Genomic DNA, 225915 nt, shown 5'->3' with positions numbered 1-225915 from the left:
GGAGTGTCGCTGCGGCCGGGCGTTTCCAATAACGTTGTCGGATCCTGACGGCCCGCCCGGCAGCTGCCCCTTGCGATCGGCTGCGCTTTTTGCCCCCGAGTTGTGCCGCCACCCTCGCATGGTGCCGGCGGACATGGTGGCGATGGATTCGTTGGTGGTGTGGCTCGACGTGCTCACGTACCTCGCGTATTCAGAGGTGGTCGCAGGCCGACGCTATTGGACCCCACGCCTGGCTTTGAGCGCTGGCGGAGCGGCGCGTCCGCGATACGCTTGCGGACGGCGGCTTGCATGCGCCGGACGCCGACGAGATCGCGACCGGTCCGTTGGGGCCGTGGTGGAGTGCAGGCGCCGCCACGCTGCCTGCCTCGTTAGGCGGTTATTGCCGGCGCGAGGCATGGCGCCAATCGCCCGGCCTGACAAGGCAGCGCGCGGCTATCGCGCCATGCGGCACCGTCAACGCCGCCGGCGTGCCATTATCGCGCAATAGCAAGCTCACGGGTGGACGGTGGCTGCCGCCCTCGACCCGGCCGGCGCCCTCCGCAGGCGGCGCCTGCTCGGCGGGCTAGAGCGCGGCACTAGGTTCTGGCTTTACCGAGAAGCTGTCGGCGCGTTTGTCGCGCGCCTGTGCGACGGGCGAAGTCATGCAGTTGGCGAAACACCCCGAGCCGCTATCTGGGATTACGGTCCGCGTTGCTTCGCTATCGCCCGGTTTGAAGTCGTCTGCGCGAACGACATCGCCGCGAGCAGCGACAACATCAGGTAGTAACCGTCCGCTGTGGGAGCGAGTCTGATGTGCGTAACTTTGCACCGCCTGATGCTTTTGTTGCCTGATAACTGGTATTATCAGGTTTGAATTATTCCACCGAATGCGGCATTTTTCAGGGTGCGTTGGGATCAACCTAGGGGAAACGAGTGACGGCATCGGCTTTGGGGGCCGCCCGGCGCGCTGCGGACGGGATAGATCCGAGGAGACGCGGGCCCAGTGTAGCCACAAAATGCCGCAGGCGCCACCGCTTTTCCGCGACAGGAAACCCGTGAGCCCAGACACCATCCGCGCACGTAAGACTCTAACGCCGGCAAGCCTTAATATTGTTATCAGGTAAGCCGAACTTCGAACAGACATTGCGCTCTAGCTATGGCTCAACATAATCACGTCGCCTCCACCCACCCTCGTTATACCCGCGCCGACTTCACGGCGCTGCGCTTCCGCCTCAACCGGATCCCCACCGCCGACATCCTATCGCGCGTATATGACGAGGAGGCGCTGCAGGCTGCCGGTATCGACACCCCGGCGCAATTGGAGGCGCGGCTCGACGCGATGCGGGACCATCTGGTTGAGCGCGTCTGTCTTGCGAATCCGTACCTGTCGCAAACGTTGGCCGACGCGCGCCGCTTCCACCGCTGGCCGAAGACGGCGATCGATTACCTAGTAAGGGCCGCGGACGCGGATTTCTCTCGGCCGCAACCTGACGATCCGGTCTCCGCCTGGCTGCGGCCAATTGTCTTCCGGACGCTACGCGCGGAGCAGATCCACACGCTTGCGCAACTACAAGCCTATATTGAGTCGCGGGGCAAGCGCTGGTACCTGCCGATCCCGCGGTTGGGCGCGGGCAAGGCGCGTGCGATCGAGCGCTGGCTACAGGGCCATGCCGCCACGCTGGGTCCGCTCGTAGTCGCCGACGACACCTCGCAGACAGCGTTGGTCGAACTGGCCCCGGATATCGTTCGCAACCTGGTGCCGCTCGAGCAGATCCGACGGGTAGTACCGGCACTCGATGGCAGCCAGGGTCGCAATCGCGCGCCAGGCCTATGTCTCATCGCCGCGCGCAATGATCTCGAGGCTATCCAGGCGTACCTCTACCGGTTTCACGACCGGGACAAAACGGCCCGTGCCTATCAGAAGGAACTCGAGCGGTTCCTGCTGTGGTGCGTGGGGGTGCGCCGCACCGCCTTGTCCAGCGTGAGCGCCGAGGATTGTGAGCGCTACAAGGATTTCCTGGCTCAGCCGGATGCGGCCTGGATCGGCCCCAAGGTTCCCCGAAGTTCGGCACGCTGGCGTCCGTTTGCGGGCCCTCTTCAGTCGGAATCTCAGCGTTACGCGGTGCTGGTGCTGCGCGGTTTTTTTGCGTGGCTGGTTGGCGTGCGCTACCTCGGCGGCAATCCCTGGCTGCTGGTGCACGACCCACTGACGGCGCGCCGCGACGTGCCGCTTGCGATCGAAAAGGCGTTGCCAGACAGCCTCTGGGACACGCTCGCTCGGCCTGATGGCATCCTCGACCAGCTCTGCGCCAAGTGGCCCGCGTCGTCGCCGGAGAGTGTGCGGGCCACTCCACTGACCGCAAACGACGCCGACGCACCGGGGGCGCAGTACCGGCTGGCACGGGCGGCGGTACTGCTGTTGGGGTGCACCGGCGCGCGCCGCGAGGAGGCCGCCCGCGCGCTGCGTTGCCACCTCAAGCCCGTACCAATGCAGGCGGCCACGCCCGCAGGTCTCTGGGAACTGGCGCTGCTTGGCAAGCGCAGCCAGTGGCGCACGGTGTTTCTTCCGCAGCGGGTCGTTGCGGCATTGCGTGCCCACTGGAATGACAGAGGTCATGATTTCGAGGACGGGACGCAGTCGCTGTCGTTGCTTTCACCCGTGGTGGTACCGGCCACTCCCACGGCTCGGGCGAAGCACCTCAGCCGGGAAGACGGCCAGCAGGCTTTGACCGGAAAGGGGTTCTCACCGGACGGGCTGTACCAGTTGCTCACCGCAATGTTGCTGCGCATCGCCGAGGATGCAACGCTGCCACTGGCGGATGCGGAACGTAGTCTGCTGCGTCAAGTCTCGCCGCATGCATTGCGGCATACTTTTGCCACGCATGCGGTAGCCAACGAGATGCCACCGGATGTCCTACAGCGGCTGTTAGGCCACGTCTCGCTGCAGACGACATCATTGTATGTGCGGGCAGAGCGAGCCCGTAGCCTCATGGCCGTAGCGAAACTTTTTCCCAATTCGGAGTAGGGTTGGCCTTGCAGTGTCCCGACCTGGGGAATGGGCCGAACGCGAAGCGTAGAGAGGCTGTCCCAACTTGGGACAGCCTCCTGAGGCAGTTCATTAGAACTACCTAATGGTGACGCTCCAATACCTTGAATTCATGACTCATCCGAACTGAGTCTGGAAACGGAAAGTCACCAAACACCCAGACTCCAAGAGTTCGGCCGGATGAACACCCATAAGAATGCCCGACTCACCTTTGGCCGTCGACTCGAGGTGGTCCAAGACATCACCGAACATGGCCTGAGTGTGCGCGAGACATTCGCTAGCCATGGCGTTACAGCACTCACGGCTCGCAAGTGGTGCTGGGCCGCCATCTGGCAGGTGGCGTGCCGGCGCTCGCCGCGGACCATTGACCCATCCAAGGCCCTGTTGATTTTCGAGTGGCAGATGCTCCAGCGGCAAATCGCCCGCAGTGTTGGTGTTTCCGAATCCACTGTCAGCCGGTTGCTCGCGCGCGCTGGCCTGTCCCGGCTCGCCGATCTGCCGCCACGCGAACCCGTCATGTGCTATGAACACGCCGCGTCGGGGACCTGCCGCACATCGACACCAAGAAGCTCAGTCGCATTGGAGCGGCCCAGGCACCGCGTGACCGGCAACCGCCGCGATTCGGTTGGCAGCAACACTATAACTGGCACCGACCACATAGCGGCATCGGTGGCCGTGCGCCCATGTCCTGACTTCCAGCGCCGAGAAAGGACGTCTTGACGCTTCACATCTAGTCGACCTCGCATCGAGGCCGTTGCCCGCGACTGTCCCAAGTCGGGACACCACGCTGTCCAAAATCGCCTTGATACCGGGCGGCAGAGGCGCTCTAGGCAAGGTGCGGATGGCAGGCCAGAGAGAGATCCCGGCAGACTCCGGACCGGCTCGTCTAAAGTTTAACTCGGGTCCTAAAGACATGACCTCGTCTAGGGGGCCCCTTCACGGCAATACACGGGTGGCGATTGGATCTCCCTGCCAAACCCCTACGTACCAGGCGATGTCGGTGGGGCCCAGTCCACTCAAGGCGTGGATGTGGGCGATCCCTGCAGGGGCCAATATAGGGTTCGGGGCTTCACACGGTCCAGCTTGGGACCGTCACCTTAAAGTTATGCAAGGCCGCTACTTGGGACAGCCTAGGCGACGCATTGGTACTGAAGTGCCTTCACTGCCTAAGAACCGGCGCTAGTAGTGGGCTGCCTTCTGGAATCCCTGGCAACAGAAGGCTTGCGAGACGCAATATCATTCATGTGATCACCTCGAAGGCCGCGCCGTCCCACGCGTGGCCACCAAGAATTCCTTGGCGCATCGTACCGCACGGAGCTGTCCCAACTTGGGACACGGGCCTGCCGATAACTTCTCGTATGAATTGTCCTATCACATGCCCAGCTGCTTGTCTGAAGCCCGAGACGGACGAAGCAATCCGAGCGCAGCCATATTGGAATTAGGCAATGTCACTGGCATGTTCCTGTGCATCGGCTTGGCATTTGTGTCCCAACTTGGGACAGCATCAACTATGCATGCCGACACCGCTGCGTTCCTCTCGAATGCAGGTGAACAACCTCTTTTGCTTTTTGCTTAGGGAGCCGTGGTACATGCAACTGTCGCGACTTGGGACACTCTGTAGGCCCAACACATTGCAGAGTCACGCCGGAAAAGCCGCGCTCGAGGCCGCTGAAATCCTATCAAAATAAGACGCTCAACAAAAAACCCGCCATCGGCGGGTTTTCTTGCCATGCTCACCCACCTACTTCGGCTGGTGATGAAACGTCTCGCTGATCAGTTGGCGAATCTGGGTCTCGAGGGCTTCGCTAAGAACATTGCCCTTGATCTTCACAGTGAAGCCATTGACGTCCTTCGTGATCGAGCCCGCATGTTCCTTACCGGAAAAAAACTTGTCGATGCTACGCTCGCTTGCTGAACTGGCGGCCTCAGCCCGGCGAGTCGCTAGCGCCTTGATCGCACCTGCCGCCTTGCCTTGATCCATCTTGCCCGACGCCACTAGCGGCCAGATTTCCCTTGCCGCAGCATCGCCGGCCTCACCGTACTTGCGGATCGTCATGACGATGGCCTCGGCAGCCGTCCCGCCGAGCAGGTTCGGCTGAAGATCCAGATCCCGAATGACATAGTCAGGCAGCTGGGCAAAGCTGAGGAAACGATAGAGGCCACTTCGCGAAAGCCCCAGGGCTTCCGCCAGACGGGCGCGGGACGGAAACTCCTTCTCCGTTTGCCGAATGGAGAGCGCAATCTCATAGTCAGACAGGTCATCCCGGCTCACGTTTTCAACGAGCGCAAGTACCGCCATATCTGCGTCAGAAGGCTCGGCGACTACCGCCTTGATGGTATCCGCGCCGAGCATCTTGTGGGCCCGCCACCGCCGTTCACCGGCCACGATCTGATAGCCTGATTCGGCGCGGCGCACAACGATGGGCTGCATCAATCCCACTTCACGGATTGATTCCGCCAGGTCGGAGAGCTTCGAATCGTTGAAGACACGCCGTGGTTGCCAGGGGTTCGGGCCGATCTCCGAAACTGCAATTTGCGAAGCGACCCCGGCGGCCTCGAGCTCCTGTACCCGCATCTGTGCGACAGCCAAGGCACCTGCCAGTCCCGGCGCCGTTTGGGTGCGATCGTTGCGCTTAATCTCGTCCTTCTGAATCGCCGACGTCTTACGGATACCAGCCGTCTTTGCCAATAGCTGCTCTCGCATATTGCTCATTGCGCGTTCCTCCATTTTTCTGCATAGATTTCATCCAGCCATCGGCAATAGTCCACAATCGGCTGGCGCACCCGCTGCAGCGATTTCGCTGCGCTATGAGTACTGCTCACATCAAATACGGTCGAGAAGGCCAAAGCCCCGGTGCTCATCACGGAGCTGGCGGGCACTTCAATCGAATGCAGCCAGCTTTCGTAAGCGCTCTGGGCCCACGCCCGCACTATGGGCGCAGACGACGTGCGCCCATAGTCGACCTTGGACAGCAGCAGCGATACGAAGTCGTACTTCTTGTCTGCTTCGTATTTGATAAAGCTCTTGGAAACATCCGAGAACAATCGCCAGAACGACAGCGAGCTGATGAAGTCGAGGTTCTCCGGAACCATCGGCATCACCATCGCGTCGGCCGCCATAAGCGCATTCAAGTTCAGATACGACAGCGAAGGCGACGTGTCCATCAGGATATAGTCATAGTGCCTTCGTAACGGCTCTAGCCCTTCCCTCAGCACAGTCCAGAAACGGAAACCCGGCTTCACCTTTTGCATGGCAGGCAAATGGAACTCAGCCCCGATCAGCTCGGTGTGCGCGGGAATCAGGTCCAGGCCGTCCCAATAGGTCGATTGCACTTGGCCCAGCAAGCCCCCCTCAATCTGCTGATCATAGATAAAAGGCAGCACGGAGTCGTCCGGCGAAACGTCCTTCTCTGCGTACAACCCACACAACTCCGAGAGCGAAGCCTGCGGATCCAGGTCCACCACCAGCACTTTCCGGCCGCGCAGCGTCAGCCCTTGAGCGAGGCACATCGTGGTCGTGGTTTTGGCCGACCCACCCTTCAGCTGGGCCGTGATAATAATCTTGCCCTGAGGCTCCCTTGTCCCGGTGACCAAAGGCGTCTGATACACGTCTGAGACTTTCTGCACCCAAATGCGCGCTTCTTCGAGCGTGAAAGTTCGCGTGCGACCGGTTCCGGCGGCAGTACCTGGCGGCAGATCGCCATCCCCCTTGGTGGCGAGATACTGGACCTGGGAATGCGAGATGTTGCACATCTCGGCAATCTCCCCCGTTTTATAGACTGGAGCGGTTTTTCTTGGGCGGGGCGCGAGTATCGTCTCGCGAAGCTCATCCGTGAAAATCGTGACCTTTTCCGCGAACTGGGAGATCTGCTCGAGCGGGACAGTTCGGTCAACGGCAGGAAGTTGGCTTGTTTTCACCATTCTGAGGTTTCTTCACAAAATTCCGGAAACCTCAGAATACAGGAAACGGCTAAGTAACGCCTCATATAGCGCTGTTTTTTAAGCCAATTTTCCCAAAAAGCTACAGCTTTGCTGAACTTTGAGGCGGTAAAGAGGCGCCTTGCCCTCCATAGGCGATTACAGAAGCTTCAGGTACGTGGATATTTCTCCATTGCGCCTCGGGATCTTTGCACAAATGACCTCACCATCCAAGGCGCGAAGACCCGCCGCCCCGTTCCGTGTACCGCAAAAATTGCAGGATTGTGCACAAGCAACCTCACCTTATCGGCAACATCGGCGGTGCGTCCGGGCGAGAGCGGTCTGTGGAGTTCGAGCCGTGATCCCTCGCAGGGCGACAGCCGTGCCGGAAAAAGCAATACAGTGAACAGCCCGATGCTTTGTGCTCGCGAAATATGCACGCACAATCAACCTCACCTAATCAGCTCTTGCACAATAAACCTCACCTATGCCTACGCACATACAACCTCACCTTCAAGTACGGTGTGGAGGTTCGCATCGCTGCAAGCGGGAATGGGCACCAACCGGCTACATCTAAACTGGGCTCAAGTCCACGCATATACATCTGGGAAGGGAACGAAATCCCCGGCATGGATGCGGAGGCTCCTGTTGCTTCATGTGCCTCGGCTTCGGCTTTCGGTTTCGGGAGGCTGGATGCTCAGTGTTTGTATGTTTTTTTGAAGTAAACAACCTAACCAACAAACAGAGAAAATAAATCTCCTTATAAATCAATCGCTTGACATGATCAAGGTGAGGTGCAATGTGCCAAAGGTGAGGCTTGTTGTGCCGCAAACGTGCAGTTCGTTGTGCGGCGATGGTGAGATGCATTGTTGTCCAAGGTGCGGTTCTTTGTGCGGGCTGGGCGAAGGTGAGGTGAGTTGTGCGGGGCCTGTGGATATGTCTGCCGGCCCTAGGCTTCAAGCTAGCGCCACAACCAATCCCGACGCGCCATGGTGAGATTCATTGTGCGTAAGGTGAGGTCCCTTGTGTTAGTGCGTAACGGTCCCGCTAGTGGACGGCCATGGTGAGGTTCATTGTGTTGAGCCACCTCACCATGACGTGATAGAGTCTGACCAGCCTAAAACAAGTGGAACCACAAGTATGGCGGCCGAGAATCCGACCGAAATGAAAGCGAGGACCACGCCTAGGCAAATGGCGCTCGCTTTGTTCGAAGATATGTTTGACCTCGGCACGTCCATTAGCGAGGCGAACCGCGAAATCGGATATCAGCGCAACAATTTCTTCACGGAAATTGTCAACATGGGCCTCGCGGCGCGACGTTTCCTGGATGCCGCCTATTTCATCGTTGCGCAAGAACCCGAAGCCGTTGACCAGTACGACGTTGAACTGAACTATTTCAAATGGCTGATGCGGTATGACAGCCGTAATCTGAAACATCTGCGCACCATCGCCGATGAAGCCCAGAACGCGAAAATCCGCGTGACCAACACGCCGTCGGACCGTGAGCCGGCCGAGGATGACATCTGGGTGCAAGTGCAGTTGATCGGCATGGTTGCGATGCATCGTGGTCGTATCCGGTTCGATGTTCACCACAGCCTCATCCCGCATATACGGGACCCACGCAAGTCGCACTGGCTAAGCTTGCGGATCTCGACCGCTTTTACCCGCAGCTTGGCGCGCGCCATCTACGACAAGGTCTTACCCAGCGTTCCTGCAGGGCGCACCGACTGGATCAAGCTTGACGAGATGCGAACCTGGCCCGGGAAGATGGGCGCGAATGCCAGCATCTTCAAATACTTCAAGCGCGACTGGCTCGAGCCGGCAGTCAGGGAAATCAATGAGATCTCCGACATCGAACTGTCCTATGAGACCCGGACCGAATCGACGTCATCGAAGAAGGTGGACCGTATCCGGTTCCTCCTCAAGCGTAAAGATACCGCCGATGCAGTGATGGCCAGCCTGTCGGACGCGAGCCAGATCTACAAGATCCTGAAGGACGAGTTCAATCTCTCCACGCGGCAGTTCACTGAGATCTCCGATAACCGGGACACATGGAACGATGACCGGATCCTCCAAGCCATTGAATACACGCGTTTCAAGCTCAATCGTGGGCAGGTGAAAAAGAGTCCGTCTGGCTATCTGATGAAAGCCCTGCGTGACAACTGGCGCATGTCCGAAGCCGAACGAACCATGGTCCAGGTCCAGACGAAGCTGCTCACCGACGAAACGGAGAAGGCGGCCGCGAAGGTTGCAGTGCAGACATCTGTCGAGCGCAGCGTGGCATCACGAGACGATGAAACTCGCGCGCGCATGAACGAAGAGTCGCGCCAAGGGAAGGAACAATTCGTGGCCTCTGACGCAAAAGCGAAGCGCGAGCATATTCGAGCTTGGCTTGCCTCGAGGGAAGCCAAGCTGGTGCTGAGGCGAATGAAGCTGGAGGCATCCTCTATCACCGAAGACATCATCCTTACGACGCCGGATCTGGCTTGGTACCTCGGACAGTTTGTGTTCGGCAGGCTCAAGGCCCAAGTGGCCTAGCTATCGACGACGCTGATTAGTTGCTGACATCAGGGGCTTGCCGCGCGTTGACTGGACTCGCCCCCGGCGGGCCCTCAAGCTATGCCAACCCTGCCTCAACAACGAAGCGAGACGTCGGGTTCTTCTTTGCCGTCGACATGCGCAAGAAATTCTGTGCTCTGGTCATACCGACGTAGAACAGCCTGCGCTCCTCAGACTCGACGCTCCCGTCGTCGGGGATGATGGTTTCCTCGCACCGGATTAGCACCGTCGCATACCACTGCAGCCCTTTGGACGCGTGCATTGTCGTCAAAACGATTGCATCCGCTGCTGGTTCGTTATTTCGGCGCTCCAGGAAGCTCAGGCGCTCTTCAAAGGCGCCCCTTAGGTTGGACACGACATCATACGTGGTGTTGATCGCACGCTTTGCACGGTCAACAGTGGCCAGGCCAAGCATCCACTCACGGACACCGTCCAACACGAGCGAGTGAAAGCCCCGCGCAGTGAGCGAACCCCACTCGGAAAGTCGCTTAAGGAAATCCCGGTATTTGTCGGCGGAGCGCTCCGAAAGACCCAAGGCTATTAGGTCTTTCTTCTTCACCTCTAGGCGTGTCTTGTCCATATGAAGCGAATCATGCAACAGCTGCCGTTCCGATTCATCTAGTCCAGCAAACGCGAGAAGGCTTTCCAGGCTCGCATCTGCTGGCCGTTCAAGCATACGCAGCAGGCCTGCAAACAGCGCGGCTTCAGGCTGATCCAGAATCGACTTGCCAGCTGCACGGTAGTACTTGACCCCATGGGAGCGGCATATTGCTTCTACCGGATCTAGTATCCGATTGGTCCGAGCAAGGATTGCCGCGGTGTGACCGCCGCGCAGTAGCGGGGCCAGAAACTCTACCGCAGCTACAGCCTCCTTGTACTCGTCGTCGTAACGGAGAAACTCAACGGACCCGCCCGGCCCGCGATGTGACACAAGTTCCTTGTCGATCCGGTCGTTGTTATTCCGGATGACGCGGTCCGCTAAGCTCAGGATCTCGGATGTCGATCGGTAGTTCTTTCCAAGAATCACCTGGCGTGCCCCAAATTCGCTAGCGAACGCGCTCATGCCACGATAGCCCAGCGCCGAACGCCACGCGAAAATACACTGATCGTCGTCGCCTACAATGCAAGTGACGGCACCGTTTCGGGTGTGAATCGCCGTCCAAAGGCACTGAAGCTCATCGCAATCCTGAAACTCGTCGACAAGCAGGTAATCGAGGCGATAGGGTGCAATGGTGCCGCCCTCCATCCCTTGGACGGAAAGACGCATCAAATCTTGAAAATCTAGGCGCTTGGTGCGCCCCAGCACCTTCTGATACACATGGTACAGACGGCTCTCAGTACCTCCGTCCGCTGGCTCATGCAGGCTCATTTTAAGGCGATCGATAATGGCGATAGCCTCTTCGAGCTTCATCTCCAATCCGAGGTCGTGGAGTACCTGGCTGACCATCGCGGCCCGGTGCCCTTCCGATGCAATGTCGGGGCGCTTGCCAGTAGGTGTCGCCAGTTGGCGATAGGCGAGAGAATGAAATGTGCCAGCGAGCAGCCGAGGCTTTGCCGCCTTGCCTGCGAGAGCCAGAATGCGCTCACGTAGTTCAATAGCGGCGTCCTTGCTGAAGGTTACAGCACCAACGGTTATGCCAGGGTCAGCGAGAAGCACAGCTGCCTTCGCCGCAATTGTGGCCGTCTTCCCGGCGCCTGGGACGGCGACGGCAACACAGTGCTGGCGGAGATCAACAACTTCGCGCTGGGCCGAGTTCAGTCCATCCAATACCTTGTCGAGCGACATGGCGAGTGCAATGTGGGAGTACGTGGCACATGGTGCCGGTTCGAGATAGCAAGTTCGCGGAAGTGGTACGTCGAGGCAGATGCCGGCGACTAAGGAGGCCTTCGAAACTGGGAGCAAGCTCCAGTTGGCCGGGCTTGGCACCAATGAAGTCAATGACGCTGACCCCAAGTGGCATGATGGGGCAGATGCGCCGACACAGTGCTAGAACGTGGCGCTTGCCCGTCCAATGGACTTCAATGTGTCACATGGAGCCAAATGCCAAGCGCATGGTGCGCTTGGCAACCCGCTACCACCATGCAGGCTTGCGTGACAGTCACACCCCGCGCACGGTCGTCATGAGCTTAAGGTGCGTCGTGTAGCTTCGCAGCCCCAGCGGCTGGAACTTGCGGAGAAAGCGCGTCACTTCATCGTTCACGTCGGTCATATCGCGAATGCCGTTCCAGACCATGAAATCGAACTGGTCCATGGCCCTGTCGAACTTGATCAGCACCTGTAGCGCGCGAACAGCGAATCGCGAGAAGGCCTGGACTTCGATATCGACGGAAGGTCGGGTGATGGTCGGCTGGAAGATGACGTCGTCCTTGGCCCGCATCTCGCTTTCCCGCTGCTCACGGTAGGCGGTGGCTACGCGCAGTTGTTCATCGACATAGTCTTCCAGCTTGGCGAGTTCTCGCTCCAGGAAGGTCTCAATCGTCGTCAGTTCGCTCCGGGAAAAAGTCGACTGCCCAAAGCGCTGCAGGTTGAGCGACATGCGGTTCATATATGGCCACCACTGCTCGAAAAGCGGACGCAGGCGGGTATGGTTGAGCTTCAGACTCACCGCAACCACCGCCGCGCCGGCGAGTTCGCGATCGAGGATCTGCCGACCGAGTTCGCGCCGGCGACGCACGATGGCCTGGCGGTCTTCCGGCGGCAGTTCGCGGAAGAGCTTGCGCGTGCGCTCGACTTCAGCCTTCTTCTTCTCGAGGTCAGCGGTCGAGATCAGACCTTCCTTGCGCAGCGCGTTGGCCGACGCCTCCATCTCGATCAGCTCGGTTTCGACGTCGTCTCGGTCCGCAGCGCCCGCGGTGCCCACGTCAGAATGCATTGGTGCAACGGACGGGATATCCGTCGAAAGAGTGGGGATATCGGCCGCAGCAGCAGGCGACTCGGCAATGGACAGTTCCGTGGTGGTCATTCATTTCTCCTGGAGTGGCCAGCATTCGAGGCCATTGAGGGTCATAGAGACTGGGTGTCGGTTATTTGCCGACATGGAAAGACGCCGCAAGGCGCCAACTGAAGAGGCCCACGAGGCAGACGGCCAGCGTCCACCAATGGGCCAACAGGGAAACCGGTAAGAGCAGGGCTGTGGCGCCAAGGCCCAAGCAGAGCAGCAAGCCGTGGGCCGCCACGTGGAACGTGACGGGGTTGGCGAATCCGGCGCCCGCGGCGCGAATCTTGCGCGACACCGCCCCATCATTAAGCAGGGCAGCGAAGAGGATGAACCCGCCCAGAAGCCAGTGATGGGCGACGGTCGCGCGATAGACAGCCCGGTAGACGGTCAACCAGAATCGACGCATCCAGCCACGGCCGAACTCGGATGCACCGGCATCCGGCAGTGCTGTGTCCGCATCGGAACCGGCGAACGATGCCTGCAGGGCGCCGGATTGGACAAACCAGCGATCGAACCGGTCATTCGCCAAGGACGCAGCGTCGCGCGCGCTGGCCGGGCCGATCCAGTGCGAAACCGAGGCCTGTTCGGCATCGCTGACTTCGAAGGCAGCATCGTTCTGGATGAACGGAATCAGCGCGCAGAGCATCAGTGGCGACACCAGCAGCCATACGCGGACGTGGGAGACGAATCGGGAGCTGGCCATGGTTCAGGCCCAACGCAGCAGAAGCAGCAGCGGGAGTGCCGTGATGGCGATAAGCGCGCCCCAGAAGATCCCCGGCTTGCGCGCGGCAATGCTGATCAGGGCGAAGCAAGCTGCAGCATTGCCATGCCTGAAGTGTTCGGGCATCGGCCCGGATACGGGTTGACTGAGCCACGCCTGCATCTCACGTGCGAGCGCGAGATCGACGCGGAACATCCGCGCCGTCCACCGGACCGGGGCCTCGCGCAGGCTTGCCAAGGACCGCGCGGCCTTAGTGTGAATAGTCTCGAGCGACATCGTAGGTCTCAAAGTAGCGGGTGAAGCTGTAGCCAGTCAGGACGCGAGCGGCAAGTTGGAATGCGGCGCACCGTTGCGAGATGTTTCCCGGCACGGGTTCGTCGACGACCTGGCAGACATAGCCAGCGGGCTGGCGTTGCTCGAACGCGGGGATGGATTCGTGGTACGGATACCAGACGTTGTATCTTTCGCCCTTGAAGGCGGCGTAGCGCTTCGCGTAAAGATCATGGGCGCGCGCGAACAGACCCTGCATGAAGGCGACGTTTGCATCGCCGTGCTTGCGCGCCGCGCGCCACGCAGCGATGGCGTCCGTCAGCATCTCCTTGACCAGCGGTTCGTCGCGCACCCGGAAATTCACGCCGATGTAATCGACCACACGGGTGCAGATGTCATCCAGGTCGGGAGACACGATGAACATCGGTGAGAGCTTCGCCGAGAGCTTGTATTCCTTGACGATTTGTCGGAACAGGGTGGAGGGCATTGACCGTATTAGTCCTGGATAATTGGAATTCGACCCTGGTAGACGGAGCCACCAGAGATGCGCAGGAAGTACTGCAGGTTGGGCAATTGCATGATCAGCTCATGCGGAATGAGCGGCGCCTTCTCGAGCTGCATCGAGCGCGAGACCGAACCGCTGAACTCGCCGACATGAGCCTCGGTCCCGGTGCTGGTGCTGCTCGACACGACGATGTTTCGAATCGCGGTCGTGCCGGCCTTCTCGGAGAACCACTGTGCCGTGTCGATATCTTCCAATCGTAAGACGATCTGGTTGTTCAAATTGCCCAAAACCTGCTGCATCTTGGCAACGTTTCCGAGCTTCGCCGTCATATCGGAGCGTGTCTGGTAGGCGACAAACGCCTTGAAGCCTGCTCCGCGCCCCTTGTTTAGGATCTGCAGCATCTGCTCGTTGATCGCTTCGGCCGCCTCGTCAATGATCAGCACAACCTCGGGCGGCTTGGCGTAGAAGTTGTAAATGGCGCCGGCCACGGAAGCGATGTCCGCCAGCAGCATCGACATGACCGCCTGAGCCACCAGGGAATTCGACAGCGAGTCCGCGCCAACATAGAGCACAGCCTTCTGCTTGATGACCTTGTCGATGTCCCAGATCTCGCGGTTGTCGTCGAAGTCATCGGCCTTCGGGGCGAGCATCAGGCCTGTCTCGCCGGTGGCCAGCATCTGCAGCAAGGGCAGGGCGGAGGCGATGATCCGACCGTAGTGATCCCGGTCGTGCTGGAACGTGGCGATCAGGCCGTCGATGGCCTCATGGCCTTGGCCCTTGTTCGAGAAGCGCTCGATGTAGAGGCGGACCATCGCATCAAGCTTCGTGCCGCCGGCACGCTGTCCTACCTGCTGCATGTAACCCGTGACCTCTTCCTCCCAGTCCGGCTTGCCGGCCTCGGGAAAGAAGCGCTGGAGGGCGCGGTCCAGCAGATTGTTGATGCCGTTTTGGGCGTACTGCAGGATCGAGCGGAGGTTCGGCTTGTCCCCGACGTACAGCTCGCCCTTCACCGCGCGGTCGATGAACAGGAACGCGAACTGCCGGAACGGGCCTTCCTCCATCAGTTGCGCAATGCGGGTGGGAATCTCCGACGGCTGCGACCAGTTTTCCAGCGGATTCAGGCGGATTGATTGCGATGGCGCCGCCTGCTTCCAATAGAGGAACTTGCGTCCCGCCCGCTCGCACTCCCGCTTCACCCGAGCGGCCCACTCGGCGTCGTTCTTCGGGTCCACCACGATCAGCACGTCATTGGGGTTGTGGATCACCTGGGTCGAGATGACCTCATAGGTGCGGGTCTTGCCGGCGCCCGTCGTGCCGCTCACCGAAGTGTGGCCGGGCATCGCCTTGTAATGGAAAGGGATCGCTATCTTCCGTGGCTCCATGCCGTGAATCCATGATTTTCCCTGCGGAGACTGGTCGGGAATGCTTCCAGGCGGGGCAAACAGCGACTCCACTCGCCCCACCACAGGCTGCGGCAGCCACCGCGGCAGCCCCGGAATGTCGCTCGAGGGCATGCGCAGGATGTCGTGTGCGATCTGGCAATGCTTCTGTGTCCACTCGAAGCCCGTGCCGAGATACATGGCGTTCTCCGTTTTCCGCATTTGCACGCTGAGTGCCAGCAGCTTGTTAACAGGGATCACGGCGAGCCACTTGGTCGAGATGGCAAGCCGGAACTTGAGCGCCCGCCAGACCTGCACCGAGCGGAACAGGAGCATGGCCAGGCAGAAAAGGGAGAAATACCCCGCCCCCGGCATGCCACTGGCAAGCATGAGCACCGCAGCAAGCAACCATCCGGCCGCCGCGCGGAACTCGTAGATGGGGCGGAAATGATTGATGTAGTGGTGCATCAGGCGTCCACTTCGTTGCCGGCGGATTGCGGCCGCGTTGCGATCAGGTTGGCTACCTTGTCGACCAGCAGGATGTCCTGTCCGACGATCTTGTAGAGCAGCTGGAACTTGCGCAGGTTTTCGATGAGCGTTTCCGAGGCGATGCCGTAGTTGCTCAACATGCGCTTGCTGATGGCGAGTCGGTCGTCGACCCAGGACACCTTCACCTTCCCGGCCGCCACGTCCTGGACCAAGGCACGGAAGAACTCACGCATCAGGTTCGATGCGCCCGCCAGTGCCTCCTTGAACGGGTCTGTGGCCTGTTCCGGCCGGAGCGATCGCGAGCCGTCGAGCTGGACGGCGCTCGGCGCGGCGTCGCGCGGCGCCTGTGCCGTCGCTGGCGCTGCTGGTTGCGGGGGAGAGGGGGGCGGGACCGGTGCCAGGGTTTCGGTCGGCGCCACCGCGGCCGGCACTGTCGCAATGGTGACAGGCGGCTTCGCTTGTGCCGTGGCATCGGCCGCGGCGGCACTCAGCAAATCTGCCTTCGGGGCCGGCGTCGTATCCGGAGCGAAGGCAGCGCGCCGCGCCTTGACTTCGAACTGCGTGACCGTGTCGATAGCCTGCCGAACAACCTTGTGCAGGAGTGTTTCGAGTCCGCTGGGTCGTTGCTCCGGATTGATGGCGCCGAACAGGTCGGCGAGCACCTGGCCATCGAATCCTGCCAGGCGCTCAGCGCCGAGGATCTCGCGTGCGAGCAGCGCGGTGCGCATGCGCTCGACGGGAAGCGCGGTCTCGCGGCGCGTGACACCATACGTACCGCCACCGAGCCATGGACCAAAAGCGCCGTGAATGGCCGGAATCCATTCCATGCCATCACGATCCCGATGAAACTGGAAGTGCCGGCATGGCTCATCCAGCCGAGAGCAGCAGGCGGCGAGGAACAGGGCATACAGGTACTGGGGTTCCAGCTGCCTGCGGCGTTCCGACGTCTGGTCGGCGGCGAACTTCTGTGCACCGGACAGGCGCATGGCGAAGTAGGCCGCTTCCACGGTGGCGCGGAACGCGCCGCCGGCCTCAGCGTGCTCCCCGGGCCGCAGCGGCATACTGGAGAACCACGTAGCACAGCGTTCCAGCACATCGAGCCACTTGCTGGCGAAGTCGTCGCTTTCCGCCTCATTGGCATACTGGCGGATGAGCGCGACACGATCGGAGAACGACGCCAGCAGCGAATCTGTCGGCAGGTGGACGTGTGTGTTCATCATCTTCCAGCGAGCTTGTTGCCGAGGTTCCAGGCGCCGCGGCCCAGCATCTTCATGCCGCCCGTCGCACCCACGCCGCCACCGGTCCCGAAGAGGGAACCCGCGATCTTCGGAATCTCCATGGCAACGAAGACCAGAATGATCGCGGTGCTCAGCGCATAGCTGGCCGCGATGGTCGTGTCCGTGCCGACCTTGCCAACGTCCGACACCATGCTGATCAGCGACTTGCTCACCAGCTGCGAGATGATGGCTGCCACCACCATGTACATCGAACCGGTGACCATGTAGTCGAGCCAGGCGTTGAAGAACCGTCGGGAGATATCAGCCATGCCGAAGGCCACGGCAAGGGGCCCGACAACAATGCCGATTGCTACCAGCAAATGCCCGACAAGAATGAACCATGAATAGATCAATGCGGCGATCAAGACGGCGATGAAGGCGAAGGCAAACAGGATTGCGGCGACGAGCGCGTCAACCAGAGACAGGGGATTGATCAGGCCAGCCTTCAGGTTCGTCACGATCGAATCGACAAACTTTCCGCCGGTGTTCGCCAAGGATGCCGGAAGGTTATAGACGCTCACCCCACCGTTGATAGAGTCGGCAAGGTGCGCAAACCAGAGGAACAGGCCCGCAGAGAAGCTGGTGTAGCTGGCAAAGAGGGCGGAAAAGATCCCGAGTACCAGAATCGTCTCGAAGAGATCCGTCCAGGCGCTGACGGGATCGGAGGTGGCAGCGAATCGAAGCCCGGCCAGGACCAGTGTGATGACTCCGAGCCCGAACGCGATCTTGTTGGCGTCCTCCACGGTGGTTTGGCTGAGCGACGCGGCGGCCTGAATCAGGCTGCTGCGCATCCTGTCCAGTCTGTTCAGCGTCTTCATGATCCCGGTGGCGATATCCCCCGGTTTGCCAGCAGTTGCCGCTGCCACGGGCGGATTGCCGCCGGTCGCTTCCTGGGCATTGCCTGGCTGCGGCAGCAGGCAAAGCGCGGCGAGAAGCAGCGCTACGAAGCGCAAGCGCACCCAGACTCCCATGGTCAACATCCCGATCATTTGAGGTTCAGGATCTTCTGACGCTGCTGGTCCCGCTCGGCTTGCAGGCGCCGGGCGGTGTCGAGCGACTCGGTTTCAACCGCCAAGGCCTTCTGGTCCTTGTCGGCATCCGACTGCACCTTGGCGCTCATCATCTGCAGCAGGTCGGAGTTCTGGTTCGCAAGGACGTCGAGCATCTCGTTAGTCGCTTCCGCAGCGGCCTGGGCCGTGCCAGTGAGCTTCATTTCCTTCTGGATCTTCTGGCGGCGCTTGGCCTGGGACTGGACGTTCTTGACCACCGAGTTGCCCAGGTCGAACAGGTTCTTCGCGGTCTTGTCGCCATTTGCCAACAGGGTGCGCTGATCCTCGAGCCACTGTCCGCTGGGCTTGCCGGAAGCCTTGACCATGCTGCGCACCTTGGATAAATAATCCGCGTTGTCGGAGACGGCCCCGTAGAGGTCGTTCAGCGTTACGCCGTAGAGATCGAACTTGCCGATCTCGTCCTTGATTGCATCGAGCTGCTCGGTCAGATGGGCCGGGTCCATGCCAGTCGCCTGCAGCAACTGGTTGGCCATCATGCGGTACTGGTAGGCGATGTTGGTGTTTTCGTAGATCTCGGTCTTGAGCGACTGCAGCGCCGTCCTGGTCGTTTGCATCAGGTTCGCGACGTCAATGACCGGAAGCCCGCTGGCTTGAACATTCGAGGAAATTGCGAGGCTTGCCACCAAGGCAGCACGGACAATCCAACCTTTCACGGGTCTCTCCTTATGCAGAACGCGCGAGCATCTCGCGCACATAGTGTTGTTGCCAGTCGGACGCGCCAGAGGCGTAATGGCGGTCGAGGATCGATTGCGCGACGCCGTCGGACCTCAGCATCGCAACCATTTCGTCGGAGAACGTGCTCTGCAGCATCCGGGTCTGCGCGCGCGTGATCCACAGATAGTCCCGGTTGGGGACCGCGTCGTTGATCATCTGGATCTGATCGTCGGTCAGGCCAAACTTGTCCTTGTAGAGGTCCTTGCTGGTATTGGCCTGGCTGTTCGGCAGGTAGATCAGATTGCCGACGTTGTCCTTGAGAATTTCGAAGTCCGGTACACGCTCGAGCTGCCGCAGCGACTGCGTGGCCATCCAGACGGCGCCGTTGAGCTTCCGGATGGTGGTAATCCAGGTTTCCAGCCGCTTGTAGAAGCGGGGGTGCTGGAAGAAGAATCCAGCCTCTTCGACTTCGATGATCGTGTACCTCAGGCCGTCCATCGACTGGCTGATCCGATAGAAGGCATAGTCGGAGAACAGCACGGCCGCACGTGGATACTTTTCGAAGAGGTCGCCCATCTCGATCGACAGGTTGTCGCTGACGTCGAACGCGTCTTCCGCGTGGTCAAAGAAATGCCCATACTGCCCGCCGCGCAGCCAAATCTGCAGCCGTTCACGCAGGCTGTCGTGCAGCAGCGTGGCCAGCCGCCCAAGGGTCCAATGCTCACGCGGGTACTCCGCCAGAATCTTCACGGCTTCGAAGATGTCTTGCGACTGCTGGGGGCTGAGCGAGAAGTCCTCGTCCTCGAGGGCCAGCGTCACCCATTCGGTGACGTAAGTGAAGTTCGCGGGGCTGTTGAGTAGCGAAAGCGGGTTCACGTGTGTCGCCGCCTGGAACTTTCCGGTAACGTCGACGAACGCGCCGCCGCTGAGTAGGGTCGGAATGCGGGTCGAGCGGTCCTTGTCGAAGCGGATGCGGCGCGCGTCGTGACGCCCTGCCTGAGAGACCAGGAAGTTGAGGAACACCGACTTGCCCGCGCCGATAGGGCCGATGATGAGCAGGTGTCCGTTGCCACCCGGCTGGTGCAGGTCAACGCGCTGCGCGGTGCGATGGCGCGTGGGCAGACAGGTGAGGGGAGGCACTTCCTTGCCGGCCTTGTCGGACAGCCACGCATTGCGGGTAGGGCCAGGCATGACGGATCGCACGGGCGCCAGATCGGACACCGCGGGTGTCTCGACGAACTGAAGTCGACGCTGCTTGTCCCATCGGCCGGGCAGGGTGCTGTTCCACGCGGGCATCAGGTTCGCCTTCTCACGGATTGCGCCAAAGCCGGCGTTGGTGAGCGCGCCGACCACCTCGCTGATCGAGTCTTCCAGGGCCGCTTCGGTATCGCCGTAGACCACAATGGAGATGTTCGCGAATCCGTGTTGGGTGCCTTCGGCGGTCAGGCGCTTAAGTGCTTTGCCCGCTTCCTTGGCGAGCTCTTCGCGCCCTTCGTCGTTCTCGGCTTCTTCCTTGGCAAAGTACTGCTTCAGGATCGCTCGCACATTGAGCGCTGCCATCTTGTAGAAGCGCCGGACCTTCTCGATGTAGGCCGCCGCCCGTGCCGTATCGAGGAACCGGTACATGATGCAGACGTCGAGCTCGGCGTCGATCTGCATGAGGCTATCCAACGCCGCTTCCTGGAAACTCATCCATTCCTTGACGGCAACGATTGCGGCGTAGCGCTTTCCATGGGCGGATTCGAACAGGAGCCGCTCGGAACCGACAGTGACTTCGGATTCCGTCAGATGCGTATCGAGAAGGGTGACCGGGTATCGGATGCGGCGGGGCGGAACGCTTGGGTTGGCAGCCTGGTGCAGGACGGCGTAGCTGTCCTGCATGACCAACCGGCGCGTACGCAGGCGCGGCACGCCCCCCGCGAACGCATCGAGCATGGATTCGAACCGGCGCGCGTCCGTCGTCAGCTTCTCCATGTCGAAGGCGAACGCGCTGCGTGCGAAGAGGGTGTCTTTCGTCGCTTCGAAGATGGCGGCGATGACCGACTTGCCACCCACTGTCATATGGTAGCCAGTCTTGTCGAAGAACTTCGCAATGCCGCTCTCCGGGGTATAGGCAAGCGCCAGGGAGTGGGTATTGTGGAAGTACTTACCGGTCGTGATGTGCGCCCGGTTCAGCGCATCCAGCCGGGCGTCCGCCGGCGCGGCGAACTCGCCTTCGATATAGTTGCGCGCGCGCCGATGCCTCACCTTCCACCATGCGGTGATGCGGTTATCGAACGATCGGCAGGCCTGGTCCAGCTGGTTCCGGGCCGACGTGGTGTCGTTGCTGTCGGGGCTGTCGGCATCGACACCGAGGAACTCGTAGGTCGCAAGCAGCGACCCGTCCTTGTTGAGGATCAATTCCGGGGTGATCGAGGTCAGCCACGGCGCGATCTCGTAGAGCGGGCGGCGTTTCAGATTCAGCATGGCAGGTCGCTGTCGAATCCGTAGGGGCGGCGGAATAACGTGCCCAGCTTGCCGTGCCAGGGAATCGATTCGTACACGTCGCCGTAGTGGTTGTAGACGTTCAGGATCTGGTTCCACCAGGGATCCCGACTGGTGAGCCAGCGCAGAAGCGCGTGAAAGGCCATGCCCATCACCACCACGGCCACCGGGATCTTCCATCCACTGCGGAAGGTCACGTACACCAGCAGGGCGACAACGGTGCCATTGGCGATGGCCAGCCCGCGCACGGCCCCGCCGATCTGGCGCGGCCGGGAAAGACCGATGCTGACGTGGTGTTCGCGCATGATCAGAAGCCGGTGCACTGAGCCGCGACGCCCAGCGTTTTCATGATCGCCGGCGCCGCAGCGGCCAGGCCGATGCCGATACAGATCACCGAGACGAACTTCATGATGGTCGACTCGGAGTTGGCGATACCGATGGCGCCCAGCACGATGAGGATCAGGCCAGCCACGAACAGGTACTTGGTGTTGATGAAGGTGGCGATGCCGCAGATGAACTCCCCGAGGTTGCCGAGGAAGCCGAAATCGGCAGCCGCGGCCGAGGTGGCGACGCCCATCAGGCCGACCATGACAAGCATCGAGGGGAGGGATTTGCGCGCCGTGATGGCAGCACGTTGGATGAAGGGGTGGGACATGGGAGAGGCTCCTGGTGTGGTTAGAAAACGCGTTCGATGTCGTAGTCGTTGTTGCGAAAGCCCTTGATCTCGATAATTTCCGAGATGTGGCGCATCTCGCCGGTGCGGCGCATGTGGACGACGTAGTTGAAGCACTCCGCGATCAGCTTGCGCATGTCGTCAAGCTCCCAGCGCGAGCCCTGTGGGATGCCGAGCATCGCAAGGCTCTCCATGCGAGACAGCGCGGAACGGGCGTTATTGGCGTGGAGCGAGGCCATGCCGCCGTCGTGGCCGGTGTTGAGCGCCTGGAGCAAGTCGAAGGCCTCGCCACCGCGCACCTCGCCAACGAGAATGCGGTCCGGGCGGAATCGCAGCGCCAGCGCCACCAGTTGCTGGGTGGTCACGTTCTTGTCGGTGTTGGAGAGCAGGCGCACCGCATTCGGCACTCGCGTCTTGAGCTCCATCGTGTCTTCAATGGTCAGGACGCGCTCGCCGTCGGGGATGTTCTCCACGAGCGCATTCAGGAACGTGGTCTTGCCGGAGGAGGTGCCGCCGGCGACGAGAATGTTCTTGCGCTGGCGGACCAACTCGATGAGGGCATCCTTGAGCGCGTCGTCTTCGACCGCACCTTTGAAGATGGGCTGATCCGTGTGCTTGCTACGGGCATGCCGGGACGAGAAGGCGCCGGCCTTGACATAGTCGGTCAGGGACAGGTTCGTCTCACGATGCCGGCGGATGCTGAGGGCGTGGCCGTCGATGGCGGTGGGTTGCATCACTGCAGCGATGCGCAGCCCCTTATGGCCGGCGTTGATGATGCCCTGTGATGTGCCGCGCACGGCCGACTTCTGCACCGATGAGGCCAGGGATCGGACCGCACCTTCGAGTTTCGCGGGCTCGAGCCGGACGTCCAGGCGCGTCATTTCGCCGCGGCGCTCCACCCAGATGCTGTCATGGCGGTTCACCATGACTTCGGCCACATCCGACGCCTCGACGTATGCGCGGATCGGCGACAGCGACTCAAAGAACATCGCAACGGCGCTGGCTTCGAGCTGGCTGAGCTGCAGGACGGGATGGGACGGATCGGTGGATTGCATGCCCGCTATTGTTGGCGGGCCGCGAATGCAATTGGGCGTCGAAAGACGAGCGATTTTTGTGAGCTTTCCCGAAAACTCGCGCGAGCAACAGCCTGCCGAAGCGATCTTATGCGGCGCATACCGTGCTCGAAGCCTGAGCATGCTCAGGCTGGTTTCCCGGAAAGCTATGTCAAAACTGAGAGCTTTCCGCCCTATTGTTGCCGGACAGGTCTCCGATTGAAGGCAGTAGCGGTACCGCGCGAGCGGTTGGCAACCTGGGGCTCGTTGCAGCTCCGGTTCGTGGCGATCCAACACGGATGTGCACCGGGCACAGGGAAAATCTCAGAAAGCCGCGCAAAATCGCGCCGCTTTCTTCGGTCCTCGCGTGACGGTTCACTGCTTCAATTAGCGGCATCCCAATGGACTGCCGCAGCATGCCCCTCTTCCGCAAGAATTCCAGCAATGCCAAGACCCTGGCGGTAGCCCCGGGGATGTACGGCAATGAGAGCCCTGAACAGGTGATCTTCGACCGTACCACCAGGATCGCCATCGAGCGGAATCACTGGAAGGTGGCCACGCTCGGTTTGGGTTGCATTGCGCTGGCGGCGATCATGACGCGCGAGCCGCCGCCCTCGGTGGTGAAGGCGGTTGGCGTGTCAGCCGACGCGAGCGGCAAGCCTATCGTGCGCGAGCTGGAGGCCTTCCAGCCGGAGGGGATCCAGTTGCAGTGGGCATTCAAGGATCTTGTCACGCGCTGGTTCACGATCGAGCCGATTCTGACCACGCAGGTCGAGGATTCTCGGATGGCTCGGAACCTGCGGTCGGTGCGTGAACAGATGATCGGATCGTCGCGCAAGCAGTTCGAGGACTGGGTGACCGAGGACGAGCCGTTCCGCCAGGTTGGCGCCTCTGCCACGTTGGTGCGGGAGGTCAAGGTTACCAATATCGCTGTGCTGCCCGACAGCACGGTTGCGGTGGAGTTCATCACCACCACGACGGAGGACGGCTACAAGCCGCGCAGCATGCGCTACGCGATGACCTTCCGTTACCAGGTGAAGCCACCGACCAGTGATGCCGTGCTGGGCACCAATCCGTTCGGCGTCCATCCCGTCTTCTTCAGCCTTCAGAAATCGCCGGCCTGAGGCCGCGACTACGCTCATGGACATTCGCAAGTCATCCCCGCTGAGTGCATTGGCTGCCGCCTTGGTGGCGCTTTGCCTGGCCGTGCCGCACGCACATGCCGCTGACAAGCCCCAGCGCCGGCCGGGCGCGGGCGCGGGCGTGGCAGGACTGGGCATTGGGGACCTCAGCGATGCGATGAACCCGGCCAACCCGTTCAACGGTGGCGTGGATCCCATAGCGCTGCCCGGCGATTCCCGGCTGGTTGTCTTTACCTACAGTCGCGACCAGATCTTCCGTGTCCTTTCGGCACCGCTGAAGATGACCACCATCGAGTTTCCCGACGACGAGCAGATCGTCGGCGAACCCGCGTGGGGTGAGAGCGTGCGTTGGGATTACGAGGCCGATGGCCAGAATCACCTGTACGTGAAGCCGCAGGCGGCAGGCCTCGTGAACACGCTCTCGGTCAACACGAACAAGCGCAGCTACGAGTTCACGCTGGTGTCTTCTCCCCTGGGCGGGATCTTCTACCAGAAGGTGCGGTTTCGCATCCCGACGTCGTTCGCTGCGAAGGCGAAGGCGCGCAATGAATCGCGTGCCGAAAGCGCCGATGGGCTGTCCGTCGATGCCGGGGGTCGCAGCGCGGATACCGTCGCGGTCGCACCGGAGCAGCTCAATTTCGACTATTCCATCTCCGGGAGCGCGAGCTTCCGGCCGGACACGGCCTTTGACGACGGCAAGGCGATCTGGCTGCGCATCCCGAAGGGGGCCGACTGGCCCGTTGCCCTGGTCAAGGATGGCAGCGATTTCGTGGTGGTGAACTTCATTCGGCGAGGCGAATTCCTTGTCGTCCAGCGTCTGGCCGAGACGGTGGCGCTGCGCTCGGGTTCGGAGGAAGTGAAGGTCGAGCGCGGCCGCCGGCGCATTCTGGGGTTGTTCTGATGCGCGATCGGAAGTCGTCCAACAACGTCTCCGACGTGACGGATGCGCAGGAGCGCACCGTCAAGGGGAAGTTGCCGCGCAACATCGTGATGGTGCTTGGCGTCGTTGCGGCCTTTCTCGTCGGCGGGCTCGGCTACTACTTCCAGTCTGTCAGCGAGGAGCAGTCCGATGCCAAGGCGGAGCAGGACCGCGCGGAACAGCTGCGCCAGCGTGCCAGTAGCGGCGACAACGGGCAGACGCTCGAGGCCACGATTCGGGAACAGGCCGCCAGGGCTCGGGAAGAGGCCGAGCGCCAACGCGCCCTCGCGGAAAAAAAGCCTGACAGCGGCGCGGCGCCGGTCATGACGGCCGGCGATCTGGTTGCCTCGTCCAAGCCCAGCACGGCTGCCGCCAAGAAGAACGAGGAAGACGACATTTTCACCGCCTCGATCTACAAGAAGGGCATGCGCAAGTCGCAGATGGGCGGCACGAAGATGCCGGCTGGCATGGCGGACCTGGCCGACCCGGCACAGATGCGCGCCTTGCAGCAGGTGGCGGTCGCGCGCGCCAGTGCAAGCAACGGCCTCCCGGAGCCGCCTGAAGCGTCGGTTTCGTCCGACAAGCAGTTCCTGCGCGATGCGACTGCCGCGAGGACGTTGCGCACCGGCTTCGACGGAAAACTACCGAAATGCACGGTCAGTCGAGGCTTCGTCATCCCCGCCACCTTTGCCGGTGGCCTGAATTCGGACAAGCCGGGTGAATTTCGCGCGACCGTGTCGCAGGACGTGTATGACACGGTGACGGGCCGGTGCAAAGTCATCCCTGCGGGCAGCACGCTGGTGGGTGCCTACAACGCGGATATTGCAGTGGGCCAGGAGCGCATCCTTGCGGCCTTTGTGCGCATGCAACTGCCGAACGGCAAGACCGTTCCGCTCATGGGCATGCAGGGTGCCGATCCGAACGGTTATTCCGGCATCAGCGGCGATGTCAACAATCATTTCCTGAGAATCTTCGGCTCTGCCTTGGTTATCGGCTTGCTCGAGCACGCCTTTAAGGATAACAACACGGCGACCACGGTCGGCGCGAACGGACTGACCACCTACGGCAATGCTGCCGGTCAGATCGCTGCCCAGACCGCATCCACGATCCTGAGCCGCAACCAAGGCATCCGGCCGACGATTACGACCGAACCGGGCCAGAAGATGGTGGTGCAGGTTAAGCACGACATGGTGCTGGAGGCCTACCGTGATTAAGACGCTGGTAGCCCTCGTTGCGTGTCTGGCAGCGAGCCACGCAGCCGCCGCCACGATCCAGGCGGTCATTAGCCCCACCGCGGTGGTCGTGCACGCCGACGGCAAGGACTTGTTGCACACGATCGCAGGAAAACCGGTGCTCTATTGCGGGCTCGATGCGTTCCTTGCGTGGTCCGCCCGCCTGATCGGAGCACCGATCGAAGCGGGAGCGGAGGCGGGGCCTGTGGTCCAAATCGGCGAGAAGGCGCTGCCGATCTCGGTGCTGTTAGCCCGCGAGGGTTGGCTGCGCCCGCCCGTACTGACCGAGGCCGCCCAGGAAGCGCTCGCCGAGCGCCGTGGTGGATGGGCATGCGCGCCGAAGACCGAGCCGTTCGCGCAGATGGGTCAGCGCGTGGACCCGAAGATCACCGCCGGCATCGCGATGAACGAATCGGCCTATCGCGGGCGGCCCTGGCCCTGGACTTTGAACGTGGCTGGCCGCGGCATGTTCTTTGCCACGCGGGAGGAAGCCTACATGGCGATCAATCGCCTGCTGGCCAGCCAGCGGTGCGATTTCGACGTTGGCCTGATGCAGGTGAACTGGTGCTACCACGGCAAGCGCTTCCCTTCCCCGTGGGAAGCGCTGGCGCCGGCAACCAATATCCGGGTGGCGGAAGACATCCTGACCGAAAACCTCCGGCGCAGCGGCTCCACGATGAAGGCTGTTGCCTGGTACCACAGCGCCAATCCCGAGCGGGGTGGTCCGTACTTCGCCCGCTTCATGAATCACGTCGCACAATTCCGATGATCAGGCCGCTCCTTCTTTGCGCTTTGGTATTGACGGCGAGTGCTAGCGCCCTGGCGGCCGACACCGATCCGCTCGATTTCGATTACCACATCGTTGCCCGGGCCATCGATCGTCCCGCGCTCATCTTCAACGACGGGCTTTCTACGTATATTCAGCCTCGGCCCGGCCAGGCTGTTCACGCCGACGGCGCCTTGCAGACCGGCCCATACTGGGTGGTTGATGGTGTGCCCGATGTCGTCCGCTATACCGTGAACGGGCAGCCAGTGCTGGCGCGATGGAAGCGCGCGAACGGCTTCACCTCGGAGCCCGCCAATCCAGCGGGCGACCTGCCGCGCAGCCTGGCCGGGATTTCCGGGCGTCTGGCGCTGATCGGCAGCTACACCACGCTTCCGGTGGTGCGTCCTGGGCGCTCGTCTCTGCCGCTGGCGCAAATGATCAAGTCCATCGCGCCGGCTGGCTGGACGGGAACCGCGCAGAAGGACATTCCGCTGACCGAGGATGTCGCCGTGGAGCTTGGCGATGGGGAGAACTGGCTGCAGGCGCTCGCCCGCGTGCTGGAGCGCCGCAACCTGTATGCGGAAGTGGACTTTATCCGACGCAACATCGCGCTGCGGGCCGCGCCGCCGAAGGGCTTCTCCGTGGTTGCCGAGCCGGCGCGGCAGGACGGTCCGCTGCAGGCGGCGACCCTGCCGGTTGCTGGCACGCCGCTGCCTGAAGGGCCGACGCTGGCGTCGGCGTTCGGCGCGGTGGCGATCCGCGACAACAAGCAAGGCCGCATCGAAATCCGATTCGACAAGGAACCGAAGGACCTGGTGCTACGCGACGCTGCTGGCAGCAAGATCTGGACGAAGTGGGATGAGGCGCAGCGGGTGCTGTCGTTCTCGACGGTCGACCGCTTCACCGCGACCGCGGACGGGAAGTCGGTGCAGGTCGATCGCGCCCCCGCGATCGAGTATGTGTTCCCGCGCGAAAACGCTGCAGGGCTGGAAATGGTGTTCGAGAAAGACGGCGCCACCTATCTGAGCTTTGCCAAATCGATGGTGAGCGTCTCGGTGTTCGGCGACGATCACCAGCACCACGGCGAGCAGAAGGACCGCTACTACAAGTTCGATGGGATTGCCGCGCGGTTGACGGTGATCGCCGACGGGAACGTGGTCTACGTGGACCGTGTGCCGCAGGTGCGGTTCAAGGAGCAACCTGGGCAGGTCGCGCTATGAAGATCCGTGCAGTGGCCACAGCGTGCTGTCTGATGTTGCTCATAGGCGGCAGCGCCCGCGCGGACTGCCTGGACGATGCTGCGGCTTTCCATGGCGTGAGCTCGACCTTGCTGCGCAGCATTGCCTGGCAGGAGTCCGGAATGCGGCCCTGGGTCACCAACCGCAATGCCAACGGCTCGGAAGATATCGGGCTCATGCAGATCAACTCCATCCATCTGCCGCGGCTGGGGCGATATGGCATCACGCGGGCGCACCTGTTTGATGGATGCACCAATGCGTACGTCGGCGCGTGGATTCTGCGCGAGAACATTCAGCGCTTCGGACCGACGTGGAAAGCGGTTGGCGCCTACAACGCTTCGTCGCCTGACAAGCAGCTGCGGTACGCCAATCAGATTCATGCCCGGTGGCAAGCGCTGCAGCGCGCGGCCCTGCGCTAGTCCTATCCGTCCAATCGAGACCATAGCTATGTCCCACCCCAAACGCACCGTCCGCATAGTCCTGACTGCGGCCTCGCTTCTGAGCGGTCTGTTCATCGCGCCGGCCTTGCACGCCGCCCAGCTGCTGAACGACGGCTGGCAGTCGCTGCAACCCGCTCGCGCGAATCCAGCGGCGGCCGACCGCACGCTGGTGGCGGCGAACAGCGCCTCGCCAACGGCCGGTGCCGGCCCGTCGACGGCAGCGGCAGCAAGTGCACCCCCGGTGATCGGTGAACTCTACCGCCTCGTCAAAGGCGAGCCCCTGCAACAGCAGCTGCAGAAATGGGCTGCCCGCGCGGGTTGGACGGTGGTCTGGAATGTCCCCGATGGCTGGATCGTGCCGGGCGACAAGGACTATGGGGGTGACTTCGAGCTCGCCGTCAAGCGTGTGGTTGAAGAGCTGGCCAACAACGGCGCCGACGTGGTGGGCGACAGCTGGCGCGGCAACCGCACCGTGATTATCAGCCAAAACGGGGTCGTACAATGAAGATGCAAAGCAAACGCTATACCGCGGCGGCCGTGGCGGCGGCCACACTGCTCTCTGGCTGCGGCGTGATGGACACGCGCCAGATTCAAAACACCATCAATAGCGAGGCGCATGCGCGCTACGCCGACGCCCCGCGCAGTCGGCCGGTGTTCCGGGTGCATGAAGGCGCCTGGCTGTTGGGTGAGAAGATCCGCGCCAGCAAGCCGCAGCCGGATATCTACGGCAAGCACGTAGTGTTCAAGGGGACTCTGGGTTCCTTGAACGAAGCCGCCAACTGGATTGCGCAAAGTGTCGGCGTACGCTCGACCGTCGATCCTTCGGCCGTCGCCTCGGTGGCGTCCAGTGCGGCCCCGGTGGTGCAGCCCGCAGGGGCTGGTCGCCCGGGTGGGCCGATTCCGATGGGCGGCACCGCACGCGTGGACCTGGGCGCTCCGCTCAGTGTCGCTGCGGGCTCGGCCAGCCCCGCGGCCGCGGCGGTGCCGCTGACCCTGCGGTACGAGGGCAGCTTCAAGGGCTTCCTGGAAGCCGTCGAAGCGCATTTCGGGGTCTGGTCTCGCTACAACGACGGCACGGTGACGTTCTTCAAGACGGAAACCCGCACCTTCATGCTGCCGAGCCTCGCGGATTCGTCCTCGATGAACGGATCGATCACCACGACGGACAGCAGCTCGAGCGGCATGGCAGGGGCCGGCGCTACCGGGGCAGGCAATGGCGGGAGCGGGGCGGGGCGCAGCGGCCAGTCGATGAGCATGTCGGTCGAAATGAAGCCGTGGGAGACCCTTCATGTCACCGCGAAGGCCGTTGCTGGCGCCGGCGCCGAGGTTGTCGTGGACAAGCACCTGGGCACTCTCACGGTAACCGGCGATCCGGCCCAGTGCGATCGTATCGAACAGTTCGTCAAGAGCCTGGCCGCCATGTATGGCAAGCAGGTGGCCATCGACGTGCAGGTCTATGAGGTTCGCGTGACGCGCGAGGACAACTATGGCCTGAACCTGTCCCTCGCGTACCGGAGCTCGAGCGGGCAACCCGGTGTCACGTTCAATTCCGCCAGCATGCCAAACGTCGCCGGCGGCGCGTCGCCGATGAACCTTGGCGTGACCATCATGAGCGGGCCGTTTGCCGGCAGCAAGGCCGTCGTCCAGGCGCTCTCGACGCTGGGCAACGTGTCGCAGGTGGTGTCGCGCTCGGGCGTCACGCAGAACGGGAAGGTCCTGGCGCTGCAGACCGCAACGCTGCAGGACTATGTTGCACAGGCGCAAACCACGCTGGCCGCGAATGTCGGCTCGACCAGTTCGATTCAGACCGGGACCGTCACCTATGGCTTCACCGTCAACTTCCTGCCCAAGGTCGTCGATGGCCGGATCCTGATGAACTTCGACATGACGCTCTCGGACCTCCTGCCACTGCAGCCGTTCAACTCGGGCGGCTCTGCCAACCAGACCAGCGTGCAGCTGCGGACGATGCCGACCAACCGCTTCACGCAGTCCATCACGCTGAAGCCTGGTGAATCCCTGGTGCTCACCGGCCTGCGCAACCAGAAGGCGGCGACCACCAACAACGGCGTGGGTGAGCCGTGGATGGCGGCGCTCGGGGGCGGCGTCGGTGCGACGCGGGGCGACACCGTCATCGCGATCATGATCTCAGCCCGCTTGCTGTAAGACTTCGGACATTCCCATGCAGAATCGCCCATTCAACCTTCGTTGCACTCAGTTCGGGGTGGCCATCGCAGCAGTGTTGCTGCAATCGGTGGCTTGTTCGGCCAACGCGGCGTCTTCCATGTCCGACCCCATCTCCGCTGCGATCGCAGCGGCCGGTCGTAAGCAGCCGGCATCACAGCCGGCGGCGCAGCCAACAGCGCGGCCGGCGACATCGCAGCAGGAGGCCGCGCCGCCCGCGTCCACGCCGGCTGCGCAGCCGTCCGGCGCCAGCGCTGTAGCGCCGGCAGCAGTGAGTGCTGCGGCGTCCGCCACTGCGGCGGCGGCTGTCGACGCGGCCGCGTCGCTCCGGCATACCGAGGCATCGGAACTCGCGGCGTTGCAGTCGCAGATTGCGTTGTGGAAGGCCCGGGCCGAGATTGCGAAATACAAGGCGGAAGTGAAACGGGCGGAAGAATCGCTGTTGTCGGCTTCCCAGGGCGCGGCACCTGCCGGAGCAGCGCCGGCTATCTCCCTCTCCGGGCCGGTGCCGACTGCAGGTGTTGCAGAACGGATGCCGCGCCAGGCGGGCGACGCACACAGGCTAGTGTCGTTGCGCGCGTTCGACGGCCAGTTCAACGCGGTGGTCGATGTCAACGGGCGCACTGTGCCGGTTGTGGCCGGGGACGCGCTCGATGGTGGCTGGAAGGTGGTCAGCATCGACGATGGGGGCGTCAAGATCGCCAACGGCAAGCGCGTGCGTACGCTGAGGCCCTGAGTCATGGCGCAGATCCTGTCGTTTCCTGGGCTGAAAGGTGCCTTCGCCATTGGGCTGACCTGGCAGCACGAGGAGGTCCAGCCGAGCAAGAGCGCCGTGCGCGCGAGCGCGATGGCACTCGGCCGCCACTTCCGCTGGGGGATCGTGCACCAGAGCGCCGAAGGCGCCGTGCAGAGTGGTTTTTGCGAACCCATGGCGGGTGTCAAGGTTTCCGCTGTCAAGCCGCTCGCCGCTATCGTGGCCGGCCAGCATCAGCAGCCATGGATGGGCCTTTTTCACCTGCAGGACAGCCTCTACTGGTATGTCGCAGTTCGACAGGGCCACGCCATCATCTCGGGTGGTGATCGGGTAGGCACCATCGAGGAGCTGGACACAATCCGCGCCCGCCATCGTGCACTGGGCGATTGGACCGAGGTCGAGGGCACCCTGCGCGACCTCGCCGCGATGGCGCGCGCGAGCAAGGGCGTTTCCGCAATGCACGATGTGCTGACGGGGCCCTGGCGGTCAACCGCCTATGCATTGGCCGCGGTGAGCGCGGTCGGTGCGATTGCCGGCGGTGGCTGGTATTGGTATGACATGCAGCAGGAAGCCGAGCGCGAGGCCCAGCGGGCGCGCCATCGCGCCATCGCCGCTGCGCAGCGCCTGAACGAAGCCGCTCGCCCGCGAACACTGCCGTGGGTGGAGGAAGCATCCCCGTCGGCTTTCCTGCAGGCATGCCGGCGGGCATGGGATGGGCAGCTGCTTGCCGAGAGTGGCTGGACGATGGCTGCCTGGCGCTGCAAGCCGGCGACGGCGACCACGCTGCATATCGAGACAAGCTGGAAGCGAGAAGGGGGCGTGGCTGCCAACGCGCCCGGCTCGTTGTCGGCGGACGGCAACCAGGCGAACGCAACCGCCGTTGCCCGGGCGGCTTTCCTGCCGTCCCCGTCCGAGATCGCCGCCGTTGGCGAGGCCCAGCGCGCGATTTGGACCTATGCGCAGGCGCGCGGCATGGCGCTGCAGGTCACGATGCCGCCGGCGTTGCTTCCGTCGGATGGCAAGACGCCTGTCGATCCATGGCTTGTGATGACCGCGGACATCAATTTCGGCACGCCGCCGTGGCTGGGCATGGGCGCTGGTCTCGACAACGTGGCTGGCTTGCGGCTGACCGAAGTCAGTTATGAAGCGGCGACCCAGACATGGAAAGGGGTGGGGAAGCTGTACGCCCAACGGAACGGAATTGCCGCCCCCGCTCCCCAGGCTCAACACCAAGGAAAGCCATGATGATCGGGACACTTTCGCGCCTGTGGGGCGGTGCCGCTCGCAAGGGGGACCGCGCCGCGACCGTCGCTACGCGATCGGAGCCATCGGTCAAGTCCGACATGCTGACGCTGCCGCCCCCGCCCGAGGTGCTGGCGCCGCATATCCTCTACCCCCGCACGCTCGTGGGCAGCTTCGACAAGGTCGCATGCACGTTGAACCTGCTTGCGCCGGACGAGGCTGCAGCGCTGCGCCAACGCGTAGCGGAAACGGGCCTCTACGTGGAAGACCTCGCCCTAGACCATGGGCTCACCAGTGAGACCGTCCAGAAGGCCCTTGCCGTGCACGCATGTGACATATACGTGGATGCGCGCCACTTCGGCACCCCACGTTTTCTGACGTGGGAAGCCAAGGTGCGGCGCAGCGGTGCAGCGCCTCAGGTGCGCAAAGTCTCCGCCCAGGAGTTGGCGGTTCTGCGCCAGCAGCGCGGCTCTGGCCAGCAGCTGGACGCCGACCTCCAGACGCTGAGCCTCGCGCGCCGGCTGGTGGCCGACTGCGCCGCACTGATTGCCTCGGATATCCACGTCCTGGTGCGTGAGCACCATACCGAGATTCAGGTACGCGTGCAGGGCGACCTGCGTACGGTCGGCGCGCTTTCCATGAGACGGGAGGAGGGGGAACGGCTGGTGCGTGCCATGTATACCGGCCTGGCGACCGTGAAAGCCGCGACCTACAACCCTCTGGACGTGCAGGACGCACAGATTGCGGGCGATGCACTGCCTGGCACCGGGCTCTCGAGCGTGCGGATTGTCCGAGGGCCCGCCTATCCAGTGGAGAGCGGCGGCGGCTTCCTCGTGGCGCGGCTGCAGTACCGCGAGCACCACCAAGGCGCACGCAAGGCTGACGCCATCGAGGCGGCGAAGCGACTGGACCTGAGCACGCCGAATAGCCCTTCGGGCGATTTCATGCTCGGCCAGATGGGATATACGCCGCTCCAGGTGGAACTGATCTCGCAATTGCTGCGCCGGCCGATGGGCGTGGTGGTTGTGACAGGCCCGACGGGCAGCGGCAAGACGACAACGCTTTTCGAGTGCACGCGGCACCAGGCCAGGATGTTCCCCGAGAAGCGTCTCGTCACGATCGAGAACCCGACCGAGTATCCGATGGACTGGGCGATTCAGCTGACCACGGAGAGCGAACGCTTCCCCGAGATGCTGCGCATGACGCTGCGAATGGACCCGGATGCCATCCTGCTCGGCGAAATCCGTGGTGTCGAGGAAGCGGTGGCCACGCTGCAAGCCGCGGCGACCGGTCACCTGGTGCTGACCACCCTGCACGTGACCGATCCCTTCGAAACGTTCTCCCGTCTGGTGATGCTGGACCACGTCCGTCTGGCCATGGAGGTGATCTGCAACCACAACCAGATCATCGGGCTGATTGCACAGCGCGTGGTTCCGTTGCTTTGTCCGAAATGCAGCGTGAAGTTGGAGCATGCGCCGGAACGCTTGCCGGAATACATGCTGCGTGCCATGCGCACATGGGGCGATCTGTCGGAAGTGCGCGTGCGCGGCGCAGGTTGCGACCATTGCCATGGCGATGCCATCGTCGGCCAGCAAGCCGTGGCCGAAGTCGTGGTGACAAGCGAGGACCTGATGCAGGACTGCATCAAGGAGGGGGTGCTGGTAGCCCGACGAAAGCATCGCAAGCGCGCCGGCGCCGACAAGCCCATGATCTCACATGCGATGGATCTCGTACTGGCGGGCCGCCTCTCGCCGGTCGATGCCGAACGCAGTGTTGACGCGATACCAAACAGGGACGAGCTATGAGCGGACTATCCTGGAGCATGCGCCGACGCCTGTACCAGCAGGCATCGAGCCAGCTTGAAAACGGACTCGGCCTCGCACAGATTCTGGAGGACTTCCGCGAGCGGCTGGCCCGACGGGGGCGTGAGCGAGCGGCAGAGGCCGCGCATGACGTCGCCCGAAAGGTCCGGGACGGCATGACCCTGATGGCGGCGATGGGGGCGGGGCTCAGCGATCTGGAGCGCAGCGTGCTGGATGCGGGCGAACGTGCCGGGCAGTTGCCGGAGGCCATGCGTCTGGTCCTTGACGTGCGCGAGCAGACAACCCGGCTGCGTCAGAAGTTGCAGGCCAGCTTCTTTGCCCCAACGGTGTACCTGCTGACGCTATACGCGGTGCTGCTCTTGATCGGTGCCCAGATCGTGCCGCAGTTTCTGGACTTCGTGCCGCTGGACCAGTGGACGGACTGGGCCTATGCCATGTACTGGATGGGTCAACTGGCGGTGGGGTGGCCTGCGCCGGTCCTGTTCGGGAGCCTGGGTGCCTATGCGATATGGAGCTGGTGGGCGCTACCCCGATGGAACGGCTCGGGCAGGCGCTTCCTTGACCAGCATGTCTTTCCCTTTACGGTGTATCGCGAGATCAACGGATTCACCTGGCTCAGGTCGTTTGTAGCGCTCTTGCGGGCGAACGTGCCTGACGTGGTCGCCTTGGAGGGGCAGATCCAGACCGCTTCGCCATGGATGGCGTCACGACTCAAGCCCATCCGCCTCGGACTTACCGACGGCCTGGACCTGGCGGAGGCGATGCGGCAGACCGGGTATGGCTTCCCGTCGATGGACTTGATTGACGAAATCGGTGCGTATGCTGGGTTCGATGACTTCACCGAAAAGATCACGGTCGCCGTGCGGCAGAACGCGGAGGTCATCGAGCGGCAATTGCTCGCCAAAGGCATGGTCATGTCGGCGGCCTTCACCGGTCTGATGTTCCTCGCCTTCGTAGTGCTGCAACTGGGCTCCAACTCTCTCTCATCGATCCTCACGTCGTCGATGGGCAAGTTCTAAATCTTGGCGTGTTCAACAGCATAGGAGTTTCACATGGATGGCATTCTCGGGCGCGTCGTCGCCATTGTCTTGGGCCTGCTTGCACTGGTAGGCATCGCTTATGCCGGCTACAACGGGTTCCAGAACCACAAGGCGAGCGTGGTGGCAACCAATATCACGCAGCTGATTACTAACGCCCGTGCCGGGTTCTCCCAAGGCAACAACGGCTATACCAACTTCACGACGGCAAACATCGCAGCGATGATCACCGGCGGCATGTTTCCCACCGACATGGTCCGCGGCAATGCGCTGGTCGATCCCTGGGGAAATGCGGTCACGCTCGCTTCGGCAAACAATGGCTCGCGGGGCGTGATTTCCTTCGGTGGCGGCAACGCACAGACGGCAAAGCAGTGCGTGAGCGCGGCACTTGGCCTGAAGGATTACGTGACGTTGACGGTTGGCACGACGACGTTCGACCAGGGCAACCTGCCGGACCAGGTTACCGCTGGAGCAGCCTGCAGTGCCACCGCGGCCTTTGCGCTGACCTTCCAGTGATGTTCGCGGCGTGACGCCGGGATCTTGGAGACGAGCATGGGATACCTCATCCTGCCGTTAGCCACGGTGCTGTTCTGCATGGGCATCGTGGCGCAGAGCCGACAGCTGTCGCAGGCTGTCCCCGGCGCTGGCGTGCCCGGGCGCATGGAGTCCGTTGCCGCAGTGACCGCGCAGCAGGCACAGGCCTATGGCGCCGCGTGCGTCTCGACCGCCGGCGCCACGCCCGGTCTCGTCGGGGCGAGCGTGGCTCCCATGCTGCCGGCCGGGATGGTCGCACCTGCCGGTGCCGGCTGCATGGCAGTGGCCAACCCGGCGGGCGGCAGGGACGTCTATGGATTCGTGCGCGTCGCTCCGGGCGCAGGCGCGGTGCTGCTGAACAGCACCGAAGGCAGCGTGGCGTGGTTCCGTGTCCGCAGTCAGGGCACCGCCGTCAATCTTGCGACCGGCACGGCCTACAGCGTGCCGGCGTCAATTCCTGTTGGGACGCTGGTCCACTGGGTCCAGCTGAATACCTGAGACTCGAATGGAAGCCATACTGGGTTATCTCGTCGCGCTGATGCTGTCGATGCTGAGCATCGCCGGCTTTGCGACGTGGGCAAAAGCCGGTGTCACCAACGTGCAGACGGCGGCCGCGGCCAGCCAAATGCTGGTCTTCGACAAGGCGGCATTGCAGTTCGTGCAGGACGAAGCCGCCACACTTGCCGCGCAGGCCACTGCCAGCGTACCGGTCTCGGTCACCCCGGCGATGCTCATCAACGGCGGGTACCTGCCAGCCGGGTTCTCCGCGACGAACGTATTCGGGCAGACCTGGCTGCTCCAGGTCCTTCAGCCCACGCCGAACACGCTGCAGGCACTGGTGACGTCGCAGGGCGGAAGGCCGATCTCGGACACGCGCCAGCTGGTGCAGATCGCGGCCCAGGCCGGCGCGCAGGGTGGGTTCGTGCCGTATCCGGGGCAGAACGGGGACCCGACGATGGTGGCAAGCAATGCCTATGGCGCCTACGGCGCCTGGCAGGTGCCGCTGGCCAACTACACCAACCCCGGAAGCGGTCGGCTGGCTTCGTTGCTCGCCTTTACCGGCACGCAGGCCAACAGCGGCTACCTCTATCGGGTTCAGGTGCCAGGTCATCCCGAACTGAACCGGATGCAGACCTCCCTCGACATGGGGGGCAACGACGTGAACAACGCAAGGCGCGTGACTACCACAACGGCGCTGACGAGCAATGGCGAGACCTACATCACGAACACCGCCGTGACCGGCTCGGCCTGTAACGTGGAACCATCCACGCGCAGGAGCAACACCGGCACGGGCTTCGTGATCTGCTTCGGTGGCGTCTGGCAGCCTATCGGCACCGCGGTGGCGAACATCTACGAAGGGATGGCGTGCACCAACAGCGGCCAGCTGGCGACGGGTGCGACCAATGTCGGCTACATCTGCAAGGGCAATCGCTATGTGACGCTGAACAATGCGCTCGGCAATATGTCCGTTACGCGAAAGTACGACAACGTGACCGACGGGATGACGTTCGGCAAGGACTACTGTCCGGGCGGCACCGCATGGGCGCTCTACACGCCGAAGCAGCAGATGGTGAACATTACAGGGAACGTCATGCCCCCGATTCAAGGCACGTACTTCTCGATGAACGACTATGGCACCTATTGGTATGCGCAGGCGAATGCAATCTCGCCGGCGGCTTGGTATAGCGGGAACGATGTCGGCGCGCTGGGTGGGCAGTTGGTAGGAACCGTTACGACTGGCTGCATGTACTAGCAAGGAAAAACTAATGAAACGCTTCATCCTGGCGTGCAGTCTCATCGCATGTATTCCCGGAACGAGCGCGCAACTGTATTCGTTCCCCGCACCGCCAATGACCGTTGCCGATTGTCTGCCCGGTCAGCAGTGGTTGCGGCGGGGAAACGGTTTGCCATACTGTGGCGTACCAGAACCCGCGCCGACGCCGCCCCCTCCGCCTCCTCCCCCTCCAGCGTGCCGGTTTCAGCACCCAACAGTCGCTATCGCGATCGGGTCTATGGGAGACTGCTCGGCCGATGGTGGCTGCGCTGGCCAGGGAATTGCCGTCTACGATGGGGGCTATACACCGGTGTGGTCCAGAATTTGGTCGCACTGGGAAATCGCCGATCAACAGGATCTTTACAATAAGGCGATGGCCGCTCTTGCAGCGACCCAATACCGCTTGGGTGCCTGGAAGAGGTCGGAGCTCGGCAACGGAAACTACGGCGATACTGCGTTCTACGAAGTCTGCAACTAACACCCGAGGGACCGCACCACGTGAAAGAGCCCGCAATCGCGGGCTCGTGTCTTGCAGACGCTTAGTCTGTTCTCAGTGGTTGTCAGCCTAGAACGCTGTAAAGCTCCAAGTCTTGCTGACGGCTACGCCGTTTCGAGCGCCGCTAAAGGTAGCAGTATAGGTTCCAGCCGGAAGCGGCTGCGTCGGGAGCATGAATGCGACACCCGAATAGAGACGGGCGTCTTCGATGGCGCTACTTACGGAGCCGGGTTTCGCGTTCGTCGGAACCAGGATGCGCACCGGAATAGCGACTCCACCGGGACCCGCGAGCGAGAAGCTGGATACGGTCAGCACATCGGACGCCTTCGCAGACGGGACCCTGAACATGATGGGATGACCTGCGGTGGAGAGGTCCGGCGCAGGATTCGGCGACTCTGCCGCAGGAATAAACGATCCCCAAACATTCTCCCCATCGATAGGGGAATAAGCGAAGGCCGTCTCGGTCAATTGTTGACCGCCCCATGTGGGAAGCCCATAACCGCTTCCGTTGGCTCCGGTGACTACACCGAAATTAATGACACAGAGGCTATCGCGGTTCGCAATACCGATAGTCTCCTGATTGCTGGTGAGAGCTTGCAAGTGATAGATCGAATTCTTGAAGCTATCAACGCAGAAGGCGGACCGATCAGATACCTGCGCAATCCACTGGTTCGACATAGCTCCAGCAGCAACTGCCTGGTCGTAAGGAGTGACCCCTGTGTATCCCGGCTTTCCAGCAATCTCGTCGTGCCCGAAATCTGAATTCACCTTCTGGTAAGAAAGATGGCTGTCTGCTGCCTTATCCAATGCGTCATCTTGACGTAACGCGCCTACACCCATCTTGAGGCGGTAGTCGTTCACTTCGTTAAAGGTTGCCAACCGCGCGTCAGTCGTTGCATACGTCGGTGGAGTGACGGTGGTCGAAGGCGGCACCGAAGTCGGGCCTTGCGGCGTCGTCGGCGCGGTCGGGGTGCTAGGCTCTTGCTTGGAACCGCCGTCATCACCTCCGCCACCACCGCCACACGCGGCGAGAGCGAGCGTCATGGCCGTGACCAGGGCCGAGAGAGCGAGTTTGGATTGTTGCATGTTCTTTTCTTCCTCTGACTTTGGACCGGCCGGGGATCGACCGTTACTCTTAGCTTACCGGCCTGCGCAAGAAGTCAAGTGCCGCCAATCCCCAGCCGGGCGTGAGAATACACGATCGGACAGGAGATAGGACGGCAAGCTTAGCGAGAACTTGACCCCCCTGGTTGGGGGGTATCTGATCAGGTGGTGTAGAGCGTCTGACCGCAGTGATTGCAGACGTGGTACTGCTTCACCGTAAGCATCCATTGCTTGCGCCAGATGCGAATGCTGCGGGAACCGCATGAGTTGCAGCACATCCCGTGCTTCGTTGCGCATTGAGGATTTGCAAGCCGATAGTTCTGAAGCGTCGGCGTCGCCTTTGACGGCAGAAGAATGAGTAGGAGCAGGCCGAAGTAGTGCGTGCAAAAGCAAATCACCGCCCATTTGAAGCCGCTCCTGCCCCAACGACGAGCCAGTCGGTAGGCCAGAATCGGGGGTACCACAAAGAGCAAGACGAAAAGGATGAAGGTGTGCATTCCAAATTTCCTTCGCTTACTTGCGACGACGAAGAGATCCACCGTGACCACCCAACGTTCCGCTACAGCCTGGGCAGGAGAACGCATGGCTTAGTTCAATGCGCGGCGCAGTATTCGCAATGAGATAGGGGGTCCTGCAGACCCTGCAGGGTGCGAGTTCCAGCTGTGCGTCGGTGGACATGGTCCGGCAAATGTGGCACGCACGGTCCGCTGAGATTTTCGAGGTAGTTCCGAAGAACTTGTCGAAGAGGTTATAGGCTGAGATGAAGGCCTCGGGGACGTTGGCTCCGAAGGCCAATGCGATGCGGTATAGCGAAACCATGATGGTCGCCTGGAGCCGATGCGTCGGATGCTCGAAGTACCATGCGGTCGAGGTAGGCAGCTGCCCCGATGGCGAGGACCTCCCATGGATCTGTTGAAAGAGCGTTCGCGTGCGCGTGGAGGTAATCCCCAGCAGGGACGTGATTGTGGAAGCTCGGCAGTGACTACGAACCATCATCTCGCTGTACACCTTCTTTTGAAACGGCTCCAACCTGAGATTGGTCCAGCTATGCTTCGTTGCCATACGGTCGGCGCGCATCGGCGTAGAGGCGAGGAAGTGATGGCCATTGGAATCCGGTCCCAGCCGTTTCGAGTCGAAGTCGACCCAGAAGGTCTTGCTATGCAAGCGCCAGCGGAAGATCGGAAAGTCGACCCGTGCGATGGCCATGTCGAGCACATGCTGCGGGAGAGATCGCAGGTAATCTGCCAGCTCCTTGGTGATTCCGAGAAGCGGCGCGGCCAGAATGCTGACGTGCAGCAGTTCAACGATCAGCCAGATGTAATGGCGATTGTTGTAGAACAACCGGAGCTTGTCGTCGTTGCTCCAGATGGGCATCTGCGAGCGCAATGCGTCGACGGCCAGGGTCGTTGTAGTATTTTCGGCCAGGCACCGCCAATCCTGTACTTCGGACAGCGTGGGCACGACAACGAGGAACGGCGTGCCCATCAAGTCTCGCTGTGTCGCCTCAGCTTTGCGCACCCGATCGACGGCGGCTTTGCTGATGTGCAGGGGTTGCTCAAGCTCGGGATGTGCCCCCAGAAGTTCGGCCAGGTGGTCGGTGAGGTGATAGTTAGCCGAGCGAATACGATCACACGTCATCCGGGTAAGTTGCAGGCGCTCGAACTCAGCGGTTGGGGAAAGCGATTGCATGGGTCGTTGCTCCTATTTTGCTTTGATCGCAGAGCGAATCTCGGATTGAAGACGTCCGACGATGCCGTCGAGGACTGTCAGGGTCGGGCGGAATTCGGAGATGTCGCCGGCCATCTGCACCGTCAACTGGGCCGACGCAAAGCTCGAGACCGCCTGCCGGAACGCATCCACTAGCTTTGCCAGCTCGTCATGGGCTCGGGCTCGCTTGTCCAGGACCGCGGTCCGTTCGGCTAGCTCTTCTTCAATCCTGTGCCGGTGAGCAATGACGTTGTTCAGCTCGGCCTTGGCGGTCGTAAGCTCGTCGTTCTTGGCTGCCAATGCATCTTCCAACGTGGCATAGCCTGGGGGAACGATGGGCACTTCGATTGATTCAGGGCGGACGTTTCCCTTCGCAAATGCGATGCGCTCCTGAAGCTCGCGCTTCTCCCGCTCCAGGTCTGCGACCTGCATTCCGAGCGCACTGTAACTGGAGTTTTGTCTGGTCATCTCCTCCCGCAATTGGGTAAGCGTCAGACGGTCGGTGTCGCGCTCGGCCGTCAAGCGGGACAGCTCGGTGTTGAGACGTCGGATTTCGTGGTCCTTGTCGGCATTCTCCGAGATCGTGGTCGCCAGTTCGGCTGTGGCGACGTCGAGCTTGGACTGCACATCGAGGACTTCCTCCTGTTTGCGGCGCAGTCGCTCAACGAACTCGCGAATATCCTTACGTCGATACGCCGGATCGTTCTCTTTGAATTCGATCACGGCGTCGATTTCCTCCGCGGTGTAGTCACTACGGCGAAGAATCATCAGCTCACCGATGTTCAGTTTCGTGAGCGCGCCGTTGTGTTGCAGAAAGCGCCTGTACAGGTTCAGCTGTAAATGGGCCTGGCTGCGTGTCAGGCCCAAGACCTCCTCGGCGATCGTATAGAACATCTCCCATGCACGTGTGTGTGCGGCTCTGGTGTCGCCATACAGACCGACTGCAATTTCGGTCGTATGGTCGTGCATGACTTGGAGATCGGCCCCCTGGTCTTGCAGTAGCCGCTCAATCTTGTCCCTCGTCCGCTGCAGGTTTCGCACGCATTGGAGTAGCCGGCTGAACGAATCCTCGTTCACCGCTACGCCACCAAGCGCTCTACGCAGTGCGAACTCGGCACGTGAAGCTTCGGGTTGCAACGGGAAATTGACGATGTCTGCCTGTACGGCCGGATTCTCTTTGGGCTTGTCTTGGCTTTGCGGCATTCTTTGCTCTCGGAAATGGACCCTGACAACCAGCGTAACGACCCAAAAACGTTGTCAAGTGAACTCGAGGAGCTTACGAAACGAGACAGCCGCGTTGTCCGGAGAAAGCGCTTCTTTTAGGGGTGGCTTTCGTCGGTGATGGCAGAAAGCTGGTTGCTTATGCAGCCCATATCGGCGTCGCCGGCGATCAAATGTAGAGGTTTACCCCTAAGGTGAGGGGTCGAATTAAACAACGCTTACATCAGAGATAAAAGAGACGAATATCGGTGCCTCATGGTGCGTTTGTGTCGCGCTGGTTCTGGAGCGCCGGGTACGGTGGCCAGGTCGAACGATGAGCATGCTCAGGCCAAGTTTTCGGAAAGCGGGGTGTTTTTGGTGAGCTTTCTGCCGCTTGTCGACAGCAGAGTCCAATTAGGATCGGATGGACTTCAGCGTTCACCACGCATCGACATGAGCCTAGGGTTACCTAGCGCTCCATTGCAGCAGCCCCTCATCCCCGCCAGCGTGCTTTCGCCATGCACTACCGCATGACGCAAGTACGTTGAAGCGCTGCAGCTTCCCTCCAGAGATTCCTTGCTCGCCCGAGCATCGAATAATCGCCTGGCATCCGCCAGGAATTCCCTTTTTTTGTTTCTGGAGAGAAACCGTGGAATCCTTTGTCACGAACCTCATCAAGCGTCCGTTCCAACTCTTTATGTTCTGCATGGTGCTGTATGTGGCCTCGCAGTCGTTCATCGTCGGTGCTTTTGTGACCGTCGTCGGGCTCTCGTTCCTGTATCACAGGGGTGTGGCCTGGTCCAAAGCAATTCCCGCTGCACCGAAGGTTTCGATGCCGGACAACCTGTCCAAGTTGAAGCCCGAAGCTGAGGAGATGCCGGAGCCCGAGCGCCAGTACGAGCGCTCGGCTGTGGTAACGCCTATTCGCCGGACAGGAACGCACGACCGCTCCTAATTCCCATGCCGCCCCTCTGGGCGGCGCTTTTCACCTGTCGCGGGTATCCGATACCCGCCGCCAGGTGGGTCTGTCGGGTGCCTACCCGGAGACCATCATGGAAACCACAACCGCCGGATGGCAGCTGGACTTCTTCGGTGAAGCAGCCGCTATCGAGGTGCCGCCCCCCAAGCTCGACCCCTTGCCTGACCCGTCCCTCTGGAGCGAGTCGGTGCGGGAGAAAATGGTCGACGCCCTGATCAGCCTGGCCTGCGACAGCAGGCGCGGCGACAACATGCCCGAGTCCCTGATCGATTGCGCCGAGATGCTGCGTGCCCGCATGCGCAATCGCACGCTCGACCGGGAGGAGTACTCCATGACGCTGGGCTGGATCTTTGGATACTGGAACGGCGCACTGCCCTACACGTACGTCTGCGCGGTATCGGGGGTCGACCCCGAGACGCTGCAAGACGTGATTCTGAACCACCGCCGCCTGCGCGAGGACCTTGAAGCGGTCCGTCGCTTGTGCTGCGGCTCACTTCTCTGATCATGTCCTGGCTCAACCTCATCAAGCGCGTTGCCGCAGTCCTGAACCCTGAGCAACGAGGGGACAGCACCGATCCGATTCCCGTTGGGAGAGGGGACCCGAACGAACGGCAGTTCTATGTTCACGGTGTCCCGCATCTGCTTCGGAAGGAATGTGATCGCGTGGTTCACTTCGTTGGTGTGTTCGAACACCGGCTCCAACGCACCCCGTATGGCGATAAGCTGCTGCCTGAAGTCTTCCCCCGGTGGAAAAAGGTCAGCGAGCATGTGGACATGTCGCTGGAACACGTTGCTGCGAGCGTCATTCAGGACGGCAACCCGCCTGATTCCCAGGGGCCTTCGCAAGCTGCTGTGGAGCCGGAGCTCCGCCTCCGCGAGCGGCCGACTCGTTCCGCGCCGAGTGCGGAGGGTGGTGGTCGACAGGAGGTGGCCAGCAGCGGCTCCGGAAGTGCTGCGCCGGCGCAGGCCTCCTCTCAAACCTACACCGTGGGTGAGCTGCTCGAGTGGGGCGAAATGACATTCCCTAACCGAAAGGCGGGCGGGCCTCGTTCCTACACGTCGTTCGCGCTGAAGCTTTCAACGGCCACCGGCGAGAAGATCCTTCAAGGCGAAGGCCTTAAGGATGCGCTGGCCGACGCTCGTTGCAAGCTGGGGGACCGGATTGCCGTCAGGAGACTGCATCGGGAAAAAGTGCCTGCCTTCGACAAGAAGAGCGGTGCACCCATCATGGACCGCGCGACCGGAGTGCAAAAGCTCTGGGATCGTTGGGTCTGGTCAATTAACCTCGTACATTGAATTGGAAGGATCATGGCATCCGTAAACAAGGTCATCCTCGTGGGCAACCTGGGTGCAGACCCGGAAACCCGATACATGCCCAGCGGCGATGCGGTCACCAACATTCGCATTGCCACCACTGATCGCTACAAGGACAAGCCGTCCGGCGAGATGAAGGAAGCCACCGAGTGGCATCGTGTAGCGATGTTCGGCAAGGTGGCCGAGATCGCCGCCCAGTACCTGCGCAAGGGCTCATCGGTCTATATCGAAGGCCGCATCCGCACCCGAAAGTGGCAGGATCAGTCCGGCCAGGACAAGTACTCCACCGAGATCGTCGCCGACCAGATGCAGATGCTGGGTTCGCGCCAGGGCGGCGGCGACAGCGGCGGCGATGAAGGCGGCCACGGGGGCGGCGGTTATCAGCGTGAATCTTCGGGCGGCGGCTATGGCAGCGGCCGTGGCGCGCAGGGCGGTGGCGGCCAGCAGGGTGGCGCCGCGCGCCGTCCGCAGCAGCCGGCGTCGAACGGCTTCGAGGATATGGACGACGATATTCCGTTCTAATCTTGAGTAAGCACTGGACGGCATCCCGTTCTGGTGTAACGGCTGCTGATCTCCTACCCGCATCAGCCAGCTGAACTCTGCCTTCACAACTGCGATCGCTTCGGCGGTCGCAGTTCTCCTTCCGCGGCGATCCCGCCGACATTCTCCCCTCGCCATGCTGAAACGACCTTCTGGCCAACGCCGGGATGTCCTTTGAGCAAGCGTCTTCACGCCTGTCTCAGGCATCGACCCATCCTCCCATTACGGAGCCATCCCATGAAATATCTGAGTGACATTGTTGGAAGCTGGACGCCCGCTCAATGGGAAGGTCTGCTCAGGCGTTATCTGCCAGCGGAAGTCCTGACGGACAGCTTCTGGCAGGGCCGCCCCGGTCCCTGCCCCCTCTGCGGTGGCCACGACCGTTTCACGTATGACAACAAGCGCGGCCGCGGCGACTGGGTGTGCCGCAAGTGCAATGCAGGAAGTCCGAAAGCTGGCGACGGCCTGGAGCTCGTACGCTGCTTCACCGGCTTGTCGTATCGACAGCTGCTGCTGGAACTGAATGGTGGGCCAGCCCTTCCGATCGAGGCTAGCGCAATGCGAGGTCCAGCGCCTCGTCACAAGATCAATGACTCGGCAGCAAAGCTGCGCCGCATCGCCAGGAAGTGGAACGCCGCAACGGAGCTGTCGCCTGGGGATCACGCCATGCGGTATCTCGCTGCACGCGTGCCAGGCCTGCGGGCACCAAAGCCAAGCGCGCTGCGTCTTGCGATGCAGGATTACTGGCATGACGGTCAGATCATCGGCCGCTATCCAACAATCCTTGCGAAGTTCACGCTACCGGATGGGCGCATGGCAACGGTGCATCGTACCTCGTTGGACCCTTCGGCCCCTGCCAAGGCATTGATTGTCGCGGAGGATGGAGAAATCCTGCCTTCCAAGCGCAACGATGTGTCGGCCTTGCCGGTTTCCGGTGGTGCGGTGCGGCTAATGTCGCCACGCGCCGGCGAAGTGGGCGTGGCCGAAGGTCTGGAGAATGCATATGCAGCCTACATGCTTTTTGGCGTGCCGACCTGGAATTGTCTGAATCGCGTGTTGCTTAGCCAGTTCGAGATACCCCCAGGCCTGGGCATTCACACGGTCCACATCTTTGCGGATTTCGACCAGATTGACCCAGCGACTGGAAAATCGCCAGGCATGGCTGACGCATTGAAGCTGGACAAGCGCTTGCGCGCTGCCGGGCTGCGTACCGTAATGCATCGCCCCAAAGTCCGGGGCACTGACTTCTGCGATCAATGGCGCACCGAATACCAGTTGCGCCGTATGTCTTGCCAGGCGATCGCAGCCTGACTTAATCGCCACCTCTCGTGGCGCCGTACTTAACCTCTGCCCTGTGGGTCCTTCCCACAGGGGGAGCACCCCCGTGGCAGGCTCTCTCAGGAGATTGACAATGCCACAGAAGGGATTCACCGCCATCGTCAACAAGCTGCATATCCACGCGATGCGCAGCTCGGCCGCGACTGACGTCACGGCCGGCCAGTCGGAAGCGCAGTTCTTTGATGTGTATCGCCGTGATCCGTCGGGAAGCATGACGTTCCTCGATCGGCTGCTGTCTTTCGATTCCGCCCTCGACTACTGCCTTGCGCCGACGCTGCATTGAGCGCGCCAACCCTTAACAAGAAGCCCAGCGATTGCTGGGCTTCAGATTGCTGACGAACCCCACATTTTTCGGAGTGTGGGGTTTTGTTTTTGGTGGCCAGGTCCGCTCAGACAGCCCGCCGCAGCATCGGCCGGCGTTGCGGAATGATCCGGAATCGGCCCCCGAACGAACTGTGAAGCTCGGATTGGGTCGGCATCAGCCACCAAAGACGCATAAAAAGGCGCGCCAGCACCAGCGCGATCTTCTTGATGTTCTGCGCCGCCGCGGCCAGCAGGCATTGCTCGGCCACCTTGCGCAAGCCGCGCATGCGCGCATAGCGGTGCCCGTGCAACTGCTTGGCATCGGCGAAGCTGCGCTCGACCGTCTCCTTGCGCCGGGCATAGATTTTCTTGCCCCAGGCGGTGTGGCGCCGCGCATCGACCCGCTCCTTGTCGCGCTCCCACACGTGGCGCACCACCACCTTGATCGCGTTTTGGCTGTTCGTGCATTGCGGGCGCACCTCGCACTGCCGGCACTGCTTCGGGTCTGATTTGTACTCCCGGTAGCCCACCCGGTTGGTCGTGCTGTAGGGCAGTTCCTGCCCGCGCGGGCAGACGTAGACATCGCGATAGCGGTCGTACTCGTACTCCCGCTTGTAGAAGGTGCCGGGCTTGTGGTTCGGTGTGCGGTAGCCCATCACCCCGTCAATGCGGCGGCTCTCCAGGCCGTGACACACCATCGGCGTGAAGTAGCCGGCATCCAGGCCAACGGCCCGCACATCAAAGCCGAAGCGTTCGCGCTGCCGGTCCAGCCGCGCCAGATATGGCTGACTGTCGTGCACCGAGGCCGGCGTGACGTGGGTGTCGGTGATGATGGCGTGCTTGGCGTCGACCGTGCGGTGGTCCAGATAGAAGAAGCCCGTGGGCTTGTCGTCGCGCACCATGTAGCCGCTGTCCGGGTCGGTGCGGCTGACCTTGGTCTCCTTGGTGTGGGGCTTGCCGCCGGCTTGCCCATCACCATCGTTATCGCGCTTGAGCGGCTTCTTACCATGCGCGGCACGGTCCGCATCGACCGCAGCATCCAGTTCTGCCAGGTAGGCAGACGGCGTCTGCTCGACCTGCACCACGTCAAACTTGTTCTTGTTGGCGCTGGCCTTCAAATGGGTGCTGTCGGTGTACAGCACCCGGCCATCAACCATGCCGTGCCCCATCGCCTGACGCACGACCTCGTCGAAGATCTCCTGATACACCGTGGTGTCGGTATAACGCCGGCGGCGGTTCTGCGAGAAGGTCGACGCGTCCGGCACCTTGTCGGTCAGCCGGAAGCCGGCAAACCAGCGATAGGCGACGTTGACCTGCACTTCGCGCATCAGTTGCCGCTCACTGCGCACCCCGAACAGGTAGCCAATGAACAGCAGCTTGAACATCACCACCGGATCGAGCGCCGGGCGACCGTTATCGGCGCAGTACAGGTGCGCGACCTTGGCCCGGATGAACTCGAAATCGACCGCAGCATCGATCTTGCGAAGCAGGTGATCGGCTGGCACTAACGATTCCAGCGTCACCATCTCCAGCTCGTGCTGGTAAGGAGCAGGCGTCTTGAGCATCACGCCATTATGAACAAAGCCTCCCGCAAAGTGGGAGGCTTTGTCAGCAAGCTGAAGCCCAGCGATTGCTGGGCTTTTTTTTTTGTCCGCGTGGATCAGCGAGTCAACCTCGCTTGCGGGACTTGACGCCCTTGAAGACCACCAGAAGGGCTTCCCACACGCACCAGCCGATGAGGACCGTGAAGACGAAGCGGTTGATATCGTGATTGGTGGAAAGGTATTCGAACATGGTTCGGTTCCTCAGTTGTTGTTGCCGACGAGACAAGCTTGCCATCGGAAGGACGCTTGTCAAGCTTGCGCAAAGGGGATATCGATTACTCGAATCGTGCCATAGCCTCATTGAGGGCGCCAAGATCGAGACCCGCAAGCGGATCCGGGCTACCCGTTGTGGGGGCCGCCACGGGCGCGGCCACCGATCCCACCGCAGGTGCCAGTGATGCGGGCGCCGGCGGTGGCGGTTCAGCAGCTGGCGCTCCCACAGGGGCTCGCAACCCAATAGGCCTTTCCGGCGGCGTCTCCATCCGAGTCGCCGGCACCCGGTCAGGTTGATCCGGTCTCCAGCCGCCCGGCGGCGCGGCCGGAGTACCGGTAGACGCGGGCGCTGGCGATAGCGGACGCAGCAGCGCATCCGGGCCAGCGCTGAGCACCTGCTGCAGTCCTCGTTGTGCGAGCAGCCTGAGCATGAACGACCGCTCCCTCGCTCCCGTGTACTGCCGCAGGTATGCAAGCAGATCCGGTGCTGAGTCGGCGGACAGCGTCACGGTCATCTGTAGCTTGTCCATGGCCGCTGTCCTCAGGCCGCCTTGGCAACTTGCTTGGCGGAACCGATGGAGAAGAAGCCGCGGACGTTGGCGAAGCAAGGGGCGTCCATGATGTGGATGACATTCAGCGGGAATGCAGCGCGGATTGTCGGTGCGTGGAGCTGGGCACCACCACCAGTCAGGATGATGGCCCGGATATCCTCGGTGCGGCCGACGCGCGCCTGGATTTCCTTGACCGGCTGATGGGTGACGGCCATCGCCTCCGCGAGATAGGGCGACACGTCGAGATCCTGGCCATAGAACACCATCGGCTTTGCGTCCCGGATGGCCTTGTCGATGCGTTCGATGCTGTCCGTGGGCTGGCCACGGTCGGCAGAGATCAGGCTGGCCACCTGCTGGTAAATGCGGGCCGCACCGCCAGGCGCGCCGCCGCTGCGGGTGTCGTCCATGGTGTACCCGCGGGCCACCACCCAGTCGGTCGTAAAGTAGCCGACATCGATGACCAGGTAGGCGTTGTCCGGATCGTACTTGTTGCCGCTTTGCTGGATGTAGGTGATCAGCGTGCCCAGCGGCTGCGGCAGCGGCAGCACGCTGTTGATCTGAACGTTCCCCCAACCAAAATTGTGAGTGCCCGTGAAGCGGTCCTTGAGGAACGCAGCGTACTTGTGCGTGTTGTGCACCGGCAGGCCGAGGACAAGGCGGTCCACTTCGGAGGCGTTGGCGTAATGCAGCGAGCCGGCGAGCAGGGCGGCATAGTTGGGCGTCGTCACATAGTCTTCGGACAGCGAGCGACCAGTATTGACGTGCGCGGCGCTTAGCGAAACATCGGGGCCGACCTCGTACCGCGCGCCGTCGATCTCGACGTTGACGACATTGCGCGCCCGAAACATGCCGCCGGCGTGCGCGGTGAGAGAGGACGTGGCCGCAACCGGAGCCAGCGAGGGAAACATATTGGTTGCGATCTCCGAACCGAGGGGGAAGGCGGACTTCGTGTTGCCATAGCCAACGTCGATAGCGACGGTCGAGATCTTCATTGCTCTTCTCCTAGAGGAAATGGGTGATGGGTGGCTACGATGTGCTGCGACGTCCAATGTCCCAGTAAGTGGCACTTGGTACCTGATTCTGGGAGACAGTCGGTCTTGGGCGCGCCATGTGCCAATGACTCGCTGCAAGGCGCTGGAATCATTTGGCACTTGGTGGCACTTACTCGGTCCCGGGTCAACTCAGTCGGACGTCGTGGCACATCGACATAGCTGACTCTACCTTGGCCAAGTCAAAGTCAAGTCGCCAAAATCTCCCGAATTTGACCCTCAAACATTGCAACGCTGTGGGTCGCTGGTTTATGCTTCGAGCACCTACCGCGTCCCCGACGCATCGACCTCGCCGCCAGTTGCGCGGCAATGAAAGTCCCAAAACCTCCTTGGCGAGGGCTTGCGGACACCAGTTGACCAAGCCGGAAATTTTCCCGGCATTTTTTTCAATCAAATCAAGTGGACCGTGTCGGATAGTGAGGACACCGGACACCGCGATACCAAGCCGATTGGCGGTCTGTTCGTGAAAATAGACCGTAGTGCGGACAATTCCGAAGCCGGACACCGGACAGGTGCTCTGTGGAATCGACGCGAATGCACGACGCCCGTTCAGCCGCTTGGCTGGGTGCGGATCACGAAGCCCGACACACTGCGGCGGGGATGATCTGGCTTTGGGGCGGGGAGCCATGTGCGCACCGCAAGAAGGTGGATAGCAGGCTTCTGAGCAATTTCGAACCGGAGGGCGCTACCGGAACCAGAACAGCGCATCAGGTAATCACCCATCACGGCGGGCCCGCCAGCATCAGGACGCAATCCTGGCGCGGCAGGGCCCTGCATCGAGAGATGCATCCGGATAGGGTGGCCGCGCAGCGGCGTGTGGGCGAAAGCCGACGCGCTTCGTGCAGCGGACAGTCACGACGCATTGCTTCCATGCTCAGGGCTGATCGGTTTGGCATCGCTAAAGGACAGGAAGGTGGTGGGTAAGGCCGGCCAGGGTGGGCCGGAAAGCCGGGGGTGGTATCCCGGCGCACTCGAGGGGCATGTCCGAATCGGGGTCGGTGATTGCCCGGGAAACTGCGCCGTGCACTGTGTGGCGCCTTGGGGCTCAGAATGAGAAAGACGATCAACCTCCGCGCTGTCATTAGCCAATACGAGCTACCGGAGCGGTTCAAGGACGAGTTCGCCGTTCTTGCCGCGGACAATCTCCATTTGCCGCACAGCGGTACGCGCGTGAGCGGACGGTTCCTGTCGCAGATGTCGCAGCGCCAGCGGATTCAGTCGCTCCTGGCCATGTTTGTGGAATTGCGACGGGTCGGCGGCATGGCCGTCACATCGCCCTACAGCATCAGGCAGAAGCACATCGCCTGGCTCGTGCGGCATTGGGTCGAGGCGCGCAAGCTGAACGTGGGGACCGTGGAACTGCGCCTGACTCATCTGCGGGCCTTCGCATCCTGGATGGGCAAGGCTGGTATGGTTGGCAGGATCGACGATTACATCGTCAGGCCCGACGGTTACGTGCGCGGCTACGTGGCAACGGAAGACCGGTCTTGGGAGGGGAAGGGAATCGACGCGGCGGCACTGATCGCGGATATCGCGCGGACTGATGCGCATGTCGCTTTGCAACTCAAGCTGGAAGCCGCCTTCGGGCTCCGAGCCAAGGAAAGCTGGCGCCTGCGCCCGGCTCACGATGTACTGCCCACAGGGACCCTGCATGTCCATGACGGCACAAAGGGCGGTAGGCCGCGGCGTGTTCCGATCGAGTTTGGTTGGCAGTATGAAGTCCTGGGCCAGGCCGCAACGCTGGCTCATGCGACCAACCCGGAGCGGGGCACGCTGATCCCAGCGTCGTTTACGCAGAATCGCTGGCGCAGGCGCTTCTATACCGTTCTGGAGAAGCATGGCGTCACCAAGAGCGGTGCTGGTGTGACGGCACATGGCCTGCGCCACCAATTCCTGCAACAGATGTACGAGCGAGAAAGTGGCCAGGCGGCCGCTGTGAAGGGCGGCGGTCGGGTAGTCGATGTGGCGGCTCACAGGGAAGCGATGCAAAAGGTCGTTGAGGCAGCAGGCCATAGTCGGGCGACAAAGGCGAATGCCTACCTCTCAACCTACTCGACACAGTTGAACTTGGGCCAGAAGGACCCGACGCTGGACGAGATCAAAGCCGCGATTGTCGCGGCAGATGGCAACAAGGCGATGGCAGCACGGCGTCTCGGGATCTCGCGTGCGAAGCTCTATCGGCTACTTGCCAGCCTAGGTTGAGAGGAGCTCAACTCAGTTTTCCCAAAAGCTTGCTGCATTTGCGACACTCTTGCCGGGAAACTGCATGTCGCAAGATGATAAGTTGCCCCTTCAATCCAACGTAACGCATCCTTAGGAGAAGTGCATGACGAAATCTGAACTGATCGACGCGATCGCGGCGGGCGTGGAAGGCCTCACGAAGACCAAAGCCGAGCAGGCCCTGAACGTGACACTGAACTCGATCATGGAAGCAGTGGCCCGGGGCGATACGCTGAGCCTTGTTGGCTTCGGCTCTTTCAGCAAGGGCGAGCGTGGCGAGCGCATCGCGCGCAATCCGCGTACAGGTGAGGAAATCGAAGTCGGGGCTGCCAAGACCGTGAAGTTCAAGGCGGGCCAGAAGTTCAAGGAGGCGTTGAATTCCTGATTGTGCCTTGCATGCCAGCCCAGCGAACCGATGCTTCGCGTGCGGGCGTGGAGAGGCTATCGTGCGTAAGCCGCCGCGAGCGCCAGCATGGTGCTCGCCGTGCGAGCAAGCTTGTGCAGCGGATCTGCCGCCGGCACAGCTGTGGCAGACTCGGCGCCGACCAGCCACGCGAATGAGACCTTCCTGGCTCACGCTCGCCCGGGTGCGGCGTAGGCGGCGGCAAATCCAACGCTGTCATGCGCATGGGCGCCGGCAGCGACGGAAACGGGTCCACGCCGACGAAGTGAGCCAGCTCCGCGATGCTCGCGACGCTGTAAGCCGGGGTCGCGTCATTGCGCGCGATGTAGGCCGCGGCGCCCATCCCGGGCACGTAGATGGCCTTCCACACGAAGTCCGGGATCTGAATACGGCCTCGCAGCGTGCCGGCGTCCCGGATAAACGCAGGGCCGGTGACCACGTAGGCGGTGCCGACCTTGCGCACCAGGCGCCGGGTCGATGTCTCGAGGTGGCTCCATGTGCGCCGGTTGGAGAACGGGTGCTGTGGGATGACGTTCGCCAGGCTGAAGCTCTCCGCCTGGGATGCCTTGTCGCCAAAATCGCGCTGGGCGCCAGGTGCCCCCGGTCGAACCCGGCGCCGCGCCCGTAGTCGTTCAGGCTGGCCCGCTCGTTGCGCGCGAGCCTCGGTTCCTCGTAGAAGTCGCTGTCGCGCGGCAGGTCACGGGCTGCGTCGACCGCCGCGCGTGTCAAATGCTCGGCCGACCAGACAGCCGTGCGCGTTCGCGCGGAATGCATGAGCGCATAGGCACGAAAGCAGAGGAGACGGTTCTCGGCATGCCTGCCGATGGCAGGTGGCCGGCCATCGGCGAAGACCTGGGGGCATGCGGATTGCAGTGAGTCCCTGGCGCTCGCCTCGCCGGCTGAGAAGCACAGGACGAAAGCAAGGGTGGAAGCGGCTATGGTGCGCAGCATGGAATGTTCTCAAGCAGGTAGAGCTTCCAGCTTGCCGCGGCCGGCGGGAAGTCAAGGCTGGGCGCTATCCGGCAGACTGTCCACGGCGCGCGCGACAAACTCCTCGAGGATCGGGAATGGCCATGGATCGTCTTCCTTGGCTTCCTCGGCGATCGCCGCAGCCATGGCCGGGACGTGGTCGAACCTGACCATGGGAGCGCCATCTATATAGATGACCTTGGAGCGGCGCACCAGCTTGCGGTACCGTCCCGCATCCTCGAGCACCGTTTCGGGCGGGGAGACGTCCCTGAAGTCGACGCCTGGCCGTGCCAGCGCCGCGGCCATGGCCGCGAATTTTGGGCCGTTCGAGGTCCAGTCTCCCGCGGTGGAGGCGAGCAGGTTCAGGAAATAGGGAATATCGGAGGCGGTCAGTTCCCGCCGGGCAAGCATGGAGATCGTCTGCTCATCGGCTGGCCGGTGTTCCACCCGCGTGTTCCAGATGGCCTGCAGTTGTGCGAAGGCCGTGTCGCTGTCGGTGGATTCGAGGCGGACCGGTGGCGTCGAGACACCGCATTCCTCGCAGACAACGACGGCCTGGAGACGGCCGGCGATGAATAGGGGGGCGCCATCGCAGTGGGCGCAGTTTAGCAGGCCGGTTGGCATGGCGGGATCCGGGATGGAGAAAGCCGGAATTATGCCCTGCGCCGCCGGCCGGCAATCAGGATTGGTCGTCGGGCTGTTCGAACATCGGCTCGTTGATGGCCAGGTAGCGTGTTGAGGTGCTGAGCAAGCCGCGGCGGGCCGTGCCCTGGAAACCCTGGAGCATTTCGCTGTGCTCGCGAAGGGCCCGGCCGATTTGCCAGAATTCATTGAGCCAGTGACCCGGCTCGCCCATAGGTCCCCCCATCCTGCCGGTGGCGATCGCGCCGCGGATCGCGAGAACGGTCTCGGGCTCGGGATACTCGGATGGGTCGTTGTCAAAATGCTGCATTGCTTCCTTGGTTGAGTGCACTGATTCTTCGAGCCCGCCACGTCAGGCGGTCTCCTTGTAGAGGGCTTGGCGACAGGCTTGTGCGATATCCGCACTGCTGATCGGAAATTCGTCGTGTTGTTCGCCATCGAGCAGACGGCCGGCATGGCGCTTTCCTGCGCGGTGGACCATGGACCAGCCATCAGCGCTGGACGCGCCGGCAGGGTAGCCGGCGGCTTCAAATCCACCATGCACCGCGCGCCCGTCGCGCGCCACCGCCGCAGTCTCGTAACGACCTGCCCCAAAATCGCCCGACCCTGGTGCCCATTCGCCATGCTGCTTGAACAGGAACGGAACGCCAGCTGCGGCGCACTGGTCGCGCAACGAGCGGGGCCAGTCCGGATGCATCGGCCGTGCACCAGGACCGCTCTCGCCCCCAGCAATGACCCAGTCGATCATGGTCGGCGCGCCGGCGACGGAGAAGACATCGACGTGGCCCAGCAACGGCTCCATCGATAGGAACCGCATGCTGGCCGGGACGCGCATCAGCTTCGGGATATCCCGGTCGGCCTCGCACTGATTGACCACCGTGGCGCCGAGCCAGATATCGGCGGGAGCGTTACCTTCCAGCCAGCTGTCCAGCCACTGCGCCGTCGAGCCGCTGTCGCCCCTTGCCAGGAGGTGCTCCAGGGCTGCCTCGAGCCGACGCGTAGCGTTACCAATCCGCTTCGACAGGACCAGCTTGTCGAGGTTCGGGGTTCGGCGCCAGACTTCCAGCACGTCAATGAACCATTCCAGCGGCACCGCGTTGTCGAACATGTCCGCCAGGCTCGCACAGAAGACGCGTTGCCGGCGGCCATGGACGGCGGCAAACGCCGCATGTCGGGCATCCCAAAGCAGCGGCTTGCGCCAGTTGGCTGCCGAGGTGCGCCGGCGCGGCGCGCCCGGGCCCCAGTTGATGGCGATGCCTCCGGCAAACCTGGCGTTGCGGGCCTCGGCATAGCAGTGGTCGCAGCCCGGGCCGACCTTCTGGCAGCCTTCCCACGGATTCCATGTGTGGTCTGCCCACTCGATGCGGGTGTAATCGCTCATGCCGGCATGCCCTCGAACATGTCGATCGTACGGGTGTCGCGGTCTGGTTGCCACTCCGCGGCGAGCAACAGGTGGCCGATGGAAGTCGCTCCGTCGCCGCCGTACGGGGTATCGGATTCGGTCCAGCCGTCCTTGAGGTCGGCAGGCGCGCGCACTTGGCCCGCCAGGTCGTAGCGCGGCTCGGCGCAATCGCCCTCGATGTCCCGGCGCTCGCGCCTGGCGGTCGCCAACGCTGCCTCGGCGTCGTCGCCTTGGATGACGGCGCGGTAAACAAGTTCTATGTTGAAGAGGGGCATTATCGAATCTCCTCGCCTCGCAATGCCTTCATGGACGGGGAAGGCGCGGTTGGGTTGCTTGAACTGGATGCGATCCAGCGTAGCGCGTACAGGCAAGTCAAGGAAAGGGATACCGGCTCGCCATCCCGGTGGTCCCTCAGCGCCCGGCCAGGTCAGCACTGGGCCGGAAGCACACGACGGGGAACTCGAACAGCGTCGCGCAAGCGCACCCGTCGCCACAACGCGCGGAGACTGTCGCCTCTTCAGCAAGCCCGTGCCGGAGCGCGGCCGCGCGCAGTTGGTCCGCGTCGATCCGATCCGTGGTCAGCGCGCTCAACACCTCCTGGGCGAAGCCGGTGAGTCGCGCCAGTTCCTCGCCAATGGGGCCGTGGATGTAGAGGTACAGGCCGTTCTGCATCTTGCGCACGGCCATCGTCTCGGTGGCCATACGTTGCAGCAGTGCTTCTGCAGCTCGCCAGCCGACCCGCAGATGGCGCTGGATGAGCGCAGTCGACGCCGCGCGGTGCTGGTGGACCAGCTCGACGGCCTGGTGGAACAACTCGTCGTTGAGGGATGCGTCGTCACGCTTCATGGGCTGCCCCCGATCACTTCGCCGCCGGCGGCAGCTGGACCGAATCCAGCGCCTGCGTGGGCGCCTCCCATTCGACCACGGACATGCCGGCGCTTCGGTAGTGCTCACGCTTGGACGCCGTTCTGGCGTCGTACTCCGGGTTGCCGGTGAGCCCAAGGACTTCGATGATGACCTCGGCAGCCGTATCGGTGAGGACAAAATCCGGGTGGACGGGCGCGTTGCCGAGGTGGCGCAGCGGCTTGCGGAAAGCGCGGCGTAGCCCGATCAGGTGATCGGCCATCGCCACTTCGTAGGTGGAGTCGCAGGGCAGGAATTGCGCGTTCGTCAGCAACGCGGCGCCGTCCACGATCGTGAGATAGTTCCTGTCAACCGGCTTTTCGACCAGGAACACGGCTACACATCGCAGATTCGGCTGGCCAGCCCCGGCCAACGCCGGTCCGTAAGAGCGCTGCAGGCGCTCGTACAGCGCGCTGCTCATGAAGCACCGCAGCTGCGTTTGCCGGAGAACGAACTTTGCTCCGAACTGCGACGGCTCGTGCGACGCAACCTCGGCGATCAGCAGGCCTCGCCGGCTACCAGAGGCGGATGGTGTGAGCCTGGCCAGCCACGCATCCAGTTCCGCCAGGATCTCTGCTTTGCGCGCGGGGTCCCAGCGCTCGAGGATATGGAGCGTCTTGTCGGCGGGCTGGCTATTGATGCGGCAATCCGCCAGCTCGGCGCTCAGGTGGGACCAGCAAGCGCTCCACCCCCGTCCGCCCGTGCCGGGCCAGAGGTTCAGCCCGGCCTGCTCCCACGCGAACTCAAGGAAGGCAAGCAGGCCTGCGGTGCGCCGCTGCGGCTTCCTCGATTCGCCCTCGGGGTTGGATTGCACCGGTTTCGCCGGCGTGCGGCTGCTGATCCGCTGACTCGCTTCAAGGCGGATATCCAGCGCGCCGTTGCGGAAGGGGAATGGGTCCAGTTCGGTGCCGGTACCGCCTTTGCCGGTGTTGCGGCGTTGGAAGGGGCAGCTATCGCCGTGCAGCTGAGCCTGTTCGGGCCAGCGCGCGAGCAGGAAGATCTCGCGGTGGCGCCGGATGACCAGCTTGGGTCGTGGGCGCCCGGCCGTGCAACCGCACTCGGCAAAGCCTTGTGTGGTCTTCGCGCGTTCCAGCAGGCGGGAATGCCGACCGGGGTTTTCCAACACATCTTCAAGTGGCAACTCGCTGTTGCCAACCCGCACGGTGATCATGGGCTCCTCCTAAACTCCGGCGTCACGGAACATGGTGTACAGGTCGCGGCGAATCTCGCTGATGTCCAGCAGCTGCTTGGCCCGGGTCATCGCGACATACAGCAGCCGCATTTCTTCCGGCGACATGCTCAAGTCGCCTTCGTCGTTGCTCTTGAACTTGAAGTCGCCGGCGAGGTGAACCCGATCCCACTCCAGGCCCTTGGCCCGGTGCACGGTGCTGACGATGTAGTCGGCGTCGGCTTCGGGGAACACCCGAGTGAGGATCAGGCGCAGGTAGTCCACTCCCTCGTTGTCGATCAGCTTCACCAGCGGCTGCAGGTCCCGCCCGGCGAACGATTCGGCGTGCTCCTGGACCTCCTCCCAGGACTCGAAGAGTGCCAGCGTGGCGGGGTAACCAATGCGCTGGCCGCGCATCAGCAATTCGGCGCCGTCGGCGAAGGCCTTGAGTTCCTCGACATTGGCGCGCACGGCGACTTTGTCGCCGCGGGCAATACCTTGGGCGAGGTGGGTCAGCACCGTGGCGTTCTTGCGGCACAGGATGGCGTCGAAGCGGTCATGTCCCGGCGTGGAGTCCTGCAGAATCCGGGACTCGATGTGATCCTGGCCCCGGACCGGCACGTCTTCGTCCATCAGCTTGAGCACCCGGCTTGCCAGCTGGGCGATCGCCGGTCCAAACCGGAAAGATTCGGTGAGCGAACGCTCGGGCGCCCGAATGTGGTCCATCGCATTGACTGCGCCGCGCCACTCATAGATCTGTTGGTAGGGGTCCCCCACATAGACCACTTGCGCCTGCTGGGCGCGCAGCACCGACAGTATCAGGCCGTCGGCATCCTGCGCCTCGTCGAACAGGATGAAGTCCGCACCAATCGTCGGGCGGCTTCGCTCCCAAAGCTTCACATACACGTCGTGGGTGATGGCCGATGGCGTCGCGGGATCGCAGTATTCCTGCCACAGCCGATGGACGTGCGGGAGCAGGGATTCGCGCAGGTGCTCGGCTTCCTCTTCCCGGATGATGGGCTCGACGGGGATATGCCAGGCGAGCGGCTCGCCCTGCGCGGAGCGGCAGAAGCGCGCCGCGCCGTCCATCACCATCCGAGCGACCTTGCTGGCGCTCAGCTCCAGATCCTTGCCGATGGTGGTGGGCAGGCGAATCGGGCCCAGGCTGTAGCGCAAGGCCAGCTGATGGGGTGGCTCGACCGGATTCTTGAGCTTGCGGGTGATTTCGGGACGGGTGGCACCGTAGGCGATCGAATGTACGGTCCGGCAGCGGGTGTTGGACGGGAACTTGCTGGCGGCTTCGGTCGCAATGTCCTTGTTGAATGCGAGATAGAGGCCCCGGGCGCGGCCGCGAGCCTCTGCGGCCATGCGCAACGTGGAAGTCTTGCCGGCGCCGGCGTACGCCTTTACCTTGAGGGCACCACCGGCGCGTACCGCCTCGACGACACGCTCTTGTTCGTCGGTAGGCGTCATGCCATCTCCAGTTGTTCTGGCAGGCTCGCAAGGACCCGTCGCCTGATGGTCAGCGCGTGTTCGCGGGAGGCTGCGGCGCGTTGCGCAGCCTCGCCACTGACGGTGTCCACGATGTAGGCGAAGTAGAGGGCGGTGGTGGGGCCGGTCCACGCCAGCCACTTGGTGCGAATATCCGTCCGCTGCTCGGCCGTCAGCGAGAAGTAGACAGCGCGCTTCTCGCGCCAGACGCGGGCGTGTAGTGTGCGCATCGCCGTTTCGAGCCTGTCGGAGCGCCGTTGGCGGCGGGCCAGTTCCTCGTCGGCGGAGTGCTGTTCGGCGGCCACGTGTTCCGTGAAGAGCGGGTATCGGTCGCGCTCGCGCTGCTGTTTGCGCGCGAAGGCGGCCACGCGGCGGGCGTTAAAGTCGATGGGGTCGTGGCGTCCGAGTCGGGTGAATCGCATGGGCGGCAAGAAGTTGGATGGTCTAAGACCAAGATACCGGCCCCGCACCGAAGTCAAGGCGCCCGACGGACGAGGTTTGCCAAACGCTATTCTCCCGGCCCGGCCGGCAGTAGTTGTCGGTGAAAGCTATAGAATTGGGGCCATCTTTTACGGAAAACGTCATGGCGTCCCCCACCACCAGCTTTCGCGAAGTGTCCCTCGGCACCCGGCCTGCCGGCGAGCGCGAGTTCATCCCTCCGGGGGACCCGCAATACGGGGAGATCGCGCGCCTGGATGCCTTCACGTTCAAACGCTATCTGGATCGGGTGTTCTGGCATCCACGGCCGGAGGTCGTTCGCTTCGAGGTCAGGGCGCTGCCCTCGTCGACAGGCAGTGTCTATGACGTCGTCGCTCTCGTTGCGACGGGGGAGGGCGACGACTGGTTCTCCGAAGCCGCGGTGCCGCAGCGCTGGGACTACGTTGCGATCAGCGAAACCAGCCACGGGCTGTCAAAACTGCAGGCCGCGCGGCTGAAGGAGGAGGGCAAACTGCCCGAAGACTACACGCCGTTTGGCGATGACGGTCCGATACTGGATCACTCGAACCTGGAGAACCCGGAAGAGGTTGACCTGCGCCGCTGGGATGTCATCAATCGCCTGCGAGAAGCGAGCCGACGGCGGCGCGCTGAAGGTTGACCGCGCCCCGGGTCTTGTCCATCGGCGTCAATTCGCTGTAATATCCGCCCGATTCTCCGCGCTTTCAGCGCATCGACCTTGCCGGCGTACCGGCCATCTGCTTTTCCACCCATTGGGGCTTTTCCCAATGGGGAAGGCTCCATTTCCGGAGCCTGTCCATGCTTATCTCCTCCCGTACCAGCACGCTGGCCGTCCTCGCGACGGTTCTGAACCTGTTCGCGGCGCTGTATTTCGTTGTGACCACTGGTGACGATCGTCTTGCCGCAATGCAATTGCACATCGTTGCCGAAATCGAGTTTCTGGTTCTGATCAGCTGGCTTCTCGCGAAGCTGCTGAATCTGGATCCCAAGCCTGCCACCGCCGCCTGACCTTACCAGGTCACCGGCCAGCTCCTACCCGCCGGGAAGTACTTTCCCGGCCTTTCGGAACATGTTTCCCCACCTGCCTCCCCAACCCAGTAGATCGAATCGCTCTGCGTACCCATTTCTGCGTGAGGTGCAGGGATGAGTCGCGCCGCCAAACGCAAGTTCGAGGTCAACGCGACCGATCCTCATCAAGAGCTGTTATCGCTCATCAAGTCGTTCGGCTATCGGCATAGCACCAACGATGTCTTCTCAGATTTTGTGGAGATGTCGGCCCTGGCGATTAGCAACGCTGTTGACCGACACCACTATGACCCGCGTGAGAAGCGCTATCTTGAGATCGCGAAGAAGTACGATCGCGCCGAACTGAGCAAGTTTTCCGAGATGCTAGGTGCGCTCACCATGACGTTTGAGGATCGGGTTCAGCGCCTGGTTCCGAACGGGGATGGCTTAGCCGATATCCTCGGGCAGACCTACATGATGCTCGACCTTGGCAATGAGCGCGCGGGCCAGTTCTTCACGCCATACACCGTTTCGCGGCTGATGGCGGGTATCAACGTTCGCGACGGCAACCCGTACGTCGATCGAGACGGATTTGTCACGATCGAGGAGCCGGCATGCGGTGCCGGCGGCATGGTCATTGCCTGTGCTGATGCGCTGCATGACGCCGGCCGCAATTACCAGCAAACGATGCATGCTACGTGCATCGATATCGATGCACGGTGCGTTCACATGACGTATCTGCAGCTGTCGCTGCTCCACATCCCGGCCATTGTCATCCATGGCAATGCGCTGAGCGTGGAAGCGTGGTCGAGCTGGTTTACGCCAGCCCACATCCTCGGGGGATGGGGCGCGAAGCTACGTCGAAAGCGGGCATCCCAGGCGCGGGCGGAGGTCTCGACCATGCCCGAACGGGATCATGAAAACTCCTCTGAAGCATTGAGCAAGTCCCAATCGCAGGATGTTGAGTCAGGGGCGCTGGAACTCGACGCATCTCTGATGCAACGGGCAGCGGCCAGGTCCGTCCCGCGAATCTTCGTTCCTGACGATCAGCTTGCGCTGTTCTGAAGAAAGCACGTCGAAATTGGCGAGCTTTTGGGTGTCAGCCGGTACGGCATGGCCCTTATGATGGTTTCCGTAGCCCCCGCTACGGAAACCCTCTCAGATGCACTCAGCCCTCCACGTGAGGGCTTTTTTTTTTGCCTGTCCCAACGCCAGAACGGCGGGCCGGCGCGCGGCTATTGATCGGGGAGGGTGAGTTCGGCTATCCTTTCAACGCTTTCCGCGTCCAAGACGCATCGACCTTCGCCCCTTTTGGGGCCAGCTTCTGCAGTTTGGTGGCCTCCCGCTTTGCCGGGCCAGCCCACCTTTCCATCCCACCGGGAACCTGTTCCCGGTGCGGCAACGGGTTCCCCATTCCGTCCCGGAGAACCCAAAAGATGCAAAACCCCACTGTTGTCATTGGCAAGATCCGTCCTGGCCGTAATCCGCGCAAGTACTTCGATCCTGTCCAGATGGCTGAGCTGACCGAATCCATCCGCCTGGATGGTGTCGTCCAGCCGATTCTGATCCGTCCCATTGAGGACGATGAGAATGGGCATGAGTACGAAGTGGTGGCAGGTGAACGCCGCTACCGCGCCGCACTGGCAGCCCATGGCGAGGAATACCAGATCCCCGTCACCCTGAAGGTGCTGACTGACGCCGATGCAGACCGCCTGGCGTTGATCGAGAACGTGCAGCGTGCCGACATGGCGCCCTCCGAGGAGGCCGTGGCGGCGTCGCACATCGTTGGCCTGTTGAAGGGAAACCGTGACGAGGCGGCCCGCGTCCTTGGCTGGTCGCGCTCAACGCTCGACAAGCGCCTTGCGCTGCTGAATTGCAGCGAATCCGTCCTGGAGGCACTGAACACGCGTGTCATCCAGCTCGGCCATGCCGAACTGCTGGCTACGCTTGCCAAGGACAAGCAGGACAAGCTCCTGCCGGTCATCGTCAGCGAAAAGAAGTCGGTGGTGGAGTTGAAGAAGACTATCGAGGCGGCCGCGTGCAGCCTGGAATCGGCCATCTTCGACAAGTCCGACTGTGCCGCCTGCCCGCATAACTCCTCGTTGCAGACGGAGATGTTCGGTGAGGCAATCGCCACCGGCAACTGCACCAACAGGGCCTGCTACAACGAAAAGAACGACCGCAAGCTCGAAGGCATTGCCTACGGGCTCAAGGAAGAGTTCCCGATCGTGCGCATCGTTCGCACCGGCGACAACCATACCCGCATTCAGCTGAAAGTGGATGGCCCGACCGGCGTAGGCGAGGAACAAGCCAAGGCGTGCCATGCCTGCCAGAATTTCGGTGCCGCGGTGAGCGGCCTGCCGGATTCCATGGGCAAGGTGTTCAGCGGTCAATGCTTCGATACGGCCTGCAACCAGCAGAAGGTGGCAGCCCGAATCAAGGCAGAACGTGACGCCGCCAAGGCACCTGCTGGGAAGCAGGGCGCTGGCAAGCCGGCGGCGGCAACGAAGGGCGATAAATCCTCCGCGGCCGCAGAGAAGCCTGTCACGGTGATCAGCGAGTCGGAGAAGGTGAAGCAGTACCGCACCGAACTCTGGCGCAAGGCCCTGCGCAAGGAGGTCGCGCAGAACGCCGAGCAGGCCAATGCCTATCTCCTGTCAATCGCCATGCACGGGCTGTCGCGCAACATCAGCGGCGACGTGATGGGCAAGTTCTTTGAGAAGCTCACCGAACAGAAACCATCCTCGACCCTGCAGGGCTGCCTCACGGCGGTCCACGGCATGGGCGTCGGACGGCGCCAGCAGCTGACGATCGGCATGACGGTAGCGGCCATCGACGGCATGGAGGTGAGCAACCTCCGTGAGTTGTGCCGGTACCACAAGCTTGATCTGCGCCATCACTGGAACCTGCAGAAATCGCAGGACTTCCTTGAGATGCTGACCAAGTCCGAAATGAAGGTTCTGGCAGACGAGCTCGGCATCCGCAAGGTGCTGGGCGATGGCTTTGCCAAGCTGTTCGGCAAATCGAAAGCAGAAGTGGTTGCTGGCCTCCTGGCCGTCAATGGCTTCGACTACAACGGCAAGGTCCCCAAGGTCCTCGGCTATTGATTCATTCACTGGGGGGCGCGCTACCGGCGCGCTGCCCGTCATTCCATTTTCCCCAAAAGGATTCACCTATGTTCACTGAACTGGCTGCGCTCGTGCGCGCGAGTGAGAAAGTGGTCGTCACGCTCACCATGCAGGGCGACCTGATGTCTGTTGTCGTTGTTCCCGTCATCAAGAATGCGGCGGATGCTGCGCTGACCACGCCGCTGGCGCTGTCGGCCACGCCCGCCGAACTGGACGAAGGCTTCGCGCAGGCCCTGGCCAGCGTCACCGCAGCCCGCCAGTCGCTCGCAGAGCAGGCCGAGGCCACCAAATCCATTCTCGAAGCGGCCAAGTCCTCGCAGTCGAGCAAGGCCACCAAGGCACTGGTCAAGGCTGCGGCACCGTCGGATGCGTCAGACTCGTCCGATGCCGAGGAAGGCGATAGCAAGCCGCAAGAGGCTGCTGGCGGCGATGCCTCGGCGAAAGCCGAAGGCAGCGCTGCCACCTCGGGCGGTACGGATCTAGCATCGTTGCTCTGAAGGAGGCTGACATGGCAATCGAAGTCACGAAGCTCACGCGCGAGTTTGCCTACAACGGCATGACGTTGATGGACCCTGGTCAGCAGTTCACGCCGGAACAGGTCAAGGACGTCTATGCGGCTCAGTATCCGGAGCTCACCACCGCCGCGGTGGATGGCCCGGAGCACAAGGGCGAAGTCGCTCGCTACACGTTCGTGCGCGCCGCCGGCGCGAAGGGCGCTGATGCGCAAGTCTGACCTCATGAAGGCACTGTCCACCGGGCAGTTTGCCGCCATCAAACAGGAGCCGCCCGAAAGGGCGGTTTTTTTTCATTCTGAGGAGACCCAACAATGCTGTTCGATCCTCGGTCGACTGTTCCTGATTTCCCTGCAGGACACCAACCCGCATGGACGTCTCACCGACAGCATCCCGCTGCCGGACGTGGACCTGCCCATGGTTTTCTGACACTGCCAGCGGTCGCTCGCTCAGTGCCAGCCGCGGCGCGCGTGACCTTCTGCGATGAGGTCGAGATCACCGACCTGGTGATCGCCCAGTTCGACGCAGGTGTGCTGCGAGCGAGCGACGTGTCCGATCCCACCGGGGCCGGCGACGCCTTCGCGCAAGCGATGTTCGCGTGGTTGAACCCGCGCATCCCGCACTGTCAGCGCCTGCAGTTTGGCTTCGCGTTGATCGACCAGGCCGCCGCGGCGGACCAGCTGACCCAGTTCGGTTGGGAAGACGCGCTCAATTCGCCGCTTTACCTGGCGATTGAGCTGCCCGGGGAGCAAGTGTTTTCAATCGGCACTGCCAGGGCACAGGCGCTGCGCGCGGCGGACCCCTCGTTGCTTTTCACAGCCATGAGTCTCGTCGACGCCGCCTGCTCGAGGTCACTCTTCGTGCGAACGCCCGATGTGTTGCTGGACGAATTTGCCCGGTGGCATTGGGACTACGACGCGACCTTGGCGGATGACGACAGTGCGCGGGAATTCCTGAAGGAAAACTGGGGCGGAGATGACGCGGACATCGAGCGCTATCTGCCTTCGGTCGTACGGCCGGAGCTTGCGCCCGATGACACCCTGCCACGGCATTCGCATGTCCAGGCCGGCTCGTCCAGCCTTAGGGTCCTTTCGCAACGCACCTTGCGTGCTTTGGCACGCTCGGACGATGCGTGGCTGGGTGAAACCTGCGCGGCTTTGGCCGATCTGCGGCTGACGTTGGCGAGAGCGCGCGATCGATCAGCAATCGCCGGCGCCCAATGGGCTGAGCCAGCCTACTCCGCAGCCACGATCGCGTATTGCGAGAGCAACTACGTATCGGAAGTGCTCGACAACCATTTCGAGTGCGCGAGCAACAGTGGCGAGGCCACGATGTTCCAGTGCTTCATTCCCATCGCGACGCAGCGCCAGGCTATCCGCCAGCAGTTCGGTGATCTGGCCAGCATGCTGCAGATCATCGGTGCGCTAGACCGTGTCTTGACTTTCATCTCTTCATAGGAGAGCCTCATGGCCGAGATCCTGACCGCCACGCGGTCGCATGACGTGGCGCTGCAAGGCGCCATTTTGCTGTACGGCCGCTCTGTCGCCGAGTTCTCGTATGCCACCGCGCATCGGATCGAACCTGACGCAAGCACTGGCCGTCCCGTCATCGGGGCCGGCACGCCGCTCAATCGACAGGCGCTGATTCAGGCCGTGCGCCAGGTTGCAGAAGCATCGCTGCCAAAAGGCGAGTTCCTCACGCCGAATGTCCTGTCAATCAGTCCGACCGCGGTGACGTGGTGGTGCCCGCCATGCCAACGCCGCGTGTTCTTCCAGTGCAACGAATTTGGAGAACGCAGCGCAGTGGTGCCGCATCCGGGCTTGGTCTTCCAAGCCTCGCACGCGGGATTCCGCGTGTTCGCGCTGTCTGGCGAGGACCGGCCGATACCGGCCGCGCTGCTGCACGAGCCGCCGTACTTCAACACCTGGGACAACGGGAAGATCTGCATTGGCAGCGCACATGTGCCCAAGCAGATCGACGTCGTCTCGATTGCCGGCTGGGAATCGGGGTTCTTCGATTCGGCCTTCACCCATCCCAACCATGGGAATCCGCGCGTCAACTTCGAGCGCGGTCCCTATGCCTTTTGGAAGGACATGCTCGACGGCCGGTTCACCGACTACCCGAAGCAAGTCCTCATCCCCATGAAACGCACGCTGGCCGATCTGATCGCCGGCAAACTGGATAAATGATCATGCATCCTGCTGATGTCACCCTGCAACAGTCGTTCCCGTCGGTCATGGTGCCGCGCTTCTCCAAGCTCGAACCCATGTCCCGGGCCGGCGAGCGGCTTCTCATTGCCGCGAACGGTGTATTTCTCGAAGTTTCACGCCCCTGGATCCGGCTGGTGCGCTGCCTCGGGCAGTTTCAGCATCGCACCGCTGTACCGTACGGCGACGCCCGGGAGGAAACGGACCTGGTCTGCGGCCGCATCCCGGCGAAGCTGATCGGAGAGTTCGCCGCCATGGCGCGCGAGGCCCATCCGAAGGAAACGGGTGCCTGGATCGTTTGGAACGCCACGACCGCGGCGTTCCGTCTCGTCCCGGTTGGCATCCTCGAGCACAGCGCTGGCCACCTGAAGTATCAGCGGCCCGAGCTCGGCACAGACGATGTGCTGGTGGTCGATTGCCATTCTCATGGCCGTTCACCGGCGTTTTTCTCCGCCACCGACGATGGTGACGACCGGCACGACGTGAAGTTCGCGTTCGTGATTGGCAATTGCGCATCCGCGGTGCCTTCCATGGCGCTGCGGCTGTGTGCCAAGGGCATTTTCGAGAAGGTGGAAAAGGTGCCGGCGGAGTGGTATGCCGCCTGTGAGGAGGCGATGGCATGATTGAGCATCGCATTCCTACGGCCATGACCAGGCGCGCCTGGAACGTCATCGTGGTCGGTGCCGGCGGTACGGGTAGTGCGCTGCTTCCCAATCTGGCACGTTTGCACCACGCGATGCTGGAATTGGGCCACCCCGGCGGTATCGCCTGCACCGTCTACGATGATGACCTCGTCAGCGAGACCAATGTTGGCCGACAGGGATTCTATCCGGTCGATGTTGGCCAGCCGAAGGCAACTTTGCTGGTGAATCGCCTGAACAACCTAATGGGCACGCGCTGGGAAGCGCGGGTCAGTCGCGTTGACAGTCGCGACCGCTTTCGCTGTGACATGGTGATCGGCTGCGTCGATACGCGTCGCGCGCGCAAGGCGATCCTGGGCGCGATGACGCGTGGCGGTGGCGGCTATTACCTCGACTGCGGCAACGAGTCGGACAGCGGCCAGATCATTCTTGGGCAGGTCCGCGGCAAGGCGGCGGAACGGCTGCCCCATGTGGGCGACTTGTTCCCTGAACTGCTGGACCCGAAAGGGGACAAGAAGGACACCGCGCCGTCCTGTTCGATGGCCGATGCGCTCAGCAGGCAATCGCTGGTGATCAACCAGGCGATCGCGGTGCAGGCGTACAATTTGCTGTGGACGCTGTTCCGCACGGGCACCCTGCAGTACTGCGGCGCGTTTGTGAATCTGGCAGCCGGTCGCACCAACCCGCTGCCGATCGACCCCCAGGCTTGGGCGAGATTCGGGTATCACCTACCTGAGCCGAAGCGCGCGACGCGCGCGCCTCGCCAAGCCGACTGAGCCCGCCATCCCCGACGTTTGGGGATGGCTTTTTTCTTTTGTGGCAGCCGACTTGATGAGCTCGTCCCGCGCTGCTAGGATCGCGTCACACCTCGCGTCCAGGACGCATCGACCTCGTGGCACTTCGCCACTTTGAATTTTCAACCCGTTGGGGCACCTGCCCTGGCGGTGTGCTCCTTTCCTTCTTCGGAGCACATCATGAACGACTCCCCCAATCAAAGCGGTACGAGCCGTGCATGGCGCCGCGTTCGCGTGACGGGCAGCTGGCTGCCAGACAATGCCTTCGTGTGGGCGTACTGGAACGGCTCAATGTGGAACGGCTTTGCCGTCCCGCTGTTTACCCGCCAGGACGTGATCAGTCTCTGTGGAGTGATGCCAGGCCTCGTGTACGTTGAGGCGCGCCATGCCTTCCTGTTCGACGAGAACGGCGAGGCAGAATGGTTCCATGCGGGACCGCAAATCGTGGACGGCGAACATTTGCAGCTCTATTCGCTTGGCGAAAGCTGGTGCTGGCAACTCGTGGATGCACCGGCCCGCGCCACGGTGGTAGCAGGTGGCTACCCCATCAGCCCTCTCCACAATCGCGGCTGACCCTGCTAACATTGCTGCACCTACCGCGTCTCAGACGCATCGACCCTTCCGGTTGTATAGCCGGACATCTCCCTTCCCCCTACGGGCCTCATGCCCGTGGGCATGTTGGCCCGTTCTTCATTGAGGCCAACATGATCAAGCGTTTCTTCCTGCTTTTCCTTTGCTGCGCCGTCTTTGCTGGCTGCGCCGCCCAGCCGACTTCGCCGAATACCTATCGGGGTTCCGAAGCGCTGAGGCCAGGTACCGCTGAAGCTGTCACAGTCGTCCGGGTCCGCCCAGTAACGATTGCTGATACCGACGGCTTGATGTCTGCGAACACCGGCGTGCCGGGTGTTCTGGGTGCTGTTGTTGGCGCGGTACTGGGTGCGCGCGTCATCGGCAACGGCAATGGCCGTTACCTAGCCGGCGCGCTCTCGGGCACCGTTTCTGCGGTCATCGCTCAGACGGCCGCCAATCACCTGAGCCGTCGCAGCGGCGTGGAGGTCATTGTCCGTACGGACAGCGGCCGCCAGATTGTTGTCACGCAAGACGCGGATCAGCAGTTCGTCACTGGCGAGCGGCTGTACCTCGTCTCGGGTGCTGGCGGTTCCCGCCTCACTCGCTGACCTGGCTCCAGTCGGAGCCCCATCCCTTCTCTTTCCCCCGCGCGGGCCTCCCGCGTGGGGGCTCTGTCGCGAACAGGAGCAATTCACATGTTCGACGTCGCAGAAGCAACCCCCATCTCCATCGCCCCCATCGAAACGAAGGGGAGATACATTTTTGAAGTCGCCGACGACATCCGTCGTCAGTTGCGCAGCGCCGGACTCGATCCGGAATGGCTCAACGCGAGCAACTTTATGGATGACGACAACGAGGCGCTGTACGGCCCGAAGTCGTCACGCCAGTGGCCCCAGTTTGGCGCTCGTGAACGCATCGCCATCTCCGTGCATCGCGGCTGGTCCGAAGGCTGGGCCATCCACGTCGATCGCATCGGCCTTCAGGGTGATGCAGCGGGCGTGTCCACCACCGCGCAGAAGCTGTTGGTCGGCAAGTCGTTGACCGAGCGTCAAGCTTGGGACAGCGTTCGTGCGATCAGCAAGATGTTCGATGTCGCCTGAGTCCAGCTCATCCCATTCGCAAGCCCGAGAGGGCTTGCCCAACCCTTCGGGGTTCGGCAAGCCGCTTTTACCCGCGTCATAGACGCATCGACCCAATGTCCGGCATCGCCGGGCCAACCCTTGCGGGACACTCGTCCCGGCAGGGAAGGGATGTCCCCAGCTATTCAGAGGATATCCATGAAACTTCCCAAGTCCTTCTTCGCACCTTTTCCAGACAATCCGGCGGCATGCCAGGACCTGCGCCGTGACGCATGCCGCGTGCTGCGTCGATTTGCTGGCGACATGGCTTTGCGCCCGCGCGATTACACGATCCGCGAGCATCGCCAGCGCCGGCGCGACGTCAACGTGTTTGCGTTGCAGACCGACTCGTTGCTGGTAGAAATTCAGCATCCGCCTGGCGCCGAGGGCATTCGCATGTCCTATCGGACGTGCCGCGGTCGCAATGACATGGCCGGTGGCCGCGACAATACAGTCAGCGTGGAGTCGCTGGCTACGCAACGTGGCTATGCCGAACTGGTTTCCACGCTTCGCGTGGTGGCCGGGCGGCGCGGTTGAGGGCCACGGCATGAGGCTCATCAAAGTCACGTTCACAGCAACGTCAGGCGAGGAAACGACGGGCTTTGCATCGTTGCACGCCAACGATGTTGTTGAATTACCCAAGCGCATGCTGCTGCGCGTGCGCGCAGCGCTGGAAGCGGGTGAAGGCTATGCCATCGTCGCTCATCAGGGGGGATATGCAATCCCGCTGCTTCTACTCGAAGATGCGCGCTATAAGCTGGATGTCAGGCACGCCACGAGCGACGCCTGGCTGACCCGGCTGATTGACGCGTTTCGCAAACCGAGCAAAGACCAGATGCAGGCCTATGGCCGCTACTACCACACGCTTTCGGCAGCCTGCGCTGTCGGCTTCGTGGGTTATGCGGCCGGAATTCAAGCCTGGACGGTAGCGACCGCTATCAACGCAGCATGCTTGCTGGCCGGCGCTGCGGTACTATTTGCCATAGGCGCTGTTCTCGCAAAAGGAGATAAGTGATGTTTGGTCCATTTGTTCTCGGCCTCACTCTGTGCATCGCCGGCTTTGGGCTCTGGGTATTGCGCAACGCGGATCGCGAGCGCATGCGCGAGCATCTTGACCGCAACGACTAGGCCAACTCGCCGTGACGCTGGCGCGCATGCGTCGGCGATCAGCAAGTCCCCAAGCGCTTCCCTCTGGAAGCGCTTTTTCTTTCTCACCCCACACGGGCGTCGTCCCGTCGGGGCGGCTCCCTAATCTCGGGAAACCCCTCGATGGACGCAATTGTTTTTGGCGCTGGCGTGGCCAGCTATCCCGCCGGCGTGCAGCTGCGCGTCGGTCTCTACGACGCCAACCTGCGCCCGGCCATCCAGCTGATCTGCGCAGACGACGGCATGCCGTATGCCTCGCTCAGCGTCAACTTGCCGGGCACGCCATTGCTCGACGGTGAATTCTGCGTGGCCGCCGACTGGAACCTTCCGGCGGATCTCAAAGCGGCGCTGCTGGCCAGCGGCAAGTTCACGGACGCGGGCCGCGTGTCGCCTGGGCCCATTCAAGGCGGCGCAATCTGGCGCATCGATTGTCCCGAACTGCTGTCGCAGTTCGCCGCGGCTCGGGTGGTCGCCTGTCGCACGCCTGCGCATCGCATTGCCGCCCTGGTGTAGCACCACGGCATTTTCCAACCCTCTCGGGGCACGCCCCGAGAGGGCGTGTTCCGTCTCCGGAGCACATCATGTACGTAATTTCCATAGGATCGGCCCGATCCGAAATGCGCACGACGCTCGCCGGCGTGCTGGAATACCTCAACCAGGACCGACGAGGCATGGCCGCACCGCGGCCGGCAGACGTCACCGTGCGCCATGTCGAGCGCGGTGATATCGCCGTGCATCAACTGAAGTCGGGCCGGATGGCAGTGTGCCCGCGCGGTACGGCTCGTTCAATCCTGGTCCAGATCCTCGATGAGGTTGAGCGGTACATTGTCCGGGTGGACGGCAAGGTCCTGCGCCCGCATGAGATGAGCCGCGCCTCTTGGGGCGCGGTCGTTGCCGCGGGCCGCCTGGCGTTCTTCCCTGAAGAGGCGATCGATCTGGCTGCCGCCGAAACCGGGCCGCTGCTTCACACCCGGGATTTGTTTGAAGCCGAGGGGCCTTTTGACATCGCGGCCTTCGTCGACAATGAGTTCCGTCGCCGCTTCGGCTACGGTCGGCAGGGCCCCGCATACGCACCAGGCGCGAGCCCAAACGCGCGCCACGAGCTGCATGTTGCCTATGTCTTGCTGCGCGGCGAGAAGGTGCGCGAATGCGTACTGAGCGCCTACCGCGACGATCCTGAGATCGGCAAGCACGACCTGACCTGGTTGCGGCCGCTGATCGAGGTGCCGGCACTGCGTGGCGCGCTATCGCCTGCGCAGTTGCAGGGCCTCTGCCACGTCATGCGGCACGATGGGCTGAAGATCACAGCGGACAACGCGGGGAAGCTGCTCGCCATCGTGCGAAGGCTGCCAGTGGGCTGTGGGGTCGTGCAGGTCGACGACGCCTTGTTCTCAGCTGGCATGCTGCAGCCGCGTACGGCTGTGGCTCTTGACGCTGCGAAAGGGCCGAAAGGGCCGGCCGCGACACCGGTGTCGCCGCTGGCGCAACGCATCCACGCGCTCACCACACAGCGGCGATTCGACGCCACGATGGAGCGCGCCAAGGCCCAGCGCGAAGCCCTGGAAATCAGCCAGCGGCACTTCGATGATCTCGCGCGGCGCGCCGTTGCCGATCGCACCTGCGCTGGCTACGACTGGGCCAACATGGTTGCGCTGGCGGTCCTGCAGCGTGACGTTGCCGCGGTGCTGGAGGTCTTCGATAGCCCCAAGGACTGGAACACCGATAGCAAGCGCGCCTTGCGTGAAGTGACCGGTGTCGATCTCCTGCAGTGCACCGCGGCGCTGCGCCGCCGGCGGATTTTTGAGCTGTGTGGGTTCTCGCCAGCGGAGCAGGAGCGTTGGGAGACCGAGGCGGCAGCAGCGAAAGCCGACCGTGCGGCCGCGCGCGAGTTCGAGGACGCCCGCAAGCGCGCGGAGGCTTCCAATTGGCGCCTGGAAGGCGGCAAGGTGCTGAACGGTCGCGAGTACGTCGATTTCTGTATTGCCGAGGGCTTCTCGGAAATCATCGACATGCCACGCGGCCGCGCGCGCGCCTATCGCATCTGCAATCCGCGACGCGGCATGTCGCGACCGCTGCGCGCCAAGGATGGGACCCTTTCCTATGCACGGGCCCGGCTCGCGCAAGCAGCCGTTCCCGCTGCCATCGCGGCTTGATGCACTTCCCTGGCCCTTCCGGGCCGGGGAAGCTTCCTTGAATCACGTACTGTTTGCCTGAGCTTTCGTCGTTACCGGCAGAGGCCGGAAGCGTTAGCCTTTCGTCATCAAAGCGGTGTTTGCACTGGTACGGATCAGTCCAAACACAGTTTTACCAGCGTCGTTGACGCATCGACCCCAACGCCGGCAAGCAGGCCATCTCTTGAACCTTCCCACAGGGACCGCTCCCTGTGGGGACGGCCTGTGGGACTTCCCCTGAGGAATCCCATGGAACTAAACCCCTCCCAACTGCAAAAACTGCTCGCCGCCTGCATCCCGGCCATGCTGCCGGTCCTTGTGGCGGGAGCGCCCGGCATCGGCAAGAGCGACATCGTCGCCCGGGCTGCTTCGGACGCCGGATCCGACCTCCTGATTTCGCACCCGGTGGTCGAAGACCCGACCGATTCGAAAGGCTTGCCCTTTCCGTCGGCCGACGGTGCGCATGCACGCTTTCTGCCTTTCGGCGATCTCGAACGCGCGCTCAGCGCTCGCCGCCCATTGGTCTGGTTCATCGACGACCTGGGCCAGGCCACACCCGCGGTCCAGGCCGCCAAGATGCAGCTGCTGCTCGCCCGGAAAATCGGTGAGCACGTGCTGCCGCCACATGTCACCTTCGTTGCCGCGACCAATCGCCGCATCGACAACGCGGGCGTCTCCAACATTCTCGATCCGCTGAAGTCCCGCTTCGCGACCATCGTGGAGCTGACCACGTCGATCGAGGACTGGACGCGCTGGGCCGTTGCGACGGGCCAGCCGCCGGAGCTGATTGCATTCCTGCGCTTCCGGCCGGACTTGCTGCTGTCGGCGAATCGCACCCGCGAGATTGAGAACCTGCCGAGCCCGCGGTCCTGGGGAATGGTGGGCAAGCTGTCGCAGGTGGTGCCCGCCGAACTGGAGCACGTCACCTTCGCCGGCGCGGTGGGGCAGGGCGCTGCGACAGAGTTTGTGGCGTTCAAGCGTCTCTTTCGCCAGATGCCTTCGCCAGACGGCGTCCTCGCTGCGCCGTCAACGGCGCCGATTCCGACGGACGTGGCTGTGCAATATGGCATTGTCACGGCGCTGGCGCGCCTGGCCAATGCCAACAATTTCGATCGCGTGATGGTTTACGCGAATCGGCTGCACGAAGCCGGGCTCGGTGAATTTGCCGTGCTGCTGGTCCGTGACGCCGTGGAGCGCGATGCATCGATCGCCAGTACCCCAGCGTTCATCGTGGCGCAGGGCGGCCCCATTGGCGCCCACATCCGCGGCCAGTAGGTCGCTTTCCTGCTTCAACACATCTGCTGGCCGGCCCCGGGTTCCCCCGGGCCGGCCGTTTTCATTTCCTGCCGCCTTCGCGCGGTGACTCCCTCTGAGGAATCCATCATGAACATTACCAACCTGACGTCCCGCGTCATGCTCGCGACGCTCAATATCTCGGTCTGGCGCGCGCGCCGGTTCGACACCCGTGCAACGCAAGAGGTCGAGGCCAAGCACGAAGCCAAGGACATTGGCCGCTTCAACAAGCGGCTGCTGACCGATGGCGCGACGTCGTACAAGGAAGTATGCGCCATCGGCAACCGCGCCCGCGCGCTCTTCGATAGCCATTCGCTGGATTATGATCAGCTCGGCGTGCGCCTGCTTCCCACGGCCGTCTACATGGACGTCGCCGAGAAGCTGCGGGCCCTGGGCGATCAGTTCGACGCGGCGACGGCTCAGTTTCTTGCCGACTATCCGCGGCTCAAGGACGAAGCCCGTGTTGCGCTCAATGGGCTCTTTGACGAGGCGGATTATCCGACCGAGGCCGAGCTGCGCCGCAAGTTCGGCGTGCGCTTCTCCGTGCTGCCGTTCCCCGATGCCAGTCAGTTCGGCATAGATTTGCCCCCGGACGTCCTGCACGGCATTCGCGAAGAGATGGATGCCAAAGTCTTGGGTGCGGTGAAAACCGCGAACAACGACCTGGTCAGCCGTCTTTACGAAGCGGTGCAGCACTTTGCCAACCGCCTGTATGGGGAAGGCAACGTGCGGCTTGACGTTGCCGACAAGGTGCGCGAGCTCAGTGCGCTATTGCCGCGACTGAACTTCTCCGACGATCCGGTCCTGACGGAGATCCTCGCCAAGACCCAGGAACAGCTGGCCTGCTATACCGGGGCGCAGCTCAAGGATGACCCGCTGCTGCGCCTGAACGTGGCCGAGCGCGCGATGGAGATCGAGGCGCAGATGGCTGCTTTCATGGGCGGGCCGCCGCCCACGCTGACGCGCGAGGGTGGCGACATGCCGATGCTGCATCTGCTAGCCGCTTGAGGTTGCCATGCATGATCGAATCGTGAAGCAGCGTGCGGCGCTGGTGCTGTCGCAGCCGTTCTTCGGCGCGCTTGCCCTGCGTTTGGCGATCGTCGAAGACCCGACCTGCGAGTCGATGTGGGTCGACGGCGTGAGCCTGGGCTACAACCCTGCATATCTCGACAAGCTGGATGACCTGGAGCTTCGCGGCGTCCTGGCCCATGAGGTACTGCATGTGGCCAACGGGCACTGCTGGCGCATGGGTGCACGTGAGCAGCATCGGTGGAACCAGGCCTGCGACTATGCGGTCAATCCGCTGGTCCTCAATGCGCAGTTCAAACTGCCACAAGGGGTCCTGCTCGATGGCCGCTACCTTGGCAAGTCGGCGGAGGAAATCTACGCGATGCTGCGACAGGAGGAATCCTCGCAGCAGCCGGAGCCATCCGCCGGCGGTGCAGCAGGCGCGGCGCCGCAGCCGTCCGACGGCGAGCCGTCGCCGCCAGAGCCGAACGGATGCGGCGAGGTCCGCCAGTACACGGGCATCGACAAGCCGGCCGTCGAAAGCGAATGGCGGGTCGCCGTGAGTCAGGCCGCGAAAGCGGCCAAGATGCGCGGCGCCTTGCCTGGCGATCTCCTGCACCTGGTGGAAGCCGCGCTGCGGCCGTCGGTGGACTGGCGGGCTGTGCTGCACCGTTTCGCCGCCGAGGCTGCCCATGCTGACTACACCTGGAAGGTGCCCAATCGCCGCTATGCGCACCTGGGCCTCTACCTGCCCTCCTTGCATTCCGAGGTGGTGGGAGACGCGGTGTTCGTGCGCGACTCCAGCGGCTCCGTCTTCGACGAAACGCAGCGGCAGTTCGCGACGGAAATTACTGCGGTGCACCAGCAACTGCAGCCGGCCCGGCTCATCGTGATCGACTGCGATACCCGGGTCACCCAGGTCCAGGTGTTTGATCGAGACGATGTGGTCGACCTTGCTCCGCTGAAGGGCGGCGGGGGCACCAGTTTCCGGCCGCCATTCGCATGGCTCGAGCAGGAAGGCATTGCACCGGCATTCCTTGTCTACCTGACGGACCTTGACGGCGAATTCCCGCTCGCGGCCCCGGCATATCCCGTCCTTTGGGCATCGGTCACGCCCTTGGATCGCATTGCTCCACCGCGGTTCGGCGAGTGTGTCGAGGTGATTACTTAGATCGGCAGCTCACTTCGTCCTCCGTCATTTTCCCGACAGCCTTGTGACCGTCAATCGCTGTCCATTTCTAAATCTAGCCTCAAGCGAACCATATAAGTGCCGATGGTAGGTGCTGAAGTGCTCGTAGCAGGCTCAAGCCCCGGCGTGCCCGGGGCTTTTTCTTTTTGGATCCCCATGTCAGAAAACTTTGCTCGATCCGCAACAATGCGCCGGATCACTCACTTGGCAGAAATGGATGGCCATTGGCCAGGCCGTTGCCAGAGGCAGAGCAGGTGCTGCCGGCATGGGGCTCCAGAGGAGCGAGCTTTGGAACCCCAACTTCTTGTGATGGACGTCGACCACCTGCCGCGGCAGGGAATCGCGAAGCGTGTGGACCAGTGGTTTGCTGATGTCCGCAATGAGAACACGCAGCAGTCCTTTGATGACTGGCTTGCGATTGTCGCATCGCCCGAACCAGCCATTGCGCCGGGCATCCGGTTGTCGCAGGGCAATGTCGAGCTTGAACTGCGACACGGTCGAAGATATTCGATCGAAGATGCCGTGCGCGGAGCGAGGCAGTTTCGGTGCATCATCGATGGCCGCGTGCCGCTCGTCGCTTTCATTGATGAGCGTGGCTACCGTGGAGCGTGGATTACCGTAAGAAACCTTTTCACCATAGAAGAGATGGTGAGCATGCGAGAATCGCCAGACCAGGCATAAGAAAGGGCCCGACGCTATCCAGCGCCGGGCCCTTTTTTTCTTCTGCTTTGGCAGAAAGACGATGTCTATATGCTAGCTTTCCGGAAAAATGCCTTGAGCATGCTCACGCTTTCGCCGTGGTGTCACCTTCGGTTGCCGGCGAGACGGCCTCTTCGATCGTCGGTCCGGTGCTGTCGCCGAAGGTGAGGGCGGGAATTCGCACGATTGTGCCTTCCAGAGCCGCGGAGCTTCCAAGCCGGATCGTGCCGGCATAGGCGATCCGGCCCTTCACGCGGCCATTGATATGGAGCGACACCCGGGCAGCAACGTCGCCCTCTACGGTGCCGTCGATGAGCACATGGTCGCCTTCGACGGTTCCGCGGACCAACCCTTCTGCGCCGATATGGACGAGGCCTCGGGACGAACGGAGATCGCCATCGACCAGACCGAAACAACTGACGCCGTGATCGGAGCTGACGTGTCCGTGGATGCTGAGACCAGCCTGGATCAAACTGAAGTTTCGCTGGGCATTCATGACGGGATCAGAACAGTTTGATTTCGTTGCCACGGCCGGCCACGGGCGGCGCCGGGTTACTGGGGGCGGGGCTGGCTACCGGCTGACGTGCGGGCGTCGGGACGGAGGCAGGCTGCTTCGGCGCCTGGACCTTGGGCGATTGAGGTTTGGCATGGCTCTGCGCCGGAGCTGGCGTGCTCGCGGATGCGCCGGAGTGGGTCTCGGGCGCTGCGGGCGGTGCAATCGTTGCAGGCCCGAGCGCAACCAGTGGCTGCGACACGGACGGCTGTGACGCGGGCCATTCGTGGCCGCCGTCCATGGGCGGCGAGCCGGTGGCTTCTGGTTGTGCAGCGGCAGTCTTCGCCGGAGCCTTGTGCGCTTCATTGGACGCGAGCCAGCGACCTCCGCCGAATGCCAGCACGGCAATGGCCAGAATCCCCAGACATTGCCAGTGGATGGGCCTGATGCGCGCCACGATTGAGTGACCGCCTTGGGACGGCGGCTGGCTCGGTTGCGCTGCAGACAGTGCGTCAAGCCTGGTTGTCCCAGAGGCTTCCATCTCAATGGTGACGGGAGGGGCTGCGTACTGTGCGTGCAGACGCTCGATTTCCTTGATGTCCATATCGGTCTCTGGAGCGGGTTTCAGGCTTTCTCGATCAGTCGGCCGTCTGGTCCGAACTGATCGTTGTCAGGAATGCAGAGGTGATGAATCGCACGAATGTGCTTGGCCGCGCCGACGACTGCAGCATCTTTTTCCGCATCGGAGATGGATTGCGCGATGTATGCGCCGAGCGTGCGATGGAGGAGCCTGTCGTGCTGGTTCAGCAGGCGAATGAGCCGGCCTGCCAGGGAGTGCGTTACAACGATCTGCCGATGGTGGAATTTCAAGCTGAGATGGCGCCGGGGCTTGGATTCGATCCACTGCAGCCTCGCATCCATCCATTCCTGCGCCTGCCGAAAGGCGTCGTCGAGCGCGAGGATCTTTCCTTTGCTGGCCACCGAGAACTTGGCGGTGCAAAAGTTGTAGTCGCTGCGGAGGAAGTTACGCACGAAGTCGGTGCAATACGACACCTCCGTGCCGCTGTCCGTTTGCGGAACAATCTTTGCAACGCGTCCCTCGCTTAGCATGCGCCGAATTGGCTTTGGGCCTGTGTTCGAAGCCGCGCTGTCTGGAGGCGGATCTAATGATGGAACTGGCGGTATGGGTCGCGAGTCGCCATCGGGAAGAGGACGGAAAAGTTCGGCCATGGTCCATGCTGTGGAATCTCTCTCAGCTGGAATTTTGAGATACATTGCGCTTGGCACGCTCGGAGAAAGAGACACCAAATTCGCGAGCTTTCTACCTTTACCGCGGCCTGTGATGTGCCACAATTCACTCACACCTCGCGTCACTGACGCATCGACCCTGACTCCCTGAGAGTCCATCTTCTGCTTCAAGTCGTGCAATTTGCGCACGCGCCGACCGGTTGGCTACCGGTGTGGATATTCCTTGTGATAAGTGTTTTCGCCGAGCACTTCCCTCATCAGCTCGTAATACGCGCCTTTGGCTGTGCCTCTTCATGAGCGCACGCTGGACACCGTTCGAGCCTGGGACCATGTGGCGTCTCTCTCCAGGCCCCTCCTAGGCAGAACGGCTGACGTCGAGCCGATCCGTGAACCTGCGGCCGAACCTGTGGGTTCGCGAAATGGGTTGTTGTGCAGCGTGACCATGCTGCACGAGGACGACTTTACGTCCTCCGCATGAGCGGCGCGCCTTTGTGCGTTGCTCCCTGAGTGCCACGCCCCCGGAAGGGGCGTGGCATCCAGGTCTCTCTAGCAAAGCTCGCTTTCCGGCGTACCCGGGACGCGGGCTTTTGTCGTTTGTGAGAGACCGTTTCGGGAGAGTCTGCCATGCATCAGGATTCCGAGATTTGCGCCGTGATCGCGGCGACGCTGGAGCGCCGCCGTCCGATGTACAAGGACATGCCGGCGGCCTGGCGCAACCTCTGTGAGGCGGCACATGTCGCCAGTCTTCCGGAAGCCGCGCGAGCGGCCTTCCTCAACACCGTAACGACCCAGCGCGGGGCAGACACAGCCTTGCGCCTTCGGGAGCATGCTGCGTCCATCCGGGCGAGCGTCGTTCGCTTTCTCTCTGAAAGGAGATTGAACGTATGCATGCACCCATCACCTACGGTGGCTTCGACGGACCCAGAAGCCTGCTAGAAGAGCGGCCGATGCGCCCGCCGATCATCGGCAAGATCCGGCCGGGCATCAAGGTCCTGACCCGCAAGGCCCGGGAGAATCCCGAAGCCGTGCGCATCCATGACGCCATGGTGGCGCAGGGCCACTCCTATGAAGCCATCGGGCTGGAGATCGAGCGCAGAACCCAGTTGCGCAATGCGCTTGTGCCGAAGAACGTACCGTGGTTTACCTGCCGTGGGTCGGACTTCACCAACCCGGCAGTGGCCGACGACATCCTGCAGCGCTACGGCGAAGACCGCGGCGACGGCAATGGCCGCAAGCTGTGGCGCTTCCCGGTGGTGTTCGCCTTCGACGACTGGCTGCGCAACATGCCCAACGAGCTGGTGACTTACACCGCCAGCGGCAAGCAGTTCTTTTCGGAGTACGGCCCGGACGGTTTGCGCTACTGCAAGACGTATGCGCCGGTGCAGCGCGAGGCGCGCGCAAGCCGCGCGAAACGCGTGTGGGGCGGCCGCCCGATCATTCTCCGGCAGGACGATGCCATCCCCGACGGGCGCTGCGACCCGCACAGCTGCCCACAGTATCAGCAGGGCGTTTGCAACCTGTCCGCGGCGTTCTACTTTGCGGTGCCGGCGACCCGGGGTCTTGGTTTGATCCAGATGCCGACCACCTCAATTTACGTGCTCCAGAAGGCCCACGCTGCCATGCAGACGGTTGCGCTGGCGCGCGGACGTCTGGTCGGCGTCGAGTTCTTCGTAAGCAAGCAGGAGGTCGAGATCAGCCGGATCGATCCTGAGCTCGGCAAGCCGGTGCGCCAGATGCAATGGCTCATCACGCTCGATGCCGATCTGGACCTGGCCGGTCTCCTTGACGGCTCGGATCGCCCGCGGCTCTCGCACGTCGAAGCCGCGCAGCAGGCGGTCACGGCGCTCGAGAACACGCCGCAGACGCTGCTGGATCAGTCGCCCGGTTTCCCTCCTTTGGATGCCGAAAAATCGCTGTCGGGCGTGCAGCCGGTGCAAGGTGCCGAGACATCGGATGCCGAGGACCTGGCCGCAGCGTTCAACGAGTTGGCCACGCGGTTGGGCTTCGATAAGGAACCCGATCGCAAGGACCTGCGCGAATTTCTGCAGGCGAGCTTTGGCGTTGGCTGGACCAAGCGGCCCGCCGCAGTCCGGCAGGTTATTCACGACATGCGCGTTGCGCTGGAGAACAACCCGGTTGCATATCGAGAGCAGGTTAAAGCCATTGCGGCTGAGATTGCCCCCTGAGCCAGCCCCCCGACTGGCTCACCTTACGGACGCCCTTGTGGCGTCCTTTTTCTTTTCCACGCGCTGAGGCCTTGCCGGCACAGCCAATTCTCTCAGGAGGTAGCATGCTCAACGAAGGCGATTGCCTGCGTCTGGGACACTTCTCAGATCTGCATTACTCGCCCAGCCACCTGGCCGAGGCGGACCGCTGCTTCGGCTTTGCGGTCGACGATGCGATTGCATCGCGCTGTCAGGTGGGGGTGGTGTCGGGAGACTCTACCGATCACCGCCTGGACGCGCATACGCCGGCCCTCTCGGCTCTCGCGCGGCGGATCCATCATCTCTCGGCCCATATGCCGGTCTTGATGCTCCAGGGCACATTCAGCCATGAACCGCAAGGCACGCTGGATCTGTTCCGCCTGATTGGGGCGCAGCATCCGGTCTATGTTGCCGATCGCATTCATCAAGTCGCGCTCTGCGCAGGCCAATTCGTACCGTCGGAAGGCCCGGTCTTTAACGGCGCTGAGATTGAAGCGGTCATGGTGCAGTATGGCAAGCCGGCCGTGGTGTTCACCTGCGTGCCGACCGTCAACAAGGCGGTCCTGGCTGCAGCGGTGGGCGTTGCCGGTGCGGCGACGGCGGTTGGTGACTATCTGGCTGACTACCTGGCCGCCGCGGGCGCCGTCAATCGACAGTGGCGCTCCCATGGCGTGCCGACGGTCGGTGTGTCGCACGGCACGGTCAATGGCTGCCAGACGGAGCACGGCGTGCCGATGGCCGGCTTTGACCACGAGTTCACCATCGGCGCGCTGTTCGACGCCGAATGTGATGCTTTTATGCTCGGCCATATCCACCGTGCCCAGCAATGGGCGCGGGAGGGCAGGGTAGTGGCGTATCCTGGCTCCATCGGGCGATTCCACTATGGCGAGATCGGTGAGAAGGGCTATCTGCAATGGCAGGTCTCTCCGGGCCGCGCCAGCGCGTCGTTGGTGGCCACGCCGGCACGCGAGACGCTGTGCGTGGACTTCGACGGCCCGCCGGACATGGCCAAGCTTGCCGAAGTTGCTGCGCAAGCTGCTGACAAGTTCGTGCGGGTTCGTTGGACCGTCAACGAAGAGCATCGCCAGCTGGTCGACCGCGATGCTATCCAGGCACTCTTTGCCCGAAGCGCTCAGCTCAAGGTCGAGGCGCGGGTACTGCCGGCAGTGCGCAGCCGTGCCGAAGGCATCAGCCGCGCCGCGAGCCTGCCCGGTAAGCTGGCCCGGTGGGGTGAGCTCACCGGCATTGATACGGGCCCGTTGGCAGACCGCCTGGCTATGCTGGAGACGCTCGATGCGCAAGCGATCGCAGACGGCGTGCTGGCGCAGCTGCGGGCTGTCCCGGCCGAGGCAACGCAAGGCGTCCTCGAGACCCCTGTCGTTGTCGACCGCGGCGAGCCTGACAGCCTGACGCCGGTCGCCCAGGCGCCGTCGCCCGAGCCGCCCAGCACGGATTGGCTTACCGATGACCTGTTCGCGGGGCAACCCGCCTAACCCTTAGAGCATGCGCAAGCCATGTTCCGACAGCCGCATGGGCTGTCGAAACCCGGTTTCACCCGCGTCATTGACGCATCGACCCAGCAGTATCCAATTCCTTCTTACCCTGGCGGGTGCTACCCGTCAGGGGCGCGCTCCGCCCACACTGGAGTGCAAGATGATTCTTTACCACGCTGGCCCTTCGTGGGTCCATGTCGCCGAGGCTGCCCTGGCACGCACCGAACTGGCGAAACGCCTGTGTGACCAGCACGGCTTCACGCAGTGCATGCTGTACGAGCCCTTTGGCCGCGATCGCGGAGCGGTGATCGCCAAGCGCGGACACATGCTCGTGATGGCGATTGCCACCGATGGTGGAAACACCTGGTTTTCCGTTGCACCGTCCAAGGAGATGCAGGACCTGATCTGGTCGTTCTCGAACGGCTTTGCCGGGCAGTGGAGCGCCCTGGAGCTGAAGGCCATTACCGGCCTGGATGACTGGAAGGCGCTGCTCGAGATGGCCGCAAGCCAGTTCTCTGCCGCGGTGCGTTCTGTCGAACGCGCCATTGCTGGCCAGCCGGAGCAGGACATGCCGGAAGTTCCTGAGCTGCCCGTGTTCGAGGGCGAAGCGATGGAAGTGCCGGCCGACTACCTGCATTCCTTTACTGGTGCGGAGGTGGCCGAATGCGCCCACTCAAACTGACCCTTGCGGGCTTTCACGGCATCCGCGATGGCATGCATCGCGATAGCGTGACGGTGGATCTGACGGATCTGCCTGGCGGCCTGATCGCGATTGTTGGCCCGAACGGCGCCGGCAAGACGACGATCATGGACAACCTGCATCCCTATCCCATCATGCCAAGCCATGCCAGCAAGATGTCGGCCGATGCATTCTCGTACTGGGACCACCTTTGCGCCCCCCGCGCTGAGAAGGATCTAGAGTGGGAGCATGGTGGCAAGGTCTATCGGTCGGCGTTTGCATTCCGCAACCCGGGCAAGAGCCGTAAGGCGGAGTACTACTTGTTCGAGAAGGATGCCGTCGGCGCCTGGAATCCCGTGCAGCTGCCAGACGGAACCGTATCCGACGGCAAGGCCGACACCTACGGCCGGTGCCTTGACTCGGTGCTCGGCTCCGCCGAAGCCTTCTTCACCAGCGTCTTTTCTCCACAGAACCGACGTCCTTTGGCGAGCTACCAGCCGACCGAGATCAAGCGGTTGCTAGCGGAGTTGCTCGGCATCGATCACCTGCGCGAGTTGTCGGCGAAGGCGGGCGATGTGGCGAAGGCGTTGAGCCGGTCGCTCGATACCCTGCAGCGGGACGTGCTTGTGCTGTCCGGCAAGCGCGACACCGCAGTGTCGATGACTGCTGAGGTTCGCGAGCTTGACCAGGCTCTCGAATCGGCCCGGGCGCTGCGCGCGGAGCAGTTGAGCTGCGGCAGTAAGCTGGAGCAGGAGCGTGCCACGCTGGCGGCCAAGCAGGCAGCCTCAGCCGGTACCGAGGCCCGGTTGCGCGAGTTGCATCAGCGCAAGCGGGAACTCGGGGCACGTAGCCAGCAGCTGGCTGCGGATGATCGTGCGGCGGCGGCCAAGGCTGCCGCGCGCCGGCGGGAACTTGAGCAGGCCGCCACCGCCAGTGAGGCAACCCTTTCCCAATCCGAGGCGATCACCGCAGCGGCTGCACGACGTGATACGGTCCAGCTGGACCTTGGCCAGCGCTACGCACAGCTTGCCGACAGGCAGCGGGAGCTTGCCGAGGTCGAAGCCGTGGCGACGCGGCATGCGACACTGGCAGCAGAGCTTCGCGAGATGGAACAGCGAGGCTCGGTGGCAGCGAAGCTGGCGCGAACGCTCAAGGCCCAGACCGATGTTATGGATACGGTTCCTTGCACCGGCCATGCGATGCACAGCCAATGCCCGTTGCTGGCCCAGGCCCGCGAGGCCAAGGGACAGTACGAGGAACAGGCCGTCGTCGTGACAAAGCTGCGCACCAGCTACAGGGAGAAGCAGGAAGCCCTGAAGCCGATGGAGGTCAGCTTGCAGCGGTTGCCGGCGGCACGGGAAGCGGTGGCGGTGCTGCAGCGCGATATCACGCGGGACAACCAGGAACTGCAGCGCCTGACCGCTCTGGCGGCTCAGCGCCCTTTGCTTGACAGTGCTACGGCCGCTCTTGAGAAGGCCCGCTGCGATCTGGCCGCGGTGACGAGGGAGGAGACTGAACGGAGCAGCCGGCATGCCCGGGATATCCAGGATGTTGAATCCCAACTCGCCGCAGTGCAGCGGGAGGTGGATGCGTTGGCTATCACGGACGTGACGGCCTTGATCGCTGACTTGGATCGGCGCATCGTGGGTGTTCGCGAGGCGGTGAGTGCAGCCGACGGCAGGATCGAAACACTGATCCGTCGTCAGAGTGCCCTGGCCACCGATCGCGACCGCATCGAGCGCGAGCTCGCTGGTCTGCCCAATCTTGAAGCGCAGGTTCAACGCCTGTCCGACGAGATTGCGCTGTGGAAGCTCCTCGGCAAGGGCCTTGGCAACGACGGCGTGATCGCGCTGTCGATCGATGACGCCGGACCAGCCATTACCCGCATCGTCAACGATCTGCTGCTCGCCTGCTACGGACCGCGATTCACCATCGCGATCCAGACGCAGACGCTGCTTGCCAGCGGCGAAGCCAGGGAGGGGTTCTCCATCGCCGTGCTCGACGCTGAGAACGACAGCTCGAAGGAGTTTGGCGTGATCAGTGGAGGGCAGAAGGTGTGGATCAACGAATGCCTGACCCGGGGTATTGCGCTTTACCGGGCGCAGCACGCGCAGCATGCCTTCCAGACGCTTTTCACCGACGAGGCAGACGGGCCGCTGGATCCGGAGCGTAAGCGCGCCTTCATGAAGATGAAGCGCGAAGTGCTGCGGGTCGGGGGTTACGAGCGCGAGTTCTTCATTTCCCAGACGCCAGACCTCGTCGACGACGCAGATGGTGTCATCGATGTCGTTGCGCTGGCTGCCCAGTAGTCGCGCCCACGTTCCATCTTTGCCTATGCCCGCTCCCCGAAAAGGGGGCGGGCATTTTTCTTTTGAAGCGCGGGAGTTTGGGCGCTAGAATTGCCGTGCTTACCGCGTCTTTGACGCATCGACCTTGCCGGCTCTGCCGGCACAGCTTTTTCTTCACCCATAGGGGCCTTGTCCCTATGGGCAAGGCTTCCGTTCAACAGGAGTCTTGCCATGGTTGTTCAGTCTCGCGCGTCTGGCGGTGCGGTCCTCGCGATCGTTGCCGTGTTGTTCGTCGCGCTCTTCTTTGTCGTCACCGCTTCGGATAGCGGTCTTCTGCGACCGCAGTTGCTTGGATGTGGTCTTGCGATTACCCTGATCTCGATGCTGTGGCTTGCCTCCCATGTGCGCAAGCTTCGCAGGACACGCAGCGTCATGAATCTCGTCCGTTCGGCCTGGCTCTGAGCGGTACCGCCCCATGCATCGCCCTCTTCGGAGGGCATTTCTTTTGGAATTCAGCAGACGATGGAAAAGATCATGATTCCGGCGGCCGAAGCCGCCAAGTTGCTACCGCGCGGCAAGAAGGTGCACACGTTTATCCGCGTGATGGCCTGGATGGGCGCTGATGTTGCGCGGGAGAAGGTACTGGCGGCCTTCGAGTCTGCGAAAGAGGTCGAGGTGTCAAAGGACGCGGCCTGTTTGAACCACCAGTTGGCCATCATGATGGACGGCGTGCGCACGTATATCGACACCAACCAGAAGGCATTGCGCAAGCAGTGCCCGCAACTGGCCATATCCGGGAGTGCGAATGGAAATGCTCGTTAGCATTTCGCTTCAGGCGCCGGAATTCCGCGGTGCCCATGGTCCGGCCGTGGCGACGCACCGGCTTCGCCAGATCGCCGACGAAATCGAGGCCCATGTCGCGGACTTTGCGACTTGCCCGGAAGGGCAGCGCATTGCCGGGTCGCAGGAGGACTGCAGCTTCGTGGCGCATCTCGTCGAACTCTAATCGTTTTTTCTACCAACCCATGGGGGCACAGCCCCCATTGGGGCGTGCCCCTGTCTAACGAGGGGCCCTTGGGCTGTCTGCCACCTGGCTCCAATCGTGATGCCACCAGGCAATAACGGCCGCTGCCGTGGCGGCGTCCTTGGCGCTGACGACCTGATTTGCCTCGTCAGCGACGGCACCCACCACGCCTCCCCTTCGCCGTCGCTGGCTCTGGGGTCGACTGCGTGCCTATAGATGGCTTTAGCGGCTTCCAGCGGGATGGTCATGGTTGGTCTCCGTCTTCGGATTCTATGGTTGCCGCAATGCGGTCGCACGTGCGGTGGCTGGCCAGCCCCAGCATGCGACTGACGATCTCGCGCGGCAGGCCTGCGAGCAGCAGGCGCCGGCAGAACGTATTGCGCAGCGTGCGCGGGCTCGGCTCAGCGCCAGCAAATCCGATTGCTTCCAGCGCAGCGGACACGATCCGCCCAAAGCTCATATCCGTGATGGGTCGGCCTTCCGGCGTCAGTGTGAAAAGCAGGTCGCTGTCGATGGGCTGTGTCGTACGCCGGGCGAGCCAGACGCGCAGGAGCGGCACGGCGAATTCCTGCAGGTGCACGGTGCGGGCCTCCCGAGGTCCATGCGCCGGCACGAACAGATAGGGCGGGCTCGCGTCGAGTTGCAGATCTACCAGTCGTGCGGCACGGGCTTCTGACGCTGTGATGCCGGTGGCCAGGAAGATTGCTACGATCGCGCGGCCGCGCTGACTGGCTAGATCCACGCCAGGCGCCTGCAGGAAGGCCTGCAGGCGCGCATCCTGGGCCGCGTCCAGGTACTGCGGCGTCGGCTCGCGATCGGGCCATCGCTCGGCAGCAAGCAGCGCGGCCGCCGGGTTGTCGTGTCGGACACCGGAGAAGACCAGATGCCGGCACAGGCGGTCCAGCAGCTTGACGTACCGCACCCGGGTAGCCTGGGCGTAGGACCGCGCATCGGTCGTTTGCCAGAACGCGTCGATATCATCGGCGCCGAACGAGAGGATGCTGGCGCCGCGCGCCAACAGGTGCCTGCGAAAGTGCTCGAACATCGCCTGGTGCTGGACAATCGAGCGCGCCGAGAATGGCCGGCGATCCACGCCGGTGGCCTCCCGCGCTTGCCAGTCTCGGTAGGCCAAGGTGGGATTCGTGAGCCAGAGTGAGTCCATTTGTTCCATGCTCGCTGTTATATACTGGATTTGGCATCACCCACACCCCTGCCGCCTCACTGAGGCGGACACTGCCAGCAGGCGGGGGTCAGTACCGTGCCCGGCCATATCGGTTGCGCCGTTCCGCGAGCCTTGCGCGGGTCCGGGCGTACCGCGGATAGCTGCCGTCGAGCATGTCGGCAATATGCTGCAAAAGGCGTGGTCTCTGGAGAAATAGCAGGCGCAGAGGCTTTGGTCCGCCCGGTGCGTCACAGAGCGCCACACCCTGGGCCTTGCGGGCAATCTCGATGCGACCCGGTAAGTCTCGCTGACCGTGGCGCCGGCTTCAATCCAGCCATACTGCGAGAGGGGCGTGCCGTTGGGATGCTGGCCGATTCGGTCACAAAGCGTTGGCGCAACCTTCGTCGGCCCTGAGTTCTTCCAGGCGCAGTTCGAGCTGTTCAATCTGGCGGTCCGGCTCCTCCGAGCGACGGCTGAACTGCATGCGGCGCAGCTTTGCAATCAGCAACTTGAGATGCTCGATCTCCGCCTTGTCCGTTGCCGTCGCTGCCTTCTGCGGTTCGACCATGTACTGCAGATGCCCGATGCGGGCATCGCGCTCCAGCAGCGGGGCCTTGAGCGCTTCGATGTTGTCAGAGTGAAAGAAATCAAACGTTCATTGTTGGATAGCTGACGCAGGTGCGCGATGCAATTTCCCGCTAATGCGTTATTGCCTGTGCCCTTTGGGGCGGAGAGCGGTTGAGGCCCACATGGCCTGGTAGATGCTTGGACACAAGTCGCGCACAGAGCGTGCGGTCCATGCTTGCCTGCCGACTGTGCAGTGCGTCGCAGGACTTAAAACCTGGTAACTTTTCGGAAAGGAGCGATAATGTCCAAAATGAAGTGGGTACTGTGTAACGGTGTGGTGATAGCTATGCTAATCGGGGTGGTGGCAAATGCTGCCGCCCCGTCGGAACATGCGTGCATACCGTTCGACGTGTTTAGTGCTGTCTTCTGCTCAATCTTTGGGAATCCCTGAAGGGTGTCAGCATCTTTGCTCTGCGCAGTTCGCATATTCAGATGAGGGGACACGGCGTTCACTAGTGGTTGAATCTGAATGACTTTTGATGAGCCGTGGTGTCCCAGCGCCATATTATGGTTCTCCGATGGGCGATGTTTGACCCCCATAGCGGGGCGGTGTCAAGTGAGCAATCCACGTTCCGGGCGCACCATCGTCTGTCCGAGAACCGGATAGGGGAGATCTTCGGGGCTGGCAGTCGTTTTATGTGCAGGGCAGTTAAAGGCTCACCGTCAGCTTGACCGGTGAGCCGGCATTATCTCAACGATGCGTATGAGTGAAGCGTTCTTCGTAGAGGATCGCAGACTGGTTCATGGCAGCCTTCCAGTCGTGCGTTGAACTGCCGCACTTCCTGATGATGTTGCGCAGGGCCAGCCATAGCAGCTTGGTGGCCGCGTTATGGCTGGGGAAGTGGCCCAGTGTCTTGACGATCTTGCGCAACTGCGCTGCGTTGGATACTTTCGTTTGTTGTGTAGATGATCCGGCGGATCGCCGACGGGAACGTAAAGAACGGGATCTCCTGATCTCAGGCGCGACGCAACGACGCGGCGATCGGAGGATAGTCCATACCCCATTTCCCTTGCTCGAAGGGCGCGGCTTCGACGGTGGGTGCGGTGTACACAGGCTTGAGCCGCTGCTACGGCCCGGCGCTCCTTCCAGCCGGCGTACTCCAGGCTGTTCCGGATCCAGATGCACGATGCAGGTCTGCAGCGTCGTATTCGGAAACACCGCATTCAAGGCCTGTTTCATGCCCTTAAGGCCACCGTGCGGCAGCGGACGCGGCTCAAGAACGAGATTCACGCTGTGCTTGCCGCCCATCTCATCGAACGGTGCGGACATTACCCGCAGCGCGTCGAAGAACACCACCGGGTACATGCCTTCATGGCCGCATCGGTCACCGAGTTGATGAACTAGGGCGAGACCTCGGTGCCGTACTGCTCGGCCAGCAACGTCTGGATCTAGCGCACTGTCATGCCCCGGACGTATATGGCGATGATCTTGTTGTCGAACCCGGTGAAGTGCCGCTCGTGCTTGGGGATCAGGATCGGAGCGAAGCGAAGCTGGCGTCCGCGGTCGCGTGGGATGTCGACCCGCAGTGGCCATCTTCGGTCAGAACCGTCTTGGCGCCCTTGCCTTGCGCTGCTTGGCCGAGATGCACCGGCGCTCGGCACCAGCTGGGTAGCCCAGGTGATGACCGAGCTCGGCGCCGAGGGGCCCGATCGATCAGGGCCGTCCTGAACGCCGAGGAGGCGTCCTGCACCGCCTCGGCGGTCATCGGACCCTTGACGAATGGGCAATCAGGTCATCGGAGATGGTCGGGGGCTCACGGTCTGCGGCTTGGCTCGTCTTAGTTTTGCGTGGCATGATATGCCCTAAACACAAAAATGTCTGACAGGCTTGGTAGCTTTGTCGGATCCGGCGATGGCGGAACGCGCGCCGACCTTCATGTCAGCGCAATGCAGTCTCACGATTTCTGTTTTTACGCCTTTCCTCGGGCGGCGAAAGGATTTGGCGACGTCAGCGGGATCTGGTTGCTGTCATTCCTTCAACGGCCTTCTCCCACACCTTCCCACGCCTCCCACTGCTGATGTGCGCCGCTGATGTTGAAGCGCTTGGTCCCATCCTGTTGGAGTCTTGGACCCCAGATATCCGGGTTCATGTTGGTCAAGCCGTTGGTTGTCTCGGCCAGCCCGGAACCGGTCGTGAACAAATAGTAACCAGGGAAAGATGGCTCCTGCAATTGCTGCTGAATAACCCTGATCCTGAACATTTCCCCCGGTTTGACGCGCATCACGATAAAGTCCATCAGGCCATCGCCAATCTTCCAGTATGGCCACCAGAATGATAAATTGATACCCCCGTTTGACTTCGAGCTTGCCAGCAAGGTATAGTTTTCGCCCCCGTCCTTGAACAGGTAAAGCTCCAGACCATAATCGTTAAAGGCGTTGATCGGCACAACGTTGATCGACACGAACTGGTCGTGGTTGGCGGTAAAAAGATACTCGTCCCCGCTGACCGCCACCCCCTGTTTGCTCGAGTCAACGCCAAAAGAGGTGTCATTAACTTCGCAGACGGGACAGCTGGTGCCCATAGTCTGCGCATACGATTTGGAATACATCTCGAACAGCTCGTATGTCCTGAAGACGGTGGCGTCATGGCTGTAGCGCACTGGCTGAGTTTGCCGGACGGTTTCAGAACCTACTTTGTACACGCCGTCAGAGGTCGTGGTCATGCCGGCTTGTACCGAGATGCCAAGCGGCCCCAAGGGCCCGAGGGCGCCGAGTGCCCCCGTGGGCCCGAGTGGCCCTTGAATGCCCCAGACGCCGGCCGAATCCAGGTTGTGCGTATAGTTGCCCCACCAAGTGTTCTTTTCCTGAAGATGATACATATCCTTGAAGTATCCCGTAGGGTTTAGTGGTGCTCGCACATCTGCCGGAAAATCTAAGTCTATGGAGCAACCAAATCCTAGGGGACAACCTAAGCCAGCGGAATAAGATGAACCCAAGGGACCATGTGAACCATAGACGCACTTGTCGTCATCTTCGGAGTCGGGTACAGGGCACCAGTTGTTGTAGTAGGATTTGTCAGGAGCGGTTGGTTGGGTGCTTTGTCCGCGCAGCCTCAATGGTCCGATATAACTGAGTGGTCCAAAAGCTCCTAGCGGCCCCTGGCTGCCCAGCGGCCCCCGGGCTTGGGTCATGTCGTATGCGGTTTTATAAGTGAAGTTGTCCGTACCCCGGTACCACGACGACACGGCATTGTCCATCGCCGGGTCCGCGGTCAGGTCGAAGCGCATTACGATCGAATCCGGCTTGCGCGAATCCATGTTGTTCTCGCCCAGAGCGCAAACCTGCTCCGCCGTCACTACCATCCGACATAGCGCGGGGTCGTTGTTACAGGCATGTTCGGGCGCACTGAAAACGCGCAGGCTCGGAACGGTGGCGCAGCCCCCGATTAGAAAAGAAAAGATGAGCAACGCGAAATTTCTCATAATGCATCCTTCTCGTTATTACAAAGCACACGAAAAGTTAAATATATGTCGGGAAAGTATCAAGAAAAATCGGCGTTGCCAAGTATTACCGGGCGAGGTTAAAAAGGAATTGATATTCATCAAAGGTTACTGATTTTCGCCGCGCCGCCGTCTCGTTAGTATTGCGACGCGCGGTGTCATCAGGTCCGACTGCTCGGCGATGCTCGGGTCAGCGCTTGCGCTAAGCTAAAACTCAGGGCTCGCCCTGTGTTGGCTTCAAGAGGTCGTCATACGCTGCTGGGCGGGTCTACAAGGGGGGCAAGGCGGCCACCGTTGCTTAGCTTAGCACGTAACTCTTGCGCCGCTTGTCCGGAATAGGAATCAAGAGCTGTCAGCCATCAGGATCGACTTGGCCCTATACGCTTGCGTAAAAGCAGCGGCTGGATCATCCGCCGGAAGCTGAGGCTTCTGTAAGCGCTGTCCCAACACCGTTCATTCATGAGGCTCTAAAGTACGGCAACCTATTCCCTGTTGATTTGCACCGATTCGTGCCCACGCGCGCCAGTTGAGAATGCGGACAACACAAGGAATGGAAATCAAGGCGCAGGGTTCTTGGCATAAGAACTACACGAAAAGATTTCCGCATGCTGGTCGCGGTAGAAAAACGAGACCCGCCACGCTCGCTGTCAGAGATTTTGTAAACGCTCAATTGACGACATCTGGTATTGAGGCTTGAACGTTGGCAGGCTTTCGTCCGCAAAGATATTGCGAACGCAACATGATCCAAGAGGAGATGGACCAATTCCGCTGCAGGGGGGCGGTCCAATGGGACCCGTGACTACGAGGCAGCGGCCAAGCGGCGTCTAATTGAGTTTAGTCTTTAATTGGGAGCATCAGTTTCTGGCACCGCGCTCAAGGGCCCGCATCAACGCTAACCAGTTGCGCAAATGGACTCGGGAGTACCGAGATTCAGCGTAGCCGCAAGGTCCGTTGTAGACATTCGTGCCGGTTGTCCAGCGGGTTATGGACTCCCGTTCAATCCAGACACTTGTGGTGCCTTGCCACAAAGCGGCCTCAACGACTGGCTATCCCGACACCGCAGCAAGCGCAACCGCTGGCGCTATGTGAGCGTAAAGCTGTCCAACGGTGAATCGCTCGAGTTCGAATGCAGCGAGCGAGACGTTGGGCTCGTAAAGGCAATGATCGAAGCGCTGAGTGGAGACCATTGATGTTCGGCCTCGACGCTGGACTGGGGGTGTACCTGCATCGCGAAGCTGTGGCTATTTCTGAAGGTATTGGAGGTGGACAGGTTTGCACGGCCACCGGCCGCGCCGAACCAGGTGTTCAGCTCGGACATCACTACATCTGGACCGAAGAGGGATGGCTGTATCTGGCGGTCGTGCTGGATCTGTTCAATCGGGAAGTCGTAGGCTGGTCCATCAAGCCGCCCATGGCGGCGAACCTTGTGACGGATGCGTTGGCGTTGGCGTGGTTCCGCCGCAGGCCTGCTCCCGGCGCGCTGTATCACGGGTACCGTGGCAGCCAGTACGCGAGCCAGGAATTCCAGCGTTTGAAGAACGAACGAGTTCATTCCACGCGGTACCGGATGCAGCGTGAGGCCGCTGCGGACTTGTTCGAATACATCGAAGTGTTCTATAACCGCAGTGGTCGTCATTCGTCGCTCGGCTACGTAATCGCAGGCCCAGCTCCTGCAGGACTGGCTCACTGCTCAGCCGGCGAAAGATACGGCTGCATAACCCGTGACCTATGGAACGCGAAAACAGAGGGAACCTCACTCGTATCGTCCATTGCCGGCGTGGGGAAAAAGCCTCGGAGTCGATGTAGTAGCGAAAGGGGTGGAGAATCAAATGCAAGCCGATATTCCTGAGGGGACTTGGTTGTAACTTTGGACAGGGACGGCTATTCGGAGGGGGAGTATCTCCACCCGACGCAGCGTTGCTTCTGGGCGCCGATTCGGAGAGCTGCTGCGGAGGACAGGTTATCCCTGGCATCGATTGCCTTTCAGCGACTGCATCAGCTAGAGGGGTTGTATCGTAATGCCCCGGTAGCGCTTTGTTTTATCGCTCGAGCGCAAGGCTGCGTTAGTGCCAACCATCGGTATCTTTAGGTCTTGGGTCTTACTAGCAGCAGTCGGGTGAGTGATACGACCTCGCTTGTCCAACGTAGTATGCGTTGCCAGTATGGGTGAACTTCTCGCGGCGGTCGAGTTGATTTTGAAGACGGCAGTACCTGTACAGGTACAGATTGAGGCGCGCGATGCTTGGTACTTGGTTTTCCTTACAGTCCGTTGAAGATGAGGTCGGCGAGTGTATGGGGACATCGATCATCAATGCTTGACGAGACGGTCAGTATCACGCTGAGTCGCGGTCCGCAAAAGCGATGAAATTTTCCTTGGGACAACGAATTGTGCCCGGAGACTGCTTCGATCCGTAGTATCCACCATCAGACCATACCAGCGATAAAGTTGTCCCTCGTGTCCGTGGCGCGGATATGCCGGGCTGTTAATCCAGTGTCACGAGTCACCGGACCCATCTGATGCGTGATTCCGTCTCAAACAACTGGGCGCCTGATGCACATCTGTTGTTTAGGTGTGCTCGCCACTAGAGGGAGTGAATGACCTTAGCTGGGATCCGCCGGCTCGGTTGCCTGGGAAATTACCGTAATATCGATAATATTTTCATCTTGTAGTGGATGGAATATAAGGAAATCCTTACTTAAAATTCGATAAGTTCTGATGCCTGTGGCTGCGGGTAGCGGATATTATGCTAATTGAGATCGCACAATTCACTCCAAATCGTTTTTTTTCCCACCAACGCTTCGCTTGGTGCGGCTGGGGTTCACGTCGGGCGTTTTTCCTGTCCGCGATTCTCGCCCATGGCCGGCGGAGGTGCTCTCATATTGATCGGCTTGATGTGTCTCTATTGGGGCTGGCAGTTCGAAAATGAATAGTCCGACCGGTAGCTGCCCGGGTTATACAGAAATCATGGCAAAGTGCGGCGCGGCTAACGCGCGACCTTATGTCTAGGTTAACGCATGTGGCGCAATGGGGTGGATTTCGCGGAGTGATTTCTCTGCAAACGCCGAACTAGGAAACGGTTGTGTGCCCGTTTGCCTCTTGAGGTCATGCGTTCAATCCATGGGATGCATCAATAGGTTAACTCGGAAATTTTGCCGTTTGTCACGATGGATCTCAGTGTGCTGCCTAATTCATGTGGGAAATGTCGGTCGGAGTATGTCGTCGTGGATATTAGGGACGTCCGTTAAATGCAATCGGACGAACCTGGGGCAATTCATCGCTCCAAAGGTCGGCGGTTGGATCGTGCTCTCGCCTGTAGTGGCGTTACGAAAGCACAGAATGCGTTCGAGATTTCCATCAACTATCCGTCAATGGAGGAAGCATGGGAGCAGAGAAGTCGTTACGTTCAATGGTTGACAAATGGCTTGCACCGTCCGTAGGGGACCCGCCCCGCGTTATCGGTACGGGCCGCCTGCGAGACTGCCGCAGCCGTTTTGTTTGTGTGGAGTGCAACCGCGCTACTGGTACGCTGTCGATCATGTTCTTCCGGCACTGCGACGGTGCCTGGTATGTGTTTCCACCTGTGACAAGTAGAGCTGGATGGACTAGATAGGTTCGCACTCATATTGTTGACTTGCGGGCTCGTGACATATCAGAAAATCCTTAGGGGAAATTCGAGAAGATCTGATAATACTTTTTGTGGGCTGCGATTAGTATGTTCATCGGGGTTGCGCCTAGTTTGGTGCACCCGAGTCGGTTGTATGTATCCTCCGACAATGCGTCCCTTATAGCGCCCGACGTCTCGTCGGGCGCTTTTCTTTGGGTTCTTCGAAGAATTCCGGGGGGCTGAATTGCCACATGCCGTATCCTAATGGCCGTTAAGAGGGTACATGAGGGGCAGGATGCTGGTTCGGGTAAGTTTGGCCTGAAGGGGAAAGCCGTACGCTGGCGCTGTACCTGAAGCCGGTTAACGAGGTCATGTACTGCGAGGAATGCGGCTTGAAGTGCCGGCAGGTCCATGAGACCGCGGGGCGGCGCGTGCGCGATCTTCCGTTGTTCGAACCGAGTGGTGCTGAATGTGCCCCGGACGCCGCGCTGGCGGAAACTGCAGCGCTGCTGATGCTAAGAAAAGAAGCCGAGGCGATCTGGGGAAGGGACGAGGAGGACTGATCAACGTCTCGGATCGCGCGAAGCCATTGCGTTGATCGATGAAGCGGTAAAGAGCGGCGCGCGCCAGGCCCTCGCGTGGCCCCAACCAGGTGTGGTGCTGGGATATCACGTGGATGCCCACGACGGTGAAAGGTCGGTTCTTCTACTGGTACATGATCCAGGACATCTACAGCCGCAAGCTGGTAGTCAACGAGGTGCACGAGAGCGAATCGGCCAACCATGCCAGCGAACTGCTGTCGCTGGGCTGTTTGCGCGAGAGGACCGCCGGCCGGCCGCTGGTGCTGGTGCTGCATTCGGACAACGGCAGCGTCATGAAAGGAGGGACGATGCTGGCGATGATGGGTTACCTGGGCGTGCAGCCCTCATACAGTCGTCCACGTGTGAGCAATGACAACGCTTGCGCGGAAGCGCTGTTCCGCACAGCCGAATACTGCCCGCTGTGGCCGGATCGGCCGTTCGACACGCTGCAGCAGGCGCGCGATTGGGTGTGCCGGTTTGTGTGCTGGTACAACGAGGAGCATCGCCACAGTGGCCTGAAGTACGTCACGCACCAGCGGCACAGCGGCGAAGCGCCGCCCCTACTGGCGCGACGCACGATGCTATATCAGGCAGCTCGCGCCCGACATCCGCAGCGCTGGTCGCGAGGGATCCGCAATTGGAAGCTGGATCCAGTGGTCTTCTTGAACCCCGAACGAACTGAGCAGGAAGCTAGCGAGCACCGGAAAGCAGCATAACGGCGGACGCGACAACTATCTTGACACACACCGGGGCTAGCAAAAGAAATCCGGCATTCTTCGTGACCATTTGCACCAAAACGGTATATGCCTACCTAGCTAATCTCGTCATTGCGCGCAAAGCTAGAACCGAGGGTTACACAAGCCATCTAGGGGTTTACCTCAACCCAAAAGGTCTTCTTTCGTGTTCATCTGTCGACTATAGTAAACAGAATGGATGGGTAGCTTCCTTCGGACCCTCTCTCGACAACTAGGAGTAAAAATGAGTCGTGAAATCCGCCTGAACGCATTTGACATGAACTGCGTGGGTCATATCCAGCAGGGACTGTGGACCCATCCCCGCGATGAATCGAGCCGGTACAGCGAAGTGCAATACTGGGTGGACTACGCGAAAAAACTCGAGCGTGGGCTGTTCGATGGCATCTTCTTCGCCGATGTTGTTGGCGTCTATGACGTGTTTGGTGGTAACCCGGACGCGGCTGTTCGAAATGCCGTACAGGTGCCGGTGAACGACCCGATGTTGGTGATTCCGGCAATGGCCGCGGTCACCCGCAATCTCGGGTTCGGCGTAACGGCCAACCTCACGTACGAGCAGCCATTCCTGTTTGCTCGCCGCATGTCGACGCTTGACCATCTGACAGGTGGGCGCATCGGTTGGAACATCGTGACTGGTTATCTGGACAGCGCGGCGCGAGCCATAGGCCTCGACGGGCAGGTAGCACACGATGGCCGTTACGACCTGGCCGACGAGTACCTGGAGTTGGTGTACAAGCTCTGGGAAGGAAGCTGGGACGACGACGCGGTCATCAACGACAAGGCCAAAGACATCTATGCGGACCCGTCAAAGGTCCGCGTGATCCACCATCACGGTCGTCAATACAAGGTGAACGCAATGCACCTGTGCGCTCCGTCGCCGCAACGGACACCGGTGCTCTACCAGGCGGGCTCCTCGACGCGCGGCAGGCAGTTTGCAGCGACGCACGCCGAATGTGTCTTCGTGAATGGCCAGAAGAAGGAGGGCGTCAAATCTATCGTCGACGACATCCGCGCGAAGGCTGTGGCCTTTGGCCGCAGCGCGGACGATGTCAAGGCATTCCTGGGAGCGACGGTGATCATTGGTCGCACCGAAAAGGAAGCGCAGGAGAAGTACGAGGAATACAAGCGATATGCCAGTTCGGAAGGCGCACTCGCACACGCAGCCAGTTCGCTTGGCATCGATTTTTCGCGCCACGACCTCGACGAGCCCATCGATGTAACCAAGAGCCAGGCGATCGTTTCCAACGTGGAAGCCGTGACTCGTAGCGCAGGGGCGCAATGGACGTTGCGCAAGCTGCTCGAACAGATGCCGCTGGGCAGCCGCCAGGCACCGTGGGTCGGTTCTGCCGAACAGATCGCAGACCTGATGGTCGAGTGGGCCACCGAAACCGGTGTAGCAGGCTTCAACCTGTCGCGCACGGTGGCTCCGGAATGCCTCGACGACGTCATCGATCTGCTGGTACCGATCCTGCAGGGGCGCGGCGTATACAAGACCGCCTATCGCGAGGGTACGTATCGCGAAAAGCTGTTCGGTCATGCGCGCCTGCCGGCTACCCATGCCGCAGCCAAGGCACGCGCCGCTGTACGGTAATCCGCGCAGCACGTCCTTCACAAACTATGAGGCCCAAGCTAAGGGGAACATTATGGTAGACAAAACATCGTTCCGAGAAGCCATGGCCGGGCTGGGGGCTGCGGTCAACATCATCACGAGTAACGGCGAAGGCGGACTGGCCGGCTGCACAGTATCGGCAGTGTGCGGCGTCACGGACGAGCCCCCGACTCTGCTTGTCTGTATCAATCGTGGAAGCAAGAACAACGATGTAGTGCGTGAGAACGGCTGCCTTTGCGTCAATGTTCTCGCAGCGGATCAGCAAGACGCGGCCATCCGGTTCTCGAGCAAGAGCGTCTCAGTCGAGGAGCGTTTTGCCGATGTGGAATGGGATCTGCTGGTGACCGGTGCCCCCGTGATTGCCGGCACCGTCAGTGCTCTGGACTGCGAAGTCGCATCCATGATGGACGTTGGCACGCACACCATGTTTCTCTGCGAGATCAAAGCCGTGCGGACGCGCAATGACCGCGACGCCTTGATCTACTTTGGGCGCAACTTCCATAGTGTCGAAGCGCCGGCTGTGAAAGTCGCCGTAGCCGCCTAGGTCCAGCTCCAAAACCCCGAGACGTCAGGTCGCACATGGGCGCTACGCGCCTGTGTCGGACGCGCTCGTCCCTCGCGATGCGCCGTGTGCGCTCCAGGTTTCACGGGGGTACCCATCGCAGGCGACTGAATGACTTCGATCTTTCCCTTATCTCCAGCAGGCAATGCACATGACTTCCTATCCGGAAATTCGAATGCTGATCGGCGACAAGTGGCGCAGCGCACCTGGTCGGCCCGTTATCAACCCATCGCACGAAACCACCATCGGCACGGTGCCAAGCGCTACTACTGCAGACCTTGACGATGCCTTATCGGCCGCGGCTGATGGTCTGAAGATCTGGCTTCGCACGTCGCACGTCGCACGTCGCACGCACGGCGCGCCAAAAAGATTATGCTGAAGGCGATTGCCTTGATTCGCGAACAAGTCGAAGACCATTGCGACCGCGATTGCCCTGGAGCAAGGCAAGACCCTGGCGCAGGCGCGCGCCGAGGTGCTGCGTGGTTGTGACTTGATGACATGGGATGCGAACGAAGGCAAGCGGCTCTACGGACGTGTGATCCCCGCAGAGCCGCCCATGCGGCATACAGTGATCCGCGAACCCATCGGCGTGATTGCTGCATTCACGCCGTGGAATTTCCCAATGAGTTCTCCCTCACGCAAGGTGCGTGGTGCACTCGCTGCCGGATGTTCGATCATTCTCAAGGCCGCTGAGGAAACGCCTGCGGGAGCCGTGATGTTGGCCCAGGCCTACCACGATGCCAAACTTCCTGATGGTGTGCTGAACCTCGTATTTGGAGATCCGGGAATGATCTCGTCGTACCTGATCGCAAGCCAGGTCGTCCGTGCCGTTACGTTTACTGGCTCCACGCCTGTCGGCAAACACCTGGCCGGCCTGACAGCCCAACACATGAAGCCGGCGATTCTGGAGTTGGGCGGTCACGCGCCGGTCATCGTTTGCGATGATGTGGATCCCGACTCGGCAGCCCTCGCCTGCGTAAAGGGGAAATTGAACAACGCCGGCCAGATATGCGTTGCTCCTACGCGCATCTTCGTTCATCGCAAGGACTACGACAAGTTTGTCGAAGCATTCGCTCGGTACGGTGCCAATACGGGTGGGGCATGCGCTGGAGCCGAGCAGCGATATCGGACCTGTCGCAAATGAGCGGCGACTTGCCTGCCTTGACGAGATGGTGAAAGATGCGATCCATCAAGGAGCTCGCCAACTCCAAAAAGCACGACAACGTCCCGCTCAATCCGGTCCGTTCAAGTTGGTACCGTCGGTCACCAACTTGAGCGGGGTAGGAAGTTTATTGCCACCAAAGGAGATGGAGATGCGCCCCATCCATTTACTAGCCTTGCTACCCGCCGCAGGCGTGCTGACAGGCCCATTCTTTCTGAACCGCGTTACCCCCAGATTCTCGGTATGCCCTTTCTGCTGGGCTGGCTGTCCCTCAATCTCGTACTCACGTCAGTTGTGATGGCAATCATCTTTCACCGCGATAGTATGGCACACGACGATCGCGGGACCGCGGCTGAGGAGCATGTATGAATAGCGCCCTGATCTTCATTTTTGGGGCCATTGCCCTGGCACTCGCGCTCGGTCTGCTGGCCAGGCGAGGAAAAAACATGAGCCTGGAGGAATGGGCGGTGGGCGGCCGGGGTTTCGGCACGGCAATCGTGTTCCTGTTGATGGCCGGCGAAATCTACACGACGTTCGTCTTTCTTGGGGCGAGTGGATACGCGTATGGCCACGGTGGCCCGGCCTACTACATGCTGGGCTATGGAAGCCTTTGCTTTGTCCTGTCGTACTGGCTGTTACCGCCGATCTGGCGCTATGCCAAAGCGAAGAACCTGATCTCTCAATCCGACTTCTTCGCGTCGAAATATGACAGCCGGCCGCTGGGCATCCTGATCGCCGTTGTCGGCATTGTGGCACTGATGCCATACCTGGTGTTGCAGTTCAAGGGGCTTGGCATTATCGTGAGCGTTGCATCGTATGGCGCCATCGACTCCAGCCACGGCATGTGGATCGGTGCCTTTGTGGTGGCCTTGTACGTGGCAATCTCCGGCGTACACGGGTCCGCGTGGACGTCGGTGGTCAAGGACATGCTGGTCATGTTTGTCGCCGTGTTCCTCGGCCTCTATCTGCCGTTCCACTACCACGGCGGCGTGGGGCAGATGTTTGCGGACATCGAGGCAGCAAAGCCAGGTTTTCTTGCCCTGCGCGAGTCCGGTGAGAGCCCAGTGTGGCTGGTTTCGACCGTTCTGCTTTCGGCGCTGGGCTTCTACATGTGGCCACACATGTTCATGGCGACCTACACAGCAAATAGCGACGTCGTGTTACGCAAGAATGCCTACGTTCTGCCGATCTATCAGTTGATGCTCCTGTTATCTTCTTCGTCGGATTTACTGCAGTTCTGCAGATTCCCGGGCTCAAAGGAAGCGACATCGATCTCGCACTATTGAAGATTTCTCTGCAAACCTTCGACCCATGGTTTGTCGGTGTCATCGGGGCGGCAGGCGTTCTGACAGCGCTAGTGCCGGGGTCCATGATTCTGATGACGTCGTCAACCATGCTGGCCAATAACGTCTATCGTCCGTTGCGCCCGTCTGCCAGCAGCGCCGAGATCGTAAAGCTGAGTAAGTGCATGGCACCGTGCATCATGGCAGTCGGGCTCTTCTTCGCGCTCCAGGGCGGGAAGACAATCGTCGCACTCCTGCTGATGGCTTACGCGTTCGTCACCCAATTGTTCCCGGTCCTTGTGATGAGTTTGCAACGGAATAATCCGGTGACGCCGGTCGCGGCAATGACTAGCATTGCCGTGGGAGAGGCGACGGTTGCGTGGGTGTCTCTGACTAAGCAGTCGGTGGCTTCGCTCTTCCCATTTCTGCCGGATGCTCTGAAGGACGTGAATGTCGGGCGTTGTCGCACTGGTACTGAACATCGCGACATTGATCATCGTAACCTTGCTGACGCGGCGAAGCGAGCGCCCGGGTCTGACGGCTCCGCTTTCCCAATAACACCGGGGTGATATGGGCGGAGGCGATCCCTCCGCCAGGAGATTGTTATGAAGACAGACATTTTTTCCCCCACGACCCGTGTGGCGTTCATTCAGACGGAGTGGCACAAAACCCTGCTGGAGCATGCACGCGAGGGATTCCTGCGCCGCATGGTAGAACTCGGCGTGGACACCAATGCCGTAGACTTCTTCGAAGTACCCGGGCCATTCGAAATTCCGTTGTTCGCCAAACGGTTTGCGGCGCGGGGGGCTATGTGGCGGTTATCGGAAGTGCGCTCGTTGTTGACGGGGGTATCTATCGGCATGAGTTCGTGGCGCAAGCCGTCGTGGAGGCGCTGATGCGCGTGCAATTCGAAACAGACACGCCGGTGTTTTCAATGGTGTTGACGCCGCACAATTTTCGCGCCGAAGAGCCCTTACACAGGCTCTTCGCTAAACACTTGATAGAGAAGGGCGAAGAGGTGGCAGACGCGTGTGTTCGGGCAGTCGGCTGCCTAGAGCGCGTGGGTGGATGCATGTCTGTAGAGCAGCACGGCATCTGGCTGCTGGAAGAGCAGGCGAGCGCCTGACTTCGGCCACCGCATAGGGATCCAATGCCGCCGCCAATCAGGCAGCGTGGAGAGTTTTGACCATATTGAAGAGGGACATGATGATCGAAGTAACGATTCGAGATGCCACGTCGGAAGACATGGAAGCGGTATGTGCAATCTACAACGATGCTGTGGAGAACACGACGGCAATCTGGAATGAAGTCCTTGTCGATGTGGCCAATCGCTTGGACTGGCTGTCCGCACGGCGCCAGGTCGGCTTCCCGGTTCTGGTGGCGCTGGACACAACTAGCGTTGTGGTCGGCTATGCGTCATTTGGGGATTGGCGGGCATTTGATGGCTACCGCCATACCGTGGAGCACTCGGTGTACGTGCGAAACGACCAGCGTGGCAAGGGTATTGCCGGCTCGCTGATGAAAGCTCTTATCGAGCGTGCGGGCGAACTCGGCAAACACATCATGGTTGGCGCGATCGAAGCAGGTAACGCGAGCTCGATCCGTCTGCATGAGAAACTGGGCTTCGAGCAGGTCGGCTTGATGAAGGAGGTTGGCACGAAGTTCGGCAAGTGGCTGGATCTGGTCTTCATGCAGCTCAACATCGACCATCGTGCTGACCCGGATGGTGCATGGAAACAGTAGCGCATACGCGATGCTCCGTCGTTTCCGCTCGCCGATCAAAGGTGCTGCGCTGGCTGATTCCGCGAATGAAGTCCGCTGCCAGCAGCAGAATGCATTCCCAGAATATGGCTCAATCTTCAAATGTTGCTTTGAAGTCGGGATGGCTTCGTCTCGACCCTGTATTGACAATAGCCACCGCGCAATTGTTTGGAACCTCGCTTTGGTTCAGCGCCAACAGCGCGGCCGACGTTCTTGCCAGAACGTGGGGTCTGACGGCTGCAAACATTGGCATGCTCACGGCGGCAGTTCAGAGCGGCTTCATACTGGGCACCCTGGTATTCGCCGTATTCGGACTCGCGGACCGGTTCTCCGCGAGCAGAATTTTTTGCCTTTCGGCACTGCTTGGTGCTGCTTTCAACGCGTGGTTCTCGTGTTTGTCAGGGGATTTCTCCGCGGCAATCGCACTTAGGTTTGCTGTGGGCGTATGTCTCGCTGGCGTCTATCCGATTGGGATGAAGCTGATTATTAGCTGGGCCCCCGATAGAGCAGGGGCAGCGCTTGCATTGCTGGTGGGCATGCTGACCTTAGGGGCCGCGCTGCCGCATGGCTTGCGCATTGTGGCGGCACAATGGCCGTGGCAGTACGTCATGGTTGGCTCTTCGGTGTTGGCAGGCATTGCGGCAGTCATGGTTATCTACTTGGGCAACGGACCGCACTTGCCTATGCGCCGCCCGGGCGGACCGAATCCGGGCAATCCATTGCACGCGTTTCGCGATCCCCAGTTCCGAGCGATTTCGTTAGGCTATTTCGGGCACATGTGGGAGCTTTATGCGTTCTGGACAATACTACCCATGCTCGTTGCACGCTCGTCCCTGCCGTCGCTTTTCGAAACACAGGGAATCTCAGCGCTGGCCTTCGCCATCATTGGGGTTGGCGCCATTGGATGCGTGTTCGGCGGCGTGCTGACCCGTTGGGTAGATAGTGCCCGCGTCGCGCTCAGCGCTCTCGCGATTTCAGGAGTGTGCTGCTTCCTCTTGCCGTTCGCGGCAGACGCGCTGTCACGGGGTTGGCTGTTGGTCTTTTTCTTGATCTGGGGAGCGGCAGTCGTCGCGGATTCCCCGCAGTTTTCAGCGCTAGCTGCCAGGACATGCCCTCTGCCCTTGGTCGGCGGTGCACTCGCCATTCAGAACTCGATTGGATTTACGCTGACGGTGGCTTCCATTACCCTCGTATCCACGTTACAAGGGGACCTGGGCATGAAAACGTCCTGGATGCTTTTGCCAGGGCCATTTTTGGGAATCATAGGCTTCCTGTCGTTGGGCCGCAGTTCCCGCTGACAGGGGCTGCGGCAGCAGCCCCGTGGGAAACCCTTCGAACGCGCGGCTCGGATATGTGTAAACCTTTGTGAATCGCTCCTTAACGCCCGATCAATATAGTTACCGCGTGGTCAGCGATCTGAAGTTCGAGATGCTGGAAGGAATTTCAGCGACCTCGATATCCCTTGATGGGCTCAGAGGGCCGTGCCACTTGAGCGGCCGGTACCCATGGGGCATTTCACGGGGGTTCTGGGCGCATTGACCCGAAGCCTCGGAAGTCTTCTTTACGCCCGTTGGCTTGCGACGCCATTTGACACTTCCGCTCATTGCCAACAAGCGCCAGCATTGGGATCTCATATTGGAACGGCTGTCTTGTTGTCGAGCGTAAACATTGGAGATCGCAGGCGTGCACACACGGCGCTATGCCCGAGCTGCGATGAGCGCTGCAGTGGAAGCATGCGTCCTTTCAACCGGCTACCCTAGCGCTTGACCAACGCAACGAGATAGATGCAGGGGTCGTTGCTAGGATTGATGAAGGTGCATGGTGCGGGAGGGCCGAGTTGCAGACAGTCGCCGACTTCTAGCTCATGTACCAGTTCACCTTCCTGAAACACTAGGGTCCCTCGCTGTACCCAGATCTGTTGGTGCTGGAAGATGAAGGCCGATGACGGGTAAGAAATCCGAACATTGGCTGGGAGCATGATTTCCACGAGTTCCAGCATGCCACCATTGCGCGGCGACACCGCGCGTCGGGTATAGCCAGTCTCGGGATCGGTCCAGACTGGCTGATCGGCGGCACGGCAAAGGCGATCGCCAGACTGTTCGGCCAGTGCCAGCAACATCGAGAGCTGCAGGCCAAAGGCTCCGGAAAGCCGACCTAGGACTGTTGCGGTCGGACTCGCTTCACCACGCTCGATCTTGCTGATCATGGCCTTTGACACGCCGGCGCGCTCAGCGAGCTCGCCCATTGACCAGCCTCGCGATTCGCGCTCGATGCGCACGCGCGCTGAAATCGCGCCTGTAGGGTCCACAGGCGACCGGGTGGAAGAGGAGGAGGTATCAATCATGGCCGTCATTATACGGACCTAGGGATCGCGTCCTTCTGCCCTACGTTGCAAATCGGTCTCGCCAAGTTTGGCGGTCCAACACTGGGGCTATTTGGTCTTCTATCGTCCTCTATAGTAAACCTATTCGGCTTTCCCTGCACAAGCTGGCTCGGCTTCTGTCAAGCGAGGGTTCCTCCCCAGATTCGGTCATCGGTTCTGCAACAAATCCTTGAACATTGCACAAATACCAACGCGCCGCCGAATGTCGGAAGACTTTGGTTTCACGTATGTCCTGCGCCGCCCGACAAAGTAACTATTGTGGATTTCAGCACCCATCGTATGACTTTTACCGCCATGTCATTTCGGGGGCCTCCGGTACTGAGTTGCGCTTACAGCTCGATACGTCGCTATGCGTCTCCGTTGCACGGACGGCGCCGCAGTCGTAAGAGATCGACGCTCTTCGGGGCGTCCCTATGGCTGAGTGGCGAAATCTAAGCAGCTCGCGAATCCCGATCTTCAGTAAAGCCACTGCGCTTGGGCTGACGAAGTGACCCGTAGCATACGGCGGCATTCCATCGATGCCGCATGCCCCTGCATGAGAGCTTCCTCCGTGTCGGGGCCGTCTTCAGCGGCTTGAATGATTGCCTTCTCAAATACTGCAGTCTCCGTGGCGCCCGAAAGGTATGACTTCCCATTGAAGACGAGATGCGTTACGCGATTGGCAATACCGGTTGCCAAGATCCCTTCACGTTAGATCTATTGTTGGAAAGTTGTACGCCGATACATCTATCGAATCCGAGTCGATGACTTGCCTTCATTATCGCTGACGTGGCCAATTTTATTTTCACGCTTCTCGCTCAGCGCGCTTTCCAAATCCCTGGGCGAAATGTCCAGAGCGAGGCGTTGAGCATTGGTCGTCAAGGCAACGTCAATCGTGCCCGAGGGCAGTTGCTCAGATCGCCCCGCAAGAACGGAATGCTTGAAACATACATAGCGCGAGCAACACGCCGAAGAACCGACCGGGTATGCGGCGTCGAGCGGGGGCGGCTCCGCCACGCGATTGCAAAGGCCATGACAATACCCGTGACCGAGTTCTGAACTCCGGGGAGATATCGGTTCCGTAGCTTTCGTCCAGGAACGCCTGGATCTCGCGCGTGCTTCCGCACGAATGACAGTACAATGATCCTACAGTTCCATGGGTGATGGTCACGTTCAGTATTGGGGCCGAAGCGTCTGATCGGCTACACCCAGAGGTTACGGGTTGCTTCGCATGCCCGTGCATTTGCTCAAAAAATGTGAGGCCTCAGCGCCATCATTCGTTAAATCCGGTGACGCCCAATCTCGATGAGATTCTCATTGCCGCATCGCGTACAGGTTTCGCAAAGATTTCCGAATAGCGAGATGTGGGCATTGTAAGTGTGACGGCGCCAGCGAGTTCCTTTTCAGCATTGAAAACAGGAGCTGATATGCCGCTGAGCTCCGGTACGCGATCTCCGACTAGCATAGCAATGCCATCTTTACGAATCTGATCGTAGATTTCCCCTTGCTCACCGGAATAGGCCAGCAGTATGCGGCCGCCAGCTCCGCGATCAATAGGGAGGATCTCACCCGCCCGTATGTGATCTCGAACCAGCTGTGGGGAGTCAACGCGATAGAGGCAGAGACGGAACTCCTTTTGTCGTACATAAAATGCAGCGCTCTCCTTGGTTTGTTCTGTGAGTTCACGCAACGCCGGCATAACGATTTCTTCGAGCGAAAATGACGCCGCGTAAATTGCATAATTACGCGCGATCTGTGGGCCGAGGCAGTAGCTGCCATCTGTTTTACGTTGAACATAGCCCTTGTGTTGCAAGGATGCTAGCAACCTCAGTACAGTGCTTTTATAAAGCCTTGTCTGTTTCGCTATCTCAGTCAGTGAAAGCGAAGCAGATTCTGGTGTGAACACGTCAAGCAAGGACAAAGCACGGTCCACACTTGAGGCACCTCCGGGCGCCGAATTTTCGTCAGAAATTGATGTGGTTTGTGGCTTGCGTGGCATCGTTGGCTAAAGAGAGATGCAGCTGTTGACCTCGTAAAGGCGGTACCCTAAACTGAATAAAATTGTCGCCATTACATGCGGAAAGAGCTTGCCGTGTCAACAAAATGACGCTTTTTTTTAGGTAGGAAGATGGTGGCGCGATGGCTGGAGGCTATCTATCGCAAATTTCGTGCTCACCTTCATGAGCGAAGAAACTAAGCTATGGAGCGAGGTAGCAAAGCAACCTACGTAAAAATTGGAGCAACCATCTTGCAAGGGAATCGCTGATCAATGAGGTTTGCGGTTGATGTTGTACAAGCCGTGGCTTTTCTTGCTCAAGACGGATTGCTGCCCTCTGAGGCCACTAACAGTTTCCTGGCGTACACCAGATTCGCCAGACCAAACAGGCTGAACAACTGCGTCGTGTTCTTGACCAGACCCATGTAGCGAACCTTGCGATGTCCAAACAAGTTCTAACGACATGGAACGGATGCTCGACCCGCGCTCGAATCTGGGTCTTGGCTCGCTCGACCGCGATCAGCGGGTCCTTGAACTGGAGCGACCACGACAAATGTCACATTTTTTCCGACAGCGGTGGCGGAGGCGCCGTCAATCTTTTGTGACTGAGTCGGGAACTGGAACGATCCTTCGGATCACACGGTGATTTCACGTAGCTACCTCAAAGGGTTAAGATTGCCCCATGCTTTGCCAAGCCGTTCGGCGTTGGAGGTGTTGATTCCTAAAGCCTTTGCAGACAGGAGGGGGCATTGTTTAACACGTTCCTGCCGGGACCGACCAGAACACCATTAAGGATGGAAGCGAGGTTATAAGCGACAATCGATGCCGATCCTCCGCGTCGGGGTGATGTGCTTGACGCATGTAAGCGAGCAAGTGCAAGGATTGAGTCGACGCACTTGCGGTGCTGGGGACCATAGCAAGGCGCTGGCAAATGAATGAAATGCAATACCGAATCAATGCTCATTAGATAAGGGGAATTCAGATTCAAATGAAACGCTATAAGTTGTTCATTGACGGCCGTTATGTCGATCCAGTAAGACTGGAGTGGTTCGATACGGTCAACCCGTACACCGGCGAGGCTTGGGCACGCATCCCTAGAGGTACAAAGGAAGATGTTGATATCGCGGTGGCGGCAGCTTCGCGTGCCCTGAAGGCGGGACCTTGGGCGATGATGACAGCCACGGCGCGCGGCAAACTAATGCGACGTCTGGGTGATCTGGTCCTTGATAAAGCCCAGCGCCTGGCAGAAACTGAGGTACGGGACAATGGCAAGGTGATGACTGAGGTGCTCAACCAGCTTCGCTCGCAGTCGGAGTGGTGGTGGTACTTCAGCGGCCTAGCTGACAAGATAGAAGGCACTGTCGTTCCTTTGGACAGGTCCGATGCCTTTGCTTTTACCACCCACGAGCCAGTTGGCGTAGTCGCTGCCTTGACGGCCTGGAACTCACCTTTGCTTTTCGTAGCGATGAAATGCGCGCCCGCCTTGGCAGCAGGCTGCACCGTGGTCCTGAAGCCATCAGAGTTCGCTTCGGCGAGCACACTGGAGTTCATGGAGTTGACCCAGCACGCCGGCTTCCCGAGTGGAGTATTTAACGTTGTCACTGGCTTTGGTCCGGAGACTGGGGCTGCGTTGGTGGAACACCCTGACGTCGCTAAGGTGAGTTTTACTGGATCGGATGCCACCGGGGCAAAGGTCTACGCGGCTGCTGCAAAATCTATGAAACGGGTTTCAATGGAATTAGGTGGTAAGTCGCCCAATATTGTGTTCGAGGACTGCGACTTCGCACAGGCAGTAAGTGGAGCTGTGTCGGGGATCTTTGCAGCGACCGGTCAAGCGTGTGTGGCAGGGTCCCGCTTGCTGGTGCAGAATAGCATCAAGGACCTTTTCGTCGATCAACTTGTCAGAATGGTTGCATTGGCGCGAGTCGGTGATCCAAACGCACCGGAGAATAGCATCGGTCCTCTCGCAACACCGGAGCAGTATAAAAAGGTTTTGCGGTACATCGACATCGCCAAGTCAGAAGGCGCTCGCTGTGTAATAGGGGGCGAGGCCATAGGGGATCTCTCTGGTGGGCAGTTTGTGCAGCCCACGGTTTTTGTCGACGTAAAGAGCGACATGCGCATCGCGCAAGAAGAGGTGTTCGGCCCCGTGCTGTCGGTCATGGGCTTCGATGACGAAGCTGACGCAGTGAGGATAGCCAATGATGTCATTTACGGGCTCGCAGCAGGAGTATGGACAGCTGATATCTCCAAGGCGCTTCGTGTATCAAAGGCGCTCAGGGTCGGCACAGTGTGGATTAACACCTATCGCGCGATGAGCTTCAACCTCCCTTTCGGTGGCATGAAGCAATCCGGAATCGGCCGTGAGAACGGTATCGAAGCTGTGCGCGAGTTCCTCGAGACCAAAAGTGTCTGGGTTTCGACTAAGGCAGGGACGCCGGCTAAGACAGTCAGCGCAAACGCGCAGTAGCAAATTGGCCTATACATAGGGAATGAGGATGAGATAAACGAAAAAAATTATCGAATTTTTTGGTTGATCGCTGAGGTATCACGGTCTTTTTCCACTTTTAGGCTGATGGTAGATTCTGACAGGGCCATTACGAAGCTCAATCATGACCACAAATGCTTTTACTCGCCAGCAATTAGACAGCTATTTTGCGTCTTTTGTTGGCATGGAAGGAGGAAACCCGTCCGCTGCAGTTTGGTTTTGCAATTATTCGCCGATCAGGAATTGCATATCGCTAGTCTCGCCTCTGATGCCGAAGCTTGAATGTCCAGCTTGGGACTCCGCATTTCGAGCTCGGCATGCAACGGAGATAGTCCGGTGGCAGACACATCAGCGCATCGCTCGTATTATGTCAGCCGCTCGTCAAATGGTGCTGTTTGGCCACGAAGATGGTGGTGACTGCAAGAAATATCTTTCAGATCTTCTGTACCGACCGCAGGGCTGGGAATTCATGCTTAGCCTATTCCCTCTTCCAATTCGTACAGACGATGGCCAGAGCTGGAGGCGACGCTTTGGCATGCAACCTGAACTCATTTCGAAAGTCGCTTATATGTCTCTTTGCCGTGATGGAGGACGCTTTCGCTTCATCGAGGCGTTACGTCGGCGCGAGCAGCCGAAGGTCGTGGTGTGTCTAGGCGATCCTCATGAAGGTGATTATGTGCATGCCTTCGGTATGCGCGGCCTTTCATATAAAGAGCACACTCTGAAGCCGGCGGACCAGGCCCGAATACTTCATATCTACGACGACACAGGCACGCAGCTCGTGCTTTGCCCTGCATTAGCCGGTTCCGCTGGCATGTGCTCTGATACCCTTCTGAAGGCACTGGGAGGATACATCAGTCAATGGCTGGGGAAGGGGGATTTTGAGATGTGGCGTACAGATGTATAAGGAAATCAGTGGTGACACGACTAGCTTCACGACGGGCCCAAGCCCAATGCGCGGTAGGCATAGACCTATTCAAAACGAGCCAGATATTCCGGCTAAGCATTCGTGCTACATTAGCTGTAAGCCTGTTCCATTCTCCGGGTCCAAAGCAGTCATTAGACCAATCGCGACAAGCCGATAGGAATTTTTCATTATCATGACAAACATTAGCCGTTGCGGCTAGCTAGTCTTGTCTTCGAGCTATTCATTTTCCCGGTGAGGAAAAAAAGGATATCGAGGCGACGGATGCTTCGATAGTGCGCAGCAGGGTTCTTCAAAATCGGGTCGGATGAGGGGGAGTTGGAATGAGCACCGCCCATCTACCGCCAAGCCACAGCCTAGAAGGCAAAAGGGGCTCTCGCTTGACCGGCGGCATCGCTGTGCCAGAGTGAAAACTCGATCCAGCACTTGAGGTCGAGGAGAGTACGCGTACCCGGCAGGGCAACCAAATGCCGGGGCTGCTGGGTGAATATGGCCTGCACTTCCGCGCGGGGCGGCTGGCCTTCCGGGCCGAGATTTTTGCGAGCGCTGGGCCCTAGTTCGCTCGCGTCGTACCGCCCTTGCTGACGCGGCGCTGGAGCAGCAACTCCGTGCGCTGCGCGAATTCGACGGACAGAAGATCCAACTGGTTGCGCGTGACCTACAGGAGTGGCTAAGGTCTGATCCGGCCGCGCAGATTGTGGACCAGATTCCCGGCGTGGAGCCTATTACCGCTACTGCCTTGGGCTCTGCCCAGCCTCCCGCACAGGCAGGGCCTTCGCTGCAAGCCTGGGGCTGGTTCCGGCACAGACCGGCACGGGCGGTCATGTACGGCTTGGGCACATCGGCAAGCGTGCGGCAACGCTTACCTGCGACGACCGGTGGTCAACGCAGGACGAACGATGCTCACGCGCACCAAATATCCGCCGGCATGGGCACTGCCCATGCTGCAGCGGCGCTGGTGGCACTGGCCAACAAGATTGCCGAACAGCTTGGGCATTACTGGCCCATGGGCGCCAATACGATCCCGGGCATGTGAGTTGCTCCCGGCCTGAGCTGGGGGCATCGCCCCCTTTCACCAGCTCATAATCCACCCTTCAAGGCTGCACAGCGAAGAAACAGAAATGGCGAATCAGGTAAGAGCGTGGGAGCCTACGCCTGCCGCAACCAAGCGGCTTGCAAGCCCGTGGCGAGAGATTGAGGACGGTTGGTTCTAAGCAGCGTTCATTGAGGCTCGCAAGGCAACAGTGGCGCTCCAGGCCGGATATAAGGCACCAGCTCCACTCGAATGGGTGCGGTAACGTCAAGCCGACATCGGGCGACTGGACCCTGTGACGGGTACGCGATTCCGCTCTACAACAACGTCGCCCTGTCCAGGAGCACTGGAATGTCTATCTCGGTAGCAATGGCAAGAGCGCTGTCTATGAATTCTCCGCCGAAACTGCTCAGCACTGATCGCGCGCGAGACGCGTAAGCTGGACTGGGAGCTTCCTTCCTACGCTGTTCTTTCGCCAAGGCCCCAGTTCCTGCGGCAAGTTTTCCCATGCAATCCCCTTTTGCAATACATAGGATGCCGTCCAGTGCTGCTCGGTCATCCACTCTCGGGCGACCACCTTGCGGCGAGCGTTCCACCGTCGGAAGCAGCAGTTACACCGCCTTTCACAATTCGTTGTTGACCTTCTTCCGTGCCATGACGCAAAGCAACGCTCAACTGTCATGTGATGATGGGCGCGGTTTCGTTAACCGTTCAAAAGCCCGTCATTTAAATTTAATTTCGCAACAGATTTTAAGAGCGTCAAGTAGTGTTGCTGCAGGCATGAGTGCAGCCCATGTCGATAAGCTTCTGCCTAAAGGCCGGGTCTCTCGTGCTTATCCAAAGCATCATTGTCCTGGCTCACAAAGATCAGCACGGACAGGATCGTGATAAAAAATCGGAACGCATCTGGCATCCCATTCCACTGTTTAGACATCCACATGCCAAACCATTCCCCTCCGATCGACATGAACGCAACCTGCCATGTCAAAAAACCCAGCGTCAGCCCGGCGATGGTAAAACCTTTCGCGCGCTGAAAGGCCATGTGGGAGTCATGTCGGGCAGACCACAAGCGATTGCCACCCATCCAGCACAGAACCGCGGTTACAGTCTCTAGTGTGATAATGCACACATAGGCAACATGATGCAAAATTGGCGAACTGATAGCTCGATACATGTTTCTGCTGCTTGGAAAGATCGTGTCCATTAAAAGGACATGACGAATAAAGGCCAAATTCGTAAAGTAGTCGGTTATGTTGTTAAACGCGACCAAAGAGGTAAAGAGGGCGATGGCAACGACCATCAGTGTCTTGGAGATTCGTAGGGTCATAGATATAGCGCTTTGAGTTAGTGCCATCAGAAAGAACCTCTACGCCGACCCCATTGTGCAGAAGTCTGTCCTTCAGACCCCTGCTTTTGGACTCAGGTTGGCAACGGGTGACAACGCAGCGGCGCACGCGAGATTAGGCTTACAAATGATGTGATGCAGCAAGGAGTGTGCCAGGCTTTCCCAGCGAGCTTTTAGTGCGGGGCAGTTTGATGTACCGCACATTGTCGCAAATAGAGCTTTTTAGGTATTTTTTCCGAAAGGGCAGGTGCAATCGGTACAGGGATCCTCAATCCGACGGCTGTGCAATATGTATCATAGATGCCGAGTAGGCTTCTGTTCCTTGCTGATCAACTCAAAGGGCGTTGAATTCGACCCATCTTTTCCGGTAACGTCCAAAGATTTACCTTCGTCTGCGAAGATGCACTTTGGGGCGACTTCAGAAGTGAAAGCATCTACGGAGGACTTGGCGGGCCTCGTGCCGTTTGGCCTTGCTACTTTACCTTACACGACGCAACGCCGCACAAGTAATCTGCTACGGGGAAAGCAAAAGACATCTGATATTTGGATAAATGGCATCGAAACAATGAATTGTACAAGTTGTCCGCGTTCCAGCAAAATTAAGAAAGCCGCGCTGTGGCTCAATGCGACGGAGCAAGAGGGGAACGTAGATCGATCAACCGTGGTTCAAGAATTCATTGAAGTGCTTGAAATTCATTGCCGCATTCGTTGACGCTGCCATCAATCATGAGCAAGTGGAACATGAAACAAAGAGAGCGGGCTATCGTCATGATTCAAGGCCTTCCGGGATCTGGCAAGACTACACTTGCTCGAATGCTTTTGGATCTAATGCCGACAGCCAGTTGGGTTAATGCGGATTTTGTTCGGGAAAATATAAATCGCGACTTGACGTTTAGTTTGGTGCACCGAATCGAGCACGCGCGCCGTATGGCCGAAATCGCCAATCTGACGCTAAACTACGGTGCGAACGACCATTGCATTGTGGATTTTGTTTGTCCCACAACGGAAACGCGGAGAGCTTTTCTGGGAGCGGCCAAGTACCCAGTCTACACCGTGTTCATGAACACGATAACTGCTGACGAGTCTAGATTCGCAGATACGCGCAAAATGTATGAGTCTCCCACAGATTACGCATTTCGGGTGAGCGGATATAAGACGATGGAGGAATTGAAGGAGGTTGCAAGTACAATTCACTTGGTACTCCTAAGTAGACCACCAAGTTTGTCGTTGACTAAACTTAGGCGGAGTCTTTGAATATAAGGGCACTGGGTCTTGCGCCGAATGATATTAGTTTTGGTGCGCCTGCTCGGACCGAACAGGACACCAAATCGGCCTCTAATTTAGCCTTTCAAGTGATGTCGGTGATAGCCGCAGCTAGGCCGCTACGGCCATTTGTGAAAGTAATAGGACGTCCCTGCAACTCTCGCGATGCAAGTTATTCGGCGATTGTGCGCTTGGCGGCGAGTTCGAGCGGCAATCCATGACCGTGTGTATCTCGGTACCAGCCTTTCATTATTGCGCCCAATAAGTCTTGTTGGAGAGACAAGTGTTCGCTGTCGCGCGAAACGCCCGCCAACAGTATTCGATCATGGATCTGTCCGTTACCTGCGCGGTCATATCTTCGTCTTTGCGGTAGTCCGCGAGCGCACCCTTCAGCGCCTCTTGTAAAGCGCTGAAGAATGTGTTGCCCATGGAAACATTGCTCATGTAAGTTGCCGGATAGCCTGTGTATATACCGTATTGAAGGCACCGTCGGACAAATGCCCTTCCATGTCTTTGCGATGGCATGACAATATCGAACATGGCGTCGCTTCCTAAGACACGCGCGGGTATTCCGAAGCTAGCGAATGACTCGTGGAACAATCTCTTGAGCACTGCGCCGCTATCCGCCAAGCGAGCTACAATATTATCTTCTTCGAAAATTTTCTGCGTTAGATTAGCGGCTACGAAGGCTCGATTTTCACGTAAGTAGGTGTTGCCAAGATAAACACCATCCGCCCCGGACATGGCATCGGCCGTACCAATAACCGCAGAAAGGCCAATTCCCTGTGCGAGTCCTTTGGACAAGGTGATCAGGTCGGCCGGGACTTGGTGTGCTTGGCAGTAACCACCGTCGGCGTAACGAAGTCCGCAAAGCACCTCGTCAACGATCAAAAGCGCTCCATGAAGTATAGCCATCCTAGCGATTTGGTGGAGTAACTCCGGAGGAAAGACTGACGGCTCTGGTGTGACCACAATTCCGGCGACTTTGCCTATGTTCTGACTCAACTTCTTCTGCAAGATATCTAAGTCATACTGAAAGTCCTGGATGTAATGGTCTTTGGCTGGAGAATCGTCCGACCACGGGTACTGTTGGAAGATGTCATGCCAACCGTGAAAACCGGCTGTTAGGATAATTGGTTGACCGGTTCGACGTCGTGCGATGCGGACAGCTGCCTCCGTTGCACAAGATCCGGTCCTCAAGAAGAAGACCCTAGGTGTAGTTGCGAATCTCTTTGAGATTCTTGCAGCTAGCATCTGGCGCTGCGCGCTTACTGGGGATGGAAGAACGTCGGTATCGCTCTCCATAGCTTGAGAGAGTCTCGCCTTAAATTCAGGGTTATTACTACCCAAGGGTGAGGCGCCGCTGCAGGATGACATGTCAAGATAGATCTTGCCGTCGATATCCTGCGCCATCGGGCCCCAGGCGGATTTAAATATGATGGAAGAGCGGGTTTCACGCTCCCATTCAGCCAAATGACCAGTTGATCCAGAACATGACATTTAGTTTTCCTTTTCGGCGAGTGACAAAGCCATTCGCTTTGCGTTGGCCATGATAGTATGCGTGGGATTGCTGTTTCCGGCGAAATTCATAACGGAGCCATCCATAACATAGATGTTTGTTAGTCCGTGAATCTTGCCGTAGTGATCCACGACTGATGTCTTTGGAAAAGAACCCGCACGCATTGTGCCGTGTAGATGTGAACTGCCTTTGCCTCGCGAGAAAGGCATTCGTTCGATACAGGATGCGCCTAAGCGGCGGAGTGTGTCTTCAGCCCGGTTGGCGAGAAAGCTGATTCGTGCCCTATCATTTTCCGAGTTTTTATACGCTATACGGATGTAAGGAACGCCGTGTGGGTCGATGGCCCCGTCAAGCATTACACGGTTGTGTGACCATGGTTCTTCCCCAGCGATGTAGTGTAGACGCACGAGACCGATGTTGTCCCCTGGCGAATCCAAATTTGCCTCGTAGATTAAACCCCCAAATCTGCATGGCACGCCAGGGTGCTCGTAGAAGTCGTCCGTATACACGGTTGCATGCGGGCCCCAATGGGCAGGAAGCGCGGCTGAATTCTTCACGTAGCCAACGGAGTACCCGCTTATCTTGAATGAGAGACCGCGCCCTACGAGGTCAGAATCATTTCCGATGCCTGTCGGTGCATGGCGGCTCTTTGAGCGAAGCATTAGAGCCGCCGACTGAATTGCGTTTGCACACACAATGACAGTTTTAACGGGGATACGAATCCGCTGCGAGGAGAGCGGCACATAGCACTCAAGGGCTTCTGCGTGGCAGTCGCTTCGGAGCTCAATCGAATTGACAAAGCATCCGTACAGCACCGAAATCGATCCTGGGAGAGCGGAATCGTCCAAAACATTCCTAGCTAGGATGTTGGCCTTTGCATCCGTAGGGCAGACTACGTGATTGCAAGAGGAGCATTCAATACATCCATTGGTGGTTTTGGGTGGCCGGATCGCTAGGGGAACACGCTTTGGTGTGATGCCAAGTTCTTGCATCGCATTGGATATCAGTAGACCTCGTTGGCTTGCTGGATAGGGCTGAAATCCATACGTACCGCTAATCTCTAAGAGACTTTCGATTTCGGAATAAAAAGGTTCGAGATCCCGAAGTGAAATGGGCCAATCTATCTCCATGTCAGTCCTCAGGTATTGAGATGCCGAGAGATCTGCTTGACGGTATCTGAACATGATCGCGTTGTAAAACTGCATTCCCCCACCCACGGCACATGCTGTCCATGGATTTCCATCGGCGCGACCGTGTGGAGATGTTCGTGCCTTACTATAGGTTGCTTGGTTGGGGGCGTATAGCGCGCCTGGGGATACCAAGGCACCATATTCGAGTAGGGCAACGTGGAAACCTTTTTCGGCGAGTGTTCGCGCAGCAATTGAGCCTGAAGCGCCTGAGCCTACGATAACAACATCGAAGCTTGTGTGATCACGAGATGCAGTCGCCGCAATGTGTTTGATGTCCGTCATGTGCAATTCTGTCGTTTTTGAGAAGGGATGTTAGCGCGGGCCAGTCGCCGTTGCTCGCGACAGACCTAAGTATTGCTTTTGTGCGTTCCACGTAGTGTGGGACGGCAATGCCTGCCAATTCGGTGGCGGGGTGTCGATAACTGACGTGGAAGCCATCATGAGTACGTATGAACCAAAAGAACACCTCATCAGGATCAGTGCAGCGGCTACGGAATACGGTAGTTCCCCAGGTGTTCCAATTGCTTGCACCAGGCGTATGGCGAAGGTCCATGTACGACACCATGAAAGGGTCGCGCAGGGGCTGGCCGAGGAGTTCGGCCACACGGGGCAGCGGAATTCGCGCGAGATCCCTCAAGCCGTCTAGGCCTGCAACGGCCGAACGCACCACCTCAGCGAAAGAGTCCGTTCGCTTGATGGGGAAGGCTACGGGCCCCATACCAACATACCATCCTATGGAAAATTGGAATCGCTCAGTCTGTGTATTGACGGGTACCATGGTACGGAATACGTTCGAACTGCAGAATTCTTGGCCCACTTTGGCAAGGCAGGCGAGCAACCCAGCAAACGAGTTGCCCTCAACTGTGCGGCAGACTCGACCGAAGGAGAGTGCGTCAGATGCGTTGAAAAGTTCTGTGTATCCGCTTGGCTGAGCGGCGGGGCTTCCGGTCGCCTCGCTTACCGATACAGGGAACTGAGGCATCTGGCCGCCGCTCTCGCTGATAAAGGACCGCCAGCGCGCTATAGATTCGTGTTCAGCGTTCAACGCACCGGAGGCGGTCCGCTCGGCCTCTGCGAAATCCAGGTAGCTTGGCGGCTGTTCGGGAAGAATGGACGCAGCCGTGCTCCGTGTGGAAGCGTGTGCTGACGCATACAGTTGTTGAATCTCATAGGTAGTATGGAAAATGGAGTAGCAGTCCATTAGGGTGTGATCTGCGGCGACATATACGGTGGTTGCTTGCGGGCGGCTCACTGTGGCCAAAAGATAGCCAGGCCAGCCGATAGCGAGAACCTCTCTGTCGAACAGGTTCTCCAGATATCGTGCCAATTTGCGGCCATCTGTGAAGTCCGCAGCCGCACTGCGGCGGATTCTCACGGCATCGGCTGGTAGTGTCGTGCGAAGAAATCGTTCGCCAGGCGGAGCGGAAGGGGCCACGATGAACTGGCTACGGAGGGCTTCGTGGCGGGTTACCCAGCCGCGCAACGCTTCGGTGAAAGCAACTGCATTGAATTCACCCGGAAGATCGAATCTGCAGGCGAGCCAAGACGGCTGCATGGGACCGTTGCCAGCTGTCTCAAGTGCATACGTGATGTGGGCTTCCTGAACGTAGGAAGGCCGCCGAGCGTCGGCTGTCCAATGGGGATCGGACACATGCGGTGCGCTGGCCCGCCAAACGGTGAGGTGGCCCGGAGATAGGATGACCGATAGCATGTCGGTGAGCTTCATGATGGGGCCTGTGTTGTCCGCGAGAAGATAATGGAGGTAGCCATTCTTAAGTGTCTGCCTCCACGAACTGCGGTGTACGCATGGATCGCAGAGGGGATGCCCAGATCCACCCAGCGGCTCCGGCAATGAGGGCTCCGCTAAGCAGTAGCGTCGCGCGGGCGCCGAGCCATGCTCCACAGGCGCCGCCTAACACGGCTCCGACCGGAGCAAGGCCCCACACTATGGTCCGGATGCTTGCGTTTACACGTCCGTGCAGTTGCGGTGGAGCCAAGGCGTAGCGGATTGGTACCTGATGGACGCTGTAGACCTGTTTGCCGATCCACAATACAAATTGCGACAGTCCCAATGAAAGCCATCCTGGCACTTCGAGCAGCGGGGTTAGCGTTGCGCCAACGGCACTGGTGAGGAGCGCTGCTATTAACACGCGACCCAAGCCCAACGTTCGAGCAAAAGGACGTGCAAGCAAAGTACCAATAACACCACCGATTGCAGCGATGCCTGAGACGGTCCCGATCGTTGTGGCGTTCAGCCCTAAGCCCTCGGTTAGATACAGCAGAAAGACGGCGGAGTAGGCGCTGTACCAAAATATGAGAGTACCGGTAGCAAAGGTGACTGCGCGGAGTTTGGGGGTACGTAACACGAATAGCGCGCCCTCTGCCGCTTCCGAGAGAACGCGTTCAAGGATGCTGCTAGCGTCGTCAGGATTGTAGTCACTTGCCATCGACGCGCTTGATGTCGGCGCTATTATCACGTATGGGAGCAGCGCCGTCACCAGAAGGAACGACGCCGCATCTGCCAGTATCGCGATAGGGGCCGAAAACGAGTAGATCAGCCAGCCTGCGAGCGGCGGACCAAGTACCAATGCCGCCGATTGTCCTAGTTCTAGCCAGCTCTGAGCCTGTACAAGTTGTTGGGGCGGCACGACAGTTGGCACACATGCCAAGAAGGCCACGTCGGCAATCACCGTAAGCCCGCCCATCAGTGTAGCAACTGTGTAGAGATGGGGCATGCCGATGTATCCGATTAGCAAAGCAGATACCGGTACTGTGGCCAACGTTAGCGCCATTATCCAATTTGCCGTAATCAGAAGGATTCGATGTGAAAACCGATCGGCGATGACGCCGGCAAGAGGGCCTAGCAGAAGGTACGGGGCACGTCCACATGCAAGCAAGAAGCCTGTCTCGAGGGATCCTGCTCGGTGTAGTTGGATCGCGGTCAGAGGTAGGGCGATGAGCGTCACTTGGGCGCCGACGCGGGAAACCATCTGACCTAAAAGTAGGAGATAGAAGCTGCGGGGCAAGCGTTGTCGTTGCGTTTGCGTTGCCACTGGAATCATTCCCTGCTCGAAAGAGTCGGCACGGACAGCGTGTAGCCGAATTTTTCCAGTTCCTTTCCCGCTAAGCGTTCGAATTGCTCAACCTCCTGCGGCGTCAGGTCTTGCACGTACCGCCCAATACATCTTGTGTATAGGGGTTGAGCAGCTGCGTCAGCTGAGGGATGGCCCCACGGTTTGTCGAACAGTGCGTGCTTGTGCTCTGCGTGATGCAGAACCCTCTCACTCCATCCCAAGCCCAGATACTCCAGCATCCGTGTCGCTGTCTCACGCGGGGCGGTGACCAGATCCTCATATCGCACTTCGAGATAGCGACCACTGGGCGCCCCCAAGTGTGCCTTGGTGACGACATCTAGCCAGCCTTGCGCCGCCTCGGCGATAGTCCGATGGTCCCACCCGGGAACCTTATCATGGGATGCTGCCACGTCGCGGCCATCGCGAATGATGTGGACAAAATGTGCTTGCGGCCAAATGGTCGCATATTTGCAGATGTTCTGGATCCGTCGCTGAAGCTTTAGACCCCATCGCTTCGCCCCGGTCTGTTGTCGCCGGAACTCGCCGATAGAGTCGATAAGCAAGCAGCGATCCTCTAGTGTAGCCAGGTTGGTTCCACGCTCCGCAATCACACGGGTCACCAAGGTCTTTACGTCGTCTCGGTCCAGGCCCGAACGTTCACACTGCCAGACGAAGTGCACGCCGTCGAACCATTCAGGGTCGATGGCTTCCTTCGTCGTACCGATGACCCGTGGATCCCGACACGCCATCAAGGCGCATACTTCAAGGATATGTGAGCCAAGGTTGATTGGCTCCGTGAAATCGATCTCCGGACCTACGACCAAATCCGGATGCGAGTCGAGCAAAATGCTAAGCAAGGTTGTACCGGAGCGGTCTTCGCCGCCCAACAGGACAGGGTCAGAACGAAGAGGGACTAAAGTGTGGTCTGGTGAGGAGTTGAACATGGGCCTGGAGGGCAAGAAAGAATGTGGCGGCCCAACAGTTAACGTTGGCGCTCATTTGTCAAAACACTGAGCACTGGGACCTATTGCATTCCCTGAGGGGCCGAGTCAACAGTATTAGTGCAAGGGCTGTGCCCGGGAGCGGTTTAGGGCAAAACTAGGGCTTCACGCTGGTATGTACGCCCTTGCTGTCGTTCTGGGCGGTGCAACGTGCTGTTGAAATTGCTGCAATTTGTCACCTACTGAACATTGTCCACCTCGCAGGGCGGACTAATGTTCCGCATCTAAAAATAGACAATTCTATTGTTTGCCTATAGCCCGAGAGTCAGCAGTACACGGGAATTTTTATCGGAAGCTGAAGTCTCCTGCTGCTAAACCGGTCCTGTGAGGACGCTGCAGGAATGTAAATGGAGCGAGGTCACCAACGTCTTGCGCTATTCAGTGCGATCGGCCTGTGGCTGGTGCCATGTTGTCCGAGGATGGGCGTAGCGGACTGTGTACAGGTGGCCTCCCCCCACTGTGTTTTGATGTCTATCAATAAGCTTCTTTTAAACGACTCTTGGGGGCGTGGCATGTACTTTGCATACTCCGATCAAAAAATTTCGATGCTCGAGATGTTTGTGAAAAAATTGAATGCGTTAGTCAGAATGGTCATCGATGGCGACATCATGGAGCACGTATTGGTCGGGGTGGTAGTGATTGTTCTTGTCGTCACCTTGGTTGGTCCGGACCGATCGAGATCGCCTAATGTGCCTGTGTGTAAGCCAAGAGGCGCGCGGGGTTGGTGCTTCCATCTTCCGGGAGTGCCTCCACCCACCCTTTACAGTAGATGCCTGCATGCATGCAGGCGCGATTGGCGTTCGACCATGTCTGGGATCGCAACACAACTTTTAGTGGGCGCGTAAACTGGCGTCTGCCATGCCACTCAAGCGTGGTCGCTCAGGAGAACCGAGTAGCCGCCAGTACTGTCCTGGCTAGGCACACTCTGATCGACGCGGCGAAGTCACGGCCGTCTGGCCTAGAGTAGGGCGGCTGATTGGCGGTGGGCAAAGTTAAAATGTCCGCCATCTGTGGGATTGGGGTTGGCGCTATCGCATCTCGATCGAGCCGGTTGATTAGCCGCTGACGCTTGACGTTCAGCGGCGCGCGACGGAGCCGGGCCGGTTCGCCTTGCAGCGTGCGCGACGGGCCCGCCTGCTGGCGACTGTCGCGCTGCGCCTGCACTTGCGCCGTGATCGCCAGCACATGCCCCAGCCGCTTGTTGTCGACGATCTCGCCCTGGTCGATCTCGCCAAGCCGGTCATAGGTGGCGTAGGGCAGGGACGCGCTGTCGCCCCACAACGCGATCCTCCCGTCCGGGTACTCGGCGACCTCGAGGTAGCGGTGGATCAGGGGCCGGTGATCGGGACGGACCTCGAGCAGATAATCACCCTTGTCGTATTCCAGCGTGAGGCTGGCCGACACCTTGCGCCACTCGCGCCAGCTGAAGATCCGTTCCAGATTCTCGTCGCCGCGCAGGGGCCGGTGTGCATCGAAGTCACGGCGCGGCACCTTGGCAAAGCGCGCGTTGAAGTCGGCGATGAAATGCGGAAGGAAGGCGTTGGCCGCTCTATGGCGCTGATCCCGCGCAGGCGCAACTCCTTGCCAGGCGGCCCTGCAGCGTGCCGTTTATCCGCTCGACCCGGCCCCTGGCGGGCTCGAATTGGCGCACAGGATGTCGATATTGAACTCGAACAGCGCGCGCCCGAACTGGGTGTAGCCGCGGCCCTCGGCGCTGTCCTTGGCGTTCACGCGGAAGATGGCGGCCTTGTCCGAATAGACCGCGAGTGGCTTGCCGTGGCGGTCGACATAGGCGCGCGTGGCGGTGAAGTACGCCGCCGTCGATTCGCTCGGCACGAACAGCAGCTGCATCAGCTGGCCCGTGGCGTCATCGACATAGACCAGCAGCACGCCGGCGCCCGGTCCTCGAACCACGCGTGATCGGAGCCATAGATCCGCTCGAACGCAGCCTGAAAGTCACCTCCTTGTCAAGAACGCTGACTGTCGGACGGTTACGATTGTTCTATTTTTGACTCATGTTTTGAACTGGACACTTCCCCTTGGAAGCTCCACTGACCTAATGAAGGCTGCAGCACCGACGCCGTGAAATCATGTACGTGCGACGGAAATTCTGCTTGGGCGTCAAAGGCTGATTCGCAGCCAACTACGGCGTCAGCATGCTTGTAGACTGATGGAGCATAGCTCTCCTCGCCCGCGCCCAGGCAACGGTCCAGCGAACCATTCAGCAGCCTATCAGGGCTTTAAGGGCTCGTTCCAGCTCCGTAGATGGTCACAAGAGACTTCTTCAATCGACTGCTTAGCGTCAGATTTCGATCCTAATCAAACGGCGGGCCAGTGGGTCACTCTATCTACCTTGCTTCTTGACCATCACGCCGCCTAGACTTACTTCGCCATTCTTCTTAGCGTAGGTGAGAATGTCGGATCCAACGATTTAGATACTCATTGGCATCGGGAAGAACAATAGGGAATGGCAGTCTGTCTTAAGGTTTGTCTCAGCGACATCCAACAAACATTATGATTGTGGTGCGATACTTCTACCTTCAATTTTTAAGGATGTATTCATGGGTAACATTAAGAATTCAGTGTTTGGCATGCTAGTATTATCTGCTTTGCTTGGCGCCGCTGTACCGGCGTCGGCGCAAGAATTGCAACGCACTCCCATCCAGTTATGCCAGTGAGAATGAAAAATTGGTGATTTTGAATTGTTGAAGAATTTGGAAATTCTACTTGTTGTAATAGAGGATGCCAGACACGCAATGAGTATCGCAAACCAAATTTAAGGTTCAACGAGGAATTCCGTGGAAGGCCGACCGGATTTTGAGGAAGAAGTACTCGTCGTCGCGGTAGCCGTAGGCACGGCGCTTAATGACGTTGATGGTGTTATTGATTCCCTCGACCACGCTCGTATTCAACGGGTGTCGGCAGCGGGCAGCGATGCCATGCCAGTAGGCCTTCAGGCGCTGGGTGAACAGCTCAAGAGCAGGAATTTGGCTCTGCCTTGTCTATCTCACGGTGTTTGAATGGTGAGTCAATATAGGGCATATATTGATTTTTTCGGGGTGGTTTAATGCATAAAATTATTCGTTCGATGTTGGTGGGGGTATTCGTGATTCTGGTTGGTTTTGCTCAGCCTATCTCGGCAAGTGAAGCTGGTTGTGAGCCAAATGGGTGGCACGGTTGGTGCTGTCAACCAGAAGGACAGCCTCCAGTGTGCTCCTAGCAAGAACTAGCCGGAGATTTTTATGGGCGGCTTCGATCTTAGTGGTTAATGTTAAGAAATGTTTGATTGCTGGCATTTGAGGGTATGTTTCAAGTATCCGAGGTGACAAATGCCGCGGATTTTGCGAGACGTTATCGCATAAATTGAGTTTGAAAACAGAGTTCCTCGGGATTCTAAACTCAGACGATACGGACGGATTGCGCGATCGTGTGGACCGCCGCACTATTGCGCAGCCCATCCTGGAGTGCCAGTTCCGCTTCGCGGTTGTCAGTTCCAAGTGACACCGCCATTCACAACTTCCTCTGGGTTTGATCTATGTGCCTGATCGTGTGCATAATATTCTCCTTTGAGCAACCCTCCACTGGCTTGATTTTAAGTATCAGTTCGTCGATCCCCTGCTGCATAGAATCTACTACAAAGCGGTCGAACCGGACCTTCCCGAACGGCACCTGGTGATTGGGCATCGGGAGCGCCTGCACGGTTTCGATAAAGGAGGCCGGCAAAAATAGAAGTCGTAACCGCCGAGCGGAGCTGTCAGCTTACGCCAGACTTCTCGTGCACGCACCCCGTTGGACCCTTCCAGGCGCTCTGCGGTACGGACAGTACCACCGACAGCGCAAGGCGCTCGTCTTCGGCGAATTTCTCCAGGGGGTGGAAGGAAGCCCCGGGCGCCATAGAAGAAGTGGACGCGCCTCGAACTGCCGCTGGCAGGCCATGGCGCCGGGCAGGGCGCCGCGCAGCAGTGTGTCTTCCTCCGCGGCGACGGTGAACGCCGCGCCGCCTTCGGATCGATATCTGGCATTTCATAGGGTTCCAATGCTGGTTGTTGAGCCGCATCTGCCGACACTTCTTGCGTTACAGGCCCGCCAGGCCGATGTTGTCCCGGAAGTCGCGCACGGCCGCGGAGGCACGTGCCTTCGTGTTCGGCGCGTCGGGCAACGCCGCGCAGTAGGCCGCGATCGCATCGTCCGCGAGCGCCGCCCACCGGGCAATCGAGCCGGCCAGCACGTCACGATTACCTGGAGTTTCCAGGGCCATGCGGACGAGCGCGCCGGCCCAGCGCCGGTGCCGCTGGGCGTCGGCAAGCTGCGCGTCAGTCAGCAAGCCGAGCAGGGTGTCGCCGTTGTGCCGCGCCGCCTCGCCAAGCCCGCGCAGGACCGCTTCCTCCATCGCCGGCCTCAATACTAGGCTGAAGGCGACGAAGGACTCTGCCCAGTCCCATGCAACGAGCGCGTGTTCGACCAGCTTGCGCCAGCCCTGCCAGGCCGGGTCTTGCTCCCAGCATCTGCGCTCGTCGGTGCCAAAGCCCACGTCGCCGAAGATCTGAGACAGCTCTCGCGTTCGATACGCGGTGTGGGTGAGCCAACGCAGCGAGTCGGCGGTCTGGTAGGCGGCGCAGTTCGAGATCGTGGAGGCGGGGGCCATCTGCGTCACGTAGGCCGATCCCATTTGCAGTGTGTGGAACAGATAGCGTGCCGGGGTGTACAGTCGCGCCAGCGTGCAGGCCCAGGAGTGCTCCAGCATGGAGTCGTGGCCGCGCTCGGAAAACTGGTCCAGCAGACCGGACACATAGGTTTCCTGGCCATCCTGCAGCAGATTGTAGGTGCGGTAGACGAGCTCGTCGGGGTCGCGAAAGGCGTTCCAGTCGGCGTGTTTCAGCGGCGAGGCGTTGCGGTGACGCTTGAACCACTGCGCCATCTCGAAATTCGGATCGAGTTCGAACGGCGCTTGGGGGTTGTCGGTCGTGTAGTGCAGATTCGTCGAGACGATCTCGTACTCGCTTGGTTTGCGCCGGCGCGCGGCCAGGTGGCTCCAGGTCTTTAGCGGCTTGAGGACGTCCGGTTGCGTAGTCATGCTCGTCTCCGGTTACAGTGTCTTTTTGTAATAGAAGAGGACGTAGTCGTCCGTGGTCTCGATGCGACCCGCGAACGAGCTGAGGTTGACCTCCAACTCGGACATCTTGAACGGGCGGCCCAGCGTATCTTCCAGCGTAGCCCGGCGCAGGATCAGTTCGCCGTCGGTGTCGATGCGCACGTACGCGAGCTTGTCGTCGACGCGGATGTCCTTACCCGGGTTGTCTTCCCGCGCGGCCTCGATGACGCTGGACGTGATGCTGCTGGCGCGCAGCACGGGGCCGACGCGGTTGTTCCGGTACGCCTCGGCGGTGTTGTGGTCCCTGCTCATGATCGATTCCTTTGCAATATCAGCAATTGGCGAACAGTGGTTCGACGCCTTCGATAGCGATAAGTATGTCGTCCCCATCTACCCTGATGGCATACTCTGCGAGACGGGATCCACCGGGGTTGATGCCCTTGCCTGTGTTGGCGTCGAATGTCCACTGGTGGGCCCGGCACATCAGTACGCGCCCGTCGAAATTTCCCTCTGCGAGCGGAATGTCCTGGTGCGGGCAAATGCCTTGGAACGCGCGTGGCGTGCCGCTTCGTGGGCGGACAAGTACGATGACGTGGCCGTCCACCTCGACCTCGGCCATGTCGCCTTCCCACAGCTCGTCGAGTGTGGAGACTTTCTGAAAATTTTTGGTGTCCTTATGCATCGCAAAAAATAAATTCGAGTGACTCCATCGGCTTGATATCGGTGTCGCCGAGCCGGGCGTCGCGGGGATAGAAATGGTCGCTCCCCTGGCGCCGCACCCGCACGACCTTGCCGGGCTGGGGCGCTACGCGACGGCCGACTGAATGGTGCGCGGCGGCCGCCGCTACCTCGTCCATCGAGTTCTCCGTATCGACGGCGACGAGCTGCAGCACGAAGTCGTATTGAAAATTCGAAATCACTGGGAACAGTGCCATGTCATTATCCATCTGATGGCTGCATCAGGCGGTCTTGTTCTGTTCGCGCTGACGGCGGTATGCCGCCACCCACGCGTACTGGTGTGCGTCGTCGCCAATCTCGCCGGGGGCGAGGTTCATGTACAGGAGTGCACCCCCCAGATCGGGCGGCTGGATGTACCCGGCGAGGAAACGGTCGACCAGGGTCAGGTGGTCGCGGTAACGCACGGGGTCCTGCTGGAAGACCCAACGGTCGATCTCGGAATTGAAGTGGTACGTGCGGCCGTTGTACTCGAGCGGATAATCCCTGACGTTCCAGCCGTTGCCCGGCACCGCGCAGATTGGCAACTGGCTCATGTTGCACACAATGGGCAGCGTCTCGGGGACGGTGAGCTCCTTCCTGCCCGCGAGCAGGTTGTCGATAATGACGTCCCAGGCCTTGCCGAACGTGTCATTCCAGCCGGAATACTTTTCCTCGAGCCAGTCACGGCAGTCCGGCGTCATGCCGGCGGCCGGGTTCCACCAGATGGTCGGCCTCCAGAACCAGATGCTCAGCTGGTAAGCATGGTGCTGGTAGTCGAACTCATTGATCATCTGGTCCCAGTACCAGGGCAGGTCGAGACCGAGGTCTATCAGGGTGCGCTCGAACTGGCCGACGATCCATTCCGTCACGAACGCCTTGAATGACTCCTTGCGATGCTGCAGCGGCGTAGCGTAGTCCATCGACGTACCGGTCAGCAGGGAGAACAGGCGCCATGCGCGTGCAATGGCCACGTCCACGAGCTGCTGCGCCTGCTCCTTGCGCCCGTTGGCGATCAGGATCTGCAGTGCCGGGCCGCCGATCTGCGCGTGCCGTGACTCGTCCGTCTGGATGCTTGAAATGAGGCTGGCGAACGTAAAGTCGCCGGCTTCCGCCGCATCGGCCGCCAGCCCGAGGAACTGCATGTTGGTGAAACCCGTTTCGAAGGCAAACGTAAGCATCACGGCGATCTCGATCGCGCTGCGCGACATGAACATGTCGTCGAAGGTACTGCGGGCGGCGATCGCGCCCCATTGGTTGGTGTGATAGGCCTTGTGCGCCCAGTCAAACTGCCGATCCTTTGGGCAGTAGTCGTGCGGAAAGTAGAGTTGCAATTGCCCGTGACGGTTCTCGTCAAGCATGCCAAACGTCGCCATGTTGCGCATGCCTGGCGCGCGGCCGAAGCGGGCCATGCGTGCCTCGGCGCTCATCGCCGCGTATTCGCCGAGCGCGATGGCGCCGTAATGCGCCTTCAGGATCGACAGCCAGCCGGGATCGGCGTCCTCGAACATGCGGCTGCGCTCCAGCGCGGCCTTCACGGAGTAGGCGCCAGCGTCCTTGTCGCGCTGAATGCGCACGTATTCTGGATACGACGTCTTGTAGGGCTCGTCATAGGTTTCCCAGACTTCCATAGGCACGCCCTGTGCCCCTGCCATGACCTCCGGGAAAAGGTCGGACTCGGCGACGTACGTCGGCGTCCAGTTCGTCGTGCGGGCAATGTCGTACCACGCTGCGCGTTCCAAAAGCGCCATGAGATATTCTCCTTGGTGGATGTCATGTCCTTCTTGCTTTGCAGTCCCGGTTGCGAAAGGCCGCAGATCCGGAGCGCATTCCCTTGTGCAAATGCAATGCCAGCGGGCATGGCGGTGCAGTCATGCTGCACTGCAAAGCCGTGGGAGCGTAAGGGATGGCGGGTACTCCATTGAGTTTCGAGGCCCGGACCTGTGCGTCGCAAAAAGGTACCAGCTCCTTGTGGATTTCCCTACGACACCTACGAAGGCATCAAAATCCACGACTGGGACAAGTGGAAAGACCCCTTCCGCCCAACCATGGACGCCTACTGGAAATACCAAGTGCGTCGAGTTCATGCTAGAGCAGAATTCCTGCAACGGGCGTGCGTGCAGCGCTGGAACGACAAGTGGTTCTGGCGCGGCTAACGCCTGCTGACCATCGTGGCGATGATGCAGGACTACATGCTGCCCAAGCGCGTGACGAGTTAGAAGGAGGCATGGGAAAGGTACTCCGAGGGCGCGACGGTGCGCTGTTCAATGACCTCGTCTGCTACGTCATTCGCGAGCCGTGCGGCTGGAAGGGCGCCCGCGAGGGCAAGGACCATATCAGCCACCAGGTTGGGCCACCTTCAAAACTACGGGCCGCGGCGCCTTCTCATACGTGCCTGCCGCCGGACGGCGAGATGCAATAGTGGCTTTCGCAGAAGTATCCCGAGAGCTTCGACAACTGTATCGGCCACGCTTAGCGCGAGCGTCCGGAGGACGGCTGCCGCTTTTACAACAAGACGCTGCCGATGCTGGGCACCACTTCCAGGTCCTGATGTTCTTCACCGAGCCCGGTTATGCCACGAAGATCTATTACCTCAAGAGCAGCTACTTCGGCAACAAGTATCATTTCTGCTCCGACCACTGCCAGCACATCTTCGAGGGCGAGCCTAGCTACCGGTGCACCAGATTTACTAGGGGGCACTGCTTCCCCGAGGGGGATGGACTCGACACCGGAAGGCTTCGATCCGCCGATGGCCGTGCAGGACTACGAAATGAACATCGGGCGGGACAATTTCGACTTCGAAGCTTGGAGAATCAGAAGAATTTTGCCCCATGGATAGTGGAGGGAGGAGCTAGAATACTCTCTCTCCGGAGAGGTAAATAAAGATAGAAAGTTCCCGATACTCGGTCTCGGCGTACAGTTTGCCGACCTGCCCAAGTCACTAAAAAGCGGTTGTCAAGGAAATAGAGTAATTGAAATGCGTTGTCGTTTTGACACCGTGCCGTATTGGCGGTTTGCACTTCCAGTAGCACTGGACCGCAGCCGCAGTGATTTGGAATTGGGTTCCCTGGCGCAGGCCCGTTTGTGGCTCGCAGGGAGAAGTTATAGAAGGTTCTATTGCCCTCAATGGCATCGCAATGAATAGCCGGCGAATCGATAACGCTATAAAGTTCGGCAGTCGCAATTTTTGAACGCGAATTGCCGACGACATTAGCGTTCGGCGCTGGTCGGCATGCGTTCGACCGCGGTCACGCGTTGGGAAACGCTCATGTACTAGTCAGACAAGCGCCCGGGAGGTAGGTGGGGTCATTTTGTAGGAGCGATCTGCATGAAACGGGATATGGAGCGAACCGGCGTCAAACTATAGATTCCGCGTGCCCATGGGCGCCGTGTCTCGACTCGCCGCAGACAAATGGCATGCCGATAAGAATCGCAAAGGTGCCCGTTGCCAAGGTCGTCCTCGGAAAACATCCCGAGGGCGACAACTGGAGCGCGCGACTCGGATCGCCGCGATACGGAGACGCTACTCAGCGCCGCGGCGCGTCAGATTAACGGAAGTCTCTGAGCGCGCTCAGGTTCTTGACGATCACAATCCCGCACTCGGTTGTTTTGTGTCCTTGTGCCTGTAGCGTCTTCAGCGCAGTGCGAATGCTCTGGCGCGCTAGCCCGGCAAGTTCGCCCAGTTCCTGCTGTGAGAGCGGAACTGCAGCGCTCATGTTCGGGTAGAGGACTGATTGAACAGAATGGCGAGGGACTTTGCAACACGGGAAACAGGATCCTGGAAGCGATCGATGTCAACCATAGAAATGGATTGGGACGTCGCTCGCTGAGTTGCGCCACGATGAAGTGATTGAATTCGAGAGGTGTCCATAAGAGATCGAAATGTCGAATTCGTCACATGAACGAGGAGGCTCTCACGCAACGTGATGAATTCGTAGCGTCGCGGCTCTCGCTTGGTGACTGCACCCTCACCAATCCATCCTTCTGTGGAACAACCGTGTACATGAGCATCCTGCCGGCGGCATCGACGGCACTTACCTTCAGGAGACCATCTGCGCAAAGTATCCAGGAGTGACTTGGGTCGCCCATACGCACGACCAGTTCAGCCTTCTGGTGTCGGGTCTCGTACAAATCTGCACGAACGCGATCGCAAATCGCTGGTGGGTAGTCTGCATCTAGGGAATCTGCTGAACTATCGCGGTTAAATCTGAGGAAGATTGTTGGTGGCCTGCCCCACACAGGGACAAGAGTGATCCAAGATACCGTCGAGGGGTTGCTCCGTCAACGGCCGCGAGCGCACGACGGTGCTTCACATGGTTGGGCACATGAATCGGATGGTGGCCAGTATTCCTTCTCAGCCCAGCGCGGCGTTGAGCACAAGCCTGTGGGGTTGAGCGAGTTGAGATTGTTCATGGCGTGTAAGCGGTAAGCAGCCGGCGTCATTGACGTGACTGGTCGCGCAACAGCCGCATCGCGGTAACGGTATCCTGCCCTACGGCGCGCAACGAGCGAATTATCTGTATCTGCTGCGGTCCTCTGCAGGAGGGTGGCGCCGGGCCGCCTGTCTGTTTGCTGTTCACCATGGTTCTGATGTGGTTCAGCGCAAGGTCCGTGGTCGCGTTACCCCGGAACCCGCTTCAGTAAATGCTACCATCGGCCTGGACGGCGCAGCCGGCTGGAGCGACTGGTTAGAACACAAGTGCGGCAAAGGGGTATCGGCCCGTTACAGCGGTTCACCCAACGCCTGAGCGGATACTGGCATGGGATCGTGGTCCGGTGCCGCCATCTACAGAACACTAGCGTCGTCGAGGGCATCAACAACACCATAAAAGTCAGCAAGCGCCGGGCCTACGGCTATCGCGACGAGGAATACTTGTGCCTCAAAATCTCTTCTTCGTCAAAAATCCGCGCCGTCTTCCCCCGTATTCCTCGATGAACCAAAAATTAACCGCTCTGCGCCCAGGGGAGGGCGCTTCGCTCGCTGCAAAATCAGCCAAAAGCGGCAATGTGGAAGGTTTATTCGGCTGCCCGCAGTTGCGATTCGAAAGCAGCCCAGTCTCATAAACTACGCCAAAGAAAATGTTCGCCACCATACAACAACTCGTGCAGGGCTGGGCTTTCGATTAAAAAATGGGGCTGAGCCACCCAATGCCTCGGCGTAAGGTTATTCAGTCTTCAGGAGCGATTATGCAGACGCTATTCAAAGTCGTCCCAGCGCGGAATGGTGAAGTGCGCAATCACTACTTGGAGACGGGGTGTGCTCAGCCGCTTCCTTCAATATCTCTGCTTCCTGTGTTTTTTTGCCCAAGAGCCTTTGCAACTCTCGAATCTCGTTCATCGCGGCGGCTAATTGAGATGCGGGAACCAGAGCCTCGCCGGTATTGAGAGGTGCCAGAGTACCATCTTGGTACTGCTTCCGCCATGCGGACACTTGATTGGGATTGACTTCATGGCGTTTGGCCACCTCCAAGACGGTTACACCTGGCTCCAGGGTTTCCTGCACAATAGCAAGCTTTTCATGCACGGACCGCCGCCGCCGCCGTTCTGGCTCGCTCAAGGCTTCGTTTCCTCCTTCAGAAAGATTGAACTTCAAACTGGTCACAAAAGATCTCCTCTAATTCAAAAAAAGTCCCTAGGCCTCATGCGAGGGAGGAATGTTGTAGTGAAACAGGCTAACATTAGCTAGCTCACCGTTCCATTAACTCATCAGGCAGCACTACCGTGGACTCTTTAGTTTTAAGCTAATTGTGTAAAGCATGAAAAAACGAAATATTAAAACTCCTGCGTTACATGATCCAAGAAACTACAACAAGAAATACCGCACGTTTTTGGTCTGCTTTCGCATGCTTCAGCGGCGTCCGATACATGACAGGTCACTAGTATGAGGCGTCTTATGGCTTGCAAAAACCTGACGCAGCCTGGAGTCCATGACTTCGAAGAAGTGCCATCAAGGAAAGCTATGGCATTCTCTATTGAGTTGGTGTTAGTAACATATGAAAGTACCATCTATGGCGCCGCCATGGAGTCTTCAGCCTCCGGCCGGATAAAGCTGACGAGCTAACGATGAGATTAACGAACATCGTGTGTCGCGAAGCAACATGGCCGCTGAAAATCCCGCGACGGAATTGCGCCGCCCACCCGCTTCAAATCGTCGCCCGGCATCTCTACCTTGCAATAACGCGCCTCAGCAATTTTTCGGGCCCGCTTCGCACCAATGTTGGTGGAAGCCGAGTTTGTAAGTCACTTGAACAAAGAACCATCCGCCGCCTCCGGGAAGTCGGGATTGTAGAAGGCGTACCTCCGTACGTAAAATGAACTGTATTCAAATCGTTATGAATTTCGCTCATGACGGTATGTGAAGAACCTTCCTGGCTCCAATAGAGAATAAGTAGGGCACGTCACATCCACTTGACGTGCCCTCCATGTATCAGAGATGCCCGGTGCCGGTATATGCTTTGACTATAGCGGGCACTTTACTTGCTGCATAAGGCGTTATCATGCAGGACGAGACCTCGGACTTTGATGAGTGACTTATATTTTTTCCCAGCGCTCCGAATGCTTCCATTACGGCAGAGTATTGCGTAAAACCATTGATCGAAGGCTCAGGTATAGCTAAATTGCCGAGGCAAGGGCGACCAACTTTCTCTTTACACTCCCGCTGGGCTACAGCGCTAAGGCTACCGAGTGCTCCGAAGACATAGCCATCGTCAGGCAAAATTGGCAAGATCACATTATCAAAGTAGTTCGCCTCGACAAAAAGATGTGCATTCTCACTCGAGTCGAGCGCATGCCAAGAACCATTCTGGAAATAATTATTAACCACATGCACGATGGCTTCATCGCCAGAGACCTTCGGCGCCCGGCCGGAAAAATCATGGAACCAATTATTTGATAAAGTAATGGTTTGCTTTTTTGCAATTAGCAAAATATTCCAGTAATGTTTCCCGTTGCACTCAGGTGAGTAAGCGCTTGTGCCGTCGAAATTATTCCAAGAAATAGTGACGTTGATTGCAGGTCTGAAGTGACCGACAATCATTTGTCGGCCAATATTGTGGAAAGTATTATGATCTATCCAAACTCGGTCCACCCCTTCCAGCGATATTGCATCGCCACCAAAAACGATGCCGTTATTAATATCACTTATCGTAAGATTTCTTATTTCGACGTTGCGGGAGTTCACTAGACGAAGCCCCTTTCCCTTTAGCGCTGCGGACGAACTGGCGCCAATTAAGGTCTTATTTGAACCGACCGATAGTGGATTTTTCCCGGCCACGTCGTAATTAATTCCTGTGACTTCTTTCCCACTGCAATGCCTATCGTTCGCATCGACAAGGATCAATGCTTCCGGCTCGTACGGCGTTGGACATTCGCCTTTTGTTTTGCCGGGATAACAGCCACGTTCCGAGGAGGTTTTTTCTGTCCCTGTATAATCAATCGTTGTTGCGATTCTTATAATGCGTGGAGTTGCATCCGAGCATACTCCTTCAGCATTAAATGAATTGCACAGGGCATTCTTCAGTTGCTTCCGGCCATCAATTGGATCTGTGATATTCACTACTTCCCCACCCATCCCGCCGATCGTTGCTGCGCCGAACCCTTTCGGCCGACTAAAATCAAATTCCGTTGCGCACGATCCGGATAAATTTAACAGGAAGGCAGCCGATCCCAGCGCCAGAGTTGCTCGCTTGAATGCTATATGAAATAACATATAATTCCTCGCCAATATTTCGATATCACCAATAATTGAGGTTTCCTCTGTTTTCGGCTTCCATAGGTCCCGGGTTATGCAGCCCTATCTTTCGCGTGCTGAACAGTGAGCCAGTCCTGCAGGAACTGGGTCGGCGATTACGAAGCCGAGCGACGAATGACGACCACTACAGTTATAAAACACTTCGATATATTCGAACAGGTCCACAGCGGCCTCACGTTGCGTCCGATACCACGTGGAATGAACTCGTTCGTCCTCCAAACTGTTGAAGAACCTCTTCGTCAGCGCGTTGTCCCAACAATTTCCTCCTACCGGGGTGCAGGCCTGCGGCGGAACCACGCCAACCTCAACGCATCCGTCACAAGGTCCGCCGTCATGCACGGCTTGATGGACCAGTCCACGACTTCCCGATTGAACAGATCCAGCACGACCGCCAGATACAGCCATCCCTCGTCGGTCCAGATGTACGTGATGTCCGAGTAGAACACCTTATTCGGCGCGCCGGTGTGAACTCGCGGTTCAGCAGGTTCGGCGCAACGGGCAGTTTGTGCTTGGAATCTGTCGTGACGCGGTAACGACGCTTGTGGCGGGCTCGGATGCCGTCCTTGCTCATCAGCCGCTCAACGCGTGCCTCTCTAGTCGGGAACCCTCGTGCGCCATTCTCCTCCGTCATGCGCGGCGAGCCGTAGGCACCCTCGAACTCGGCAGGAATCGACCGGATCAATGTGAGCAACTGCGTGTCGGTCAGCCGCTGCCGCTCGGCAGTGCCAGCCGTTCACCCTCACCGAAAGGATCTCGCACAGCGCCGACAGTGGATAGCGCCGGCACTGCCCGTCAATCCAGGCGTCCTTCGCAGGAGGTCCTTCGCGAAGTACGCCGCCGCCATTTTTTGCGATTTCGATCGCCATCTGCAGGCGCTTGTTCTCGGCGCACAGCTGTGAGAGCTCCGTCTGCTCGGCCTTGACTGCCGGTGAAATCGATGGCAACTCCCAAACGTAGCATACACTCACTGTGGTAGGATACGGTGGGCTTTTGGGGCGTGGCCTCCTCCAATGGAGACTGCTGCCCCCAGCTCGTTCTATTAGGCTATTTCCCTTCTTTGCTTGAAGACGTCGAGCTCTTTGTTACGCGCAGCCTTACCCGTAAGATCGACCGCTCGTGCTTGCGACTCCCTCGTAGGGCTATGCTATCTACGTCCCCATAAATAAAGTGACGACCTGAGTCGTTGAACGATCTCGGGATGAACACAGTGGCGTCAGGCCACGGATACGCAACAACATTATGGTGTGAGAGTGCGGCGACCCGATTGAATTGTGGGACTCGTTACGCTTATTGTGCGGGGTCTTGCGGCTATCCGTCGGTCTCTGAGGGCCCTTCAGTTTTTTTGGAACGCTCACCAAAGCATAGTTCAACGACGGAGGCAGGTGAAGCGACCTTCCTGAAGGATGGGGAACCGGCGCCGCAGCTCGTCTCGGTTTTGCATGGCATACATGCTCCTTGGTGACAAGTTATGTCCTAAACATAAAAGTCCCCCAATAAGTCCCCTCTCACGCTGTCTGTGACCAATCTTAGTTATGTACTAAGAAAAAATCACTCTATCGCATGAAACAGCGCAAAGGAAGATGCTTAGGCCCACCGACGAAGCTGGATGCGACCATTTCGAGCTCCCCTGCTGACTCCACGCGTTCAAGGCGCGGTATCATTTCCTCAAACAGGATGCGCATTTCCATCTTGGCCAAGTGCTGGCCCAGACAAATATGAGGCCCTGTTCCAAATGCCAGATGGTGGACTTCCTTTCGATCAATGCTGAATTCGAATGGTTTATCAAAGACATCTTCATCTCGATTCGCCGAGCCGTAGCACAGCATTATCCAATCGCCTTTGCGAACAGTGCGTCCTCGGATCTCCGTATCCGCCGCCGCGGTACGCATGAAGTGACTCACCGGTGACGCAAAGCGCACCGCCTCGTCGACAAATTGCGGAATCAGCGCCGCATCGGCTTGAAGTTGATGCAGCAGATCAGGGAACTGGCTAAGTGCCCACATTGCGATCGCGGAGGACGATGATGTGGTATCGTGTCCCGCCGTGGCAATAATAATGTAGTAGCCCAAGCGGTTGGCATCGCTAATCGGTTCGCCATTTACGACCGCGTTGGAAAGCAATGTTGCGATATCGTTACGTGGATTCGTCCTTTTGTCCGATGTCAGCTTATTGAAATAATGCCGAAAGTCTTCTACTACTGCTAGTAGATTCTTTGCCAAAACATCGTTACCGGAAGCGACCTCCGCCTTCCCTCGATTGAGTTCTGGATCTTCCCCACCAAACAACTCTTGCGTCAGGACCAACATTTTGGCCTCATCTTCAGAGGGAATTCCTAGAATATCCATTATTACATGCAAAGGATAATATAGTGCAATATTTCTAGAAAAATCTATGACCTCTCCTTCGTACTGCGCAAGTTTGTCAACGCAGCGACGGGCCAGTCGTCGGATACGATCATCCAGGTTGAGCAGGCTGTCAGGCATGAACCATGATTGCGCCAGCGCGCGCATTTTCTTGTGCTCATCACCGTCGAACTGAACTAGCGCCTTGACAATATGCGGAGACCCAGTGACCGAAATTATATAGTCGATTGCGGCCTTTGATCGGCAAACAACAGAATAGTCACCGTTGCGAAATAGGCTACTGTCACGTGAAATTGCGCTGACATCGGCATACTTCGTTGCAACCCAGAAAGGATCGAAGCCCTCAATAACAGCACGACCGAACGGATTGTTGGCACGCGCCCACGTATAGACAGAGTGCAATAGCTCACGGTTTGAATAAGTCTTTGGATCAACCAAAAGCTTCGCGATGTCATCGGGGAGATCGAAATTCGAGGAGGTGGTAATTGGGATCAAGATAAACATACTCCAAAGATAGGTTTAAGATCGCGAAGTCATTACAATAGTGCTGATAATGAAAGATGCAATATTTTATTATATTGAATCAGTAATAAACATCATCAAACAAGTAGAGCGGGATCAAGTAATGGGGCCAATGGGCTGTAGTTTGACAATGGAACGGTTGCCACGCCCTACTAACCGGCATCGAATGTCTTTGTTGCTTACCGTGACAGATCACTGAAGGGATACACTAAAGCAAAAGGGGGATAAAGATCATTATGGCCCAGCCACTTGTGGAGGGCTCTCTACTCGTAACGAAGGTAACCACACACCCCGGGACGGCGATCTTATTACGATGCCACGTACCGTTACGTGGCGACGGCTTACCAATCGCGCCTCAGTCAGTGGCACACCTTCCAGTTCCCAGCTTTCATGGGTCGCTGTCTCAAGTATGACCGTTGGGAAGGGCTCATTGCCCTTGATGTGGATCTTACCGACCAGCGTCAGATGCTGTCCTTCCGTTGGTCCCACAGCGCATGCAGCAACGCTAAGGGCAATTAGCAAAGCAATCATGTGAGTCACAGGTCCACAGGAGATGTGTTCATTGAGGCACTCTCGTTCGCATCATTGAATCACGACGGACAGTGAGGAGTGGGGCGGAATCTTGACCGTTTCGCTATACATTCCTTTCACATGCTCCCGTACTACTGGCACGTTGGCATAGGGGTGGAGCTCCGCGGGCACCATTGATAACTGACCACGATCATTTAGAAAGGCGCCCGCGTTAATTTCGGGCAACACGAATGCACCTTCCTCTCGCAAAGGGAAGCCAAAGCCGTCTGGGGCGGGTTCCTTCATCAGTGCACCCGATGTCGCGGCGAAGTGGCGCAATTCCTGTTGGAAGCTGGAGGTTGCTGCCGTGCCCCGAACTGAAGATTCGAGAACCGCCATCGAATCAGTGCTGCTAACGTTGGTAAGAAGATGCTTGTAAAAGCTCAGTCCGAGCTGACGGTTGAGAAATCCACCGAGCGATCCCCAGATTGAATATCCGTTGCATGTACTGGCTTTGTCCCAATCAAACAGACTGCAATTGTGAATTCGGTCGCCAAATCTTACGTAGCTGGTGAACCGGACGTCCCTAATCGTACTGAAATTCTTCTCGATGGCCTGGCTCACAAAGTCCTCAAACATCATAGCTGTGGCTTCTTCCAGCCATATTTCGAACTGATAGTCCGGGCCCTTGGAAATGCCTCGGCGGTAGAAGTTCTGCATGTGCATGGCTTCATGCGCCATTGCGGACCGCATGTAATTCAAGCCGTAGGTCCCATTTTGGTACATTTCCTCAGAGTTCAGGTAAAGCGACACCGATTCATTTGAGTATGGCTCGCTCTCACGCTTGATTGCGTTGCGCGCGTAGAAGTATCCGGCCATCTCGGAACCCCTAGTGAACTTGGCGATTACGATGTCAATTGGATCGTCATGGCCGCTAATCAGATCGTTATAGCTGTGGGGCCCCCAGAGGGGTCCCCCAATTGATTTCAGTATATCGTAGATCTTGCCAGGCGAGACGAAATCGCCTGCTAGCGTGTCGAGAACCGCTTGACTCACCTTTGTTGGATCGAGTTCAGTTGTCTCTACCCAGAAATTGACAATGGTGCCGTCAGCTGTCATGAGTTTACGAACCAAGGTTGTGGAGCGAGTCGTATCGTCCGCTAAATACCAGATTCTCACACTACCGTTATCCAGTCTACTAGGCGACAAAGAATAGAGTGAAGCATAACTTTGCTCTTTGGCGTGCACTCTCCATCCATCTCGATTAAAACTCGATATTCGGCGCTTAAGCGCTTCCGTGCCATCATCCAATCGTAGTTGCTCGGCCACGAAGGAATGGTTCCGCGCTGCCACTGCAATTGTCGGCATAACTTGTGGAGTTCCGGTTTGATTAGTGAAAACGAGCGTTACATCCTGCCCGTTCAGCCCTGAGATGCTGATGGGAGCCTCCACAGCCGAGGATGTACTATTAACGCTTTCCCAAACACCTATGCCGCTACCAGCATAGGTGTGTGCGTCCAGCGCCCCGCAGTTCGAGCAGCTCTTCTTGACGGGAACCGAGGCGGTGGTGGTGGCCATCGTCTGCGGGTCTGGCGAGGCCAGGGGATCGTCCCCGTCACCACCGCAAGAGGCCAGCACAATAGATATCAGCGCTGCCTGAGCCACGCTCCAAAAGAAAAGCAATGCGCGCTGCTTGTACTTCATATATCTTCGCTCCTTTCGCGATACCTTTTTTTTTAGCATTTGCCAGGTATTTCCTAACGCAATGACGCCGACTGTCATTCTATATCTCTCTAAATTTGGTATTGAGATGTCATCCGTCCCTGGTGAGACACGTCATGAATTAATCATGTAGCTGCGCATATAGCGAGATCTATGCCACTTACGGTAGATGGGTAAATTGTGATTACCACTCTGCAATTGGTGTATGATATTTTTCGCAATGCGGTGAAACTGGACTTCAAGCCGACAATTGCGCCATTGTTTTGTTCATTTCGTGACGCGCAATTGCGAGGGGTCTCACTGGCATCGATTTGGGCCCAGTTTCGCACCATGAGACTCGATAAAAAAAGCGCGCATTGACGTGTGTCAAACTATGCCGCTGCTGTCAATGCCAGTATATTTGTTGTACTAGGTGGGCCAGGGTTTGAGTTCTGCGCTCAACATCCAACTAGAACGGCCATTGAGAGGCTTTACGCATCTAAAAATGGGTTTATGATTTTCGCTGTATAGCGTGAGACCCAATTCCAATCGGAGTCAAATTCAACAGATAGGAACGGAGGGGGCAACGCAGGTTAGGCTTTTCTCTCATTTGAGAATTCCCTGCAAGTATCGAAAAGGCGGCTTACGCCCACACAAGATACAGAAATTCCCCACAATCGAGAGAAGGTGGAACATGACATACAACATGTTAGCTATACTGCCATCCCTGTTGCCCGCGGCAATAGCATGGGCCCAGAGCATGGCCGAGCCTGTAATTCGGAACGGGGGCGCTCTAACCGAACAAGGTCTATCGGTCGCTAGTTCCGTTGGTGTTGCTATGCCGGAACGCATCCATATCGCAATGGTCGATAGTTTCCCGATGCCCGAAGATGAAACACTGCGAAACGTAGTTTGTTCAACAGGATTGTTCGGTCCAGATACGGTTGGATTGACGCTGGGATACGCCATATTGATTGCGGAAGGTCATGCTACACGGCGCTTGCTCACACATGAGTTTCGGCATGTTCGTCAGTATGAAAAGGCTGGTTCACTGGAGAAATTTCTCCTTGCATACCTAGCCGAAATCGCGACCTTTGGCTATTTTGATGCACCGCTTGAAATCGACGCGCGCGACCACGAACTGCCTTGAGACGGAAGATTCGCCCCGCAGGCACCTTTGCCAGCGAAGCCGAAAGCACCAACGCAACGCACTCTCCGGACAGCCTCTCAGGCGCACAGCTTGGCGCCCTGCCGAATGCTCAGCGTAACCGGTGGGGCGAGCCTCTTGTCTTCAGCAATTCAGTCCCGGCCTCAATCAACCCGTCGCGAGATGCGGTCGTGGCAAATTCTGCGAACTTCAGGGCAGGGTAGAATCTCGCGCGTCGCTACAGGGCCGGACGCCGTGTTGGTTGCAGGCAGCGGACTCATAATCCGCCGGAGACATCCCACCGTGGGTTCGAATCCCACCCGGCCCACCAAGCGTGATATGTTTCATAGCTCTTCGACTCTTCACCAGGAACGGCGATATCCAACCAATCCGTAGCTTCACGTTCTCGAAACTATAAAGGCGCACGACGGCCACTGATGGTGCAATAAATTAGGCCGCAATAGTGGTGTGCATCGGACTTGCGGATCATCGGGTTGCTGGGATGCCGAGAATCCTAGACGGTCTTCTTGAGTCATGAGCCATTTCACAGGCATAAAAAGTCCGGTGCGGCCCAAACCTTTGCGCCTTGAGGCAGTCGGACGCCACGGGTGTCAACGCCGATCGAATGTCGACCCTACCGTGCAATTTACGTCCGCCACCGACACACGCGCTCGAACTGCGTGCAAATCATCCCCCGTGGGGACAAAGGAGATGCCAGACGCGCCGAAGAAATGGCCTTCGACACAGAAGCGTTGATGCCGTTATCGCGTCCGAATGTAGGCATCGAAGAGGACCGGATGCAGTCCGCGCAATACCTTTCGACTTCCTGTGACCAGGCTGGCTGGCAAGGCGCTAATCGCTCCATTCCGCCTCGACGTCGCTCGCAAGATGTCCTGCGAGGATGTAGTCCCCGAGTCGCGCCGCTATTGCCTCCAGATGCTCCAGCTCAGTGGCGGGTAGATCGCCCAGTGCAAATTGGCAGTAGAGATTGCGCTGCCGGAACGTCCGCTTCAGCCGACTCAGTCCAGCAGCCAGCGCGGCAGGCGAGTTTACCGCGATGTTCTCATGGCTGCGATACTGCACGCGGACACCACGCTTGCCTCCCAGACGGCCAAGTTCAACCGCGTCTTGCCAACCGGTCTCGTAATCCAAATCGACGACGGTTATCCCCACCGTGTCCAGTAGCTTCAGCGCCTGCTCTTTGGTGCACGCTCGAGCTATTCCCATTTCACCTCCAACGCAAAGGGTGACGATTTACACACTACGCATTACCCCCGTCATGCTGCAATGCAAAATTGTAATCGCGAATGGGTCGAATTGGGTCCGTCGGGAAGGCTTGGACCTATGGGTTCATCGCGCCCATGATGGCTGCAAAGACTTGTTCGCACATCACAGGGAGATAAAAGGAACCGGGTTCACGGAGACGGCACCCGGGGATATTGACGAATCGCTTGTCGCGCGAGGACAGGCCTCGGCACTGGTCATGCGCGGCGTGAGTCTGTCCGCGGCCCGATATGTCGTCAAGCTCGCCTTCGATGGTCAACAACGCGGTAGAACGGATGTCCTGGGGACGCACGGCCTGACCCCGCACGTGTCAGGTGCCGAAGGAAATATGAAACTCCTGAAACACGGTCCGAACAGTGTCGAGATAGAAGTCGGCGGCCATATCGAGCAGTAGTCCACATATCGAGATCCCAAAGCAGGGCTGACTGCGTAGCGGCGAGTCCGGAAAGCTGCACGAAACTCGGACAGACCTGACGGCCGGCGTTTGCATACGGCTGCGGCACGGCGTAAACCAGATTACGTCGGAACCACTGGATGGGTTCGAGGCAAGGCGTCCAATTGCCAAAGGATTGCGACGTGCATCGATCGGGCCGCCGATGAGCGTCAGGCTGCTTGGTGTCTCTCATCCCTGCTTGCCAACAGCGCGATGGCTCCCAAGGCGGGTACGGTGGCCTGGCAAATAGCGAGCACATGCAACGGCGCCACGTCGATCTCTCGGATAAAATCCTGAACGTGAGTGATATAGTCGTCCAGATGAAATGATCCGTCGGCCACCGGTATGTGGCGCGCATTGCTCCAGTCCGTGACATGGACAATGTGCTCGTGCAACAGCGATAGCACCACCTCACGCAGCATGACGGCATGATGGCCGGCAAGGGGAGCACGGACAAGTACTGCGCGAACCGCTTGCTGCACGTGGCCCGGGGCAGGGGCTTCAAAATGCCATAAGCGACAAAACGGCCTCTCCGAGGCGATTTGCTCGACCACGGGAACGACACGTCCGTCACGAACAATGTCCGCGATGCCAAACGAAGGATCGTCGCGAGCGGTGCTGAGGCAGTGAGGTCTATCCCAGCCCGCAGCAAATTGCTTCGCACCTGGAATGTAGGCAAAGCGACTGAACGGATTGGCAAAGGCTTGGGCAGATTGATCAGCCCACGCCAGCGTCATTGCCCGCTGATACTCGTAATTCTGATAGAGCATGGCGACTCCGACCAAGCAATCAGTCGCCGCTAGCTGCCGTTGTGGCCCAGCCCCACGGATTACTCTCGGCTCGAGATCTCACCGAATGCGGCGCACCGCGTCGAGTATGGAATGCCCGTGGCTGCTCAGTCGCGGATGGAGGCCGCTACTATGCCCATGTTCGTGCGACACGCACACTCGTGTCCGTCCGCGTCACGTTAGACGCATCGACCCTGGGAGAGTACTCCCACATGCTAGTGAAACGAAGCCCACCATAGCTTACGCCGCTAGCGCCTGCTCACTTTTCAGAGTCATCTGAGAAGCGTTGCTTGCAGTACTGGCTTACCAGCCAGTGCCCGCCCAAAGGCGCGAACCACGCCCTCGGGCGTGGCTTTGTCCACTCCCAAAGAGGGGGCAATGGCTTTACATGCCGAAGTCAGGCATCAAGTTTGAACGTGGCCACGTTGGCCACCAAACGCCAAGTGGGCGAATGTCTTCTGCCCACAAGGCGGAGCATTTGCATGTCCGGTCCAGTGGGACCGGCAGGTAGGGTTCAGGCGGAGCGAAAGCTCTGCACGCTATGGTTCGGTCAAACACGTCCGCGAGGGCGCTTTGATAGAGAACCTGCTATGCGACTAGCAGTAGCCTAGGGAGACGCGTCACTGGTAACGGTGGGGTATGAAGCTCTCCTGACAATGTAGCCCCCGTAAGGGTGCCCGAGGACCGTGAGGTCTTTTGGTAGAGACTCCAAGCAGCCATGGGGTCGAGGAGCTAGGCTGACTGGTATGGGTAACGGAAGTGAACTGCTGATAAACGTCGTGAGTATTGCGGTGCCAAAGCTGCTGACAGGCACTAACCAAAACGGTATTTGGTCGGTTGCTCCGCTGGACATTCGGAGCACGTCGTCACTAGACCATCGGCGAAGAGGCAGACCCTAACCCGGTCTTGTAGCGTGCAGGGAACGTGGTAAGCCCGTATGGCTGCCCGGGCGCAGTGCGGCTCAGGCAGGCGGACCGTAAGGAACGCTGTTGGCTGTGCGGGTATGGGAGGTTGGAGAAAGCGAACGCCGGATTGTAATGATTCGGATAGGGGTTGAAACATCACCTCACGCGAAAGCGGGCAGACTTCCAACTGGTCTTTCGTCGCAGGACGACTGGCTAACCCGCTTGAAACCGAAATCTCTTCCCCTGAGGGGCAATATGCCCCTCAGGGGGCATGTTGTCTCTGCGTTTTGGGGGAAGACCTCAAGATAGGAGAGCAGCATGGAAGTATTTATCCGTGAGGATGAATCTGCGCTCTCCGGCGCACCGCAACGCTGGGATGCCATCAATTGGCGCCAAGTGGAACGGAACGTCCGGGCAATGCAGATTCGAATTGCGAAGGCAACACAGGAAGGGAACTGGCGCAGGGTGAAAGCCTTGCAACGGTCCCTGACCCGCTCGTTTTCCGCCAAGGCATCGGCGGTAAAGCGAGTGACGGAGAACCAAGGTAAGCGAACGGCAGGCGTCGATCGCGAACTGTGGGACTCGCCTGAAGTCCGGTGGGAAGCCATCGGACGGTTGAAGCGCCGGGGGTACAGGCCATTGCCATTGCGGCGGGTCTTTATTCCTAAGGCCAACGGGAAGGAGCGCCCACTAGGCATTCCGACCATGTTGGATCGAGCCATGCAGGCCTTGCACCTGCTGGCGCTGGAGCCGGTGTCCGAAGGGACGAGCGATCCGAATTCTTATGGGTTCCGAATCAATCGTTCCACGGCGGATGCCATGTCACAGCTGTTCGTCAACCTGTCCAGAGGGCACTCAGCCCAATGGATACTGGAGGCGGATATCAAAGGTTGCTTTGACCATATCAGTCACGACTGGCTGGAGCGCAACGTCCCGATGGACCGAGCCATCCTCCGCAAGTGGCTGAAGGCTGGCGTGATATTTCAGGGCCAGTTTCAGGCGACCGATGCCGGAACACCGCAGGGAGGAATCATCTCCCCGACTCTGGCAAACGTGGCGCTGAACGGGTTGGAACGGCAACTGGTTGCTTCCTTCGAGAAGAAACTGGGGGTCGCCAAAACTCGGAAGCTGAAGGTGAATGTTGTGCGCTATGCGGACGACTTCGTGATCACGGGCACTACGCCTGAGATCCTACAAAACGAGGTGAAGCCGTGGGTGGAGCAGTTCCTAGCGGTACGAGGGCTGACGCTATCAACGGAGAAAACGCGGATCGTCAACATAGCCGACGGCTTTGACTTTCTAGGGTGGAACTTCCGGAAGTACTCCGGAACGCTGCTCATCAAGCCGAGCAGGAAGAACGTGCAGACGTTCTACCGCAAGGTGAAGGATGTCATCAGTGCCAACAAGACGGTGAAGCAGTCAGAGCTGATTCGACTGCTGAACCCGATGCTACGAGGTTGGGCGCAGTACCACCGCGCCGTAGTGGCGAAGGCGGCTTTCAACCGTTTGGGGCACGACATATTTCGTGCCCTATGGCGGTGGGCCAAGCGGCGACATCCAGGCAAGAAGGCGGATTGGGTGCGGAAGAAGTACTTCGGCTCAGTCGGTCAGCGCAGCTGGGTGTTTGGCACCACAGTAGTGAAAGATGTCGATAGTGAGGTATGGGTTGAGTTGTACTCGCTCGCGAGCACGCCCATCAAAAGGCACCAGAAGGTCAGAGGGGATTACAACCCCTTTGATCCGGCGCAGGAGGTGTATGGTGAAACATTGCGACAGGAGCGGCTGCTTGACAGCATGGCGCACCGAAAGCAGTGGATCAAGCTGTACATGTCCCAGCGGGGCTTGTGTGCTCTGTGTCAGTGCAAGATGACCAAGGACACTGGGTGGCATGACCACCACATCGAGTACCGCGTACGCGGTGGCTCCGATGGTCTGAGGAACCGCGTGCTGCTGCATCCGAACTGTCACGTCCAAGTGCATAACCACGGGCTTTCTGTTGTAAAGCCGGTGCCATCAATTTGATGGTATTTTTGTGAAGGCTTGAGCCGTATGCGGGGAAACCCGCACGTACGGTTCTTAGGGGGGAGTGGGCCAGCAATGGCCTGCTCCTACCCTCCCATGGTTACGAGCTTGCGTTGCAACAAGGCATCCAGTTGCTCGGGGTCGAGATCGTGAATGTCCGGAGCATCACCGAGCAGCAGCAGAGCTGCGATTTCGTGCGGACTTAGCATGTCGTCCTCCTTTGAGAGCGAAAAGGGAAATGCGACTGCTGATCCGTGGCCTGCACCACGGAGGAAAGCGAGAACGCGAACCGCTAGGGATGTATCGGTGCAACAGGCGCTGTGGGAGCACACCGGTCGTCCACAGTAACCGCTTTGTTCGCAGGAGGCAAGCGATCGCCATCCTGCGCAGCAGCAGAGGGGCCAAATCGCCGATTTGTGATCGCGTGGCTAAGAGCGGCTAACAAAACTTCTCGACGAATCGCGAGCAGACGATAGCGCACACTAGCGTAAGGTGAGGGACATGGATGTCGAGGCGGCGTTCGAAGCGAGCACGCAGCTTGCCGAGCCCGGCATGCCCCAGGCGTGCATGCGACCAACAAGCCAGCGATGTTTGCCGAGGCGGTCGTTCTTCGCGATGCCACGGCATGCTGCGGGTATTGCATCGACCAAGTCTTCGAGGACAACCGAGTCGTGCCGATTGCAACCGATTACAGTTAGTGCCCGAGGAACGCCTCGCCGATCTACGATGAGATGGCGCTTGCTGCCTAGTCTGCCGCGATCTGTTCGGTTGGGCCCGGTATGCTCGCCGCTCGGGGCGGCCATTGCTGTGCTGTCAAGCTTCGCCCGACTCCAGGCATCCCGGCTTCGGCGCGCTCGCCAGTAACTCGGACGGTCTCTGTCCGCGTCACCTGGATATGTCCCTAGTCTGGGACCGTTCGAACTGGCTGGCTATGAGGAAGCCCTATCATAACAGGAAGACCGCGCGCTTCGACGTCGGCTTCGGTCGACGCCGGCGCAAGCTGTAGTAGCGGACCGGCAGCAGCACGAACAGCCGATATGTGTCGACAGGCAAGCACCCGCAATGTGCGTTGGCGCACGTTACGTCGGGGTACGGGGTGACAATATGCATGCAGGGCGGTAATCGCGCGCGAACTGCGATTTTCTCCGACGCAATTGAAGCGGCGCGGCGCCACTCCCATTATGACTTCGAACTGTAAATCTTAGTTATTAAATTCGCATAAGTGTCAGGGCTCATTCCAGCTTTGCCTAGCCTTGCACGCAAAGTCCTACCTTTGATTTTATTAATGCTATTCTTGAGGTCCATTAGGCCTTGCAATTTCGGGGATTCCTTTACGTCCTTTGGCTGTTGTTCGACGAGAACGGCGAGTGCATCAATTACTCTGCCTATTTGGCTTCCATAGCTGTGATCACGCGTGATTTCACGCTCCATATCCGGATCCGAGCTATTCTCCTTGTTGATAGTGATTGAATTGTTGGTAGTGCTATTGGTTGCGAACCAGCCCGGTAAAATTGGCTGGCAGAAAGTTGCGAATATCTGCGAAAACGCCTTCATCGTTTCCGCCATTGAGTCGATCAACTTATCAGTATCATTGAAATTTTTATCATGTGTCCACATATTTGTATGCCTCATTTCTATAGAGCGCCTTGGGCAATGTCCAGTGACTAATAAAGCAAGGATTGAGGTTGATGATCCTCTTGCTAAAATCGTGACCACCAACCCTCTAACGAAAGGGTCGGAATACCTCATCTGCTTTGCCTCAGTCCGCTAACCGCAAACTTTATGCCAAACTGGCGCAGCGCTCTGAAAGACGCTCCTACGCGGACCCACGATAAGGGGCCCATCCCCGAAGATAGCAACGGTTCAGCTTGGATTTGACTCGCCCACAGACGTCTCAACCAAGCAGGTGCCGATCTAGGCGCAGAGAGGATTGAGAATGAGGGAAACGGAAATAGTGCGGCTGAGACTATGGACTGGGCGGCCACGGTACCTTATTCTCACATCTGCGGCAAGAATCGGCACAGTCATTCGAAACGATGTTGTTAGGAATGCTGGAAGAACGCCAACATAATTCGTTTGCTTTGTCGAATTTCCGACGTCACGATTGCTTATTTGACCGCCTCGGTGCTGGCACGCTTTTTGTTACTAAACCGCAGTGTATCGAAATCTGTGATGACAAGCCACCGACTATCTGCTCATGTCAGTGCTATGAAGTCGCACAGTAAGGCTATATAGGAGGGCAAACTCGTAGAGCACGCGGGGATCGCCCATGCCCGGCCACGGTCGCCCGCACTCCCGGCCAGGTCCCCACAGGAGCATTGGGCCATGATTCTCCAGTCGACAAGAAGCACCCCTTCGGCGCGCTCATCGGACCGCTTTTGTCAGCGCATGCCTGTTGGAGCGAATCGGGCAATTTGGACCAACTCTAGTTCGGGAAAAGAACAGGGGCGGCCATACGGAAGCATGACGCCATCGCTGGCCGAACTTCGCCCGCTGTGCTGTCCTCGATTCGCCGCGACCAGTACAGATTGCATTTCATGGCTCGGGCTGCCGAGCCCGCCAAACGGTTCGCGTTGGGCGTCCAGAGTCAGGGCTGAAGGATTCTTCCCTAAAGTGAATCCACGCTGCGGAGACCACTTATGAAATGCGAGCCGACATATATATGTGGAAAAATAGCCTGGTCACTAATCACAGAATGACCGGCATGAGCTATATGGATGACCTTGCATTCGATCCTCGGTTAACTGGGTATGCGCATCGGTTAGGGATCGAATTGCCGCTCGAGGTTGGCTTAGTGGAGTGGAAGGGTCGGTCTTACTACCATGTCAGTGGCGTGGATAGAGAGGGACGTCGTGTGCTGATTGAAGTGTTCATCATCAATTCCCGCGGAACTCTGCAAGCCGTCTTGGCGTTCGAATATCCACCGCCGATCCGCAATCTGTACCCTAGCTAGAAGCAGCGCGCTTTGGTGCCTAAGACCGCAACCGCAGGCGTGCCTGTGGTCGGTCAGCAAAGGGGAAGAGGATGAGGCCGATCTTTACTCGTTCGCCGCCATTACCGACGAGCCGTCTGAAGAAGTGTCTGCTGAAGGCCATGACCCGTCCCAACCAAGCCTGAGCACGTGGCAGCCCTGCTGCATCCCGACGCCAAGAATCTGGCCGCTGTCGATGCCATCCTCGATGACGGCAGGTAACCGTACTACTAGCACCGTCTGGCCGCATAGCGGCGCCCCATCCCGTAGAATCCCTTTTTCCTCAACTTGTACTGCGAAGGTCCCGGCAATGCGCGTTGGCCGCCCGATTCCTGCGCTTCCCCAGCCTGTCTGCGACAACTGCGGCGCCAAGGCGACGCTTGCCCGGGCGGGTGAGGGCACCTACCCCTACCTCGAAGACCATGGCCCGGTCTGGATTTGCGTTTTGTGCCAGGCGTGGATTGGCGTATGGGCCCGCAGCAAGCACAACACGCCGCTGGGTCGGCTGGCCAACGCGGCGTTGCGCGAGCGCAAGAGCCAACTCTACGATGCGCTCGAACCGTTGGTCGCGGCAAAGATGCGCCGCGACGGTGTCAATGCCTTCAAGGCCCGCGGAAAAGCCATGAAATGGCTCATTGCATCGCTTGGTCTGGAGGTCGCGACGCCAAGCATTCATGCACTGTCTCTCGAACAATGCGAGCAGGCGATCCGATACGTTGAGGAATTTCAGGCTTCCAGACGAGCGGATCGGCTCACTTGAACAAGGCGAGGTGAATGCCGTCCCAAGAGGGGGGCTGCGGTTCGTTTGCACGGAGCCGTGGGCAAAAGTTCCGGCTCCGCGTGTCGAGTTGGCCCGGCATCCACGACAAGTCCACCACGCGCTGGGCAATCAGCTGGCGTACCTCGCGCTCGCACTGCCACTGCCCATGGACGCCGACCAACGACGCGCTCAGGATCCTTGCGAAAACGCTCCAGCACGGTAGGCCGGATGATCACGTTGATGACCCCCAATTCCGCGTCCGGGTCCACGCTGCTTCCCCGAAACTCGCGCGCTGTACCGCGAGTCTGCGGCCCGCTGTTCTTTCGCTACGGCATCACGCCCACCGCCAACAAGCTCTATCAGCTGGTGTGCAGCATGGGAATACCCGCCGAGGTGCTGCAGTGGGGTCTGGCAGGAACTGCTCGGGCAAACCCGCGTCACCATCGAACATCCCGACCTGCCACAGGCGTTGAAGGACATCGCGGCCGGGGTGGTGCAGACCAGCTGGAAGGCGGCCAATGAGGGCCGCCGCCTGCGAGCTGGGCACGCTGGGCGGCGACAATCATTTTGTCCGGCGTAGCGACAAACATCTTGGCCGGTGGCGGGAACTCGGAGGCGGCGTAGCCGCCGGAAAGTTTCCGCCACCGGCGGCGCCGAGTTGGCCGGGTTCTACGATGGCTGATCGCATCAATAAGCGGTCAGTCCATGTCTGGAACCCGTATTACCGACCAACAGGTTAGCCTCTACATGTCCAAACGCAAACAGCATACCCAGGAGATTGCCGCTGCCAAGGCCGGCATCAGTGTGCGCAGTGCCCGGCGTATCGACCGTGATAGCCAACTGCCTTCGCAGAAGCCCCGCCGTTACTGGCGCTCGCGGCCCGATCCATTCGTCGAGGTCTGGGACACCAAGGTCGTGCCGATGCTTGCTAGCGAGCCGCGCCTGCAAGCCATCACCATTCTGCGCAAGCTCCAGGACGACCATCCCGACCAATACCCATGACAGCATGCGCCGCACGCTCGAACGGCGCATCAGCAAGTGGCGGGCTGTGTCTGGGCCGGCCAAAGAAGTCTTCTTCCCACAGGAACACGCGCCGGGGATCCGGGCACTGTCGGACTTCACCGATATGCAGGCGCTGGGCATCACCATCTCCGGCGTTCCATTCCCTCACCGCCTGTATCACTTCGTGTTCGCGTTCTCTCGCTGGGAGTACGCCCAAGTGGTTGAAGGCGGAGAGAGCTTCGAGGCGCTGTCCTCGGGCTTGCAGAACGCGCTCTGGCAGGCCGGCGGCTGCCCGCGAGAACATCGCACCGACAGCCTCTCGGCGGCGTTCAAGAACCTGAAGGAGCAGGAGGACTTCACAACGCGCTACGAAGCCCTGCTGGACCACTATGGGATGACCGGCACCCGTAACAACCGCGGCCTGGGCCACGAGAACGGCAGTGTGGAGTCATCCCACCGCTATCTGAAGGAGGCTGTCGACCAGGCACTGATGCTGCGCGGCCACCGGGACTTCGAGGATCGAGCCGCCTATGAGGCGCTCCTGCGCGAGGTCGTGATGCGTCGTAACCGGCGTCATGCAGCGGCGTTCCGTCTCGAGCGCGAGCAGTTGACGGACCTGCCACCCCGGCGCACGACGGACTTTGCCGAAGAGGAAGCGCGTGTCACCCGTTGCAGCACATTCACCGTGCGCGGCATCCTCTACAGCGCGCCGTCCCGTCTGATTGGTCACCGTCTGAAGGTGCGTGTGTACGGCGACCGACTGGACTGCTACCTGTCCGGAGCCATGGTGTTCAGCACTCCTCGGGGCTCCCACGCCGCGCACAGCACCCGCCGCGCTATCGACTATCGGCACTTCATTGAGGGGCTCAAACGTAAGCCGCAGGCCTTCAAGGGCCTGGCGTTCCGGGACGATCTGTTCCCTCGGGAGGCCTATCGGCGAACCTGGGAGCGGCTTGATGCCCGGCTGTCGCAACGCGACGCGTGCAAGACGATGGTTGGCCTGCTTGAGCTGGCGGCCATGGACGGTATCGAAGCCGTGCTGGCCGTGCGCCTGGAAGCCATGTTGGGCGATGGTGATCTGCCGGATCTGGAAGCGCTGCGCGAGGAGTTCTCGCCGCGGCAAGCCGATCACCCCGTCATCCATGTCCAGATGCCGGCGACCAGTTGCTACGACGCCCTGCTGGGCCAGGGGGGCGCAGCATGAACGCGCCGCTCCCAATTGATGCCGCCCGCCTGACGTTGATGCTCAACGAACTGCGCCTGCCCACCATTGGCCGGCTCTGGCCAGAGTTCGCGCAGCGCGCCGACAAGGAAAGCTGGCAGGCAACCCGGCTGCTTGGCGCCTTGCTCGAACACGAACTGGCCGAACGGGCCAAGCGGCGTATCGAACGACACCGAACCGAATCCCGCCTGGATCCAACCAAGACGCTGGCTGCCTTCGACTTCAGTGCAGTGCCCATGGTCTCCAAGGCGCACGTGATGGCGCTGGCGAGCGGTGATTCCTGGCTGGAGAAAGGTGCCAATGTGTTGATCTTCGGCCCGCCGGGCGGTGGGAAGAGCCACCTCGGATCGGCCATCGGGCATGCCCTGATCGACGCTGGGTACCGGGTACTGTTCACGCGTACCAGCGAGATCGTCCAGAAGCTGCAGGCAGCCAGGCAGAGCCTGCAGTTGCCTGCCGCCCTGGCCAAGCTCGACCGCTTTGACCTGATCATCCTGGACGACCTGTCGTACGCCCGCAAGGACCAGGCCGAAACCAGTGTCCTATTCGAGCTGATCGCCGAGCGCTATGAGCGGCGCAGTCTGCTGATCACGGCCAACCAGCCGTTCTCAGGCTGGGACAACGTGTTCCCTGACCCCGGCATGACCATCGCCGCGATTGACCGACTCGTCCACCATTCGACGATCTTTGAAATGAACGTCGAAAGCTACCGCCGGCGCACCGCAAGCGACAAGCAGTCTGCTCGCCGCCGACAATCATCCAGCGACAACGACAATCACCGCGACATCGATAACGGAGCGACAACCATGACCTAACACTCACCGACAATCATCCCGGCCAACCGGCCAAAATGATTGTCGCTGGACCGGCCGTCCTGCTTGACGCTATCTAGCACGCTGCGCGCCGAGGCCGAGCGCGTCTTCCACGCCGAGACCGCACTCGCGTGTGAGGAAGCCGCAGCGGCCGCGCGTCAAACCATCGAGGAAACTCTGACGGCGCTGGCTACGGAGCGGCAGGCCCCCGCCGCGACCCAGGCGCGGCTGGAGGCGGGCTGCGCGGAACTGGAGGGCGCGTCCCGGCAGCTAGAGGAACTGCGAAACCAATTCTCGACGGAGCTGGAGCGCGCTCGGGAGCAGGTCGCCATTGCCCAGGACCGGACCGAGGCCAGCGAGCGCCGCGCCTTGTGCGAGCGACCTGGGCCTCGAGCCGGGCGCTGACCTAGGCCCGCGCCACAGCTACGTCGCGCGCCTCATGGGTAGCCGCCGCCAGCTCTGTGCGCAGTTTCTCGGTGGCACGCTTGCTCTTCTGGCGCGCGAAGCACTCCGGGTCCGGGGCGGCGGCAATCCGCTGGATCCAGGCCGAGATGGCCGACTACGGGCTGACCATGGAGGAGCTGACAGCGACGGGGTGCTTCGATCCGCCGCCCGCGCCGCCATCGCCCCCACCGGCGGCGGCGCCTGAGGTCTGTTACCGCAACGCCGCGGGACAGCGCTGGGACGGGACCGGCGAGGTGCCCGACGGGCTGCAGCGGGCGGTCAATGCGGGGCAGACCGTGGAATTTTACCAAGTCTACTAGTTTGGTCGGCTAGCTGTGAAGCTTCAATATGTTGTATCCCTGGTTCATCCGAACTGAGTCTAAAAAACGGGAAGTCGCCAAACACCCAGACTTCCAAGAGCTCAGCGGGATGAACACCCATAAGAATTCCGACTCACCTTTGCCAGTCGATTCGAGATGGTCCAAGAGATCACCGAACATGGCCTGAGTGTGCTCGAAGCAGCCGCTAGCCATGGCGATACAGCACCGGCGGCTCGCAAGTGGCTGGGCCGCTAATCTGGCAGGTGGCGTGCCGGCGTTGGCCGACGCTTCGTCCCGCGGGGCGTTTTCCTTCCCCCAACTACTTGGGGTGTGGCCAATGTGAGCGCCAGCGAGTTCTTTCTTATATCAAAGGGAGGTGGTTTGTCTATTTCTATATAACTACCTTAGGGTGCCGGATTGGCTTTATCGTGGCATGAACCCTAGAGTTGAAACCATGCATATGATTCGCAGCAGATGGACGACGGCGGTAGGGCACTCTCTCCCGTCCAGCAGTTCTACTTGGAGAAAAGCATGCGGCAACTCGCGAATTTAATTCGACATTCTATAAGCAACAATCACTTAAAGTCGTATGTATATAGTTACCCATCAAAAAGATCATATAAAGATCTACATAATATCGGCATTGCGGAAATATGGCGCTCCGGTGAGCGCGGCCCAGTTTCAATATATATCCATATACCATTTTGCAGATATCGGTGTACCTATTGTGCGTTATTTTTAACGACCCAACATACAGAGCGCGTAATACAAAATTATGTTGATAAGATATGTGATCAAATCGAATTTTATGCGACGTACGCCGGAAGGAAGACTGTTGTTTCCGTGTATTTTGGTGGCGGAACACCGACTATTCTAAAGAAAAAACAATTCGAGCAGATTTTTTCATCAATTCAACATGGATTCAAAAATATTTCGTCCTCCGCTGAGCTATGTGTCGAAGGTTCGCCCGACTCGATATCCGAGGAACTTCTCGGTTTCTTGAAAAGCCAAGGCGTGAACCGAATCAGTATGGGCATCCAAACCATGGATTCCGCTGAACTGAAGGCCAGTGGTCGTCCATACCCGGTTTCCAGAGCAATCTCTGCGATAGAAAATATCCAAAAGTTTTTCGAAAATTTCAATCTGGATCTCATCTACGGCCTTTCAGGTCAGACCTACGAAAGCTGGGCAAATTCCCTTCGCCACATCGTTTCATTAGGGCCACCGACTATCTCACTTTATTCCGCAGTTAGCCGACCTCTCACAGCCATTTATAAGCAACAGCGATTGAAGCCAGAGCGATACATCGACGACCAAGACAAATATGCAATTTACGATAGTAATGTGGAGTTTATGCAAATTAATGGGTACCGACAAGAGTCCTTCACTAGGTTTACCCATCTGCCAGAGAATACTAGCGCGTATGCCCAAGAGACTTCCGACTTTCTCGGCGTTCCGCTAATCGGAATCGGAGCAGGCGCAAGAAGCTACAACGGAAAATGCCACTACAGCTTCGACTACGCAGTCGACCTCAAGGAGGTCAGCAAGGCCATTGAAGATTATTTGAACCTAGAAATCACCGAACATAGCATGGTGAGATACGGGATTGTTCTTGATGCTTACGAAGAGCGCTTGAGATATTTCATCCTCAACCTTACGTTGAACCAACTCTCGAAGGCATACTATTCATTACAGTTCGGCCGGAATCTGTATTCTGATTTTCCGGAAGTGATTGATGCACTCGAGGCGGAGGGGTGTATCGAGCCACCGTCCAATGAAAGGATTCGATTGACCAAGAAAGGATACAAATACAGTAATTTGGTCGCGCACCATCTTTTCTCGAACCATGTGAAGACCTTGGAAGAAAGGTATGTCCCACGATGACGAACAGTGAGCGATTTTGGGAAAAAGGTTATTCGGACGCGAAAGTGTGGACGATGGGCGGGCCGAGCGTTGAGGTATTTGAAATTGAAGAGTTTCTACCACGAAACTCGACTGTTTTAGACGTGGGATGTGGTGAAGGCAGAAATGCGCTCTTTCTTGCGCTCAGGGGACACAAGGTGACTGCCTTGGAACTTTCCTCGAGCGCCGTCAAGAAACTTCGTTCTATTGCTGACCGTTATTCGTTGAACATCGATGTGATCGAGGGACGAATCGAGGATTTCGTACCGGATGAAGATTATGACCTAGCTTTGGCGCACTCATCGCTACATTTCGTGACGAAAGACGTGTGGATTCCCTTGCTCCGGGAAATGAAGCAACGGACTAAGCCGGGCGGATTTCACAACCTCACATCGTTTATTGGAATTCCTCGCTATCCAGTTCCGCACGAGTGTCGACATGCCAATTCGTTTGACCGAGGCGATCTCGACTCGCAATATTCGGACTGGCAGATTCTTCGTTCCGACTTCTACGCGAAGTGGGATTCCCATCCGGGTATTCCGACGCATGTGCATGCCGTTGAGAAGTTTCTCTCAAGAAAAACAAACTCGGTCGAGCGGCTCGGATTGAGGAAGGTCGATCTTTCGAACAACGACAGTCTTCCATTAATTTTGTTCGACAGTATACCTCTTGGAACCGACGCTACCACAGTCAAGTCGATGGGTGTTCGTCCGAGACACGTCAATCGGATTGAAATGCCAGGGTGGAACATGATGTCTCCTACGGAAATGACGGGTAACTATGTGGTTGAAGAGTGGATTTTTGGGAAACACGGGCTCCAATTCACACAGAGTATTTTGACGGGTAAATACGAGTATTTTACGTCACCAGTTTCGTTGCGGAACTCTAGTAACTATCCTACGGAATAATCCAGCCATGCGCTGGGATCACCACGGTGCTACCCAGAGTGTGGGGTGAGGGACTATGACGACGGCTTCGCCGTAGCATAGGTTGTCGAACAACTGCGTGGTGCCAAGTTGTGTCACGGGCCGACATGGACGAATGCTGTCTGCATTGTGCGTGCACCGGCGGCCGCCCGGCCGCGAATCAATATTGACACGGCTGAGGCGCTGAAACGTTGTATCAAAACCATCAGCGCGCAAAAATCTCTGCCATGCACAAGCTCGGCGTGAACACCAATCATTAATTGGTGATGTTTTGCGTTCGACACAAAATGTTTGTGCCGGCGTGCTGGGATGAACATGGGCGGACCGCAGTTGCCGGTACTTCTTCTTCGGCATTCACAACACCTTACCAAATGGCAAGGTGTTACACTTCAGATTTGAGGCGGCCCCAGAATTACTCAGCGGTGACGGCGAAGTCCTTAGACACGAAGCTCAGCCCACCGACCGATGATGTAATCTCAAAACCGTACTGGATCTCGCCGACAACCACGTCATGAAAATAGTTCAGCGACTTTAAGTAATTCATGATCTCCAGCACGTCGATCGTAGTGTGGTTGGTCTTCGCTGTGCGTAAGAAAGAATAGACGTGGTTCTTGCCGTTGCTACCAACATAGACATTCCAGGTGCTACCGGACAGCGGAACGTTGCTGTAGAGTGGAATCGCGCAACCTTCAGAAGTCCAGTTATATGAGATCGGCTTCACATTACCGCATCCATTTGAGGTGCCCGTGTAGTTCAGCCAGACCATGATCTCGTGCTGTTTTGCGTCGGCCCAGATATCCAACGTGGATTCCCATGCACCAACAACAGGCGTGGTAGCTGAGATAGTGGCAGTAAGCTTCCTCAGCGAGCTGACAGGCTTGTTGACAAAGTATTCGACGTGCGGATAGGACTTTATGCCGTTCGTGTTCGGCTGGTCTGATGTGACACCCCAGTCGGAATTTGAATTAGCCCAGATGGACTGCGGACCAACTGCGACTGGAGGAACGCTGCAAGGCCCCCATACGTCATTGTTTAAAGTATACCCCTCGTAGTTCCAACGCGCGAAAAGAGTAGGCTCATAGCAGGATGAAGTTGAAGGCGAACCTGCAGACCATGTTGCAGCCTGCGCGACGGTGGATCCGAGCATCAGCATCAGGGAGGTAAGGCGTCCCAATATGGTCAGAAATTTTGGCATATCTTCTTAATTCCTGTCGGTGAAAAAATTTGGAATCCGTAAGGCGTTCGAGTTTTGGGAAGATGGGCTGATCTCGTGTGAGTTCGCTGACGCGGACATGCGACTGTTTAACGGTTTCGTGTCTGATTCTCCATTAGCGGAGTTGGCACTAGCGTGTCCGTGATGCCATCTAATGCGGCGTCATACACTCGCACACAGACGTTAAAAAAACGCCCGACGGGGAAGTCGGGCGCTATAAAGGACGCATTGTTGGGGGAGACATACATCAACTCACGGGGGCCTGACTAATCCCAATAGGGATACTAATCCCACCCCGCGGAAAATGTTATCGGATTTTTCCGAATTTCGCATAAGGATTTTCTTATACCCGGCCAGGGATGGTGTTCAAAACACCGTCAGCAATGTCCAACTGACCGGGTGAGTATGTCAGTTGTGTTCGCAGCAGGCTGTGCGGCCCGAATTCGACGCCAGTTTCCGCACGAGCAAGAACGTTGCGCGACGTATTTCGGATCTGTGGTCCGGCAATCTCAAATGGCGCGCTGCAACACAGCACCGGCGAACTCATTGCTATGTTTGACGCCGACCACGCTTCGCGCAAGGATTTCCTGATTAAAAGCGATCGGCTATTTTCAAAACGAGCGTGTCGCGTTCATGCAAACGCCTCACGAGTTTTTTCAACATCGATTCATTCAATCATCGTTTGGGAAAGATGCCGGTGCGAGAGTTCTTCAAGATAATCCAGCGCGGCAAGGACGCGCTGAACGCCGCATTTTCTACGGCAATTGCGCAGTGATACGCTGCTCGGCAGTCGCGCCGATCGAAAGCTTTTGCCACGGAAACCCGACCGAGGAAGTCCACACCGCAATCCGTATGCACAAGCTTGGCTACCCGCGCTTGAACTATCTGGCATCGACGCTGTTCTTCTTCGATGGCTGGCAAAAGCTTGTCTTCTTCATCACGCCGCCGGCGGTGTTCCTGTTGGCGGGCTGCCGATCGCGTCGACGCTCAACGCGTTCCTGTTGTGGTTTTGCATGTATTATCTCTTTTCCATACTGTTCATCTGGAACTCGGGCGCAGCTCCAACTCGCTCTTCTTGAGCGAGCAGTACGTGATCGCACGATTCTTAGCCTTCATGTCAACCAGCCTCCGGGCTGCTCCGGAGAAACATCCGATTTGCCGTGACGGCCAAGCAGATGTCGCCGACAGGAAAAATGGGGCTCTGCCTGTCCCCGCTACTGGTGGTGTGCGGCGTTGCGGCGGCGAGCGTGCCGGATGCCTGTTGACGGGGTCAGAGCGCCGCCGGCGGTGGTGGTCGCCGGACGAGAAGCTCGTGATGGTGTGCGAGAGCTGCGAGGCGGGTGGGACCGTGTCGATGGTGGCGCGCGAGCATGGTGTCAATCCGAATCAGCTCTTTCCCGAATCAGTTCTTTCATAGGCGCAAGGGGACCAGGACGGCAGCCTATCGGAGGTCAGCGTCGGTGAAGAAGTCGTGCCGGCATCGGAGCTGAGCGACGCGCTCAAGCAAGTCCGTGAACTACTACAGCGCCTGTTGGACAGAGAGCATCGTAGCGCGCCTCCCGAAAACGCGAAGCGGGTCTATCGGGTCATGCGAGTGCATGGCCGCCTGCTGCAACCGCCACGCAACCAGGCAGGCATGAGGGTAAAGTCGCGGTAGCAAAGGACGAACCAGCGGTGACGCTCTGACGGCTTTGAGTTCCGCTGCGACAATGGCGAGTCGCTGCGCGCGACGTTCGCCATGGACTGCTGCGACCGCGAGGCGATGACTTGGGCGGCGACCATTGGAGGGCATAGTGGCGACGCGTTCCGCGACTTGATGTTGGCCGCCGTCGAGAATCGCTTTGGAAACGCGCTGAAGACGCCGACGGACATTGAATGGCTGACCGATAATGGGTCGGGCTACACGGCGGACAAGACCAAGGCGTTTGCGTCGGAAATTGGCCTGAAACCACTGACCACACCTGTTTGCAGCACACAGAGCAACGGGATGGCCGAGAGCTTTGTGAAGACCATGAAGAATCGCGACTATTTCATCTTCATGTCCAAGCCTGATGCCGAGACTGCGAATTCGCAATCGGGTCATCGCCTTTGAGCACTACAACGAGCAGTACCCCCATAGCGCCCTGAATTACCGCTCCCCCGCGCGAGTTCAGGCGTGCGATGGCCTTATCAACCTACGGGTGTGACCGTGTCCGGGGTGCAAATCCAGACTCAAGACTCAACTACCAACCTTGGCCAAGTCGGGGCTGCAGAATTTTCAGTTGCTATTGGTGGATTTGCCCTGCTCGCGTCGGCGAGCACTACGTCGTCCAACCTCGACTGGGTGAATGCGGAGGTGGCAGCGGTGCTCGCCGATTCCGCGCTCTCGCCCGTTTATCGGACAAAGGCTTCAGCCTGAAAAAGAGCACTCCCGAAATCCTTGGCGCGTTCATTCTCGAGGAGGTCTCGAAGATCCAGCAACTGGTAAAGACCAACGAAAATTGTCGTGAGATGTATTGGCGCCTGCTTAGCCGCTAATTCAAGCTGGCTCAACCATTCGAACTCCATAGATCCGATTGGGGTGGCGTTGGCAAGCGGCTTGCGTTCCTGTGTTCGACCAGCTTTTTGTAAAAGGCGGCGCGGCTAATGCCGATGTTCGCGGCGGCCCGGCCCACATGACCCGAACTGGCCGCCAGCGCTTGGAGTAGGTAGGCGGCTTCGAACTGCGCTGTGGCATCGGCGTAGCCAAGCTGCGATAGTGGCTGCGTGGGTACCGCGGGAAGCGTGGCTTGGGCCGGCATTGACGCCGGTCCAGGGACGCTTCGCACACCGAGCAGAGATGCCAGCATGCTGTCATCTACCTCGCCTGTATCATGCATCATCACTAGCCGCTCAAGGACGTTGCGCAACTGGCGCACGTTGCCGGGCCAAGCGTATTCGGTAAGAAGTTTCAGCGCGGCTTGAGTTAGGACAGGAGCGTCCCGCTCGGCCCGGGTGCAGATTTCTTCCAGAATGGCATAGGTGAGCGGCAATAGGTCGGCTTGGCGCTGGCGCAGTGGCGTCAGACATATCGGCAGGACATTGAGTCGGTAGTATAGGTCCGCACGGAACTTGCCCGCTTCTATCAACGCCGGCAGGTCGGCCGAGGTGGCGGCGATGATGCGCACATTGGCGCGGATGATCCGGTTCGAGCCGATGGGCTCGAACTCCTTCTCCTGAAGAACCCGCAATAGCTTACCTTGCAGCATCAGCGGCATATCGCCGATCTCGTCCAGGAACAGTGTGCCCCCGTCGGCGAGTTCGAACTTGCCCACACGTCCCTTGCGCTCAGCGCCAGTGTACGCGCCAGGCGCAGCCCCGAAGAATTCGACTTCCAGCAATGTCTCGGGAATGGCCGCCATATTGAGAGTGACCAACGACCGCCCCGCGCGCGCCGATGATGCGTGGATGGCATGCGCCAGCAGTTCCTTGCCGGTGCCGGTCTCGCCCAGGAGCAGTACCGGAGCATCGGCCTGTGCGGCACGGCGCGCCAGGCGTTTTATTTCCAGCGTGGCGGGGCAGTTGCCGACGAAGCTGGTAAAGGTGTACTTGGCCCGCCGCGTCTGTTCCAACGTACGGCGCGTAGCTACCAGTTCCTCCCTGACTCGGGTGTAATGCGTGAACAGCGGGGTGAGTGACTTGAGTTCGTCGAAGAGCGCAAAGCCTACCGCGCCAACGGTGTTGCCATCGTTGTCCTTGATTGGCAGGCGCATCACGATCATCGGTTCGTCCCGGGTCTCTAGGATATCGAGCAGGATTGGCTTGCCAGTCTCGACCACTTGACGCATCAGGCTGTTGGGGATAACTCGCTCACACTCGAGACCGATAGCCTCCCGCGGATCCTCGAAGCCGAATCGAGCTGCATACCGCTTATTGATCCATACCACGCGGGCGTGCGCATCGACCACGATCGTCCCCTCGCTAAAGTTCTCGAAGGTTCGGAACAATGATTCCATCGCGCGCCGGGCGACGGAATCGAAATTGCCAAGCATGCTGCTGTCGTTGGCTTCGCGCAGAGTGCTCATTTCGATGTCTCCGTATGGAGACGGATTCTCTCATAGTGGACCAGTTTTCGGCGAATTTTCCACAGTTCGAGAATTTTAGGAAAGATTCGCGACAATTTGAGCATCATAAATCACACAAATGCTTGGCACGATCGGTGCAATGATCCTGGGCCCTCGCAGTGCGGCCCTGCCGCAAAGAGGGTACGTGTTTTGCGCGATCAGCCGACCCTGCCCGCCACACGTGAAGCTCAAAAAAATACTTGCGGAGACTTCATGTCATTTGTTGTTGTCGTTGCAGCCCTTGCGTTCCTGATGCTAGCCGCCTATCGCGGCTACAGCGTGATCTTGTTTGCTCCCATGGCCGCACTCGGCGCCGTGGCCTTTACGGATCCCTCTGCTGTCGCCCCTGCGTTTACGGGCATCTTCATGGAGAAGATGGTCGGCTTCGTGAAGCTGTATTTCCCGGTTTTCCTGCTTGGCGCGGTGTTTGGCAAGGTGATCGAGCTGTCCGGCTACTCGCGCTCCATCGTCGCCGCCGCGATCCGGTATATCGGTAGCTCGCGCGCCAACGCCGTGATCGTGGCGGTATGTGCCTTGCTGACCTATGGCGGAGTCTCGCTCTTCGTGGTGGTGTTTGCCGTCTATCCTTTCGCGGCAGAGCTTTACCGTCAGAGCAACATCCCTAAACGCCTGATGCCCGGTGCCATCGCGCTTGGCGCCTTCTCATTCACCATGGATTCGCTGCCTGGGACGCCGCAGATCCAAAACATCATACCTACCACGTTCTTCAAGACCACTGCATGGGCCGCCCCAGTACTTGGAGTGGTCGGCTCGCTGTTCATCCTTATCGTTGGCCTGGGTTACCTTGAATGGAGGCGGCGTGATGCACTAAAGCGCGGCGAAGGCTATGGCACCTCGCTCCTGAACGAACCGGAACCAGTGTATACGGCACACCTGCCAAATCCTCTGCTGGCAATTGCGCCGCTTGTACTGGTCGGTGTGTCCAACTTTGCGCTAACCCGGATGATCCCCCTTTGGTATGGCACGCAAAGCAGCTTGGCATTGCCGGGGCTGGCCAAGCCGGTCACCATTCCGACCGCATCCGTGACCGCCATCTGGGCCGTGGAAGGGGCCCTACTGCTGGGCATTGGCCTCGTTCTGCTGACAGCTTTCGCCGCAGTGCGCGAGCGCTTCGCTGAGGGTACCAAGACTGCCGTCGGTGGCGCGCTGCTGGCGGCGATGAATACGGCTTCGGAATACGGCTTTGGCGGCGTGATTGCTGCGCTGCCGGGTTTCCTGGTTGTCGGTGACACGCTCAAGAGCATTCCAAATCCACTGGTCAATGCCGCCGTTTCGGTGAGCGCGTTGGCGGGGATCACAGGCTCAGCCTCGGGGGGCATGAGCATTGCGCTGGCGGCAATGGGCGACACCTTCATCCAAGGCGCACAGGCGGCCAGTATTCCGTTGGACGTACTGCATCGCGTCGTGTCGATGGCCAGCGGCGGCATGGACACGCTGCCGCATAACGGCGCTGTGATCACGCTGCTGGCTGTGACCGGTCTGACGCACCGCGAGTCGTATCGTGACATCTTTGCCGTCACCCTGATCAAGACCTTGGCCGTCTTCTTTGTCATCCTGGTGTTCTATCTGACCGGGCTAATCTGAGCGTCAACTCATGGAGCATGCGCGAAGGGCTTCGCGCGAGCAGTGCCGATTTTTTTTACAGCAGATTCCTATGACAACCCTGAACGGAAAAACCGCGCTTGTGACCGGTTCTACTAGCGGCATCGGTCTCGGCATCGCACAGGTGCTGGCCCAGGCTGGCGCCAATATCGTCCTCAATGGCTTTGGCGATACGAATGCCGCCATGGCCGCCATCCAGGCAACTGGCGCTCAGGTTATCCATCACCCGGCCGATATGCGTCAACCTCAAGAGATCGAAGCCATGTTTGCCATGGCTCGCGATTCCTTCGGCGCCGTGGATGTCCTGGTGAACAATGCTGGCATCCAGTACGTATCGCCCATCGAAAGCTTTGACGCCAAAAAGTGGGATGACATTATCGCCATCAACCTCACTTCGGGCTTTCATACGACCAAGTATGCGCTGCCTGGCATGCGCGCGCGCAACTGGGGCCGGATCATCAATATTGCATCGGTGCATGGCTTGGTGGGATCGGCGGGCAAGTCAGCGTACGTGGCGGCCAAGCACGGACTGGTGGGGTTGACCAAGGTTACCGCGTTGGAAACCGCGAAAACCGGTGTGACCTGCAACGCCATTTGCCCGGGCTTCGTGCTGACCCCGCTGGTGCAAAAGCAAATCGACGACTTGGCCGCAAGGGAAGGTCTGTTTCCAGACGATGCCCGGGCGCGCCTGCTCGGTGAAAAGCAGCCATCCGGCCGGTTCGTCACGCCTGAGGAACTCGGGAACCTTGCGCTGATGCTGTGCTCCCCGCTGGCGGCCGAAGTGCGCGGCGCCACGTGGGTGGCCGACGGCGGCTGGACTGCCCAGTAGCGCCATGTCTCTCTACCGACGCCGCGACTAGCCTATGGCGCAAGCATATGGGTCCTCCAATTGCGGGGTCCATTGCGCGATGCGTGGCGCAATTTTTCAAATCACAGCATTTTGGAGTACGGCAGAACATCATGGATCAGCAAAACAAGTTCTCTCACGTCAAGCCAACCGACACCGCCTTCACCAGCGATGGCCTGCGTGACTTCTTCGTCTATCGCGACCTTGGTATACCGGCGGCAAAGTCATTGCCCATCTGGTACGCGCCAATAGCGCCCCTGAAGCCGGCACTGGCTGACATGTCCATGGTGCCGATTTCCATATCGTCTACATGCTGAAGGGCTGGGCAAAGTTCATGTACGAGGATAAGGAAACGTTGGTCGAGGCAGGGGACTGCGTGCATCAGCGACCTGGTATCCGCCATTTTCTCTTCGACTACTCGCAGGATATGGAATACCTGGAAGTCGTCGGGCCTGCCACGTTTACCAGCGTGGGCGTGGAAGGGCCGTGTGCCGTACCGGCACCAGGAGAATGGTGACGCCCGGATCGTCTGAGGTCTAGGGCGGCACATCCGCCATGTCTGTGGTGCACTCGCAGACAACGAACAGCCAGTCGAATTGCGCTGATCCGAGAATCAGCAGCAGGCGCGCCCCACCAACGACGATGTCACCGGATCCGCCGCCAAAAAATGAAGCAGTAAAAGGCAGGATCGAATTGCTTGCCGGTGGTGCCAGACATAAGCCGGCAAAAACAAAACAACGCAGGCAGGAGACATGATTCAAAACGAAACCATCCTGGAAACGCGGAACCTCACCAAGGAGTTCAAGGGGTTCACGGCGGTGAGCGACGTCAACCTGCGGGTGCGCCGCGGCTCGATCCATGCGTTGATCGGCCCCAACGGCGCGGGCAAGACCACTTGCTTCAACCTGCTCACCAAGTTCCTGGAGCCGACCACCGGCACCATCCTTTTCAACGGCATCGACATCACGCGGGAAAAGCCGGCGCAGATAGCGCGGCGCGGCGTGATCCGCTCGTTCCAGATCTCGGCGGTGTTCCCGCACCTGACGGTGATGGAGAACGTGCGCATCGGGCTGCAGCGGCAACTCGGCACCGCGTACCAGTTCTGGCGCAGCGAGCGCTCGCTCGATGTGCTCAACGAGCGCGCCATGGAGCTGCTCGAGCAGGTCGGCCTGACCGAGTTCGCGCACACGCTCACGGTGAACCTGCCGTACGGGCGCAAGCGCGCGCTGGAGATCGCCACCACGCTGGCGATGGAGCCCGAGCTGATGCTGCTCGACGAGCCCACCCAGGGCATGGGCCACGAGGATGTGGACCGCGTCACGCAGCTGATCAAGAAGGTCTCCGCCGGCCGCACCATCTTGATGGTGGAGCACAACATGAGCGTGGTCTCGTCGATCGCCGACAAGATCACCGTGCTGCAGCGCGGCGCGATCCTGGCCGAGGGGCCTTACGCCGAGGTGTCGAAGGACCCGCGCGTGATGGAGGCCTACATGGGCACGGCCGATGCCGAGCTGCAGGGCGCGCCCTGAAGCGGGGGACGACACGATGAGCACGAATAACGCACCCGCACTCGAAATCAATGGCCTGCAGGCCTGGTACGGCGAATCGCACATCCTGCACGGCGTCGACCTCACGGTGAACCGCGGCGAAGTGGTGACGCTGCTGGGCCGCAACGGCGCCGGCCGAACCACCACGCTGCGCGCGATCATGGGCCTGACCGGCGCGCGCAAGGGTTCGATCAAGGTCAACGGCAACGAGACCATCGGCCTGCCGACGCACAAGATCGCGCACTACGGCATCGGCTACTGCCCCGAAGAGCGCGCGATCTTCTCCAGCCTGTCATGCGAGGAGAACCTGCTGCTGCCCCCGCAGCTCAAGGGCAATGCAGGTGAAAGCGCGGGCATGAGCGAGGTCGAACTCTACGACATGTTCCCCAACCTGAAGGAGCGCCGCCAGAGCCAGGGCACGCGCCTGTCGGGCGGCGAGCAGCAGATGCTGGCGGTGGCGCGCATCCTGCGCACCGGCGCGAACCTGCTGCTGCTCGACGAGATCTCGGAAGGGCTGGCGCCGGTGATTGTGCAGGCGCTGGCGCGCATGATCCGGATGCTCAAGCAGAAGGGGTACACGGTGGTGATGGTGGAGCAGAACTTCCGCTTCGCCGCGCCGCTGGCCGACCGCTTCTACGTGATGGAGCACGGCAGCATCGTCGAACGCTTCGATGCCGGCGATCTGCAGGCAAAGATGCCGGTGCTGCATGAATTGCTCGGGGTCTGAATCACAACGGTAGCGCAAACCGGCATCAAAACGGTGGCACGAAACGCCGCCGCAACAACTTCAGGAGGCAAGTCTATGAAAACCACCACGTTTGCAGCCGCGATGTCGGCACTGATAACCGCCATGGCGGCTACCTCCGCCATGGCGCAAGTATCGAACGACAAGATCAAGGTCGGCTTTATCACCGACATGTCGAGCTTGTATGCCGATATCGACGGGAAAGGCGGTCTCGATGCGGTCAAGATGGCGATTGAAGACCATGGCGGCAAGGTTCTTGGCAAGCCAATTGAGCTGATTTCGGCTGACCATCAAAACAAGGCTGACATCGCTGCCTCGAAAGCGCGGGAGTGGATGGACCAGCAGGGGCTCGACATGCTGTTGGGTGGCACCAACTCAGGTGCGGCTCTGGCCATGAACAAGGTGGCGCAGGAGAAGAAGCGGGTCTTCATGGAAGTCGGCGCTGCTAGCTCGCGGCTGACCAACGAAGAATGTTCGCCTTACACGGTGCACTACGCCTATGACACGGTTGCGCTGGCCAAGGGCACTGGCAGCGCGGTGGTCAAGCAGGGCGGAAAGTCTTGGTTCTTCCTGACCGCCGATTATGCCTTCGGACACTCGCTGGAGGGCGACACCGCCGCGGTGGTGAAGGCCAGTGGTGGCACCGTAGCCGGGCAGGTGCGCCATCCGCTGTCGGCATCTGACTTCTCGTCGTTCCTGCTGCAGGCGCAATCGTCCAAGGCGCAGATCCTGGGCCTGGCCAACGCCGGCGGCGACACCATCAATTCGATCAAGGCGGCCAAGGAGTTTGGCATCAACAGGTCGATGAAGATCGCCGGCCTCCTGATGTTTATCAATGACATCCACAGCCTGGGTCTGAAGAACACAGAAGGCCTGCTGATGACCGACAGCTGGTACTGGGACATGAACGACGAGACTCGACAGTTCGCCAGCCGATACTTCATCCGGAACAAGAAGATGCCGAGCAGTCTGCAGGCGGCGGACTACTCGGCGGTCAGCACCTACCTGAAGGCGGTCGAAGCGGCCAAGACTGACGATCCGGACAAGGTCATGGCAGAGCTGAAGAAGATGAAGATCAACGATTTCTACGCCAAGGCCTATGTCCGTGCTGACGGCAGGGCCATTCACGATATGTATCTGCTGCAGGTGAAGGCGCCGACCGAGTCGAAGAAACCGTGGGATTACCTGAAGGTGGTGGCGACCATTCCAGGCGAGCAGGCTTTCGGCACAGTGGCGGAGTCGAAGTGCCCGCTGTTGAGGCGTTAAGTACAGAGCATGGATAGCCGGTTCACGGATGCGCCGGCGGGCGGGTCCCCTCTCCTACATCGGGGGGAACGCAAACATATCCCCGCGTGTGAGCACGTCGCCGCGCTGCGCCGTGTCCACGCTCGTACTCCGCGGCGGCGCAAGGAGCCTGCGTTTCATTGCTCCTTCCGGAAGGGCTGCCGACGCGCTGGAATTCTCATTGGGGCTGCAACCACGATTAACAGAAACGGCAATCCACATGGACATACTTGGAATCCCTTTACCCGCCATGCTGTCCCAGTTCCTGCTGGGCCTGGTCAACGGGGCCTTTTACGCGATGCTGAGCTTGGGCCTTGCGGTCATCTTCGGCCTGCTCAACGTCATCAATTTCGCGCACGGCGCGCTCTTCATGCTGGGCGCGGTGCTGGCCTGGATGGGCATGGAGTACGCCGGGCTCAACTACTGGATCATGCTGCTGCTGTCGCCGCTGGTCGTTGCCGCCATCGGTGTGGTGATCGAGAAGACCATGCTGCGCTGGATCTACAAGCTCGACCACATCTACGGCCTGCTGCTGACGCTGGGCATCACGCTGGTGATCGAGGGCATCTTCCGCTCGATCTACGGCGTGTCGGGGCTGCCGTACTCGACGCCGGACGCGCTGCAGGGCGCGACCGACTTGGGCTTCATGATCCTGCCGAACTATCGCGCCTGGGTCGTGGTGGCGTCGCTGGTGGTGTGCTTTGCCACCTGGTACGTGATCGAGAAGACCAAGCTGGGCGCCTACCTGCGCGCCGGCACCGAGAACCCCAAGATGGTCGAAGCCTTTGGCGTCAACGTGCCGCTGATGGTGACGCTGACCTACGGCTTCGGCGTGGCGCTGGCCGCGTTTGCCGGGGTGCTGGCCGCGCCGGTGATCCAGATTTCGCCCCTGATGGGCCAGAACCTGATCATCATCGTGTTCGCGGTGGTGGTGATCGGCGGCATGGGCTCGATCATGGGGTCGATCCTGACCGGCCTGGGGCTGGGCGTAGTCGAAGGTCTGACCAAGGTGGTCTACCCTGAAGCGTCGTCAACGGTTGTGTTCTTCATCATGGTGATCGTGTTGCTGCTGCGCCCGGCTGGGCTGTTCGGAAAGGAGAAGTGATGACCGCATCCATATCGTCGACGCCGTCGACGCAAGCAAATCTTGCAAGCAAAGCGGGGCGTGCGGGAAACGCGCAAGACGTGCAGAAAAAACTGTTGTACGGATTGCTGCTGCTAGCGCTGATCGCTGCGCCGCTGGCGGGTGCCTATCCGGTATTCGTGCTCAAGGTGCTGTGCTTCGCGCTGTTTGCCTGCGCGTTCAACCTGCTGATCGGCTATACCGGGCTGCTGTCGTTCGGCCATGCGGCCTTCTTCGGCGGTGCCGGCTACGTGGCCGGCCATGCCATGAAGGTCTGGGGCGTGACGCCCGAGATCGGGCTGATCCTGGGCACGGCCACCGGCGCGCTGATCGGCTACGTGGTCGGCTCGCTCGCGATTCGCCGCCAGGGCATCTACTTCTCGATGATCACGCTGGCGCTGGCGCAGATGCTGTTCTTTATCTGCCTGCAGGCGCCGTTCACCGGCGGCGAGGACGGGCTGCAGGGCATCCCGCGCGGCAAGCTGTTCGGCGTGCTGCCGCTGTCGGATGACCTGACGCTGTACTACGTGGCGCTGGTGATCATCGTCGCGGCCTTCGCGCTGATCGTACGCACGGTGCACTCGCCATTCGGCCAGATCCTGAAGGCGATCAAGGAGAACGAGCCGCGCGCGATCTCGCTGGGCTATGACGTCGACCGCTTTAAGCTGACCGCCTTCGTGCTGTCGGCGGCGCTGGCGGGGCTGGCCGGCTCGATCAAGGCGCTGGTGCTGGGCTTCGAAACCCTGACCGATGTGCACTGGTCGATGTCGGGCTCGGTGATCCTGATGACGCTGGTCGGCGGCCTGGGCACCTTGTCGGGGCCGATTGTCGGCGCGTTTGTTGTCGTGGCATTGGAGAACAAACTGGGCGATATCGGTGCCTTCCTTGCTTCAATCACGGGCGTGGACTGGTTCAATACCTTGGGCGAGTCGGTCGCGATGGTTATCGGCGCGATTTTCGTTATCTGTGTGTTGACGTTCCGCCGTGGCGTCATGGGCGAGCTAGAGGAACGCTTCGCGCGCTTGCGGGAGTGAGTTTCGAGGGCTCGATCGGGGCCAAAGCGGGTCCAGTTCGCGGCTGGCCTGTCTCAAGACTGGACACCTACAGCGGTCAAAGCCCTTCTGTCCCGCAGGCCTCCGCATCATCTTCAGCGCATCAGAGCCGGATAGTTGCAAGCCGGTTCGCCTCAGCCTTGAGGCGGCCTTGTATTAATCAATAACAATGAGGAGACATTCCCATGCAGAGCCGTGCTTTCGATTCTTCCATGCTTCGCCGCCATCGCATATGGCGCGGCGCAGCCATTCCTGCCGCCAGCCTTCCTGATTTTCGCGTGCGGAGGCAGCGATGACTCAGCTTCTAGCGACGGCGATGGCGGAGCGGCGTCACCGAACATCAGGCTGTCCTTTGTTTCAGGCGCTGTTCGAGTCAAAACCTACGATGGGGATACCGACGACCTGCTGACCGCAGGTCGAGTTCAAGCTGAAAGCGGTCAGACTGGTTCAGACCGGGCAGAGCATAGCGGCGGTGAGTGCAAGGCTGGGCATAGCAGATCAGACGCTGCACAACTGGGTCAAGGCAGACCGCGAAGGCAAGCTGGCAGGCGCCGGGCCCAAGCCGGTCAGCCCGGAGCAGATGGAGCTTGCAAGGCTTCGTGCGGAGGTGGCGCGCCTGAAGATGGAACGCGACATTTTAAAAAAAGCCGCAGCGTACTTTGCGAAGGAGTCGGTGTGAAGTATGCGTTTATCGAGCGAAACCGACGTCACTGGCCGGCTTCGGTCCTGTGCGAGTTGCTGGGAGTCAGCCCCAGCGGTTATCACCAGCATAAGCAGCGCCAGGCCAGCACCGAGAAGCCGCGCAGGGGCGGTGTGAGCGATGACAGCTGCTGGCACATTTCAAGGCGATTCATGCCGAGGTCAAAAGGAAATATGGCTGGCCACGCATGTGGAAGGAACTCGTGGCACGCGGCGTGCAGGTGGGCAAGGAGCGTGTGCGCAAGCTAATGGCGCAGCATGGCATTCGCGCCCGCCACAAGCGTAAGTACATTGCGACGACCGACTCCAATCATGATTTGCCGGTAGCGGCCAACCTGCTGGAGCGCAACTTCAGTCCGACGACGCCCAACCAGGTCTGGACCAGCGACATCACCTGCGTGGCCACGGCCGAGGGCTGGCTGTACTTGGCGGTCATCATCGACCTGTTCAGCCGGCAAGTACTTGGCTGGTCGATGCGCCCGCATATGAAGGCCGATCTGGTAACCGATGCGCTGCGTATGGCCTGGTTCCGCCGGCGCCCTGATCCTGGCCTGATCATGCACAGCGACCGGGGCACCCCAGTACTGCGGTCGCCTGTTCCAGGACGCCCTGAAGGCCTATGGTATGCGCTCGTCCATGAGCCGGAGGGGCAATTGCTGGGACAATGCGCCGACGGAGAGCTTGTGGGGCTCACTGAAGGTCGCGCGCCTGCATGGGAAGCAGTTCGCTACCCGTCGAGCAGCCATGGAAGAGGTGATAGACTGGCTGAGCTTTTACAATGCCAGGCGGCTGCATTCGACACTGGGCTATGTCAGCCCGATGAAATTCGAGAAGAACTGGTTCGCAGCCCAGCAGCAGCGGGCTGCATGATTCCCTCGGCTAAGGGATTCGTCGAACAGGGGCAAGGTCAAAATCCAAGTTACGCGGAGCTAGTCGCCCTTGCTCGCCGGGATACGCACAAACGTGAGAAGGGTGATCGCCCATGGAGGATGTCACCTCATCGCGCCAGGGTCATCCAGCAATAATCAGAAGCGCGCAATATTCGTCCCCCATATAACATTCGATTTGCGTTGACACAGATCAAGGCCGGTGCAGTCTCATCGAGCCAGAATGGCCCGGCTGTCCCGCGAACGTAAATGAGGTATTCCATGCAGAAACTGCTTATTGCGCTTTCAATTGCCATGCCGGCAATATCAGGGCACGCAGAACCCACAGAGCAACTCCCAAGCTTCACCGATGTGATAAGCGCAATTAACCGCGGCGCGACCGTCTCGGTGATAGTCGACCTGACAAAGTGCGCAACTGCCGGTGATACAACCATGCAAGGCAGCACGCGCGGTGGGCTGAAGATCAATACCTATCAGATCTTGGCAGACGGGACGTTATACTTTGCCGACGAGCGCGCGACGGTCAGCACCTTTGGTGACCCGCGCTTCCCATCGAATTTCTGGAACCCCACCTGGCTATCTGTTCGCTATAATTTGAAGCCTAATCAGACTGTCTCCGTCGCGACTGAGATATTTTCTATCCCTCACTATAGTCGGCTGGCGGGGAATTCTGAGTTCACCTGCGCCATCAATCAAGGTGTCGAATTCTACACCAAACGTTACTAGTGTTGTGTCCCAGAGATAACTTTACATAAACGTTCGACTCTGGCGAGTATCGAATCTGCAGTAGCGGTCCAGACGAAGGGGCGTTTGTGAATGTTGTAGTGCTCGACGTAGCGTTGGATTTGCAGGACCAGTTGGCGCACGCTGTCAAACGACCCGCGGCGGATCGCCTGCTGCGTGATCAGCCCGAACCAGCGCTCGAGTTGATTGAGCCAGCTCGGGTACGTCGGCGTGAAGTGCATGTGACAGCGCGGGCGTTTGGCCAGCCATGCCTTGACCTTGGGATGCTTGTGAGTGGCGTAGTTGTCCGCGATCATGTGGACGTCCAGTTCTGCTGGAACGGCCTTGTCAATGTGGTACAGAAACGAGATGAACTCTTGGTGCCGATGCCAGGGCTTGCATTGCGCAATGATCTCGGCCGTCGCGGCGTCGAGAGCAGCGAACAGCGTAGTAGTGCCATGACGAATGTAATCATGCGTGACGCCCTCTACGTAGCCCAAGCCCTTGGGTAACGGGCTGTGTGCGCTCGAGCGCCTGGCACTGGCTCTGCGCGACCACCCTTGGCGGAAATGGGGCTCTGCTGAGGGGAATCCCTAACGGCTGGCAATCTTGGCGCGCTCTGCGCTCAGCGATGAAGAAAACACACCAAAGTGCACCCCTTTGCTCCAACAATGCCCACGGCAATGCGTCTGGTAGAAGAACGACTACGTGCGATCGTTTTGTTTCGCGTGAGCGCGGCACGACTTCGCGCCGGTTTTCCGGCCGTTGAAGAGAAGCAAGGACGCTGAGGAGATGGCCTTCTGTGGAGCCGGCATACCGGGTGGCTGATGGGATTGCCAGTAACTTGACTTGATATAGGTCAAGCCGCAACGGTGGCTTACTTGGTAAGGTTTATCAAGTCATGGAGATGCGGGGGCGTTCTTCATGACTTGTCAACTCGTTTCCAGAATGGAAACTTCACCCGCACCGACTCGCCGGTGCGGGCATTTTTTTGCATGTGGTCGCCTTCGCTTCTGGCCGAAACCACCGTGGGCGAGTTCTACATCTCGACCGTGTTTCTCGGCCTCGATCACCAGTGGGCCGACGGCCCGCCACTGATCTTCGAGACGATGGTGTATGAACAAGCGGGCGTCTTCTTGGCAGCAGGACGAATCCTTTCTTAGCTTCCGGCGGTCGAATCACCTGCAGTTCTATGCCTTCGGTGCGCGCCGCTTCTTTCGGCTCCTCACTTGTATATATCCTTGGTCTACAAAGGCCACCTTCACAGTTTGACCACTTGCACGTTGTACTGGTTGCGCCAGTTCCTCGACTTGGGCCCGTTCTTAATCGTTGGCCGGCGTTATATGTACCGCGAGCAAATAGCCCAGTCCAGCCAGTCGATGTGCCACGAATCGTTTCTTCCAGAACGATACCGCTGACGGCACCTCAATTCAGAAATTACTGCACAGTGCCATCAATACGATTTTCGCTCGTCGCACCAGCGAGTGAGGCAGCGAACGCGACCGACTCATTGAGGCGGTTTGCTCTCGTTCACCGGCTGACACTCCCACCTTGATTCCTGGTCGTCTCATGGTCGCTCCATCCCAAAGACAGTGACTTTCAGACCTCGCAATCATTAATGGAGTTTCTTGGGACACAACGCTAGCAGACACATCGGCGGCCGCAAGGTTTATTTTTAAAAAATCTGGATTCATTTGATCCTGATCAACAGAAAAAAAGCAGTGAAATTCCGTCTACATTGCCTAAAAATCGACGGCGCAATAGATTTATATCACCATTCTTCAATTAGGTCGGCAGGAATGTCGTCTCTAGCGATTTCGGCGCTTATGAGGGCCGATCTGACGTTTTTTTTGGAATGGCTGCCTGCCTTAAAGAGTTGCCTCGGCGGTACTTTGCAAATATTTGAATTTCTGTCCGATATTTGACTTTCAAATTTTTAAGGATCATATAATGCTTAACATCTAGAATACGGTATTTGGCGCGCTAGTAGTTGCCGCCTTGCTTGGAGCTGCTGTGCCGGCATCGGCCCAGTCAACGAGCGGTTCACATCCTCCTCCTCCTGCGCCTATCTGCATTTGGGGATGAGGAAAATGGAGTATTTATTTGTAATTGATGATAATTGACGCGATATTAATATTTGCAGAGCCTATTTTTTAAAAATAGCCACCAAGTGCTGGACAATCCGCCCAGCACTTGGTGGATGTCTTTTTTTTTCCCCGGAGAATAGTATTTTGAGCAACGTCGCGCAGGCTTGGCAATTTGCGCCTCGCGCCACATTAACAAGGCCGTTCCAGCAGAACTGGATGTCCACATGATCGTGGACAGCTAGGCTACTCACAAGCATCCCAAGGTCAAAGGCATGGCTGGCCAAACGCCCGCGCTATCACATGCACTTCACGCCGACGCACTCGAGCTGCTCAATCAACTCGAGCGCTGGTTCGGGCTGATCACGCAGCAGGGAATCCACCGCGGGTCGTTTGACAGCTCTGGGACACAACACTAGGGTCTGTTCACATTTACAACCGGCCCAAACGCACAGGCAAGTGAAGCAAAGACGAGATAGCTGTCAGCGAGCTTGTCATATCGAGTGGAGACGCGGCGAAAGTTGAAGATTCGCTCGACCAAATTGCGCGTCCGGTAAAGATCCCGGCTGTAGCGATGCTTGGTTCTGCGATTCGATCGAGGTGGGATGACAGCTTTCGCGCGGGTAGCCCTCGCTTGCGCAAAAGACAGGATGTAAACACATTTCAGCAAATGTAAACAGACCCTAATGGGAGCGTGCGTCATTTCGTCTCCTGTACAGGCGGACGGCGTAGATCCGTGAGTGTGGGCTGTCGGTAAAAGTCGGAGGAGCTGGCCTAATCTAAGCCTCGAACATGTTGGGGATGAGTACGCCGGCTGATTGCGGCTCGACGGAGATGGTGAGCGAGAGCGGCGCCTAGCCCAACCGACACACCCTTAGCCCGTTGTGAACTGCACCCCAAAAGTGGACCCAACCTTGGGATGTTTTTCATGGCTAAGGTACGACGAAAGGTTCAAGCCCGCTTCGAGCCATGAACTCCAACCTGACAACACCACCTGTGAAATTTTAGAAGATGTACTATCACGGTCTACTGTCAATAGCGTCTTCGTTACACTGGCGCAGGCCAATGTCTATTTGCAAATCCACCACTTGCCAATATGGATGTCGAGATAACGACAAGCCCACGAATCCGGCTCCAGAGCTATTGCAGGGCCGGTAGCGCCTGTCAAAGTGATTACAACTAGCCCGCCCAACAACGTTTTCATAATTCCCAACATAATAGGCTCCTTGAAAGTCTATGATGAAGCACTAACTTGATAAGCCCCGTGATGGCCATTTATCGAAAGCCAACGAACTGGAGGCACCAGGCTCACAGCAATCTATGTGCCATCTTTTTCTCCGGCGCAAATTATAAGAATAGCCGACAAAGCACGATAATTCTCTGCATAGCAATGACCTGTTTGTTCAACTCCCGACGAAATATGTCGGCGTTGTCACGTTATAGCGTTAGCTGAGAGGAAGCTTATTTAATCCGAATGCAGACGGATCCTTGGCTCATGCGTAGATCCGCACCGCGCTATGCTCGTTACCAGCAACCGTGCTAACCGCCTAAAGGTACACGACCGGAATCAGCAGCTGGCTGTCAACACGGCGGCTGAACCAGGGCAGTTCGTCTGGCCGCATGCGGGCAGTGAACCGAAGCAGCATGCGCTCACCCACTAGCAGCGGCTCGCACACATCCAGCAGCAGGAACGCGAGATCAAGCTCAAGGACGTCAAGATCGAGAAGATCACCTTCGAACTGGCGCGACTCAAGGCATGGAAGTTCGGAGCCAAGACCGAGGAGATGAGCGCCGAGCAGCGCCGCCTGTTTGAGGAGACCCTTGGCCGAAGACGAGGCCAGTCTGCAAGCGCAGTTGCAGCAGGCCAAGGGCGAGCCCTCTGTTGAAGACAACACCAAGTCCAAGCGCAAGCCCCGTCGCCAGCCACTGCCAGCCCACCTGCGCCGAGTCGAGCATCACCACGAACCCGAGGATACTCACTGCCCAACACCGGGCTGTGGACGGACCATGGTACGCGTGGGTGAGGACGTCAGCGAGAAGTTGGATATCGTGCCGGCGGAGTTCTTCGTGCACCGCCACATCTATGGCAAGTGGGCCTGCCGATGCTGCCAACGCCTGGTACAAGAGCCTGTTGAACCGCAAGTCATCGACGGCGGCCTACCGGCAGCCGGCTTGGTCGCGCACACGCTGATCAGCCGCTTCGTGGATCACCTGCCGTACTATCGGCAGGAGACGATCAACGCCCGCTCGGGCGTACACACACCGCGCCCCACGCTGGCTGCCTGGGCCGGGCGTGCTGGTGCGGCGTTGGAACCGCTCTATGAAGCGCACAAGCGCTTCGTACTTGTCAGCAAGGGTGCTGCATGCCGACGAGACGCCGGTGGCAATGCTCGACCCCGGAGCCGGCAAGACCAAGCGTGCCTACGTCTGGGCCTATTCGCGTGGCACGTTCGACCCACAACGGGGCGTGATCTACGACTTCTGTATTGGTCGAGGCGCGCAGTACCCGATTGCCTTCCTGGGAGGTACCAGCGAAGACGGCAACGAGCGATGTTGGCAAGGTACCCTGGTTCGCGACGAATACGCTGCCTATGACAGCTTGTTGCAAGCGCACCCCGGTCGCATAGCCGCGGGATGTCTTGCCCATGCCCGGCGTCGGTACGACGAACTGCTACGGAACCAGGGTAACAGCACGATCGGCGCCAGAGGCGCTGCGTCGCATTGCGCAGATCTACCGTCTTGAGCGCGAGCTTGGCACCCTGAGCAGTGAGCAACGTCTGGCCAGAAGGCACAGCGAGGCCAAGCCCCTGTGGGAGCAACTGCATGCCTGGCTGCAACTGGAGCGCTCACGTGTGCCCGATGGCGGCATCACAGCCAAGGCAATCGACTACAGCCTCAAGAACTGGCCGGCCCTGACGCACCATCTCTTCGATGGGGAGGTGAGCGTCGATAACAACAGTCTAGAGAACTTGATTCGTCCGTGGGCATTAGGACGCAACTATCGTAAGTTCGCAATTATGGGAGGTTCGCTGGAACTGTATGAATGAACACGCGTCGATCGATGCCGCGGGGGCCCTGAGTTTGCTGGGCTACGGCATCGATACGGATGCATGTCCCGCAGCGCGCCAGCTATGGACTGCCCATAACTATAGCGCCTGCAGGAAGCGAAGAAGATCATCCTTGGGTCGATATCGAAGCGGCTTATGTGATGGCGCTTGGAGAGCCCTCAGCGCGCGCTCGGCTCCGGGAATATCCAAGGGCGCCTGAGGAACCGTTGTTTCCTGGCCGATCCGGTGCTCCGCTCACACGCATCGGCCTTACCGAACGGCTGAAGCTCGCGGTCCAGGGGGCATCACGACAGTTTCCGGAACTTGCACGGCGACGAATATCTCCACACATCATTCGCCATTGCATGACCATGCCGGAGGCGCCCGGCGTGGCGGGCTGCCCGCGCAGCACCTTCGGCGAAAACGCGTTCGCGCGGATCAGGTCGTCGTCGCTCAGTGCCACCGCCCGGTAGATTTTGTTGCGCAGCTGCCCGGCCACGGATAGCTGAGCAGCACGGTCAACGCGTTGCCCGCGAACGCTAGTCCACCGCGCTGCGGGACCTGGCCGGCAATGTCCTGAAGCAGCTTCTGCGCGATCGGCACCAGGTCGCCGCTGCGCTCGCGCAGCGGGGGCATCGAGAGCGTCGCGGCGATCACGCGCACGTCCACGGGCACGGCACGCGTGGAGCCGACGGGACGCACCTCGCCTTCCTGGAGCACGCGCAGCAGCTTGACCTGGAACGAGGGTGACATGTCGCCGATCTCGTCGAGAAAAATCGTGCCGCCGTTGGCCTGCTGGAACAGGCCCGTGTGATCCTGGAACGCGCTCGTGAACGCGCCGCGCTTGTGGCCGAACAGTTCCGATTCGAGCAGCGTGTCCGCCACGGCCGCGCAGTTCTCGACCACGAAGGGCCCCGCCGCGCGCGGACTCGCGTAATGGATCGCGCGCGCGAGCAGTTCCTTGCCCGTGCCCGATTCGCCGAGAATGACCAGCGACAGGTCGTAGCGCGCAAGCTTCGCGGCGAGCACGCAGACCGGGTCGAGCGGGCTGCCCGGCGAGCGCACGATCGAATCGAAGCCGAACTCGCTTTGCACGCGCGCGAGCTTTTCATGGCTGCGCCGCCGCAACAGCGGAACGCTGCCGCGCAGTTCGAGATCGAGGCGGCGCATGTCGTGCTGGAGCGACTGGGCCTCGGCGGCTTGGCGCACGGTTTCGATCAGGTGATCGGGCAACCAGGGCTTGAGGATGAACTGGTGGATGCCCGCCCGGTTGATGCCCGCGACGATGTCTTCCGAATCGATGTAGCCCGAGACGATGATGCGCACGACGTCGGGCCAGGTCTCGCGCACCTCGCACAGGAATTCGACGCCGGTCTGCCCCGGCATGCGCTGGTCGCACAGGATCACGGAGACGGCGCGCTCCTGGAGGATCGCGCGTGCCTCGTCGGCGGAGCCCGCCGTCAACACCTCGAACTCGTCGTCCAGCACGCGCCGGGTCGTTTCCTGCAAGCGCGGCTCGTCGTCGACGACGAGCACGGTGGCGGGCTGGCGCAGCGGGAGCGGGGCGGGATTGGCAGGGACGGGCGAACTCATTGCTTGATCGAAGCCGTGGGGAACCGGTCTTTCAGGGCTCCCCGTGAGCGCAACGCGACTGGAGGGCTGGCGATCCGCAATCATACCTTGAGTCTCCCGATACCTACTGTCACCACCGGCACCATCGCCACCATCGAAGCTAACGGAGCAGACGGGATCAGCAGATCCGCGGCAGTTGTTCGCCCGAGAGCCAGTCGGCAATGCGCCGGCCGCCGAATTTCGTCTCGATCTGCACGAAGCCGTGCGCGTCCTCGACCACTTCGCCGATGCGCGCCGCCGCCGCGCCCAACGGATGCGCGCGCATGGCTTCGAGCAGTGGCAGCGCTTCGTCGCTTGCGCAGATCGCGACCAGCTTGCCTTCGTTGACGACATAAAGCGGATCGAGGCCCAGCAGCTCACACGCCGCATCGACTTGCGGCAGCACGGGAATCGCGCGCTCCTGAATGCGCATGCCGACGCCCGACTGGCCGGCGATCTCGTTGAGGGTCGTGGCAAGCCCGCCGCGCGTGGGGTCGCGCAGCACGCGCACGCCGGGCGCGACGGCGAGCATGTCCGCCACGAGCGTGTGCAGCGCGGCGCTGTCCGAGCGGATCTCCGTTTCGAAGCCCAGGCCCTCGCGTTGCGACATGATCGCCACGCCATGTTCGCCGATCGTGCCCGAGAGCAGCACGACATCGCCGGGGCGCGCCTGCGAGCCGTCGATATGAACGCCCGCGGGCACGACGCCGATGCCGGTCGTGGTGATGAACACGCCGTCGCCCTTGCCGCGCTCGACGACCTTGGTGTCGCCCGTCACGATCGGCACGCCGCACGCGCGCGACGACGCGGCCATGGACTCGACGATGCGGCGCAGGTCCGCCAGCGGGAAGCCCTCTTCCAGGATGAAGCTCGCGCTGAGATACGAAGGCCGCGCGCCCGCCATCGCGACGTCGTTGACGGTGCCGTGCACGGAAAGGCTGCCGATGTCGCCGCCCGGAAAAAACAGCGGCGAGACGACGTGCGCGTCGGTGGCCATTACCATGCGCTCGCCGGTGCCGGGCGCAAGCGGCGCGAACGCGGCCTGGTCGTTGCCCTGGCGCAGCCATTCGTTATCGAAGGCCGCGACGAACAGCTCGCGGATCAGTTGCGCCGACGCGCGGCCGCCCGCACCGTGGCCCATGTCGATGCGGCCGTCGCGAAAGTTCAGGGGCCGCAGGTAGGCGGGCTTGACCGGAGATGGGTGGGCTGGGTTCATGCTGCGACGACCGGAATATCCTTGAAACGAACATAAGAGTAATGCGCGGCGCACGCGCCCTCGCTCGACACCATGCACGAGCCCATGGGATTCTCGGGCGTGCAGACCGTGCCGAACAGCGTGCAGTCGCGCGGGTGCTTGAGACCGCGCAGGATCGCCCCGCACTCGCACTTGCGATGATCGGCAACGGGCCGGTAGGCGAGTCCGTAGCGGCTTTCCGCGTCGTATCGCGCGTACTTCGGGCGAATGCGCAGCGCGCTCGCGGGGACCTTGCCGAGGCCACGCCACTCGAACGACCCGCGCGTTTCGAACACGTCCTGCATGAGCGCCTGTGCGGCCGCATTGCCCGTGCGCGTGACGGCGCGCGCGAATTCGTTCTCCACCTCGGCGCGCCCGTCGTTGACCTGGCGCACGAGCATGAGGATCGCCTGCATCACGTCGAGCGGCTCGAAGCCGGCGATCACGACGGGCTTGCGATACCCTTGCGCGAAAGCCTCATAAGGCGCGGAGCCGATCACGATGCTGACGTGCGCGGGGCCGACGTAGCCGTCGAGTGGCACCGCGTTCGCGTCGACGGACGGCGCGGCGAGCAGATGCGTGATCGCGGCGGGCGTGAGCACATGGCAGCACAGCACGCTGAAGTTCTCCGCGCCGCTCGCCGCCGCCTCGCGCACGACGAGCGCCGTGGGGGGCGTGGTGGTCTCGAAGCCGATGGCGAAAAAGACGACCTCGCGCTCCGGATGCTCGCGTGCGATGCGCAGCGCGTCGCGCGGCGAATACACCATGCGGATGTCCGCGCCGCGCGCCTTGGCCCGCTGGAGCGACAGGCCGTCCGAGGCGGGCACGCGCATCGTGTCGCCATAGGTGCAGAGGATCACGCCGTGTTCGAGCGCGAGCCGAATCGCCAAATCGATGCGCCCGATCGGCAGCACGCAAACCGGGCAGCCGGGACCGTGGATCATCCGCACGTTTTCAGGCAGGAGATCGGCCACGCCGTAGCGGGAAATCGCGTGCGTATGACCGCCGCAGAACTCCATGAAGTGGTAGCGGCGCCCGGTCTGCGTCTCCGCCTCGATGCGCCCGGCAATGCGCGCGGCGATTTCGCCGTCGCGGAATTCGTCGACATATTTCATTGCGCGGCTCCGGGTTGCGCGACGGACGCGTCGTGCGCCTCGCCAAGCGACTGGGCGACCTCGCCGAACAGCGCGAGCGTGCGCTCGGCCTCTTCGGGGTCGATCACGCCCAGCGCGAAGCCGACGTGCACGATCACGTAATCGCCTGGGCGCGCGTCGGGCACGAGCGCGAGCGACGCCGACTTGCGCACACCCCCGAGATCGACGACGCCGGTTTCGGTGTCGGACCATTCGATGAGCCGTGCGGGAATGGCTAGGCACATGCGCTGACTCCTCGTGCGGTCATGGGCAGGGAGCGCACCTGCGGATCGTATGCGGCAACCCAGGCCTGGCCGAGCGCAAGGCCCGCGTCGCCGCAGGGCACCGTCTCGGGCATTAGGGTGTGCACCCCGCGCGCCGCGAGCGACTCGCGCAGGTGCGCGGTGAGCAGCGGGTTCGCAAAGCAGCCGCCGCCGAACAGCACGACGCGCCCCTGCGCGGCGTGCGCGGCCCAGTGGGCGAGCGCCTCGGCCAGCGCAAGATGAAAAACGGCCGCGCCGCGCGCGGCTTCGCCCGCGTCCGCGAGCGTCAGCAACTCGGCGAGGAGCGCGCGCAGGTCGAGCTCGCCGTTGTCCGCGACTTGCCACAGGCCTGCCACGTCGGGGGCCTCGTGCGCGACGAGGTAGCCGCTCGCGAGCCTTTCGAGCGCGATGGCCGCCTCGGCATCGGCGCGCTGGCGCAGGCACACGCCGAGCAGTCCCGCCGCCGCGTCGAACCAGCGACCAGCGCCGGTGCTCGGCGGGCAATTGAGGCCGCGCGCGAGCATGACGCCGACCGTGCGCGCCGCGCTATTGCCCACGGCGGCCGCAAGGCGCGGCTCGATTTCGTCGCTGCGCCCGAGCGCGTGCAAGGCGGCGGCGGCCATGCGCCAGGGTTCGCGCGCCGCGACGTCGCCGCCGGGCAGCGCGAGCGGCGCGAGACTGCCGAGGCGCCGCCAGCCGGCGGGCGCCACTTCCAGCAGTTCGCCGCCCCACGCGGCGCCGTCCGTGCCCAGGCCCACGCCGTCGAGCGCAAGGCCGACGACGGGCTCGTTCAGCCCGTGCTCGGCCGCCGCCGCGCCGATGTGCGCGTGATGATGCTGGACGGCGACGGTCGGCACGCCGAGCCGCTCGCCCCATTCGAGCGCGACGCGCGTGCTGTAGAAGTCGGGATGCAGATCGTGCGCGATCGCGCGCACGGGCCGCCCCGCGCGCGCGGCGGTCTCGACGAGCGCGGCCACCGACGCATCGAGCGTCACGCAATGCGCCGGGTTGTCGAGATCGCCGTGCAGCGGCGACCAGTGCACCTCGCCACCGATGCACACGCACGCGACGTTCCTCAGCCACGCGCCGGTGGCGAGCACCGTCTGATCGCCGAGGGCATGCGGCAGATGCTGCACACGCGCCGTCATGCGGTGCCTCCGGCGCGCCGCTGCTGCGCGCGCAGCGCCGCAAGCTCGCTCTCCAGCACGCCGATGCGCTCGGCAATCGGGTCGCGCGCACGCGCGATCCAATCGAGCCACGCTTCAAGGCCTTCGCCGGTCGTGGCCGAAAGCCGGATCACCTCGAGCGACGGATTCACGCGGCGCGCATACACGATGCACTGCTCGACGTCGAACTGCACATAAGGCAGCAGGTCGATCTTGTTGACGATCATGAGGCGCGCGGCGGCGAACATGTCGGGATACTTGAGCGGCTTGTCCTCGCCCTCCGTCACCGAGAGGATCGCGACCTTCGCCTCTTCGCCGAGGTCCCACAACGCGGGGCAGACGAGATTGCCGACGTTCTCGATGAACAGCACGCTGCGCGGGGCGTTGGGTGCTTTGGGCGCGACGGGCGCGTGTTCATGTTCGTGCAGCGGCAGCCGCCCGAAGGCTGCTGTCACCATCGCCGCGTCGAGATGGCAGCCCTTGCCCGTGTTCACCTGGATCGCGGGCGCGCCGGACGCGCGAATGCGCTCGGCGTCGCTCGCCGTCTGCTGGTCGCCCTCGATCACGCCGACGGACAGGCCCGGCATCCGCTCGCGTAGCGCGGCGATCGACGCGCACAGCAGCGTCGTTTTCCCCGAGCCGGGGCTCGACACGAGATTGAGCGCACGCACGCCGTGCGCCATGAAGTGCTGCCGGTTGGCGGCGGCATGGCGGTTGTTCTCGTCCAGCACGTCCTGCTCCAGCTTGATGGTGCGCCCCTGGTCGAGGCCGGGCACCGTCACGCCCGCGGGCCCGAGACCGTAGTGCAGGTCCTCGCCCGAAGCACCCGAAGCCCCCGGGTGGGCGTGAGAATGAGAACCGGAGTGGCCGTGCGCCTGCGCGCCCTCGTGCCCCTGAGCGGCGTTTTGCCGATCGCCGGTGCTGCCGCACCCGCATACCACGCACATGTTGCTTCTCCTTGCGCTAATCCGATGATTGTCATGCATCGTCGACGATCAGGTCGACGATGCGCAGCTCCGTGCCGCCGTTCGGCTGGAGCCAGTAGCCGCCGCAATGCGCGCAGGGCTCACCCCGCGCGGCCAGCGGCACGGTCGCGTTGCAGTTCATGCACCACGCGCTGCCCGTGGGTTCCTCGATCTCGACGCGCGCGCCGGCGAGGCAGGTGCCGGGGGCGATCGCTTCGAGGGCGAAGCGCAGCGCCTCGACCTCGACGCCCGCGAGGCGCCCGACTTCGAGCCTCAGCACCTTCACGCGGACAAAGCGCTCGCGCTCGGCGGCCGCTTCGACCGATGCCAGCACGCCGCCGGTCAGGCTTACTTCATGCATTTCGTGGATCCCGCGCGGTATTCCATGCTTCGTTTCATCGCTTTGTACTCACGCACCGTCGGTGTCGACCGTATAGGCGATACACGGATCGAACGCGCCCATCCACACGCCTGCGCGCGCGGCCAGCGCGCCATCATCCGGCGCGGGGTCGAGCCGCGACAAGGCTTGCGCGAGCGTGCCCTGGCGGTGGAAGTTCCATTCGGTCGGCGCGACCACGCGGTAGTCCTCGATGCGGATACCGTCGAACACGGCGTCGTCCGGCGCGAGCCGCACCCAATGAACCAGCACGCCGCGCGCCATCTCGCACCAGCCGAGCGCCGCGCCGGGCGCGCAGGTCCGCGCGCCAAAGCGCAGCGCCCCTGCGCCGCCGTCGCCCGCCGCCAGCCGGGCCACGTCCGCGACGCGCGCGCCAAGCCGCAGCCAGGGCGTATCGTAGTCCAGCGCGCGCGGATCGTCGCTACGCGTCCACACGCCGGTCTCCGCGGGCAGGCCGTGCTGCAAGGGCGCTTGCCCGAAAGACGGACTCCCAGCAATCGCCGTGGCCAGTTCGCTCAACCGTGTTTCGTCGATCACGAGTGGCCGCGGCGTGGCGCGTGTCGTATCGGCGTAGGCGCGGCAGTCCGCCAGCAACCGGGCCGGGAACGTCTCGGCCCTCGCGCTCCAGGCGCCCAGCCAACCGCGCGGATCGTCCGTCCAGCGCGCGAGCCATTGGCGCGCAGGCATGCCGAGAACATGCCGCTCCACCCATCCGGGCGCGCCTGCCGCTTCGACATCGGGCGGCCTATGCGGCGCGGCGGCGACCAGCCGCATGGGCCAGTCGGTCCAGATGCAGCGCAGATGCACGGCGAGCGTCTCGCGCGTGAGCATCGCGGCATGAGCCGCATTCGCGGCGTCCTCCCGCTCGGGCGCCGCCGAAGCGCCCGCCGCGCCGACCGCAAGTTCCGCGCAGAGCCTGTGCGCGAGTCCGCACAGCGCAAACAGCGCCGAAAGCCGCGACGCGGCAGTGGCCGCCGGTTGCCCGCGCAGCAGCGCGGCGGCGAGCGGCGGGCGGCCGCCCACGACGCTGTCCTGCCGGCCGGGGCGCACCCGGACCTGTCCGGCCAGCGCAGCCAAGGCGGGCTGCGTCGCCGCGCTCATGCAGCGCTCCCGAACGCGCCCGGCCGCAACAGGAACGCGCGGCGCGACGCGCGCGGCGCGACGGCCTTCCCACCGCCCTGGCCGCCTCCTTCGGCACAACGCAACTGCGCAAGCACGGCCCGCGCGGTCGCGGCGGCGCTCTCCTGCCCGGCGAATTCGAACATCGGCGAGAAGAGCGAGCAGCACGCGTACGCACCCACGTCTTGCGCATGCGCGCCGATCCAATCGAAATCGACGTTGCCTACGCGCAAGCACGCTTTGCCGCCTGGGCGCGGACATGGCGCCGAGTCCTGAGTCGCGCCGGGCAGCCAGAGGAGATTCATCGACCACGGCGTGATCAGCGCGCCAGGCCATGCGCCTCGCGCCCCGGCTTCGCTCGCCATCGGCGCGAAGCCGATCGCTTCGACGCGCAACGCGCGATTCACGACCGGCATGTCGCGCGTCGCACCGCTCGCGACCGCCTCGAAGTGCGCGACCAGCGCCGCCCCCCGTGGATCGCCGCGCGCTGCACCTTGCACTGCATTTTTCACGACGGCGCGCGCGGTCAAGCCGCGTCCCCCAGCACCATGAACTGGTCCGCCGCGCCGTCGCAAACGGGGCAGCGCCAGTGCGCGGGAAGCGCCGCGAACGGCACGTGCGGCGGAATCTGCCACACCGGGTCGCCTTGTTCGGGATCGTAGATCCACCAGCAGATCTTGCATTCGAGGCGCGTATGCGCCCCGATGCGGCTGCTGTCGCCGAGATAGCTGCCCTCGAATTGCTTCGTACCCTCGTCCGGGGTCACGCCTCGCCCACCCACTCGATCAACTGGGCCAGTCGCTCGCGCGAATCCGCGAGGTCTTCCGGCGCGGCGCGCACGACCTCCGGCAGATCGGTGATCTCGATCGTGTTCAGGATCAGCATGTCTTGCGAGTTGAAATAGGCCACGCGCCAGCAGTTCGCGATCGCCGTACTGCCCACGCGGCAATTTCCATAGCCGCGCGAGAGCACCTGCACCGCGCCCTCGCCCAGCACGGCGTCGATCAGTTGCTCGTCGCCCGGCGACAACGGCAGGAGCGTCAGGTTGACGACGTGGGGCGCATCGCCGGCACGCCAGCGCGCGACGTGATCGCGCACCTCGCTCAGGATCGAAGGCGCGTTCATCACGCCCAGCGGCAGCAACTCCGGCAAGGGCGCCATCGGCTGCGTGCCCTGTGCGGGCCGCACGAGAAGCGGCGGAGCCGCGCCGATTTCGAGGCGGTCGGCCGCGCTCGCGCCGTCGGGCTCGACCACGCACCACAGCCCGGTAAACACGGTCTCCTGGATCAGAACGCTGCCCCGCTGCGCATCGTCGATGCGCGCGCTGACCTCGCCCTCGCCCAGCACGTCGTTGAGAATGCGCAGCGCCGCCGCATCGCAGGTCGTCAGATCGACCACTTCGGGCGGCGTGCCGGGTTCGTATGCCGCGAGCACGCGCAATACCTCACGCAGCACGCCGCGCGCGGCGTCGAGCGAGCGCGCATCGGCGCGCTCAGGCAGTGACGGCGCTACATAGGTGCGCATGCCTTGCGGCATCGGCAGATAGTCGAGCACCGCATCGCCCTCGTCCTGGCTGCCAGGGCCGAACGGCACGACGGGAACGGGAAACGGAATCATGGACATGGTTGGCAATCCCGATGATTGATCGATGTGCAATCGACGATTAGTGACAGCCCGCCGAAGCGCCGGCTGCGTTAAGGGGAATGCCAACCGAAGGCGCCCGCGTAATCGGCTGCGCGAGCGCGTAGCCGACGTTGGCCACGTAATCGTCCCAGTCCATCATGCCCGCGAGCGTCGTGACATAGCCGCCATCACGCAGCCACAGCAATGCGGGCCAGCGCTGCGAACCGAAGCGGCGCGCAATCGCGTCCTCGCTTTCGCGCGTCGGCACCGCTGCGCGCAAGGCGCGGCCAAAGCGGCCCGCCGCGAGGCGCGCGAGTTCGGGCAGCACCACGGCCACGTCGAGCGATTCGGGAAAGCGCACCGGATCGCCCGCGAGCAGCACGACACATTCGCCGCTGTCCGCAAGCCATTCGTCGAGCGTGCGTTCGTCCACGAGCACGGCGTGTCCGTCGTCGATCAGCCGTTGCACCACGGGCGCCGCGTCATGCGCGGCGCCACTCGTATTTGTCATGTCGATTCCTCGGAGGGCCGGTGACCGCCGTGCGCCACTTGCGCGCCGCCGGTCAACCGGATCAGGTCGTCCACGCCGAGCGCGGACGGCAATTCAAAATGCGCGTTCGCGCGGGCCATGGCGGCGTCGCTCGCCAGCGCCCGTTCGACGAGCGAGAGCGTCGCGTCGATTTCCGCCGCGAGCGTCGCGTCGAGTTTCTCGCGCGCCGCATCGAGAAAGACCAGCAGCCATTCATCGGCGCTGCATGGGCCAACCAGCGAGGTGTCGATGCGACGGCGTTCGCCGCGCCCATCGCACCACGCCTGCAAACCCCGCACCTCGATCACCCGCATCGGCACGCCTATGCACACGACGGCGGCTCCTCGTGGCGCGAGCGCAGCAACACACGCTCGTCGCCCGTGCGGCACGCATCGGCCTCGCTGGGCCGCTCGCCTTCATAGCGCGAGAGCGCGAGATGCGGCAGCGTGACCGCCTCGTAGGCGCGCAGCGGCGTGCGGCGCGGTGAGGGCTCGCCGCCCCATGCGGCGAGACGCTCGACGCCCAGTTCGAGCGCGCGCTCCAGCGACGCTTTCACGGCGGGCCGAAGGCTGCCGCCGTAATCGTCCACTTCGTCAGGCTGGCAGCCGAACAGCAGCACGCGGCGCGGATACCGGCCGGTCAGGCGCGCGAGCATCAGCACCTCCTGGAAGCCGGTTTGGTGCAGGCTCATCTTGCGCACGCCGAGGAAGGCCGGTACTTCCTCATCCTCAACGATCTTTAGCGTGCCGGGTGCGAGACCGTAATCGACGGCGTCGAAAATCAGCAGGCTGTCGGCGGCCTGGACGTACTGGACCAGATACAGCCCTTGCGTGCCGCCGTCCATGAGGCTCACGTGCGGGGCGAATTCGAAGCGCTGTTGAAGCGCCTCGATGCAGCGCACGCCAAAGCCCTCGTCGGCCCATAGCACGTTGCCAATGCCGAGCACGACGATGGCGGGCGCGCCGCTTTGCGGGGAAGTCAGCATCGCGGCCTCACTTTTTGAACGTGCGGTAGCCCGAGATCATCGAGCCGACCACGCTTTGGCGACCCATGATGTCCTCGCGGATCGCCTGAGAGACATGCAGGATCACGAAGATCAGGATCGCCAACATGCCGAGGTGATGCCAAGTGTACACGCCTTGCTGGCCGAGCAGCGGACGCACCCAGCCGAACACAATCTGCTGCCACGAACCCGCCTGCGCGCCTTCGCCGTACAGCGCGAAACCGGTCACGATCATGAAAAGCGAGACCAGCAGGAACAAGAAGAACATCGCGAATCGCGACAACGGATTGTGGCCGCTGAACTGGCGCGATGTGGGCTCGAGAAACGCGTAGGAACGCAGCATCGCGAACATGTCCAGCCAATACTCGCGCGAGAACATCGGCACCCAGAACATTTCGCGCGCGTGGTGATTGCCGACAATGGCCCAATACGCGCGGCCCGCGAGTCCGATGGTGAACAGGTAGGCCGCGGTGAAATGCGCGAAGCGTATATAGCCCATCAGAAAATGCGCGCTCGCCTCGCCGGGCTGCGTGGGAAGCGGCGAGCCGATCAGGTAGCCGGTCACCGCCAGCACCACGATCGACGCCGCGTTGATCCAGTGCCAGATGCGCACCGGCGCTTCGTACACGTAAATCGCTTCGGCGGGCGGAACGGTGTCGCGCGCCTCTTCGCGTCGGGAATACGATTGCATCGTCATCATCCATTCTTGGCCGCCACGGCGCCCGGGAGCGCAGGCGCCGTGCCGGCTTGGTGGAGTTAGCGCACGGTCACGGCGGTCATTTCGGCGCCGTCCTCGCTCATCACGTGCGTCGAGCAAGCCATGCAAGGATCGAACGAATGCAGCGAGCGCAGGATCTCGACAGGCTGCTCGGCGTTCGCCATGGGCGTGTTCATGAGGCTCGCCTCGAACGCGCCGATCTGCCCTTTCGCGTCGCGCGGTCCGCCGTTCCAGGTGCTCGGCACGACGCACTGATAATTCTCGATGCGGCCGTCCTTGATCCGGATCCAGTGGCCGAGCGCGCCGCGCGGCGCGGCGACCGCGCCCACGCCCTTCGCTTCGGCGGGCCACGTCGAAGGGTCCCACTTATCGACGTTCGCGGTCGAAGTGTCACCGTTGCGGATGTTGTTAAGGAGGCTTTGCCAGTCGTCCGCCATCATCTCGGCGCAATATTCCGCTTCGAGCGCGCGTGCGAGCGTGCGGCCGATGGTGGTCGGTAGCAGCAGCTTCGCTCCGAGCGAGGTTTCCGGCAAGCCGAGCAGCTTCGGCATGTCCTGGTTCACGGCAACGAGCGAGGTGTCGATCTGCTCCTTGATGCGCCCGCAATGCGTATTGCCCTGCTGCGCATGCGCGTAGCCGAGAATGTAGCGCGCGAGCGGTCCAACTTCCATGGCGTGCCCGCGCCAGCGCGGCGACTTGACCCACGAGTATTTCGCGCTCTCGTCGATCGACTCGATCGCGGTGCGCGTGCCCTTCGTGTTGGGCCCGAGTTCGTAATGCGCCTCGGTGATGCCGTCCCATGGATGCAGCCCGCGGTCGTTGTCCGGGTATTGATACCAGGAGTGCGCAACGAACTCCTGCACCTGCTCGGGGTCACGTGGATCGACCGGCAGGATCGTGTTCCAGTCGCCGTTAAGGATCGCGCCGCCTGGAATCTGGTTGGTGGACAGGTTGTAGTTGACGAGCGGATACGCGCCGTAGTCCATCACGTTGGTCGCGGCGAGGCCGCCGCCATGCAGCCAGCCGCGCGCCTTGTAGATTGTGCCGATCGCAAGCAGATCGGGCACATAGACGTTGCGGCAGAAGGTGATCGCTTCGTCGATGAGCGACTTGACGAAGTTCAGGCGCTCTATGTTGATCGGAGCGCCGGCGGCCAGATCGCCGTCGATGTTGATGGCGCAGGGCACGCCGCCCACGAGGTAGTTCGGGTGCGGATTCTTGCCGCCGAAGATCGCGTGGATTTTCACCCACTCCTTTTGCAGGTCGAGCGCTTCGAGGTAGTGCGTCACGGCCATCAGGTTCGCATCCGGCGGCAGTACGTAGGCGGGATTGCCCCAGTAGCCGTTCATGAACGGACCGAGCTGGCCGCTTTCGACGAACTTGCGCAGGCGCGTCTGCACGTCGCGGAAATAGCCCGGCGACGACATCGGATGCGCAGGCGAGACGCGTTGCTGCAATTCGGACGTGAGCTTGGGGTCGGCATTCAGCGCCGAGATCACATCGACCCAGTCGAGGGCGTGCAGATGGTAGAAGTGCACCACGTGGTCGTGCACCTGCAAGGTCTTCGCCATGATCTCGCGGATCAGGTGCGCGTTCGGCGGAATGCGGATGTCGAGTGCGTCCTCGACGGCACGCACGGAGGCGAGTGCGTGACATCCCGTGCACACGCCGCAGATGCGCTCGACGAACGCCCACGCGTCGCGCGGATCGCGGCCCTTGAGAATGACTTCGAGTCCGCGCCACATGGTGCCGGTGGAGACGGCGTTGCGGATCACGTTGTTCGAATCGACGTTGACCTCGACGCGCAGGTGGCCTTCGATGCGCGTGACCGGATCGACGACGATGCGCCGCCCGCTGTTGTCGAGCTGGAACCCCTGGGTGGAAATGGCTGTCATGCTTGTTTTTTCCTGTACTGCTTCCTGTACTTATCGGTAGCGCCCCGGCGCGGAGCGTGGGGGACGCTGGATGTGGCTATCGACCGTCGGGGTCCTGCTTCGCATCGTGGTTCGATCTGACGCGCTGGATCGCAGAAGCGGCCGCGTGCGCCGCAGCGGCGGCGCCCACCACGACGGCCGCGGTGCCGCCGATCCTGTCGGCGTTCGCTTCGATGCCGAACTGGTTGATCTGGGTGAGGCGGTCGTAGAAGGAGCCCTTGTCCCAGAAGCCGTCCTCTGCGCAGCCGATGCAGCCGTGGCCCGCCTGAATGGGGAAGCTCGTGCCGCCGTTCCAGCGCACGGTCGAGCAGGCGTTGTAGGTCGTCGGGCCCTTGCAGCCGACTTTGTAGAGGCAGTACCCGCGCCGTGCCGCTTCGTCATCCCACGACTCGACGAACTGGCCCGCATCGAAATGCGGGCGGCGGTAGCACTTGTCGTGGATACGCTGGCTGTAGAACATCTTCGGGCGGCCCTGGCGGTCCAGTGCCGGCATGCGGTCGAACGTGAGCATGTAGGTAATCACACCCGTCATCGCCTCGGCAATCGGCGGGCAGCCGGGCACCTTGATGATCGGCTTGCCGGTGATGACCTTGTGGATCGGCACCGCCTGCGTCGGGTTGGGCTTCGCCGCCTGCACGCAGCCCCACGACGCGCACGAGCCCCACGAGATCACGGCCTTCGCGTCCTTCGACACGCGGCGCAACTGATCGACGAACGGCTTGCCGCCGATGATGCAGCTCATGCCATTCAGGTTCAGCGGCGGATTGCCTTCGACCGCGAGGATGTAGTTGCCGCGATACTTCGTCATCACTTCTTCAAGGATCGCCTCGGCCTGGTGCCCCGCGGAGGCCATCAACAGGTCGTCGTAGTCGAGCGAGATCATTGAGAGCACGACGTCTTTCGCCAGCGGGTGCGCCGAGCGGATGAACGACTCCGAGCAACACGTGCATTCGAGCCCGTGCAGCCAGAGCACCGGCGTGCGCGGCTTGGTCTCCATCGCGTGGGCGATCTTCGGCATGAACGCGGGCCCGAGGCCGAGCGATGTCGCCGTCAGCGAGCAGAATTTAAGGAAGCTGCGGCGCGAGATCCCCTGGCGTCGCATGACTTCATAGAACGTTTCGATCACTGTGTGGTTCCTTGATGGCCTTCGGCCATGCGACGGCGGCATACGGCGGCGTCTCCAGGCGACCCCTAAAGTTATAGCATTTGGAAATGATTTTATTGATTTTTATCAAAATTTCTTATTTAATCTGCCAATTGAATAGGAGAGCGCTGTCCAACGGCACGTGAGCCTGAAGGCGGCTAAATCAGGACAATTCCGGCACGTTTCCAACGGACGGTGAGCCTGAAGCTGGCAAGGACCGATTGAGTTGACTGCCGATGGGCGGCAGGCTATGGGAGATAGTTGATCATCTGTGGATGATCATTAACTTGGACGAATCCCGAATCCGTACCCTGGCACAGGTGCGCGCCGTGCTCGACGGCACCCAGGTCCTGGATTTCACCCCCGCCACTGACGCGCAGGCGCGCTGCGACTGGATGGCTGCGGTGCTCAGACGTCTCTACTACCGGGGCTCCAGCGCAAGGCTGATCGGGGATTGGTTCTGGCCTATCTGCGCCACTTCAGTGGCTTCAGCCGCGCCACATGCGGACAGCATCAATAGGCAACCGACTAGCCAAATGGCACGGGACAATATTTTGTAGAACATGACAAGTATCCTCCTAACAGACTGCTGAAGTACTCACCACGGAAGAGGCGCGGCTTCCCCCGATAGGGCTGGTAGGTTCGCGGTTTTTCACAATCCGGAAGCTCGGCATAATTGCAGCGACTTTTTCCGCTTTTTGACGCCCATTTCCGCCCTGATTACCGCGATTACTGCAACTGCGGACGGATTTGTTCCAACGAGCGCATGCGCACGAGGTTGTAGGCGGCCATGCTTAGCACAAATATCTGGTCGACCTTCTTCAGTCCGCGCACCATCACATGACGCATGCGCCCCACGGTCTTGACCCAACCAAAGCCTTGTTCGATCAGCTTGCGCTTTTGTTCGAGACCGCATAACCGGCGCTGCAAGCAATGGCGTCAGGAACGGCCGAGCGCCGCCCCGAGGTGTTCTGTGCCACGTGGGGAGTCACCTTCATTTCCAGGCAGGCCTGGATGAACTCCTGCGCGTCGTAGCCCTTGTCCGCGCCGACGGTCACTTCCACATTCGGGTCTTCAGTTACCTGTCTGGCATCGTTGAGCATGACCTTCGCGGCCTCGCGTTCGGCGTGTCCGTCCGCATTGGTCACCATGGCGCTCACCACCAAGCCGTGGCGGTTGTCGCTCAGAGTGTGGCCCATGTAGCGCAGCTCGCTGGCGGTCTTGCCCTTGCGGTACAGCTTGGCATCGGGATCGGTCTTGGACTCGTGCGTCTCGTTGCTGCGCTTGCGACCCTTGAAGTCAGCGCCGTCGTTATCGTCTTTATCGCCGCCATCCTTGCGTACAAAGCTCTTGTGGCCGGCCCACGCCTGAATCAGCGTGCCGTCGACGCTGAAGTGCTCGCCCGACAGCCAGTCCTTCCTCTGCGCGATGGCCAGCACAGCGGCTTGCCCAGTTGCAGCACCGACCACAGGATCAACCGCTCGACCTCGCGCTGGTAGGCGGTCAGCGTTGCCGCGCTGTCGGCATAGCGCGCGAGCCAGGCGGTGACGGCGGCGAGATCGTCGCCCGCGGCAATGCGGGTGGCGCGGTCCGGGGCGCGGTTGCTGCCGGCCGCGCCGGACAGCGCCGGCGGCAGGTGCAGGCGTTCCAGCGGGGTGGGGGGGCGGGGCGGCCGGGCCGTTCGAGGGTTGGAGCGGGAGCAGTTCCATGAAGGGGGCGGCCGAAGCCCAGGCTAGAGGCATCATGATAGCAGATAGTTAGACATAAGCGTATTTATGTCTAAAGTTCTGCGCCGGAAGTTTGATAGTTAGCGTATTACGTAGTAATATTTATTAATCCAAAGACACTTTTACCCAATGACCACCGCCGACCCCGAGTTGACCGACGCCGCGCCCGACTTCGAGCGGTCTGCCGCCTTGGCCGACGACATTGCCGCGTTGCGCGGCCGCTTCCCCGAGACCCGTGCGCTGTACCGCGAGGTCTGCGGGCTGCTGTTCTTCCGCTACGGCATCACGCCCACCGCCAACAAGCTCTATCAGCTGGTGCGCAAGGGCAGCATGGGCACGCCTGCCGAGGTGCTGCAGGGGTTCTGGCAGGAGCTGCGCGGGCGCACCCGCGTCACCATCGACCATCCGGACCTGCCGCAGGCGTTGAAGGAGATTGCGGCCGGGGCGGTGCAAACCATCTGGCAGGCGGCCAACGAGGCCGCCACTGGCGAGCTGGCCACGCTGCGCGCCGAGGCGCGCGCCGCCGCCAGCGCGGCCGAGGCCGAGCGCGACGCGGCGCACGCCGAGACCGCGCTTGCGCGCGAGGCAGCCGCGGCGCTCGTCGCGCAGCTGGACGCCGCGCGCCAAACCATCGGGGAGAATCAGGCAGCGCTGGCGGCCGAGCGCCAGGCCCACGCCGCGACCCAGGCGCGACTCGAGGCCAGCCGAACAGAGTTGGAGGCAGGGCGGCACCAGCTGGAGGAACTGCGAACCCAATTCTCGACCGAGCTGGAACGCGCCCGCGAACAGGTCGTCATCGCCCAGGAGCGGGCCGAGGCCAGCGAGCGTCGCGCCTTGCGCGAACTGGATGCGGAGCGCACCGTGCGCCAGAAGAGCGAGCGCGCCGCCGAGGACCTGCGCACCGAACTGGCGGCGGCGCGCCACGAGGCCCGCGACGCCGCGGTGGCGCAGGCCGAAGCCCGGGCCCGGCTCGAGACCCAGGCCGCGGCGCTCACCGAGCAGCTCGCCACGCGGCTCGCGGCCGCAGACGCCGCCGAGCAGAAAGCGGCCATTGATCTGGCCACGGTGCAGGCGGACCTCACCGCGGCACAGCGCCGGGCCGAGCGCGCCGAAGCCGAATCGGCGCTGGCGCGTCAGCTGCTGGCAGAATTGCGCCTGCCGCGCGAGCGGGAGGGTGCCGGTGGTGGGCGTCGGCGCAAGCCCGGCGCGCCGGCGCCGACGGCGCAGGATGGCCAGGGAAAAGACCGGGACAAGACTCGGGACGACGGGGAGGAGGCACCGGCGCTGCCCGGCGGCCACCAGGAAGACAGCAACGATAGTAGCAACAGTCGCGATAGCAACGATGACCACGAAAACTGAGCGGGCGACGGCAATCCGCTGGATCCAGGAGCAGATGGCCGACTACGATCTGACCATGGAGGAGCTGACAGCGGCAGGGTGCTTTGATCCGCCGCCCCCACCGCCACCCCCACCAGCGCCGCCGATGGTCTGCTACCGCAACGCCGCGGGCCAGAGCTGGGACGGGACCGGCGAGATGCCGGACTGGCTCCGGCGGGCGGTGAATGCGGGGCAGAGTAAGAAGTTTTACCGGATCGGATAGCGGCCGGTATGCCCCCGTCAATACCGAGCAGCGGTCTCCTTGTGATAGCGAAGTCCCGGTATCTTGGTATGCCCCAACCGAGCACCGACTATACTGTGTTTTTATACAGTTCCTGGTCAGTGGCTCCGGTTGAGTGGGCGCTTGCGCGAAAACACCTTGCCGGACCTCGTAAGTGCGAGCCATGATACGCTCGCAGCTGACGCGTAGAACACTTCTACCTGATTCATAGAGCTAAACACTCGCCACTTGGAAGATGCCGCAAGTTAACCCTCGAGTCCTCACGTGGGCCAGAGAAACCGCCGGACTGAGCTTGGAGGAAGCAGCACAAGCTCTCCAGCTCGGGGGAGTTCGGAAGCCGGGTCATGAGGCCCTCGCCGCCTACGAGAGAGGCGATACGGCACCAAGTCGCCCCCTTTTAACAAGGATGGCGAAGCAGTATCGCCGTCCCCTGCTGGCCTTCTACTTGGCACAGCCGCCACGTCGAGGGGACCGCGGGGAGGATTTTCGAACTCTTCCTGCAGATAGAGAACACGAAAGTGCGCCGCGGCTCGACGCCTTGGTCCGGGATGTTCACGTTCGCCAGCACTTGGTCAAGTCGATCTTAGAGGACGCTGAGGAAGCGATGCCGGTCCCGTTCGTTGCAAGCGTTACGCTCGACAGTAAAGTTCAAGCCGTGGCAAAAGATATTTGCAATGCCCTAGGTTTCGATCTTCGAGAGTTTCGGCGCAGGAAGACCGTAGAGGATGCATTCGCATATTTGCGAGAACGTACTGAAAAGACCGGCGTTTTTGTGCTTCTTATTGGAAACCTTGGAACTCACCATACGGCGTTCAGCACCGATGTGTTTCGAGGGTTCGCGCTTGCCGACAAGATCGCGCCGTTCATCGTCATAAACGATCAGGACGCCAAGTCAGCTTGGTCGTTCACACTGTTACACGAGCTGACGCATATTTTGCTTGGCACAACGGGGATAAGCGGTTCGGACTTCAGCAAGCGAATCGAACAGTTTTGCAATGATGTCGCCAGCGAGATTCTGTTGCCGAATGACGAACTGGGCGAGCTCAATGGCACGTGGCAGGACATCTCCGTAGGAGCAAGGCTTATCACAGACTTCGCTAGTGCTCGCCGCATAAGCAGGCCATTGGTCGCCTATCGGCTGTTCAAAGCAGGCCGTATCACCGCCGACATCTGGCGAGCGTATGTCGAAGAATTTAGGAAGGCGTGGGAACAGGAAAAGGCTGCAAAGAAAAAGGCCGGTCAAAATGAAGAAGGCGGGCCAAACTATTATGTCGTTCGCCGCCATAAGGTCGGGTCGGCGCTCGTAGAAATCGTTCGCCGTGCCATGGCGGAGGGATTCGTTACCCCAACAAAGGCCGGTCGCGTATTAGGAGTTCGTCCGAATAACGTAGAAGCCCTTGTAGGGGCCCAATGATATGGCCGCAAAGAAGCTATACTTATTGGATGCTAACGTTCTAATTACAGCAAATCGGGATTACTACCCAATGGGTATGGTTCCAGAATTTTGGGATTGGCTGCTTCATATGGCGAAGGCCGGGGTCATCAAGATGCCTCTTGAAACCTATGAAGAGGTTCGAGACGGTGGTGGTAAGGCCAAGAAAGATGACCTTGTCGAATGGCTGAATTCAGACGACGTGCGTAAGGTGCTTGAGCTGCCGGACGAAGTGCAATTGCCATTAGTTGGTAAGGTCGTAGAAAGCTACTCGCCTGACCTGGACGATGCGGAAATCGAGCAACTTGGCCGTGATCCGTTCCTTATCGCTCATGCACTGGCGGACCCGAAGAACCGCGTGGTGGTCTCAATCGAAACCTCTGCTCCCGGAAAAAAGAGGGCAAATCGCAAAGTGCCCGACGTGTGCAAAGACAACGGTGTCGAGTGCTGCAATACGTTTGCAATGCTGAAACTCCTAGGGTTCAGCACAAAATGGAAACTATAGCCTGGTTCACCGACTGCTAACACCCGACGTCGCCATAATCGGGGACATCGTACCTTTCGTGTGAAATCTGGCGGGCTGCTCCAAAAATCCATTGCGAAATCAATGAGTTGCAATATTGCTGCTCGAGCGAATGCGGAAAGCGGCAAAGCCTTGCTGCAGGCGGCTCTTCAATTGATCACCGCCATTTGTTCACGAAAGGTACGGTCACCACATAAGGCTTTATCCAGGCTCCGCGCTGGGGGCGGCCGTGTACACGGGCTTAAGCGCCGCCGCCACGGCCCGGCGCTCGTCCTTATCCCATTGCTCTTGCTCGAAGATCTCCAGCTCGGCCAATGCGCATGTGCATAGTATTACAAGTCATTACTGAACTGGATAGCAAGGTCAAGGCCGATGACACGATTCAACATCCTGAACCAATAGAGACATGGGAAGCTATGCCTATCTGACGGTGGCCGGGTATCCGGTCTACTCCACCAAGAATTACTTGGAGAAATGGATGTTCCGAAGGGCCGATCAGCGGATTACCAAGATCCCAGCGAACAAGCGAAACTCCCTTCTATGGAGCGTCGATCCGGACGACACCTCGCTGGAGGACCAATACGAATACGTTGCAACGGCCAAGACCATGAAAAAGCGCCTAGACGTTGCGGGTTTCACCCTTGATGCGAGTAGAAAGGAGTTCGAGGAAGTTTGCTCGATGTTCGCTCCAATGGCTCATGAGTGGACCGACTACACGCCTGACGAGGCAACAGACATCTTTCTTCGCAAGAATATAAACGAATGGATCGACGCGATCGGCGACATCATTAGGGATCCACGCGGACTGTTGGGATATAAGAACCAAGACCTCTCTGATGAGCCAGAAATTGTTGGACTGCTTTTGAGGCAACCCTACTATCTAGCAGAGTCCGAGGCCTTTGCGCTGGATCTCGGCGTCCCATGCAAAACCTTCAATTGTGCAATGAGAATTATCCTTGAAGCTGTAGAGGATGATGAAGAATGTGCAATCGACGCGACCGCACTTGTAGAAGGCGGGTGGATCGACTCGTTCGCACTCACCGCCTCCTTAGGCCAGACACACACGCGATTCTACGATGCCTTTTCAATTTCAGTTTCTGAGGCGGCGGACATACTTCAGCTAGCGCCTGCAAGCCAGACTCTGATGCGGCTCATTTATAGTAACCTTATCACAGCTCTTGAAACCTATCTTTCTGACACTGCCAAACGATACATCTTGCCCAATAAATGTTTACTCCGTCGCTTTGTAGAAACTGACAAAAGCTTCCAACGGGACAGGAAATTCGGCCTTAATGAGTTATTTCAAAGACTAGATGCCATAGAGTCAGTGGCCGAAGAAGCCATAGATCGTATGGTCTTCCACAATCTTGAAAATATTAAGTCCGTCTACTCAGACGTCTTTTTGGTCGACCTAACGCAAAGCAGCTTGGACGCCTTGGCAGCCGCCGTTACCCGCCGACACGACATTGTTCATCGCAATGGAAGAAGCACCAAGGGAGCGTCCTTGGTGCTCGATCAATCGGACATTACCGCCTTATACATTCTAGTCACGAACTTTGTCTCTCAAGTGGATGCGCAAGTTCGTAATACCATGCTGGCAACCTCCGATGATGACTTCGAATAGTCAAACTTGCGCGAGAGGGTGACTAACTCCACCTGAACTATGAGGCCTCGCGCGCAAATTGCGCGTGCTAAAGTTTCTTTAGTCTTGACGCGATATCTGAACCGCTTTTTTGCTACTTGATCCACTCCGGCGCAGAAAGGACTTCCGGACGAAAAACATACAAGCAGTCAGCCCACCGGTAGTTCAGAGTTTCTTCACCACACATAACCGCATCAACATCGTACTCTGCAGCAATCTCCATCACCGTTCTGATCCACCGCCTCCCGCGATGGACCTCCGTTGTTGGCGCACGCGCTTGATCTGGCCCCGGCCCTAGCCAGACTGACCCATCAATACAGGCAGAAAGCCAACCATCGAACGTGTCGATACGCTGGTGGTCCCGTCCCAGCTCCGTGCGTCTCGCCTGTATCCAGACACCCTTCGACTGGTCAGTCCGCGCCCGAAGGTTTAGTACACGCACGCCAGAAGCCAGCGTCGTCCGCGCAAGTCCGCCCCCGCGCACTTTATGGCAGCTGGCGTGCTGGTGGTCCCTCGTCAGCGCGATGAAGGGCAACGAGAGCAACGGTGCGCCTACTACCCCGCCGCGCTGCTGGATGGCCCAGTGGTCGAAGCGCTGGCTTGCGCCGTGGAACCAATAGACAGGGGCCATATGGCTACGCTGCTCTTTCCCGCTTTCCATACTTTTTCCTTAATGTTAATACGGAAAATGATACTCTTTCCGCACAGCTCGTGGACTCAAACGCTGCCCATCGCTCCGGACCAAGGCACCTAGACGAACGGCACCCGCGGCGGCCAGACTCAGGCACCGGCCGCAGCCAGCGGGAACGTGAACTTGCGGCCGGAGACGCGCCGCTCATCGTTCAGGGAGAGTCAGCGCATCGATCGCTTGTCTGTACGAGGCGCCAGCGCGCTGCGCCACCTTCCGACCTGATCAGACGGGTGATCGGCTCGATAAAGGTCTCTCCCTGTACCAGGACTTCTGGTGGTGTAAGGAAGAGGGTGAACTTGCTCAAAAATCGAAGACAGCGGGGGTCGAAGAGGATGATGAGGAGCGCCGAAGGAACCGGACGCGATGTCGTCTCTGTAAGCGCTGATGAGGAAGACTTTCAGGCGATGAGCCAACACAACGACTACCTTTTCAAGGAAGTGGATGCGCGCGAAGACTCGCAGGGGCTCGAACACGCGTACTTCAAAGATGACCCCCGCTATTTGCACGCTAGGTGACCCGTCGGTTTTGATTCTCTACGGATGTTTCGCGCGGCGATATTTTGAAGCGCATCAAGGGCAGGGGGGACGTCCACCCCTCCAAGTCCCTATTACGCCTAGCTGCTGCCTGAGTGTAAATTAGCCACAGAGAATCTTTCAGACGGGACTGCTACGTGAAGATAAAGACAATAAGAATCAAGAACTTTCGCTTGCTCGTATGCCTTTGTTTTTGCTGCAATTTACAGGGGTAGCCGCCCCTAGTATTTATGCGGGTTTCCGGCAGGCGGACATGAGAAATTCCAATGAAATCAAGCCCTTGCTGACTGCCCTAGGCGCCTGACGATCGCTGGCGGCGGTGGCGGGGAAGGGCGGCGACCTTCCGAACAGCCGAATGCGGCCCTTAGTCCTGCCGGCCGGAGGAGTACACCGCGGATGTTGCGAGCCCAGAGTATGAATTTGTGGGCACCGTCATTTCGAAGCGGGATGGTTATGCCGTACGCCACCGCGCAAGGGAGCCGGATTGGAGCGCCACCGTGGGCATGAGCCGATGCGCATAGCGCGCGATCGGAAAGTCGAAAGTCCCTCGCAGATTGATCCCCTCAAGATGGGTGGGCCCGATATGCCGCAGGTCCACAGCGCGCACTGTCTCGGCCCCAACTCGCTCAAGGATGTCCCAACTGCGTTGCATGTGCATCGTATTCCAGGCCATTACAGCATTGGATAGCAAGGTCAATGCCGATGACACGGCCGCCAGCGACGCGTCATGCCTCGCCAACTCGATCGGTATCTTGCCGTGATGGATCGCCCGCTGGACAATGTGCACCGCTTCACCGCGGTTCAAGGCGTGCTGCATCTCATGGCGAAATGCGGTATTCGTGAAATAGTCGATCAGGAAGATCGTACGAAACAGCCGCCCGAGATGCACGCCGGCCTCATAGACAATCTGCCCGCGCGCCGCCGCCCCAAAGCGAGTGAGTGCCTGGACTGCAGTGCATTGCCCACTTTGCACGGAGGCGGCAATCCGTACCAGTTCATCCCAAGCGCGCTCAATGAGGCTCAGTCGAACATCGGCGTCGGTGACGGCAACCAATTGGCTCGGCACATCGTGGTGCCTGGGGACATGCAGGCGCCGGTCGCGCAGGTGGGCCAGTCGCGGGCAGAGATCAAAGCCCAACAGCCGTGATAGGCTCATTGCGAAATCTGTAAAGCCGTGCGTATCCACTGCAAGTTGCGCCACGTCTTCCGAGCTACCTTGTCGGATCACGCCCTCGATTGCTGCACCGGCTTGCCGCTCATTCAGCAGAATAGGCTGGTCATAGAAAATGCCCCATCGATCGCGAACGTGAGTGTACATCCCGATCGATGCCGTCCGCCGACGCGGGTCGGCCCGCGCTTGCCAGACAGAGCGTGTCGTTTCCAACGACATCATGTCCGACGACGCCAGATCGGAGCGTCCCCAATGCTGGGCAATCGGGTGCTGGTGCATGAAGGTCAGCACGGCTTCTGCCGCTTGGCGCAGCTTTCGTTCGTCCGCGATACGATGCATCATCTGCCGTATCGCTGGCGGCGACAGCTCCGGCACCATTCGGGCCAGATCCGCAGCCGACATCGACGTACCATGCGCGAGTATGGCTGCATAGACCAATAGCAATTCGCTGCGGGAATGCGGCTCCCTTCCCAGCAAGAGCCAACTGAAGTGCGTGGCGCTGTCGATCTCGAGCAGGATCTCAGGAAGTTGGCCGCCGGGGTGCCGTTCGAACAGTGCGCATCGCAATGTCTCCACCGACGCGGGCGTAGCGCTCGCCACCAAGGGATCGATGTGGATTGCATCGTCAATTTTGAGCTTCCCACACAAAACAGCGTCCCTCAGCTTGACGAGGCCTTCGTCCAGATGCGCGATCACTGGCGCCAGAAATGCCTGAGCATCCTGCGGCAACTTGAGATGGCCATAGAAGTGGTTGCGTTTGGCCTTCCAATCGCTGGCGCCGATCAAAAGCGCCGCTTGGCTTCGGAAGCCAAAGCTGTGCGCAAGAAAAACTGAGCCGTTGCGCAGTGCCACCCGTAGAGCGAATAACGTGCCCCACTCGAAGGCGGCCAGCGCCCGCTGACGGTCCTGTCCCTCCATAGCGGGTTGCCAGGCACGGCCTAGTCAAACCGTGATGTGGTCGGGAAGAGAGTCGGCCTTCCTCGCGTAGAGTTCCTGCAGCACGGTCAACGCGTCAATCACCGGGTGTGCCGAATGGGCGGAGAAGGGCAGAAGAACCAACTTGCCGAGCAAGGCTCGGGCCTGGCGCCCTCGTGACAGGAGCTGCATGCGGATCAGGCTGGCACGGCTGGGCGCACGCCGATTGAGCGCTGCATCGGCCAACGCCAACAGCTGCTGGCAGAGTGCTTCACGGGTTAGCACCTCATCCGCGGCCAGCGTTTTGACCGCGGTCGCGAACTCTCGCATCTGGGTCTCAGGGTCTGGTCGGCCAGCGTCAATCAGGCGCCGAACGTCGTTGACGGATTTCTGAATCCAGTGTCGCAACATGGTCGCCAATTGGTCCGTGGCGGCGCATAAGGCGTAGCGCAGAAAGCAAGCAGCTTCCAAGCGGCGGGGTTGCTGCGCGACTCGCTTGCTCACTGATGCCGGACGATTGGCACAGCGCCTGGCGTAGTAGCGTACCAGCGCTTCATTGCACGCCTCTGGCCAGTTTCGATGGATGCCCATCTTGTAAAGGAGTTCGACCTTGTCGAACAATTCCCCCATCTGATGGGTCGAGGTTCGCAACGGGACGGTCCATAGCCATTGTTGCAGACTGGCGCGGTCACCATGCGGGTGCGCCAGCGATGTGCCCCAAACGTCCAGGGCGGCAGCCCCATAGGCGCGCACCAAGGCGACGGCAAGCGCCGTTTCCGCCGTCGCGACGGCCTGGCTGATCAGTCTTTTTAGTGCCCGGTCATGGGGTATCAGGATTCGATGTTCGTACAGCCAGCACTTCAGTTCATGAAACAGTTCGGTGCGGCTAGGCTGACCCGTCAAACGTTCCTTGAGCCAGCGCGTAACATAGCGGCGCTGATGCTCAGCCATCGGACTGAAGCCGAGGGCTTGATAGGCCAACATTTGATGGTGTGCCAATGTATCTGTGCGCCCGTCGTAGAGGGCGTTGAGCGTGCCCATATCCGGCGGTGTCACACCGACCTGCGCACCGACATGCGCCCAGAGAAATCTGGGCACTTGCTTGCAGGCATCCAGCGTGCGTCCCGTCATGCGGATAAAGCCGATGTGTACGGCAACGGCCAGGCGATACCAGGGGCTGCGCCGAGCATCAATCAGCGCCCGTTCCTTGGGGGAGTAGGTGAAGAACGTGGCAAGCTCGAACTCGCTGAGTTCGCGTGGAATTTGCCGCATGCCGAGGTAAGCCAACCGCCAGTGATCCATCGCGCTCTCCCAAGCGTGAGACGGACTGCGGAGCGTAGCGGCAATGAGAAGGGGTCGCAATGCCCAGGCACAGATGTGCTGTCTAACTAACCCAGAAAGAGCAAGCAACAGCAGACAGCAACCTATTGATTTATTGTGATATTTCTAGGAAATCGCCCGGAAACCCGCATGAATTCTAGGGGCAGCTATCCCGGTAAATTGCACCAAAATCAAAGGGACACCGAGTTTTACCGGGTCGGATATGGATTCGTCGCTTGCAGCAACGGGGTTTCGTTTATCCTTCTGTTCAGCATAGATTTGCAGAGGATATGGCGGATTTTGGGGAATCCCGGGCGTCCCCTAAAACAGACAAGACGAATCCAGCCGCAGCCTTGAACCGGGATGACGGCAGCGACAGAAGTGACGACAGCAATGACAGCAAACACTGAACGGGCGGCGGCAATCCGCTGGATCCAGGCGGAGATGACCGACTACGGGTTGGACCATGGAGGAGCTGGAAGCGGCGGGGTGCTTCGATCCGCCGCCCCCTCTCACCGCCGCCGCCCGCACCCGCGCCACCGCCGGTGGTCTGCTACCGCAACGCCGCGGGGCAGAGTTGGGGCGGAGGGCGACATGCCCGACTGTCTGCGGCGGACGGTCAATATGGCGCAGAGATTTATATAGCAACCTTTGTCTTTGAGCAAAAACTTATTAAATAAAAATCGAATTCAAAACAATAATGGAACCAGCTACCGCAACATTGATTTCTGCTGTATTAAAAAAACCCGTTGAGGATATTTTTAGTGCCATAGGAAGCGGAATAAAATCGATATCTAAAAAATGGGACGTGGCTGGCTTAGCTGATTCCGTTTGCCAGAGCATCGAGGATCTGGAGCGCGTGCGGACCATCTTCGCTGGTGAGCCAGTGCCACTATCTTCTTTCTACTATCCGTCGAAAGTTCAAATCGGAAATAGTCAAAGAAATTTACAGAATATCGAGAGCTTAGCCGATCTTTCTGAGAAATCGAATCTCCTGATTCTAGGAACGGTCGGCCAAGGCAAGTCGATGTTCATGCGCTATCTTTGTGTAAAGGAAGCAAGGAAGGGCAGAAGAATACCGGTATTTATTGAGCTCCGCGGTATCGATTCCAAATGTACTTTGGCGCAACTTTTGATTAAAGCCTTGCAATCGATTGGATTCGTCGACCTAGATGAAAGCGGGCTCGATTTTTTATGTTCGACTGGGAAAATAGTCATATTTGCCGATGGTTTTGACGAACTGAAAAGAGAATTCTCCCTCAGTGTCCAGCAGGATTTGGGGGCGGCAATGGCGAAGTATCCATATACGCAGTGGATTATTTCTTCGCGGCCGGGGAGTTTGGCCGGGCATCTCGAAACGCTTCCCAAGCTGGCGCGGGTTAGACTGTCGCCATTACAGGAAGAAGATTTTCTTCCATTTCTGGAGCGTCTCGGTGTCGATGAGGCTATGCGTGCTAAATTGGTGGACTCTGTTAAGAAGAGTCGAGCTGAGGTTAAGGGAGTATTGACGACCCCATTAATGCTGACACTTCTTGTCGAAACTTTTGGTCGGTCTGCCGCGGTACCAAACAATCTTCACGATTTTTATATTTCACTATTTAATGTTCTGGCGTGGCGTCATGATGACCTTAAGCCTCTATTTAAGCGGGAGCGTGCAACAAACTTAACTAACACAGAGCTGCAGGATGCATTTGAGGCATTTTGCTTTCTGTCAAAGGAGGTTGGGGTATCTCTGAGTGATGAGCAGTTCGCGCAGGTTGCCAAGAATGCGGCGCGAGTCGTCAAAAAGGAGTTTGTGTCTGAAGGATTCAAAAACGATCTCACGGATGCGGTCTGCCTAATGATGCGGGACGGACTAAAGACAGCATTTATTCACAAAAGCATTCAAGAATTTTTTGCCTCGTTTTTTGTAAAACACAACGTAGACGAACGTGTAACCAGGAAGATATATGAGTCAATTCGCGGACAAAAACTTATAAACTGGTCGCAAGAACTCGTTTTTCTCTCAAAAATAGATGAATTTAGATTTCAAGAATACTTTAGAATTCCGGCGATTGAGCAATTAACTTCGAAGTTGGGTTTTCTGGCCGCGCGAAAAATTTCTCCATCAAAGAAAACTATCCACGATTTTTTTGCGAATCTTCATGCACATTGCGTTCAATTTAATAACCAAAGCGATCGGAAAATTACGTATCTATTGCTTGAAAATGATCGAGATGATTTCACCTGTGGAGTTTTGGAGCTCGTTTCCGCATTGAGGCCAGTTTTTGTACCGGTGTTTTTGCCAATCTCCGAATTGCAGCTAGTCACGCACAGTCGAAGAGGAACTGTTGCAACGCTCGCTCAGTACTGTCGGCAAAACAAAGACCAAGAGACAGCCTTTATTGCGCGCGTGCGCGAAGTTCTAACAAAGCTTGACCGAGAGCGCCTCCGCCAGCAGCGAGTAGTGGCCGAGCACAAAAGTGATCTATCTCGAATAATTTTGGGGGAATTCTAGTCCAAAAGGTTGCAACAGCGTCCGACCGACGCCGCGCCCGACTTCGAGCGGTCTGCCGCCTTGGCCGACGACATTGCCGAGCTGCGCAGCCGCTTCCCCGAGACCCGCGCGATGTACCGCGAGGTCTGCGGGCTGCTGTTCTTCCGCTACGGCATCACGCCCACCGCCAACAAGCTCTACCAGCTGGTGGGCAAGGGCAGCATGGGCACGCCCGCCGAGGTGCTGCAGGCGTTCTGGCAGGAACTGCGCGCGCGCACCCGCGTCACCATCGACCACCCGGACCTGCCGCAGGCCTTGAAGGACATTGCGGCCGGGGCGGTGCAGACCATCTGGCACGCGGCCAACGAGGCCGCCACCGGCGAGCTGGCCACGCTGCGCGCCGAGGCGCGCGCCGCCGCCAGCGCCGCCGAAGCCGAGCGCGATGCCGCGCACGCCGAGACCGCGCGCGCGAGGCCGCCGCGGCGCTGGTCGCCCAGCTGGACACCGCGCGGCAAACCATCGAGGCGGGCGACACGGCGTTGGCCGCCGAGCGCCAGGCCCACGCGGCGACCCAGGCGCGGCTGGAGGCGGGTCGGGCGGAACTGGAGGCCGCGCGCCGGCAGCTGGACCAATTGCGAACCCAATTCTCGACCGAGCTGGAGCGCGCCCACGACCAGGTCGTCATCGCCCAGGAACGGGCCGAGGCCAGCGAGCGCCGCGCCTTGCGCGAACTGGACGCGGAGCGCACCGCACGCCAGAAGAGCGAGCGCGCTGCCGAGGAATTGCGCAGCGAACTGGCGACGGCGCGCCACGAGGCCCGCGACGCGGCGGTGGCGCAGGCCGAAGCCCGCGCCCGGCTCGAGACCCAGGTCGCGGCGCTCAGCGAGCAGATCACCAGGCAGCGCGCGGCCGCCGACGCCGCCAAACGCAAATTGACTACCGACCTGGACACCTTGCAGGCGGAACTCGCCGCGGCGCAGCGCCGGGCCGAGCGCGCCGAAGCCGAAGCGGCGCTGGCGCGCCAGCTGCTGGCAGAATTACGGCTGGCACCGCGCGAGCGGGGCGAGGGGGGTAGCGCCGAGCGCCGGCGGCGCAAGGCCGGCGGCCCGGCCCCTATGGCAAGCGACCCACCAAGCGACCCACCACGCGAACCGCCAGCCGAAGTCCAGGGGGCGAGCGCCCCGAGCCCGGCAGATGGCAACGACAGTAGCGATAGCAGCGATAGCAGCGACAACGAACACGATGACGGCAAACACTGAGCGGGCGGCGGCGATCCGCTGGATCCAGGCCGAGATGGCCGACTACGGGCTGACCATGGAGGAGCTGGCAGCGGCGGGGTGCTTCGATCCGCCGCCCCCGCCACCGCCACCCGCGCCGCCGCCGGTGGTCTGCTACCGCAACGCTGCGGGACAGAAATGGGACGGCCAGGGGGAGATGCCCGACTGGCTGCAGCGGGCGGTCAATGCGGGGCAGAGTGTGGAGTTTTACCGGGTCGGATAGCTTCAAGCAAAGCTGGGGATTTGGCGGATTTTTTTGAACCCCGGGCGACTGCGTCTCGCGGCAGCGAAACAAAGGTCACTCTTCCCGATTTGCGTTCATGAAGTTCATGAACTAGTATTGGGGCATGCAAGCGAAAACGCCGCACCCCTCTGTGCTCGAGGAGAGCATCACGATTCATATTTCGGAGACTCCGCCGAAGGGCGTTGATCACCTTTATGGGCCACATGCAGCTGGGTTATCGCGCGTCAACTCGGTCCCACCGGACTCTGGGGCGACCGTTGCGATCGTAAAATCGGCGATTTCGGCTGCGAACAATGCATACGAGGCAGTCCAAAAGGCCACGAAGCAGGCCACGGAAATTGCAGAATGCAACTTCCGTGCCGCCGCCGTCGCTGCCGTGGCCACGCAGGTCAACCGAATCAACCCTGCGGAGGTTGACGCACTCCTTGCCCAAACGGCGATGGCGCTCGGCGGTGCCGCAGCTCACGGTCTACCCATGCGAACAGCCCTCGCCGATAAGGTGTACGCGAGGATCGAAGAAGTGCTCGGCGACGTGGTGACGGTTGGTTCGTATTCTGAACGCGCGATAGATGAGTTGATTGTAAGGGCCGCCCGTGCCATCGGTCGCAACCAGGACGAGCCCCTTACCCAAGACCCTCTCCAAGCCGCACGCGATCGAGGGAAGCATCAGGCACTGGCAGAACTCCAACGTCCCGAAAATTTGTCGCTGCGCGATGCGGCGACTTATTCGGGACGATCTGACCGGGCCATCAACGAAGCGCGGCTGAAGGGGCAGCTGTACGCGCTGGTCCCGCCGGGAAAGCAACGCGGCCTGCGATACCCCCAATGGCAGTTCGATGCCGAAGCGGATCGGTTGACCGCCGCGCTAGCACCTTTCATTGAGGCGGGTGCAAGCTGCTGGGTTGTTCACAACTTCATGCAACGGCCACTCGAGACGCTCGGTGACGTGCGTCCCATGGACTGGATCGCCGACGCGTCCAAGCCCATCGAGCCGGTCGTACTGGCGGTCGTGAACAGGTACGCTGGCGAGCAGGGGGCAGCCTGATGCAACTTCTGACTGCGGAGGCGCTGAACTGCCCCCTGCCGCCTCCGGATTTGGCTAGCCGTGTCATGCCGGTGAAGGAACTTGACCTTGCGCTGACGCAGCTGTGGCGCATTCATCGTTCCGTCTTTGGGCCGATACACTACAACCGCCGGTCCACCGGTGGGCAACCGTACCGTTTCGACGCGCCGAACGACGAGTACGGCGTCCTCTACGCCTCGCCAAGCTTCGCCGCGTGCATGGCCGAGGCCGTCTTGCGGGATCGCTTTCAGGGTAAAACGCTTCCCCTGCTGCTGGACGAGGAAGAACTGATGGGACGAAGCGTCAGCGAGCTTGGTACGGAGCTGCGCCGCCCTTTGCGGCTGGCCGACTTGACCCGGCCGCATTTTCATCTCGGCATTGACAACCGCGTCCTGTCGACCGCGGATTATCGGGGGCCGAACCTGTGGAGCGGCGCCATCCACGATGCTTACTCGGACATCGACGGCATCTATTTCACGTCCCGCTTCGCCAACGAGCCGAGCGTCGCCATCTTCGACAGGGCGCCCCTTCTTCCCCGCGGTAGACCTGTGCCGCTTGACCGCTTCTACATGCTCCCCGGCTTTCTGGACGACTACAACATTGGCATCGCGCCATCTTCAAACCCGTGGAATGCATGAGCGGCCTCGGGCATTGTCGGCTTGACGGTTGGTTGGGAGCCGCTACCTGTTAGCTCCCGAGAAACAAACATAAAAAACGGCGCCTTCATAACCAAAAGTAGGGGTTTCTCCGCCCACGCGGGGCCGGTAAGGGCCTTGAAATGCTCACAAGTTGCAGTTGCTGTCGAAAAGCACGGGCGTTGACGAGGCGGACGTAGACCTTGAGCAGTTGGTCGATGCCATTGCCAATGTAATTCGCCAGAAGTCACGGGATGTGCACCTACTGACTACCCAGGGTAATTGTTCGAATCGTGCAGAATGTAACGGTGACCTGGGCACCGACAGCGCGGGAGCTAACCAATTTGTGGCTGAGCTCGGCAAAGAGGATTATTACCGCGATGGCAAACAACTCTGGGTTTACCAACCCCCCATCAACAAGGATTTGAGTCGCCGCCTTCAGGAACCTAGAGACGCATACCAGCTCTCTCGTCTGAGAGACTCCGAGCGTTGCCTGAACACAGTTCGCGATGCGCCGGAGCTCGAGATTCGCCGCCTCAATCTGGAGGCACGCAACCGCAAAGAAATGCCAAGCATTAAGCGGGAAGTGCTGAAGAACGCGAGTTCTTGCATTTCAGGCGAGCCGCTCGGCCAAGACGCAGAGGTACACCACGAAGGGAGAGTGGCAGACAGGCCTGATCTCTCCGTCGAGCCGTCCAACATGAGGGCGGTGAACTCGGGCATCCATAGGCTCATCCACGCTGAACAGGCCCATACACCCCAAGCGCTAGATGCGCTTGGAAAACGGGAAGGGTGGCCACAAACTAAACGCGAACCCGAACCCGAACCCGAACCCGAACCCGAACCCGAACCCGAACCCGAACCCGAACCCGAACCCGAACCCGAACCCGAACCCGAACCCGAACACGAAGCGTCCCTGCCTCCCAAATATCGTGGTCCCAAGACTGGAAACACGTAGTCCGGCCGGGGGAGGGCGGCCAGCTTGGTTAGGGAAGAATCCGAATCGCTTCCTTGGACACCGCACGTCGGTTGCAGATACCGTCAAATTGGCTGTGCCCGACGAAAAAACTTTTGAAGTAATGAGACAGAATGTTGAACGGTCGAGATATTTGCAATAATCAAAAAATTCCAGATGCTAATTGGCTTATGGACCACAATCACAGAGTTGCACGGTATGTTGAGGGAAAGGTGATTGTTGAGTCCAAAACATCTGTGGTAAACGGCAAGGTTAAGCTTTTTCGATATATCGGTGAGCCACCCAGCTTCCCCTTACAGCTGTTGTCGTGGTGGACGGATATTGAAACGGATGATGTAGACATTGCATCCGGATCAACTGGCGTAATCGTTCCGAGCTGTAAATATCGTATTGAATGGACGTTCGACGCCGCATACTCCGATAGATCAGTTGTTGCTTTCGAGTTTAGGCTGGTTGACAATTATCCATTGGCTTGTGAATATAAAAATAATAGGGTGGTGGAAGAGCGCGAATGTAAGGTCGTGGAAATGGTCAGATAGGGCCGGCATCTTATTCGCTATGAATTAGTGCGCGTGCCCGTCCGGCCATTGAGAATTTCTTCTTGGTGGCTCCGTAAGCTTGCGGACCCTACTTGCGGAGTGGCGCTAGCAAGTGGGGGCTGCCGTGGCGATAATTTCCGTTGAGTCGATTCGAGAATCTCAGGGCAAAGTAAGGTGGGTATAGGTGTGCTCGCCGTTGAGCATGCTCCAGACAGGCCCTACGTTCGCTGTCAGGCCCGGATCTCTGACTTATCTAATAAGTATGGACATTAATGTTGCATTTTCGTGCACTTGCGGCGCGTTTGTAGAACAAAATCTGCACTTCTCTACGCGGGACCCATCCCTGGATATCAGGGACGTCGAGGAGAATTTGTACGACTCAATCCAATGTGACGGATGCAGTAAAGACTTCGAGGTTCGTATCCGACGGAAAGCCACAGAGACCAACGTATCGATAGCTGGCGCTGTCTCGCTGGAGTTCGAGGTTCTGAAAGAAGATGAGGATGACGAACTACAGTGGGTGATAGAGTCATCCGAGCAGCTTGACACATACGAGGACGTTGCCCGCTATGTTTATAGGCTGCTGAAGATTCCCGTATCGGACGATCTAGAGGCGACATTGTGCAACATGCTGTATGCCCAGGTGGTAACCGCCGTTGAAGCATACCTCTCAGGTACGTTCATCCGGACTGTCGTGAATTCCGATGCGTTGATTCGAAAGTTAGTCGAAACCGATCCGGCGCTAGGAGACCGGCAGTTTTCACTGAAAGAGATCTTCGGCAAGCTAGAGGGACTAAAGCTCTCTGTGGCGAAATACTTGCAGGATCTGATCTTCCATGACCTGAAGAAGGTGAAGCCAATGTATGCGTCGGTGCTTGATATCGACTTCGGTGATATTGGCTGGCTATTTAGGGCCGTTCTCATCCGTCATGACTGTGTACACAGAAACGGTGTTGATAAAGAAGGAAAGCCGACGGGTGTAGATAAGGAGGCGGTGGTAGAGCTGATAAAGAAGTGCACCTCGCTTGTAGCAAGCATAGACGAGCAGATACAGTTTTGGATGACTGAAGACAGCGAACCCGCGCTGTCATAGATCACCGCTCCTCGAGCGAGGGCCACAATTAATTATTTTCAATGAGACTTAACCGATCCCCTCCTTCAGTGGGGCATATTGGCCGGAGCCTGGACTGATCCCCAATCGACTCCGTCAAGGTATCATATGCGCCGGTAACTGCGCGGTATTACCGGCTCACGTGCGTGCTATTCGCACCAAGTTTCGCAAATCTCACGGGTTCGAAGGTTTAGTATTTTCGCGCTTGCGCATGCTCGGCCTGCGACCAAGATAAAGCTTTATGCTCTGCAGCGCTTAAGGGCGTATCCCGGCCGGCCCTCACCATCGACCATCCGGACTTGCCGGACGCGTTGAAGGCCATTGCCGCCGGGGCGGTGCAGACCATCTGGCAGGCCGCCAACGAGGCCGCCAACGAGGCCGCCACCGGCGAGCTGGCCACGCTGCGTGCCGAGGTGCGTGCGGCGGCCAGCGCGGCCGAAGCCGAGCGCGATGCGGCGCGCGCCGAGACGGCCAGCGCGCGCGAGGAAGCCGCGGCGCTGGTCACCCAGCTCGGCACCGCGCGGCAGGCTATCGAGGCGGACGAGGCGGTGTTGACCGCGGAGCGTCAGGCCCACGCCGCCACCCAGGCACGGCTGGAGGCGGGCCGGGCGGAACTGGAGGCGGGGAGGCGGCAGTTAGAAGAGCTACGGACCCAATTCTCGGCCGTGCTGGAGCGCGCCCGCGAGCAGGTGGCAATTGCCCAGGAGCGAGCGGTTGGCCGAAGAGTTGCGCGGCGAACCGGCGGCGGCGCGCCACGAAGCCCGCGACGCGGCGGTGGCGCAGGCGGAGGCCCGGGCCCGGCTAGAGACCCAGGTCGCGGCACTCACCGAGCAGCTCACCACGCGGCTTGCGGCTGCCGACGCCGCCGCGCGGAAAGCGGCCGACGCCCTGGCCAGCGTGCAGGCGGAACTCACCGCGGCGCAGCGCCGAACCGAGCGCGCCGAGGCCGAAGCGGCGCTCGCGCGACAGCTGCTGGCAGAATTACGGCGCGCCGCGCGAACGGGGGGAGGGGGGTAGCGCCGAGCGCCGGCGGCGCAAGGCCAGCGGCCCGCCCCTTTGGCTAGCGACACACCTAGCGACACACCACCCGAACCGCCAGCCGAAGCACACGGGGCGAGCGCGCCGAGCCCGGAAGAGCGCAGCGACACCAGCGACACCAGCGATAGCAGCGATAGCAGCGACAACGAACACGATGACAGTAAACATTGAGCGGACGGCGGCGATCCGCTGGATCCAGGCCGAGATGGCCGACTACGGGCTGACCATGGAGGAACTGGCCGCGGCGGGGTGCTTCGATCCGCCGCCCCCGCCCCCGCCCCCGCCCCCGCCCCCGCCCCCGCCACCCCCACCCGAGCCGCCGCCTCCGCCTCCACCCCAACCCGCGCCGCCGCCGGCGGTCTGCTACCGCAACGCTGCGGGACAGAAATGGGACGGGCAGGGCGAGATGCCCGACTGGCTGCAGCGGGCGGTCAATGCGGGGCAGAGTGTGGAGTTCTTTCGGGTCGGGTAGCACTGCCGGCTATCCCTGCTTCCGCATGCGGCGACAGTTAGTCGCGATCCAAGGCGCCTCCGGGCGGCTTTCTTGCATCACTTCTCCTTTGCCGATAACTGTTATTAAAATGGTCCAGCACCGATAGCAGCAAAAAGCAAGGACTTACAACATGGCGAAGCCGCATCTGGCCTGGGGCACCGTGCGCGCCTATCTGCGCGACGAAACGTTCGACGACATCAAGGAGATTGCCGGCCACGCCGGGGTCAACATGGGCGCGCTGGCGCACCTGCATCAACGGTCCACGGCGCAGGGCAATGGCGCCACCAAAGGTCAGCTGCTCTCGGCCCTGGACGGCGAGCTGGCGCGCATGCCCGATGCCGAACAAGGTGTCGTGGTGAGGTTCATGACGGAACTGCTGCTGGCCCGTCGCCCGAATCTAAGCGAGCCACTCGCGGATGACCTGGCACGGCACGGCTGGGGCATCGCGGACCACCACCTGGTGGCGCTGGAGCTCTTTGATCCCGCCGAGCTCGCGCAGTTGCCCGCCGAGCCGCGGGCGGATCTGCTGAAGGCGGGGCAGCGCTTGCGCGATGGCGACCTGGGCGGTGCGGTCTCGGCGGCCTGCGGTGCGGTCGACACTGCCGTGGCCATGGTCTATGCCCGGCATGCTTTGGGCGATCCGCGCAAGGCCTCGTTCCAGGAGGGCTGCAACCGCGCGCTGCAAGCGACGGTCGATCTCGACACGCCGCTGCGCGAGCTGGGTTGGCCGGATGCCATGCTGAAGCCGTTTGGCCAGAACTTCCGGGGCGCGTTGAATCAGGGCGCCTTTGTCATGCAGACGCTGCGCTCGCAGATGGGCGACGTGCATGGCACCAAACCGGTGCTGAAGACGCTGGTCTTTGACGCGCTGAAGTGGGCCGAGCTCTTCGTGCGCACGCTGACGATCCGCTGAGTCCGGAGGCCTCGCGCAAGCTGTAGGCAACGGAGGCATGCGGCCGCTACACATTCATGAGGGGATTCGATGGCAGACCAGTATCTCGCCGGCTTGCTGCACAAGTACCGCGTGGACGCGGCGCAAGCACAGTTAGTAGCCGAGCAGTTGATTTATCCCTCCATCGCTCAGTGGGCGGGGCAGTACCTCGCCGGCGTGTCGTACTCGGGGTCCATGGCCAAAGGCACGGCCAACACCTGCTCGACCGACATGGATCTATTCATCTCGCTCTCCCCGCAGACGCCCGAGACTTTGCAAGCGATTTTCGGCAAGCTGTATCAGGCCGCCCAAGGATGGGGCTGGAACCCGCGCCAGCAGAATGTTTCGATCGGGGTGATGGTGGGTGGCCTCTCGGTCGACCTGGTGCCGGGCCGGCAGCAACCGGGCTACCAGCACTACCACTGGCTTTATCACCGTAGGGCGGGAACCTGGCGGCAGACCAACGTGCAACTCCATATCAATACGGTGCAACAGTCCGGGCGCCTGGATGAGATCCGGCTTGTCAAGCTATGGCGACATCTGGCGAAGCTGGACTTCCCGTCGTTCTACCTCGAACTGTGTGTCATGGAGGCGCTGCGTGGACGCCGGGTCGGGAATCTGGCCGTCAACTTCTCGCTGGCACTGGATTGGTTGCGTGACCAACTGGTGACCCGCCGCGTCATGGATCCCGCCAATACCAATAACTGCATCTCGGAAGAGTTGACCCAGGCCGAAAAGCAGGCGATCGCCCGGGCGGCCGGCGTCGCGCGCGCCCAACCCTACTACAACAACTTCGTCTGGTGATTGCCATGGCCAATGCGGTAGACCTGAAGCAACTGTTCGCGGGCCTGCAAGGCAAGCTGGCGGGGGAGCTGGAGCTTGCCCGCGCGACCGTCCGGCACCCTGGTGACAAAGGCGGCATGGTCGAAGCGAACTGGCTTGCCATGCTCCGGCAGCATCTGCCGGAGCGGTACCGCGTCGACAAGGCGACGGTGATCGACAGCCGCGGCCAATGTAGCGACTCGATCGACGTCGTCATTTACGATCGGCAGTACAGCCACCTAGTGATGCAGCACGAGGCGTTCCGGTACGTGCCGGCCGAGGCGGTGTACGCGGTATTCGAGGTGAAGCAGACCCTGGACAAGTCGCACTTGGAGTACGCCGGAGCCAAGGCGGCTTCGGTACGCGGCCTCTACCGTACCAGCGCCACCACCGTCGATATCCGTGGCGAGACACCGGCGAAGCCGCCGATTCCCATTCTGGCGGGTCTGCTATGTACCCACGCGGCGTGGACCCCAGCGTTTGGCGAACCGTTCCAGACCACGATGACCGCGCTGACCGATGCGCACGCGCTTGAGCTCGGCTGCGTGGCGAGCGCCGGCGCCTTTCACCGTGAAGGTGACACCATCGATTGCCGCGGTGCCGAGACGGCCCTGGCTTTCTTCCTGTTTGCGCTGCTGTTGCGGCTGCAGCGAGTCGGCACCGTGGCGCCGGTCGACTTCCGTGCATACATGGAGCATCTCTGAATTTCGTTCAGGAAGCGCAGCGATCGATTTGGACGAAGGAAATTCCATGCACGACAACGAGCTGAACCTGCGCGCGGGCCTGGCGTCCTTCCAGGACTAGGACGGCCGGCTCACGGCTAAAAGCTGGGCGGTGCCGGGGCGAAGGCGGTGACGCCGGAGCAGATGGAGCTATCGCGCCTCAGAGCTGAGAACAAGCGTTACCAGGACGATGCAAATGACGCGGAACATGTGGCGGAGCTTCGCCATACCGCCGAGCTGTGGTCCGAGTTTGGTCGTGTCGAGAACTACTCGGCGAGCCCGTTGCCCGGACGCGATGACGTCGTCCAAGTCTCGGTGAACAGCGCCCGACACGACGCTCCCGAGGTCCAGGCTGCGCGGCAGCGTCATGCGCAGATCTCCCGCGAAGTGGAGCTGTGGCTTTGGGTAGAGAAGTGCTTTTCCTCGGGGCAGTGGGCACCGGGATTCGCGCACGACGAAGCGTTTGGTCGCGCCGCGGAACTGTCGGCAGCGCAGGCTGCCGGAGAGTTGCAGTCGCTGATGCCGGACGGTGGGTACACCGATGGCGCCATCGCTGTACCGCCGCGGCCATCATCTGTTATTCCGACGTCGCGACGCACTCACAATGGGCGGCGGCGATGATCGATCGCTATCGCACAGCGGCAGACGAAGTCTCCGAGGACATATCCCGGGGGTCCGTGATTCCCTGGCACCCGCAAATCTTTGTCGCGCACGCGCTCGCTGCGCGAATTCGGACTGGTCATCGACAACCGTTGGACGGCGAAGCGCTATATCGGCTAGTGGCCCACCCGCTTGAAGCCGTGTCGCTGGTTGCGCTTTCGGCAGTAGCTTCGTGCTGGGAGCGCGACCTGCGTTTTGCTTGGTCGGGACTGAACCTCGGCCTGCGGCTGGCACAGCTCTTGCCGCGGAGCCCCTACCTACCGACGCCTGAGGCGCGAAGGGAGGCGGCAGAGTCCCGTCGCAATGCGGCGATGGCCGAGTCTTTGCGCGAGTATCAGGCGGTGGGCGCATTGACACCTTGGGTGCAGCCGTTTCCTTCCTGGGTTCGCACGTCACCGGGTGCACGGCGACACCGCAATGCGACCGACGGCGAGGGGTGGGAGCACTCGGAGGCATTGTGGCACAGCCAGTACGCCGCGAAGGTCCTGGAGCTGGTGCCTGTGGCCGCCATCTTGATGAACCCCGAAGCGCGCGCCCTGTATCTCGACGCGCTGGAGGCGCTCGTGGCATGGACGCTTGACACGCTCAATCCATCCTGGCGAACCGACCGGCGCCAAGGACGAGAGCGCGGTAATGCGAATCTGTTCGAGTGGCAGCACCAGCTCGGGCAGTCCTTGGCCCTCGTCGCGCCGCACGTATCCGCGACAGAGATGCACGACCGGTTGTTGCGGCCATTGCTGGAGCAGCCGGATGAGCTCGCGATGCAGGTGCTGGCGCCATTCGCCGAAACGGTAGTCTGCGCTGACGTGCTGGATGCCCCGTTGATTCAGGACGGCACCCTGCAGCTCTTGCAGGCCGTGCTTGCACGAACCTTGGAGCATCGCGACCTGAGGCGATCGCGCTACAGCGATGGTCGGCTCGGCGGCTTCGACCTTCCCCGGTTGGTAAAGTCGCTGCTGTTCGTGAGCGTGGAGCGAGCGCCGGCGTCCGCGCGCTTCGCCAATGGCCGTTGGGATCACCTGATGCAAGTGATGCCGCTAGTGGACCGCATGGTTCGCCAGGCAGGTTGGAATCCTTACGTGGCCAGTCAATATCTCGCCCTGTGTGAGCGTGCCGGCAGCGCCTACTCGGCTGACACATTTGCCGACCAAGTCTTGGCGCAGATCGTCGACAACCGTCTTCCCTCGGCCTGGAAGGGTACTGCCATCCTGGCGACCATTGCGGCCCTAGTGCAGGCGCATGCGGACCGGCAACATCCTCTCGGCTCTGCCGACGGCATTGGCGCGAAAGCTGCTTCAGGTGCTCGACGCACTCGTCGATCTAGGGGACCGCCGCAGCGCTGCTTTGCAGCAAAGCGAGTCATTCCGTGGAGTACGGCTGGCGGCGCCTATCTAGGGGTCCTCGTACTATCCGTGCATGTATGGACCCGACGCCTTTTGCAAGCTTCTTGTTCGTGATGTTCGAAACGGTCTGCATGCATGTATCCGGCTTGCTTGATATGGGCGCTTGCCGAAGCACGCCCGCAGCCTCGATGAGATCCGCGCATCCTATCCTTAGCATTTTCACGGCTCGCCAAACGTGGCAGCCGGCACGGAAAACAGGCTTCAGGATGCTGGTTCAACCAATTTCGTCATCGCTTTGAGAAGCTTCGCAAACCTGCGTGGGTATCTCCCTCCTTGCAAGCAATCTTCTCGGATTATGCTGCCGCGCTTCGCATCAAATAGGTCGAGTCGCTGCTGAGCAGCGCCTGGATTACGCGCGCGTTCTTGTTGGCCAGCGCGACCGCCGCGCAGTTGTGCCCCCGCCGCGCAATCAGTTGCTGCAGCCAGACACTTTGCGGATCGGCTTTTCTGGTTGCGTAGCGCAAGACCGCCCGGGCGCCGTGGATGAGCAGTGTCCGCAGGTAGGTGTCACCGCGCCGGCTGATGCCTTGCAGACGAGGCTTCCCTCCCGAGGAATACTGGCGTGGCACGAGTCCAAGCCAAGCCGCTAGATGTCGGCCGTTCCTGAATTGCTTCGCGTCGCCGACAGCCGCGACCATGGCAGTGGCAGTAATCGGACCAATACCCGGCACTTCCGCGATCTTCTTGCACAGCGCGGATCGCCTCATGAACGACTGGATCGATGCTTCGATCAGATGGACGCGCGCTTCGATCGCCTGCAGGTGCTGCAGCATTTCAGTCAGCAGCGCCTGGCAGAACGACGTCAGTTCGTCGGCGCTCTTGCTGAGCAGTTCCGGGATGGCCCGCTTGAACGCCTCGGGTGAACGCGAAATCGTGAGTCCCCGCTCGCCGAGCAGGCCTCGCATCTGGTTGATCATGGCGGTACGGTGGCGGAGTAGAATTGCGCGCATGCGGTGTGCGGCCTGGATGTCCTGTTGCTCGACCGACTTGACTGTAACGAAGCGCATGGCGGGCCGGCTGGCGGCCTCGACGATCGCTTCCGCATCGTTGCGGTCGTTCTTGTTCGTCTTGACGGCGAGACATACTGTGGACTGATCAGTCGGACTTCAATGCCGAGCGACTGGAGGCGTCGTGCCCAGTGGTGAGCGGTGCTGCAAGCTTCCATAACGACCACCCTCGGCTTCAGCGTGCGAACTGCTTCCAGGAGCGAACCACGGGAGACCTTCGCTCGATGTACGGCCCGTCCGCGGTGGTCAGCGCCGTGCAGCTGGAACACTCGTTTGGCGAGATCGATGCCAAGGATATCGATTTCCATGATGAAACCCCCACGTGTCAGGTTGAGGTCGACAGTGTCCACCGAAGGGAGGCGTCGGGTCCATCTCAGTATTTTCTGGCGGTATGTACAGACAAGGGCTTATCTATCAAGAACATACAAATTGTCCGACGGCGCGAGATTTATTGCGCCGGAAAGCCTTGCTACAGGCGGGTCTACGGTCCGCTACCGCCATTTTTTTCACGGAAAGTACTACAAGGGCTTCCCCGTTGGCGCAAGGCGTCAATAAGATTCCTTTGCATGCGGAATTTGCCTGCTAAGCGTGTGTGAGGAGGTGAAGGACTGCAGTACTACAAACGGTCATAGTGGGCCGCTGGCCCGGACCCTGATGTAAGACGCGCGCGAGGGCCTCGTTCGATTATCGGGCTTGGTGTCCCCTGACTTTCCCAGGTATGCCTCGCGCGGGTCCAACCCGCTTCACATCAACGCTGGCAGTGCAAGTGTTCGTGAGTTCCGCTGTAGCTCTTTGAAAGCTGGTTGATCGAGTTATCTGCGCTTACGCATGTTTGAAGGCATCGCCATTTTCAGCATGGCCCACGCCATTCTCGCGTTCTTAGCTGCAATGGCGACGGCTGCTCGCCAGTAACCGCGGCGTTTTATCAGGTCTCTGACCCAGCGGCTATATCGATCCTGCTTGTCGCCCAGATTTGCCATGACCGCGCGAGCTCCGAGTACCAGCAGCGTACGCAAGTAAGCGTCTCCGGCTCTGGTGATGCTGCCCAAGCGCTGTTTGCCACCGCTGCTGTGCTGTCCCGGCGTCAACCCTATCCAAGCCGCCAATTGGCGGCCGTTTCTGAAGTCGTGTCCCGCCCCGATGCTTGCCGCCAAGGCACTAGCCGTAGTCGGCCCGACCCCGCGCAGCTGCATCAGGCGCTTGCTGCGTTCGTCTTCACGGGCAATCTCGCTGATAGCTTGATCATACTCGTCCAGCATCTCTTCCAGCCTGCCCGCATGGTTCAGCAGGTCCTGGATGCATCGACTCGCCCAGCCGGGCAAGGCTTCCAGATGGGGGCCGATCTCCTTGCGCAGTCGCTCCGGCTTCTGCGGCAATACCACACCGAATTCGGCTAGCAACCCCCGCAGGCGGTTGTAAGTAGCTGTCCGCTCTTCTACAAATCCCTGTCGGGTTCGATGCAAGCTCAGGGTTGCCTGCTGGTGCTCGTCCTTGACCGGCACAAAGCGCATGCTCGGCCGCGTCACCGCCTCGCAGATGGCCATCGCGTCGGCTGCGTCATTCTTGCCGCGTTTGCCGGACATCCGGTAAGGCGCCACCAGTCTCGGCGACATCAGCTTGACCGTGTGTCCGTGCTGGCGAAACAGCCGCGCCCAGTAATGCGCGCCGGAGCAAGCTTCCATGCCGATTAGGCAAGGCGGCAACTGCGCAATCAGCGGCACCAGCTGATCGCGTGCGACCTTCGGCTTGACCAGCATGGCCTTGCCGGCCTCGTCGACGCCATGAATGGCGAATACGTTCTTGGCGAGATCAATTCCAACGGTAACGATAGCCATGGACTTCCCCTTCGTTGGTTGTGATGCAGCTTCAACACGCGATCATGGCACGTCGGTGCCAACTGGCGGCTTCCGCCGCAACCTCGGGACGGGGAAGTCCCTTCCATTCGATGACCCCGTTTTGGCGTGGTCTCGCAAACAACCGGTCCGTCTTCACCAGCGCATGGTTGGCCATGATGCGGATTGAGCGCAGCGGGTGGGACTTCGGCACGAAATTCATCGGGCCTCCGCATAGTGAACAAACTTTCGGTGAAGGTGTCTGCGCCGCGCATGAAAGTAGGGTTGGATGGTGGGTCCTCAAATCAACCCTTTAGTTAGTCGTCGCGCTGACGTCCGCTTGAGGTATTTCAGCGGCCTGCTTCTATGATGAGTCAGAAGGCAAGGCAAGAATTTCCGCAAATTGATCCAACTTCCTTAATCAAGCTCGCGCTTACCACAGCGCGTCTGTCGCTGTTGCTCACCAGTCTCAAAGTTCCCGGTCATCTTTACGTGAGACTTCGACGTCCCACCAACTTCTATCCGCTGGTATTTGCCCAGCCCAATCCTGTATGCGCGTTGCGCTTTAGGCGACCTTGATGCGACAAGCCCCATCTAGTAGTGTCGGTTGCGTTTGCAACCAGCAGGCCGCACGGGCTTGTCTACTTCGAACTGACTTGCGATACGACGGACAGCAACGGCTAATGCGAGCGTTGCCGCCATTCCTTCAAACTGCTGCCTCCTCGCCGGCTGAACGTTTGAATCCTGTGGTCTTGCTGTTTTTCAGTAGCGCTCCCTGGGGCAGGATTCCATGCGTTAGATATCGCCACAGAGCGATGACCAGCCGTCGCGCCACCGCGACGATGGCGATGCGTTTGCCCCGCTTGTTCTGGCTATTTCCTTGGGTGCGCTGCACGTACCATTGCGTCATGGCGCTGCCGGGCTGATAGCGTAACCAGAGCCACGCCATTTCAATAAGCAGAGAACGCACGCGCCGGTTGCCCTGCTTACTGATCCCTTGGTCAACCCGGCTCTCGCCGCTGTCGTACGGCTGCGGCGTCAAGCCAACACAGGCGCCCACCTGCCGGCGGTTGTCAAAGCTACGCCAGAACAGCTCGAGCACCAGTCGTGTCGCGCCGACCTGGCCGACTGCCTTGAGCCGTTGCAGGTCGGCAATGCGCTTTTGTGCGGGTTCTGGCAATTGCCTGACCAGGTCTTTTTCCAGTGCAGCGAGCTGCTGCTGGACTAAGGCTAGGCGCTGACGCTCCCGGGTCAGGCGCGCATGCAACTGCGCAGGGATTGCCGCGCCGTCGTAGCAGGAGATTTCTCCCTTTGTTAGCCGCTTTGCGATATCGCCTTCGACCTCTTGCCAGCAACCCACTGTTCGCAGCAGCTTGCGGATCCGGTCACGGTGCTGTAGCGCTTCCTTTTGAAGTTCGCCCCGGTCGCGTACCAGGTGGCGCTGCGCTTCGGTTTCAACGGCCGGTACGCGAATCACGTGCATGCGGTCATGTTCGCCGCGCAGCCAGGCGCGCAGGCACAACACCAGCTTGATCGCGTCGAGCCGGTCGGTCTTGGCCCGCCGTGCGTGCCGCTCCACCGGGATGCTGGCCGCGTCGCAGATCACCACTTCGTATCCCAGCTTCGAAAGCGCCCGCTCGATCCAGAAGCCGTCCTGACCAGCCTCGTACAATACGACTGTGCGCACGTCAGGTCCAAGTCCCCATTTCGTTTTGATCTTCTCGATCGCTTGCATCGCTTCGTCCAAGCGGTGTGCCGGAACTTTTGCAGCTACAGTCTGGATCGCAGGCTTCTCTCGTTTGCCGTCGTGCAGGGCGATTTTCCAGGCGCCGCTCGAAAGTTCCAGGGCCACTGCCAATACATCTTCTATGGGCATAGAATGATTGATACGGGTCGGTTGCATGACGTGCTCCAAGGTGAATGGGTCGCACCTTTACTTTAGGATCGCTTTGCGTGCGTTACCGACCCGCCTTCATTCATAGGATCTAGAGCGATCGACGCATTTGGTAAGTCAATTGCATTTACTGTTACATGAGATATTAAAAAAATCTAACAACTCTCATACTTTAGAATGAGTGCGCGAAAAATTTCTTACATCTATGTTTAAAGAAATTTTCTTGCGCGGCCCCGGCCTCTCCATCTGGCGTGAGGCGAGTGTTCATCGTTATCGACATTCCAAGAGTGGCCTAGCCTTTAGACAGAACAATAGGAAATGTGATGCGCAAATCGATCCCGATTCTCCTCATTCCTGTCGGACTCTTGGCGGCGTGCGGATCTCCGCAACCAACCACGACTTCGGATATCGGAAGCATGCGCTTTTTCTCTCAAAAGGAAGCTAAGGAAATCCTAAATCCAGTCGTTCGACAACGAACTTCTCCCACTGGCGATGATCCAGCTTTCAATTACTTGAGGGAGCAAGACGAGAAACAAAGAATACCGGAGCGATGCGGAAAATCCCCTGATGAGGCGATGAGCGCCGCCGCGATACCTGCTGCATTAATAGGATGGGGAATAGGCCAATTAATTCAATGGACACTTACCGGGATCAGCGACGAGCTAAAATCAGAGATAAAGAGATATTCCACGAATTCGCCTATCTCGTCAGAACCCGATGATTTTTACAAAAATCTCTCTGGCAATGGTAAAAATCCATCCGTCACTTGCTTTAGAGTCTCTCGAGTCGGTAAATTGAGCCAGGAAAACAAAACTGACGACAGGAATGTAGCTGACACACTGCTGCTAGATTATATTGGGATTGCCAGCTACGATCCGGCGCAGCCGGAAATAATTATGATTCGGCCGATACGACTTTTTGTTCAGCGAACGACCGTTAAAACGTCCGACGGAATGGTTGCGCTAAGCCTTAAGCTAACCACCGATATAACCTACCGAGACGCGCACAGGGGGATGGTGGCTCCCGCAGCAATCGATACATCACTTGTGTCGGAAGTATTATCAGTTGATGCCAACGGAACAGTCCAATCCGAAGGCAAGCCAAAGTATTTATACAAGACATACGAAGATGATTTTACACCAAAAACTGTGCCACTCCCACCGTGGACTACGGGAACTCCTGGCGTTCGAGAACCCATGGGGCAAAACCGTATGATTTCGACAATATATGTAGTTGAAGTGGGAAACGTCCCATGGTTGTTGCTGAATGCATCAGATTTGCTCGATAAAAATAAAGACGATGTTGCAAAGGACCTAATCGAAAAAGTCAAAGGCGCGATCAATAAGGGCGGTTCGTGAATCAATTGTTCGAGCCAATTCTCTGCAGAAATTCTGAAATGATTGCAAGTTGGAGTATTTTGCGGCCGTAAAGGACGGTAACGTCGACGAAGAATTTATTGCCGTGGCAGTTATTTTAAGAGGATAAAACGTAGCTTTTATAATCGCACTACTGCTCAATCAATTTAACTCTCACCGGCACGCCTCGACTCTAATTTAACGTTCAAACTTTGGGTTTCGCGCTGATCCCGGCAGCACGCAGCCGCTGCATTCAATCTGGGAGGAGGAAAGAAAAATGGCCTTGGTTAATCATTTCCCGCCCCGCAACCTTATTCTCAAGGAGTCAACAGAATCCGAATTCAAGAAGTTAGGAATCGGCGAAGCAACCCTTGGGCCGCTTGTTGCTATGCCACCACTGCCGCAGAGCTTTTCAATTCGATCAGAGATGACGGCCGTTGAGGATCAAGGTAGTCAGGGATCGTGCACATCGTTCTGCGTTGCCGCATGCCTTGAACACATCTATCAACGTGACCTTTCAGAAGCCCAAATCACTCACGAAGCCGAGAGGGCCTATGGCGACTGCACTGAAGGCCTTGCACTAATTCACGCATATCAAATATCTAGGTCCCCAGGATCGGTTGACGAATCTCGTTGGACCTACGATCCCGCTCAAACGTGCTGGGTTAATCCTCCAGACTT

Annotated in this window: 181 protein-coding genes, 1 tRNA gene and 42 pseudogenes; 125 read left to right on the top strand and 99 right to left on the bottom strand. The window is 60.0% G+C overall.

Annotated elements, in window-relative coordinates; translation table 11 throughout:
• Positions 1–1135: 1135 nt before the first annotated feature.
• Entirely contained in the window at positions 1136–3004 is a 1869-nt protein-coding gene (locus CBM2588_RS30325; protein ID WP_115683999.1) for a phage integrase family protein, read from the top strand.
• A 201-nt stretch (positions 3005–3205) separates the two neighbouring features.
• Positions 3206–3652: pseudogene (locus CBM2588_RS30320) on the top strand (IS481 family transposase); the annotation flags it as partial.
• A gap of 1114 nt (positions 3653–4766) precedes the next feature.
• On the opposite strand, the gene CBM2588_RS30315 reads toward CBM2588_RS30320, so the two are convergent.
• Both CBM2588_RS30315 and CBM2588_RS30310 read right to left on the bottom strand, forming a co-directional pair.
• Positions 4767–5738: a ParB/RepB/Spo0J family partition protein gene (locus CBM2588_RS30315; protein WP_115683998.1), complete on the bottom strand. Its 972-nt coding sequence runs from the start codon at positions 5736–5738 to the stop codon at positions 4767–4769.
• The gene (locus CBM2588_RS30310) at positions 5735–6946 is read right to left on the bottom strand and encodes a ParA family protein (protein ID WP_172583729.1); all 1212 of its coding nucleotides are present in this window, start codon (positions 6944–6946) and stop codon (positions 5735–5737) included. The genes CBM2588_RS30315 and CBM2588_RS30310 overlap by 4 nt, the downstream gene beginning before the upstream one ends.
• A 1137-nt stretch (positions 6947–8083) precedes the next feature.
• Here CBM2588_RS30310 and CBM2588_RS30305 point away from each other — a divergent pair.
• On the top strand, positions 8084–9481 hold the full coding sequence (locus CBM2588_RS30305; RefSeq protein WP_115683997.1) for a replication initiation protein: 1398 nt from the start codon (positions 8084–8086) through the stop codon (positions 9479–9481).
• 79 nt (positions 9482–9560) lie between these two features.
• On the opposite strand, the gene CBM2588_RS30300 is transcribed toward CBM2588_RS30305, so the two are convergent.
• The 13 genes from CBM2588_RS30300 to CBM2588_RS30240 form a co-directional block, all read right to left on the bottom strand.
• A complete protein-coding gene (locus CBM2588_RS30300) occupies positions 9561–11288 on the bottom strand; it encodes an ATP-dependent helicase (RefSeq protein WP_115683996.1) in 1728 nt (575 codons plus the stop codon).
• 313 nt (positions 11289–11601) lie between these two features.
• Positions 11602–12375, bottom strand: a complete 774-nt coding sequence (locus tag CBM2588_RS30295) for an ATPase (RefSeq protein WP_373424426.1) — start codon at positions 12373–12375, stop codon at positions 11602–11604.
• 151 nt (positions 12376–12526) lie between these two features.
• Entirely contained in the window at positions 12527–13144 is a 618-nt protein-coding gene (locus tag CBM2588_RS30290; RefSeq protein WP_115683994.1) for a DUF4400 domain-containing protein, read from the bottom strand.
• Between the two features lie 3 nt (positions 13145–13147).
• On the bottom strand, positions 13148–13438 hold the full coding sequence (locus tag CBM2588_RS30285; protein ID WP_231942361.1) for a hypothetical protein: 291 nt from the start codon (positions 13436–13438) through the stop codon (positions 13148–13150).
• Positions 13413–13919: a hypothetical protein gene (locus tag CBM2588_RS30280; RefSeq protein WP_115683993.1), complete on the bottom strand. Its 507-nt coding sequence runs from the start codon at positions 13917–13919 to the stop codon at positions 13413–13415. Before CBM2588_RS30280 ends, CBM2588_RS30285 begins: the two co-directional genes overlap by 26 nt.
• An 8-nt stretch (positions 13920–13927) precedes the next feature.
• Positions 13928–15784 carry a conjugative transfer system coupling protein TraD gene (gene traD / locus CBM2588_RS30275; RefSeq protein ID WP_115683992.1) on the bottom strand — a complete coding sequence of 619 codons (1857 nt, stop codon included), beginning with the start codon at positions 15782–15784 and terminating at the stop codon, positions 13928–13930.
• Positions 15784–17022, bottom strand: coding sequence for a TraI domain-containing protein (locus tag CBM2588_RS30270; RefSeq protein ID WP_115683991.1), 1239 nt, complete (start codon positions 17020–17022; stop codon positions 15784–15786). The genes traD and CBM2588_RS30270 overlap by 1 nt, the downstream gene beginning before the upstream one ends.
• The gene (locus tag CBM2588_RS30265) at positions 17022–18071 is read right to left on the bottom strand and encodes a type IV secretion system protein (protein ID WP_115683990.1); all 1050 of its coding nucleotides are present in this window, start codon (positions 18069–18071) and stop codon (positions 17022–17024) included. Before CBM2588_RS30265 ends, CBM2588_RS30270 begins: the two co-directional genes overlap by 1 nt.
• Positions 18068–18805 (bottom strand): conjugal transfer protein TrbJ, encoded by a 738-nt coding sequence (locus CBM2588_RS30260; protein ID WP_115683989.1) that lies wholly within the window; start codon positions 18803–18805, stop codon positions 18068–18070. The genes CBM2588_RS30265 and CBM2588_RS30260 overlap by 4 nt, the downstream gene beginning before the upstream one ends.
• A gap of 10 nt (positions 18806–18815) precedes the next feature.
• Entirely contained in the window at positions 18816–21272 is a 2457-nt protein-coding gene (locus CBM2588_RS30255; protein ID WP_115683988.1) for a VirB4 family type IV secretion system protein, read from the bottom strand.
• A complete protein-coding gene (locus CBM2588_RS30250) occupies positions 21266–21595 on the bottom strand; it encodes a VirB3 family type IV secretion system protein (RefSeq protein ID WP_115666829.1) in 330 nt (109 codons plus the stop codon). Before CBM2588_RS30250 ends, CBM2588_RS30255 begins: the two co-directional genes overlap by 7 nt.
• A 2-nt stretch (positions 21596–21597) precedes the next feature.
• A complete protein-coding gene (locus CBM2588_RS30245) occupies positions 21598–21945 on the bottom strand; it encodes a TrbC/VirB2 family protein (protein ID WP_115683987.1) in 348 nt (115 codons plus the stop codon).
• A 20-nt stretch (positions 21946–21965) separates the two neighbouring features.
• A complete protein-coding gene (locus CBM2588_RS30240) occupies positions 21966–23018 on the bottom strand; it encodes a CpaF family protein (protein WP_115683986.1) in 1053 nt (350 codons plus the stop codon).
• A gap of 413 nt (positions 23019–23431) precedes the next feature.
• On the opposite strand from CBM2588_RS30240, the gene CBM2588_RS30235 reads away from it, so the two are divergent.
• From CBM2588_RS30235 to pilV, 15 genes are read left to right on the top strand one after another with little or no spacing between them, the layout of a single operon-like run.
• Positions 23432–24139 carry a VirB8/TrbF family protein gene (locus tag CBM2588_RS30235; protein WP_115666974.1) on the top strand — a complete coding sequence of 236 codons (708 nt, stop codon included), beginning with the start codon at positions 23432–23434 and terminating at the stop codon, positions 24137–24139.
• 16 nt (positions 24140–24155) lie between these two features.
• Positions 24156–25058: a TrbG/VirB9 family P-type conjugative transfer protein gene (locus tag CBM2588_RS30230; RefSeq protein ID WP_115683985.1), complete on the top strand. Its 903-nt coding sequence runs from the start codon at positions 24156–24158 to the stop codon at positions 25056–25058.
• The gene (locus CBM2588_RS30225) at positions 25058–26290 is read left to right on the top strand and encodes a TrbI/VirB10 family protein (RefSeq protein WP_115683984.1); all 1233 of its coding nucleotides are present in this window, start codon (positions 25058–25060) and stop codon (positions 26288–26290) included. Before CBM2588_RS30230 ends, CBM2588_RS30225 begins: the two co-directional genes overlap by 1 nt.
• Entirely contained in the window at positions 26283–27077 is a 795-nt protein-coding gene (locus tag CBM2588_RS30220) for a transglycosylase SLT domain-containing protein (RefSeq protein ID WP_115683983.1), read from the top strand. The genes CBM2588_RS30225 and CBM2588_RS30220 overlap by 8 nt, the downstream gene beginning before the upstream one ends.
• Positions 27074–28294 (top strand): pilus assembly protein PilL, encoded by a 1221-nt coding sequence (locus tag CBM2588_RS30215; protein WP_115683982.1) that lies wholly within the window; start codon positions 27074–27076, stop codon positions 28292–28294. The genes CBM2588_RS30220 and CBM2588_RS30215 overlap by 4 nt, the downstream gene beginning before the upstream one ends.
• On the top strand, positions 28291–28731 hold the full coding sequence (locus CBM2588_RS30210; RefSeq protein ID WP_172583728.1) for a lytic transglycosylase domain-containing protein: 441 nt from the start codon (positions 28291–28293) through the stop codon (positions 28729–28731). Before CBM2588_RS30215 ends, CBM2588_RS30210 begins: the two co-directional genes overlap by 4 nt.
• Positions 28732–28759: 28 nt before the next feature.
• Entirely contained in the window at positions 28760–29257 is a 498-nt protein-coding gene (locus tag CBM2588_RS30205; protein WP_115683980.1) for a toxin co-regulated pilus biosynthesis Q family protein, read from the top strand.
• Entirely contained in the window at positions 29254–30915 is a 1662-nt protein-coding gene (locus CBM2588_RS30200) for a type II secretion system protein GspD (RefSeq protein ID WP_115683979.1), read from the top strand. The genes CBM2588_RS30205 and CBM2588_RS30200 overlap by 4 nt, the downstream gene beginning before the upstream one ends.
• A 16-nt stretch (positions 30916–30931) precedes the next feature.
• The gene (pilP, locus tag CBM2588_RS30195; protein WP_115683978.1) at positions 30932–31669 is read left to right on the top strand and encodes a type IV pilus biogenesis protein PilP; all 738 of its coding nucleotides are present in this window, start codon (positions 30932–30934) and stop codon (positions 31667–31669) included.
• A 3-nt stretch (positions 31670–31672) separates the two neighbouring features.
• The gene (gene pilO2 / locus CBM2588_RS30190) at positions 31673–32932 is read left to right on the top strand and encodes a type 4b pilus protein PilO2 (RefSeq protein ID WP_115683977.1); all 1260 of its coding nucleotides are present in this window, start codon (positions 31673–31675) and stop codon (positions 32930–32932) included.
• Complete coding sequence (locus CBM2588_RS30185) at positions 32929–34734, top strand: ATPase, T2SS/T4P/T4SS family (RefSeq protein ID WP_115683976.1); 1806 nt, start codon at positions 32929–32931, stop codon at positions 34732–34734. Before pilO2 ends, CBM2588_RS30185 begins: the two co-directional genes overlap by 4 nt.
• A gap of 17 nt (positions 34735–34751) precedes the next feature.
• A complete protein-coding gene (locus CBM2588_RS30180) occupies positions 34752–35771 on the top strand; it encodes a type II secretion system F family protein (protein ID WP_231942360.1) in 1020 nt (339 codons plus the stop codon).
• Between the two features lie 33 nt (positions 35772–35804).
• Positions 35805–36305 (top strand): type 4 pilus major pilin, encoded by a 501-nt coding sequence (locus tag CBM2588_RS30175; protein ID WP_115683974.1) that lies wholly within the window; start codon positions 35805–35807, stop codon positions 36303–36305.
• Between the two features lie 36 nt (positions 36306–36341).
• Positions 36342–36821, top strand: a complete 480-nt coding sequence (locus tag CBM2588_RS30170) for a hypothetical protein (protein ID WP_115683973.1) — start codon at positions 36342–36344, stop codon at positions 36819–36821.
• Positions 36822–36828: 7 nt separating this feature from the next.
• Positions 36829–38076 carry a shufflon system plasmid conjugative transfer pilus tip adhesin PilV gene (gene pilV / locus CBM2588_RS30165; protein ID WP_115683972.1) on the top strand — a complete coding sequence of 416 codons (1248 nt, stop codon included), beginning with the start codon at positions 36829–36831 and terminating at the stop codon, positions 38074–38076.
• Between the two features lie 586 nt (positions 38077–38662).
• Here pilV and CBM2588_RS30160 read toward each other — a convergent pair.
• From CBM2588_RS30160 to CBM2588_RS30145, 4 genes are all read right to left on the bottom strand, one after another.
• Entirely contained in the window at positions 38663–39679 is a 1017-nt protein-coding gene (locus CBM2588_RS30160; RefSeq protein ID WP_115683970.1) for a CAP domain-containing protein, read from the bottom strand.
• 179 nt (positions 39680–39858) lie between these two features.
• Positions 39859–40194, bottom strand: a complete 336-nt coding sequence (locus tag CBM2588_RS30155) for a hypothetical protein (protein WP_115683969.1) — start codon at positions 40192–40194, stop codon at positions 39859–39861.
• A gap of 16 nt (positions 40195–40210) precedes the next feature.
• Complete coding sequence (locus tag CBM2588_RS30150) at positions 40211–41386, bottom strand: FlhC family transcriptional regulator (protein ID WP_115683968.1); 1176 nt, start codon at positions 41384–41386, stop codon at positions 40211–40213.
• A 12-nt stretch (positions 41387–41398) separates the two neighbouring features.
• The gene (locus tag CBM2588_RS30145) at positions 41399–42607 is read right to left on the bottom strand and encodes a hypothetical protein (RefSeq protein WP_115683967.1); all 1209 of its coding nucleotides are present in this window, start codon (positions 42605–42607) and stop codon (positions 41399–41401) included.
• A 646-nt stretch (positions 42608–43253) separates the two neighbouring features.
• Between CBM2588_RS30145 and CBM2588_RS30140 the strand changes: the two genes are divergently transcribed.
• The 6 genes from CBM2588_RS30140 to CBM2588_RS30115 all read left to right on the top strand — a co-directional run bounded on the left by CBM2588_RS30140 (position 43254) and on the right by CBM2588_RS30115 (position 47058).
• The gene (locus CBM2588_RS30140; RefSeq protein WP_115683966.1) at positions 43254–43559 is read left to right on the top strand and encodes a hypothetical protein; all 306 of its coding nucleotides are present in this window, start codon (positions 43254–43256) and stop codon (positions 43557–43559) included.
• Positions 43560–43656: 97 nt separating this feature from the next.
• Positions 43657–44085: a hypothetical protein gene (locus tag CBM2588_RS30135; RefSeq protein WP_115683965.1), complete on the top strand. Its 429-nt coding sequence runs from the start codon at positions 43657–43659 to the stop codon at positions 44083–44085.
• Between the two features lie 2 nt (positions 44086–44087).
• Complete coding sequence (locus CBM2588_RS30130; protein ID WP_172583727.1) at positions 44088–44879, top strand: hypothetical protein; 792 nt, start codon at positions 44088–44090, stop codon at positions 44877–44879.
• A 12-nt stretch (positions 44880–44891) separates the two neighbouring features.
• Positions 44892–45419, top strand: coding sequence for a single-stranded DNA-binding protein (locus CBM2588_RS30125; protein WP_115683964.1), 528 nt, complete (start codon positions 44892–44894; stop codon positions 45417–45419).
• A gap of 255 nt (positions 45420–45674) precedes the next feature.
• Positions 45675–46748 (top strand): primase-helicase zinc-binding domain-containing protein, encoded by a 1074-nt coding sequence (locus CBM2588_RS30120; RefSeq protein WP_115683963.1) that lies wholly within the window; start codon positions 45675–45677, stop codon positions 46746–46748.
• Positions 46749–46848: 100 nt separating this feature from the next.
• The gene (locus tag CBM2588_RS30115) at positions 46849–47058 is read left to right on the top strand and encodes a hypothetical protein (protein ID WP_115683962.1); all 210 of its coding nucleotides are present in this window, start codon (positions 46849–46851) and stop codon (positions 47056–47058) included.
• 106 nt (positions 47059–47164) lie between these two features.
• On the opposite strand, the gene CBM2588_RS30110 is transcribed toward CBM2588_RS30115, so the two are convergent.
• From CBM2588_RS30110 to CBM2588_RS30105, 3 genes are all read right to left on the bottom strand, one after another.
• Positions 47165–48643, bottom strand: coding sequence for an IS1182 family transposase (locus CBM2588_RS30110; RefSeq protein WP_231942372.1), 1479 nt, complete (start codon positions 48641–48643; stop codon positions 47165–47167).
• Positions 48644–48746: 103 nt separating this feature from the next.
• Complete coding sequence (locus tag CBM2588_RS31445) at positions 48747–48872, bottom strand: hypothetical protein (protein WP_269462463.1); 126 nt, start codon at positions 48870–48872, stop codon at positions 48747–48749.
• A 564-nt stretch (positions 48873–49436) separates the two neighbouring features.
• On the bottom strand, positions 49437–50438 hold the full coding sequence (locus CBM2588_RS30105) for a PRTRC system protein D (protein WP_115683961.1): 1002 nt from the start codon (positions 50436–50438) through the stop codon (positions 49437–49439).
• A gap of 1107 nt (positions 50439–51545) precedes the next feature.
• On the opposite strand from CBM2588_RS30105, the gene CBM2588_RS30100 reads away from it, so the two are divergent.
• Both CBM2588_RS30100 and CBM2588_RS30095 read left to right on the top strand, forming a co-directional pair.
• A complete protein-coding gene (locus CBM2588_RS30100; RefSeq protein ID WP_115683960.1) occupies positions 51546–52697 on the top strand; it encodes an integrase domain-containing protein in 1152 nt (383 codons plus the stop codon).
• A 124-nt stretch (positions 52698–52821) separates the two neighbouring features.
• Positions 52822–53100 carry an HU family DNA-binding protein gene (locus CBM2588_RS30095; RefSeq protein WP_115683959.1) on the top strand — a complete coding sequence of 93 codons (279 nt, stop codon included), beginning with the start codon at positions 52822–52824 and terminating at the stop codon, positions 53098–53100.
• Here the strand turns inward: CBM2588_RS30095 and CBM2588_RS30090 are convergent.
• The 9 genes and pseudogenes from CBM2588_RS30090 to CBM2588_RS30050 all read right to left on the bottom strand — a co-directional run bounded on the left by CBM2588_RS30090 (position 53078) and on the right by CBM2588_RS30050 (position 60115).
• A pseudogene (locus tag CBM2588_RS30090) lies at positions 53078–53892 on the bottom strand (DNA/RNA non-specific endonuclease). The gene CBM2588_RS30095 and the pseudogene CBM2588_RS30090 sit on opposite strands and share 23 nt — an antisense overlap.
• 228 nt (positions 53893–54120) lie before the next feature.
• Positions 54121–54711 (bottom strand): hypothetical protein, encoded by a 591-nt coding sequence (locus CBM2588_RS30085; protein WP_115683958.1) that lies wholly within the window; start codon positions 54709–54711, stop codon positions 54121–54123.
• Between the two features lie 55 nt (positions 54712–54766).
• Positions 54767–55039, bottom strand: a complete 273-nt coding sequence (locus CBM2588_RS30080) for a hypothetical protein (protein ID WP_115683957.1) — start codon at positions 55037–55039, stop codon at positions 54767–54769.
• 42 nt (positions 55040–55081) lie between these two features.
• Positions 55082–56110 carry a phage Gp37/Gp68 family protein gene (locus CBM2588_RS30075; RefSeq protein WP_115683956.1) on the bottom strand — a complete coding sequence of 343 codons (1029 nt, stop codon included), beginning with the start codon at positions 56108–56110 and terminating at the stop codon, positions 55082–55084.
• Entirely contained in the window at positions 56107–56406 is a 300-nt protein-coding gene (locus CBM2588_RS30070) for a hypothetical protein (RefSeq protein WP_115683955.1), read from the bottom strand. The genes CBM2588_RS30075 and CBM2588_RS30070 overlap by 4 nt, the downstream gene beginning before the upstream one ends.
• Before the next feature lie 136 nt (positions 56407–56542).
• On the bottom strand, positions 56543–56977 hold the full coding sequence (locus CBM2588_RS30065) for a DNA translocase FtsK (RefSeq protein ID WP_115683954.1): 435 nt from the start codon (positions 56975–56977) through the stop codon (positions 56543–56545).
• Positions 56978–56990: 13 nt separating this feature from the next.
• Entirely contained in the window at positions 56991–58205 is a 1215-nt protein-coding gene (locus tag CBM2588_RS30060; RefSeq protein WP_115683953.1) for a DUF1173 family protein, read from the bottom strand.
• Between the two features lie 9 nt (positions 58206–58214).
• Complete coding sequence (locus CBM2588_RS30055) at positions 58215–59675, bottom strand: 3'-5' exonuclease (protein WP_115683952.1); 1461 nt, start codon at positions 59673–59675, stop codon at positions 58215–58217.
• Positions 59672–60115: a hypothetical protein gene (locus CBM2588_RS30050; RefSeq protein ID WP_115683951.1), complete on the bottom strand. Its 444-nt coding sequence runs from the start codon at positions 60113–60115 to the stop codon at positions 59672–59674. Before CBM2588_RS30050 ends, CBM2588_RS30055 begins: the two co-directional genes overlap by 4 nt.
• Positions 60116–60276: 161 nt before the next feature.
• On the opposite strand from CBM2588_RS30050, the gene CBM2588_RS30045 reads away from it, so the two are divergent.
• From CBM2588_RS30045 to CBM2588_RS29945, 22 genes are all read left to right on the top strand, one after another.
• A complete protein-coding gene (locus CBM2588_RS30045) occupies positions 60277–60789 on the top strand; it encodes a hypothetical protein (RefSeq protein ID WP_115683950.1) in 513 nt (170 codons plus the stop codon).
• A 158-nt stretch (positions 60790–60947) separates the two neighbouring features.
• Positions 60948–61157, top strand: coding sequence for a hypothetical protein (locus CBM2588_RS30040; RefSeq protein ID WP_115683949.1), 210 nt, complete (start codon positions 60948–60950; stop codon positions 61155–61157).
• Positions 61158–61292: 135 nt separating this feature from the next.
• A complete protein-coding gene (locus tag CBM2588_RS30035) occupies positions 61293–62219 on the top strand; it encodes an N-6 DNA methylase (protein ID WP_115683948.1) in 927 nt (308 codons plus the stop codon).
• Positions 62220–62590: 371 nt separating this feature from the next.
• On the top strand, positions 62591–64261 hold the full coding sequence (locus CBM2588_RS30030; protein WP_115683947.1) for a PRTRC system ParB family protein: 1671 nt from the start codon (positions 62591–62593) through the stop codon (positions 64259–64261).
• Positions 64262–64329: 68 nt separating this feature from the next.
• Positions 64330–64779: a PRTRC system protein E gene (locus tag CBM2588_RS30025; protein ID WP_115683946.1), complete on the top strand. Its 450-nt coding sequence runs from the start codon at positions 64330–64332 to the stop codon at positions 64777–64779.
• Positions 64780–64790: 11 nt separating this feature from the next.
• Positions 64791–65015, top strand: coding sequence for a PRTRC system protein C (locus CBM2588_RS30020; RefSeq protein WP_115683945.1), 225 nt, complete (start codon positions 64791–64793; stop codon positions 65013–65015).
• Positions 65002–65223 carry a hypothetical protein gene (locus tag CBM2588_RS31285; protein WP_231942359.1) on the top strand — a complete coding sequence of 74 codons (222 nt, stop codon included), beginning with the start codon at positions 65002–65004 and terminating at the stop codon, positions 65221–65223. The genes CBM2588_RS30020 and CBM2588_RS31285 overlap by 14 nt, the downstream gene beginning before the upstream one ends.
• A gap of 41 nt (positions 65224–65264) precedes the next feature.
• Positions 65265–66251 (top strand): PRTRC system protein F, encoded by a 987-nt coding sequence (locus CBM2588_RS30015; RefSeq protein ID WP_231942358.1) that lies wholly within the window; start codon positions 65265–65267, stop codon positions 66249–66251.
• Positions 66252–66260: 9 nt separating this feature from the next.
• A complete protein-coding gene (locus CBM2588_RS30010; RefSeq protein ID WP_115683943.1) occupies positions 66261–66983 on the top strand; it encodes a PRTRC system protein B in 723 nt (240 codons plus the stop codon).
• Positions 66984–66985: 2 nt separating this feature from the next.
• A complete protein-coding gene (locus CBM2588_RS30005; protein ID WP_115684039.1) occupies positions 66986–67624 on the top strand; it encodes a PRTRC system protein A in 639 nt (212 codons plus the stop codon).
• Positions 67621–68418 (top strand): PRTRC system ThiF family protein, encoded by a 798-nt coding sequence (locus tag CBM2588_RS30000; RefSeq protein ID WP_115683942.1) that lies wholly within the window; start codon positions 67621–67623, stop codon positions 68416–68418. The genes CBM2588_RS30005 and CBM2588_RS30000 overlap by 4 nt, the downstream gene beginning before the upstream one ends.
• A 198-nt stretch (positions 68419–68616) precedes the next feature.
• Positions 68617–69009, top strand: a complete 393-nt coding sequence (locus tag CBM2588_RS29995) for a hypothetical protein (RefSeq protein ID WP_197717980.1) — start codon at positions 68617–68619, stop codon at positions 69007–69009.
• Between the two features lie 131 nt (positions 69010–69140).
• Positions 69141–69614, top strand: a complete 474-nt coding sequence (locus CBM2588_RS29990; RefSeq protein WP_115683941.1) for a glycine zipper 2TM domain-containing protein — start codon at positions 69141–69143, stop codon at positions 69612–69614.
• Between the two features lie 87 nt (positions 69615–69701).
• Entirely contained in the window at positions 69702–70106 is a 405-nt protein-coding gene (locus CBM2588_RS29985; RefSeq protein ID WP_115683940.1) for a hypothetical protein, read from the top strand.
• A gap of 177 nt (positions 70107–70283) precedes the next feature.
• The gene (locus CBM2588_RS29980; protein ID WP_115683939.1) at positions 70284–70661 is read left to right on the top strand and encodes a hypothetical protein; all 378 of its coding nucleotides are present in this window, start codon (positions 70284–70286) and stop codon (positions 70659–70661) included.
• A gap of 10 nt (positions 70662–70671) precedes the next feature.
• Entirely contained in the window at positions 70672–71139 is a 468-nt protein-coding gene (locus tag CBM2588_RS29975; protein WP_231942357.1) for a hypothetical protein, read from the top strand.
• Between the two features lie 281 nt (positions 71140–71420).
• Entirely contained in the window at positions 71421–71783 is a 363-nt protein-coding gene (locus CBM2588_RS29970) for a DUF4313 domain-containing protein (protein WP_231942356.1), read from the top strand.
• A 68-nt stretch (positions 71784–71851) separates the two neighbouring features.
• Positions 71852–73423: a hypothetical protein gene (locus CBM2588_RS29965; RefSeq protein WP_115683937.1), complete on the top strand. Its 1572-nt coding sequence runs from the start codon at positions 71852–71854 to the stop codon at positions 73421–73423.
• Between the two features lie 267 nt (positions 73424–73690).
• Positions 73691–74716 carry an ATP-binding protein gene (locus CBM2588_RS29960; RefSeq protein WP_115683936.1) on the top strand — a complete coding sequence of 342 codons (1026 nt, stop codon included), beginning with the start codon at positions 73691–73693 and terminating at the stop codon, positions 74714–74716.
• 108 nt (positions 74717–74824) lie between these two features.
• Complete coding sequence (locus tag CBM2588_RS29955) at positions 74825–75742, top strand: hypothetical protein (RefSeq protein ID WP_115683935.1); 918 nt, start codon at positions 74825–74827, stop codon at positions 75740–75742.
• A gap of 7 nt (positions 75743–75749) precedes the next feature.
• The gene (locus CBM2588_RS29950) at positions 75750–76913 is read left to right on the top strand and encodes a vWA domain-containing protein (protein ID WP_115683934.1); all 1164 of its coding nucleotides are present in this window, start codon (positions 75750–75752) and stop codon (positions 76911–76913) included.
• 306 nt (positions 76914–77219) lie between these two features.
• Entirely contained in the window at positions 77220–77612 is a 393-nt protein-coding gene (locus CBM2588_RS29945) for a hypothetical protein (protein WP_147298473.1), read from the top strand.
• A 103-nt stretch (positions 77613–77715) separates the two neighbouring features.
• On the opposite strand, the gene CBM2588_RS29940 is transcribed toward CBM2588_RS29945, so the two are convergent.
• The 3 genes from CBM2588_RS29940 to CBM2588_RS29930 are packed head-to-tail and all read right to left on the bottom strand — an operon-like array spanning position 77716 to position 79353.
• A complete protein-coding gene (locus tag CBM2588_RS29940) occupies positions 77716–78126 on the bottom strand; it encodes a bactofilin family protein (RefSeq protein ID WP_115683932.1) in 411 nt (136 codons plus the stop codon).
• A 7-nt stretch (positions 78127–78133) separates the two neighbouring features.
• Positions 78134–78727, bottom strand: a complete 594-nt coding sequence (locus CBM2588_RS29935; RefSeq protein WP_147298472.1) for a hypothetical protein — start codon at positions 78725–78727, stop codon at positions 78134–78136.
• A 20-nt stretch (positions 78728–78747) separates the two neighbouring features.
• Positions 78748–79353, bottom strand: coding sequence for a hypothetical protein (locus CBM2588_RS29930; RefSeq protein WP_147298471.1), 606 nt, complete (start codon positions 79351–79353; stop codon positions 78748–78750).
• Positions 79354–79995: 642 nt separating this feature from the next.
• On the opposite strand from CBM2588_RS29930, the gene CBM2588_RS31760 reads away from it, so the two are divergent.
• From CBM2588_RS31760 to CBM2588_RS29895, 8 genes are all read left to right on the top strand, one after another.
• Complete coding sequence (locus CBM2588_RS31760) at positions 79996–80307, top strand: DUF7696 family protein (RefSeq protein ID WP_115666878.1); 312 nt, start codon at positions 79996–79998, stop codon at positions 80305–80307.
• Positions 80256–81557, top strand: coding sequence for a recombination directionality factor (locus tag CBM2588_RS29925; RefSeq protein WP_115683930.1), 1302 nt, complete (start codon positions 80256–80258; stop codon positions 81555–81557). The genes CBM2588_RS31760 and CBM2588_RS29925 overlap by 52 nt, the downstream gene beginning before the upstream one ends.
• A gap of 104 nt (positions 81558–81661) precedes the next feature.
• Entirely contained in the window at positions 81662–83068 is a 1407-nt protein-coding gene (locus tag CBM2588_RS29920; protein WP_115683929.1) for a metallophosphoesterase family protein, read from the top strand.
• A 160-nt stretch (positions 83069–83228) separates the two neighbouring features.
• A complete protein-coding gene (locus tag CBM2588_RS29915) occupies positions 83229–83750 on the top strand; it encodes a hypothetical protein (RefSeq protein WP_115683928.1) in 522 nt (173 codons plus the stop codon).
• Positions 83732–86056 carry an AAA family ATPase gene (locus CBM2588_RS29910; RefSeq protein ID WP_115683927.1) on the top strand — a complete coding sequence of 775 codons (2325 nt, stop codon included), beginning with the start codon at positions 83732–83734 and terminating at the stop codon, positions 86054–86056. The genes CBM2588_RS29915 and CBM2588_RS29910 overlap by 19 nt, the downstream gene beginning before the upstream one ends.
• A gap of 210 nt (positions 86057–86266) precedes the next feature.
• The gene (locus CBM2588_RS29905; protein WP_115683926.1) at positions 86267–86497 is read left to right on the top strand and encodes a hypothetical protein; all 231 of its coding nucleotides are present in this window, start codon (positions 86267–86269) and stop codon (positions 86495–86497) included.
• Positions 86498–86557: 60 nt separating this feature from the next.
• On the top strand, positions 86558–86857 hold the full coding sequence (locus tag CBM2588_RS29900; RefSeq protein WP_115683925.1) for a hypothetical protein: 300 nt from the start codon (positions 86558–86560) through the stop codon (positions 86855–86857).
• On the top strand, positions 86841–87041 hold the full coding sequence (locus CBM2588_RS29895; RefSeq protein WP_115683924.1) for a cell division protein ZapA: 201 nt from the start codon (positions 86841–86843) through the stop codon (positions 87039–87041). Before CBM2588_RS29900 ends, CBM2588_RS29895 begins: the two co-directional genes overlap by 17 nt.
• A 262-nt stretch (positions 87042–87303) precedes the next feature.
• On the opposite strand, the gene CBM2588_RS29890 is transcribed toward CBM2588_RS29895, so the two are convergent.
• The 4 genes and pseudogenes from CBM2588_RS29890 to CBM2588_RS29875 all read right to left on the bottom strand — a co-directional run bounded on the left by CBM2588_RS29890 (position 87304) and on the right by CBM2588_RS29875 (position 92105).
• Positions 87304–88230: a tyrosine-type recombinase/integrase gene (locus tag CBM2588_RS29890; RefSeq protein WP_373424425.1), complete on the bottom strand. Its 927-nt coding sequence runs from the start codon at positions 88228–88230 to the stop codon at positions 87304–87306.
• A 382-nt stretch (positions 88231–88612) separates the two neighbouring features.
• Positions 88613–88849, bottom strand: a pseudogene (locus CBM2588_RS29885) (IS66 family transposase); the annotation flags it as partial.
• Between the two features lie 690 nt (positions 88850–89539).
• Positions 89540–90643, bottom strand: a pseudogene (locus tag CBM2588_RS29880) (transposase).
• A 181-nt stretch (positions 90644–90824) separates the two neighbouring features.
• A complete protein-coding gene (locus tag CBM2588_RS29875; protein ID WP_147298470.1) occupies positions 90825–92105 on the bottom strand; it encodes a hypothetical protein in 1281 nt (426 codons plus the stop codon).
• 1466 nt (positions 92106–93571) lie between these two features.
• On the opposite strand from CBM2588_RS29875, the pseudogene CBM2588_RS29870 reads away from it, so the two are divergent.
• The 10 genes and pseudogenes from CBM2588_RS29870 to CBM2588_RS29820 form a co-directional block, all read left to right on the top strand.
• Positions 93572–94006: pseudogene (locus CBM2588_RS29870) on the top strand (DDE-type integrase/transposase/recombinase); the annotation flags it as partial.
• A 2201-nt stretch (positions 94007–96207) separates the two neighbouring features.
• Positions 96208–96385, top strand: a pseudogene (locus CBM2588_RS29865) (transposase family protein); the annotation flags it as partial.
• Positions 96386–96545: 160 nt separating this feature from the next.
• Positions 96546–97190 carry an integrase core domain-containing protein gene (locus CBM2588_RS29860; protein ID WP_116335516.1) on the top strand — a complete coding sequence of 215 codons (645 nt, stop codon included), beginning with the start codon at positions 96546–96548 and terminating at the stop codon, positions 97188–97190.
• 262 nt (positions 97191–97452) lie between these two features.
• A complete protein-coding gene (locus tag CBM2588_RS29855; RefSeq protein ID WP_115683919.1) occupies positions 97453–98817 on the top strand; it encodes an LLM class flavin-dependent oxidoreductase in 1365 nt (454 codons plus the stop codon).
• A gap of 52 nt (positions 98818–98869) precedes the next feature.
• A complete protein-coding gene (locus tag CBM2588_RS29850) occupies positions 98870–99379 on the top strand; it encodes a flavin reductase (RefSeq protein ID WP_115683918.1) in 510 nt (169 codons plus the stop codon).
• A 163-nt stretch (positions 99380–99542) separates the two neighbouring features.
• Positions 99543–100541 (top strand): annotated as a pseudogene (locus CBM2588_RS29845) (aldehyde dehydrogenase family protein).
• A gap of 383 nt (positions 100542–100924) precedes the next feature.
• Positions 100925–102400: pseudogene (locus CBM2588_RS29835) on the top strand (sodium:solute symporter family protein).
• A gap of 47 nt (positions 102401–102447) precedes the next feature.
• Positions 102448–102985: pseudogene (locus tag CBM2588_RS29830) on the top strand (6,7-dimethyl-8-ribityllumazine synthase).
• 60 nt (positions 102986–103045) lie between these two features.
• Positions 103046–103585 carry a GNAT family N-acetyltransferase gene (locus CBM2588_RS29825; protein ID WP_269462462.1) on the top strand — a complete coding sequence of 180 codons (540 nt, stop codon included), beginning with the start codon at positions 103046–103048 and terminating at the stop codon, positions 103583–103585.
• A gap of 104 nt (positions 103586–103689) precedes the next feature.
• Entirely contained in the window at positions 103690–104901 is a 1212-nt protein-coding gene (locus CBM2588_RS29820) for an MFS transporter (protein WP_231942371.1), read from the top strand.
• Positions 104902–105359: 458 nt separating this feature from the next.
• On the opposite strand, the gene CBM2588_RS29815 is transcribed toward CBM2588_RS29820, so the two are convergent.
• From CBM2588_RS29815 to CBM2588_RS29805, 4 genes and pseudogenes are all read right to left on the bottom strand, one after another.
• Positions 105360–105947: a helix-turn-helix domain-containing protein gene (locus tag CBM2588_RS29815; protein WP_115684035.1), complete on the bottom strand. Its 588-nt coding sequence runs from the start codon at positions 105945–105947 to the stop codon at positions 105360–105362.
• 1010 nt (positions 105948–106957) lie between these two features.
• Positions 106958–107085 (bottom strand): annotated as a pseudogene (locus CBM2588_RS31755) (IS256 family transposase); the annotation flags it as partial.
• Positions 107086–107238: 153 nt separating this feature from the next.
• On the bottom strand, positions 107239–107964 hold the full coding sequence (locus CBM2588_RS29810) for an IclR family transcriptional regulator (protein WP_115683917.1): 726 nt from the start codon (positions 107962–107964) through the stop codon (positions 107239–107241).
• 314 nt (positions 107965–108278) lie between these two features.
• A pseudogene (locus tag CBM2588_RS29805) lies at positions 108279–108493 on the bottom strand (transposase); the annotation flags it as partial.
• A gap of 456 nt (positions 108494–108949) precedes the next feature.
• On the opposite strand from CBM2588_RS29805, the gene CBM2588_RS29800 reads away from it, so the two are divergent.
• Complete coding sequence (locus CBM2588_RS29800; protein WP_115683916.1) at positions 108950–110431, top strand: aldehyde dehydrogenase; 1482 nt, start codon at positions 108950–108952, stop codon at positions 110429–110431.
• 142 nt (positions 110432–110573) lie between these two features.
• Complete coding sequence (locus CBM2588_RS29795; RefSeq protein WP_115683915.1) at positions 110574–111356, top strand: transcriptional regulator; 783 nt, start codon at positions 110574–110576, stop codon at positions 111354–111356.
• Between the two features lie 1532 nt (positions 111357–112888).
• Here the strand turns inward: CBM2588_RS29795 and CBM2588_RS29790 are convergent.
• Both CBM2588_RS29790 and CBM2588_RS29785 read right to left on the bottom strand, forming a co-directional pair.
• A pseudogene (locus tag CBM2588_RS29790) lies at positions 112889–113024 on the bottom strand (transposase); the annotation flags it as partial.
• Between the two features lie 194 nt (positions 113025–113218).
• Entirely contained in the window at positions 113219–113734 is a 516-nt protein-coding gene (locus CBM2588_RS29785; RefSeq protein ID WP_115683914.1) for a DUF2165 family protein, read from the bottom strand.
• A gap of 340 nt (positions 113735–114074) precedes the next feature.
• On the opposite strand from CBM2588_RS29785, the gene CBM2588_RS29780 reads away from it, so the two are divergent.
• Positions 114075–114464, top strand: a complete 390-nt coding sequence (locus tag CBM2588_RS29780; protein WP_147298469.1) for a hypothetical protein — start codon at positions 114075–114077, stop codon at positions 114462–114464.
• A 14-nt stretch (positions 114465–114478) separates the two neighbouring features.
• Positions 114479–115006 (top strand): adenylyl-sulfate kinase, encoded by a 528-nt coding sequence (locus CBM2588_RS29775; RefSeq protein ID WP_306437266.1) that lies wholly within the window; start codon positions 114479–114481, stop codon positions 115004–115006.
• 258 nt (positions 115007–115264) lie between these two features.
• On the opposite strand, the gene CBM2588_RS29770 is transcribed toward CBM2588_RS29775, so the two are convergent.
• The 12 genes and pseudogenes from CBM2588_RS29770 to CBM2588_RS29715 form a co-directional block, all read right to left on the bottom strand.
• Positions 115265–116515 (bottom strand): aminotransferase class III-fold pyridoxal phosphate-dependent enzyme, encoded by a 1251-nt coding sequence (locus tag CBM2588_RS29770; protein ID WP_115683913.1) that lies wholly within the window; start codon positions 116513–116515, stop codon positions 115265–115267.
• A complete protein-coding gene (locus tag CBM2588_RS29765; RefSeq protein WP_115683912.1) occupies positions 116516–118006 on the bottom strand; it encodes a GMC oxidoreductase in 1491 nt (496 codons plus the stop codon).
• A complete protein-coding gene (locus CBM2588_RS29760) occupies positions 117966–119450 on the bottom strand; it encodes a condensation domain-containing protein (protein ID WP_115683911.1) in 1485 nt (494 codons plus the stop codon). The genes CBM2588_RS29765 and CBM2588_RS29760 overlap by 41 nt, the downstream gene beginning before the upstream one ends.
• Positions 119451–119496: 46 nt before the next feature.
• Positions 119497–120714, bottom strand: a complete 1218-nt coding sequence (locus tag CBM2588_RS29755; RefSeq protein ID WP_231942369.1) for an MFS transporter — start codon at positions 120712–120714, stop codon at positions 119497–119499.
• A 68-nt stretch (positions 120715–120782) separates the two neighbouring features.
• Positions 120783–121742: a sulfotransferase family protein gene (locus CBM2588_RS29750; protein WP_115683909.1), complete on the bottom strand. Its 960-nt coding sequence runs from the start codon at positions 121740–121742 to the stop codon at positions 120783–120785.
• Positions 121743–122678: 936 nt separating this feature from the next.
• Positions 122679–123736: pseudogene (locus CBM2588_RS29745) on the bottom strand (ISNCY family transposase); the annotation flags it as partial.
• Between the two features lie 846 nt (positions 123737–124582).
• Positions 124583–124798: pseudogene (locus tag CBM2588_RS29740) on the bottom strand (transposase); the annotation flags it as partial.
• A 1076-nt stretch (positions 124799–125874) separates the two neighbouring features.
• Entirely contained in the window at positions 125875–126873 is a 999-nt protein-coding gene (locus tag CBM2588_RS29735) for an aromatic/alkene monooxygenase hydroxylase subunit beta (RefSeq protein WP_115683908.1), read from the bottom strand.
• A 12-nt stretch (positions 126874–126885) separates the two neighbouring features.
• Positions 126886–127203, bottom strand: a complete 318-nt coding sequence (locus tag CBM2588_RS29730) for an MmoB/DmpM family protein (RefSeq protein WP_115683907.1) — start codon at positions 127201–127203, stop codon at positions 126886–126888.
• 19 nt (positions 127204–127222) lie between these two features.
• The gene (locus CBM2588_RS29725) at positions 127223–127573 is read right to left on the bottom strand and encodes a Rieske 2Fe-2S domain-containing protein (RefSeq protein ID WP_115683906.1); all 351 of its coding nucleotides are present in this window, start codon (positions 127571–127573) and stop codon (positions 127223–127225) included.
• The gene (locus tag CBM2588_RS29720) at positions 127566–127826 is read right to left on the bottom strand and encodes a toluene-4-monooxygenase system B family protein (protein ID WP_115683905.1); all 261 of its coding nucleotides are present in this window, start codon (positions 127824–127826) and stop codon (positions 127566–127568) included. The genes CBM2588_RS29725 and CBM2588_RS29720 overlap by 8 nt, the downstream gene beginning before the upstream one ends.
• A 24-nt stretch (positions 127827–127850) precedes the next feature.
• Entirely contained in the window at positions 127851–129356 is a 1506-nt protein-coding gene (locus tag CBM2588_RS29715) for a toluene monooxygenase (RefSeq protein WP_115683904.1), read from the bottom strand.
• A gap of 192 nt (positions 129357–129548) precedes the next feature.
• Between CBM2588_RS29715 and CBM2588_RS31750 the strand changes: the two are divergent.
• A pseudogene (locus tag CBM2588_RS31750) lies at positions 129549–129653 on the top strand (hypothetical protein); the annotation flags it as partial.
• Between the two features lie 22 nt (positions 129654–129675).
• Positions 129676–130488: pseudogene (locus CBM2588_RS31745) on the top strand (YHS domain-containing protein); the annotation flags it as partial.
• Positions 130489–131153: 665 nt separating this feature from the next.
• Here CBM2588_RS31745 and CBM2588_RS31595 read toward each other — a convergent pair.
• Complete coding sequence (locus CBM2588_RS31595) at positions 131154–131321, bottom strand: helix-turn-helix domain-containing protein (protein ID WP_115683903.1); 168 nt, start codon at positions 131319–131321, stop codon at positions 131154–131156.
• A 960-nt stretch (positions 131322–132281) separates the two neighbouring features.
• Here CBM2588_RS31595 and CBM2588_RS29700 point away from each other — a divergent pair.
• Positions 132282–132541: pseudogene (locus tag CBM2588_RS29700) on the top strand (transposase); the annotation flags it as partial.
• A gap of 270 nt (positions 132542–132811) precedes the next feature.
• Here the strand turns inward: CBM2588_RS29700 and CBM2588_RS29695 are convergent.
• From CBM2588_RS29695 to CBM2588_RS29675, 5 genes and pseudogenes are all read right to left on the bottom strand, one after another.
• A pseudogene (locus tag CBM2588_RS29695) lies at positions 132812–133207 on the bottom strand (transposase); the annotation flags it as partial.
• 825 nt (positions 133208–134032) lie between these two features.
• A complete protein-coding gene (locus tag CBM2588_RS29690; RefSeq protein ID WP_231942354.1) occupies positions 134033–135313 on the bottom strand; it encodes a pectate lyase family protein in 1281 nt (426 codons plus the stop codon).
• Positions 135314–135387: 74 nt separating this feature from the next.
• Positions 135388–136278, bottom strand: a pseudogene (locus CBM2588_RS29685) (IS3 family transposase); the annotation flags it as partial.
• 630 nt (positions 136279–136908) lie between these two features.
• Positions 136909–138222, bottom strand: a complete 1314-nt coding sequence (locus CBM2588_RS29680) for a cytochrome P450 (RefSeq protein ID WP_115683901.1) — start codon at positions 138220–138222, stop codon at positions 136909–136911.
• A 600-nt stretch (positions 138223–138822) separates the two neighbouring features.
• Positions 138823–140454 (bottom strand): M30 family zinc metallopeptidase, encoded by a 1632-nt coding sequence (locus tag CBM2588_RS29675; protein WP_115683899.1) that lies wholly within the window; start codon positions 140452–140454, stop codon positions 138823–138825.
• 691 nt (positions 140455–141145) lie between these two features.
• Here CBM2588_RS29675 and CBM2588_RS29670 point away from each other — a divergent pair.
• The gene (locus tag CBM2588_RS29670) at positions 141146–141601 is read left to right on the top strand and encodes a hypothetical protein (RefSeq protein ID WP_115683898.1); all 456 of its coding nucleotides are present in this window, start codon (positions 141146–141148) and stop codon (positions 141599–141601) included.
• 240 nt (positions 141602–141841) lie between these two features.
• A tRNA-Ile gene (locus CBM2588_RS29665) sits at positions 141842–141929 on the top strand.
• 521 nt (positions 141930–142450) lie between these two features.
• Here CBM2588_RS29665 and CBM2588_RS29660 read toward each other — a convergent pair.
• The 3 genes and pseudogenes from CBM2588_RS29660 to CBM2588_RS31265 form a co-directional block, all read right to left on the bottom strand.
• Positions 142451–142825 carry a PHA-granule associated protein 4 gene (locus CBM2588_RS29660; RefSeq protein ID WP_115683897.1) on the bottom strand — a complete coding sequence of 125 codons (375 nt, stop codon included), beginning with the start codon at positions 142823–142825 and terminating at the stop codon, positions 142451–142453.
• A 199-nt stretch (positions 142826–143024) separates the two neighbouring features.
• Positions 143025–143273, bottom strand: a pseudogene (locus CBM2588_RS31740) (polyhydroxyalkanoate depolymerase); the annotation flags it as partial.
• 212 nt (positions 143274–143485) lie between these two features.
• Positions 143486–144085, bottom strand: a complete 600-nt coding sequence (locus CBM2588_RS31265) for a hypothetical protein (RefSeq protein ID WP_231942353.1) — start codon at positions 144083–144085, stop codon at positions 143486–143488.
• A gap of 1241 nt (positions 144086–145326) precedes the next feature.
• Here CBM2588_RS31265 and ltrA point away from each other — a divergent pair.
• Positions 145327–147030: a group II intron reverse transcriptase/maturase gene (gene ltrA, locus CBM2588_RS29645; RefSeq protein WP_115683896.1), complete on the top strand. Its 1704-nt coding sequence runs from the start codon at positions 145327–145329 to the stop codon at positions 147028–147030.
• An 86-nt stretch (positions 147031–147116) separates the two neighbouring features.
• Here ltrA and CBM2588_RS31425 read toward each other — a convergent pair whose 3' ends face one another.
• The 3 genes and pseudogenes from CBM2588_RS31425 to CBM2588_RS29640 form a co-directional block, all read right to left on the bottom strand.
• Positions 147117–147239, bottom strand: a complete 123-nt coding sequence (locus tag CBM2588_RS31425; protein WP_269462467.1) for a hypothetical protein — start codon at positions 147237–147239, stop codon at positions 147117–147119.
• Between the two features lie 229 nt (positions 147240–147468).
• Positions 147469–147863: pseudogene (locus CBM2588_RS31260) on the bottom strand (transposase); the annotation flags it as partial.
• Positions 147864–148209: 346 nt separating this feature from the next.
• A complete protein-coding gene (locus tag CBM2588_RS29640) occupies positions 148210–148779 on the bottom strand; it encodes a hypothetical protein (protein WP_231942352.1) in 570 nt (189 codons plus the stop codon).
• A 1532-nt stretch (positions 148780–150311) separates the two neighbouring features.
• Between CBM2588_RS29640 and CBM2588_RS29635 the strand changes: the two genes are divergently transcribed.
• The 9 genes and pseudogenes from CBM2588_RS29635 to CBM2588_RS29600 all read left to right on the top strand — a co-directional run bounded on the left by CBM2588_RS29635 (position 150312) and on the right by CBM2588_RS29600 (position 157371).
• Entirely contained in the window at positions 150312–150761 is a 450-nt protein-coding gene (locus CBM2588_RS29635; protein WP_115683894.1) for a zinc-finger-containing protein, read from the top strand.
• A 250-nt stretch (positions 150762–151011) separates the two neighbouring features.
• Positions 151012–151284 (top strand): annotated as a pseudogene (locus CBM2588_RS31250) (DNA-binding protein); the annotation flags it as partial.
• 182 nt (positions 151285–151466) lie between these two features.
• Positions 151467–152967, top strand: a pseudogene (gene istA, locus CBM2588_RS29630) (IS21 family transposase).
• Positions 152964–153800: an IS21-like element helper ATPase IstB gene (gene istB, locus CBM2588_RS29625; RefSeq protein WP_012354406.1), complete on the top strand. Its 837-nt coding sequence runs from the start codon at positions 152964–152966 to the stop codon at positions 153798–153800. The pseudogene istA and the gene istB overlap by 4 nt, the downstream one beginning before the upstream one ends.
• A 63-nt stretch (positions 153801–153863) precedes the next feature.
• Positions 153864–154202, top strand: a complete 339-nt coding sequence (locus CBM2588_RS29620; RefSeq protein ID WP_306437264.1) for a hypothetical protein — start codon at positions 153864–153866, stop codon at positions 154200–154202.
• Positions 154203–154348: 146 nt separating this feature from the next.
• Positions 154349–154561: an H-NS histone family protein gene (locus CBM2588_RS29615; RefSeq protein WP_115684032.1), complete on the top strand. Its 213-nt coding sequence runs from the start codon at positions 154349–154351 to the stop codon at positions 154559–154561.
• 109 nt (positions 154562–154670) lie between these two features.
• Positions 154671–154871 (top strand): annotated as a pseudogene (locus CBM2588_RS29610) (leucine zipper domain-containing protein); the annotation flags it as partial.
• Between the two features lie 164 nt (positions 154872–155035).
• Positions 155036–156445, top strand: a complete 1410-nt coding sequence (locus CBM2588_RS29605; RefSeq protein WP_306437263.1) for an STM4012 family radical SAM protein — start codon at positions 155036–155038, stop codon at positions 156443–156445.
• Entirely contained in the window at positions 156442–157371 is a 930-nt protein-coding gene (locus CBM2588_RS29600) for a class I SAM-dependent methyltransferase (RefSeq protein ID WP_115683892.1), read from the top strand. The genes CBM2588_RS29605 and CBM2588_RS29600 overlap by 4 nt, the downstream gene beginning before the upstream one ends.
• Before the next feature lie 430 nt (positions 157372–157801).
• Here CBM2588_RS29600 and CBM2588_RS29595 read toward each other — a convergent pair whose 3' ends face one another.
• Complete coding sequence (locus tag CBM2588_RS29595) at positions 157802–158584, bottom strand: GH12 family glycosyl hydrolase domain-containing protein (protein WP_115683891.1); 783 nt, start codon at positions 158582–158584, stop codon at positions 157802–157804.
• 651 nt (positions 158585–159235) lie between these two features.
• On the opposite strand from CBM2588_RS29595, the gene CBM2588_RS29590 reads away from it, so the two are divergent.
• Together CBM2588_RS29590 and CBM2588_RS29585 are read left to right on the top strand one after the other, a co-directional pair.
• Positions 159236–159766, top strand: coding sequence for a hypothetical protein (locus CBM2588_RS29590; RefSeq protein WP_231942351.1), 531 nt, complete (start codon positions 159236–159238; stop codon positions 159764–159766).
• A gap of 94 nt (positions 159767–159860) precedes the next feature.
• A pseudogene (locus tag CBM2588_RS29585) lies at positions 159861–160777 on the top strand (DDE-type integrase/transposase/recombinase); the annotation flags it as partial.
• A 353-nt stretch (positions 160778–161130) separates the two neighbouring features.
• On the opposite strand, the gene CBM2588_RS29580 reads toward CBM2588_RS29585, so the two are convergent.
• Positions 161131–162645, bottom strand: coding sequence for a sigma-54 interaction domain-containing protein (locus CBM2588_RS29580; protein WP_115683890.1), 1515 nt, complete (start codon positions 162643–162645; stop codon positions 161131–161133).
• Positions 162646–162897: 252 nt separating this feature from the next.
• Here CBM2588_RS29580 and CBM2588_RS29575 point away from each other — a divergent pair, with 252 nt between their 5' ends.
• The 3 genes and pseudogenes from CBM2588_RS29575 (at position 162898) to CBM2588_RS29565 (ending at position 165671) form a co-directional block, all read left to right on the top strand.
• Entirely contained in the window at positions 162898–164289 is a 1392-nt protein-coding gene (locus CBM2588_RS29575; RefSeq protein WP_115683889.1) for a GntP family permease, read from the top strand.
• 70 nt (positions 164290–164359) lie between these two features.
• Positions 164360–165136 carry a 3-hydroxybutyrate dehydrogenase gene (locus tag CBM2588_RS29570; protein ID WP_115683888.1) on the top strand — a complete coding sequence of 259 codons (777 nt, stop codon included), beginning with the start codon at positions 164360–164362 and terminating at the stop codon, positions 165134–165136.
• Between the two features lie 131 nt (positions 165137–165267).
• Positions 165268–165671: pseudogene (locus CBM2588_RS29565) on the top strand (cupin domain-containing protein).
• A 19-nt stretch (positions 165672–165690) separates the two neighbouring features.
• Here CBM2588_RS29565 and CBM2588_RS29560 read toward each other — a convergent pair.
• The gene (locus CBM2588_RS29560; protein WP_147298468.1) at positions 165691–165915 is read right to left on the bottom strand and encodes a hypothetical protein; all 225 of its coding nucleotides are present in this window, start codon (positions 165913–165915) and stop codon (positions 165691–165693) included.
• Between CBM2588_RS29560 and CBM2588_RS29555 the strand changes: the two genes are divergently transcribed.
• From CBM2588_RS29555 to CBM2588_RS29525, 7 genes and pseudogenes are all read left to right on the top strand, one after another.
• Positions 165907–166683 (top strand): ABC transporter ATP-binding protein, encoded by a 777-nt coding sequence (locus CBM2588_RS29555; protein ID WP_373424335.1) that lies wholly within the window; start codon positions 165907–165909, stop codon positions 166681–166683. The genes CBM2588_RS29560 and CBM2588_RS29555 overlap by 9 nt on opposite strands.
• A 16-nt stretch (positions 166684–166699) precedes the next feature.
• Positions 166700–167428 (top strand): ABC transporter ATP-binding protein, encoded by a 729-nt coding sequence (locus tag CBM2588_RS29550; RefSeq protein WP_115683887.1) that lies wholly within the window; start codon positions 166700–166702, stop codon positions 167426–167428.
• Between the two features lie 75 nt (positions 167429–167503).
• A complete protein-coding gene (locus CBM2588_RS29545) occupies positions 167504–168712 on the top strand; it encodes an ABC transporter substrate-binding protein (RefSeq protein ID WP_115683886.1) in 1209 nt (402 codons plus the stop codon).
• A gap of 238 nt (positions 168713–168950) precedes the next feature.
• Positions 168951–169835: a branched-chain amino acid ABC transporter permease gene (locus CBM2588_RS29540; protein WP_115683885.1), complete on the top strand. Its 885-nt coding sequence runs from the start codon at positions 168951–168953 to the stop codon at positions 169833–169835.
• A complete protein-coding gene (locus CBM2588_RS29535; protein ID WP_231942350.1) occupies positions 169835–170887 on the top strand; it encodes a branched-chain amino acid ABC transporter permease in 1053 nt (350 codons plus the stop codon). Before CBM2588_RS29540 ends, CBM2588_RS29535 begins: the two co-directional genes overlap by 1 nt.
• A 445-nt stretch (positions 170888–171332) precedes the next feature.
• Positions 171333–172474 (top strand): annotated as a pseudogene (locus CBM2588_RS29530) (IS3 family transposase).
• A 278-nt stretch (positions 172475–172752) separates the two neighbouring features.
• The gene (locus tag CBM2588_RS29525; protein WP_159373713.1) at positions 172753–173217 is read left to right on the top strand and encodes a VirK family protein; all 465 of its coding nucleotides are present in this window, start codon (positions 172753–172755) and stop codon (positions 173215–173217) included.
• Here the strand turns inward: CBM2588_RS29525 and CBM2588_RS29520 are convergent.
• Positions 173214–173763 (bottom strand): annotated as a pseudogene (locus tag CBM2588_RS29520) (IS630 family transposase); the annotation flags it as partial. The gene CBM2588_RS29525 and the pseudogene CBM2588_RS29520 overlap by 4 nt on opposite strands.
• 380 nt (positions 173764–174143) lie before the next feature.
• On the opposite strand from CBM2588_RS29520, the gene CBM2588_RS29515 reads away from it, so the two are divergent.
• On the top strand, positions 174144–174377 hold the full coding sequence (locus tag CBM2588_RS29515) for a hypothetical protein (RefSeq protein ID WP_172583725.1): 234 nt from the start codon (positions 174144–174146) through the stop codon (positions 174375–174377).
• Here CBM2588_RS29515 and CBM2588_RS31245 read toward each other — a convergent pair.
• Positions 174346–174581, bottom strand: a pseudogene (locus tag CBM2588_RS31245) (transposase); the annotation flags it as partial. The gene CBM2588_RS29515 and the pseudogene CBM2588_RS31245 sit on opposite strands and share 32 nt — an antisense overlap.
• 902 nt (positions 174582–175483) lie before the next feature.
• On the opposite strand from CBM2588_RS31245, the pseudogene CBM2588_RS31240 reads away from it, so the two are divergent.
• Positions 175484–175699, top strand: a pseudogene (locus CBM2588_RS31240) (transposase); the annotation flags it as partial.
• A gap of 14 nt (positions 175700–175713) precedes the next feature.
• Here the strand turns inward: CBM2588_RS31240 and CBM2588_RS29510 are convergent.
• Together CBM2588_RS29510 and CBM2588_RS29505 are read right to left on the bottom strand one after the other, a co-directional pair.
• Positions 175714–175944, bottom strand: a pseudogene (locus tag CBM2588_RS29510) (IS5/IS1182 family transposase); the annotation flags it as partial.
• 901 nt (positions 175945–176845) lie between these two features.
• Complete coding sequence (locus tag CBM2588_RS29505; protein ID WP_172583724.1) at positions 176846–177202, bottom strand: hypothetical protein; 357 nt, start codon at positions 177200–177202, stop codon at positions 176846–176848.
• Between the two features lie 103 nt (positions 177203–177305).
• Here CBM2588_RS29505 and CBM2588_RS31590 point away from each other — a divergent pair.
• From CBM2588_RS31590 to CBM2588_RS31415, 3 genes and pseudogenes are all read left to right on the top strand, one after another.
• Positions 177306–177593: pseudogene (locus CBM2588_RS31590) on the top strand (transposase); the annotation flags it as partial.
• A gap of 25 nt (positions 177594–177618) precedes the next feature.
• Entirely contained in the window at positions 177619–178041 is a 423-nt protein-coding gene (locus CBM2588_RS31420) for an IS66 family transposase (protein ID WP_115683882.1), read from the top strand.
• Positions 177944–178345 carry an IS66 family transposase gene (locus CBM2588_RS31415; RefSeq protein WP_115683881.1) on the top strand — a complete coding sequence of 134 codons (402 nt, stop codon included), beginning with the start codon at positions 177944–177946 and terminating at the stop codon, positions 178343–178345. Before CBM2588_RS31420 ends, CBM2588_RS31415 begins: the two co-directional genes overlap by 98 nt.
• A gap of 397 nt (positions 178346–178742) precedes the next feature.
• Here CBM2588_RS31415 and CBM2588_RS29485 read toward each other — a convergent pair.
• The 19 genes and pseudogenes from CBM2588_RS29485 to CBM2588_RS31230 form a co-directional block, all read right to left on the bottom strand.
• Positions 178743–179938, bottom strand: a pseudogene (locus CBM2588_RS29485) (sigma-54-dependent transcriptional regulator); the annotation flags it as partial.
• Between the two features lie 157 nt (positions 179939–180095).
• Positions 180096–181172: a hydrogenase expression/formation protein HypE gene (hypE, locus tag CBM2588_RS29480; RefSeq protein ID WP_115683880.1), complete on the bottom strand. Its 1077-nt coding sequence runs from the start codon at positions 181170–181172 to the stop codon at positions 180096–180098.
• The gene (gene hypD, locus CBM2588_RS29475; protein ID WP_115683879.1) at positions 181169–182305 is read right to left on the bottom strand and encodes a hydrogenase formation protein HypD; all 1137 of its coding nucleotides are present in this window, start codon (positions 182303–182305) and stop codon (positions 181169–181171) included. Before hypD ends, hypE begins: the two co-directional genes overlap by 4 nt.
• Positions 182302–182568 carry a HypC/HybG/HupF family hydrogenase formation chaperone gene (locus tag CBM2588_RS29470; RefSeq protein ID WP_115683878.1) on the bottom strand — a complete coding sequence of 89 codons (267 nt, stop codon included), beginning with the start codon at positions 182566–182568 and terminating at the stop codon, positions 182302–182304. Before CBM2588_RS29470 ends, hypD begins: the two co-directional genes overlap by 4 nt.
• Positions 182559–183734, bottom strand: coding sequence for a Kae1-like domain-containing protein (locus CBM2588_RS29465; protein ID WP_115683877.1), 1176 nt, complete (start codon positions 183732–183734; stop codon positions 182559–182561). Before CBM2588_RS29465 ends, CBM2588_RS29470 begins: the two co-directional genes overlap by 10 nt.
• A complete protein-coding gene (gene hypB, locus CBM2588_RS29460) occupies positions 183731–184699 on the bottom strand; it encodes a hydrogenase nickel incorporation protein HypB (RefSeq protein WP_115683876.1) in 969 nt (322 codons plus the stop codon). The genes CBM2588_RS29465 and hypB overlap by 4 nt, the downstream gene beginning before the upstream one ends.
• A gap of 31 nt (positions 184700–184730) precedes the next feature.
• Positions 184731–185078, bottom strand: coding sequence for a hydrogenase maturation nickel metallochaperone HypA/HybF (locus CBM2588_RS29455; protein ID WP_115683875.1), 348 nt, complete (start codon positions 185076–185078; stop codon positions 184731–184733).
• A gap of 48 nt (positions 185079–185126) precedes the next feature.
• Entirely contained in the window at positions 185127–186215 is a 1089-nt protein-coding gene (locus CBM2588_RS29450) for a hydrogenase maturation factor HoxV/HupK (protein ID WP_115683874.1), read from the bottom strand.
• Positions 186212–186763: a [NiFe]-hydrogenase assembly chaperone HybE gene (hybE, locus tag CBM2588_RS29445; protein ID WP_115683873.1), complete on the bottom strand. Its 552-nt coding sequence runs from the start codon at positions 186761–186763 to the stop codon at positions 186212–186214. Before hybE ends, CBM2588_RS29450 begins: the two co-directional genes overlap by 4 nt.
• On the bottom strand, positions 186760–186999 hold the full coding sequence (locus CBM2588_RS29440; RefSeq protein ID WP_115683872.1) for a rubredoxin: 240 nt from the start codon (positions 186997–186999) through the stop codon (positions 186760–186762). Before CBM2588_RS29440 ends, hybE begins: the two co-directional genes overlap by 4 nt.
• Complete coding sequence (locus tag CBM2588_RS29435) at positions 186996–187856, bottom strand: hydrogenase expression/formation protein (protein WP_115683871.1); 861 nt, start codon at positions 187854–187856, stop codon at positions 186996–186998. Before CBM2588_RS29435 ends, CBM2588_RS29440 begins: the two co-directional genes overlap by 4 nt.
• A 40-nt stretch (positions 187857–187896) precedes the next feature.
• Positions 187897–188325 carry a hydrogenase gene (locus tag CBM2588_RS29430; RefSeq protein ID WP_306437262.1) on the bottom strand — a complete coding sequence of 143 codons (429 nt, stop codon included), beginning with the start codon at positions 188323–188325 and terminating at the stop codon, positions 187897–187899.
• Between the two features lie 38 nt (positions 188326–188363).
• The gene (locus CBM2588_RS29425) at positions 188364–188699 is read right to left on the bottom strand and encodes a HypC/HybG/HupF family hydrogenase formation chaperone (RefSeq protein WP_231942349.1); all 336 of its coding nucleotides are present in this window, start codon (positions 188697–188699) and stop codon (positions 188364–188366) included.
• Between the two features lie 8 nt (positions 188700–188707).
• A complete protein-coding gene (locus CBM2588_RS29420) occupies positions 188708–189370 on the bottom strand; it encodes a HyaD/HybD family hydrogenase maturation endopeptidase (protein ID WP_115683868.1) in 663 nt (220 codons plus the stop codon).
• Positions 189371–189377: 7 nt separating this feature from the next.
• Complete coding sequence (cybH, locus tag CBM2588_RS29415) at positions 189378–190079, bottom strand: Ni/Fe-hydrogenase, b-type cytochrome subunit (protein WP_231942368.1); 702 nt, start codon at positions 190077–190079, stop codon at positions 189378–189380.
• A gap of 65 nt (positions 190080–190144) precedes the next feature.
• Positions 190145–192001 (bottom strand): nickel-dependent hydrogenase large subunit, encoded by a 1857-nt coding sequence (locus tag CBM2588_RS29410; RefSeq protein ID WP_115683867.1) that lies wholly within the window; start codon positions 191999–192001, stop codon positions 190145–190147.
• A gap of 76 nt (positions 192002–192077) precedes the next feature.
• Positions 192078–193163: a hydrogenase small subunit gene (locus CBM2588_RS29405; protein WP_115684028.1), complete on the bottom strand. Its 1086-nt coding sequence runs from the start codon at positions 193161–193163 to the stop codon at positions 192078–192080.
• Positions 193164–193913: 750 nt separating this feature from the next.
• Positions 193914–194623 (bottom strand): annotated as a pseudogene (locus tag CBM2588_RS29400) (IS5 family transposase); the annotation flags it as partial.
• Positions 194623–194893, bottom strand: a pseudogene (locus tag CBM2588_RS31230) (tyrosine-type recombinase/integrase); the annotation flags it as partial. The pseudogenes CBM2588_RS31230 and CBM2588_RS29400, both read right to left, overlap by 1 nt.
• Before the next feature lie 147 nt (positions 194894–195040).
• Between CBM2588_RS31230 and CBM2588_RS29395 the strand changes: the two are divergent.
• The 5 genes from CBM2588_RS29395 to CBM2588_RS29375 all read left to right on the top strand — a co-directional run bounded on the left by CBM2588_RS29395 (position 195041) and on the right by CBM2588_RS29375 (position 200108).
• Positions 195041–196270 (top strand): DNA-binding protein, encoded by a 1230-nt coding sequence (locus CBM2588_RS29395; RefSeq protein ID WP_115683865.1) that lies wholly within the window; start codon positions 195041–195043, stop codon positions 196268–196270.
• Complete coding sequence (locus CBM2588_RS29390; RefSeq protein WP_115683864.1) at positions 196254–196511, top strand: H-NS family nucleoid-associated regulatory protein; 258 nt, start codon at positions 196254–196256, stop codon at positions 196509–196511. Before CBM2588_RS29395 ends, CBM2588_RS29390 begins: the two co-directional genes overlap by 17 nt.
• 424 nt (positions 196512–196935) lie before the next feature.
• Positions 196936–197943, top strand: a complete 1008-nt coding sequence (locus tag CBM2588_RS29385) for an ImmA/IrrE family metallo-endopeptidase (RefSeq protein WP_306437261.1) — start codon at positions 196936–196938, stop codon at positions 197941–197943.
• Between the two features lies 1 nt (position 197944).
• Entirely contained in the window at positions 197945–198466 is a 522-nt protein-coding gene (locus CBM2588_RS29380; RefSeq protein WP_115683862.1) for a DUF4411 family protein, read from the top strand.
• Positions 198467–198890: 424 nt separating this feature from the next.
• Positions 198891–200108: a HEPN/Toprim-associated domain-containing protein gene (locus tag CBM2588_RS29375; RefSeq protein WP_115683861.1), complete on the top strand. Its 1218-nt coding sequence runs from the start codon at positions 198891–198893 to the stop codon at positions 200106–200108.
• Between the two features lie 1693 nt (positions 200109–201801).
• Here the strand turns inward: CBM2588_RS29375 and CBM2588_RS29370 are convergent.
• Positions 201802–204738, bottom strand: a pseudogene (locus CBM2588_RS29370) (Tn3 family transposase).
• A 411-nt stretch (positions 204739–205149) separates the two neighbouring features.
• Between CBM2588_RS29370 and CBM2588_RS31225 the strand changes: the two are divergent.
• The 16 genes and pseudogenes from CBM2588_RS31225 (at position 205150) to CBM2588_RS29295 (ending at position 219200) form a co-directional block, all read left to right on the top strand.
• Positions 205150–205401: pseudogene (locus CBM2588_RS31225) on the top strand (H-NS histone family protein).
• A gap of 55 nt (positions 205402–205456) precedes the next feature.
• Positions 205457–207253 carry an NACHT domain-containing protein gene (locus CBM2588_RS29365; RefSeq protein ID WP_115683858.1) on the top strand — a complete coding sequence of 599 codons (1797 nt, stop codon included), beginning with the start codon at positions 205457–205459 and terminating at the stop codon, positions 207251–207253.
• 111 nt (positions 207254–207364) lie between these two features.
• A pseudogene (locus CBM2588_RS29360) lies at positions 207365–208491 on the top strand (DNA-binding protein).
• The gene (locus CBM2588_RS29355) at positions 208475–208732 is read left to right on the top strand and encodes an H-NS histone family protein (RefSeq protein ID WP_231942348.1); all 258 of its coding nucleotides are present in this window, start codon (positions 208475–208477) and stop codon (positions 208730–208732) included. Before CBM2588_RS29360 ends, CBM2588_RS29355 begins: the two are co-directional and overlap by 17 nt.
• Before the next feature lie 271 nt (positions 208733–209003).
• Positions 209004–209129, top strand: a pseudogene (locus CBM2588_RS29350) (phasin family protein); the annotation flags it as partial.
• 668 nt (positions 209130–209797) lie between these two features.
• Positions 209798–210454 carry an RES family NAD+ phosphorylase gene (locus CBM2588_RS29345; RefSeq protein ID WP_115683856.1) on the top strand — a complete coding sequence of 219 codons (657 nt, stop codon included), beginning with the start codon at positions 209798–209800 and terminating at the stop codon, positions 210452–210454.
• 151 nt (positions 210455–210605) lie between these two features.
• Positions 210606–211409 carry a hypothetical protein gene (locus CBM2588_RS29340; RefSeq protein WP_172583722.1) on the top strand — a complete coding sequence of 268 codons (804 nt, stop codon included), beginning with the start codon at positions 210606–210608 and terminating at the stop codon, positions 211407–211409.
• Positions 211410–211540: 131 nt separating this feature from the next.
• Positions 211541–211966, top strand: coding sequence for a hypothetical protein (locus tag CBM2588_RS29335; protein WP_147298465.1), 426 nt, complete (start codon positions 211541–211543; stop codon positions 211964–211966).
• 202 nt (positions 211967–212168) lie between these two features.
• Positions 212169–213059: a hypothetical protein gene (locus tag CBM2588_RS29330; RefSeq protein WP_198044909.1), complete on the top strand. Its 891-nt coding sequence runs from the start codon at positions 212169–212171 to the stop codon at positions 213057–213059.
• A gap of 287 nt (positions 213060–213346) precedes the next feature.
• A pseudogene (locus CBM2588_RS29325) lies at positions 213347–214286 on the top strand (DNA-binding protein); the annotation flags it as partial.
• On the top strand, positions 214270–214587 hold the full coding sequence (locus CBM2588_RS29320) for an H-NS family nucleoid-associated regulatory protein (RefSeq protein WP_115683853.1): 318 nt from the start codon (positions 214270–214272) through the stop codon (positions 214585–214587). The pseudogene CBM2588_RS29325 and the gene CBM2588_RS29320, both read left to right, overlap by 17 nt.
• Positions 214588–214738: 151 nt before the next feature.
• Positions 214739–215521, top strand: a complete 783-nt coding sequence (locus CBM2588_RS29315) for a hypothetical protein (protein WP_115683852.1) — start codon at positions 214739–214741, stop codon at positions 215519–215521.
• A gap of 69 nt (positions 215522–215590) precedes the next feature.
• The gene (locus CBM2588_RS29310) at positions 215591–216343 is read left to right on the top strand and encodes a nucleotidyltransferase (RefSeq protein ID WP_115683851.1); all 753 of its coding nucleotides are present in this window, start codon (positions 215591–215593) and stop codon (positions 216341–216343) included.
• A gap of 5 nt (positions 216344–216348) precedes the next feature.
• Entirely contained in the window at positions 216349–217065 is a 717-nt protein-coding gene (locus CBM2588_RS29305) for a DUF6602 domain-containing protein (RefSeq protein ID WP_115683850.1), read from the top strand.
• A gap of 147 nt (positions 217066–217212) precedes the next feature.
• The gene (locus CBM2588_RS31735; protein WP_115683849.1) at positions 217213–217704 is read left to right on the top strand and encodes a hypothetical protein; all 492 of its coding nucleotides are present in this window, start codon (positions 217213–217215) and stop codon (positions 217702–217704) included.
• Positions 217701–219200, top strand: coding sequence for a hypothetical protein (locus CBM2588_RS29295; RefSeq protein ID WP_147298464.1), 1500 nt, complete (start codon positions 217701–217703; stop codon positions 219198–219200). The genes CBM2588_RS31735 and CBM2588_RS29295 overlap by 4 nt, the downstream gene beginning before the upstream one ends.
• A 239-nt stretch (positions 219201–219439) precedes the next feature.
• On the opposite strand, the pseudogene CBM2588_RS29290 reads toward CBM2588_RS29295, so the two are convergent.
• The 4 genes and pseudogenes from CBM2588_RS29290 to CBM2588_RS29275 form a co-directional block, all read right to left on the bottom strand.
• Positions 219440–220461, bottom strand: a pseudogene (locus CBM2588_RS29290) (IS110 family transposase).
• 504 nt (positions 220462–220965) lie between these two features.
• The gene (locus CBM2588_RS29285) at positions 220966–221988 is read right to left on the bottom strand and encodes an IS110 family transposase (RefSeq protein WP_115683847.1); all 1023 of its coding nucleotides are present in this window, start codon (positions 221986–221988) and stop codon (positions 220966–220968) included.
• 130 nt (positions 221989–222118) lie between these two features.
• Positions 222119–222260: pseudogene (locus CBM2588_RS29280) on the bottom strand (IS5/IS1182 family transposase); the annotation flags it as partial.
• Positions 222261–222691: 431 nt separating this feature from the next.
• Positions 222692–223888 (bottom strand): IS110 family transposase, encoded by a 1197-nt coding sequence (locus CBM2588_RS29275; RefSeq protein ID WP_115683846.1) that lies wholly within the window; start codon positions 223886–223888, stop codon positions 222692–222694.
• 314 nt (positions 223889–224202) lie between these two features.
• Here CBM2588_RS29275 and CBM2588_RS29270 point away from each other — a divergent pair, with 314 nt between their 5' ends.
• Positions 224203–225237: a hypothetical protein gene (locus tag CBM2588_RS29270; protein WP_147298463.1), complete on the top strand. Its 1035-nt coding sequence runs from the start codon at positions 224203–224205 to the stop codon at positions 225235–225237.
• Positions 225238–225511: 274 nt separating this feature from the next.
• On the top strand, positions 225512–225915 hold a 404-nt coding region (locus CBM2588_RS31215; RefSeq protein ID WP_231942347.1), incomplete at its 3' end, for a hypothetical protein.

The organism is Cupriavidus taiwanensis (genome assembly GCF_900250075.1).
In the GTDB taxonomy this organism is placed as follows: Bacteria; Pseudomonadota; Gammaproteobacteria; order Burkholderiales; family Burkholderiaceae; genus Cupriavidus; species Cupriavidus taiwanensis_C.
The sequence above is the reverse complement of the archived record's forward strand: the minus strand, read 5'-3'. Positions and strand labels throughout refer to the sequence as shown.

Bases quoted from the DNA above. Each gene is read 5' to 3' on its own strand.
- CBM2588_RS29850 (WP_115683918.1), top strand. From the start codon at position 98,870: ATGGTAGACAAAACATCGTTCCGAGAAGCCATGGCCGGGCTGGGGGCT.
- CBM2588_RS30105 (WP_115683961.1), bottom strand. From the start codon at position 50,438: ATGAAGATCTCGACCGTCGCTATCGACGTTGGCTATGGCAACACGAAG.
- CBM2588_RS29925 (WP_115683930.1), top strand. From the start codon at position 80,256: ATGCATGCACCCATCACCTACGGTGGCTTCGACGGACCCAGAAGCCTG.
- CBM2588_RS29960 (WP_115683936.1), top strand. From the start codon at position 73,691: ATGGAACTAAACCCCTCCCAACTGCAAAAACTGCTCGCCGCCTGCATC.
- CBM2588_RS29310 (WP_115683851.1), top strand. From the start codon at position 215,591: ATGGCAGACCAGTATCTCGCCGGCTTGCTGCACAAGTACCGCGTGGAC.
- CBM2588_RS29930 (WP_147298471.1), bottom strand. From the start codon at position 79,353: ATGGCCGAACTTTTCCGTCCTCTTCCCGATGGCGACTCGCGACCCATA.
- CBM2588_RS29575 (WP_115683889.1), top strand. From the start codon at position 162,898: ATGTCATTTGTTGTTGTCGTTGCAGCCCTTGCGTTCCTGATGCTAGCC.
- CBM2588_RS31760 (WP_115666878.1), top strand. From the start codon at position 79,996: ATGCATCAGGATTCCGAGATTTGCGCCGTGATCGCGGCGACGCTGGAG.
- CBM2588_RS29635 (WP_115683894.1), top strand. From the start codon at position 150,312: ATGCGCGTTGGCCGCCCGATTCCTGCGCTTCCCCAGCCTGTCTGCGAC.
- CBM2588_RS30175 (WP_115683974.1), top strand. From the start codon at position 35,805: ATGGATGGCATTCTCGGGCGCGTCGTCGCCATTGTCTTGGGCCTGCTT.
- CBM2588_RS30245 (WP_115683987.1), bottom strand. From the start codon at position 21,945: ATGTCCCACCCCTTCATCCAACGTGCTGCCATCACGGCGCGCAAATCC.
- CBM2588_RS30235 (WP_115666974.1), top strand. From the start codon at position 23,432: ATGCCCCTCTTCCGCAAGAATTCCAGCAATGCCAAGACCCTGGCGGTA.
- CBM2588_RS30095 (WP_115683959.1), top strand. From the start codon at position 52,822: ATGACGAAATCTGAACTGATCGACGCGATCGCGGCGGGCGTGGAAGGC.
- CBM2588_RS29435 (WP_115683871.1), bottom strand. From the start codon at position 187,856: ATGTCCATGATTCCGTTTCCCGTTCCCGTCGTGCCGTTCGGCCCTGGC.
- CBM2588_RS29955 (WP_115683935.1), top strand. From the start codon at position 74,825: ATGAACATTACCAACCTGACGTCCCGCGTCATGCTCGCGACGCTCAAT.
- CBM2588_RS30285 (WP_231942361.1), bottom strand. From the start codon at position 13,438: ATGTCGCTCGAGACTATTCACACTAAGGCCGCGCGGTCCTTGGCAAGC.
- CBM2588_RS29660 (WP_115683897.1), bottom strand. From the start codon at position 142,825: ATGGGAATAGCTCGAGCGTGCACCAAAGAGCAGGCGCTGAAGCTACTG.
- CBM2588_RS29920 (WP_115683929.1), top strand. From the start codon at position 81,662: ATGCTCAACGAAGGCGATTGCCTGCGTCTGGGACACTTCTCAGATCTG.
- CBM2588_RS30080 (WP_115683957.1), bottom strand. From the start codon at position 55,039: ATGCAGCATTTTGACAACGACCCATCCGAGTATCCCGAGCCCGAGACC.
- CBM2588_RS29890 (WP_373424425.1), bottom strand. From the start codon at position 88,230: ATGGAACAAATGGACTCACTCTGGCTCACGAATCCCACCTTGGCCTAC.
- CBM2588_RS29715 (WP_115683904.1), bottom strand. From the start codon at position 129,356: ATGGCGCTTTTGGAACGCGCAGCGTGGTACGACATTGCCCGCACGACG.
- CBM2588_RS30100 (WP_115683960.1), top strand. From the start codon at position 51,546: ATGAGAAAGACGATCAACCTCCGCGCTGTCATTAGCCAATACGAGCTA.
- CBM2588_RS30070 (WP_115683955.1), bottom strand. From the start codon at position 56,406: ATGCCCCTCTTCAACATAGAACTTGTTTACCGCGCCGTCATCCAAGGC.
- CBM2588_RS29470 (WP_115683878.1), bottom strand. From the start codon at position 182,568: ATGTGCCTAGCCATTCCCGCACGGCTCATCGAATGGTCCGACACCGAA.
- CBM2588_RS30200 (WP_115683979.1), top strand. From the start codon at position 29,254: ATGAAGATGCAAAGCAAACGCTATACCGCGGCGGCCGTGGCGGCGGCC.
- CBM2588_RS30025 (WP_115683946.1), top strand. From the start codon at position 64,330: ATGTTCACTGAACTGGCTGCGCTCGTGCGCGCGAGTGAGAAAGTGGTC.
- CBM2588_RS30145 (WP_115683967.1), bottom strand. From the start codon at position 42,607: ATGCCGCAAAGCCAAGACAAGCCCAAAGAGAATCCGGCCGTACAGGCA.
- CBM2588_RS30035 (WP_115683948.1), top strand. From the start codon at position 61,293: ATGAGTCGCGCCGCCAAACGCAAGTTCGAGGTCAACGCGACCGATCCT.
- CBM2588_RS30290 (WP_115683994.1), bottom strand. From the start codon at position 13,144: ATGGCCAGCTCCCGATTCGTCTCCCACGTCCGCGTATGGCTGCTGGTG.
- CBM2588_RS30300 (WP_115683996.1), bottom strand. From the start codon at position 11,288: ATGTCGCTCGACAAGGTATTGGATGGACTGAACTCGGCCCAGCGCGAA.
- CBM2588_RS29750 (WP_115683909.1), bottom strand. From the start codon at position 121,742: ATGTTCAACTCCTCACCAGACCACACTTTAGTCCCTCTTCGTTCTGAC.
- CBM2588_RS29285 (WP_115683847.1), bottom strand. From the start codon at position 221,988: ATGGCTATCGTTACCGTTGGAATTGATCTCGCCAAGAACGTATTCGCC.
- CBM2588_RS29555 (WP_373424335.1), top strand. From the start codon at position 165,907: ATGATTCAAAACGAAACCATCCTGGAAACGCGGAACCTCACCAAGGAG.
- CBM2588_RS29775 (WP_306437266.1), top strand. From the start codon at position 114,479: ATGAGCAAGTGGAACATGAAACAAAGAGAGCGGGCTATCGTCATGATT.
- CBM2588_RS29730 (WP_115683907.1), bottom strand. From the start codon at position 127,203: ATGAGCAGGGACCACAACACCGCCGAGGCGTACCGGAACAACCGCGTC.
- CBM2588_RS29765 (WP_115683912.1), bottom strand. From the start codon at position 118,006: ATGACGGACATCAAACACATTGCGGCGACTGCATCTCGTGATCACACA.
- CBM2588_RS30225 (WP_115683984.1), top strand. From the start codon at position 25,058: ATGCGCGATCGGAAGTCGTCCAACAACGTCTCCGACGTGACGGATGCG.
- CBM2588_RS29420 (WP_115683868.1), bottom strand. From the start codon at position 189,370: ATGCTGACTTCCCCGCAAAGCGGCGCGCCCGCCATCGTCGTGCTCGGC.
- CBM2588_RS29810 (WP_115683917.1), bottom strand. From the start codon at position 107,964: ATGCCACGCAAGCCACAAACCACATCAATTTCTGACGAAAATTCGGCG.
- CBM2588_RS29365 (WP_115683858.1), top strand. From the start codon at position 205,457: ATGGAACCAGCTACCGCAACATTGATTTCTGCTGTATTAAAAAAACCC.
- CBM2588_RS30265 (WP_115683990.1), bottom strand. From the start codon at position 18,071: ATGATCGGGATGTTGACCATGGGAGTCTGGGTGCGCTTGCGCTTCGTA.
- CBM2588_RS29940 (WP_115683932.1), bottom strand. From the start codon at position 78,126: ATGAATGCCCAGCGAAACTTCAGTTTGATCCAGGCTGGTCTCAGCATC.
- CBM2588_RS30295 (WP_373424426.1), bottom strand. From the start codon at position 12,375: ATGCATTCTGACGTGGGCACCGCGGGCGCTGCGGACCGAGACGACGTC.
- CBM2588_RS31445 (WP_269462463.1), bottom strand. From the start codon at position 48,872: ATGTTCGAATACCTTTCCACCAATCACGATATCAACCGCTTCGTCTTC.
- CBM2588_RS29755 (WP_231942369.1), bottom strand. From the start codon at position 120,714: ATGGTTTCCCGCGTCGGCGCCCAAGTGACGCTCATCGCCCTACCTCTG.
- hypD (WP_115683879.1), bottom strand. From the start codon at position 182,305: ATGAAATATGTCGACGAATTCCGCGACGGCGAAATCGCCGCGCGCATT.
- CBM2588_RS29270 (WP_147298463.1), top strand. From the start codon at position 224,203: ATGCGCAAATCGATCCCGATTCTCCTCATTCCTGTCGGACTCTTGGCG.
- hypE (WP_115683880.1), bottom strand. From the start codon at position 181,172: ATGAACCCAGCCCACCCATCTCCGGTCAAGCCCGCCTACCTGCGGCCC.
- CBM2588_RS29855 (WP_115683919.1), top strand. From the start codon at position 97,453: ATGAGTCGTGAAATCCGCCTGAACGCATTTGACATGAACTGCGTGGGT.
- CBM2588_RS29275 (WP_115683846.1), bottom strand. From the start codon at position 223,888: ATGCAACCGACCCGTATCAATCATTCTATGCCCATAGAAGATGTATTG.
- CBM2588_RS30310 (WP_172583729.1), bottom strand. From the start codon at position 6,946: ATGGTGAAAACAAGCCAACTTCCTGCCGTTGACCGAACTGTCCCGCTC.
- CBM2588_RS30185 (WP_115683976.1), top strand. From the start codon at position 32,929: ATGATGATCGGGACACTTTCGCGCCTGTGGGGCGGTGCCGCTCGCAAG.
- CBM2588_RS30180 (WP_231942360.1), top strand. From the start codon at position 34,752: ATGCGCCGACGCCTGTACCAGCAGGCATCGAGCCAGCTTGAAAACGGA.
- CBM2588_RS30020 (WP_115683945.1), top strand. From the start codon at position 64,791: ATGGCAATCGAAGTCACGAAGCTCACGCGCGAGTTTGCCTACAACGGC.
- CBM2588_RS29465 (WP_115683877.1), bottom strand. From the start codon at position 183,734: ATGACGGCGCGTGTGCAGCATCTGCCGCATGCCCTCGGCGATCAGACG.
- CBM2588_RS31285 (WP_231942359.1), top strand. From the start codon at position 65,002: ATGCGCAAGTCTGACCTCATGAAGGCACTGTCCACCGGGCAGTTTGCC.
- CBM2588_RS30075 (WP_115683956.1), bottom strand. From the start codon at position 56,110: ATGAGCGATTACACCCGCATCGAGTGGGCAGACCACACATGGAATCCG.
- CBM2588_RS30000 (WP_115683942.1), top strand. From the start codon at position 67,621: ATGATTGAGCATCGCATTCCTACGGCCATGACCAGGCGCGCCTGGAAC.
- CBM2588_RS29570 (WP_115683888.1), top strand. From the start codon at position 164,360: ATGACAACCCTGAACGGAAAAACCGCGCTTGTGACCGGTTCTACTAGC.
- CBM2588_RS30160 (WP_115683970.1), bottom strand. From the start codon at position 39,679: ATGCAACAATCCAAACTCGCTCTCTCGGCCCTGGTCACGGCCATGACG.
- CBM2588_RS29615 (WP_115684032.1), top strand. From the start codon at position 154,349: ATGGCCGACTACGGGCTGACCATGGAGGAGCTGACAGCGACGGGGTGC.
- CBM2588_RS29295 (WP_147298464.1), top strand. From the start codon at position 217,701: ATGATCGATCGCTATCGCACAGCGGCAGACGAAGTCTCCGAGGACATA.
- CBM2588_RS29535 (WP_231942350.1), top strand. From the start codon at position 169,835: ATGACCGCATCCATATCGTCGACGCCGTCGACGCAAGCAAATCTTGCA.
- CBM2588_RS29900 (WP_115683925.1), top strand. From the start codon at position 86,558: ATGGAAAAGATCATGATTCCGGCGGCCGAAGCCGCCAAGTTGCTACCG.
- CBM2588_RS30065 (WP_115683954.1), bottom strand. From the start codon at position 56,977: ATGAAGCGTGACGACGCATCCCTCAACGACGAGTTGTTCCACCAGGCC.
- CBM2588_RS29965 (WP_115683937.1), top strand. From the start codon at position 71,852: ATGTACGTAATTTCCATAGGATCGGCCCGATCCGAAATGCGCACGACG.
- CBM2588_RS29675 (WP_115683899.1), bottom strand. From the start codon at position 140,454: ATGAAGTACAAGCAGCGCGCATTGCTTTTCTTTTGGAGCGTGGCTCAG.
- CBM2588_RS30050 (WP_115683951.1), bottom strand. From the start codon at position 60,115: ATGCGATTCACCCGACTCGGACGCCACGACCCCATCGACTTTAACGCC.
- CBM2588_RS29990 (WP_115683941.1), top strand. From the start codon at position 69,141: ATGATCAAGCGTTTCTTCCTGCTTTTCCTTTGCTGCGCCGTCTTTGCT.
- CBM2588_RS29735 (WP_115683908.1), bottom strand. From the start codon at position 126,873: ATGACTACGCAACCGGACGTCCTCAAGCCGCTAAAGACCTGGAGCCAC.
- CBM2588_RS30110 (WP_231942372.1), bottom strand. From the start codon at position 48,643: ATGCTCAAGACGCCTGCTCCTTACCAGCACGAGCTGGAGATGGTGACG.
- CBM2588_RS29820 (WP_231942371.1), top strand. From the start codon at position 103,690: ATGGCTCAATCTTCAAATGTTGCTTTGAAGTCGGGATGGCTTCGTCTC.
- CBM2588_RS29640 (WP_231942352.1), bottom strand. From the start codon at position 148,779: ATGAGGTATTCCGACCCTTTCGTTAGAGGGTTGGTGGTCACGATTTTA.
- CBM2588_RS29525 (WP_159373713.1), top strand. From the start codon at position 172,753: ATGCAGAAACTGCTTATTGCGCTTTCAATTGCCATGCCGGCAATATCA.
- CBM2588_RS29545 (WP_115683886.1), top strand. From the start codon at position 167,504: ATGAAAACCACCACGTTTGCAGCCGCGATGTCGGCACTGATAACCGCC.
- CBM2588_RS30150 (WP_115683968.1), bottom strand. From the start codon at position 41,386: ATGCAATCGCTTTCCCCAACCGCTGAGTTCGAGCGCCTGCAACTTACC.
- CBM2588_RS29590 (WP_231942351.1), top strand. From the start codon at position 159,236: ATGCAAACGCCTCACGAGTTTTTTCAACATCGATTCATTCAATCATCG.
- CBM2588_RS29425 (WP_231942349.1), bottom strand. From the start codon at position 188,699: ATGCGGGTGATCGAGGTGCGGGGTTTGCAGGCGTGGTGCGATGGGCGC.
- CBM2588_RS29605 (WP_306437263.1), top strand. From the start codon at position 155,036: ATGGACGACGGCGGTAGGGCACTCTCTCCCGTCCAGCAGTTCTACTTG.
- CBM2588_RS30120 (WP_115683963.1), top strand. From the start codon at position 45,675: ATGAAATATCTGAGTGACATTGTTGGAAGCTGGACGCCCGCTCAATGG.
- pilO2 (WP_115683977.1), top strand. From the start codon at position 31,673: ATGGCGCAGATCCTGTCGTTTCCTGGGCTGAAAGGTGCCTTCGCCATT.
- CBM2588_RS29390 (WP_115683864.1), top strand. From the start codon at position 196,254: ATGACCACGAAAACTGAGCGGGCGACGGCAATCCGCTGGATCCAGGAG.
- CBM2588_RS29355 (WP_231942348.1), top strand. From the start codon at position 208,475: ATGACGGCAAACACTGAGCGGGCGGCGGCGATCCGCTGGATCCAGGCC.
- CBM2588_RS29935 (WP_147298472.1), bottom strand. From the start codon at position 78,727: ATGGACATCAAGGAAATCGAGCGTCTGCACGCACAGTACGCAGCCCCT.
- ltrA (WP_115683896.1), top strand. From the start codon at position 145,327: ATGGAAGTATTTATCCGTGAGGATGAATCTGCGCTCTCCGGCGCACCG.
- CBM2588_RS30030 (WP_115683947.1), top strand. From the start codon at position 62,591: ATGCAAAACCCCACTGTTGTCATTGGCAAGATCCGTCCTGGCCGTAAT.
- CBM2588_RS29670 (WP_115683898.1), top strand. From the start codon at position 141,146: ATGACATACAACATGTTAGCTATACTGCCATCCCTGTTGCCCGCGGCA.
- traD (WP_115683992.1), bottom strand. From the start codon at position 15,784: ATGCACCACTACATCAATCATTTCCGCCCCATCTACGAGTTCCGCGCG.
- CBM2588_RS30325 (WP_115683999.1), top strand. From the start codon at position 1,136: ATGGCTCAACATAATCACGTCGCCTCCACCCACCCTCGTTATACCCGC.
- CBM2588_RS29345 (WP_115683856.1), top strand. From the start codon at position 209,798: ATGCAACTTCTGACTGCGGAGGCGCTGAACTGCCCCCTGCCGCCTCCG.
- CBM2588_RS29815 (WP_115684035.1), bottom strand. From the start codon at position 105,947: ATGATTGATACCTCCTCCTCTTCCACCCGGTCGCCTGTGGACCCTACA.
- CBM2588_RS29985 (WP_115683940.1), top strand. From the start codon at position 69,702: ATGTTCGACGTCGCAGAAGCAACCCCCATCTCCATCGCCCCCATCGAA.
- CBM2588_RS29410 (WP_115683867.1), bottom strand. From the start codon at position 192,001: ATGACAGCCATTTCCACCCAGGGGTTCCAGCTCGACAACAGCGGGCGG.
- CBM2588_RS30045 (WP_115683950.1), top strand. From the start codon at position 60,277: ATGGCGTCCCCCACCACCAGCTTTCGCGAAGTGTCCCTCGGCACCCGG.
- CBM2588_RS29690 (WP_231942354.1), bottom strand. From the start codon at position 135,313: ATGTTATTTCATATAGCATTCAAGCGAGCAACTCTGGCGCTGGGATCG.
- CBM2588_RS29915 (WP_115683928.1), top strand. From the start codon at position 83,229: ATGATTCTTTACCACGCTGGCCCTTCGTGGGTCCATGTCGCCGAGGCT.
- CBM2588_RS29540 (WP_115683885.1), top strand. From the start codon at position 168,951: ATGGACATACTTGGAATCCCTTTACCCGCCATGCTGTCCCAGTTCCTG.
- CBM2588_RS30305 (WP_115683997.1), top strand. From the start codon at position 8,084: ATGGCGGCCGAGAATCCGACCGAAATGAAAGCGAGGACCACGCCTAGG.
- CBM2588_RS30215 (WP_115683982.1), top strand. From the start codon at position 27,074: ATGATCAGGCCGCTCCTTCTTTGCGCTTTGGTATTGACGGCGAGTGCT.
- CBM2588_RS30210 (WP_172583728.1), top strand. From the start codon at position 28,291: ATGAAGATCCGTGCAGTGGCCACAGCGTGCTGTCTGATGTTGCTCATA.
- CBM2588_RS31265 (WP_231942353.1), bottom strand. From the start codon at position 144,085: ATGCTCTATCAGAATTACGAGTATCAGCGGGCAATGACGCTGGCGTGG.
- CBM2588_RS29875 (WP_147298470.1), bottom strand. From the start codon at position 92,105: ATGGATTCGCGCAAGCCGGATTCGATCGTAATGCGCTTCGACCTGACC.
- CBM2588_RS30315 (WP_115683998.1), bottom strand. From the start codon at position 5,738: ATGAGCAATATGCGAGAGCAGCTATTGGCAAAGACGGCTGGTATCCGT.
- CBM2588_RS31595 (WP_115683903.1), bottom strand. From the start codon at position 131,321: ATGAGCGCTGCAGTTCCGCTCTCACAGCAGGAACTGGGCGAACTTGCC.
- CBM2588_RS29600 (WP_115683892.1), top strand. From the start codon at position 156,442: ATGACGAACAGTGAGCGATTTTGGGAAAAAGGTTATTCGGACGCGAAA.
- CBM2588_RS30230 (WP_115683985.1), top strand. From the start codon at position 24,156: ATGGACATTCGCAAGTCATCCCCGCTGAGTGCATTGGCTGCCGCCTTG.
- CBM2588_RS30040 (WP_115683949.1), top strand. From the start codon at position 60,948: ATGCTTATCTCCTCCCGTACCAGCACGCTGGCCGTCCTCGCGACGGTT.
- istB (WP_012354406.1), top strand. From the start codon at position 152,964: ATGAACGCGCCGCTCCCAATTGATGCCGCCCGCCTGACGTTGATGCTC.
- CBM2588_RS30005 (WP_115684039.1), top strand. From the start codon at position 66,986: ATGCATCCTGCTGATGTCACCCTGCAACAGTCGTTCCCGTCGGTCATG.
- CBM2588_RS30115 (WP_115683962.1), top strand. From the start codon at position 46,849: ATGCCACAGAAGGGATTCACCGCCATCGTCAACAAGCTGCATATCCAC.
- CBM2588_RS30135 (WP_115683965.1), top strand. From the start codon at position 43,657: ATGGAAACCACAACCGCCGGATGGCAGCTGGACTTCTTCGGTGAAGCA.
- CBM2588_RS29335 (WP_147298465.1), top strand. From the start codon at position 211,541: ATGTTGAACGGTCGAGATATTTGCAATAATCAAAAAATTCCAGATGCT.
- CBM2588_RS29450 (WP_115683874.1), bottom strand. From the start codon at position 186,215: ATGAGCGCGGCGACGCAGCCCGCCTTGGCTGCGCTGGCCGGACAGGTC.
- CBM2588_RS29375 (WP_115683861.1), top strand. From the start codon at position 198,891: ATGGGAAGCTATGCCTATCTGACGGTGGCCGGGTATCCGGTCTACTCC.
- CBM2588_RS29725 (WP_115683906.1), bottom strand. From the start codon at position 127,573: ATGCATAAGGACACCAAAAATTTTCAGAAAGTCTCCACACTCGACGAG.
- CBM2588_RS29980 (WP_115683939.1), top strand. From the start codon at position 70,284: ATGAAACTTCCCAAGTCCTTCTTCGCACCTTTTCCAGACAATCCGGCG.
- CBM2588_RS29395 (WP_115683865.1), top strand. From the start codon at position 195,041: ATGACCACCGCCGACCCCGAGTTGACCGACGCCGCGCCCGACTTCGAG.
- CBM2588_RS30205 (WP_115683980.1), top strand. From the start codon at position 28,760: ATGTCCCACCCCAAACGCACCGTCCGCATAGTCCTGACTGCGGCCTCG.
- pilP (WP_115683978.1), top strand. From the start codon at position 30,932: ATGCAGAATCGCCCATTCAACCTTCGTTGCACTCAGTTCGGGGTGGCC.
- CBM2588_RS30125 (WP_115683964.1), top strand. From the start codon at position 44,892: ATGGCATCCGTAAACAAGGTCATCCTCGTGGGCAACCTGGGTGCAGAC.
- CBM2588_RS29330 (WP_198044909.1), top strand. From the start codon at position 212,169: ATGCTCCAGACAGGCCCTACGTTCGCTGTCAGGCCCGGATCTCTGACT.
- CBM2588_RS30130 (WP_172583727.1), top strand. From the start codon at position 44,088: ATGTCCTGGCTCAACCTCATCAAGCGCGTTGCCGCAGTCCTGAACCCT.
- CBM2588_RS31425 (WP_269462467.1), bottom strand. From the start codon at position 147,239: ATGCTAAGTCCGCACGAAATCGCAGCTCTGCTGCTGCTCGGTGATGCT.
- CBM2588_RS30055 (WP_115683952.1), bottom strand. From the start codon at position 59,675: ATGACGCCTACCGACGAACAAGAGCGTGTCGTCGAGGCGGTACGCGCC.
- CBM2588_RS29795 (WP_115683915.1), top strand. From the start codon at position 110,574: ATGACCACAAATGCTTTTACTCGCCAGCAATTAGACAGCTATTTTGCG.
- CBM2588_RS30240 (WP_115683986.1), bottom strand. From the start codon at position 23,018: ATGCAATCCACCGATCCGTCCCATCCCGTCCTGCAGCTCAGCCAGCTC.
- CBM2588_RS30010 (WP_115683943.1), top strand. From the start codon at position 66,261: ATGGCCGAGATCCTGACCGCCACGCGGTCGCATGACGTGGCGCTGCAA.
- CBM2588_RS29950 (WP_115683934.1), top strand. From the start codon at position 75,750: ATGCATGATCGAATCGTGAAGCAGCGTGCGGCGCTGGTGCTGTCGCAG.
- CBM2588_RS30255 (WP_115683988.1), bottom strand. From the start codon at position 21,272: ATGCTGAATCTGAAACGCCGCCCGCTCTACGAGATCGCGCCGTGGCTG.
- CBM2588_RS30085 (WP_115683958.1), bottom strand. From the start codon at position 54,711: ATGCCAACCGGCCTGCTAAACTGCGCCCACTGCGATGGCGCCCCCCTA.
- CBM2588_RS30280 (WP_115683993.1), bottom strand. From the start codon at position 13,919: ATGCCCTCCACCCTGTTCCGACAAATCGTCAAGGAATACAAGCTCTCG.
- CBM2588_RS31415 (WP_115683881.1), top strand. From the start codon at position 177,944: ATGCCCGGCGTCGGTACGACGAACTGCTACGGAACCAGGGTAACAGCA.
- CBM2588_RS29380 (WP_115683862.1), top strand. From the start codon at position 197,945: ATGGCCGCAAAGAAGCTATACTTATTGGATGCTAACGTTCTAATTACA.
- CBM2588_RS29580 (WP_115683890.1), bottom strand. From the start codon at position 162,645: ATGAGCACTCTGCGCGAAGCCAACGACAGCAGCATGCTTGGCAATTTC.
- CBM2588_RS30060 (WP_115683953.1), bottom strand. From the start codon at position 58,205: ATGATCACCGTGCGGGTTGGCAACAGCGAGTTGCCACTTGAAGATGTG.
- CBM2588_RS29320 (WP_115683853.1), top strand. From the start codon at position 214,270: ATGACAGTAAACATTGAGCGGACGGCGGCGATCCGCTGGATCCAGGCC.
- CBM2588_RS31420 (WP_115683882.1), top strand. From the start codon at position 177,619: ATGAAGCGCACAAGCGCTTCGTACTTGTCAGCAAGGGTGCTGCATGCC.
- CBM2588_RS29455 (WP_115683875.1), bottom strand. From the start codon at position 185,078: ATGCATGAAGTAAGCCTGACCGGCGGCGTGCTGGCATCGGTCGAAGCG.
- CBM2588_RS29720 (WP_115683905.1), bottom strand. From the start codon at position 127,826: ATGGCACTGTTCCCAGTGATTTCGAATTTTCAATACGACTTCGTGCTG.
- hypB (WP_115683876.1), bottom strand. From the start codon at position 184,699: ATGTGCGTGGTATGCGGGTGCGGCAGCACCGGCGATCGGCAAAACGCC.
- CBM2588_RS29680 (WP_115683901.1), bottom strand. From the start codon at position 138,222: ATGTTTATCTTGATCCCAATTACCACCTCCTCGAATTTCGATCTCCCC.
- CBM2588_RS29760 (WP_115683911.1), bottom strand. From the start codon at position 119,450: ATGAAGCTCACCGACATGCTATCGGTCATCCTATCTCCGGGCCACCTC.
- CBM2588_RS29905 (WP_115683926.1), top strand. From the start codon at position 86,267: ATGGTTGTTCAGTCTCGCGCGTCTGGCGGTGCGGTCCTCGCGATCGTT.
- CBM2588_RS30270 (WP_115683991.1), bottom strand. From the start codon at position 17,022: ATGAACACACACGTCCACCTGCCGACAGATTCGCTGCTGGCGTCGTTC.
- pilV (WP_115683972.1), top strand. From the start codon at position 36,829: ATGGAAGCCATACTGGGTTATCTCGTCGCGCTGATGCTGTCGATGCTG.
- CBM2588_RS29825 (WP_269462462.1), top strand. From the start codon at position 103,046: ATGATGATCGAAGTAACGATTCGAGATGCCACGTCGGAAGACATGGAA.
- cybH (WP_231942368.1), bottom strand. From the start codon at position 190,079: ATGCAATCGTATTCCCGACGCGAAGAGGCGCGCGACACCGTTCCGCCC.
- CBM2588_RS29385 (WP_306437261.1), top strand. From the start codon at position 196,936: ATGGCGAAGCAGTATCGCCGTCCCCTGCTGGCCTTCTACTTGGCACAG.
- CBM2588_RS29595 (WP_115683891.1), bottom strand. From the start codon at position 158,584: ATGCCAAAATTTCTGACCATATTGGGACGCCTTACCTCCCTGATGCTG.
- CBM2588_RS29995 (WP_197717980.1), top strand. From the start codon at position 68,617: ATGAACGACTCCCCCAATCAAAGCGGTACGAGCCGTGCATGGCGCCGC.
- CBM2588_RS29305 (WP_115683850.1), top strand. From the start codon at position 216,349: ATGGCCAATGCGGTAGACCTGAAGCAACTGTTCGCGGGCCTGCAAGGC.
- CBM2588_RS30250 (WP_115666829.1), bottom strand. From the start codon at position 21,595: ATGCGCGAACACCACGTCAGCATCGGTCTTTCCCGGCCGCGCCAGATC.
- CBM2588_RS29770 (WP_115683913.1), bottom strand. From the start codon at position 116,515: ATGTCATGTTCTGGATCAACTGGTCATTTGGCTGAATGGGAGCGTGAA.
- CBM2588_RS29975 (WP_231942357.1), top strand. From the start codon at position 70,672: ATGAGGCTCATCAAAGTCACGTTCACAGCAACGTCAGGCGAGGAAACG.
- CBM2588_RS30155 (WP_115683969.1), bottom strand. From the start codon at position 40,194: ATGCACACCTTCATCCTTTTCGTCTTGCTCTTTGTGGTACCCCCGATT.
- CBM2588_RS30170 (WP_115683973.1), top strand. From the start codon at position 36,342: ATGGGATACCTCATCCTGCCGTTAGCCACGGTGCTGTTCTGCATGGGC.
- CBM2588_RS29785 (WP_115683914.1), bottom strand. From the start codon at position 113,734: ATGACCCTACGAATCTCCAAGACACTGATGGTCGTTGCCATCGCCCTC.
- CBM2588_RS29315 (WP_115683852.1), top strand. From the start codon at position 214,739: ATGGCGAAGCCGCATCTGGCCTGGGGCACCGTGCGCGCCTATCTGCGC.
- CBM2588_RS29910 (WP_115683927.1), top strand. From the start codon at position 83,732: ATGCGCCCACTCAAACTGACCCTTGCGGGCTTTCACGGCATCCGCGAT.
- CBM2588_RS29550 (WP_115683887.1), top strand. From the start codon at position 166,700: ATGAGCACGAATAACGCACCCGCACTCGAAATCAATGGCCTGCAGGCC.
- CBM2588_RS29895 (WP_115683924.1), top strand. From the start codon at position 86,841: ATGGAAATGCTCGTTAGCATTTCGCTTCAGGCGCCGGAATTCCGCGGT.
- CBM2588_RS29800 (WP_115683916.1), top strand. From the start codon at position 108,950: ATGAAACGCTATAAGTTGTTCATTGACGGCCGTTATGTCGATCCAGTA.